This window comes from Kitasatospora paranensis, from assembly GCF_039544005.1.
GTDB classification, from domain to species: Bacteria; Actinomycetota; Actinomycetes; order Streptomycetales; family Streptomycetaceae; genus Kitasatospora; species Kitasatospora paranensis.
Genome location: NZ_BAABKV010000001.1, coordinates 4,943,025 through 5,171,392, shown reverse-complemented (window position 1 = coordinate 5,171,392; position 228,368 = coordinate 4,943,025). Strand labels below are relative to the sequence as shown.

The 228,368-nt window shown below is 73.2% G+C and carries 184 protein-coding genes, 5 tRNA genes, 28 pseudogenes and 1 riboswitch (1 of these 218 only partly in view); of the genes and pseudogenes, 91 read left to right on the top strand and 126 right to left on the bottom strand.

The features are described from left to right. Window positions 1–1,773 (bottom strand): annotated as a pseudogene (locus ABEB13_RS24905) (S9 family peptidase) (it extends 296 nt beyond the left edge of the window). A gap of 352 nt (window positions 1,774–2,125) precedes the next feature. Between ABEB13_RS24905 and ABEB13_RS24900 the strand changes: the two are divergent. The 10 genes from ABEB13_RS24900 to ABEB13_RS24855 all read left to right on the top strand — a co-directional run bounded on the left by ABEB13_RS24900 (window position 2,126) and on the right by ABEB13_RS24855 (window position 15,244). After that, on the top strand, window positions 2,126–2,320 hold the full coding sequence (locus ABEB13_RS24900; RefSeq protein ID WP_100888682.1) for a DUF2304 family protein: 195 nt from the start codon (window positions 2,126–2,128) through the stop codon (window positions 2,318–2,320). 79 nt (window positions 2,321–2,399) lie between these two features. Then, a complete protein-coding gene (mshB, locus tag ABEB13_RS24895) occupies window positions 2,400–3,287 on the top strand; it encodes an N-acetyl-1-D-myo-inositol-2-amino-2-deoxy-alpha-D-glucopyranoside deacetylase (RefSeq protein ID WP_345707269.1) in 888 nt (295 codons plus the stop codon). Next, window positions 3,287–3,736 (top strand): DUF6113 family protein, encoded by a 450-nt coding sequence (locus ABEB13_RS24890; RefSeq protein ID WP_345707268.1) that lies wholly within the window; start codon window positions 3,287–3,289, stop codon window positions 3,734–3,736. The genes mshB and ABEB13_RS24890 overlap by 1 nt, the downstream gene beginning before the upstream one ends. 1,829 nt (window positions 3,737–5,565) lie before the next feature. Continuing rightward, on the top strand, window positions 5,566–6,477 hold the full coding sequence (locus tag ABEB13_RS24885; protein WP_345707267.1) for a peptidoglycan binding domain-containing protein: 912 nt from the start codon (window positions 5,566–5,568) through the stop codon (window positions 6,475–6,477). A 270-nt stretch (window positions 6,478–6,747) separates the two neighbouring features. After that, complete coding sequence (locus ABEB13_RS24880) at window positions 6,748–8,469, top strand: ABC transporter family substrate-binding protein (protein ID WP_345707266.1); 1,722 nt, start codon at window positions 6,748–6,750, stop codon at window positions 8,467–8,469. A gap of 489 nt (window positions 8,470–8,958) precedes the next feature. Further along, window positions 8,959–9,984 (top strand): ABC transporter permease, encoded by a 1,026-nt coding sequence (locus tag ABEB13_RS24875; protein ID WP_100888686.1) that lies wholly within the window; start codon window positions 8,959–8,961, stop codon window positions 9,982–9,984. A gap of 94 nt (window positions 9,985–10,078) precedes the next feature. Then, window positions 10,079–11,845, top strand: a complete 1,767-nt coding sequence (locus tag ABEB13_RS24870; protein WP_345707265.1) for an ABC transporter substrate-binding protein — start codon at window positions 10,079–10,081, stop codon at window positions 11,843–11,845. Between the two features lie 174 nt (window positions 11,846–12,019). Beyond that, entirely contained in the window at window positions 12,020–12,997 is a 978-nt protein-coding gene (locus tag ABEB13_RS24865; RefSeq protein WP_345707264.1) for an ABC transporter permease, read from the top strand. A gap of 55 nt (window positions 12,998–13,052) precedes the next feature. Beyond that, on the top strand, window positions 13,053–14,129 hold the full coding sequence (locus tag ABEB13_RS24860; protein WP_345707263.1) for an ABC transporter ATP-binding protein: 1,077 nt from the start codon (window positions 13,053–13,055) through the stop codon (window positions 14,127–14,129). 32 nt (window positions 14,130–14,161) lie between these two features. Further along, window positions 14,162–15,244: an ABC transporter ATP-binding protein gene (locus tag ABEB13_RS24855; RefSeq protein ID WP_345707262.1), complete on the top strand. Its 1,083-nt coding sequence runs from the start codon at window positions 14,162–14,164 to the stop codon at window positions 15,242–15,244. Window positions 15,245–15,327: 83 nt separating this feature from the next. On the opposite strand, the gene ABEB13_RS24850 is transcribed toward ABEB13_RS24855, so the two are convergent. The 7 genes and pseudogenes from ABEB13_RS24850 to ABEB13_RS24820 form a co-directional block, all read right to left on the bottom strand. After that, window positions 15,328–16,416 (bottom strand): ABC transporter ATP-binding protein, encoded by a 1,089-nt coding sequence (locus ABEB13_RS24850; RefSeq protein ID WP_345707261.1) that lies wholly within the window; start codon window positions 16,414–16,416, stop codon window positions 15,328–15,330. Then, window positions 16,406–17,475 (bottom strand): annotated as a pseudogene (locus ABEB13_RS24845) (ABC transporter ATP-binding protein). The gene ABEB13_RS24850 and the pseudogene ABEB13_RS24845 overlap by 11 nt, the downstream one beginning before the upstream one ends. A gap of 30 nt (window positions 17,476–17,505) precedes the next feature. Next, window positions 17,506–18,534 (bottom strand): ABC transporter permease, encoded by a 1,029-nt coding sequence (locus tag ABEB13_RS24840; RefSeq protein ID WP_380232110.1) that lies wholly within the window; start codon window positions 18,532–18,534, stop codon window positions 17,506–17,508. Continuing rightward, window positions 18,527–19,449: pseudogene (locus ABEB13_RS24835) on the bottom strand (ABC transporter permease). Before ABEB13_RS24835 ends, ABEB13_RS24840 begins: the two are co-directional and overlap by 8 nt. Window positions 19,450–19,515: 66 nt before the next feature. Next, the gene (locus tag ABEB13_RS24830; protein ID WP_345707260.1) at window positions 19,516–21,159 is read right to left on the bottom strand and encodes a peptide ABC transporter substrate-binding protein; all 1,644 of its coding nucleotides are present in this window, start codon (window positions 21,157–21,159) and stop codon (window positions 19,516–19,518) included. 194 nt (window positions 21,160–21,353) lie between these two features. Then, window positions 21,354–23,255, bottom strand: coding sequence for a translational GTPase TypA (gene typA, locus ABEB13_RS24825; RefSeq protein ID WP_345707259.1), 1,902 nt, complete (start codon window positions 23,253–23,255; stop codon window positions 21,354–21,356). Between the two features lie 259 nt (window positions 23,256–23,514). Continuing rightward, window positions 23,515–23,682, bottom strand: coding sequence for a hypothetical protein (locus ABEB13_RS24820; RefSeq protein WP_345707258.1), 168 nt, complete (start codon window positions 23,680–23,682; stop codon window positions 23,515–23,517). 407 nt (window positions 23,683–24,089) lie between these two features. Between ABEB13_RS24820 and ABEB13_RS24815 the strand changes: the two genes are divergently transcribed. After that, a complete protein-coding gene (locus ABEB13_RS24815; protein WP_345707257.1) occupies window positions 24,090–24,680 on the top strand; it encodes a hypothetical protein in 591 nt (196 codons plus the stop codon). 22 nt (window positions 24,681–24,702) lie between these two features. Here ABEB13_RS24815 and ABEB13_RS24810 read toward each other — a convergent pair whose 3' ends face one another. The 8 genes and pseudogenes from ABEB13_RS24810 to ABEB13_RS24775 form a co-directional block, all read right to left on the bottom strand. Beyond that, complete coding sequence (locus ABEB13_RS24810) at window positions 24,703–25,896, bottom strand: ABC transporter substrate-binding protein (RefSeq protein ID WP_345709812.1); 1,194 nt, start codon at window positions 25,894–25,896, stop codon at window positions 24,703–24,705. Then, window positions 25,794–26,354, bottom strand: a complete 561-nt coding sequence (locus tag ABEB13_RS24805; protein WP_345707256.1) for a periplasmic substrate-binding domain-containing protein — start codon at window positions 26,352–26,354, stop codon at window positions 25,794–25,796. The genes ABEB13_RS24810 and ABEB13_RS24805 overlap by 103 nt, the downstream gene beginning before the upstream one ends. Window positions 26,355–26,587: 233 nt before the next feature. Continuing rightward, window positions 26,588–29,079: pseudogene (locus ABEB13_RS24800) on the bottom strand (SpoIIE family protein phosphatase). A gap of 637 nt (window positions 29,080–29,716) precedes the next feature. Continuing rightward, window positions 29,717–30,397 carry a SpoIIE family protein phosphatase gene (locus tag ABEB13_RS24795; protein ID WP_345707255.1) on the bottom strand — a complete coding sequence of 227 codons (681 nt, stop codon included), beginning with the start codon at window positions 30,395–30,397 and terminating at the stop codon, window positions 29,717–29,719. 107 nt (window positions 30,398–30,504) lie between these two features. Then, a pseudogene (locus tag ABEB13_RS24790) lies at window positions 30,505–30,699 on the bottom strand (SpoIIE family protein phosphatase); the annotation flags it as partial. 43 nt (window positions 30,700–30,742) lie between these two features. Continuing rightward, the gene (locus tag ABEB13_RS24785) at window positions 30,743–32,158 is read right to left on the bottom strand and encodes a PAS domain-containing protein (protein WP_345707254.1); all 1,416 of its coding nucleotides are present in this window, start codon (window positions 32,156–32,158) and stop codon (window positions 30,743–30,745) included. 562 nt (window positions 32,159–32,720) lie between these two features. Beyond that, window positions 32,721–33,269 carry a (deoxy)nucleoside triphosphate pyrophosphohydrolase gene (locus ABEB13_RS24780; RefSeq protein ID WP_345707253.1) on the bottom strand — a complete coding sequence of 183 codons (549 nt, stop codon included), beginning with the start codon at window positions 33,267–33,269 and terminating at the stop codon, window positions 32,721–32,723. Between the two features lie 162 nt (window positions 33,270–33,431). Next, window positions 33,432–34,244 carry a class I SAM-dependent methyltransferase gene (locus ABEB13_RS24775; RefSeq protein ID WP_345707252.1) on the bottom strand — a complete coding sequence of 271 codons (813 nt, stop codon included), beginning with the start codon at window positions 34,242–34,244 and terminating at the stop codon, window positions 33,432–33,434. Between the two features lie 126 nt (window positions 34,245–34,370). Here ABEB13_RS24775 and ABEB13_RS24770 point away from each other — a divergent pair, with 126 nt between their 5' ends. The 4 genes and pseudogenes from ABEB13_RS24770 (at window position 34,371) to ABEB13_RS24755 (ending at window position 38,427) form a co-directional block, all read left to right on the top strand. After that, entirely contained in the window at window positions 34,371–34,955 is a 585-nt protein-coding gene (locus ABEB13_RS24770) for a pyridoxamine 5'-phosphate oxidase family protein (RefSeq protein ID WP_345707251.1), read from the top strand. A gap of 133 nt (window positions 34,956–35,088) precedes the next feature. Continuing rightward, window positions 35,089–36,221: pseudogene (locus tag ABEB13_RS24765) on the top strand (dihydrofolate reductase family protein). A 67-nt stretch (window positions 36,222–36,288) separates the two neighbouring features. Beyond that, window positions 36,289–36,945 (top strand): HAD-IA family hydrolase, encoded by a 657-nt coding sequence (locus tag ABEB13_RS24760; protein WP_345707250.1) that lies wholly within the window; start codon window positions 36,289–36,291, stop codon window positions 36,943–36,945. A 111-nt stretch (window positions 36,946–37,056) separates the two neighbouring features. Next, the gene (locus ABEB13_RS24755) at window positions 37,057–38,427 is read left to right on the top strand and encodes an FAD-binding oxidoreductase (protein WP_345707249.1); all 1,371 of its coding nucleotides are present in this window, start codon (window positions 37,057–37,059) and stop codon (window positions 38,425–38,427) included. Here the strand turns inward: ABEB13_RS24755 and ABEB13_RS24750 are convergent. After that, window positions 38,417–39,658 (bottom strand): serine hydrolase domain-containing protein, encoded by a 1,242-nt coding sequence (locus ABEB13_RS24750; RefSeq protein ID WP_345707248.1) that lies wholly within the window; start codon window positions 39,656–39,658, stop codon window positions 38,417–38,419. The genes ABEB13_RS24755 and ABEB13_RS24750 overlap by 11 nt on opposite strands. Window positions 39,659–39,907: 249 nt before the next feature. Between ABEB13_RS24750 and ABEB13_RS24745 the strand changes: the two genes are divergently transcribed. After that, the gene (locus tag ABEB13_RS24745; protein ID WP_345707247.1) at window positions 39,908–40,165 is read left to right on the top strand and encodes a type II toxin-antitoxin system Phd/YefM family antitoxin; all 258 of its coding nucleotides are present in this window, start codon (window positions 39,908–39,910) and stop codon (window positions 40,163–40,165) included. Then, window positions 40,162–40,422, top strand: coding sequence for a Txe/YoeB family addiction module toxin (locus ABEB13_RS24740; protein ID WP_345707246.1), 261 nt, complete (start codon window positions 40,162–40,164; stop codon window positions 40,420–40,422). The genes ABEB13_RS24745 and ABEB13_RS24740 overlap by 4 nt, the downstream gene beginning before the upstream one ends. Before the next feature lie 297 nt (window positions 40,423–40,719). Here ABEB13_RS24740 and ABEB13_RS24735 read toward each other — a convergent pair whose 3' ends face one another. Then, entirely contained in the window at window positions 40,720–42,855 is a 2,136-nt protein-coding gene (locus ABEB13_RS24735; RefSeq protein ID WP_345707245.1) for an AIPR family protein, read from the bottom strand. A 240-nt stretch (window positions 42,856–43,095) separates the two neighbouring features. Between ABEB13_RS24735 and ABEB13_RS24730 the strand changes: the two genes are divergently transcribed. Further along, window positions 43,096–43,371 (top strand): hypothetical protein, encoded by a 276-nt coding sequence (locus ABEB13_RS24730; protein WP_380230995.1) that lies wholly within the window; start codon window positions 43,096–43,098, stop codon window positions 43,369–43,371. A gap of 150 nt (window positions 43,372–43,521) precedes the next feature. Here ABEB13_RS24730 and ychF read toward each other — a convergent pair whose 3' ends face one another. After that, window positions 43,522–44,595, bottom strand: a complete 1,074-nt coding sequence (gene ychF, locus ABEB13_RS24725; protein WP_345707244.1) for a redox-regulated ATPase YchF — start codon at window positions 44,593–44,595, stop codon at window positions 43,522–43,524. A gap of 76 nt (window positions 44,596–44,671) precedes the next feature. Further along, window positions 44,672–45,052 (bottom strand): VOC family protein, encoded by a 381-nt coding sequence (locus ABEB13_RS24720; protein WP_345707243.1) that lies wholly within the window; start codon window positions 45,050–45,052, stop codon window positions 44,672–44,674. Window positions 45,053–45,170: 118 nt separating this feature from the next. Between ABEB13_RS24720 and ABEB13_RS24715 the strand changes: the two genes are divergently transcribed. Further along, window positions 45,171–45,746, top strand: coding sequence for a DUF6542 domain-containing protein (locus tag ABEB13_RS24715; protein ID WP_345707242.1), 576 nt, complete (start codon window positions 45,171–45,173; stop codon window positions 45,744–45,746). Between the two features lie 39 nt (window positions 45,747–45,785). On the opposite strand, the gene ppgK is transcribed toward ABEB13_RS24715, so the two are convergent. Next, window positions 45,786–46,529, bottom strand: a complete 744-nt coding sequence (ppgK, locus tag ABEB13_RS24710) for a polyphosphate--glucose phosphotransferase (RefSeq protein WP_100888713.1) — start codon at window positions 46,527–46,529, stop codon at window positions 45,786–45,788. A gap of 139 nt (window positions 46,530–46,668) precedes the next feature. Then, window positions 46,669–47,642, bottom strand: a pseudogene (locus ABEB13_RS24705) (4-hydroxy-3-methylbut-2-enyl diphosphate reductase). Window positions 47,643–47,714: 72 nt separating this feature from the next. Between ABEB13_RS24705 and ABEB13_RS24700 the strand changes: the two are divergent. Together ABEB13_RS24700 and xseA are read left to right on the top strand one after the other, a co-directional pair. Beyond that, window positions 47,715–49,070, top strand: coding sequence for an APC family permease (locus tag ABEB13_RS24700; RefSeq protein ID WP_425559907.1), 1,356 nt, complete (start codon window positions 47,715–47,717; stop codon window positions 49,068–49,070). Window positions 49,071–49,073: 3 nt separating this feature from the next. Then, window positions 49,074–50,288 (top strand): exodeoxyribonuclease VII large subunit, encoded by a 1,215-nt coding sequence (gene xseA / locus ABEB13_RS24695; protein ID WP_345707241.1) that lies wholly within the window; start codon window positions 49,074–49,076, stop codon window positions 50,286–50,288. Between the two features lie 202 nt (window positions 50,289–50,490). On the opposite strand, the gene ABEB13_RS24690 is transcribed toward xseA, so the two are convergent. Both ABEB13_RS24690 and ABEB13_RS24685 read right to left on the bottom strand, forming a co-directional pair. Further along, the gene (locus tag ABEB13_RS24690; protein WP_345707240.1) at window positions 50,491–50,775 is read right to left on the bottom strand and encodes a hypothetical protein; all 285 of its coding nucleotides are present in this window, start codon (window positions 50,773–50,775) and stop codon (window positions 50,491–50,493) included. Between the two features lie 7 nt (window positions 50,776–50,782). Beyond that, on the bottom strand, window positions 50,783–51,262 hold the full coding sequence (locus tag ABEB13_RS24685; protein ID WP_198524026.1) for a helix-turn-helix domain-containing protein: 480 nt from the start codon (window positions 51,260–51,262) through the stop codon (window positions 50,783–50,785). Between the two features lie 186 nt (window positions 51,263–51,448). Here ABEB13_RS24685 and ABEB13_RS24680 point away from each other — a divergent pair, with 186 nt between their 5' ends. Further along, a complete protein-coding gene (locus ABEB13_RS24680) occupies window positions 51,449–52,027 on the top strand; it encodes an RNA polymerase sigma factor (RefSeq protein WP_100888718.1) in 579 nt (192 codons plus the stop codon). Here ABEB13_RS24680 and ABEB13_RS24675 read toward each other — a convergent pair. Further along, a complete protein-coding gene (locus ABEB13_RS24675) occupies window positions 52,014–52,634 on the bottom strand; it encodes a GNAT family N-acetyltransferase (protein ID WP_345707239.1) in 621 nt (206 codons plus the stop codon). The two genes, ABEB13_RS24680 and ABEB13_RS24675, sit on opposite strands and share 14 nt — an antisense overlap. Before the next feature lie 71 nt (window positions 52,635–52,705). On the opposite strand from ABEB13_RS24675, the gene ABEB13_RS24670 reads away from it, so the two are divergent. Together ABEB13_RS24670 and ABEB13_RS24665 are read left to right on the top strand one after the other, a co-directional pair. After that, a complete protein-coding gene (locus ABEB13_RS24670; protein ID WP_345707238.1) occupies window positions 52,706–52,963 on the top strand; it encodes an exodeoxyribonuclease VII small subunit in 258 nt (85 codons plus the stop codon). Between the two features lie 157 nt (window positions 52,964–53,120). Further along, a complete protein-coding gene (locus tag ABEB13_RS24665) occupies window positions 53,121–53,714 on the top strand; it encodes a malonic semialdehyde reductase (protein ID WP_345707237.1) in 594 nt (197 codons plus the stop codon). A gap of 85 nt (window positions 53,715–53,799) precedes the next feature. Here ABEB13_RS24665 and ABEB13_RS24660 read toward each other — a convergent pair whose 3' ends face one another. Beyond that, complete coding sequence (locus ABEB13_RS24660) at window positions 53,800–54,303, bottom strand: DUF4245 domain-containing protein (RefSeq protein WP_345709810.1); 504 nt, start codon at window positions 54,301–54,303, stop codon at window positions 53,800–53,802. Between the two features lie 233 nt (window positions 54,304–54,536). Between ABEB13_RS24660 and glpX the strand changes: the two genes are divergently transcribed. Next, complete coding sequence (glpX, locus tag ABEB13_RS24655) at window positions 54,537–55,592, top strand: class II fructose-bisphosphatase (RefSeq protein WP_100888721.1); 1,056 nt, start codon at window positions 54,537–54,539, stop codon at window positions 55,590–55,592. Window positions 55,593–55,650: 58 nt separating this feature from the next. Here glpX and ABEB13_RS24650 read toward each other — a convergent pair whose 3' ends face one another. Next, window positions 55,651–56,046 (bottom strand): WhiB family transcriptional regulator, encoded by a 396-nt coding sequence (locus ABEB13_RS24650; protein ID WP_100888722.1) that lies wholly within the window; start codon window positions 56,044–56,046, stop codon window positions 55,651–55,653. Between the two features lie 230 nt (window positions 56,047–56,276). Next, a complete protein-coding gene (locus ABEB13_RS24645; protein ID WP_380231025.1) occupies window positions 56,277–56,972 on the bottom strand; it encodes a DUF1707 SHOCT-like domain-containing protein in 696 nt (231 codons plus the stop codon). A gap of 208 nt (window positions 56,973–57,180) precedes the next feature. Here ABEB13_RS24645 and ABEB13_RS24640 point away from each other — a divergent pair, with 208 nt between their 5' ends. Beyond that, window positions 57,181–58,848, top strand: coding sequence for a fumarate hydratase (locus ABEB13_RS24640; protein WP_345707236.1), 1,668 nt, complete (start codon window positions 57,181–57,183; stop codon window positions 58,846–58,848). A gap of 56 nt (window positions 58,849–58,904) precedes the next feature. Here the strand turns inward: ABEB13_RS24640 and ABEB13_RS24635 are convergent, their stop codons facing one another. Continuing rightward, window positions 58,905–59,117, bottom strand: coding sequence for a hypothetical protein (locus ABEB13_RS24635; RefSeq protein ID WP_345707235.1), 213 nt, complete (start codon window positions 59,115–59,117; stop codon window positions 58,905–58,907). Between the two features lie 506 nt (window positions 59,118–59,623). Here ABEB13_RS24635 and ABEB13_RS24630 point away from each other — a divergent pair. The 4 genes from ABEB13_RS24630 to ABEB13_RS24615 all read left to right on the top strand — a co-directional run bounded on the left by ABEB13_RS24630 (window position 59,624) and on the right by ABEB13_RS24615 (window position 67,504). After that, window positions 59,624–62,395 carry an AfsR/SARP family transcriptional regulator gene (locus ABEB13_RS24630; RefSeq protein WP_345707234.1) on the top strand — a complete coding sequence of 924 codons (2,772 nt, stop codon included), beginning with the start codon at window positions 59,624–59,626 and terminating at the stop codon, window positions 62,393–62,395. Between the two features lie 306 nt (window positions 62,396–62,701). Further along, on the top strand, window positions 62,702–63,418 hold the full coding sequence (locus ABEB13_RS24625; protein ID WP_345707233.1) for a class I SAM-dependent DNA methyltransferase: 717 nt from the start codon (window positions 62,702–62,704) through the stop codon (window positions 63,416–63,418). A gap of 141 nt (window positions 63,419–63,559) precedes the next feature. Beyond that, window positions 63,560–65,263, top strand: coding sequence for an ATP-binding SpoIIE family protein phosphatase (locus ABEB13_RS24620; RefSeq protein ID WP_417466429.1), 1,704 nt, complete (start codon window positions 63,560–63,562; stop codon window positions 65,261–65,263). 168 nt (window positions 65,264–65,431) lie between these two features. Then, entirely contained in the window at window positions 65,432–67,504 is a 2,073-nt protein-coding gene (locus ABEB13_RS24615) for a glycosyl hydrolase family 28-related protein (protein WP_345707231.1), read from the top strand. A gap of 76 nt (window positions 67,505–67,580) precedes the next feature. On the opposite strand, the gene ABEB13_RS24610 is transcribed toward ABEB13_RS24615, so the two are convergent. From ABEB13_RS24610 to ABEB13_RS24600, 3 genes are read right to left on the bottom strand one after another with little or no spacing between them, the layout of a single operon-like run. Further along, complete coding sequence (locus ABEB13_RS24610) at window positions 67,581–68,312, bottom strand: HNH endonuclease (RefSeq protein ID WP_345707230.1); 732 nt, start codon at window positions 68,310–68,312, stop codon at window positions 67,581–67,583. Continuing rightward, window positions 68,309–69,304, bottom strand: a complete 996-nt coding sequence (locus ABEB13_RS24605) for an AAA family ATPase (RefSeq protein WP_345707229.1) — start codon at window positions 69,302–69,304, stop codon at window positions 68,309–68,311. Before ABEB13_RS24605 ends, ABEB13_RS24610 begins: the two co-directional genes overlap by 4 nt. Before the next feature lie 46 nt (window positions 69,305–69,350). Further along, complete coding sequence (locus tag ABEB13_RS24600; protein ID WP_345709807.1) at window positions 69,351–70,307, bottom strand: LysR substrate-binding domain-containing protein; 957 nt, start codon at window positions 70,305–70,307, stop codon at window positions 69,351–69,353. Window positions 70,308–70,446: 139 nt separating this feature from the next. On the opposite strand from ABEB13_RS24600, the gene ABEB13_RS24595 reads away from it, so the two are divergent. Both ABEB13_RS24595 and ABEB13_RS24590 read left to right on the top strand, forming a co-directional pair. After that, complete coding sequence (locus ABEB13_RS24595; protein ID WP_100888732.1) at window positions 70,447–70,998, top strand: peroxiredoxin; 552 nt, start codon at window positions 70,447–70,449, stop codon at window positions 70,996–70,998. 3 nt (window positions 70,999–71,001) lie between these two features. Continuing rightward, the gene (locus tag ABEB13_RS24590) at window positions 71,002–71,538 is read left to right on the top strand and encodes an alkyl hydroperoxide reductase (RefSeq protein ID WP_345707228.1); all 537 of its coding nucleotides are present in this window, start codon (window positions 71,002–71,004) and stop codon (window positions 71,536–71,538) included. An 87-nt stretch (window positions 71,539–71,625) separates the two neighbouring features. Here ABEB13_RS24590 and ABEB13_RS24585 read toward each other — a convergent pair whose 3' ends face one another. From ABEB13_RS24585 to ABEB13_RS24570, 4 genes are all read right to left on the bottom strand, one after another. After that, the gene (locus ABEB13_RS24585) at window positions 71,626–72,966 is read right to left on the bottom strand and encodes an AI-2E family transporter (RefSeq protein ID WP_345707227.1); all 1,341 of its coding nucleotides are present in this window, start codon (window positions 72,964–72,966) and stop codon (window positions 71,626–71,628) included. A gap of 389 nt (window positions 72,967–73,355) precedes the next feature. Continuing rightward, window positions 73,356–74,039 (bottom strand): aggregation-promoting factor C-terminal-like domain-containing protein, encoded by a 684-nt coding sequence (locus ABEB13_RS24580; RefSeq protein WP_100888734.1) that lies wholly within the window; start codon window positions 74,037–74,039, stop codon window positions 73,356–73,358. Between the two features lie 416 nt (window positions 74,040–74,455). After that, window positions 74,456–75,790 carry an RNA 5'-3' helicase PhoH2 gene (gene phoH2 / locus ABEB13_RS24575; RefSeq protein WP_345707226.1) on the bottom strand — a complete coding sequence of 445 codons (1,335 nt, stop codon included), beginning with the start codon at window positions 75,788–75,790 and terminating at the stop codon, window positions 74,456–74,458. Window positions 75,791–76,007: 217 nt separating this feature from the next. After that, complete coding sequence (locus ABEB13_RS24570) at window positions 76,008–76,802, bottom strand: isoprenyl transferase (protein ID WP_100888736.1); 795 nt, start codon at window positions 76,800–76,802, stop codon at window positions 76,008–76,010. A 395-nt stretch (window positions 76,803–77,197) separates the two neighbouring features. Here ABEB13_RS24570 and ABEB13_RS24565 point away from each other — a divergent pair, with 395 nt between their 5' ends. Continuing rightward, window positions 77,198–78,778 (top strand): chitinase, encoded by a 1,581-nt coding sequence (locus tag ABEB13_RS24565; protein WP_345707225.1) that lies wholly within the window; start codon window positions 77,198–77,200, stop codon window positions 78,776–78,778. Between the two features lie 905 nt (window positions 78,779–79,683). Continuing rightward, entirely contained in the window at window positions 79,684–80,898 is a 1,215-nt protein-coding gene (locus ABEB13_RS24560; protein WP_345707224.1) for a pyridoxal phosphate-dependent aminotransferase, read from the top strand. Window positions 80,899–81,016: 118 nt separating this feature from the next. Here the strand turns inward: ABEB13_RS24560 and ABEB13_RS24555 are convergent. Further along, window positions 81,017–82,836, bottom strand: a pseudogene (locus tag ABEB13_RS24555) (phosphoenolpyruvate carboxykinase (GTP)). Between the two features lie 337 nt (window positions 82,837–83,173). On the opposite strand from ABEB13_RS24555, the gene trhA reads away from it, so the two are divergent. Then, the gene (gene trhA / locus ABEB13_RS24550; RefSeq protein WP_345707223.1) at window positions 83,174–83,809 is read left to right on the top strand and encodes a PAQR family membrane homeostasis protein TrhA; all 636 of its coding nucleotides are present in this window, start codon (window positions 83,174–83,176) and stop codon (window positions 83,807–83,809) included. A 56-nt stretch (window positions 83,810–83,865) separates the two neighbouring features. On the opposite strand, the gene ABEB13_RS24545 is transcribed toward trhA, so the two are convergent. The 3 genes from ABEB13_RS24545 to ABEB13_RS24535 form a co-directional block, all read right to left on the bottom strand. Beyond that, window positions 83,866–84,123: a hypothetical protein gene (locus ABEB13_RS24545; protein ID WP_345707222.1), complete on the bottom strand. Its 258-nt coding sequence runs from the start codon at window positions 84,121–84,123 to the stop codon at window positions 83,866–83,868. 235 nt (window positions 84,124–84,358) lie between these two features. After that, window positions 84,359–85,195 carry a hypothetical protein gene (locus ABEB13_RS24540; RefSeq protein WP_345707221.1) on the bottom strand — a complete coding sequence of 279 codons (837 nt, stop codon included), beginning with the start codon at window positions 85,193–85,195 and terminating at the stop codon, window positions 84,359–84,361. 11 nt (window positions 85,196–85,206) lie between these two features. After that, a complete protein-coding gene (locus ABEB13_RS24535; RefSeq protein ID WP_345707220.1) occupies window positions 85,207–85,788 on the bottom strand; it encodes a papain-like cysteine protease family protein in 582 nt (193 codons plus the stop codon). Window positions 85,789–86,027: 239 nt separating this feature from the next. Here ABEB13_RS24535 and ABEB13_RS24530 point away from each other — a divergent pair, with 239 nt between their 5' ends. Further along, a complete protein-coding gene (locus tag ABEB13_RS24530) occupies window positions 86,028–86,957 on the top strand; it encodes a hypothetical protein (protein ID WP_345707219.1) in 930 nt (309 codons plus the stop codon). A 56-nt stretch (window positions 86,958–87,013) separates the two neighbouring features. On the opposite strand, the pseudogene ABEB13_RS24525 reads toward ABEB13_RS24530, so the two are convergent. The 4 genes and pseudogenes from ABEB13_RS24525 to ABEB13_RS24510 form a co-directional block, all read right to left on the bottom strand. Continuing rightward, window positions 87,014–89,040 (bottom strand): annotated as a pseudogene (locus ABEB13_RS24525) (thioredoxin domain-containing protein). A gap of 465 nt (window positions 89,041–89,505) precedes the next feature. Then, window positions 89,506–89,736 carry a hypothetical protein gene (locus ABEB13_RS24520; protein ID WP_345707218.1) on the bottom strand — a complete coding sequence of 77 codons (231 nt, stop codon included), beginning with the start codon at window positions 89,734–89,736 and terminating at the stop codon, window positions 89,506–89,508. Between the two features lie 14 nt (window positions 89,737–89,750). After that, window positions 89,751–91,178: a DUF262 domain-containing protein gene (locus ABEB13_RS24515; protein ID WP_345707217.1), complete on the bottom strand. Its 1,428-nt coding sequence runs from the start codon at window positions 91,176–91,178 to the stop codon at window positions 89,751–89,753. 2 nt (window positions 91,179–91,180) lie between these two features. Continuing rightward, window positions 91,181–91,960 (bottom strand): hypothetical protein, encoded by a 780-nt coding sequence (locus tag ABEB13_RS24510; protein WP_345707216.1) that lies wholly within the window; start codon window positions 91,958–91,960, stop codon window positions 91,181–91,183. Between the two features lie 86 nt (window positions 91,961–92,046). Here ABEB13_RS24510 and ABEB13_RS24505 point away from each other — a divergent pair, with 86 nt between their 5' ends. After that, the gene (locus ABEB13_RS24505; RefSeq protein ID WP_345707215.1) at window positions 92,047–92,211 is read left to right on the top strand and encodes a hypothetical protein; all 165 of its coding nucleotides are present in this window, start codon (window positions 92,047–92,049) and stop codon (window positions 92,209–92,211) included. Here the strand turns inward: ABEB13_RS24505 and ABEB13_RS24500 are convergent. The 4 genes and pseudogenes from ABEB13_RS24500 to ABEB13_RS24485 all read right to left on the bottom strand — a co-directional run. Beyond that, entirely contained in the window at window positions 92,195–92,752 is a 558-nt protein-coding gene (locus ABEB13_RS24500) for an AAA family ATPase (RefSeq protein ID WP_345707214.1), read from the bottom strand. The two genes, ABEB13_RS24505 and ABEB13_RS24500, sit on opposite strands and share 17 nt — an antisense overlap. A gap of 11 nt (window positions 92,753–92,763) precedes the next feature. Further along, complete coding sequence (locus tag ABEB13_RS24495) at window positions 92,764–93,126, bottom strand: hypothetical protein (protein WP_345707213.1); 363 nt, start codon at window positions 93,124–93,126, stop codon at window positions 92,764–92,766. A gap of 110 nt (window positions 93,127–93,236) precedes the next feature. Beyond that, entirely contained in the window at window positions 93,237–93,455 is a 219-nt protein-coding gene (locus tag ABEB13_RS24490) for an AAA family ATPase (protein WP_345707212.1), read from the bottom strand. A gap of 339 nt (window positions 93,456–93,794) precedes the next feature. Further along, window positions 93,795–93,953, bottom strand: a pseudogene (locus ABEB13_RS24485) (DUF255 domain-containing protein); the annotation flags it as partial. Between the two features lie 209 nt (window positions 93,954–94,162). Here ABEB13_RS24485 and ABEB13_RS24480 point away from each other — a divergent pair. Continuing rightward, on the top strand, window positions 94,163–94,435 hold the full coding sequence (locus ABEB13_RS24480) for a hypothetical protein (protein ID WP_345707211.1): 273 nt from the start codon (window positions 94,163–94,165) through the stop codon (window positions 94,433–94,435). Then, window positions 94,432–94,839 (top strand): PIN domain-containing protein, encoded by a 408-nt coding sequence (locus ABEB13_RS24475; RefSeq protein WP_345707210.1) that lies wholly within the window; start codon window positions 94,432–94,434, stop codon window positions 94,837–94,839. The genes ABEB13_RS24480 and ABEB13_RS24475 overlap by 4 nt, the downstream gene beginning before the upstream one ends. Window positions 94,840–94,991: 152 nt before the next feature. Here ABEB13_RS24475 and ABEB13_RS24470 read toward each other — a convergent pair whose 3' ends face one another. Both ABEB13_RS24470 and mca read right to left on the bottom strand, forming a co-directional pair. Next, complete coding sequence (locus ABEB13_RS24470) at window positions 94,992–95,183, bottom strand: hypothetical protein (protein WP_345707209.1); 192 nt, start codon at window positions 95,181–95,183, stop codon at window positions 94,992–94,994. A gap of 48 nt (window positions 95,184–95,231) precedes the next feature. Further along, window positions 95,232–96,100 (bottom strand): annotated as a pseudogene (mca, locus tag ABEB13_RS24465) (mycothiol conjugate amidase Mca). A 152-nt stretch (window positions 96,101–96,252) separates the two neighbouring features. On the opposite strand from mca, the gene ABEB13_RS24460 reads away from it, so the two are divergent. Beyond that, a complete protein-coding gene (locus ABEB13_RS24460; protein WP_100888746.1) occupies window positions 96,253–96,666 on the top strand; it encodes a DUF4307 domain-containing protein in 414 nt (137 codons plus the stop codon). Between the two features lie 275 nt (window positions 96,667–96,941). Continuing rightward, window positions 96,942–97,439 carry a transcription elongation factor GreA gene (gene greA, locus ABEB13_RS24455; RefSeq protein WP_345707208.1) on the top strand — a complete coding sequence of 166 codons (498 nt, stop codon included), beginning with the start codon at window positions 96,942–96,944 and terminating at the stop codon, window positions 97,437–97,439. Window positions 97,440–97,492: 53 nt separating this feature from the next. On the opposite strand, the gene ABEB13_RS24450 is transcribed toward greA, so the two are convergent. The 3 genes from ABEB13_RS24450 to ilvA all read right to left on the bottom strand — a co-directional run bounded on the left by ABEB13_RS24450 (window position 97,493) and on the right by ilvA (window position 100,751). Further along, window positions 97,493–98,356, bottom strand: a complete 864-nt coding sequence (locus ABEB13_RS24450) for an ABC transporter permease (protein WP_345707207.1) — start codon at window positions 98,354–98,356, stop codon at window positions 97,493–97,495. A 1-nt stretch (window position 98,357) separates the two neighbouring features. Next, entirely contained in the window at window positions 98,358–99,368 is a 1,011-nt protein-coding gene (locus ABEB13_RS24445; RefSeq protein ID WP_345707206.1) for an ATP-binding cassette domain-containing protein, read from the bottom strand. Window positions 99,369–99,539: 171 nt separating this feature from the next. Next, a complete protein-coding gene (gene ilvA / locus ABEB13_RS24440; RefSeq protein WP_345707205.1) occupies window positions 99,540–100,751 on the bottom strand; it encodes a threonine ammonia-lyase in 1,212 nt (403 codons plus the stop codon). 166 nt (window positions 100,752–100,917) lie between these two features. On the opposite strand from ilvA, the gene ABEB13_RS24435 reads away from it, so the two are divergent. Further along, window positions 100,918–101,397, top strand: a complete 480-nt coding sequence (locus ABEB13_RS24435) for a MarR family winged helix-turn-helix transcriptional regulator (protein ID WP_345707204.1) — start codon at window positions 100,918–100,920, stop codon at window positions 101,395–101,397. On the opposite strand, the gene ABEB13_RS24430 is transcribed toward ABEB13_RS24435, so the two are convergent. Next, on the bottom strand, window positions 101,398–102,552 hold the full coding sequence (locus ABEB13_RS24430; RefSeq protein ID WP_100888752.1) for a cystathionine gamma-synthase: 1,155 nt from the start codon (window positions 102,550–102,552) through the stop codon (window positions 101,398–101,400). It lies immediately after the preceding gene. Here ABEB13_RS24430 and ABEB13_RS24425 point away from each other — a divergent pair. The 4 genes and pseudogenes from ABEB13_RS24425 to ABEB13_RS24410 all read left to right on the top strand — a co-directional run. Then, window positions 102,509–103,753, top strand: a pseudogene (locus tag ABEB13_RS24425) (M48 family metallopeptidase); the annotation flags it as partial. The gene ABEB13_RS24430 and the pseudogene ABEB13_RS24425 sit on opposite strands and share 44 nt — an antisense overlap. Window positions 103,754–104,417: 664 nt before the next feature. Continuing rightward, on the top strand, window positions 104,418–105,560 hold the full coding sequence (locus ABEB13_RS24420; protein ID WP_345707203.1) for a hypothetical protein: 1,143 nt from the start codon (window positions 104,418–104,420) through the stop codon (window positions 105,558–105,560). A gap of 12 nt (window positions 105,561–105,572) precedes the next feature. Next, a complete protein-coding gene (locus tag ABEB13_RS24415) occupies window positions 105,573–106,229 on the top strand; it encodes a hypothetical protein (RefSeq protein ID WP_345707202.1) in 657 nt (218 codons plus the stop codon). A 115-nt stretch (window positions 106,230–106,344) separates the two neighbouring features. Further along, window positions 106,345–107,301: a nucleotidyl transferase AbiEii/AbiGii toxin family protein gene (locus ABEB13_RS24410; RefSeq protein ID WP_345707201.1), complete on the top strand. Its 957-nt coding sequence runs from the start codon at window positions 106,345–106,347 to the stop codon at window positions 107,299–107,301. A gap of 28 nt (window positions 107,302–107,329) precedes the next feature. Here ABEB13_RS24410 and ABEB13_RS24405 read toward each other — a convergent pair whose 3' ends face one another. The 4 genes from ABEB13_RS24405 to ABEB13_RS24390 form a co-directional block, all read right to left on the bottom strand. Beyond that, window positions 107,330–107,815, bottom strand: a complete 486-nt coding sequence (locus tag ABEB13_RS24405; RefSeq protein ID WP_345707200.1) for a DUF1203 domain-containing protein — start codon at window positions 107,813–107,815, stop codon at window positions 107,330–107,332. 107 nt (window positions 107,816–107,922) lie between these two features. Further along, window positions 107,923–109,212 (bottom strand): L,D-transpeptidase, encoded by a 1,290-nt coding sequence (locus ABEB13_RS24400; protein ID WP_345707199.1) that lies wholly within the window; start codon window positions 109,210–109,212, stop codon window positions 107,923–107,925. Window positions 109,213–109,422: 210 nt separating this feature from the next. After that, window positions 109,423–109,773 carry a hypothetical protein gene (locus ABEB13_RS24395; RefSeq protein WP_345707198.1) on the bottom strand — a complete coding sequence of 117 codons (351 nt, stop codon included), beginning with the start codon at window positions 109,771–109,773 and terminating at the stop codon, window positions 109,423–109,425. Between the two features lie 525 nt (window positions 109,774–110,298). Then, a complete protein-coding gene (locus ABEB13_RS24390) occupies window positions 110,299–111,699 on the bottom strand; it encodes a cystathionine beta-synthase (RefSeq protein WP_345707197.1) in 1,401 nt (466 codons plus the stop codon). Between the two features lie 144 nt (window positions 111,700–111,843). On the opposite strand from ABEB13_RS24390, the pseudogene ABEB13_RS24385 reads away from it, so the two are divergent. From ABEB13_RS24385 to ABEB13_RS24370, 4 genes and pseudogenes are all read left to right on the top strand, one after another. After that, a pseudogene (locus tag ABEB13_RS24385) lies at window positions 111,844–112,907 on the top strand (SGNH/GDSL hydrolase family protein). A gap of 87 nt (window positions 112,908–112,994) precedes the next feature. Beyond that, complete coding sequence (locus ABEB13_RS24380; protein ID WP_345707196.1) at window positions 112,995–113,948, top strand: acetyl-CoA C-acyltransferase; 954 nt, start codon at window positions 112,995–112,997, stop codon at window positions 113,946–113,948. Next, a complete protein-coding gene (locus tag ABEB13_RS24375; RefSeq protein ID WP_345707195.1) occupies window positions 113,894–114,214 on the top strand; it encodes an acetyl-CoA C-acetyltransferase in 321 nt (106 codons plus the stop codon). Before ABEB13_RS24380 ends, ABEB13_RS24375 begins: the two co-directional genes overlap by 55 nt. A gap of 288 nt (window positions 114,215–114,502) precedes the next feature. Then, a complete protein-coding gene (locus tag ABEB13_RS24370) occupies window positions 114,503–115,417 on the top strand; it encodes a hypothetical protein (RefSeq protein ID WP_100888762.1) in 915 nt (304 codons plus the stop codon). Between the two features lie 129 nt (window positions 115,418–115,546). Here the strand turns inward: ABEB13_RS24370 and ABEB13_RS24365 are convergent, their stop codons facing one another. Further along, window positions 115,547–116,458, bottom strand: a complete 912-nt coding sequence (locus ABEB13_RS24365) for a LuxR C-terminal-related transcriptional regulator (protein WP_345707194.1) — start codon at window positions 116,456–116,458, stop codon at window positions 115,547–115,549. A gap of 230 nt (window positions 116,459–116,688) precedes the next feature. Next, window positions 116,689–116,826, bottom strand: a complete 138-nt coding sequence (locus ABEB13_RS24360; RefSeq protein WP_345707193.1) for a hypothetical protein — start codon at window positions 116,824–116,826, stop codon at window positions 116,689–116,691. Here ABEB13_RS24360 and ABEB13_RS24355 point away from each other — a divergent pair. From ABEB13_RS24355 to ABEB13_RS24335, 5 genes are all read left to right on the top strand, one after another. Then, on the top strand, window positions 116,825–116,983 hold the full coding sequence (locus ABEB13_RS24355) for a hypothetical protein (RefSeq protein ID WP_345707192.1): 159 nt from the start codon (window positions 116,825–116,827) through the stop codon (window positions 116,981–116,983). The genes ABEB13_RS24360 and ABEB13_RS24355 overlap by 2 nt on opposite strands. Window positions 116,984–116,989: 6 nt before the next feature. Next, window positions 116,990–117,277, top strand: a complete 288-nt coding sequence (locus ABEB13_RS24350) for a hypothetical protein (protein WP_345707191.1) — start codon at window positions 116,990–116,992, stop codon at window positions 117,275–117,277. A gap of 88 nt (window positions 117,278–117,365) precedes the next feature. Next, window positions 117,366–118,850, top strand: a complete 1,485-nt coding sequence (locus tag ABEB13_RS24345; protein WP_345707190.1) for a CHAP domain-containing protein — start codon at window positions 117,366–117,368, stop codon at window positions 118,848–118,850. Next, window positions 118,781–119,743 (top strand): SGNH/GDSL hydrolase family protein, encoded by a 963-nt coding sequence (locus tag ABEB13_RS24340; protein ID WP_345709806.1) that lies wholly within the window; start codon window positions 118,781–118,783, stop codon window positions 119,741–119,743. Before ABEB13_RS24345 ends, ABEB13_RS24340 begins: the two co-directional genes overlap by 70 nt. Further along, window positions 119,725–120,564 (top strand): DUF8189 domain-containing protein, encoded by an 840-nt coding sequence (locus tag ABEB13_RS24335; RefSeq protein ID WP_345707189.1) that lies wholly within the window; start codon window positions 119,725–119,727, stop codon window positions 120,562–120,564. The genes ABEB13_RS24340 and ABEB13_RS24335 overlap by 19 nt, the downstream gene beginning before the upstream one ends. 17 nt (window positions 120,565–120,581) lie before the next feature. Here ABEB13_RS24335 and ABEB13_RS24330 read toward each other — a convergent pair whose 3' ends face one another. From ABEB13_RS24330 to ABEB13_RS24320, 3 genes are all read right to left on the bottom strand, one after another. Continuing rightward, window positions 120,582–120,908, bottom strand: coding sequence for a hypothetical protein (locus ABEB13_RS24330; protein ID WP_100888763.1), 327 nt, complete (start codon window positions 120,906–120,908; stop codon window positions 120,582–120,584). Between the two features lie 73 nt (window positions 120,909–120,981). Next, a complete protein-coding gene (locus ABEB13_RS24325; protein ID WP_345707188.1) occupies window positions 120,982–121,857 on the bottom strand; it encodes a Bax inhibitor-1/YccA family protein in 876 nt (291 codons plus the stop codon). Window positions 121,858–121,966: 109 nt separating this feature from the next. Then, a tRNA-Leu gene (locus ABEB13_RS24320) sits at window positions 121,967–122,051 on the bottom strand. Window positions 122,052–122,361: 310 nt separating this feature from the next. On the opposite strand from ABEB13_RS24320, the gene ABEB13_RS24315 reads away from it, so the two are divergent. Both ABEB13_RS24315 and ABEB13_RS24310 read left to right on the top strand, forming a co-directional pair. Then, window positions 122,362–123,135, top strand: a complete 774-nt coding sequence (locus ABEB13_RS24315) for an ABC transporter ATP-binding protein (RefSeq protein ID WP_345707187.1) — start codon at window positions 122,362–122,364, stop codon at window positions 123,133–123,135. Between the two features lie 47 nt (window positions 123,136–123,182). After that, window positions 123,183–125,741, top strand: a complete 2,559-nt coding sequence (locus ABEB13_RS24310; protein ID WP_345707186.1) for an ABC transporter permease — start codon at window positions 123,183–123,185, stop codon at window positions 125,739–125,741. A gap of 253 nt (window positions 125,742–125,994) precedes the next feature. Here the strand turns inward: ABEB13_RS24310 and ABEB13_RS24305 are convergent. From ABEB13_RS24305 to ABEB13_RS24275, 7 genes and pseudogenes are all read right to left on the bottom strand, one after another. Continuing rightward, window positions 125,995–127,364 (bottom strand): annotated as a pseudogene (locus ABEB13_RS24305) (NAD(P)/FAD-dependent oxidoreductase). 428 nt (window positions 127,365–127,792) lie between these two features. Continuing rightward, window positions 127,793–128,734, bottom strand: coding sequence for a Ppx/GppA phosphatase family protein (locus ABEB13_RS24300; protein WP_345707185.1), 942 nt, complete (start codon window positions 128,732–128,734; stop codon window positions 127,793–127,795). Between the two features lie 127 nt (window positions 128,735–128,861). Next, window positions 128,862–129,386 (bottom strand): annotated as a pseudogene (locus ABEB13_RS24295) (DUF501 domain-containing protein); the annotation flags it as partial. Beyond that, window positions 129,383–129,823 (bottom strand): FtsB family cell division protein, encoded by a 441-nt coding sequence (locus ABEB13_RS24290; RefSeq protein ID WP_345707184.1) that lies wholly within the window; start codon window positions 129,821–129,823, stop codon window positions 129,383–129,385. The gene ABEB13_RS24290 and the pseudogene ABEB13_RS24295, both read right to left, overlap by 4 nt. 101 nt (window positions 129,824–129,924) lie before the next feature. Further along, window positions 129,925–131,211: a phosphopyruvate hydratase gene (gene eno, locus ABEB13_RS24285; protein ID WP_345707183.1), complete on the bottom strand. Its 1,287-nt coding sequence runs from the start codon at window positions 131,209–131,211 to the stop codon at window positions 129,925–129,927. A 198-nt stretch (window positions 131,212–131,409) separates the two neighbouring features. Next, entirely contained in the window at window positions 131,410–132,255 is an 846-nt protein-coding gene (locus ABEB13_RS24280) for a transglycosylase family protein (RefSeq protein WP_345707182.1), read from the bottom strand. 4 nt (window positions 132,256–132,259) lie between these two features. Next, a riboswitch (cyclic di-AMP (ydaO/yuaA leader) is annotated at window positions 132,260–132,423 on the bottom strand. A 276-nt stretch (window positions 132,424–132,699) separates the two neighbouring features. Further along, window positions 132,700–133,956, bottom strand: a complete 1,257-nt coding sequence (locus ABEB13_RS24275) for a cytochrome P450 family protein (protein WP_345709805.1) — start codon at window positions 133,954–133,956, stop codon at window positions 132,700–132,702. 152 nt (window positions 133,957–134,108) lie between these two features. Between ABEB13_RS24275 and ABEB13_RS24270 the strand changes: the two genes are divergently transcribed. Next, the gene (locus tag ABEB13_RS24270) at window positions 134,109–134,537 is read left to right on the top strand and encodes an SDR family NAD(P)-dependent oxidoreductase (protein ID WP_345707181.1); all 429 of its coding nucleotides are present in this window, start codon (window positions 134,109–134,111) and stop codon (window positions 134,535–134,537) included. Here the strand turns inward: ABEB13_RS24270 and ABEB13_RS24265 are convergent. From ABEB13_RS24265 to mfd, 3 genes are all read right to left on the bottom strand, one after another. Beyond that, complete coding sequence (locus tag ABEB13_RS24265; RefSeq protein WP_345707180.1) at window positions 134,495–135,487, bottom strand: nucleoside triphosphate pyrophosphohydrolase; 993 nt, start codon at window positions 135,485–135,487, stop codon at window positions 134,495–134,497. The two genes, ABEB13_RS24270 and ABEB13_RS24265, sit on opposite strands and share 43 nt — an antisense overlap. Window positions 135,488–135,528: 41 nt before the next feature. Then, window positions 135,529–136,167: a SurA N-terminal domain-containing protein gene (locus tag ABEB13_RS24260; protein WP_345707179.1), complete on the bottom strand. Its 639-nt coding sequence runs from the start codon at window positions 136,165–136,167 to the stop codon at window positions 135,529–135,531. 179 nt (window positions 136,168–136,346) lie between these two features. Next, window positions 136,347–139,961 (bottom strand): transcription-repair coupling factor, encoded by a 3,615-nt coding sequence (gene mfd, locus ABEB13_RS24255; protein WP_345707178.1) that lies wholly within the window; start codon window positions 139,959–139,961, stop codon window positions 136,347–136,349. Between the two features lie 621 nt (window positions 139,962–140,582). Between mfd and ABEB13_RS24250 the strand changes: the two genes are divergently transcribed. Further along, window positions 140,583–141,899: a nucleotide sugar dehydrogenase gene (locus ABEB13_RS24250; RefSeq protein ID WP_345707177.1), complete on the top strand. Its 1,317-nt coding sequence runs from the start codon at window positions 140,583–140,585 to the stop codon at window positions 141,897–141,899. A gap of 278 nt (window positions 141,900–142,177) precedes the next feature. Here the strand turns inward: ABEB13_RS24250 and ABEB13_RS24245 are convergent, their stop codons facing one another. The 3 genes from ABEB13_RS24245 to ABEB13_RS24235 all read right to left on the bottom strand — a co-directional run bounded on the left by ABEB13_RS24245 (window position 142,178) and on the right by ABEB13_RS24235 (window position 146,328). Continuing rightward, window positions 142,178–142,744, bottom strand: coding sequence for a hypothetical protein (locus tag ABEB13_RS24245; protein ID WP_345707176.1), 567 nt, complete (start codon window positions 142,742–142,744; stop codon window positions 142,178–142,180). Window positions 142,745–143,109: 365 nt separating this feature from the next. Continuing rightward, window positions 143,110–144,267: a hypothetical protein gene (locus ABEB13_RS24240; protein WP_345707175.1), complete on the bottom strand. Its 1,158-nt coding sequence runs from the start codon at window positions 144,265–144,267 to the stop codon at window positions 143,110–143,112. Window positions 144,268–144,426: 159 nt separating this feature from the next. Further along, the gene (locus tag ABEB13_RS24235) at window positions 144,427–146,328 is read right to left on the bottom strand and encodes an SUKH-4 family immunity protein (protein ID WP_345707174.1); all 1,902 of its coding nucleotides are present in this window, start codon (window positions 146,326–146,328) and stop codon (window positions 144,427–144,429) included. A 108-nt stretch (window positions 146,329–146,436) separates the two neighbouring features. On the opposite strand from ABEB13_RS24235, the gene ABEB13_RS24230 reads away from it, so the two are divergent. After that, window positions 146,437–146,658 carry a hypothetical protein gene (locus ABEB13_RS24230; RefSeq protein ID WP_345707173.1) on the top strand — a complete coding sequence of 74 codons (222 nt, stop codon included), beginning with the start codon at window positions 146,437–146,439 and terminating at the stop codon, window positions 146,656–146,658. Between the two features lie 270 nt (window positions 146,659–146,928). Here the strand turns inward: ABEB13_RS24230 and ABEB13_RS24225 are convergent. The 6 genes and pseudogenes from ABEB13_RS24225 to ABEB13_RS24200 form a co-directional block, all read right to left on the bottom strand. Then, window positions 146,929–147,926 (bottom strand): annotated as a pseudogene (locus ABEB13_RS24225) (SMI1/KNR4 family protein). A gap of 111 nt (window positions 147,927–148,037) precedes the next feature. Then, window positions 148,038–149,141 carry a DegT/DnrJ/EryC1/StrS family aminotransferase gene (locus ABEB13_RS24220; RefSeq protein WP_345707172.1) on the bottom strand — a complete coding sequence of 368 codons (1,104 nt, stop codon included), beginning with the start codon at window positions 149,139–149,141 and terminating at the stop codon, window positions 148,038–148,040. After that, entirely contained in the window at window positions 149,138–150,742 is a 1,605-nt protein-coding gene (locus ABEB13_RS24215) for an MBL fold metallo-hydrolase (RefSeq protein WP_345707171.1), read from the bottom strand. The genes ABEB13_RS24220 and ABEB13_RS24215 overlap by 4 nt, the downstream gene beginning before the upstream one ends. Then, window positions 150,739–151,872 carry a DegT/DnrJ/EryC1/StrS family aminotransferase gene (locus ABEB13_RS24210; protein WP_345707170.1) on the bottom strand — a complete coding sequence of 378 codons (1,134 nt, stop codon included), beginning with the start codon at window positions 151,870–151,872 and terminating at the stop codon, window positions 150,739–150,741. Before ABEB13_RS24210 ends, ABEB13_RS24215 begins: the two co-directional genes overlap by 4 nt. 80 nt (window positions 151,873–151,952) lie before the next feature. After that, window positions 151,953–152,933 (bottom strand): NAD-dependent epimerase/dehydratase family protein, encoded by a 981-nt coding sequence (locus ABEB13_RS24205; protein WP_345707169.1) that lies wholly within the window; start codon window positions 152,931–152,933, stop codon window positions 151,953–151,955. After that, the gene (locus ABEB13_RS24200) at window positions 152,930–154,102 is read right to left on the bottom strand and encodes a Gfo/Idh/MocA family protein (RefSeq protein WP_345707168.1); all 1,173 of its coding nucleotides are present in this window, start codon (window positions 154,100–154,102) and stop codon (window positions 152,930–152,932) included. Before ABEB13_RS24200 ends, ABEB13_RS24205 begins: the two co-directional genes overlap by 4 nt. A gap of 354 nt (window positions 154,103–154,456) precedes the next feature. Here ABEB13_RS24200 and ABEB13_RS24195 point away from each other — a divergent pair, with 354 nt between their 5' ends. From ABEB13_RS24195 to ABEB13_RS24185, 3 genes are all read left to right on the top strand, one after another. Beyond that, entirely contained in the window at window positions 154,457–154,945 is a 489-nt protein-coding gene (locus ABEB13_RS24195; protein ID WP_345707167.1) for a YwqJ-related putative deaminase, read from the top strand. Window positions 154,946–154,982: 37 nt separating this feature from the next. Then, entirely contained in the window at window positions 154,983–155,483 is a 501-nt protein-coding gene (locus tag ABEB13_RS24190) for an SUKH-3 domain-containing protein (RefSeq protein ID WP_345709804.1), read from the top strand. A gap of 100 nt (window positions 155,484–155,583) precedes the next feature. Beyond that, a complete protein-coding gene (locus tag ABEB13_RS24185) occupies window positions 155,584–156,645 on the top strand; it encodes an acyltransferase family protein (RefSeq protein WP_345707166.1) in 1,062 nt (353 codons plus the stop codon). Between the two features lie 37 nt (window positions 156,646–156,682). Here the strand turns inward: ABEB13_RS24185 and ABEB13_RS24180 are convergent, their stop codons facing one another. Further along, window positions 156,683–157,960, bottom strand: coding sequence for a sensor histidine kinase (locus tag ABEB13_RS24180; protein ID WP_345707165.1), 1,278 nt, complete (start codon window positions 157,958–157,960; stop codon window positions 156,683–156,685). A gap of 312 nt (window positions 157,961–158,272) precedes the next feature. On the opposite strand from ABEB13_RS24180, the gene ppc reads away from it, so the two are divergent. Further along, the gene (gene ppc, locus ABEB13_RS24175) at window positions 158,273–161,008 is read left to right on the top strand and encodes a phosphoenolpyruvate carboxylase (protein ID WP_345709803.1); all 2,736 of its coding nucleotides are present in this window, start codon (window positions 158,273–158,275) and stop codon (window positions 161,006–161,008) included. An 88-nt stretch (window positions 161,009–161,096) separates the two neighbouring features. On the opposite strand, the gene ABEB13_RS24170 is transcribed toward ppc, so the two are convergent. From ABEB13_RS24170 to ABEB13_RS24160, 3 genes are all read right to left on the bottom strand, one after another. After that, window positions 161,097–161,366 carry a hypothetical protein gene (locus ABEB13_RS24170; RefSeq protein ID WP_345707164.1) on the bottom strand — a complete coding sequence of 90 codons (270 nt, stop codon included), beginning with the start codon at window positions 161,364–161,366 and terminating at the stop codon, window positions 161,097–161,099. Between the two features lie 220 nt (window positions 161,367–161,586). Next, the gene (locus tag ABEB13_RS24165) at window positions 161,587–161,928 is read right to left on the bottom strand and encodes a GMC oxidoreductase (protein WP_345709802.1); all 342 of its coding nucleotides are present in this window, start codon (window positions 161,926–161,928) and stop codon (window positions 161,587–161,589) included. Window positions 161,929–162,250: 322 nt separating this feature from the next. Continuing rightward, window positions 162,251–162,400, bottom strand: coding sequence for a hypothetical protein (locus tag ABEB13_RS24160; RefSeq protein ID WP_345707163.1), 150 nt, complete (start codon window positions 162,398–162,400; stop codon window positions 162,251–162,253). Between the two features lie 11 nt (window positions 162,401–162,411). Here ABEB13_RS24160 and ABEB13_RS24155 point away from each other — a divergent pair, with 11 nt between their 5' ends. Next, window positions 162,412–162,726, top strand: a complete 315-nt coding sequence (locus tag ABEB13_RS24155; protein ID WP_345707162.1) for a helix-turn-helix domain-containing protein — start codon at window positions 162,412–162,414, stop codon at window positions 162,724–162,726. Window positions 162,727–162,758: 32 nt separating this feature from the next. Here ABEB13_RS24155 and pth read toward each other — a convergent pair whose 3' ends face one another. The 5 genes and pseudogenes from pth to ABEB13_RS24130 all read right to left on the bottom strand — a co-directional run bounded on the left by pth (window position 162,759) and on the right by ABEB13_RS24130 (window position 167,093). Then, window positions 162,759–163,340: an aminoacyl-tRNA hydrolase gene (pth, locus tag ABEB13_RS24150; RefSeq protein ID WP_345707161.1), complete on the bottom strand. Its 582-nt coding sequence runs from the start codon at window positions 163,338–163,340 to the stop codon at window positions 162,759–162,761. A gap of 106 nt (window positions 163,341–163,446) precedes the next feature. Next, window positions 163,447–164,040 (bottom strand): 50S ribosomal protein L25/general stress protein Ctc, encoded by a 594-nt coding sequence (locus ABEB13_RS24145; protein ID WP_345707160.1) that lies wholly within the window; start codon window positions 164,038–164,040, stop codon window positions 163,447–163,449. A gap of 260 nt (window positions 164,041–164,300) precedes the next feature. Further along, window positions 164,301–165,277: pseudogene (locus tag ABEB13_RS24140) on the bottom strand (ribose-phosphate diphosphokinase). 214 nt (window positions 165,278–165,491) lie between these two features. Then, window positions 165,492–166,949, bottom strand: a complete 1,458-nt coding sequence (gene glmU, locus ABEB13_RS24135; protein ID WP_345707159.1) for a bifunctional UDP-N-acetylglucosamine diphosphorylase/glucosamine-1-phosphate N-acetyltransferase GlmU — start codon at window positions 166,947–166,949, stop codon at window positions 165,492–165,494. Between the two features lie 73 nt (window positions 166,950–167,022). Continuing rightward, window positions 167,023–167,093: transfer RNA gene (locus ABEB13_RS24130), tRNA-Gln, on the bottom strand. Between the two features lie 200 nt (window positions 167,094–167,293). Between ABEB13_RS24130 and ABEB13_RS24125 the strand changes: the two genes are divergently transcribed. From ABEB13_RS24125 to ABEB13_RS24115, 3 genes are read left to right on the top strand one after another with little or no spacing between them, the layout of a single operon-like run. After that, complete coding sequence (locus tag ABEB13_RS24125) at window positions 167,294–168,250, top strand: acyl-CoA desaturase (protein ID WP_345709801.1); 957 nt, start codon at window positions 167,294–167,296, stop codon at window positions 168,248–168,250. A gap of 26 nt (window positions 168,251–168,276) precedes the next feature. Continuing rightward, window positions 168,277–169,008, top strand: a complete 732-nt coding sequence (locus ABEB13_RS24120; protein ID WP_157818743.1) for a TetR family transcriptional regulator — start codon at window positions 168,277–168,279, stop codon at window positions 169,006–169,008. Window positions 169,009–169,026: 18 nt separating this feature from the next. Continuing rightward, window positions 169,027–169,890, top strand: a complete 864-nt coding sequence (locus ABEB13_RS24115) for a DMT family transporter (RefSeq protein ID WP_345707158.1) — start codon at window positions 169,027–169,029, stop codon at window positions 169,888–169,890. Between the two features lie 67 nt (window positions 169,891–169,957). On the opposite strand, the gene ABEB13_RS24110 is transcribed toward ABEB13_RS24115, so the two are convergent. Then, on the bottom strand, window positions 169,958–170,767 hold the full coding sequence (locus ABEB13_RS24110; RefSeq protein ID WP_345707157.1) for a methyltransferase domain-containing protein: 810 nt from the start codon (window positions 170,765–170,767) through the stop codon (window positions 169,958–169,960). 113 nt (window positions 170,768–170,880) lie between these two features. Between ABEB13_RS24110 and ABEB13_RS24105 the strand changes: the two genes are divergently transcribed. From ABEB13_RS24105 to ABEB13_RS24095, 3 genes are all read left to right on the top strand, one after another. Continuing rightward, window positions 170,881–171,375, top strand: a complete 495-nt coding sequence (locus ABEB13_RS24105; RefSeq protein WP_100888807.1) for a MarR family winged helix-turn-helix transcriptional regulator — start codon at window positions 170,881–170,883, stop codon at window positions 171,373–171,375. 122 nt (window positions 171,376–171,497) lie between these two features. Next, window positions 171,498–172,124, top strand: a complete 627-nt coding sequence (locus ABEB13_RS24100) for a hypothetical protein (RefSeq protein WP_345707156.1) — start codon at window positions 171,498–171,500, stop codon at window positions 172,122–172,124. After that, window positions 172,121–172,468 carry a hypothetical protein gene (locus ABEB13_RS24095; RefSeq protein WP_345707155.1) on the top strand — a complete coding sequence of 116 codons (348 nt, stop codon included), beginning with the start codon at window positions 172,121–172,123 and terminating at the stop codon, window positions 172,466–172,468. Before ABEB13_RS24100 ends, ABEB13_RS24095 begins: the two co-directional genes overlap by 4 nt. A gap of 21 nt (window positions 172,469–172,489) precedes the next feature. Here the strand turns inward: ABEB13_RS24095 and ABEB13_RS24090 are convergent, their stop codons facing one another. The 8 genes from ABEB13_RS24090 to ABEB13_RS24055 form a co-directional block, all read right to left on the bottom strand. Then, on the bottom strand, window positions 172,490–173,986 hold the full coding sequence (locus ABEB13_RS24090; RefSeq protein ID WP_345707154.1) for a polysaccharide biosynthesis protein: 1,497 nt from the start codon (window positions 173,984–173,986) through the stop codon (window positions 172,490–172,492). A 136-nt stretch (window positions 173,987–174,122) separates the two neighbouring features. Beyond that, entirely contained in the window at window positions 174,123–175,028 is a 906-nt protein-coding gene (locus tag ABEB13_RS24085; protein WP_345707153.1) for a LuxR C-terminal-related transcriptional regulator, read from the bottom strand. A gap of 181 nt (window positions 175,029–175,209) precedes the next feature. Then, entirely contained in the window at window positions 175,210–176,343 is a 1,134-nt protein-coding gene (gene galK / locus ABEB13_RS24080) for a galactokinase (protein ID WP_345707152.1), read from the bottom strand. After that, complete coding sequence (gene galE / locus ABEB13_RS24075; protein WP_345707151.1) at window positions 176,343–177,302, bottom strand: UDP-glucose 4-epimerase GalE; 960 nt, start codon at window positions 177,300–177,302, stop codon at window positions 176,343–176,345. The genes galK and galE overlap by 1 nt, the downstream gene beginning before the upstream one ends. Then, window positions 177,299–178,405: a galactose-1-phosphate uridylyltransferase gene (gene galT / locus ABEB13_RS24070; protein WP_345707150.1), complete on the bottom strand. Its 1,107-nt coding sequence runs from the start codon at window positions 178,403–178,405 to the stop codon at window positions 177,299–177,301. The genes galE and galT overlap by 4 nt, the downstream gene beginning before the upstream one ends. Window positions 178,406–178,546: 141 nt before the next feature. Beyond that, the gene (locus ABEB13_RS24065; RefSeq protein WP_345707149.1) at window positions 178,547–179,230 is read right to left on the bottom strand and encodes a LuxR C-terminal-related transcriptional regulator; all 684 of its coding nucleotides are present in this window, start codon (window positions 179,228–179,230) and stop codon (window positions 178,547–178,549) included. A 154-nt stretch (window positions 179,231–179,384) separates the two neighbouring features. Continuing rightward, window positions 179,385–179,457 (bottom strand) — tRNA-Thr (locus ABEB13_RS24060). Window positions 179,458–179,568: 111 nt separating this feature from the next. Further along, complete coding sequence (locus ABEB13_RS24055; RefSeq protein ID WP_345707148.1) at window positions 179,569–179,973, bottom strand: winged helix-turn-helix transcriptional regulator; 405 nt, start codon at window positions 179,971–179,973, stop codon at window positions 179,569–179,571. A gap of 135 nt (window positions 179,974–180,108) precedes the next feature. Between ABEB13_RS24055 and ABEB13_RS24050 the strand changes: the two genes are divergently transcribed. From ABEB13_RS24050 to ABEB13_RS24040, 3 genes are all read left to right on the top strand, one after another. Further along, a complete protein-coding gene (locus ABEB13_RS24050; protein WP_345707147.1) occupies window positions 180,109–180,711 on the top strand; it encodes a flavodoxin family protein in 603 nt (200 codons plus the stop codon). A 151-nt stretch (window positions 180,712–180,862) separates the two neighbouring features. After that, window positions 180,863–181,060, top strand: coding sequence for a hypothetical protein (locus tag ABEB13_RS24045; RefSeq protein ID WP_157818744.1), 198 nt, complete (start codon window positions 180,863–180,865; stop codon window positions 181,058–181,060). 216 nt (window positions 181,061–181,276) lie between these two features. After that, entirely contained in the window at window positions 181,277–183,181 is a 1,905-nt protein-coding gene (locus ABEB13_RS24040) for an FUSC family protein (protein ID WP_345707146.1), read from the top strand. 18 nt (window positions 183,182–183,199) lie between these two features. Here the strand turns inward: ABEB13_RS24040 and ABEB13_RS24035 are convergent, their stop codons facing one another. Continuing rightward, window positions 183,200–185,008, bottom strand: a complete 1,809-nt coding sequence (locus ABEB13_RS24035; protein WP_345707145.1) for an ABC-F family ATP-binding cassette domain-containing protein — start codon at window positions 185,006–185,008, stop codon at window positions 183,200–183,202. 138 nt (window positions 185,009–185,146) lie between these two features. Here ABEB13_RS24035 and ABEB13_RS24030 point away from each other — a divergent pair, with 138 nt between their 5' ends. Beyond that, the gene (locus ABEB13_RS24030; RefSeq protein WP_345707144.1) at window positions 185,147–185,731 is read left to right on the top strand and encodes a Uma2 family endonuclease; all 585 of its coding nucleotides are present in this window, start codon (window positions 185,147–185,149) and stop codon (window positions 185,729–185,731) included. Here the strand turns inward: ABEB13_RS24030 and ABEB13_RS24025 are convergent. The 6 genes from ABEB13_RS24025 to rsmI all read right to left on the bottom strand — a co-directional run bounded on the left by ABEB13_RS24025 (window position 185,712) and on the right by rsmI (window position 191,840). Beyond that, window positions 185,712–186,638, bottom strand: a complete 927-nt coding sequence (locus ABEB13_RS24025; protein WP_345707143.1) for a 4-(cytidine 5'-diphospho)-2-C-methyl-D-erythritol kinase — start codon at window positions 186,636–186,638, stop codon at window positions 185,712–185,714. The genes ABEB13_RS24030 and ABEB13_RS24025 overlap by 20 nt on opposite strands. After that, window positions 186,638–187,519, bottom strand: a complete 882-nt coding sequence (gene rsmA / locus ABEB13_RS24020; protein ID WP_345707142.1) for a 16S rRNA (adenine(1518)-N(6)/adenine(1519)-N(6))-dimethyltransferase RsmA — start codon at window positions 187,517–187,519, stop codon at window positions 186,638–186,640. The genes ABEB13_RS24025 and rsmA overlap by 1 nt, the downstream gene beginning before the upstream one ends. Window positions 187,520–187,711: 192 nt before the next feature. After that, complete coding sequence (locus ABEB13_RS24015) at window positions 187,712–188,590, bottom strand: TatD family hydrolase (RefSeq protein WP_345707141.1); 879 nt, start codon at window positions 188,588–188,590, stop codon at window positions 187,712–187,714. Next, window positions 188,590–190,218: a methionine--tRNA ligase gene (gene metG, locus ABEB13_RS24010; RefSeq protein WP_345707140.1), complete on the bottom strand. Its 1,629-nt coding sequence runs from the start codon at window positions 190,216–190,218 to the stop codon at window positions 188,590–188,592. Before metG ends, ABEB13_RS24015 begins: the two co-directional genes overlap by 1 nt. A gap of 82 nt (window positions 190,219–190,300) precedes the next feature. Beyond that, a complete protein-coding gene (locus ABEB13_RS24005) occupies window positions 190,301–190,747 on the bottom strand; it encodes a hypothetical protein (protein ID WP_345707139.1) in 447 nt (148 codons plus the stop codon). Window positions 190,748–190,994: 247 nt separating this feature from the next. Then, a complete protein-coding gene (gene rsmI / locus ABEB13_RS24000; RefSeq protein WP_345707138.1) occupies window positions 190,995–191,840 on the bottom strand; it encodes a 16S rRNA (cytidine(1402)-2'-O)-methyltransferase in 846 nt (281 codons plus the stop codon). A gap of 216 nt (window positions 191,841–192,056) precedes the next feature. Here rsmI and ABEB13_RS23995 point away from each other — a divergent pair, with 216 nt between their 5' ends. After that, a complete protein-coding gene (locus ABEB13_RS23995; protein ID WP_345709800.1) occupies window positions 192,057–193,808 on the top strand; it encodes a dolichyl-phosphate-mannose--protein mannosyltransferase in 1,752 nt (583 codons plus the stop codon). Window positions 193,809–193,865: 57 nt separating this feature from the next. Here ABEB13_RS23995 and ABEB13_RS23990 read toward each other — a convergent pair whose 3' ends face one another. Further along, entirely contained in the window at window positions 193,866–194,822 is a 957-nt protein-coding gene (locus tag ABEB13_RS23990; RefSeq protein ID WP_345707137.1) for a zinc metalloprotease, read from the bottom strand. Window positions 194,823–195,220: 398 nt separating this feature from the next. Between ABEB13_RS23990 and ABEB13_RS23985 the strand changes: the two genes are divergently transcribed. Both ABEB13_RS23985 and ABEB13_RS23980 read left to right on the top strand, forming a co-directional pair. Continuing rightward, a complete protein-coding gene (locus tag ABEB13_RS23985) occupies window positions 195,221–195,820 on the top strand; it encodes an NTF2-like N-terminal transpeptidase domain-containing protein (RefSeq protein ID WP_345707136.1) in 600 nt (199 codons plus the stop codon). Between the two features lie 80 nt (window positions 195,821–195,900). Then, window positions 195,901–196,884 (top strand): penicillin-binding transpeptidase domain-containing protein, encoded by a 984-nt coding sequence (locus ABEB13_RS23980; RefSeq protein WP_345707135.1) that lies wholly within the window; start codon window positions 195,901–195,903, stop codon window positions 196,882–196,884. A 255-nt stretch (window positions 196,885–197,139) separates the two neighbouring features. Here ABEB13_RS23980 and ABEB13_RS23975 read toward each other — a convergent pair. The 7 genes and pseudogenes from ABEB13_RS23975 to ABEB13_RS23945 form a co-directional block, all read right to left on the bottom strand. Continuing rightward, window positions 197,140–198,158 (bottom strand): annotated as a pseudogene (locus tag ABEB13_RS23975) (N,N-dimethylformamidase beta subunit family domain-containing protein); the annotation flags it as partial. A 402-nt stretch (window positions 198,159–198,560) separates the two neighbouring features. Next, the gene (locus ABEB13_RS23970) at window positions 198,561–199,883 is read right to left on the bottom strand and encodes a hypothetical protein (RefSeq protein ID WP_345707134.1); all 1,323 of its coding nucleotides are present in this window, start codon (window positions 199,881–199,883) and stop codon (window positions 198,561–198,563) included. Between the two features lie 89 nt (window positions 199,884–199,972). Beyond that, window positions 199,973–201,435 (bottom strand): annotated as a pseudogene (locus ABEB13_RS23965) (penicillin-binding transpeptidase domain-containing protein). A 41-nt stretch (window positions 201,436–201,476) separates the two neighbouring features. Then, a complete protein-coding gene (locus ABEB13_RS23960) occupies window positions 201,477–202,829 on the bottom strand; it encodes an FtsW/RodA/SpoVE family cell cycle protein (protein ID WP_100888833.1) in 1,353 nt (450 codons plus the stop codon). Window positions 202,830–202,930: 101 nt separating this feature from the next. Next, on the bottom strand, window positions 202,931–203,434 hold the full coding sequence (locus tag ABEB13_RS23955) for a DUF1269 domain-containing protein (protein ID WP_345707133.1): 504 nt from the start codon (window positions 203,432–203,434) through the stop codon (window positions 202,931–202,933). Window positions 203,435–203,567: 133 nt separating this feature from the next. Beyond that, window positions 203,568–204,230 carry an ABC transporter gene (locus ABEB13_RS23950; protein WP_345707132.1) on the bottom strand — a complete coding sequence of 221 codons (663 nt, stop codon included), beginning with the start codon at window positions 204,228–204,230 and terminating at the stop codon, window positions 203,568–203,570. Continuing rightward, window positions 204,227–205,068, bottom strand: a pseudogene (locus ABEB13_RS23945) (ABC transporter ATP-binding protein). Before ABEB13_RS23945 ends, ABEB13_RS23950 begins: the two are co-directional and overlap by 4 nt. A 199-nt stretch (window positions 205,069–205,267) precedes the next feature. On the opposite strand from ABEB13_RS23945, the gene ABEB13_RS23940 reads away from it, so the two are divergent. Beyond that, window positions 205,268–206,548, top strand: coding sequence for a VWA domain-containing protein (locus tag ABEB13_RS23940; protein WP_345709799.1), 1,281 nt, complete (start codon window positions 205,268–205,270; stop codon window positions 206,546–206,548). Between the two features lie 11 nt (window positions 206,549–206,559). Next, on the top strand, window positions 206,560–207,495 hold the full coding sequence (locus ABEB13_RS23935) for a peptidase (RefSeq protein ID WP_345707131.1): 936 nt from the start codon (window positions 206,560–206,562) through the stop codon (window positions 207,493–207,495). 87 nt (window positions 207,496–207,582) lie between these two features. Here the strand turns inward: ABEB13_RS23935 and ABEB13_RS23930 are convergent, their stop codons facing one another. Next, window positions 207,583–208,050, bottom strand: coding sequence for a MarR family winged helix-turn-helix transcriptional regulator (locus ABEB13_RS23930; RefSeq protein ID WP_345707130.1), 468 nt, complete (start codon window positions 208,048–208,050; stop codon window positions 207,583–207,585). Between the two features lie 166 nt (window positions 208,051–208,216). On the opposite strand from ABEB13_RS23930, the pseudogene ABEB13_RS23925 reads away from it, so the two are divergent. The 4 genes and pseudogenes from ABEB13_RS23925 to ABEB13_RS40725 form a co-directional block, all read left to right on the top strand. Continuing rightward, a pseudogene (locus ABEB13_RS23925) lies at window positions 208,217–209,466 on the top strand (MFS transporter). Between the two features lie 88 nt (window positions 209,467–209,554). Next, window positions 209,555–209,965, top strand: coding sequence for a GlcG/HbpS family heme-binding protein (locus ABEB13_RS23920; protein ID WP_345707129.1), 411 nt, complete (start codon window positions 209,555–209,557; stop codon window positions 209,963–209,965). 206 nt (window positions 209,966–210,171) lie between these two features. Beyond that, complete coding sequence (locus tag ABEB13_RS23915; RefSeq protein ID WP_345707128.1) at window positions 210,172–210,861, top strand: TNT domain-containing protein; 690 nt, start codon at window positions 210,172–210,174, stop codon at window positions 210,859–210,861. A 91-nt stretch (window positions 210,862–210,952) separates the two neighbouring features. Beyond that, window positions 210,953–211,363 (top strand): annotated as a pseudogene (locus ABEB13_RS40725) (SDR family oxidoreductase); the annotation flags it as partial. Window positions 211,364–211,746: 383 nt separating this feature from the next. Here the strand turns inward: ABEB13_RS40725 and ABEB13_RS23910 are convergent. Further along, window positions 211,747–211,820 (bottom strand) — tRNA-Trp (locus ABEB13_RS23910). Between the two features lie 296 nt (window positions 211,821–212,116). On the opposite strand from ABEB13_RS23910, the pseudogene ABEB13_RS23905 reads away from it, so the two are divergent. Further along, window positions 212,117–212,808 (top strand): annotated as a pseudogene (locus ABEB13_RS23905) (8-oxoguanine DNA glycosylase OGG fold protein). Between the two features lie 112 nt (window positions 212,809–212,920). On the opposite strand, the gene ABEB13_RS23900 reads toward ABEB13_RS23905, so the two are convergent. The 8 genes and pseudogenes from ABEB13_RS23900 to ABEB13_RS23865 all read right to left on the bottom strand — a co-directional run bounded on the left by ABEB13_RS23900 (window position 212,921) and on the right by ABEB13_RS23865 (window position 219,406). Then, window positions 212,921–212,994, bottom strand: a tRNA-Ala gene (locus tag ABEB13_RS23900). Between the two features lie 17 nt (window positions 212,995–213,011). Next, a complete protein-coding gene (sepX, locus tag ABEB13_RS23895; protein WP_345707127.1) occupies window positions 213,012–214,229 on the bottom strand; it encodes a divisome protein SepX/GlpR in 1,218 nt (405 codons plus the stop codon). Between the two features lie 151 nt (window positions 214,230–214,380). Then, a pseudogene (locus ABEB13_RS23890) lies at window positions 214,381–215,006 on the bottom strand (GNAT family N-acetyltransferase). Continuing rightward, window positions 215,003–215,563 (bottom strand): MogA/MoaB family molybdenum cofactor biosynthesis protein, encoded by a 561-nt coding sequence (locus ABEB13_RS23885; RefSeq protein WP_345707126.1) that lies wholly within the window; start codon window positions 215,561–215,563, stop codon window positions 215,003–215,005. The pseudogene ABEB13_RS23890 and the gene ABEB13_RS23885 overlap by 4 nt, the downstream one beginning before the upstream one ends. Next, window positions 215,560–215,996, bottom strand: a pseudogene (gene moaC, locus ABEB13_RS23880) (cyclic pyranopterin monophosphate synthase MoaC). Before moaC ends, ABEB13_RS23885 begins: the two are co-directional and overlap by 4 nt. A 115-nt stretch (window positions 215,997–216,111) precedes the next feature. Beyond that, window positions 216,112–217,452, bottom strand: a complete 1,341-nt coding sequence (gene glp, locus ABEB13_RS23875; RefSeq protein WP_380231671.1) for a molybdotransferase-like divisome protein Glp — start codon at window positions 217,450–217,452, stop codon at window positions 216,112–216,114. Between the two features lie 24 nt (window positions 217,453–217,476). Beyond that, the gene (galU, locus tag ABEB13_RS23870) at window positions 217,477–218,397 is read right to left on the bottom strand and encodes a UTP--glucose-1-phosphate uridylyltransferase GalU (protein ID WP_100888848.1); all 921 of its coding nucleotides are present in this window, start codon (window positions 218,395–218,397) and stop codon (window positions 217,477–217,479) included. A 55-nt stretch (window positions 218,398–218,452) separates the two neighbouring features. Beyond that, window positions 218,453–219,406 carry a GGDEF domain-containing protein gene (locus tag ABEB13_RS23865; protein ID WP_345707125.1) on the bottom strand — a complete coding sequence of 318 codons (954 nt, stop codon included), beginning with the start codon at window positions 219,404–219,406 and terminating at the stop codon, window positions 218,453–218,455. A 4-nt stretch (window positions 219,407–219,410) separates the two neighbouring features. Between ABEB13_RS23865 and ABEB13_RS23860 the strand changes: the two genes are divergently transcribed. Further along, window positions 219,411–220,016 carry a 5-formyltetrahydrofolate cyclo-ligase gene (locus ABEB13_RS23860; RefSeq protein WP_380232566.1) on the top strand — a complete coding sequence of 202 codons (606 nt, stop codon included), beginning with the start codon at window positions 219,411–219,413 and terminating at the stop codon, window positions 220,014–220,016. 72 nt (window positions 220,017–220,088) lie between these two features. Here ABEB13_RS23860 and ABEB13_RS23855 read toward each other — a convergent pair whose 3' ends face one another. After that, window positions 220,089–222,824, bottom strand: a complete 2,736-nt coding sequence (locus ABEB13_RS23855; protein ID WP_345707124.1) for a penicillin acylase family protein — start codon at window positions 222,822–222,824, stop codon at window positions 220,089–220,091. A 218-nt stretch (window positions 222,825–223,042) separates the two neighbouring features. Here ABEB13_RS23855 and ABEB13_RS23850 point away from each other — a divergent pair. The 5 genes and pseudogenes from ABEB13_RS23850 to mscL all read left to right on the top strand — a co-directional run bounded on the left by ABEB13_RS23850 (window position 223,043) and on the right by mscL (window position 228,344). Then, window positions 223,043–224,526, top strand: a pseudogene (locus ABEB13_RS23850) (potassium/proton antiporter). A 657-nt stretch (window positions 224,527–225,183) separates the two neighbouring features. Continuing rightward, window positions 225,184–226,404, top strand: a pseudogene (locus ABEB13_RS23845) (MFS transporter); the annotation flags it as partial. Window positions 226,405–226,750: 346 nt separating this feature from the next. Continuing rightward, window positions 226,751–227,075: pseudogene (locus tag ABEB13_RS23840) on the top strand (FmdB family zinc ribbon protein). A 301-nt stretch (window positions 227,076–227,376) separates the two neighbouring features. Beyond that, the gene (locus tag ABEB13_RS23835; protein WP_345707123.1) at window positions 227,377–227,793 is read left to right on the top strand and encodes a hypothetical protein; all 417 of its coding nucleotides are present in this window, start codon (window positions 227,377–227,379) and stop codon (window positions 227,791–227,793) included. Window positions 227,794–227,927: 134 nt separating this feature from the next. Then, on the top strand, window positions 227,928–228,344 hold the full coding sequence (gene mscL, locus ABEB13_RS23830) for a large conductance mechanosensitive channel protein MscL (protein WP_345707122.1): 417 nt from the start codon (window positions 227,928–227,930) through the stop codon (window positions 228,342–228,344). Window positions 228,345–228,368 lie beyond the last annotated feature (24 nt).

Here is a 228,368-nt window from a genome sequence, read left to right as displayed (position 1 = left end):
GGGTGTCGTAGAGCCGCCAGTCGGTGACCGGGGCGCCGGAGACGGCGGCGTGGAAGACGTCGGGGCGGCGCAGCACGGCGAGCGCGGCGAGGTAGCCGCCGTAGGACCAGCCGCGGATCGCGACCCGGCCGAGGTCGAGCGGGAACTCCTCGGCGAGCGCCCGCACGGCGTCCACCTGGTCGTCAAGGGTGACCCCGGCGAAGTCGCCGGCGATCGCCTTCTCCCAGCCGGGGCTGCGGCCGGGAGTGCCGCGGCCGTCGGCGACGACGACGGCGAAGCCCTGGTCGGCGAACCACTGCGAGGTGAGGTGCGGGTTGTGGGCCTGCACGACGCGCTGCCCGTGCGGGCCGCCGTACGGGTCCATCAGGACGGGCAGCAGGCCGTCCCGGTCGCGGTCGTAGCCGGCGGGCAGCAGCACCGCGGAGGGGATGCGGCGCTCCCCGGCGAACCGGAACACCGGCCGGGCGGTGATCAGCGGCGTCTCGGCGTACGAGGCGACGGTGGCGACGGCCGCGCCGCCGCGCAGCACCTCGACCCGCGTGCCGGGCCGGTCGGGGTCGGCGGTGGACAGCACGGTGGTGCCGCCGCCGTGGACGGCGGCGCGGGCGCCGTCGCCGGTCGGCCCGAAGGGGCGACGCCGTCCGCGCCGGCCCGGAACAGGCCCGTCCAGCCGGGCGGCCGGGCGGTGTCGGCAGGCCCGGCGGAGGCGGTGAACAGCACCTCGTCGTCGGTGCTCCCGAAGACGGAACGCACGTGCAGCGTCCCGTCGGTGACGGCCTTCTCGTCGACCGTCAGTGCGCGGACGCCGTCGCTGTCGGTGATCCGCACCAGGCGGCCGTCCGGGGTCCAGGCGGGGACTCCGGGGAAGAGCTCCAGCCAGACGTCGTCGCTCTCCTCGACCAGGAGGTCGGTCGCGCCGGTCTCCGGGTCGACCGTGCGGATCTGCTGGCGGCGCTGGTCGCGGGCCTGTACGAGCAGCAGCGGCGGACCACCGGACGACCAGTGGACCCGGGCGAGGTAGGGGAAGGCGGCCCGGTCCCAGACCACCTCGCTGCGGCTGCCGTCGAGGCCGACCAGCCAGAGGCCGACCTCGGCGTTGGGCGTGCCCGCGGCCGGGTAGCCGACCTCGGCGGGGGCGGTGGCGGGGTTGGCCGGGTCGGCGATCCACCAGCGCTGCACCGGCGTGTCGTCGGCGCGGGCCACCAGCAGCCGGTCGCTGCCGGGCGCCCACCAGTAGCCGCGGTCGCGGTCCATCTCCTCCTGGGCGATGAACTCGGCCTGGCCCCAGGTCACCCCGGGCGCCTCGGGCTCGACGAGGGCGGTGTCGGCGCTGCCGTCCGTCCTGGTGACGCGCAGCGCGCCGGCCGTGGTCGCGTAGGCGACCAGGGTGCCGTCGGGGGCCGGCCGCGGGTCCAGCACCGGGCCCTCGGCGGGCAGTTCCCGGGAGGTGCCGGCGGCGAGGTCGGCGGCGAACAGCCGGCCGGAGAGGGCGAACGCGGCGAGCGTCCCGGCGGCGTCCAGGCTGTGGCCGACGATGCCGGCGGAGCCCTCGCGGCTGCGCTCGCGGCGGGCCCGCTCGGCCGCCGACAGGTGTTCCTCGCCGCCGCCGAGCAGCGTGGCGGGGTCGGCGACGACCCGCTCCTCGCCGGTGGCGACGTCGAGCGTCCACAGCCGGTTGGCGCGGTCGCCGCCGGAGCCCGACCGCAGGAAGACGACCCGGCCGCCGTCGGCCGTGACGGCGAAGGACCGGGGTGCGCCGACGGTGTAGCGCAGGGTGCGCGCGTACTGCCGGGGAAGGTGTCCGCAGGGTTCTGGGTGGTCATGGCTCCCGACCCTACGGCCTGTCCGGCCGCTGATCACTCGTTCGGAGCAGCCGCGCGCGACCGCTCGCGAAGGCCCTGCGGGGCCGGTGGGGCCCGGCCGTTCGGCACCCGGAGGGCCCGCGCGCCGCCGCGCCGGACTCACGGAACGTCATACGGCGGTCACCGATCGGGTATGTCTGGATCATCCCGATGCGGAGCCGGACCGTCCCGTTCCTCCCGGCGCCGGGTCGGGGCTCTGTCCCGCAGGTTCCGACCGCCGCCCGCCCCGAGGGCGGCGCACCCGAGAAGGGGTGTGAGCCGCAATGGCTTTGTCCGTCTCCGCAGCCGTGCTGATGCTCGTCATCGTGATCGTCCTGGTCCGCCGGTCCGGCCTCAAGCTGGCCCACGCGATCATCTGCGCCCTGCTCGGCTTCTACCTGGCCTCCACGTCGATCGCACCGTCGATCCAGGAGGTCACCAGCAACGTGGCAGGGATGATCAATGGCCTGAAGCTCTGACGGGCACGGCCCCGGACGGTGCGGGGCGGCGCGCGCGGGTGCCGCGGACGCCGCCACCGCATCGCCTAGGCTGGCGGCCATGACCGCAGCCCCCGACCTGCCGCCCCGCCGCCTGCTCCTGGTGCACGCGCACCCCGACGACGAGTCGATCGTCACCGGAGCCACCATGGCGCGGTACGCGGCCGAGGGCGCCCTGGTCACGCTGGTGACCTGCACCCTCGGCGAGGGCGGCGAGGTGATCGGCCCCGAGCTGGCGCATCTGACGGCGGATCGGGACGACACCCTGGGCGCGCACCGGATCGGCGAGCTGGACGCGGCGATGGCCGCGCTCGGCGTCGCCGACCATCGCTTTCTGGGCGGCCCCGGCCGGTACCGGGACTCGGGGATGATGGGCGTCACCGAGAACACCCGCCCGGACTGCTTCTGGCAGGCGGACCGGGACGAGGCCGCCGGCCACCTGGTGGCGGTGGTCCGCGAGGTCCGGCCGCAGGTCCTGGTCGCCTACGACGAGAACGGCGGCTACGGGCACCCCGACCACATCCAGGCGCACCGGGTCGCGCTGCGCGCGTACGACCTGGCCGCCGACCCGGCGTACCGGCCGGAGCTGGGCACGGCCTGGCGGATCGCCAAGGTCTACTACAGCCGGATGCCGCGTTCGGTGATCGAGCAGGGCCTGAAGGAGACCGCGGCCGCGGGCGGCTTCCCCGGGGTGGCCGTCCCCTCGGACGTCCCGGGCGTGGTGGACGACGGACTGGTCACCACCGTGCTGGACAACCCCGCGTACGCCGGTGCGAAGGCGGCCGCGATGCGGGCGCACGCCACCCAGATCACTGTGGCCGGCGACCACTTCGCCCTGAGCAACGACCTCGGCCAGCCGCTGCTGGCCACCGAGTACTTCCAGCTGGTCCACGGCGAAGCGGGCTCGGCGCTGCCGGAGACGGATCTCTTCGCCGGGGTGGAGGTCTGATGCTCCAGAGAATCCTGGGCACCCGCGCCCAGCGGATGGCCGAGCCGCTGCCCCCGCGCGGGGTGCGGATCACCGCGTACGCGGTGCTGTTCCTGCTGGGCGCCGCCGTCTCGCTGTGCGGAGCCTTCGTGCAGGCCTTGTGGGCACCCCTGGGTGTCCTGCTGGCCTTCGGCGGCACCGGCGGGCTGTTCTACGGCGGACTGCGGCTGACCGGCACCAAGCTCGGCGCGGGCATCCCGCTGGCGGGCTGGTTCGCCGTGCTGCTGGTGATGATGGCCCCGCGTCCGGAGGGCGACTTCGTCCTCGCGGCGGGCCTGACCTCGTACCTCTACCTGTTCGCCGGGGCGGTGGCCGGAGTGGTCTGCGCGACCCTGCCGACCCGTTCGGGCCCCGCGTTCGGAGTGCCGCCGGGCGACCGGCAACGGGCCGTCAGGGACGTCCGCCCCTAGTCCTATAGCGGGACTAATCGGACGTATCCGGACGTTCCACGCCGGGTCACGGTCCGCCGCTTCCCAGTATGGTGGTGACGGTGCGGGCAGCCCGGCCATGCGGACGGGCGAGGATCGGCCCCGGATGCCTCGGGTGCAGGGCGGGAGGGTACCTTCAGCCCCAATCGCGTGGCGGACCCCGAGCCGTCTCGGCCCGCACGTGAACAAGCTGGTGTCGGAGGGCCCGTCCGGTCCGCAGCGCGGTCGCCGCCGCGGATGCGCCCAGGCGGCCCACTACCCGCGGTCGCCGCCCTGAGGCGCCCCCGCGAACCCGGAGCAGAGCAGCATTGAGCAGCCGCGAATCTGACAACGCGTACCAGCCCCGCGGGGGCAGCGCCCCCGCCCCGGCGGCCGGGATGCCTCCCAGGGCCGCCGGCCGGCAGACGGTGCGGACGCCTACCCTTCCGGGACCCCGCCGTACGGCACCGGGCTCCCCGGCGCCGCCGCGTTCGCGCACGGCGCCTCGGGCGACCCGTTCGGCACCGCCTCCCAGCCCCCGATCGGCGGGGCCGGCGGGCCGGACGACGACGTCCCGAAGACCGAGACCACGCTGACCACCCGGGTACGGATCAACATCCCCGGCTCCCGGCCGATCCCCCCGGTCGTGGTGCGCAGCCCCGTCAAGACCGAGGAGCAGGCCCCCGAGCCGGGCGCGCCGCGGCACCGCGCGGACAACGGCGGCCCCTCCCCCGTGCTCGGCGTGATGGACGCCGGCGGCGCCGCCGCGCCGCCCCAGCTGCCCTCGCAGTGGCAGGAGGGCCGGCCCGGTGCCGGCGCCCCCGCCCCGGGCGGCCCGGCGACGGGCGCCGAGTCGGAGTCCTCGTCGACCGGCGAGTGGTTCCGGCCCCGCCAGAAGGGCCAGGCCCCGGTGCCGGCCGGCGCGCCCGCGGGCACCCCGGCCGGTGGGCAGACCGCACCGCAGGCCGCACCGCAGGCCGCCGCCCCGGCGGCGGCTCCGACCAACCCGCAGGCGGCGCCCGGACGCCCCGCCGGCACCCGGCCGCTGGTGGGCGAGCAGCGCTCCGCGCCGCGCCCCTCGGGGGCGCCCGCCTCGCCGTTCGCGACCGCGCCGGAGAGCGCCCCGCAGGATCCGTTCGCCCCCGGGACCCGCTCGCCGCCCCGCACGACCCGTTCGCGCCGCAGCAGCCCCAGCAGCCGCAGGACCCGTTCGCCCCCCAGCAGCCGCAGCAGCCGCAGGACCCGTTCGCCGCCCGGCCGGAGCGGACGGAGTCCGGGCCGCGCCCGGCCGGGCGCTTCGCCGCGGACCCGTTCGGCACCCCGGCCCCCGGCCCGCGGGCGCCGCGGCCGACGCCCCGGCGCCGGCCGATCCGTTCGCGGCCCGCCGGTCCCCGCAGGACCCGTTCCAGAACGGCCCGGCCGACCCGTTCGCCCCCGGCCGCCCCGGTGGCGGGCCCGCCGAGGAGCCCGAGGACACCCAGATCGGCGGCTTCGACCCGATCCGGGACGAGCCGCAGCACGGCGGGGCCATACCCGGCGGCCAGGTCGCCGACCCGTTCGGCGCCGGGGCCCGGCCCTTCGGTGCCGCGGCCGCCCACGACCCGTTCGCCGCCACCCGGAACAACGGCTTCGCCGGCACCCCGTACGAGCCGGCCGACCCGTTCGGCGCACCGGCCCCCACCCCGGACGGGAGACCCTCCGGCCCCGCGCAGCCGTCCGGCGCCGCACCGGCGCCCGCAGGCCCCGCAGCGTCGCCGGCGCCCGCCGCGGCGCCGTCCGGTAAGGCCGCCCCCAAGCGCCGGGGCAAGGCGCGCAAGCTCCTCACCCTCGCCGTGGGCGGTCTGCTGTTCGCCGGCGCCGCCGCGTACGGCACCGGGCTGATGCTCAACCAGGCGGACATCCCCAAGGGCACCACCGTGCTCGGCACCGACATCGGCGGCGACAGCCGCGACCAGGCGATCAAGGCCCTGGACTCCTCGATCGCCAAGGCGGGCAAGGCGCCGGTCGAGCTGAAGATCGGCGGCCAGTCGGTGGCGCTCGACCCGGCCACCGCCGGGCTGGCCTTCGACACCACCGCGACGGTGGACGCGCTGACGCAGCACAGCTACAACCCGATGGACGTGATCGGCTCGCTGGCCGGCGGCAGCAAGGCCGTCGAGCCGACCGTCACCGTCGACCGGGCCAAGCTGAAGGCCGCGCTGGACGGCCTGGCCACCAAGTCGGGACAGGGCCTCAAGGAGGGCTACGTCCGGTTCACCGAGGCCGGCCAGACCGAGGTGGTGCCCGGACAGGCCGGGCAGACCCTGGACTCCACGGCCGCCGCCGCCCAGGTCGAGCAGGCGTACCGCAACCGCGCGGCGGGCCTGCCCGCGAGCGAGATCGCCCTCACCCTGACGCCCGCCAAGCCGAAGGTCACCGAGGAGGCGCTCCAGGCCGCCGCGACAGACCTCGGCAAGCAGGTGCTGGCCGGACGCATCACGCTCAAGGCCGGCACCAGGAGCTGGGACTTCGGCAAGCTGACGGCGAGCAGGGCGCTGACCCTGGCACCGGACGCCTCCGGGAAGATCGTCCTCACCTGGGACCTGGCCAAGCTCGACGCCGCCCTGAACAACGTCTTCGACAAGTCGAAGATGCGCAAGAACGGGGCACTGGTGCCGATCACCCCGCAGGACGTCGCCGACGGCATCGCCACCGTGGTCGGCAAGACCAGCGCCAAGGACCGCACCTACGTGTTCCCCGCCTGACCCCTCGTCACCGGCGACCGGAGGCCGGGCGGGACGGCTCGCAGCCGTCCCGCCCGGCCTCCGGCACATGGATGGCGGTTACTCGCCAGTGGCGGGGCAAAACCGGGCGAAACCGCCCATTGGGCGGGCCGCCGGACCGTGTTACCGATCCTTGATCCGGACCAGGTCGACAACCCGCCCGCGGCATCAGCAGGATGTGCTCCCAGCCGAGCCACCCGGCCCGCCCCACGCAGACGGCCAGCCGGCCGCACCGCTCCGCTGGGAGACCCCGTGACCAAGCCCCGGTTCCCGCTCGCCGCGACCGCCTCGGCGGCAGCACTCGCGCTCCTGCTGTGCGGGTGCTCCAGCGGCGCCGGAGCCGGTGCGGCGGCCGACGACGCGGCCGACCTCGGCCGCGGCGGCGCACCCCGGATGACCCAACTGTCCGTCAATCCGCAGCCTCGTACGGCACTTCGCCAGGGCGGGACCCTGCAGTGGGGGATCGACCAGCTGCCCACCCAGTGGAACCCGCTCCAGGTGGACGGCGCGGAGCCGGCCACCACCGCGGTGATGAAGGCCCTGCTGCCCACCTTCTGGCACTCGGACGCCGGCGGCGGACAGCGCCCCGACCAGGCGTTCCTGCTGAACGCGCAGGAGAGCACCACGGCGGGCCGGCAGACGGTCACCTGGACGCTGAACCCGAAGGCGCACTGGTCCGACGGCACCCCGATCACCTGGCGCGACCTGGAAGCCACCTGGAAGGCGCTGGACGGCGACGACCCGGCGTACCGCACCTCCTCGACGGCCGGCTTCGACCGGGTCGCGTCGGTGACCCGGGGCCGCGACGACTTCCAGGCCGTGATGGTCTTCGACCGGCGCTTCTCCGAGTGGCAGGCGATGTTCAACAACGTCGCCGGCGTGCCGCTGCTGCCCGCCGCGTACGTGGACACCGCGGAGCGCTTCAACACCTCGTTCCTGGACCGGATCCCGGTCACCGCCGGGCCCTTCAAGCCGGTCGGCATCGACCGCGGCGCGGGGACGGTGACGCTGGCCGCCGACCCGTCCTGGTGGGGCGAGCGGCCGCTGCTCGACACCATCGTCTTCCGGGCGATGGACAGCGACGTCATGGCCGACGCGTTCGCCCGCGGCCGGGTGGACTACTTCGACATCGGGCCCGACGCCGTCGGCTACCGGGCCACCCGGGCGGTGCCCGGCGCCGAGGTCCGCAAGGCGGGCGGCCCGAACGTCCGGGTGCTGGCGCTGAACGGCCGCAGCGCCCCGCTGTCCGACCCGGCCGTACGGCGCGCGGTGCTGCGGGCGGTGGACCGCGAGAGCATCGCCCGGGCCGACCTGCAGGGCCTGGACTGGACGTACGTCCCGATGAACAACCACTTCCTGGTGCCCGGGCAGAACGGCTACCGCGACAACTCCGCCGGGCTCAGCCAGTACGACCCGGCCGCGGCCGAGCAGGCCCTGGACGAGGCCGGCTGGCGCCGCACCGGGGACAGCAGGATCCGGGCGAAGGACGGGCAGTCGCTGACCCTGCGGCTGGTCGTCCCGACCGGCAGCATCCTGGCGGCCAACGAGAGCGCCCAGCTGGTGCAGATGCTCGGCGCCGTGGGGGTGAAGGTCAGCGTGGAGGCCCGGCCGACCGCCGACTTCTTCGACTCCTCCCTCGGCCGGCACGACTTCGACCTGACCCTCTACAGCACGCTCGGCACGCCCTTCCCGGCGACCTCGTCGAGCGGTACGTTCCAGCAGAACGCCGGTGGCAACCCCTCCCAGGTCGGCAGCACGGCCCTCGACCGGGCCCTGGGCGACGCCGCCTCGGCGACCGGGACGGAGGCGGAGTACGAGGCGATCAACAGCGCGGACGCCGAGGCCTGGCAGGTGGCCGGCATGGTGCCGCTCTACCAACGCCCCGCGCTCTTCGGTGTCCGGCGGTACCTCGCGAACCTCGGCGCGACCGGGCTCTCGGACACGGTCTACGAGAACATCGGCTTCCAGAAGTAGGCAGCCGGGATTGTGCGGCGAATGTTCGCCACTGGCGTGAATTTGCCATCAAGCCGGGGGAAATGAACCCCGCCCCCGCGAGCTGGATGCCCGCGAATTCGGTTCCGCACACCCGGAAACCGGGGTGTCCGATCATCGGACACTCATTCTCAGTGAACAAAGGCCTCAGATGGGGCCAAACCGGACACCGGATCTACGCGCATCGATCGCCCATGCCGCCGGACCTCGCGTCCTGATACCGGACTGGTGGCGCGCACGTTACGGACGTGTGAACACGATCAGTCCCGATATGTCCGTTTTTGGGTGTCTCACCGGAGGCCTGTCAAGCGGTTTCGAGACACGAAGTGGTTGACATTCCAGCACGAAGCAAAAAATAGGTGTCCAGCAACTGATGCACTCTTGACGTTCGATAAACGAGTTGCAAGAGTCCGTGTATCCAACTTTTTTCTCCTTGCTGCATCACAGACCACGGTCGGGAGCTTTAGCACCATGACGACGCCAACCGGGACCACGGTGGAGGACGACGCCGTCCTCGACGGGTCCACGTCGGACCTCGCCGGCGACAAGCCCGCCGAGCTCCTCGGCCGCACCCCGGGCCAGATCGCCTGGAGTCGCTTCAAGCGCAACCGCACCGGTGTGGTGTGCGCCGGGATCGTGATCCTGTACGTGGTGCTGGCACTCGCCTCGCCGCTGATCTCCGCGCTGTACGGCAAGGACCCGTACACCTTCTACGGCCTGAAGGACAGCAACCTGCTGGACGACTTCGGCCTGCCGATCGCGCCCAACGGCGGCATCAGCGGTGACTACTGGTTCGGCATCTCGCCGCAGACCGGCCAGGACATCTTCACCAACATCCTGTACGGCCTGCGCACCTCGCTCGGCGTCGGCGTCATCGTCGTGGTGACCACCACCGTCCTCGGCGTCGTGGTCGGTCTCGCCCAGGGCTACCTCGGCGGCAAGTTCGACTACTTCACCGGCCGCTTCAGCGACATGCTGCTCGCGCTGCCGACCCAGCTGACCGCGATCGCGTTCTTCCCGATCGTGATCAACGCGATCGTGCCGGTCGACAAGGAGACCCCGACCTGGGTCCGACTCGTCGGCATGTGGGTCATCCTCGCGCTGCTCGGCTGGATGGGCATGGCCCGTCTGATCCGCTCGATCACCATCAGCCTGCGCGAGCGCGAGTACATCGAGGCGGCCAAGATCGCCGGCGCCTCGCCCACGCGGATCATCTTCAAGGAGCTGCTGCCCAACCTCGCCACCACCATCCTGGTGCAGGCGACGCTGACGCTCCCCGCGATCATCACCAGCGCGGCCGGCCTGTCGTTCCTCGGTGTGGGCTTCACCAGCCCGACCCCCGACCTGGGCCGGATGTTCGCCGACGCCGCCCAGTACTACGACACCGACCTCACCTATCTAATCTTCCCCGGCATCGCGCTGACGACCTTCGTCCTCGCGTTCAACCTGCTCGGGGACGCGGTCCGGGACGCTCTCGACCCGAAGACCATCCGGTAAGCACCACCCTCGCAAGCCCCCAGTCCGGCAGTCCCGGGAGCCCCGGCGGTCCGCGCCTGGTCAGACATCACATGCCCAGTGACAGGTAGGAACCATGAGACTTCGCAAGGCCGCATACGTGCCCGCGATGCTGGCGATCAGCGCGCTGTCCATGACCGCATGCTCCAGCGGTCACAGCAACAAGATCTCCGGCGACACCGCCAAGTCCTCCGTGCAGAACTTCGGCGTCGGCACCCTCGCCGACTCGACCGGTCCGGCCCAGGACGTCGCGGGCGCGAAGCCCGGTGGCGTGGCGCACGGCATCGAGTCCGCGGGCTTCGACTACCTCGACCCGGGCCAGATCTACGTCAACGAGTACCAGGCCGTCTCGCAGCTCTACAGCCGCTCGCTGACCGGTTACAAGACCGACCCGGCCACCGGCAAGACCATCCTGGTCGGCGACCTCGCCACCGACACCGGCAAGATGTCGGACGACGGCAAGACCTGGACGTACACCCTCAAGGACAACCTCAAGTTCGAGGACGGCTCGCCGATCACGGCGAAGGACGTCAAGTACGGCGTCGAGCGCCTGTACGCGACCTACCAGGACCAGGGCCCGACCTACGTCCAGACCTGGCTCTCCGGCGCGGACTACCGCAAGACCTACGAGGGTCCGTACGCGGGCAAGGAGCTTCCGGACAGCCTGATCGGCACCCCGGACGACAAGACGATCGTCTTCCACTTCAAGGACGCGCACGCGGACGCGCCCTACGCGATGGCCATGCCGAACATCACGGCCATCCAGAAGGCGAAGGACGACAAGGAGAAGTACAACGACCACCCGGTCTCGATCGGCCCCTACAAGATCGCCAGCTACGAGAAGGACAAGTCCCTCAAGCTGGTCAAGAACCCGAACTGGGACCCGAAGAGCGACCCGATCCGCCACCAGTACGTGGACTCGTGGGAGTTCGAGCTCGGCATCACGAACCCGCTGCTGACCCAGCGTCTGCTGGCCGGCAACGGTGACGACAAGAACGCGCTGACCCTGGTCCAGAACGCCGACAACCCCTCGATCGCCAAGATCCAGGGTGACGCGGCGACCTACAAGGACCGCCTGATCAACAAGTTCCAGCCGTTCGTCGACACCTTCGACATCAACACCACCCGCGTGACGGACCCGAAGGTCCGCAAGGCGCTGGCGCTGGCCTTCCCGCGCACCCAGGTGCAGAAGCTGCTCGGCGGCTCGGCCACCGGTGACGTCGCCAACAACCTCATCAGCCCGACCGTGTCCGGCTGGAAGGACTCCGACCCGCTGGGCCTGAAGGCCAAGCCGGAGGGCGACCCCGAGGCTGCCAAGGCGCTGCTGAAGGAAGCCGGCAAGGAGAACTACCCGATCGTCCTGGCCTACGCGAACACCCCGCGTTGGCAGCCGGTCGCCGCCGCCATCCAGGAGGCGCTGAACAACTCGGGCTTCAAGGTCGACCGCAAGGAGCTGGACCCGACCAGCTACTACTCGGTGGTCGGCAAGAAGGACAACCAGTTCGACCTGTACCGCACCGGCTGGGGCGCCGACTGGCCGGTCGCCTCGACCGTCGTCCCGCCGACCCTGGACGGCCGCACCGTCGCCGACGGCTCGCCGAACTACACGCACTACAACAGCGCCACGGTCAACACCGAGATCGACCGCATCAACAAGATCGCCGACGTCAAGACGGCCGCCGACGAGTGGATGAAGCTCGCCGACACCGCCCTGGCCGACGTTCCGAAGATCCCGCTGACCTACGACAAGTTCTACCAGGTGTACGGTGCCGGCCTCGGCGGCGTCGCCTACAACGAGGTCATCGGCGCGGTCGACGTCTCCAGCGTCTTCATCAAGCAGTGACCTGACAGGGCGCGGGATCACCTCCCGCGCCCTCCTGGTGGGGCCGCCCGACCGGGCGGCCCCACCGGGGCAGTTGCCGACCACCGAACAGGCCCCCATCCGGGCCCGCCCGGGCCCGGCACTCTCCATGACGCGGCCGCCAACGGCGCCCTCACTCGGAAGAGCCCATCCCCAATGCTCAGATTTCTCACCCGCCGGGCGCTCGGCGCGATTGTCATCCTTTTCCTGCTGGTCCTGCTGACCTACCTGGCCGTGATGACGCTGCCGGTGGACCAGGCACAGCTGAACTGCCCGAAGGGCTGCACGCCGCAGCAGCTCGAGACGGTCCGGCACAACATGGGCCTGGACAAGTCGCACTTCGAGCAGATCTGGGACTACGTCAAGGGCCTGTTCGTCGGCACGCAGTACACCGACAGCTTCTGCAACGCCCCATGCCTGGGCTACTCGTACGGCCGGCACCAGTTCGTCTGGGACATCATCATGTCCAACTACCCGGCGACGATCATGCTGGCCATCGGCGGCTCCATCTGCTTCCTGGTCATCGGCGTGACACTGGGCATGATCTCCGCCTGGAAGCAGGGCAGCTGGTTCGACACCGCGGCGAGCTCGCTCTCGCAGCTCGGCCAGTCGACGCAGATCTTCTTCGTGGCACCGCTGGCGATGGCCCTGTTCGTGACGACGCTGCACTGGCTGGACAAGCCGGGGTACACGCCGTTCACCGACGACCCGATCGCCTCCATCACCGGCATGGTCCTGCCGTGGCTGGTCATGTCGATCATCTTCTGGTCGAACTACACCCGCCAGGTCCGCTCGCTGATGATCGAGCAGCTCTCCGAGGACCACATCCGGGCCGCCCGGGCCAAGGGCATGTCGAACCGCTACGTGTGGAGCCGTTACGCGCTCCGCGGCGCGATGGCCCCGATCATCACGATCTTCGGCCTCGACCTCGGCCTGGTCTTCTCCGGCGCCATCATCACCGAGGTGTCCTTCGGTATCCACGGCCTCGGCATGCTCGCCGTCCGCTCGGTGCTGACCCAGGACACCGCCCTGGAACTCGGCGTGCTGCTCTTCAGCGCCGCCGCGATCCTCATCTTCAACATCATCGTCGACGCCGCCTACGGACTCCTCGACCCCCGGGTGAGGATCGGATGACCGCCCGCGCATCCGTCATCGCCCAGCACCACTCCGCACCCGAGGAGATCCGACCGTGAGCACCCTCACCAAGTCCGAGGCCGCCGCCGAGACCGGCGCCGGCGGCGCGTTCCTCTCGGTTCGCGACCTGAAGGTCCGGTTCCGGACCGAGGACGGCATCGTCAAGGCCGTCAACGAGCTGAACTTCGACCTGGAGGCCGGGAAGACCCTCGGCATCGTCGGCGAGTCCGGCTCCGGCAAGTCGGTGTCGAACCTGGCCGTCATGGGCCTGCACAACCCGCGCAACACCACCATCGAGGGCTCCATCGCCCTGGAGGGCCAGGAGCTGCTCGGCCTGCCGCAGCGCGAGCTGGAGAAGCTCCGCGGCAACAAGATGGCGATGATCTTCCAGGACTCGCTGGCCGCGCTCTCGCCGTACTACACGATCGGCCGGCAGATCGCCGAGCCGTTCATGAAGCACACCGGCGCCTCCAAGAAGGAGGGCCGCGCCCGGGCCGTCGAGATGCTGGCGAAGGTCGGCATCCCGCAGCCCGACAAGCGCGTGGACTCCTACCCGCACGAGTTCTCGGGCGGCATGCGCCAGCGCGCCATGATCGCGATGTCGCTGGTCTGCAACCCGAAGCTGCTGATCGCGGACGAGCCGACCACCGCGCTCGACGTGACCGTGCAGGCCCAGATCGTCGACCTGCTGAAGGACCTCCAGCAGGAGTTCGGCACCTCGATCATCTTCATCACCCACGACCTCGGCGTGATCCGTGAGATCGCCGACGACGTCCTGGTGATGTACGCGGGCCGGGCGGTCGAGCGCGGCACCATGCGCGAGATCCTGAAGACCCCGCAGCACCCGTACGGCTGGGGCCTGCTCAGCTCGATCCCCCGGATCAACGCCTCGGTGGACGTCCCGCTGCGGCCGATCCCGGGCACCCCGCCGAGCCTGCTCAACCCGCCGTCCGGCTGCGCCTTCAACCCGCGCTGCGAGTACCGCGAGCTCGTGATCGGCGACAAGTGCCGCACCGAGCGCCCGCCGCTGGAGAGGGCGGACACCGACGGCCACCTGTCGGCGTGCCACCTCACCCCCGCGCAGAAGCAGTCCATCCTCACCGAGCAGATCCTGCCCCGGCTGAGCAGCTGATCAGGACCTCGGTAAAGGAGCAAGGAATTCCCATGAGCGCAGAGCAGACCCTGAGCGAGGCGGCGGCGAAGCCCGTGGCCCCCGGCAGCACCCTGCTGGAGGTCAGCGGCCTCACCAAGCACTTCCCGGTGATGGGCGGCTTCCCGTTCCGCCGCCAGGTGGGTGCGGTGCAGGCGGTCGAGGACGTGAGCTTCTCCGTCGCCACCGGCGAGAGCCTCGGCCTGGTCGGCGAGTCCGGCTGCGGCAAGTCGACCACCGGCCGGCTGATCACCCGGCTGTACGAGCCGACCCGCGGTTCGATCAAGTACCTCGGCCAGGACATCGCGCACGCCTCCCGCAAGGAGCTGGCGCCGATCCGGTCCGAGATCCAGATGATCTTCCAGGACCCGTACTCCTCGCTGAACCCGCGCCACACCGTGGGCACGATCATCAGCGGCCCGATGGAGATCAACGGCATCAACCCGGCCGGCGGCCGGGAGGCCCAGGTCAAGGAACTGCTGGAGATCGTCGGTCTCAACCCGGAGCACTACAACCGCTTCCCGCACGAGTTCTCCGGCGGTCAGCGCCAGCGCATCGGCGTCGCCCGCGCGCTCGCCCTGAACCCGAAGCTGATCGTCGCCGACGAGCCGGTCTCCGCGCTGGACGTCTCGATCCAGGCGCAGGTCGTCAACCTGCTCCAGGAGCTGCAGCGGGAACTGGGCATCGCGTTCGTCTTCATCGCCCACGACCTGTCGATCGTGCGGCACTTCTCGCAGCGCGTCGCCGTCATGTACCTCGGCAAGGTCGTGGAGATCGCCGACCGCGACTCGCTGTACACCGCGCCGCGCCACCCGTACACCCACGCGCTGCTGTCGGCGGCGCCGGACGCGGACCCGGACAGCGTCGCCAACGAGCGGATCCGGCTGGTCGGTGACGTCCCGTCGCCGATCAACCCGCCGTCGGGCTGCCGCTTCCGCACCCGGTGCTGGAAGGCCCAGGAGAAGTGCGCGACCGAGGAGCCGCCGCTGATCCAGCTCTCCGGCAGCGCCGAGGGCCACCTGACGGCCTGCCACTTCCCGGAGGACGGCACCACCAAGACCGCCGTCCCCGAGCAGCGGGACGCCGAAGCGAAGTGATGTGAACGGCGGGGCCCCTTCGGTGCCCGGTTTCCTCGGAAGCCGGAGCTCGAAGGGGCCCCGTCATCGTTCCCGCCCCGGCGCTACGTCCTGTCCGCCTCGCGCTCGGCCGCGAAGTGGCAGGCCGACTCGTGCGCGGCCTTGCCCTCCAGCCAGGAGCGGACGGCAAGCGCCGGGTCGTCGTGCGAGCACTTCTCCTGGGCCAGCCAGCACCGGGTCCGGAAGCGGCAGCCGGACGGCGGCTTGGCCGGCGACGGCACGTCGCCGGTGAGCACGATCCGGTCCTTGGCCTCGCGGGCCGCCGGGTCCGGCACGGGCACGGCGGAGAGCAGCGCCTGGGTGTAGGGGTGGGTGGCGTGGTCGTAGATCTCCTCGTCGGAGCCGATCTCGACCATCCGGCCCAGGTACATGACGCCGACCCGGTCCGAGATGTGCCGGACGATCGACAGGTCGTGGGCGATGAACATGTAGGAGAGGTTGAACTCCTTCTGGAGCTGCTCCAGCAGGTTGATCACCTGGGCCTGGACGGAGACGTCGAGGGCGGAGACGGGTTCGTCGCAGATGATGACCTCGGGCTTGAGCGCGAGGCCGCGGGCGATGCCGATGCGCTGGCGCTGGCCGCCGGAGAACTGGTGCGGGTACCGGTTGATGTACTCCGGGTTGAGTCCCACCACGTCCAGCAGGTCCTGCACCGCCTTGCGGCGCTCGCCCTTGGGCGCGACCTCCGGGTGGATCTCGTACGGCTCCCCGATGATGTCGCCGACGGTCATCCGCGGGTTCAGCGAGGTGTACGGGTCCTGGAACACCATCTGGATGTTGCGCCGGACCGCCTTCAGCGCGCCGCCGGACAGGCCGGAGATCTCCTCGCCCTTGAACCGGACCGAGCCGCTGGTGGCCGGCTCCAGGTTCATCAGCACCTTGGCCAGGGTCGACTTGCCGCAGCCGGACTCGCCGACGATGCCCAGGGTCTCGCCCTGCATCAGGTCGAAGGAGACGCCGTCGACGGCCTTCACCGCGCCGATCTGCTTGCGGATGACGATGCCCTGCGTCAGCGGGAAGTGCTTGACGAGGTCCCGGACCTGCAGGATCGGCTCGCCGCGCGGCACCTCCTGGGCGAAGGCGACCTCCTGCGGCAGCGCGGCCTCCGCCGCGCCCGTCCCGTCAGACGTCATGGACGGTCTCCTTCCAGAAGAAGCAGGCGCTGCCCCGGCCCTGGACGGGCGTGCCGTCGTCCTCGGTGACCTCGAACAGTGTGGGCACCTCCTGCCGGCAGATGTCCTGGGCGCGCGGGCAGCGCGGGTTGAAGGCACAGCCCGGGGGATCCGCAGCAGGTTGGGCGGCAGTCCCTTGATCGCGTAGAGCTCCTGGCCCTTCTGGTCCAGCCGGGGGATGGAGTCCAGCAGGCCCCGGCTGTAGGGGTGGGCCGGGTTCGCGTACAGCTCCTTGACCGGGGCCGTCTCGACGATCCGGCCCGCGTACATCACCGCGATCTTGTCGGCGACGTCGGCGACCACGCCGAGGTCATGGGTGATCAGGATGAGGCCCATGTTGTACTCGCGCTGGAGCTCCGCCAGCAGGTCCATCACCTGGGCCTGGACGGTCACGTCCAGGGCGGTGGTGGGCTCGTCCGCGATGATCAGGTCCGGCTCCAGGGCCAGCGCCATCGCGATCATGATGCGCTGCCGCATGCCGCCGGAGAACTGGTGCGGGTAGTCGTTCACCCGCTCCTTGGCCGCCGGGATGCGGACCCGGTCCATCAGCTCGACGGCCTTGGCCCTCGCGTCCTTGCGGGAGGCGCCGCGGTGCACCCGGTACATCTCGCCGAGCTGGGCGCCGACGGAGTGGACGGGGTTCAGCGAGGAGAGGGCGTCCTGGAAGATCATGGCCATCTGTTCGCCGCGGACCTTCCGGCGCTCCTCGGCGCCGAGCTTCAGCAGGTCGCGGCCCTTGAAGAGGATCTCGCCGCCGGTGACGTAGCCGGGCGGGGTGTCCAGGATGCCCATGATGGCCTGGGCGGTGACGGACTTGCCGGAGCCGGACTCGCCGAGGACGGCGAGCGTCTCACCGGCGGCGACCGAGTAGTCGACGCCGTTGACGGCCGTGGCGACGCCCTCCCTCGTCCGGAACTCGACGTGCAGCCCGCGCACGTCGAGCAGGGGGCCGTCCGGGGTCGGGGCGCCGGAGTCCCGCGGGTCGATCCGGATGGCGCTTTCGCCGTCGTCGCTACTCATGCCGCTGTCCATGGTTGGTGGGGGCCCCTCTCAGCGCAGCTTGGGGTCAAGAGCGTCGCGGACCGCGTCGCCGAGCATGATGAAGGCCAGGACGGTGAGGCTCAGTGCCCCGGCCGGGTAGAGCAGCATGTGCGGGGCGTTGCGGAAGGTGGCCGAGGCCGAGGAGATGTCGATGCCCCACGAGACCGTGGGCGGCTTCAGGCCCACGCCGAGGAAGCTCAGGGTGGCCTCCAGGGCGATGTAGGTGCCGAGGGCGATGGTGGCGACCACGATGATCGGCGCGACGGCGTTGGGCAGGATGTGGCGCAGCATCAGCCGGGAGTTGCTGGCCCCCAGGGCCCTGGCCGCCGTCACGTAGTCCTGCTGTTTGGCGGTGATCACGGCGCCTCGGCCGATGCGGGCGATCTGCGGCCAGCCGAGCACCACGATGAACGCCACCACGATCCAGATCGACCGGCTGGGGATGACCGAGAGGAAGACCAGGCCGCCGAGCAGGATCGGGATGCCGAAGAAGATGTCGGCGACGCGGGAGATGACCGAGTCGGACCAGCCGCCCAGGAAGCCGGCCAGGCCGCCGAGCACGGTGCCGACCACCGCGGCGCCGACGGTCGCGCAGACGCCGACCGTGATGGAGGCACGGGCGCCGTAGATCGTGCGCGAGTAGACGTCGCAGCCCTGGCCGTCGAAGCCGAACGGGTGGCCGGACTCGGGCCCCTGCTGGGCCTTCGACAGGTCGCACTGCAGCGGGTCGGTCGAGGTGAACAGGCCGGGCCAGATCGCCACGATGACCAGGAAGACGATCAGCAGCCCCGAGATGATGAAGATGGGGTTGCGGCGCAGGTCCCGCCAGGCGTCCTGCCACAGGCTGCGGGGCTGGACGCGTTCGTCGACGGCCGGGACCTCGGACTCGTCGTGCAGCCGCTCGTTCTTGATTAAAGTCTGGGCCTCCATGGTGCCCAGGTCGAAGGTGCGGCTCTCGACGGCACTCTGGATCTCCTCCTCCTCCGTGCCGGCGTCGGCGAGGGGGTCGGCCTTGTTGTACTTCTCTTGGTCAGGCATACCGGATCCTCGGGTCCAGGACCGCGTAGAGCAGGTCGACGAGCAGGTTGGCCGCCAGGTAGACGATGATCAGTACCGTCACGAAGCCGACGACCGTCGCGGTGTTCTGGCGGACGATGCCCTGGTAGAGGTAGTAGCCGACGCCGTGGATGTTGAAGATCCGCTCGGTGACCAGGGCGCCTCCCATCAGGGCGCCGAGGTCGGCGCCGAGGAAGGTCACGACCGGGATGAGCGAGTTGCGCAGCAGGTGGTTCAGCACCACCCGGCGGCGCGGCAGGCCCTTGGCGACGGCGGTGCGCACGTAGTCGGCCTTGGAGTTCTCGGCGACGGTCGTCCGGGTGAGCCGGGCGACGTAGGCGAGGAGACCGAGGCCAGCACGATGCCCGGCAGCAGCAGCGAGTTGAGGGTCAGCGGATCGCCGGCGGTGGCCGGCAGGACGCCCCACTTCACGCCGAACAGGTACTGGAGCACGTAGCCGGTGACGAACGTCGGGATCGAGATGACGACCAGGGTGAAGACCAGCACCGTGTTGTCCGACCAGCCGCCGCGGCGCAGGCCGCTGATGAGGCCGAACCCGACGCCGAAGATCACCTCGATGGTGAAGGCGACCGCGGTGAGCTTGATCGTCGCGGGGTAGGCGGTGGCGAGCAGCGAGGTGACCGACTGCCCGTTGAAGGTGGTGCCGAAGTCCCAGCGGAACAGGTTGCTCATGTAGATGAGGTACTGGAGCCACAACGGGTCGTTGAGGTTGTACTGCTCGCGGATCTGCTGCGCGATGACCGGGTCGGGCGCCTTGTCGCCGAACAGCGCGTTCACCGGGTCGCCGAGTGCGTGGACCATCACGAAGATCAGGAAGGTGCTCCCCAGGAACACCGGGATCATCTGGAGCAGGCGTCTGATGACGTAGCGTCCCATGCGAACCTCCAACGGGCCGCCGGAGCGGTGGCGGCGGGGCCTGCGGGCCCCGCCGCCGCCTGCCGGTTACTTGACGGTGATCTGGTCGTAGACCGGGACGCTGAAGGGGTTGAGGAGGACGTTGTCGACCTTGGAGGACCAGCCGACGGTGCCGTTCTGGTACCAGAGCGGGATGGCCGGGAGGTCGGGGATGAGCAGCTTCTCCGCGTCCTGGAACTGGGAGACCGCGGCGGCCTTGTCCGGGTTCGCGTTGGCCTGGTTGACCAGGCTGTCGAACTGCGGGTTGGCATAGCCGGAGTCGTTGGACGAGGCACCGGTGAAGTACAGCGGCTGCAGGAAGTCCTGGATCAGCGGGTAGTCCATCTGCCAGCCGGTGCGGAAGGCGCTGGTCATCTTCTTGGTGGTGACCTGGTTGCGGAAGTCGGCGAAGGTGCCGATCGGGTTGCCGACGCAGGCCTTGGTGTTGCCGAGGGCGTTGTTGATGCTGTTGCAGACCGCGTCGACCCACTCCTTGTGCGGGCCGTCCGCGTTGTAGGAGATGGTGAGCTGGCCGCCGGGGATGCCGCCGCCCTGCTGGATCAGCTGCTTGGCCTTGGTCGGGTTGTAGGTGCAGGTCTCACCGCACAGGCCCTCCTTGAAGCCGCCGGCCTCGCCCAGCACCGGCGAGGTCCAGTCGGTGGCGGGGGTACGGGTGTTGGTGAAGACCACCTTGGTGATGGTGGGCCGGTCGATCGCCATCGAGATGCCCTGGCGGACCATCTTGGCGCCGGCGGTGTTCCAGGCCGGGTCGTACAGCGGGAACGAGATGGTCTGGATGATGCCGGCCGGGGTGTTGAGGAAGCGCCCGTTGAGGTCGGAGTCGACGGTCTTCAGGGCGCTGTTCGGCAGGCCGTTGTTGACGTCCAGGTTGCCGGCGAGGAGGTCCGCGTAGGCCGCGTTGGTGTCGGTGTAGACCTTGAGGTCGATGCCGCCGTTCTTGGCCTTGTTGGTGCCGCTGTAGCCGGTGAACGGCCGCAGCTGCATCTTCGCGCTCTTGGTCCACGAGGTGATCTCGTAGGGGCCGTTGCCGACCGGCTTGTTGAGGTACGCCGCGTGGTCGGAGAAGAAGCTCGCCGGGAGCGGGACGTAGGCGGAGTAGCCGAGGGTGGCCGGCCAGGTGGAGAACTTCTGGGTCAGGGCGACGGTGAAGGTGTTGTCGTCGACGACCTTGAGGCCGGACATGGTCTGCGCGGTCGGGTTGCCGGAGGCCGGCGCGACCTGGTCGTAGCCCTGGATGTAGGAGAAGAAGCTGCTGTTGAGCTGCTTGTTGGTGGCCAGCGCGCCGTAGTTCCACGCGTCCACGTAGGACTTGGCGGTGACCGTGGTGCCGTCGCTGAACTTCCAGCCGGGCTTCAGCTTCACCGTCCAGGTCTGCTGGTCGCTGGAGGTGATCGAGTCGGCGTTGGCGTTGTTCGGAGCGCTGGTCTTGGGGTCGTACGAGACCAGGCCGGTGAAGATCATGTTGAGGACGGCGCCGCCGTTGACCTCGTTGGTGTTCGCCGGCTCCAGCGGGTTCTGCGGGTCTCCCCACCAGGCGGTGACGACACCGCCGCCGCTTCCGCTCGCGCCGCTGCCGCCTCCCCCGCTGCCGCTGCTGCCGCAGCCCGTGGCCACGAGGGCCACGCTCGTCGCGACGACCAGGGCCCAGCGCACTCGGGTGGCTGCAGGCATGAGGCTCCTCCTCGGGGTGTAGGACTCATCACACCCCATCGAAGGATCGGGCCACCGGTGGCGCGAGCTGGATACCGCCGGATGGGTGCAGGGGGACGCCACCAGGGCGCGGGAGCCACCCGGGCGGCCCCGGAACGCGGCCGGGCCGGCCTCCGCCCCGAGGGGTGGAGGCCGGCCCGTCGAAGCGGCTGGGGTCAGCCCTTCTTGGCGCGCGAGGCGGTGCGGCCCCGGTCCTTCGCGTCCAGGACGACCTTGCGGATGCGCACGGTCTCCGGCGTCACCTCGATGCACTCGTCCTCGCGGCAGAACTCCAGCGACTGCTCCAGCGAGAGCTTGCGCGGCGGGACGATCGACTCGGCCACGTCGGCGTTCGAGGAACGCATGTTGGTGAGCTTCTTCTCCTTGGTGATGTTGACGTCCATGTCGTCGGCGCGCGAGTTCTCGCCGACGATCATGCCCTCGTACACCTCGGTGCCCGGGTCGCAGAAGAGCACGCCGCGCTCCTGCAGGTTGGTCATCGCGAACGCGGTGACCACGCCGGAGCGGTCGGCGACCAGCGAGCCGTTGTTGCGGGTCACCAGGTTGCCGAACCACGGCTCGTGGCCCTCGTGGATCGAGTGCGCGATGCCGGTGCCGCGGGTGCTGGTGAGGAACTCCGTACGGAAGCCGATGAGGCCGCGGGACGGCACGACGAACTCCATGCGCACCCAGCCGGAGCCGTGGTTGGACATGTTGTCCATGCGGCCCTTGCGGACGCCCATGAGCTGGGTGACGGCGCCCATGTGCTCCTCGGGCACGTCGACGGTCAGACGCTCGACCGGCTCGTGGACCTTGCCGTTCACGTCCTTGGTGACGACCTGCGGCTTGCCGACGGTGAGCTCGAAGCCCTCCCGGCGCATGGTCTCGATGAGGATGGCCAGCGCCAGCTCGCCGCGGCCCTGCACCTCCCAGGCGTCGGGGCGCTCGGTCTCCAGGACGCGCAGCGAGACGTTGCCGATCAGCTCGCGGTCCAGGCGGTCCTTCACCTGGCGGGCGGTGACCTTGCGGTCCTTGACCGTGGACTTCGCGTCCGCGCCCTTGCCGCCGCCGCCGCGGCCGACCAGCGGCGAGGTGTTGGTGCCGATGGTCATCGAGATCGCCGGCTCGTCGACGGTGATCAGCGGCAGCGCGATCGGGTTCTCCGGGTCGGCGAGGGTCTCGCCGATCATGATGTCGCCGATGCCGGCGACGGCGCAGATGTCGCCCGGGCCGGCCACCTCGGCCGGCTTGCGGGTGAGCGCCTCGGTCATCAGCAGCTCGGAGATCCGGACGTTCTGGATCGAGCCGTCGCGCTTGATCCAGGCCACCGTCTGGCCCTTGCGCAGCTCGCCCTGCTCGACGCGGAGCAGCGCGATGCGGCCGAGGAAGTTGTCGGCGTCCAGGTTGGTGACGTGGGCCTGGAGCGGGGCCGCCTCGTCGAAGGTCGGCGCGGGGACGTGCTCCAGGATGGTGGAGAAGAACGGCTCCAGGCTGGTGGAGTCGGCCGGGACGGTCCCGTTCTCCGGCTTGGTCAGCGAGGCGACGCCGTCACGGGCACAGGCGAAGACGATCGGGAACTCGATCTGGTCCTCGTCCGCGTCCAGGTCCAGGAACAGGTCGTAGGTCTCGTTGATGACCTCGTCGATCCGGGCGTCCGGACGGTCGGTCTTGTTGATGCAGAGGATGACGGGGAGGCGCGCCGTCAGGGCCTTGCGCAGCACGAAGCGGGTCTGCGGCAGCGGGCCCTCGGAGGCGTCGACCAGCAGGACGACGGCGTCGACCATGGACAGGCCGCGCTCGACCTCGCCACCGAAGTCGGCGTGGCCCGGGGTGTCGATGATGTTGATGGTGATCGGAGCCCCGCCGTCCTTGGGGTGGTACTTGACGGCGGTGTTCTTCGCGAGAATGGTGATGCCCTTCTCGCGCTCCAGGTCGTTCGAGTCCATCATGCGGTCGTCGAGGTGCTGGTGGGCCGCGAATGCGCCGGCCTGCTTCAGCATGGCGTCGACCAGCGTGGTCTTGCCGTGGTCGACGTGGGCGACGATGGCGACGTTACGGATGTCGTTGCGCGTGGGCATGCTGAGCGGATTCTCCCGGTTCGTGGGTTTCGGCGCCCGGCTGCGTGACGCCGACTTGCGATCCCTGTCGATCGCCGCCGCCCGTTCCCGCCTGCTACTACCGGTCCACCCGCCGGGCACACCATGCCACGGCTCCCCCATGGTACGGGGAACCGGCCTCCGGGGCCGAAACGGCGGGTGGCACCGGGTGCAAGATCACAACTGGGCCACGGACCGGACGTACCCGACCGGGATGCGCGACCCTGCTCCGGTGACTCGATCATCGACCGCCGACCCCGCCCGCACCCGTAGCCGGATGCTGGGTGCCCTCGTCCTCTTCTGCATCGGCGCGGCCCTGCTCCAGGGCGGCGACGCCCGGGCGTTCCGGCCCCTGGAGACCGGGGCCTGGGCCGGCGTGGGCGCCCTGCTGGGCCTGCAGAGCTCGCATCTCGCCGGGCTGCTCCTGGGCCGGGTCGCGGGCGCCCCGGTCGTCGCGGTGCTCGGCTTCGGCCCGCGGCTGGCCGACCTCACCGTCGGCGGGATCACCCTCTCCCTGCGGAGGGTGCCGATCCCCTTCCTCTGCGTCGAGCGGGTGCCGGTCGCGGGCCCTCGACTGCGGTTGCGGCTGTGGGTGGCCACCCTGTTGCTGTCCGCCGTCCCGATCACGCTCGGTGTGCTGCTGGTCGGCGGGCCGGGGGTGGGCCGGGCGCTCGGCCTCGGGGTGCTCGTGCCGCCCGTCCTCTCGCTGGTCGCCGTCCGGCAGCCGCTGTCGGCCGGCTGGATGCTGCTGCGGATGCCGTCCCTGCCGCGGGACGCCGCCGACGGCCTGGCGCTCTCCCCGAAGGGGTGTCGGCGATGCGGGCCCACCTCCGCGGCGACCTGGCGAAGGCCGGGAGCACGCTCGGCCCGCTGTCCGCGGACAGCCTTCCGAGCGGCCGGGAGTACCTGCTGCGGGCGGGTGTCGCCGAGGCCCGCGGCCGCTACGAGGAGTCCGCGACGCTGGCCCGCGCGGCGGCGGGCGCCCTGGCGGGCCGGGCCCACACCGCGCAGGCCCACCTCCAGCTGGCCGGGGCCCTGGCCGGCGCCGCCGCGACGGGCGCGCTGCCGCCGGCCGAGTGCCTGCCGCGGCTGGACGAGGCCGTCGCGGCCGCCCGCGCCGCGTTCCCGGCGCTGCTGGCGCACTCCCCCGCCCCGGCCTGGCTCGCCCTGCTGGGCGGGGAGCACGAGGAGGCCCTCGCCCTGGCCGGGCGGGCGGCCGCCCGGGCCACCGGTCCGCTGGCCCGGGCCCAGGCCGAGTGCGCCCTGGCCGCCGCACTCGGCGCGGCCGGCCGGACGGACGAGGCCCGGCGGGCGCTGGAGCGGGCCCGTGCCCTCTGCCCCGGGACGGCCCGGATCGCCGAGACCGCCGCGCGGCTCGCGCCGCCCGCCGCCGTCCCGGTGCCCTGAGCCCCGGCCGGCGGCGGCGGGCTCAGGTCGTCCGGAAGCCGACGTCCTGGTAGCGCGGGGTCGCGAAGCCGTACGCGCCGGCGCCGGCGACGCCGTTGCGGACGGCGACCAGGTCGGGCCGCTGGTACAGCGGGACGACGTCGGCGAGCTGCCACAGCCGGGTGTCGGCCTGCTGGAGCAGCGAGCGCCGGGCGACGGGGTCGAGCTCGGCGCCGGCCCGGTCGAGCAGCCGGTCGATCTCGGCCGTCCCCGTCCCGGCGTAGTTGCGGCCGTCCACCGGCAGGCCGTCCGGACCGGGCTGCGGCTTGGCGTACAGCGGGCGCGCGTCGGCCGGATAAGCGGTGACCGGCCAGGAGAACAGGGCGAGGTCGAAGTCGCCCTTCGCGAGGTGGTCGGTGACGAAGGAGTCGGCGGGGACGGCCTTCAGGGTGACGGCGAAGCCGGCCTTGGCGAGCTCGCCGGTGAGTGCGTCGGCGGTGCGGCGGGCGGTGGCGGAGCCGTCCGGGACGAGCAGCGACAGGGCGAGCGGCTTGCCGTCCTTGGTGCGCTTGCCGGCGGTCTCCTTCCAGCCGGCGCGGTCGAGCAGGGCCGCGGGGCTGTCGGTGCCGAGCGCGGCGCTGTTGTCGCGGTAGCCGTCCTGCCCGGCCATCAGCAGGTGGTTGCCGAGCGGCACGGCGCCGACACCGAGCGGGCCGAGGGCGGCGGTGGCGACCTGCCCGCGGTCGACCGCCCGGGCCACCGCCTGACGCACCCCCTGGTCGGTCAGCGGGCCCTTGGCGGCGTTCAGGGTGAGCTGGGTGAAGGCGGCGGCCGGCGCCCGGTGGACGGCCAGCCCGGGCAGCGCCTCGGCGCGCTTGAGGGCCTGGGCACTCGCCTCGGCGAGGGCGGCGGCGTCCGGCGGCGCAGCGGCGTTCTCGCCGTCGGTGCCGTCCGCGGTGGCCCGGTCGACGGTGGTGCCGAGCGCGGCGATGTCGAGGTCGCCGTGGTCGAGGGCGTCGAGCCGGCCGGACGCGGGGACGGCCCGGAAGTCGATCGCGTCGGCCTTGGCCCGGTCGCCCCACCAGCGCGGGTTGCGGCCGAGCGTGGCCTTGCCGCCGTCGTGGTCGTAGGCCGTCAGGGTGAACGGCCCGGCCGAGGTGTGGAAGGAGCCGTCCAGCGGCTGGTTGAAGGCGTCCGCGGTGGTCGTCCGGGCGGCCGGGTAGAGCGGGGTGAACAGCGACCGCCAGTCGGCGAACGGCTGCTTGAAGACCACCTTGACCTCGTGCGGGCCGCTTCCTGGGAGACCGAGGCGATCGCGTCGTAACCGGCCGGGCGGGTGCTGCGGAAGGCCGGGTCGGCGCCGGAGAGGGCCTTCCACTGGGCGGTGAAGTCGGCGGCCGACAGCGGGGAGCCGTCGCTCCAGACCGCGGCCGGGTTGAGCCGGTAGGTGACGGTCTGCGGGCTGTGCCCGGCCGCGGTGGACACCGCGCCGGCCAGGTAGTCCGGGTCGGGGACGGCCCGGCCCCGGTCGTCCAGCCGGAACAGTCCGGGCAGCAGGGCGCGGGCGATCAGCTCGGAGTCGGCGGTCGCCTCCGGCTGGTAGACGTTCAGGGTGGCCGGGACGGCGTCCACGGCCCAGCGCACGGTGCCGCCGTCCCGGGTCTGCGCCCGGTCGACGGCCGTCACGTCGGACACGGACGGTCCGGCCGGTGCTCCGCCCCCGTGCAGCCGGCCAGGGTGAGGGCCAGGCACAGGGCGGTGGCGGCGGCGACCTGGTTGGCGCGCATGCGCTCCTCCGGTGGCTGGTCGGCTGACCCGGGACATCGGGTTTGCCGACCACTGAAGGCCATCGGGGCGGCCGCCGGCGGCCGACACGGCCGCCGGTCGGGGCAGATCACCCGCGCGGCCCAGCGGCGCGCGGGGGCCGGTCAGAGCGTCAGCTCGAACCAGACGATCTTGCCCTTGGGGGTGCGCCGGCTGCCCCAGCGCTCGGCGAGCAGGCTGACCAGCTGGAGGCCGCGACCCCCTCGTCGGTCTCCTGGGCGCGCCGCTGCCGGGGCTGCGCGTAGCCGTCGTCCCAGACCTCGCAGACCATCGTGCGGTCCTGCAGCAGGCGCAACCGGATCTCGCCGCGGCCGTGCCGCAGCGCGTTCGTCACCAGCTCGCTGACCAGCAGCTCGGTGGTGTCGACGAGTTCGTCCAGGCCGTGCCCGACCAGCCAGTCGCAGGCCCGCTCGCGGGCCCGGCCGACCGAGGTCGGCTCCGGCGGCAGCCGCCAGTCGCCGACGGAGTCCTGCGGCAGGGCCTCGACCTTGGCCATCAGCAGGGCGATGTCGTCCTCGCCGTGGTGCGGGATCAGCTCGTCCAGCACCTCGTCGCAGAGCTGCTCCAGCTGCTTGGAGCCGTTGGTGAGCGCGGTGCGGAAGGCCCGCAGGCCCTCGTCCAGCTGGTGCTTGCGGGACTCCACCAGGCCGTCGGTGTAGAGGCCCAGCACGGCGCCGTCCGGCAGGGTGACCTCGACCTCCTCGAAGGGCTCGCCGCCCACGCCGAGCGGCAGGCCGGGCGGCACGTCGAGCATCCGGGCCGGCTCGCCCGGGCACAGCAGGGCGGGCGGCAGGTGGCCGGCGCTGGCGATGACGCAGCGCTGGGTGACGGCGTCGTACACCGCGTAGACGCAGGTGGCGAGGTAGACCTCGACGCTCCCGGCGCCGGGCTGGCCGCCCGCGGGGTCGTCGTCGCCGCCGAGGCCGCGGGCGATCTCGTCCAGCGCGCCGAGCACCTCGGCCGGGTCGAGGTCGAGCATGGCCAGGGTGCGGACGGCGGTTCTCAGCTGGCCCATCGCGACGGCGGCGCGCAGGCCGCGGCCCATCACGTCGCCGATCACCAGGGCGGTGCGGCTGCCGGGCAGCGGGATGACGTCGAACCAGTCGCCGCCGACCTCGGTGTTGTTGTTGCTCGGCAGGTAGCGGCGGGCGATCTCGAGGCCGGTGGCCTCCGGCTTGCCGGGGGGCAGCAGGCTGCGCTGGAGGATCAGCGCGCGCTCGTGCTCGCGGCGGTAGAGGCGGGCGTTGTCGACGCAGACGGCGGCGCGGGCGACGAGCTCCTCGGCGATCGCGACGTCCCGTGCGTCGAAGGGCTCGGAGCCGATCGCCCGGGAGAGCTGGACGAGGCCGAGCACCTGGTCGCGGGCGACCAGCGGGACGACCAGCGTCGAGCGGAGCAGCGGGTCGGGCCCCGGCTGGGGCACCACGCTGCGGCCGGTGCGCAGGGCGCGGGCGTGCGGGGAGCGCGGCGGGTAGCAGAGCGTGCCGCCGGCCTCGGCGACCGGGACGGCGGCCAGGCCGCCCTCGCCGCCGAGCACCGAGGAGGCGCCGCCGACGACGCTGGAGACGGCCACCCGGCGCAGTTCCCCGGAGCCGTCCAGCACGCCGGGGCCGGAGATCGGGCCCTCGTCGCCGGAGAGCAGTGCGGTGTAGAGGTCGACGGTGGCGACGTCGCAGAACTGCGGGACGATCACGTCCAGCAGCTCCTTGGCGGTGGTCTCCAGGTCGAGGGTGGAGCCGATGTGGGTGGAGGCCTCGTTGAGCAGGGCGAGGCTGCGGCGGACGCCGGCGGCCTCGCGCTCGGCGACGTGCCGGCTGGTGACGTCCTGGACCTGGCCGGCGACGCCGATCGGGGCGCCGCCGGGGCCGGTCAGCCGGAACAGCGACAGGGACCACCGGCGGTGGCCGTCGCGGCCGGTGGCGGCCGGTGCGACGCCGTTGAACCGCAGGTCGAGGATGGGTTCGCCGCCGGCCAGCACCTTGCGCAGGGCGACCATCAGGCGGTCGGCCTCGCCGGGCGGGAAGAGCTCGGCGGGCTGCCGGCCGGTGAGGTGGGCGGCGGGGCGGCCGACGCCCGCGGCGAAGGCCGCGTTGACGCGCTGCAGCCGCAGGTCGAGGTCGAAGAGCAGGAAGCCGGTCGGCGTCTGGCCGAAGACGGCCTCGGACGCGGCGAGGTCTGTCTCGATGGTGCGCAGCCGGCCGACGTCGACGGCGAGACAGGTGGCGCCCGGCGCCGGGTCCCCGTCGGCGGGCATCACGTAGACCTCGGCGAGGCCCTCGGCGCCGCTCACGTCGCGGTAGGGGGCGGTGCCGATCCACTCCTCGCCGGCCAGGACGCGCTCCAGCCGGGCCCGGCCGCGCTGCCAGAGCTCGCGGGGCACGAAGGCGGTGATCGGGTCGGCGCCGACGGCTTCGGAGGCGGGGACGCCGAAGAACTCGGCGGCGCGGTTGCTCCACTGGCTGATCCGGCCGTCCGGCCCGATCGCGAAGGTGGCGACCCGGATGTAGTCGTAGATCGACCCGGGCGCGCCGTGGCCCCAGCTGCCGAGGGCGTACGGGACGTCCTCGGCGTGGGGTGCGCCCGGCTGGCCGGGCACGGCGGCATGGCCGCTACTGCTCGCCGCCTGCGGCGCCTGCGGCGCCGGAGTGCTGTTCAACGGACCGACCCCTCCAACCAGTGCCCATCCGGATGTCGAGAAGACCGAGTATTCATCATCCGGGTGCGGGCGCACACGCCCCGAGCATCACAACATCGAATCGGGGAGGCCCGCCCGGTGCTCCTTACCCGGCCGCCGCTGTTCGAACCGGCCCGGTCTGCACGGATCGGGACGACCGGTCAAGGGCCGCGCACGCAGGCGGCTCCGACCGGATCGGATCCGGCAGGATCGGATGCCCCCGGCGGCGTGAAACCACCTACGGATTCGGGAATTTCATCATATGACCGATCATCAGCGCCAGCCGGGCGGCGACCCGCTCCGGACCCCGCACCGCCCGCCCCGGCGCCCACCGCCCGGGCACCTCCGGCGCGCCCCGCCCACGGCCCTCGGGAAGGCGCCGCGGCCGCCCGGATCCGCCCGCCGCCACCCGCGCGGCGTCCGGGATCCGGACGCTCAGGTGACCCTTCGCACCCGCGTACGGACACCGTGCGCCGATCAGGGCGTCGCGAACGTGGTCGATCCGGGACAGACCGTACACATCGAGCCGGGTGGCCGGACGGCGCGGCCCGGCCGCCGGCTACTGCGTCCAGTCGATCTCGGTCTCCTCCGGGGAGAGCTCGAACCAGACGACCTTGCCCATCCCCTCGGCCCGGGCGCCCCAGCGCAGCGCGAGGCGGCGCACCAGCTCCAGGCCCCGGCCGCCCTCGTCCGCCTCGGCGGCGTGCCGCTCCCTCGGCGGATCCGGCAGGGGGTCGCTGATCTCCACCAGCAGGGTCTCGCCCATGGTCAGCCGGACGCCGATCGGCGCACTGGCGTACCGGACGGAGTTGGTGACCAGCTCGCTCACCAGCAGCTCGGCGGTGTCGGTGAGCTGCTCCACGCCCCAGTCGGCGAGGGTGGCCCGCACCAGGCGGCGGGCCCGGGAGACCGCGGTGGGCTCGGCCGGCAGCGTCCAGCCCGCCGTCGGGGTGCCGGTCTCGCCGTGGCTGAGCCGGGCGAGCAGCAACGCGACGTCGTCCGGCTCGCGCCCCTGCTCCATGGTGTCGAGCACCGCCTCGCAGGCCTGCTGGATGGACGCGTACGGCTGCTCCAGCACACTGACCAGCCGGCCGAGGCCGACGTCGAGGTCCTTGTCCCGGGACTCCACCAGGCCGTCGGTGCACAGCGCCAGCAGGCTGCCCTCGGGGACCTCCATCTGCACCGACTCGAAGGGGACCCCGCCCACCCCGAGCGGCGCGCCGGACGGCAGGTCGAGCACCTGGCCGACCCCGCCGGGCAGCGGCCCGCCGGCCGCCGGCGGGCCCCGTCGCCGTCCTTCGGCACCACCAGCACCGGCGGGATGTGGCCGGCCTTGGTGACGGTGAGCCGGCGCCGCCCGGGATCGAAGACGGCGTACACGCAGGTGGCCAGCAGCGCCTCGTCCGGCCCCTGGGCGAGGTCGTCGGCCAGTTCGTGGACGTGCCGCAGCAGGATGTCGGGCGGCAGGTCGAGCGCGGCCAGCACCCGGACGGCCGTCCGCAGCCGGCCCATCGTGGCGGCGGCCCGCAGGCCGTGCCCCATGACGTCGCCGACCACCAGGGCGGTGCGCTCCCCGGCAGCGGGATCACGTCGAACCAGTCGCCGCCGACCTCGGTGCCGCTGCTGCCGGGCACGTACCGGTAGGCGACCTCGACCCCGGGGGCTGCGGGACCTGCTGGGGCAGCAGGGTCCGCTGGAGGGTGAGGGCGGCGGTGCGCTCGCGGGCGTAGAGCCGGGCGTTGTCGAGGGAGCTGCCGGCCCGGTCGGCCAGCTCGACGGCGAAGGCGAGGTCGTCGCGGTCGAAGCCCTCCCGGTAGCCGGCGCGGCTGACCACCAGCAGGCCGATGACGATCCCGCGGGCCCGCAGCGGCACCACCAGCCGGGAGTGCACCCCGAGGTCCTGCGCGGCCTGCACCTTGGGATCGCCCGGGTAGCTGAGGTCGGCCAGCTCGTCCTTGCCGCTGAGCAGCTCCGGGATGCCGGTGCGCAGCACCCGGCCGAAGGCCGACTCCTCGCTGAAGGTGATCCGGGCGCCGCGGCGGAGCATCGCCTCCACCTCCGGCCCGTCCTGGACGGAGGCGGTGCCGAGCTGGAGCAGCGAGGTGCGCCGGTCGTGGCCGTGCCGCGGCAGGTCGTCGCCGTGGGCGACCGCCTGGAGGAGGATCACCGCGGAGTAGTCGGCGAGCCGGGGGACGACCGCCCCGGCGAGCTCCTGGGCGATCCGGGAGGCGTCGAGCAGGTCGCCGACCCGGGAGCCGAACTCGTTGAGCAGCGAGAGCCGGCGGCGGGCGTGCTCGACCTTGGAGACCGCCCGGTAGCGCTCGGTGACGTCCATGACGGTGCCGGAGATCCCCAGCACCCGGCCGGCCCGGTCGGTCATCCGGCTGTAGGAGATCGAGCGGAAGCCGGAGCTGGCGGTGACCGGCGCGGCCAGCGTCACGTCGATCACCGGTTCGCCGGTGGCCAGCACCTGGCGCTGGATCGCGGTGATCTCGTCGGCGGCCCGCTCGGGGAGGGTCTCGCCCGTGGTGCGGCCGACGTGGTCCTCCAGCGCCACGCCGTTCATCTCGGCGAGGGTGCGGTTGACGGCGGTGTAGCGCAGGTCGGTGTCGAGGATCGCGATCCCGAGCGGGGACTGCTCGAAGAGCGCGTCGCGGACGGCGAGGTCGCGCTCGACCGCGGCGACCGTGCGGGCGTCGGCGAGGGTGACCTGCAGGAACGGGGTGCCGTCGCCGTCGACGAGCAGGGAGATCCGCACCTCGATCGGGACGTTCACGCCGTCCCGGTCCTTCAGCCGGGTGACGCCGTGCCAGCTGCCCTGGCGCAGGGTCTCCCGGATCGCCCGTTCGGCCTGGCCGACCAGTTCGGGGTCGGGGATCAGCTGCCCGATGCGGCGGCCGACCAGCACCTCGCTGGGCCAGCCGAGCATCTCCTCGGCGGCCGGGCTCCAGAGCACCACCCGTCCGGAGGTGTCGAGGATCGCGATGGCGACCTTCACCACGTCGAAGAGGCTGCCCCGGACGGGCTCGGCGCTCCGGGTGCCGCCCGCCGGGGCACCGGTACCGGCGCCGGGGAACGGCAGGATCGGCCGGCTGCGGGGGAGGCGGTGGGCGGCACGTCGCCCGGCCGGGGCCCGCCCTGCGGGCGGCCCGCCCCGGCGGCCGGGCCCGGGCCGCGGCGCAGCCGCGCTCTCGCGGCGGCGCCGCCGATCCCTCGGGCGGGCATCCCGGGGGCGGCGGCCGCACGCTGCGATCCGCGTCGGGGGAGGCGCCGGACTCGCCGCTCGCCCCCGCCGTTTCCCGTGCTCGACACCGACGGGGCCTCCGGCTGGTGTGGGCGGTGCACCGCGGCGGGCGCCGGATGCGGGTGAGCGGTGGGGCGCCCCTGGCGCCTCACCGATCGTGACGGACTCTGCCGAACAGTGACATACCCCGACCAATGCCCGGGTATCCCGGCAATTGGGTCGTCTTTCCCGTTTGGCCGAGGGGCCCGCCCCCGGCGCCTTGGGCTGCCCGTGGGCCCGCCGCCTGCCCGTCGCCGTCCGCGGTGCCCGTGGCGCCCGGTCAGCCGCCCGAGAGCAGCGCCGCCACGTGCGGCAGGACCTCGCGGTCGTGCGGCAGCCAGGCGACGTCGGCGAGCTCGTCGGGGCCGAGCCAGCGCAGCTCGGAGTGGCCCTGCAGGGGGCGGGGATCGCCGGAGAGCAGCTCGGCCGCCCAGATCCGCAGCTCCAGGCCGGGCCGGACGGGCCAGCGGCCGGGGAGCGGGTGCAGGGCGCGGGCCCGCACGCCCAGCTCCTCGACGAGTTCGCGCTCCAGGGCCTGCTCCTCGCTCTCGCCCGGCTCGGCCTTGCCCCCGGGGAACTCCCAGGCCCCGGCGAGGTCGGCGGGCTCGCTGCGACGGGCGGCCAGCACCCGGCCCCGGTGGACGAGGGCGGCTCCGACGACCATCCGGACGGGCCCGTCGGCCGCGGCGGACTCGACCCAGTAGAGCTGTTTGTGCCCGCGGGCCTCGAAGTCGGCGGCCAGCGCGTCGGCGGCGCCCCTGTCCAGGTCCTTCGCGACGAGGTAGCGGTTGCCGTTGTCGTCCTGGCGCATCACCCGGAAGGAGTCCATGGCGTCACCGTAACGGGCCCGGCCCGGTGGGGGACAGGCCGGGCCCGCGGTGCCTCCGACGGTACGGAGCTCCTGCTACCGGCCGGTACGCAGGGCGTTAACGCCAGGTAAGAGCAGCCGGGCCCGCCGGGCACCCAGGGGGTCGCCCGGGGGCCGCCGGGGTCAGCGTCGGGCCAGCAACTCGCCGTGCAGCACGGCGAACCAGCCGTCCGGGTCGGCCGCCCAGCGGCGCCAGCCGTCCGCGATCGCGGCGAGCTCGGCGGGAGTGGCGAGGCCCTCGGCCAGGGCCGTGGCGGCGGTCGACGACTTCTCGGTGCGCTCCGCCCAGAGCCCGCCCCACCACTCCCGCCGCTCCGGGGTGGCGAAGGTCCAGCTGCCCGACCCGGCCACCAGGTCGGTGAAACCGGCCGCACGGGCCCAGGCGGCCAGCCGCCGACCGGCGTCCGGCTCGCCGCCGTTGGCCCGGGCGACCCGCCGGTAGAGGGCCAGCCAGGCGTCCAGTTCGGGCAGCTCCGGGTACCAGGTCATCGCCGCGTAGTCGGCGTCGCGGACGGCCACCAGCCCGCCCGGCGCGGTGACCCGCCGCATCTCGCGCAGCGCGGCCACCGGGTCGGCCAGGTGCTGGATCACCTGATGGGCGTGGACGACGTCGAACGAGCCGTCCGCGTACGGCAGTCGGTGCACGTCGGCGACCTCGAACGCGATGGCGTCCAGGCCGCGGCCGGCCGCGTACCGGGCGGCCTCGGCCAGCACCTCGGCGGAGGTGTCCAGGGCGACCACCCGGCCGGTGGGCCCGACCGCCTCGGCGAGGTCGACAGTGATCGTGCCGGGCCCGCAACCGACATCCAACAGCCTCATTCCGGGCCGCAGTTCGGGGAGCAGGTAGGCGGCGGAGTCGGCGGCGCTGCGGCTGCGGTGCGAGCGCAGCACCGAATCCTGATGTCCATGCGTGTACGTGATCCGACGGTTCGTCATGCGTGGCTCCTCTCGGTGCCCGCAGCCTAATCACCGTCTCGCTTGTCGAGAAAACATGTCTCATATGACAAGACGTCTGCCGAATGCCCTGGCTGCGGGAAGGGCCGTGCGAGGACAATCGACGGCATGGGAAAGACGTACGAACGCATAGACGGACGCCTGCGCTCGTTCATCGAGAGGCAGCCGGTCTTCTTCACCGCCACCGCCCCGCTCGACCAGGACGGCCACGTCAACCTGTCCCCCAAGGGCCGGGCCGGCACGCTCGCCGTACTGGACGAACTGACGCTCGCCTACCTGGACTTCGGCGGCTCCCACGCCGAGACCATCGCCCATCTGCGGGAGAACGGCCGGATCACCCTGATGTGGTGCGCCTTCGACGGCCCGCCGACCGTCGTCCGGGTGCACGGCCACGGCGAGGCCGTCTTCCGGGACGACCCGCGCTTCGCCGCCCTGATCGGGCACTTCGACCCGACCGCGGACGGCTCCGGGCTGCGCGCGATCGTGCTCGTCCGCGCCGAACGGGTCAGCGACTCCTGCGGGTTCGCCGTCCCGTTCATGGACTACCGCGCCGAACGCGAGCTGCACGCACAGTACTTCGACCGCAAGACGGACGAGGAGTTCGGCGCGTACTGCGAGGGCAAGGACCACGTGGGCACGAGCATCGACGGCCTGCCCGCACTGCCGCTGCCGCTGCCGCCCCGGGTGGCCTGAGCCCCGCCGGGGCCGGGGCGGCAGGCAGCCGCCCCGGCGTCCCGGTGGCGACCCTGCCGCCCGGCCCGGCCCCCGGGCGAACGGTGCCGCTCGGAACCGTACGGTGGTGGGCAGCCGACAGATTGGATGCGCCGTGTCCCGCCGCCCCTACGTGCTGCTGAGCGCCGCCGTCTCGCTCGACGGCTTCCTCGACGACGCCTCGCCGGAGCGGCTGCTGCTCTCCAACCCGGCCGACTTCGACCGGGTCGACGACGTCCGGGCCGGCTGCGACGCCCTGCTCGTCGGCGGCAACACGCTGCGCCGCGACAACCCCCGGCTGCTGGTCAACTCCCCCGACCGGCGGGCCGCGCGGGTCGCCGCCGGCCGCCCGGAGTACCCGCTGAAGGTGACCCTCAGCAACAGCGGCGGTCTCTCCCCCGCGCTCAACTTCTGGCACACCGGCGGCGCCAAGGTCGCGTACACCACCGACGCCGCCGCCCCGGCGCTCGGCGCGGCCCTCGCCGGACTGGCCGACGTGGTCGGCCTCGGCCCGGCGGTGGGGCTCGGCGCCGTCCTGGACGACCTCGGGGCGCGCGGCGTCGGGCGGTTGATGGTGGAGGGCGGCGGCAGCGTGCACACCCAGTTCCTGGCCGAGGGGCTGGCCGACGAACTCCAGCTCGCGGTGGCGCCGCTGCTGGTCGGGCAGGCGGACGCGCCGCGCTTCCTCGGCCCGGCGCAGTACCCCGGCGGGCCGGGGCGGCGGATGCGGCTGCTGGCGGCGCGTACGGTGGGCGATGTCGTCCTGCTCCGCTACGCCCCCAAGGAGTCCGCACCGTGACCGGTGACCTGCACTGGCTGGCCCGCGCCGTCGAGCTGTCGCGGCTCTGCCCGCCGTCGGAGACCGCGTTCTCGGTCGGAGCGGTGATCGTCGGCGCGGACGGCACGGTGCTCAGCGAGGGCTACAGCCGCGAGGTGGACGGCCACAACCACGCCGAGGAGGCCGCGCTGGCCAAGCTGCCGGCCGGTGACCCGCGGCTGCGCACGGCCACCGTCTACAGCTCGCTGGAACCCTGCGGGCAGCGGGCGTCCCGGCCGCACCCGTGCGCCGAGCTGATCGTCGCCGCCGGGGTGCCCCGCGTGGTGGTGGCCTGGCGCGAGCCCGACCTCTTCGTACAGGCCTGCCAGGGGACGGCGATGCTGACCGCGGCCGGGGTCGAGGTGATCGAACTGCCCGAACTCGCCGACGCGGCAAGGGCGGTCAACGCCCACCTGCTCGACAGGGGCTGAGCCGGCCCCGCCCGACCCATCCGTTTTGTATCCTGGTGTGACAAACGCCCCCTGCCAAGGAGACCGGATGCCCACCGCCACCGTCACCGCCCGTGCCTTGCTGCTCGACATGGACGGCACCCTGGTGGACTCGGACGCCGTCGTCGAACGCTGCTGGCGCCGCTGGGCGGCCCGGCACGGACTCGACGGGGACCACGTCATGCACGTGGTGCACGGCCGCCAGGGCCACCTCTCGATGGCGCTGCTGCTGCCGGACCGGCCGATGGAGGTCAACCTCCAGGAGAACCGGGCGATGCTCGCCGACGAGACCGCCGACACCCTGGGCATCGTGCCCGTCCCCGGCGCACCCGCCTTCCTGGCCGCCCTCTCCGGGCAGCCGCACGCCCTGGTCACCTCCGCCGACGAGGCACTCGCCCGGGTCCGGATGGGCGCCGCCGGCCTGCCGCTGCCCGAGACCCTCGTCACCGCCGAGTCGGTCGGCGCCAGCAAGCCCGACCCCGAGGGGTTCCTCAAGGGCGCGGCCGAGCTCGGCTTCCTCCCCGCCGACTGCCTGGCCTTCGAGGACTCCGGGGCCGGCATCTCCGCCGCCCTCGCCGCCGGGATGCGGGTGATCGGCGTCGGCCCCCGGGCGCTCGCCCATCCGGCCACCCACCACGTCGACAGCCTGGAGCAGGTCCGGGTCGAGGCGCAGCCCGACGGCGGCCTGCGCCTCACCCTCGGCTGAGCCGGGCGCCACGACCCGGCGTAGCGTGGAACCAGGCCGACCGGGGACCGTCGGCTACCCGCTCCAGGTCCGGGCCGGCCGAGGGGGCCGTCAAGGTCAGGAGCGGCTGTCATGGGCACGCAGACGATTGAGGAACTAGCAGGCCGGATCCGCGGCACGGTGGTCAGGCCCGGCGACGAGGACTACGACGAGGCCCGCCGGGTCTACAACGCGATGATCGACCGCAAACCCGCCGTCGTGGTGCGCTGCGCCAACGCCGGCGACGTGATCGCGGCCGTCGGCTTCGCCCGGGACAACGACCTCCCGCTGGCGACCCGCGGCGGCTCGCACAGCGTCCCCGGCTACGGGACGTGCGACGACGGCGTGGTCGCCGACCTGTCCGGGATGCGCTCCGTCCGGGTCGACCCCGTCCGGCGGACGGCCCGGGTCGAGGGTGGCGCGACCCTCGGCGACCTCGACGCCGCGACCCACGCCTTCGGGCTCGCCGTCACCGGCGGGATCATCTCCACCACCGGCGTCGGCGGCCTCACCCTCGGCGGCGGCTTCGGCTACCTGGCCCGCGGCCTCGGCCTGACCTGCGACAACCTGCTGTCGGCCGATGTGGTCACCGCCGACGGGCAGTTGCACGTCGTCAGTGAGGAGAACGAGCCCGACCTCTTCTGGGCGCTGCGCGGCGGCAGCGGCAACTTCGGTGTGGTGACCTCGTTCGAGTTCCGCCTCAGCCCGGTCGACACCGTGTTCGGCGGGCCGATCCTCTACGAGCTGGAGCACGCCGAGGCCCTCCTGCGGCGCTACCGCGAGTACATCGTCGACGCCCCCGAACAGCTCGGCGCCTTCCCCGGATTCCAGATCGCACCGCCGCTGCCGTTCATTCCCGAGGACCGGCACGGTGACACCATGGCCATCCTCGTGGTCTGCTGGGCCGGCCCGCCGGACGAGGCGGAGGCCGCGATCCGTCCGCTGCGCGAGGTGGCCACGCCGGTGGCCGAGATGGTCGGCGCGATGCCGTACCCCGTGCTGAACGGCGCCTTCGACGCGCTGCTGCCGCCCGGCCTCCAGAACTACTGGAAGGGCACCTTCGCCGACGAACTCAGCGACGCGGCGATCGCCGTCCACCTGGAGCACGGCCCGCGGGTGCCGACCGTGCACTCCACCTGCCACGTGTACCCGATCAACGGCGCCTGCCACCGCGTCCCCACCGACGCCACCGCGTTCGGCAACCGCGAGGCCACCTTCGCCACCGTGATCGCGGGCCTCTGGCCGGACCCGGCCGACAACGCGGCCAACACCGCCTGGGTGCGCGGGTACTACGAGGCGCTCGCGCCGCACCAGAGCGCCGGGGGCTACGTCAACTTCATGGCCGGCGACGACCAGGAGCGGGCCGCCGCCAACTACGGCGCCGGCTACTCCCGACTGGTCGAGGTCAAGCGCGCCTACGATCCCGGCAACCTGTTCCGGGTGAACCACAACATCAAGCCCTGACCTGCGGACCGGCCGCGAACACCGCCCCGGCGAGACGCATGATGTACGGGGCCTCGGCGCCGTCCAGGCCGGTCGGGTTCAGCGAGTAGACGACCGTGCGGGCCAGGTCGCGGGTGGCGAAGACGCCGCTCGTCCAGCCCGGGCGCGAGCCCGTCTTTCCCCAGAGCTCGACCCCTGCGATCTCGGTGCGCTCCAGGCCCATGCTCATGCAGGCCCGGCCGGCGCCCGGGCCGGTCTCGCAGTGGCTGCTGTGGAAGTTCGGCACGTCGGGGACGGTGAACAGCTGCGCCTGCTGGGCGGGCGGCAGCAGCCGGCCGCGGAACAGCGCGGTGATGAAGCGGTCCAGGTCGGGGGCGCTGGAGATCAGCCCGCCCTCCGCCCACGGCCACGCGGCCTGCTCCGTCACGTCGACCTGCCGGGTGGTGCCGTCCGCGGCCGGCACCGTCAGGTAGGGCCGCGCCGCCGGCCTGGCCAGCGCCGGGTCGTCGACCGCCGGGACAGCGGTGTCGCGCAGGCCGAGCGGCCCGATGATCCGGCGCTGCACCTCGTGCGCGTAACTGCGGCCGGTGACCTTCTCGATCAGCAGGCCCGCCACGAAGGTGTTCATCCCGTTGTACTGCTGCGCGGTGCCGGGCTCGAAGGACATCGGCTCGCCGGCCATGGTGGCGACCACCTGACGGGGCGTCCAGCTGTCGAACTGGTGGTCGACGAACCAGGCTGCCGTGCCGTCCCCCCAGGGGCCGTCGGCGCCGTTCGGCAGGCCGCTGGTGTGGTTCAGCAGCTGGCCCACCCGGATCGGCGGGAAGTCCGCCGGGAGCAGGCCCGGCAGGTAGCGCTGCACGGGGGCGTCCAGGTCGACGCGGTGCTCGGCGGCCAGCTGGAGCACGACCGTGGCCGTGAAGACCTTGGAGATGGAGCCGATCCGGAACCGCCCGTCGACCGCCGGCGGCCGGCCGGTCGCCGGGTCGCCGGTGCCGCCCACCGCGTCGAAGCGGCCCGCGCTGCCGGAGATCCGCACCAGCGCCCCTGACACGTCCGCGCTCGGCAGTCCGGAGAGCGCCTGCCGGACGGCGTCCCGGTCGAGTGCGGGCAGGCCGGTCGCGGACCGCGCCGAGGCGGGGGCGGGTGCGGCGGCCAGCGCCGGGGCGGCGGTGCCGACGGTCAGCGCGGCCAGCACCGCACCGGCGGCGACGAGCGTGGTCCAACGGGTACGACGGACAACGGTGTTCATGGCAGGACTCCCGACGGATCGTCATGTCGGCCGGTCTCCCCGGCCACCACCGAGTCTTCCGTCCGCTCCCCGCCGCGCCATCGGGGACGATCCCCCACCCTCCCCTGACGGAACACCAGGGCACCCCGGAGGCCGAGGCGGCGGGGTCTCGGGGTCGGCGCGCGGGAGATGGTCGGAAAGGAGGAGCGCTTGTCGGCATCCCGCCTCGGACGTACAATTTCCTGTACGTCGAGCACGAGGAGTCCGATCATGAAGACGATGACCTATTCGGAGTCCCGCGCGCGGTACGCCGAGGTGCTCAATGCGGTCACGGACGACCGCGAGGAGATAGTGATCACCCGCGCCGGGCGCGAGCCCGTGGTCATCGTCTCGCTCGAGGACTACCAGTCGCTCAAGGAAACGGCCTACCTGCTGCGCAGCCCTGCGAACGCCCGACGGCTCCTGGCCTCGATCGACGAGTTGGAGACCGGCGGCGGAACGGCGCGAGAGCTGGCAGACCCCGAGTGAAGGTCGTCTTCGCCTCCCGGGCCTGGGAGGACTACCTGTGGTGGCAGGTCCAGGATCGCAAGATCCTCAGGCGGATCAACACGCTCGTCGCCGACATCGCCCGCAACGGCAACGAGGGAATCGGCAAGCCGGAACCGCTCAAGCACGGATTCCAGGGGTACTGGTCGCGCCGGATCAACGACGAGCACCGCCTCGTGTACAAGGTCACGGACGACTCGGTCCTGATCGCCCAGTGCCGCTACCACTACGAGGGCTGAGCCCGCCGCGCAGGCGCACAGCCCCACTACGTGCCAGCGTGCCGCACAGACGTCCAGCACGGCGGAGATACGAGAGGTGACGACAGGTGGCGAAGGTCAGAAAATCAAGCACCTATCCAGCTCGGGATTCACGAAAAGGTAGTGAGCGCTCGCAGTCCCGCCAACGCCACACAAAACAGCAGCAGGTGCGAGCAGCACTAGCTCGGGCCGGCGCGCACCCCGGCCAATGCTGGCCACGCCAGCGAGGCCGTCGAGGGCTCCTCCCGGGCCTCGCAACCGGACGGGCCCTGGATCGCGTCAGCTCTCTTCCTCCTGAGCATCCAGCCACTCCTTCGCCATCTGCCACAGATTGCGCTTGTCATCGAGCACCCAGCGCGCAGGTCCCTGCACCGCAATGGGAGCCTCTTCCCAGCCTGCGAGCTCCCAGATACGGGTCACGAGTCCGCTGGCCGAGTAGGCTGCACCGTCGTAGGACCAGATGAGCGGCTTTGTCCGATCGTTCTGCCAGCGGACCTGCGCCCGGCGCTCGTCCGCCTCGAGCCACTCCTTCGTCGCCCTTGCTTCCGGAGCGTTGTACGGAACGTAGACCAGCGGCGTCCCGTCCGGGACGATCCCAGCACTGACAAGAGTCGGAACGACGTTAGGACGGCGGCGACGGCGCTTCTGCAGGGCGGGCGGCTGGTAGTTGTCCGGCAGCTGCGGCGCCACGGCCCCACCCCGCACGTCCTGCGGCACGACCCGGGACAGCTCCCGGCAGCGTGTCTCATTGGTGAAGGTGCTCCCAAGGAACGAGGTGGTTCCGTAGGTTTCGTCCACCCGGTAGATCAACCATGACAGCACGGATTCGGTCAACTTCGGGATGGACTCCAGCACGGAATCCAGCGGGTAGCCCGGCTCATCGATGTCCGCCAGGTCTAGCAGCTGAAAGACCAGATGGGTGATCAACAGATCTCCGCGCTGAGCCGTGTCCTGGGCGCGTCCCTGAAGGCGCTTGCGTTGGGCGTCGAGCGCCTTGCCAACCTCTCGCTGGATCTGGACGCATCGCCAGACCCGGAAGGCGCTCGGAACCTCACCGAAGAGCCGCGGGTATGCCCCTCCATCTCCCCGCTCCCAGAGCAGATCAGTGTCCCGCTTGGCCCGTACGGCCAGCTCAGGGGTGCGGCGGGCGCATGCGAGGGCTATGGCCGCGTGCACCACCGAGCAGCCGGAATCCGGTACAGGATCGGCCTCGCCGCGTTTGTAGACATACGTCTTGTCCAGGGTGAGATCGAAGTCCTCCCGGATCAGGGCCTGGGTTTCGTCCAGAGCGATGAAGTCCCTACGAGCGACGTCGTTCTGGGTGTTCGTGGTCTCGGTGATCTTCGATGCGTAGTCGGCGCGCTCGTCGCCCAGGGAGATCACGCGGACCATCACATCAGCATCCTCGACGGTACCCGGCGTCACCTGCATCGCCTTGTGGATGGAGGTAACGGTCTGGGCCCCGTTGACCACGCTGACATGGGTGAGCCGGAGTTCCACCGGATAGGCGGGGTGGCGCCTGTCCGGGTAGTACGGCTCAATCCTGTCGCACAGGATCGTGATGCCGTTATTGAAGTACCAGAAGTTCTCCGGCTCGTCCGTCAGGGTCTTCTCGATGCCGGAATTGATGCGGGTCAGCCCGAGCGACTGGCGGATGTTCTGCGAGAAGAGTCGGGCGCCGTGGTCCTCGTACCATCTGGCAATCTCCCTGGCCGCCACGCTGCCCTGGTACGCCGGGAAGGGGATGTCACGATGGATCCACTTCGGCATCTTCACCTTGACGTTCACGGGATCTGGAGTGCGGTCCTCACGCAGCTGCCGCAGCAGCTCCCCGGTCCCCATGAGCTGGTAACGCAGCATCGGCCCGTGCCCGTGATGATCCTCGACGGCGCGGTCGAGGATGTGCAGGGTGTGCGAGCTGAGCGGATCGTTCCCGACGACCGCGATGACCAGGTTGATTTTGAGGTTAGTGTCACCCATGGCCGAAGCGAGAAGAGGAGCGAACGGCTGGAGCTTGTCGTTGAAAGCATCGAACTGCCGCTGCTCCAACAACCGCAGTCCGTCCACGAAGCCCCGAGCCGCATCCGTGTGGAATCCAGCCGTCCCCTTGTCACTCCACTTGGCTTGAACCAGCCACACCTGGGTACCGTCCACTACGGCAACCGCGTCGATTCCGTTGTCGTAGCTGCCGTCGATCACGGCCTCGGCGCAGGTCTTAGGCTCCCAACCCGTCACCCGCCGGATCGCCGTGGCCGCCACGGCCCGGGACAGAAAGGCTCGCTCCCGCTCGGCCTCGGAGTTTCGCTGCAGGTCGCTCTCGTCGATGATCCCTCGGTAAGCCTGGGTCAGCGCCGCCCGCATCTGATGCAGCTCCAGTGGCGTCGTCTTCACATGCTTCTGCCCCGCCCCGCTCATCCCTCTCCCCGGTGACGCTCATTCAGCTCTGGTGCTCGCGCCCGTCAAGCCTAGCCCGGGCATCCAGCGCTCGCGTGGGCAATGGCCGATGACCTCCACATCGACTGGACCTGACATTTCCTCATCCGCCAAGGCCATCAACATGCGTTCGACCGGCTGAAGATCGAGGATGGCACTCCGATTCCGGTCCTCGACTGGAAGGCCGGGGCGCCCTCGCGCAACTATCGATTCTCGGTACACATGCAGGTCATCATCGATGCTGACACGAACCTTGTGCTCGCCGCGGCCCGGCCGGCGCCCGGCACCAAGGTGGGCGCGAAGGCCTGGCGGGACTCCGTCCCTGCCACGGCTTGCGAGGACATGACCGTGCTGGGCAACGGGGCCTACATCAACACCGGCCTCGAAGTCCCGCACCGCAAACGCCCTGGCCGGGCCCTGCGGGCAGCGAATGAGTCGGGATGCACGCCTAGTCAGCACGGGCGGCTCACCAACGGCGCACGTCCCCAGCACAACTAAGGAAGGTCAGGGTGATGACAAGTGGCGAGGGGGCAGCGCCATCCCTGCGTCACCCCAGCACGGGAAACACCGAGGGGTCCGACTCCAGAGAATCGGACCCCTCCTGAACTGAATGTTTGCCAGATCAGCGACGTGGTGTTGAGTCACCCGCTACACGTTGAAGCGGAACTCCACCACGTCGCCGTCCTGCATGACGTACTCCTTGCCCTCGATGCGGGCCTTGCCCTTGCTGCGGGCCTCGGCGATCGAGCCGGTCTCCACCAGGTCGCCGAAGGAGATGACCTCGGCCTTGATGAAGCCCTTCTGGAAGTCGGTGTGGATGACACCGGCGGCCTCGGGGGCGGTGGCGCCCTTCTTGATCGTCCAGGCCCGGGACTCCTTGGGGCCGGCCGTCAGGTAGGTCTGCAGGCCGAGGGTCTCGAAGCCGACCCGGGCGAGGGTGGCGAGGCCGGGCTCGTCCTGGCCCATGGACTGGAGGAGCTCCAGCGCCTCGTCGTCGTCGAGCTCGATCAGCTCGGACTCGATCTTGGCGTTGAGGAAGATCGCCTCGGCGGGGGCGACCAGCTCGCGCTGGGCGTTCTTGAAGTCCTCGTCGGCCAGCTCGTCCTCGTCCACGTTGAAGACGTAGAGGAAGGGCTTGGCCGTGAGCAGGTGCAGCTCGCGGATCGGGGCGGTGTCGAAGCCCGCCTCGAAGAGGGTCTTGCCGGTCTCCAGGATCGCGACGGCGGCCTCGGCGGCGGCCAGCACCGCCGCGGTCTCCTTCTTGAGGCGCGCCTCCTTCTGCAGGCGCGGCAGGGCCTTCTCGATGCTCTGCAGGTCGGCGAGGATCAGCTCGGTGTGGATGGTCTCGATGTCGTCCTTGGGCGAGACCTTGCCGTCGACGTGCACCACGTCGGGGTCGGTGAAGGCCCGGACGACCTGGCAGATCGCGTCCGACTCGCGGATGTTGGCGAGGAACTTGTTGCCCAGGCCCTCACCCTCGCTGGCGCCGCGCACGATGCCCGCGATGTCCACGAAGTCGACGGTGGCCGGGAGGATCCGCTGCGAGCCGAAGATCTCGGCGAGCTTGGTCAGCCGGACGTCCGGGACGCCGACGACGCCCACGTTGGGCTCGATGGTGGCGAACGGGTAGTTGGCCGCCAGCACGTCGTTCTTGGTCAGGGCGTTGAACAGGGTCGACTTGCCGACGTTCGGCAGGCCGACGATTCCGATCGTGAGCGACATGAAGCGATGTCCCGTGGGCTTGGAGGGCGTGGAGCGGCACGGCGAGCGGGCCGATCCCCCAGTCTACGGGGCCGCGTCAGGCCGACCGGTCGGGCTCCAGGAACTCCAGGCGGTTGCCGAGCACGTCGGCGCTGTGGAAGCGCCGGTGGCCGGGGAGGTCGCCGTCCCAGGTCACCGGGTGGCCGTGGGCGGTGAGGCGCGCGGCAAGGGCGTCCAGATCCCGCACCAGGATCCCGGGGTGGCCCTTGACCGAGGGCGTGAAATCGGCCACCGCACCGAGGTGGACCTCCACCGCGCCGGCGCGGAACCAGCATCCGCCGCGGGCGGCCAGCACCGGCGGCTTGGCCAGCTCGGTCATCCCCAGGACGCCGACCCAGAAGGCCCGGCAGGCCGGCTCCGCGCCGACCGGCATGTCCAGCTGCACATGGTGCAGCCGTTCGAACGAGAACCCGTCCATCGCGCCCCTCCCCCTGCGTGGTCACCCGCACGTTACTCCGTCCGGGGCCGGGGTGAACGGGGACACGACAGGACCCGCGGGGCCGCATTACACACTGTGGCGATGATCTTACCGTACGTTGGGGGCGTGGAGCAGAGCATCCGTACCCAGCCGCCCGGGCCCCGGCGGCGGCCGCCGACCCGCGGCACCGACCGGGCCGCCGTCCCCGCCCCCGCCGCCCCCGCCGACTCCCGGCTGCGGACGGCCTCCGGCGACGGCCGCCCCCGCGGCCCCGGCTGCGCCTGCCCTGGCCGGGCCGCGGCCGGACGAGAACGGGCCCCCGGCCCGGCTGACCGCGGTCGGCACCGGGGTCGCGGCGGTGGCCGGCACCCTGGTGGCCGCCGGGCTCGACCGGCTGGTGTTCGGCGGCCTCGGCGTGCTGTTCGGCCTCGGCTACCTGGCGGTCTGCTTCCAGCTCGCCGTGCGGGTCCGGCTGCACGACCTGCCGGCCGCCCCGATCAGCGGTCCGATCGCATTCGCCCTGGCGCTGCTGCTGCTCGGCCCGGTCGCCGCCCCCGGCCTGACCGGGCAGGTGGTGGGACTGGCCGGCGGGCTCGCCGTCCGGGCCGGCTGGCTGTTCTCCGGCACCGGCCTGGCCGTGGTGATCACCGCCGCCCGCTTCGTCGCCCAGCGCCGGCTCAGGCGCGCCCGCTGACACAGCCGGGCGGGCGCGAGCCGGGCGGGGCGCGTCCGCTCAGCCCGCCTTGGCCGCGGCCATCGCGGCGCCGACGATGCCGGCGTCGTTGCGCAGTTCGGCCGGGACGATCTCGGCCTCGCGCTCCTTCAGCAGCGGCAGGAACTTCTCGTGCTTGCGGCTGACCCCGCCGCCGACGATGACCAGCTGCGGGGAGAACAGCATCTCCACCAGGTCCAGGTACTCGTCGACCCGTTCGGCCCACTGGGCCCAGGACAGCTCATGGCGCTCCTTGGCCGCCGAGGAGGCCCGGCGCTCGGCGTCCTTGCCGCGCAGTTCGAGGTGGCCGAGCTCGGTGTTGGGCACCAGGGTGCCGTCCACGAACAGCGCGCTGCCGATGCCGGTGCCGAAGGTCAGCACCAGCACCACCCCGCCGCGGCCGCGCCCCGCGCCGTAGGCGACCTCGGCGATGCCGGCCGCGTCCGCGTCGTTGACCAGGGTGGCGGGCAGGTCGAGCGCCTCGCGGAACAGCCCCTCGGCGTCCAGCCCGATCCAGTCCTTGTCGACGTTGGCGGCCGTGCGGGTGCGGCCGCCGACCACCACGCCGGGGAAGGTCAGGCCGACCGACCCCTGGTGGCCGAAGTGCCGGACGACCTCGCAGACCGCCTCGACCACGGCGTTCGGCGAGGCCGGCCGCGGGGTGAGCACCTTGAACCGCTCCTCGGCGAGTGCGCCGCGCGCCAGGTCGACGGGTGCGCCCTTGATCCCCGAGCCACCGATGTCCACGCCGAAAACCGTCGTCATTGCCGCGCCTCCGTTGTCCACAGCCTGTGCACAAACCTACGGGGAACCGCCCCGCCACGCCCGCTCTGCTACCCGTCGGCGGACAGCCCGAAGCCCGGGCCGCCGAGGTGGCGGGCCCGGGCTCCGGGGAAGGACGGGGTCAGAGCTTGCCGGCGGCCTCGGCGCGCAGGTCGCGGCGGAGCTCCTTGGGCAGCGAGAAGATCAGGTGCTCCTCGGCGGTCTTGACCGTCTCGACGTCGGCGTAGCCGCGGGCGGCGAGGAACTCCAGCACCCCGTCCACCAGCACCTCCGGCACCGAGGCGCCGCTGGTGAGGCCGACCGTGGTGACGCCCTCCAGCCAGGCCTCGTCGATCTCGTCGGCGAAGTCGACCAGGTACGCGGCCTTGGCGCCGTACTCCAGGCCGACCTCGACCAGGCGCACCGAGTTGGAGGAGTTGCGGGAGCCGACGACGATCAGCAGGTCGGCCTCGGGGGCGAGCTGCTTGACCGCCACCTGGCGGTTCTGGGTGGCGTAGCAGATGTCGTCGCTGGGCGGCGACACGAGCAGCGGGAAGCGCTTCTTGATCTCGCCGACGGTGGCCATGGTCTCGTCCACCGAGAGGGTGGTCTGGGACAGCCAGACGACCTTGGACTCGTCGCGGACCTGCACGTTCGCGACGTCCTCGGCACCGTCCACCAGGTGGATGCGGTCCGGGGCCTCGCCCATGGTGCCGATGACCTCCTCGTGGCCCTCGTGACCGACGAGCAGGATGTCGTAGTCCTCCTCGGCGAAGCGGACGGCCTCCTTGTGCACCTTGGTGACCAGGGGGCAGGTGGCATCGACCGTGGCGAGCTTGCCCGCCTTGGCCTCGTCGTGCACGGACGGCGCGACGCCGTGGGCCGAGAAGACCACGATCGAGCCCTCGGGCACCTCCTCCGTCTCGTCGACGAAGATCGCGCCCTTCTTCTCCAGGGTCTGCACGACGTACTTGTTGTGGACGATCTGCTTACGGACGTAGATCGGCGCCCCGTACTGCTCCAGGGCCTTCTCCACGGCGATCACGGCGCGGTCGACGCCCGCGCAGTAGCCCCGGGGGCGGCGAGCAGGACACGGCGCTGAGCACTGGTGGACATGGCTCCATCGTACGGGCGGCGCGGCGGCGCGCCGACGCGGACGGGCCGCGCCCGGCCCGGGCCGGTGCTCCAATGGGACGCGTGAGCGACGACGGCGAGTCCGGCGGCCTGCGGCGGAGCCTGCGGGTGCGGGACCTGATGGTCTACGGACTGCTGTTCATCGCGCCGATGGCGCCGGTGGGCGTGTTCGGCGTGCTGGACGCCAAGAGCCACGGCGCGGTCGCCGCGGTGTACCTGGTGGCGACCGCGGCGATGGGGCTGACCGCCGTCAGCTACGCCGAGATGGTGCGGGCCGTGCCGCGGACGGGCTCGGTGTTCGCGTACGCCCGGGCCGGGCTGGGCGAGGGGCCGGGATTCGTGGCCGGCTGGATGGTGCTGCTCGACTACCTGCTGATCCCCGCGGTGGCGTACCTGTTCTCCGGGATCGCGCTGCACTCGCTGGTGCCGGGCGTCTCGCGGTGGGCGTGGACGGTGCTGGCCGTCCTGGTCACCACCGTGCTGAACCTGGTCGGGGTGCGGCTCGCGGCCAGGGTCGGGTTCGCCGTGCTGGCGGTGGAGATCGCGGTGCTGGCGGTGTTCGTGGTCGCCGCGACGGTGGTGCTCGCCCAGGACGGGGCGCAGCGCGGCTGGGCGACGCCGTTCACCGCGGTCGGCGGCTTCTCGCCGACCGCGGTGATCTCCGCGGTGTCGGTGGCCGTGCTGTCGTACCTCGGCTTCGACGCGATCGCGACCTTCGTCGAGGAGGCGGTCGGGGCGTCCGCGGCGGTGGCCCGCGCGGTGCTGTGGTGCCTGGCGCTGGCCGGTGTGCTGTTCGTCCTGCAGACGTACCTGGCGGCCGTCCTGGAGCCGGACACCCCGCAGCAGCTGGCGGCGGACCCGGCGGGGCAGGGGTCGGCGTTCTACGACACCGTGGAGACCGGCGTCGGGCACTGGCTGCACGTGCTGGTCGCGGCGAGCAAGGCGGTCGGGGCGGCGTTCGCGGCACTGGCCGGGCAGGCGGCGGCGGGCCGGCTGCTGTTCGCGATGGGCCGGGAGGGCCGGCTGCCGCGGGCGCTCGCCGTCGTCGAGGGGCGCACCGCGGTGCCCCGCCGGGCGCTGCTGACGGCCGCGGTGATCACGCTGGCCGCGGCCGGCTGGGCGGCGAGCCGCGACGACGGCCTGGACCGGCTGACCTCCGTGGTGAACGTGGGCGCGCTGACCGCCTTCGCCCTGCTGCACGCCTCGGTGATCGGCTGGTACACCCTGCAGCGGCATTCGCCGCACCGGCTGCGGCACCTGGTGGTGCCGCTGGTCGGGATCGCGGTGATCGTCGCCGTCCTGGTCGAGGCCTCGCCCACCGCCCAGCTGGTGGGCATGGGCTGGCTGGCGGCCGGACTGCTGGTGCTGGCCTTCCAGGGCTCGGCCGTCGGGGGCGGCGCTAGCCTCTGAGTCATGGCGAACAGCAGCTCTCCCGAGGCTCCCGTACCGGTCGGCAAGGTGTCCGCGCTGATCGGCGGGTGGATCGACCGGCTCGGCGAGATCTGGGTGGAGGGGCAGATCGCCCAGCTGAACCGGCGCCCCGGCGCCGGGATGGTGTTCCTGACGCTGCGGGACGCGGAGCGCGACGTCTCGCTGACGGTGACCTGCTTCCGTTCGGTGTTCGAGCAGGTCGCGGACGTGGTGCAGGAGGGCTCGCGGGTCGTGCTGCACGCCAGGCCCGAGTGGTACACGGCGCGCGGCACGCTGTCGCTGCGGGCGTCGGAGATCCGCATGGTGGGCCTGGGTGAACTGCTCGCCCGGCTGGAGCAGCTGAAGCGGCGGCTGGGGGCGGAGGGGCTGTTCGACGCCGAGCGCAAGCGCCCGCTGCCGTTCCTGCCGCACTGCGTGGGCCTGGTGACGGGCCGTGGGTCGGCGGCCGAGCGGGACGTGCTGGAGAACGCGCGCCGGCGCTGGCCCGCCGTCCGCTTCGAGGTGCGCAACGTCCTGGTGCAGGGGCCCAACGCGGCGGGCCAGGTCGCGGCGGCCGTCCGCGAACTGGACGAGCACCCGGAGGTGGACGTCATCGTCGTGGCGCGCGGCGGCGGCAGCGTCGAGGACCTGCTGCCGTTCTCCTCCGAGGAGCTGGTGCGCACGGTGGCGGCGGCCCGTACGCCGGTGGTCAGCGCGATCGGGCACGAGCCGGACCAGCCGCTGCTGGACTACGTCGCCGACATGCGCGCCTCGACGCCCACCGACGCCGCCAAGCGGGTGGTGCCGGACGTCGGCGAGGAGCTGGCCCGGGTGCACCAGCTGCGGGACCGCGCCCGGCGCTCGATGGTGGGCCGGGTCGAGCGGGAGCTGGCGGGGCTGGCGGGGGTGTGCAGCCGCCCGGTGCTGGCCGATCCGCGGCGCCAGCTGGTGGACGGCCGGGCCGCGGAGGTGGGTTCGCTGCTGGAGCGTTCCCGGCGGGTGGTCGGCCACCGGCTGGACCACGCCCAGTCCGACCTCGGGCACGCGCTGGCCCGGGTGGTGGCACTGTCGCCGCTGGCCACGCTGGAGCGCGGGTACGCGGTGCTGCAGCGGGCGGACGGGGCGGTGGTGACGGATCCGGCGCAGGTCGCCGCGGGCGCGGAGCTGCATGCGCGGGTGGCCGGGGGCGACTTCGGCGTGACGGTCCGTCCGTCCTGAACGGCGCTGCCCGCACCCGGCGGTGGCGCGGGTGCGGCGGGTCAGTCGGCGCGGATCCGCGGGCAGGGGTCGGTGGGACGGCTCATCGACTCCTGGACGAGGGCGTTCCACTCGCGACTGAGGTCGGCGAGTTCGGCCTGGGCGCGGTCGGCGGCCTCGTGGGCGTGCCGCAGTTCGCGGTGGACGGCCTCCAGCAGGCGGATCAGCGCGTCGGCGCCGAGCGGCGGGGCCCCGGGGGCGGGGCGGGCAGCGCCGCCGCCTGCCGTGCGGCCAGCTCGGCCTGACGACTGGTCCGGTCCTCGGCCTCGCGCATCCAGCGGCGCATCCGCGCCAGCGCGATCTCCGTGGTGACGAGCGCGACCACCGCGAGGCAGCCGAGCACCGGGACCCATCGCGTGTCATAGGTGCCTGCGACGATCAGCGCGACACCGCCGACCGCACCGGCTGCCCGGACGGCGTCGGTCGCCGCAGGCGCGATTCTCCGCATGCTGGCCTCACCTCTGCATGTGCGTGGTGCCCTCCCCGTGCCCGGATTCCGGCGGAAAAGGCCCGCGCTCGCTTTCCCGCTGCAGGCCGATAGCCTGCGCGATGGTCGCGAGGAGGAATTTCCGGATCATGGGATGGGTGACGCCCCAGGCGTCCAATGCTTCCTCGGGAGTGATGGGTGAGCGTACTCCCTGCGAAAGATCATTGGCGGAATCCTCGGAAATTACCCCGCCGCGCACCAGCAGCTCGTGGAGTCCGAGGTGGACGACCTGCGCGATTCTCTCGAATTGCGAGGGGCGCGGGAGGGTCTCGCCGCGCAGCATGCGCCCGACCGCGGAGGCGCTCATCCCGGTGTCCCTGGCCAGCGCGAGCCGGCCGCCCGCACCTGGTCTGAGGTCGTATCCGGCGCGCTGCGCGGCCTCGTGCACGACGGCGCCGAAGCGCTGGGCCGGAGTGGTCTCGAAGACGGTTCCCTCGGGCGGCTGCATGGCGCGCAAGATTACCGCGTGTCATGCCCACCGACCAGGCGCTTGCATGAGTGCAAGCGAACGCGGGATCGACCATCGCTGAAATAAAGGGCCGATCGACTACCCCGACACCGGAATCCCGGAATCGCTTGCACGCATGCATGCCCGCTCGTATCGTTGCGGAACCTGCTCACCGGGAGGTCCGGCATGGATGGGACACCACTTCTGATCGAGGCCGCGAAGGCCGGCGACCCTGACGCCTGGGCCGAGTTGTACCGCCGTTATCGAGGACCCGTCCTGGCGTTCCTGACCCGCCGCACGGGGAATCGGGCACTGGCCGAGGACCTCACCCAGGACACCTTTGTCCGGGCAATGGCCTGCATTGGCGGCTACCGCTGGACGGGTAAGGACATGGGCGCCTGGATAATCACCATCGCCCGCAACATCATGTTCGACCACGACAAACGGCGGGCCACCCGCAGCGAGTCCACCGTGGCCGCGGTCGCGGATTCCGACGCCGGAATCTGCGTCGAGGACCTCGCCCTCTCCGCCGTCGAGGCCCAGCGGCTCTGCGCCGCCCTGGCCACCCTGACCGACCGCCAGCGGGCCGCCCTGACGCTGCGCTACCTCGACGACCTGAGCTCGCGCGAGGTGGCCGCCGCGATCGGCATCCGGGTCGGCGCGCTGAAGACGCTCACCTACCGAGCCCGGAGCAACCTGCGCCGCACGCTCGCGCATCCGCGGGACACCGAGCGACCGGGCCGACGGCCCGTCAGTCCTCGATGAGCCGCTGACGCGAGAGCGGGATCGCGTGCTCGCCGAACCCGAGACTGCGGTAGAGCCCGGCGCCGCCGCTGCTGGCGTGCAGGTCGATCCTGGTCACCCGGCACCCGTCGAACCAGTCGAGCAACGCCGTCGTGCAGGCCCGGGCGTGACCGCGCCGCCGCTGCCCCGGATCGGTGCAGACGTTGAACACGAAGCCGAACCGCCCGTCGGGGTGACCCGGGGCGGGCAGCCGCTGCTCCAGCGTGCCGACCGCACAGGAGGCCAGCCGGCCGGGCTCGTCCGGGTCGTCGACCACGAAGGCCTGCAGGGTGCGCTCGGCGGCCCCCAGCCGCTCGCGCAGCACGGCCTCGGTCGCGGCCTGCCAGGGCCCGGCGGTGTCCCGGCCCACCATCGATCGCATCGCGGCGAACATCAGCCCGCGCAGCCGCACGAGTTCGGGCGCGTCGTCCGGCACGGCCGGACGGACGGGGCCGCCCTGCGGCTGCCGCGCCACCGCCCCGGGCGCCCCCGCCGGCCCCGCGGCCCCCGTGGTCCGCGCGGCCCCGGCCGCCCCGGCCGCCTCGCCCGCCCCGGCCGTCCCTGTCGTCGCCGTCGCCTCGCTCGTCATGGGCGGGAGGCTATCGGCCGGGTCGGCGCCCGGCACCCCGATTTGTCGGCCGCACCGCCTACGCTGGCGCCATGGCAGATCAGGAGCAGGCGGACCGGGCGGCTGCGGCGACCCCGGCGGCCCACGACGACCTCGGGTACGAGCAGGCGAGGGACGCCCTGCTGGAGGTCGTCCGGCAGCTGGAGACCGGCGGCACCTCGCTGGAGGAGTCGCTGGCCCTGTGGGAGCGCGGCGAGCAGCTGGCGAAGGTCTGCCAGCGCTGGCTGGACGGGGCCCGGGCGCGGCTGGACGCGGCCCTCGCCGCCGAGGAGCAGCCGCCGGGACGCTGACCGGCACGGCGCCCGCGGCACCGCCCGGGACGGCGTGGCGTGATGTGCATCACGCGCCCTTGGGGAATAGTTTAATCTTCATCTACCGTTGGATCCGGTGGACGGCCCGACGGCCGCCCGGCAACCGCTCCCGTTTCCGCACGAGGTGGATCTCCCCATGACCCTGGCACTCGACGCCGCCGCCCAGGACCTGCTCTTCCGCGAGGCCCGCACGGCCAACACCTTCACCGACGAGCCGGTCAGCGACGAGCAGGTCCAGGCCATCTACGACCTGGTCAAGTTCGCCCCGACCGCGTTCAACCAGCAGCCGCTGCGCATCGTCCTGGTCCGCTCGGACGAGGGCCGCGAGCGCCTGCTGAAGCACATGGCCGAGGGCAACCGCGCCAAGACCGCCACCGCCCCGCTGGTCGCCATCCTCGCCCAGGACAACGAGTTCCACGAGGAGCTGCCGACCCAGCTCCCGCACTTCCCGCAGGCGAAGGACGTGTTCTTCTCCGAGCGCCCCGTCCGCGAGGCCTCCGCCGCGCTGAACGGCGCCCTGCAGGCCGGCTACTTCATCATCGGCGTGCGCGCCGCCGGCCTGGCCGCGGGCCCGATGACCGGCTTCGACGCGACCGGCCTGAACAAGGAGTTCTTCGCCGACGGCGAGCACTCGGTGCTGGCCGTGGTGAACATCGGCAAGCCGGGCGACGCCGCCTGGTTCGACCGCTCGCCGCGCCTGGCCTACGACGAGGTCGTCACCACCGTCTGACCGGCACCCCCGCCCGCGGGGAACGGCGAAGGGCCCCGGCAACCGCCGGGGCCCTTCGCCGTGTCCGCACCTCACCGGCGCGGGCTCACTTCAGCGCGCCCGCCAGCTGCGCCAGCTCGTCGTAGGAGGCGGAGCCGGTGACCACGGTGGTCGCACTGCCGGTCTGCCGGCTCAGCCCGCGGTAGGGCCGGCCCTGGTAGCGCTGCCAGTCCTGGCCCGCCACCGCCGCGCTGCCGTCCGGCTCGCCGTGCGGCACCACCGCGGCGAGCACCGTGTTCTGCGAACCGTCGGACTGCTCCACCGCCGCGTACTTGCCCGACGGCGTCACGAACCCGAGGTGCCACACCGCGTTGCCCTGGGAGTCCTTCGAGTACTGGACCGAGGTCGCCCGCCAGTGGCCGGAGAGCCCCTGCGGCGCCAGCACCGGGTACGGCGCGGCCCGCTTCGCCGACGCGAGGGCGACCCGGTAGTCGACCTGGTGCACCCCGTCACCGCCCGAGTGCGGGATGAAGAGGTACCCGAAGAACCCCACGAACCCGACCGCCAGCATCGACAGGATCATGTCCCGTACCGTCTGCCGGCCTCTCATGCTGCTGCTGCCTGCCACCCGTCCATGGTGGACCATCCCCACCACCGCCCCGTGCACCGGGTACCCCCGGACGGAGCGAACCGGGGCGAACCACCGCAGAACCGCCGATCGCGCAGGATGCGGCACAGACACCCGTCCGGCCTGCGGATACGATCGCACCACCCTCACCACGGCGTTCCGACCAGGCAGTAGTCGGGCGCTCACTGGCCGTCGCGTACAGAGAGGTAACGACGATGACCACGCATGCTTTTGATGAACTCCGGCCGCACAGCCTGCCCAGCTCGCTGGAGGTCGCACCGGAGGCCCCGGACCGCAACCTGGCCCTCGAACTCGTCCGCGTCACCGAGGCCGCCGCCATGGCGGCCGGCCGGTGGGTCGGCCGGGGCGACAAGAACGGCGCCGACGGCGCGGCCGTGAAGGCCATGCGCACCCTCGTCTCCACCGTCTCGATGAACGGCGTCGTCGTCATCGGCGAAGGGGAGAAGGACGAAGCCCCGATGCTCTACAACGGCGAGCGGGTCGGCGACGGCACCGGCGCCGAGTGCGACGTCGCCGTCGACCCGGTCGACGGCACCACGCTCACCGCCAAGGGCATGGGCAACGCGGTGGCCGTCCTCGCGGTGGCCGACCGCGGCACCATGTTCGACCCCAGCGCCGTCTTCTACATGGACAAGCTGGTCTGCGGTCCGGAGGCGGCCGACTTCGTCGACATCACCGCCCCGGTGGCCGTCAACGTCCGCCGGGTCGCCAAGGCCAAGGGCAGCGCCGTCGAGGACGTCACCGTCGTCGTGCTGGACCGCCCCCGCCACGACGGCCTGGTCAAGGAGATCCGCGAGGCCGGCGCCCGGATCAAGTTCATCTCCGACGGCGACGTCGCCGGCGCCATCATGGCCGCCCGCGAAGGCACCGGCGTCGACCTGCTGATGGGCATCGGCGGCACGCCCGAGGGCATCATCGCGGCCTGCGCCATGAAGTGCATGGGCGGCGTCATCCAGGGCCGGCTGTGGCCCAAGGACGCGGCCGAGCGGCAGAAGGCCCTCGACGCCGGGCACGACCTCGACCGGGTCCTCACCACCGACGACCTGGTCTCCGGCGAGAACGTCTTCTTCGTCGCCACCGGCATCACCGACGGCGAGCTGCTGCGCGGCGTCCACTACCGCCAGGAGACCGCCACCACCAGCTCGCTGGTGATGCGCTCCAAGAGCGGCACGATCCGGCAGATCGACTCCGTGCACAAGCTGTCCAAGCTGCGGGCCTACAGCGCGATCGACTTCGACCGCGCCAACTGACGGTCCACCGCCGAACGCCGCGGCCCCGGGCACCCGTGCCCGGGGCCGCGCCCGCGTCTCAACCGGCTATCCGGCCCGCGCCCACCCGGCGGGCCTCCCGCAGCTCCGCGTCCCGGCGGCGCCGGCGGGCCAGCACCACCCGGCGCTCGGCCGCGGTCAGCCCGCCCCAGACGCCGTACGGCTCCGGCTGGGCCAAGGCGTGCTCGCGGCACTCCAGCAGGACCGGGCAGCGGGCACAGACCTGCTTGGCCTGCTCCTCGCGGGCGAGCCGGGCGGCCGTGGGCTCCTTGGAGGGGGCGAAGAACAGGCCCGCCTCGTCCCGTCGGCACGCCGCACCGGTGTGCCAGGGATTGTCATCAAGGGGCTCCGCCGGCTGTGCCGCCGGGCCGGCCGCGGTCACCCGGCGGACGGCGGTGGCGGCGCCGGTGGCGCTGGGCTCGATCGGATGCAGCACGGCCAACTCCTGACGCGGTTCGGGCTGGGAAGGCTCGCGTTCCTGCCCGGCCACCCCCGTGCCCGTACCTTCGCGCGGCACCACCGCCGTCCGGGACCACAGCCGTAACAAGAACCGATGTGCGTGGGGAACTACCCCTCGCACCCCGATTCATGCACACCGCACGCAACCGGCTACTCCCTGCACTGGCCGCAACCACGAGTGCCTGCGGCTGAGTTGGCCCGGCCCGCTCAGCCGTCCAGCTGCTTGCGGACCCACTCGCGGAGCTTCTTGCCGCGGCGCGGCTTCGCCTCGCAGCCGCCGAAGATCGCCGCGCCCTTGACCCGCACCACCGGGGCGTACGGGTCGGCGGCGGTCTGCTCGTGCACCGAGAACCCGCCGAAGACGCCCACGCCGCCGCCGTGCAGGCTGACGTTCTCCGGCACCTTGATGTCCACCCCGCCGAAGATCGCGGTCACCTCGATGACCACCTCCGGCGACTCGAAGACCGCATCGGTGAGGTCGATGTCCACCCCGCCGAAGACCGCGACCGCCTTCAGGTGCGAGCCCACCCGCCAGCGGCCCTTGCGCTCGGCGCCGCCGAACACCGCCAGCATGGTCGGGGACTCCTGGCGGGCCGGCGGCATGGCCGGACGGGGCGCCCGGTTCAGCGGCGGCTTCTCCATCGAGATCGTCCCCGAGTGCGCCGGGAGGTCCCGGGTCAGCGGAGCCAGCTCGCCGAACGTCCGGGCCTCGTAGGCGGCCTCGATCCGCTCCGCGTGCTCCTCCATCGTCAGCCGGCCCTCGGCGTAGGCGTCGCGCAGCAGCTCCGCCACCCGCTCGCGGTCCGCGTCCGAGGCCCGCAGCTCGGCCTCGGCGACCGGCGCGGCCTCCGGCTTGGTCATCGGTGCCGCCTCGGCGACCGGCGCGGCCTCGGACTTGGTCATCGGTACGGGCTCGGAGCCCTGGGCGTCCTGCGCCGGGGAGTTGTCCACGGGGAAAGCCTAGCCACCGGCGCCCGTCCGAACGAGAGTTCGCAGCAGAAAGGCGTGAGCCCCGTCACGCAGGCTCACCTGCGCTCCGCCGGGCTGCCGCCTGCGCCTACGCTGGAGGGTGCTTCGCAGACGCAGCCGACCTCGCTAAGGATCACCCCCCATGGCTCCCACGCCGGACTTCGAGTACCGCGACCTCCTCCCGCTCGGTGCCGACCCCACCCCGTACCGCAAGCTGACCTCCGAGGGCGTCTCCACCTTCGAGGCCAACGGCCGGACCTTCCTCACGGTGGAGCCCGAGGCGCTGCGGCTGCTGACCGCCGAGGCGATGCACGACATCTCGCACTACCTGCGCCCGGCCCACCTCGCCCAGCTGCGCCGCATCCTGGACGACCCGGAGGCCAGCCCCAACGACCGCTTCGTGGCGCTGGACCTGCTGAAGAACGTCAACATCTCGGCCGGCGGCATCCTGCCGATGTGCCAGGACACCGGCACCGCGATCGTCATGGGCAAGCGCGGCCAGCAGGTGCTGACCTCCGGCGGGGACGAGGCGGCGATCGCCCGCGGCGTGTTCGACGCGTACACCAAGCTGAACCTGCGGTACTCGCAGATGGCGCCGGTGACCATGTGGGACGAGAAGAACACCGGCAACAACCTGCCGGCCCAGATCGAGCTGTACGCCACCGACGGCGACGCCTACAAGTTCCTCTTCATGGCCAAGGGCGGCGGCTCGGCCAACAAGTCGTACCTGTACCAGGAGACCAAGGCGATCCTCAACGAGTCGTCGATGCTCTCCTTCCTGGAGCAGAAGATCCGCTCGCTCGGCACCGCCGCCTGCCCGCCGTACCACCTGGCCATCGTGGTCGGCGGCACCAGCGCGGAGTTCGCGCTGAAGACCGCCAAGTACGCGTCCGCGCACTACCTGGACAACCTGCCGACCTCCGGCGACGCGAAGACCGGCCACGGCTTCCGCGACCTGGAACTGGAGCAGAAGGTCCACGAGCTCACCCAGAAGATCGGCATCGGCGCGCAGTTCGGCGGCAAGTACTTCTGCCACGACGTCCGGGTGATCCGCCTGCCGCGGCACGGCGCCTCGCTGCCGGTCGCGATGGCCGTCTCCTGCTCGGCCGACCGCCAGGCGCTCGGCAAGATCACCGCCGAGGGCGTGTTCCTGGAGCAGCTGGAGACCGACCCGGCCAAGTACCTGCCGGAGACCACCGACGAGCACCTCGACGACGAGGTCGTCCGGGTCGACCTCAACCAGCCGATGTCCGAGATCCGGGCGCAGCTGGCCAAGTTCCCGGTGAAGACCCGGCTCTCGCTCAGCGGCACCCTGGTGGTCGCCCGCGACATCGCCCACGCCAAGATCAAGGAGCGGCTGGACGCCGGCGAGGGCATGCCGCAGTACATGAAGGACCACCCGGTCTACTACGCCGGCCCGGCGAAGACCCCCGCGGGCTACGCCTCCGGCTCCTTCGGCCCGACCACGGCCGGCCGGATGGACTCGTACGTCGACCAGTTCCAGGCGGCGGGCGGCTCCATGGTCATGCTCGCCAAGGGCAACCGCTCCAAGCAGGTGACGAAGGCCTGCGCCGAGCACGGCGGCTTCTACCTCGGCTCGATCGGCGGCCCGGCGGCCCGGCTGGCGCAGGACTGCATCCGCAAGGTCGAGGTGCTGGAGTACGCCGAGCTCGGCATGGAGGCCGTCTGGCGGATCGAGGTCGAGGACTTCCCGGCGTTCATCGTGGTCGACGACAAGGGCAACGACTTCTTCGCCGAGGTCACCGACGGCCCGCTGATCACGAGCCTGCGGGTGCGGTCGGCGGAGTAGCGGGGAACGTGCGGATGCCCCGCCCCCATGGGGGCGGGGCATCCGCACGCGACGGCTCACGGCCGGTTGATCACCGTGCCGAGAGGCTCGAACGTCCCGTCGTTCTTCTTCTGGTCGCCGACCGGCGCGGGCTCGGCACCGGGCTCCTCGACCAGGCTGTCGAGGATCGTCTCGATCGGCTGGGCATCGGCTGCCGGGGTGGTGTGCACGGCGGGCGCGGCAGCCTCGGACGCGGTCGGGTCCGTGGTCGTGGTCTCGTTGTCGGCCATCGGTGGGACCGCCTTTCAGTCAACATGGATCGTCGGCCCGGACCACTCGACCCGGGCACTGCGGCCAGTATCGTAGGCGCCGTTAAATGTCTTATAAACAGTGGGCCCATTGCCCGCTTCTCCGCTGTTTGCACGCCTCGCCCTAAGCTGGCGCCCCACCTCGGAACAGACCTGAACTGCCGTCAGCACCACCTATCTAGTCATCGGGGGACAACACGTGGAGCCAGGGGTGATACCGACCACGGACTCGCTGCGGTTCCAGGTACTCGGCCCGGTCCAGGCCTGGCGGGGCGAGGCTCCGCTCGCACTCGGATCGCCCCAGCAGCAGGCCGTGCTGGTGGCCCTCCTCCTGAACCGCGGACGACCGGTCAGCACCCAGGAACTGGTGGACGGCCTGTGGGGACCGGCCTCCGCCGCAGGCGGTCGCCGCGCTGCGCACCTACGTCTCCCGGCTCCGCTCCGTCATCGAGCCGAACCGTGAACTGCGCGCACCGGCCGAGCTGTTGGTGTCGGTCAGTGACGGCTACGTGCTCAACGTACCGGCCGCCTCGCTCGACTTGGCCGTCTTCGACGTCCGGTTCGCGGAGGCCGTCGGCGCCCGAGGGGCCGCCGACCACCGCGCCGCCCACGACCTGCTGCTCTCCGCACTGTCCCTGTGGCAGGGTCGCCCGCTCGCCGGCATCCCCGGGCCTTACGCGGACACCCATCGCGTGCGCCTGACGGAACGTCAGATAGCTGCCCAGGAGGAGCGGTGCACGACGGCCCTGGAGATCGACCTGCACGCCGAGGTCGTCACCGAGCTGAGCTCGCTGGCCGCGGAACACCCCCTGCGCGAGCGCCTGCGCGAACTCCTGATGCTCGCCCTCTACCGGTGCGGACGGCAGGCGGAGTCCCTCGGCGTCTACTCGGACACCAGGAAGCTCCTGATCGACGAGCTGGGCGTGGAGCCCGGTGCCGGTCTGTCCACCATGCACAGCCGCATCCTGGCAGCCGACCCGACGCTGATGCCGACCCCGCGGACCGTCGGCCCGGCTCCGGACGCCGACGAGGCGTCGGCCTTCGTACCGCCCGCACAGCTGCCGGCGGACGTCTCCGACTTCAGCGGCCGGACGAAACTGGTGGGCGAGCTGTGCGACGTGCTGCGCAGCGGCACCGGGCAGGCCGTGGTGGTCACCTCGCTCGCCGGGATCGGCGGCGTCGGCAAGACCACCCTCGCCGTCCACGTCGCGCACTCGATCCGGTCCGCCTTCCCCGACGGTCAGCTCTACGTCGACCTGCGCGGCGCCGGCGGCACTCCCGCCGACCCCGCGGTCGTCCTCGGCGACTTCCTGTACACGCTGGGCGCCAGCGAGACCCCGGACTCGTTGGAACAGCGCTCGGCCCTGTACCGCTCGCTGCTCGCCGACCGACGGATGCTCATCCTGCTCGACAACGCCCGGGACGCGGCCCAGTTGTCCCCTCTGATCCCCGGCGTCTCCGGCAGCGCCGTCCTGGTTACCAGCCGTTCCCGGCTCGCGGAGCTGCCCGGCGCCCACTTGGTGGACGTGGAGGAGCTGACCCCGGAGGAGGCGCTGGCGCTGTTCTCCACCATCGTCGGCCACGAGCGGGTGGCAGCGGAACCTGCGGCCGCCCTGGCCGTCGTCAAGTCCTGCGGCTTCCTGCCGCTGGCGGTACGGATCGCCGCGGCCCGGCTGGCCAGCCGCCCGCGCTGGAGCGTGTCGGACCTCGCCCGGCGGTTAGCCGACCAGCGCCGGCGGCTTCAGGAACTCCAGCTCGGAAACCTCGCCGTGGAAACCACCCTCGGGCTCGGGTACGGGCAGTTGCAGCCGGAGGAGGCGCGGGCCTTCCGGCTGCTCTCGCTGGTGGACTCACCGGATCTGCCGCTGGCCGCGGTGGCAGCCCTGCTGGGCCGCGGCGAGGACGAGGCGGAGGCACTCGCCGAGGCACTGGTGGACGCCAACATGCTGGAGTGCTTCACGCCCGGCCGGTACCGGTACCACGATCTGCTCCGGTTGTACGCGCAGCGGCAGAACGATCTGGAGGAGGACCGGACCGAGCAGCGCGGTGCGCGGTTGCGGCTGCTGGACCTCCTGGTGGCGAGCGTCCACAACGCGGCCCACGCGATCGAACCCGACGACCTGCTGCCCGAACCGCTGCACTGGCCGGCGTCGCCCGGGCTGCGGCCCGTGGACGGCTCCGACGCGCGGGCCTGGCTCAGGTCCGAGGTCGAGCTGCTGCTGAGCACCGTCGAGACCGCCGTCGGCGAACCGCGGGATCTGCTGCGTCCGGCGGTCGATCTGCTGGTCGTGCTGAACACGGTGGTGGAGGATCCGACCCACGGGCAGCGGATCAGGTCCACCCTCAGGGCGGCGGAGGAGAACGCACGCTCCGAGGGCGATCCGGCGGTACTGGCCCGGGTGCACTCGGCGCTCGGCTTCCTGCAGCACGTCGCGGGGGAGTTCCGGGACGCGGAGGCGTCGCTGCGCCGCAGTCTCGCCTTCCAGCACCCGGACGACCTCACCCACCTGCGGATCTCGGTCGCCAACCTGCTGGCCATCGTGCTGAGTCTGGCCGACCGGTCCTCGGAGGCGCTCGCGTTCTTCGAGCAGGCGCACGTCATCAGCCGCAGTCTCGGCGCCTCGATCAGTGAGGCCCGGCTGCTGGGCAACATCGCCCGGGCGCACCTGGACCTCGGGCAGCAGGACGACGCCGTCCGCTCGGCCGAGGCCGCGGTCGCCGCGGCGCGGGTGTCCGGGAACGCACCCTGTCTGGCCGACACGCTGTACCAGCTCGGCGTGGTGCTCCGCTCCACCGGTGCGCCCGGCGAGGCCGCGTCCCGACTCCGGGAGGCGCACCAGCTGTACCAGGCGCAGCAGCATCGGATCTGGGAGGGCTACTCGCTGGCCCGGCTTGCGGCCTGTCTGCTCGCGGACGGGCGGCCGGCCGAGGCGGCCGAGGCGGCGGACGAGTCGCTGGCGATCGCCCAGGAGCTGGACGCCGCGTACTGCCAGGGGCTGGCCAACGCGACGCTGGGGGCGGCGCTCCTGGAGCTGGCGCAGCCCTCGCGCGGACTGGCCTGTCTCCAGGAGGCGCACACGGTGTTCACTCGGCTCGGTGTGCCCGAGGCCTCCCCCGTGAAGGACCTCATCGACCGGCAGCACACCGAGCCCTTCTCTCCCCCGCGCCGTAGTCACCGTCCCCCCGGCGATGACTCCCCGTGCGTCGGCGCTCCCGCAGCCCCCGGCTGCGGGAACGCCTTGGCGCTTCCCCGGCGCTGAGGAAGACTCTGCCAGGCGTCGATTGACGTTCGATAAACGCGACGCAGCCTGACATTTCCGCAGGTGAGAGGCGTGCGCCGGGCGTTCGGCGCCCCACGGCGGCGGCGGGCTAGCGGGCGAATTCGGCGTTTCGTCCGGATGGCGGTCGAGTGCGGCGAGTTGGCCGGAAAGCCACCCCACGGCAGAGTGATCACGCATATTCTCGAAGACCAGCACAGACCGGTCGACGGTTCGACCGACGCGGGGGCGGACACTGCCGCGGGCGGGCGCCCGCGGGCCGGAGCCAGCTGGAGAGGTGCCTCAGGCGTGACAACCGGACAGATCTCGGAGCAGGCCCGCCGCCGGCGACGTTCCGAACGTGCCCTGCAGGCCGTCGCCTTCGACGCGATCGGCGCCCGCTACGACGAGGTCTTCCCGGATCGCTCGGGCCAACTCGCCTCCGGCTCGTGGTTGCTGGAGCGCCTGGAGGCGGGCGCCCCGGTGCTGGACGTGGGCTGCGGCACCGGCGGGCCGACCGCCCGCCAGCTCGCCGACGGCGGCCTGCGGGTGACCGGGGTGGACCTGTCGGACGGCATGCTGGCGGTGGCCCGGGCCACCGTGCCCGGCGCCGAGTTCCACCGCCTGGACATGTACGACCTGGCGACCGCGCGGGCGGCCACGGCGTGGGGAGCGCCGGGGCTCGGGCCGCGCGGCGCGGGCACGTTCGCGGCGGCGACGGCGTTCTTCTCGCTGATCCTGCTGCCGCGGCGGGACATCGCGGCGGTGCTGGGCCGGATCCGCACCCTGCTGCGGCCGGGCGGGCTGCTGGCGCTGGGCATGGTCGAGGCCGACCTGGACAACGCCCCGCTGCCGTTCCTCGGCCGCGAGGTGCGGATGAGCGGCTACGTGCGGGAGGACCTCACCCGCACACTCGGCGCCTCGGGCTTCACGGTGGAGTCGTGTACCGGCCATCCCTACGCCCCCGCGTCGACCGCGCTGCCCCCGGAGGAGCAACTGTTCCTGCACTGCCGGCGCAGCGGCTGAGCGATCCGCCCGACCCCTCTCCCACCACCGCAGAACGGGCAGCCCGTGCACGACCTCCCCAGGCCCTCGGGGCCGCCCCCGGCCACCGCCGCGCCTCTCACCCTGCCGCCGGCCGCGGTCACGGCACCGGGCCGCGTCCCCATGGTCGGCGCGCAGCGTGCGGCGCCGGCCCGGGAGGAGGGCCCGGGCCTGGCCGAGCGGCTCGGCTGTCTGGACGCGGCGACCCGCCGGATCAACGGCTCGCTCGACCTGCGGACGACGCTGCGCGACCTCGGCCGGGTGCTGGTGCCCGTCCTGGCGGACGCGATGGTGGTGCACCTGCGCGATCCGCTGCCGGCCCTCGACCGCGACCCGGGGCCGCCGACCGCGCTGCGGCTGCACCACGGCCACGGCACCCGGCTGGGCCGCCGCGCCCGGCTGTGCCGTCCGGCGCCGGACGGGCCGCTGGCGCGCGCCCTGGCCGACCGCGCCCCGTACGGGCCGGTGGTGCTCGGCACGCCCGGCGCGGAGCGGCTGCGCCCGCTGCTGGCGGAGCTGTACGGGGCGCGCACGCTCGGCCGGCTGCCGGCCGGAACGGCCCTGCTGGCGCTGCCGCTGCGCGGGCGCCGGGCGGTGCTGGGGCTGCTGCTGCTGATCCGGCGTCCGGGCCGCGCCGGGCTGGTCCGGTTCGAGCCGGAGGACACCGCGACCGCCCGCCACCTCGCCACCCAGGCGGGCCTGGCGGTGGACACCGCGCTGCGGTACGCGCGGGAGTTCGAGACGGCGCGGGAGCTGCAGCGGCGGATGCTGCCCACGCACCTGCCGCAGCCGCACGGGGTCCGGCTGGCGCACCGCTACCTGCCGGGCGAGAGCGGTGCGCAGGTCGGCGGCGACTGGTACGACTCCGTGGAACTGCCGGGCAACCGGGTGGCGCTGATCGTCGGCGACGTGATGGGGCACTCACTGACCTCGGCCGCCGTGATGGGCCAACTGCGCACCAGCGCCCAGACGCTGGCCGGGCTGGACCTGCCGCCGCACGAGGTGCTGTACCACCTGGACGAGCAGGCCCGGCACCTGGGCGCCGAGCAGCACCTGGCGACCTGCGTGTACGCGGTCTACGACCCGATCGCCAACCGGGTAGTGCTGGCGAACGCGGGCCACGTGCCGCCGGTGCTGATCGGCCCGGACGGCGACGCGGAGCTGCTGGAGCTGCCGCCGGGCGCTCCGATCGGCGTGGGCGGGGTGGACTTCAGCTCCACCGAGCTTGCGGCGCCACCCGGTTCGGCGATGCTGCTGTTCACCGACGGGCTGGTGGAGACCCGCCGCCGTCCGCTGACGACCGGTCTGGAGCTGCTGCGCGCGCGGCTGGCGGTGGCGCACCGGCACTCCCCCGAGCACCTGTGCCAGGACGCGCTGCGGGTGCTGCCGCCGGGCGACCGGGCGGACGACATCGCCCTGCTGGCCGCCGTGTTCGACGGGATCCCGGCCGGCGACGTCGCGTACTGGTACCTCCAGCCGCGGCGCGAGACGCCGGGCCGGGCGCGCCGGCTGGCGGCCCATGCGCTGCGCCGCTGGGGTCTCGAACAGCTTTCGGAGAGCACCGAGTTGATGGTGAGCGAGCTGGTCACCAATGCGATCCGGCACGCCACCCGGCCGGTGACGCTGCGGCTGGTGCGGACGTCGCGGCTGCGGTGCGAGGTCGGCGACGACAGCCCGGCGCTGCCGCGGGCGCGCCGGGCGGGGCCGGAGGACGAGCACGGCCGGGGGCTGCAGATCGTGGCGCGGTGCGCGGACGAGTGGGGGGCGACCCGGCTCGGGGCGGGCAAGGTGGTGTGGTTCGAGCAGCGGCTGCCCGCCCGCCGTTGATCTCGCAACGAACCACTGCGACAACGCAAAAAACGAAGAGATAGTCGAAAAACCCTTGCAGGATCCTTGTGGGCCGAGGCCCGCGAGTCCTACTGTCGGTTCACCTCTTGGCGCGCGCTCCACCCGAGCGCCCCGGGGTCTCAACTCTTCGACAGAAACGAGCATGCGATGTCCCGGAGCACCACCGGAGCCGTGGCGGCGGTCAGGGCCGGCCGGCCGGCCCGAAGAGCCGCGACGGCACTCGCCACGGCCACCGCGGCCGCCGCCGGGCTGAGCCTCGTGCTCAGCGGCGCCGCCGTTGCCGCCCCCGCGGCGAGCACCGCCGGCGCCCCCGTCGTGACCCGCGCCGCCCTCGACCCGGCGCTCGTCGCGGGCCGCGGCGCGAACGTCGACTTCGCCGAGCAGGAGGCCGAGAACGCGGCCACCACCGGCACCGTGGTCGGCCCCGATCGGACGGCGTACACCCTCGCCGCGGAGGCCTCGGGCCGCCGGGCCGTCACCCTGAAGCCCGGCCAGTACGTGGAGTTCACCCTCCCGGCCGCGGCGAACGCGATCACCGTGCGCTACAGCATCCCGGACGCGGCGAACGGCGGCGGCACCACCGCGCCGCTGGACGTCACCGTCAACGGCAGGAACCGCAGCACGATGACGCTCACCTCGCAGTACGCCTGGCTCTACAACCAGTACCCGTTCTCCAACGACCCGCAGGCCGGCCTGCTGCACCCGGACTGGTGGATCACCGAGTGCTCCTGCGTGCCCGCGGCCACCACGCCCGCCCCGACCGTGTCGACGCCGTTCCGGCCGGGTCACGCCTTCGACGAGCAGCGCCTGCTGCTCGGCCGCACCTACCGCGCCGGTGACAAGGTCCGCCTCGCCGTACCGGCCGGCAGCAGCGTCGCGGCGACCACCGTCGACCTGCTCGACTCGCAGCTCGTCGGCGCCCCGCACGTGGACCTGGTCGCGGCGAACGTGCTGGCGTTCGGCGCCGACCCGACCGGCCGGCGCGACTCCGCCGACGCGATCGACCGGGCGGTGGCCTTCGCCGAGCGCACCCGTCTGAAGGTGTACATCCCGCCGGGCACCTACCAGGTGAACCGCCACATCGTGGTGGACGACGTCACCATCGAGGGCGCCGGCAGCTGGCACACCGTCATCAAGGGCCACCAGGTCGACCTCGCCACCCCGGCACCGGACGGATCGGTGCACTCCGGCGTCGGCTTCTACGGCAAGGACGCCTCGGCGGGCGGCAGCCACAACGTCCACCTGTCGGGCTTCGCGATCGAGGGCGACGTCCGCGAGCGGATCGACACCGACCAGGTGAACGCCATCGGCGGCTCGCTCAGCGACTCGACGATCGACGGGCTCTACCTCCACCACACCAAGGTGGGCATCTGGCTGGACGGCCCGATGAAGAACCTGCGGATCACGAACAACCAGATCGCCGACCAGATCGCCGACGGCATCAACTTCCACACCGGCGTCACCGACTCGGTCGTGTCGAACAACTTCATCCGCAACACCGGCGACGACGGCCTCGCCATGTGGTCGGAGAAGACCGAGGACGCCCGCGACACCTTCGACCACAACACCGTTCAGACCCCGGTGCTGGCGAACGGCATCGCGATCTACGGCGGCACCGACAACACGGTGTCGAACAACCTGATCGCCGACCCGATCCGGGAGGGCAGCGCGATCCAGGTCGGCTCCCGCTTCGGCGCCGAGGCGTTCACCGGGCACCTGTTCATCACCGACAACACCACCGTCCGGGCCGGCACGTACGAGCTGAACTGGAAGATCGGCCTGGGCGCCATCTGGTTCTACGCGCTCGAGAAGAACATCGACGCGGACATCCGGGTCACCGGGGACTCCTTCCTCGACAACACCTACAACGCGATCATGCTGGTCGCCGACTGGCCGGTGAAGGACCTCTACAAGGTCACCGACCTGCACTTCAAGGACATCGAGGTCGACGGCACCGGCACCTCGGTGCTGAGCGCCCGCGCGGCCGGCTCCGCCACGTTCGAGAACGTGGACGCCCGCAACGTCGGCGCGGTCGGCGTGAACAACTGCGGATCGTTCAACTTCCCCGGCACCGGCTCGGAGTTCTCGGTCACCGACCTCGGCGGAAACGACGGCGGCGGCACCACCGGTCCGTGGCTCGCCCCCTGGGAGCTGCCGAACACCATCACCTGCGACGACCGCCCGCCCGTGGTCGCGCCCCCGGCCCCGTCCGCCTGGTGACGGACGGGCCGTAGCGGCACCGCGCACCCAGGCCGCCGGCCGGCTGCCCGAGGGGATCCCGGGGCAGCCGGCCGGCTCAGTCGGGCTCCGCCTGCAGCGCCAGAAGGCCTGCCACTGCGGCGAGTTCCGGCCCCAGTACGGCCGTCGCGAGGGCCGGGGTGCGGTGCAGCGCGAGGACGGTGCGCAGGACATCGGCGTGGTGGAGCATGCGCAGCGCGGCCCGGTACTCGCGCTGCTCGGCGGTACGGCCGGCCGCCCCGGCCGCGTGCCAGGCGGCCAGCAGGGACTTCACCACGGTGAACATCATCCTTCGGCCGCGGACGAGTTCGGCCCGCGCGTTCAGCCCGAACACCTCGATGGTGGCCTCGCCGCGGTGCGTCAGCGCGTCGTAGGCGCCGGACTCCAAATAGAGCACCAGGTGCTCGGCCGGGTCCTCGCGGGCCGGGTCGATCAGCAGGTGCTCGCCGGTGGCCGGGTCGCACGGGAAGCGGTCGCGCTTCTGGTTGCTGTTGCAGTGCGCGCAGGCGAGGAGGTGGTTCTGCCAGTCGAAGGTGCGCAGCGGGTCGCGGGCGATCGGCTCGAAGTGGTCGATGTCGGTGCCGAGGTTGTCGCCGCAGTACATGCAGCGTTCCAGCCCCGGTGCCATCCGGCGCAGCAGCAGACGCAGTTGGGCCTTGGGCTGGCGGGCGGTGCGCCAGGCGGAGCGGCCGGCCGCGGTGCTGGGCCCGGCGGCGCGGATGGCGGCGGTGCGGCGTTCCAGGTCGGCGGCGAGGGCCGGCTGGAGGGGCGGCCGCCGGAGCGGGATCACGGCTGGTCGCCGAGCAGCCGGGCGGCCATCTCATCGGCGCGGGCGGCGATCGAGCTGTTGAGCTTGGCGCCGAGCCGGCGGTAGGCGTCGACCTCGGCGCTGGTGGCGCGGCCGGCGTAGAGCTTGCGTTCGAGGCGCACCAGCAGCTGCCGTTCGGCCTCCGCGGCGGCGGAGTAGGCACTGGGCAGGCCGAACAGTTCGGAGAGCGCGGTGTCGTCGCCGCTGCCGTACAGCACCCGCTGGTGGACGTCCTCGCCGAGGACGTGCGGCGGCTCGGCCGCACCGGGGCCGGCCAGCCGCACCAGGGTGCCGGGGTCGGCGGCCTGGCAGACGTACGGACTGTGGGTGGCGACCAGGAACTGGACGTTCGGGAAGCGGGTGGTGAGCCAGCCGCCGATCCGCTGCTGCCAGTGCGGGTGCAGGTGGAGGTCGACGTCGTCGATGAGCGCGGTGGCGCGCAGCGGGACGGTGGTGGCGCCGTCGGCCGGCTCGGCGCGGGCGTCGCCGGCGAGGGCGGCGACCAGGGCGGCGAGGGCTGCGGTGCCGCTTCCGAGGGCGGCGAGCGGCTGTGCGGGGCCGTCCGGTGGGCGGACGAGGGCCCGCTCGGGGTCGGCGACCCGCCAGCCGTCGGGCAGGACGCCCTCCTCCAGCAAGCGGGCGGCGGCGGCGGTCAGCCGGGCGGGTGCGGTGCGGTCGGCGCCGACCAGCCGGCCGACGGCGTGCGGGGAGCGCAGCGGGCCGTCGGTGCTCCACCGGCCGGCCCCGGGCAGGTCGACCTCGGCGCGGTCGCTGCCGGGGGCGAGCCAGTCGGCCGGATCGCCGGGCGGCCGGGCGCCGAGGGCCAGGGCGAGGGCGGCGAGCAGAGTGGACTTGCCGGAGCCGTTGGGGCCGGCCAGCACCGTCCAGCCGGGGCCCGGTTCGACGGCGAGGTCGACGGCGCGCGGCCCGCTGAAGCAGCGCAGCCCGGCCACCTTGATCCGCGACACGTACACGGCCCCACCCCCATCGGTATCGGCGTCCGCTTCGGATATGCCCCGCTCACGGCTCCACGATGCGCACCGGCAGCCCTTGCAGCACGTCCTTGAGGGCGGCGGCGAAGCGGTCGAACTCGGCGCTGCGGGCGGAGCCCGGCCGGGCGGCGAGGCCGATCCGGCGGCCGGGCGCCGGATCGGCGAAGCGGACGGCGGCGAGCCGGTCGGAGCGGCCGGCCTCGACGGCCAGCGCGGTGGCGGGCAGCAGGGTGACGCCGAGGCCGCCGGCGACCAGCTGGACGAGGGTGGACAGGCCGGCGATCCGGGTGGTGGAGACGGCCGGGTCGGCGCCGACCTCGCGGCAGATGTCCATCGCCTGGTCGCGCAGGCAGTGGCCCTCCTCCAGGAGGAGGACGTCGAGGTCGAGCAGGGTGTCGCGGGGGACGTCGGTGCGGCCGGCGAGGTCGTGGTCGGGCGGTGTGAGGAGGACGAAGTCCTCGTCGAAGAGCGGGATGTCCCGGGTGGGCGAGGAGCCGCCGGCGGGCAGCGCGAGCAGCAGCAGGTCGAGGCGTCCGCCGGTCAGCCCGTCGAGCAGGGAGGGGGTGCGCTCCTCGTGGACGTGCAGGTCGAGCTCGGGGTAGCGGTCGCGGACGAGCCGCAGCACGGTGGGCAGCAGGTAGGGGGCGACGGTCGGGATGACGCCGAGGTGCAGCGGGCCGGTGAACGGCCGGCGGGCGGCGTCGACCTCCTCGGTGAGGGCCTGCAGCGAGCCCAGCACCCGGCGGGCGTGGCCGGCCACGCGCTCGCCCAGCGGGGTGATCATGACGCGTCGCGTCGTACGCTCGACGAGCTGCGCGCCGAGGGCCTCCTCCAGGGCGGCGACCGCCCCGGAGAGTGCGGGCTGGCTGGTGCCGGTGGCCGCGGCGGCCTCCCGGAAGTGCCGGTACTCGGCGACGGCGAGGAAGGCGCGCAGCTGGGCGACGCTCGGAGTGCGGGGCTTGGGGTGGTGCGGGGCGGTACTGATAGCTCTCTCCGATCAGATGCATCGATTCTAGCTATTTCCCCGATCAGTCCGGGGTGTGCGAGGGTGGAGCCGCCTGAATCCGTCGAACCATAGGCAATTCGGGCAATATCCCTCAGCTTCCAACCCAGGAGTAGCGAACGTGCTCACGATCGGTGACAAGTTCCCCGAGTTCGAACTCAACGCCTGTGTCGACCTCGACGCCGCGAACGCCTTCGCCGAGATCAACCACAAGACCTACGAGGGCAAGTGGAAGATCGTCTTCTTCTGGCCGATGGACTTCACCTTCGTCTGCCCGACCGAGATCGCCGCGTTCGGCAAGCTGAACGAGGAGTTCGCCGACCGCGACGCGCAGATCCTCGGCGTCTCCGGTGACTCCGAGTTCGTCCACCACGCCTGGCGCAAGGACCACAAGGACCTGCGCGACCTGCCGTTCCCGATGCTGGCCGACGTCAAGCACGACCTCATGCGCGCCTGCGGCGTCGAGGCCGCCGACGGCACCGCCCAGCGCGCGGTGTTCATCGTGGACCCGAACAACGAGATCCAGTTCGTCATGGTGACCGCCGGCTCCGTCGGCCGTAACCCCAAGGAGGTCCTGCGGGTGCTCGACGCCCTGCAGACCGACGAGCTGTGCCCGTGCAACTGGACCAAGGGCGAGGACACCCTCGACGCCCAGGCCCTGCTGGCGGGCTGACCGATGGCCCTCGACGACCTCAAGGCGGCCCTGCCCGAGTACGCCAAGGACCTCAAGCTCAACCTGAGCGCGGTCATCGGCAACTCCGACCTGCCGCCGCAGCAGCTCTGGGGCATCGTGCTGGCCTGCGCGATGGCCACCCGCTCGCCCGCCGTGCTCCGTGCACTGGCGCCGGAGGCGAAGGCGAACCTGAAGCCGGAGGCGTACACCGCCGCCAAGGGCGCCGCCGCGGTCATGGGGATGAACAACGTCTACTACCGGACGCTGCACCTGCTCTCCGACAAGGAGTACAGCAGCATGCGGGCCGGCCTGCGGATGAACATCATCGGCACCCCGGGCGTCGAGAAGGCCGACTTCGAGCTGTGGTGCTTCGCGGTCTCCGCGATCAACGGCTGCGGCCAGTGCCTGGACTCGCACGAGGCCGTGCTGAAGAAGGCCGGTGTCGAGCGCGAGGTGATCCAGGCCTCCATCAAGATCGCCTCGGTGCTGCAGGCGGTCGCCGCGACCCTGGACGCCGAGGCCGCGATCGCGGACCTCTGACCGGCGGCACGGCAGACGTACCGGAGGGGCGCGGGTGACCGCGCCCCTCCGGCGTTCCCGCGCCCGGGCCCCGAGCGGCCCCGGCCCTCAGCCCGCGGCCGCCTCGCGGGCGTTCTCCAGCGCCTCGAAGACCTCCATCCCGGCGGCGTTGCGGCGCCGCAGGTGCGAGACGACGGTGTTGGTCACCGCGATCAGCGGGACGGCCACGATCGCGCCGCCGATCCCGCCCACGATCGAGCCGGCCGCCACACCGAGCACCACGCCCAGCGGGTGCACCCGCACCGCCCGGCCCAGGATCAGCGGCTGCAGCAGGTGCCCCTCGATCTGCTGGACGGCGACCAGCACCACCAGCACCATCAGCGCGGTGAACGGCCCGACGGTGACCAGCGCGATGAGCACCGCGATGGTGCCGGTCACCAGGGCGCCGACCAGCGGCACGAACGCCCCGAGGAAGATGATCACCGCCAGCGGCAGCGCCAGCGGCACCCCCAGCAGCTGGATGCCGATCCCGATGCAGAGCGCGTCGATGAACGCCACGCAGACCGTGCCGCGGACGTACGCGGTCAGCGTCGCCCAGGCCTTGGGCCCGGCCCCCGCCATCGCGTAGCGCGAGTGCCGTGGCAGGCCGCGCAGCACCCAGGACCAGATCCGGGCGCCGTCGTACAGCAGGAAGAACGTGGTGAAGGCGGCCAGCACCACACCGGTGAGCACCTCGACGGCGATGGTCACCCCGGTGAAGCCGGCGGAGGTGATCTGCTCGGAGTTGGTGCCGATCGCCGTGGAGATCTGCTTGGCGAAGTCGTTGATCTGCTGCTGCGTCAGGTGCAGCGGCCCGGTCACCAGCCAGTCGCGGAGCTGGTTGACACCGGCCTGGACCTTGCCGGTCACCGACTCGATGTTGGTGGTCACCTGCCAGACCACGAACCAGCCGACCAGCCCGATCCCGGCGACCCCGCTCAGGAAGGTGCCCGCCGCGGCGAGCGAGCGCGGCACCCCGAGCCGCTTCAGCCCGGAGACGGTGGGCTCCAGCAGCGCGGAGATCAGCAGCGCCGCGAGCACCGCGAAGGCGACCAGCCGCAGCATGTCGACCACCCGGAAGACCACGTAGAGCGCGACGCCCAGCAGGAGCAGCCGCCAGGTGGACTCGGCGGCCACCCGCAGCGTCCACGGCACGGCCTCCGCCGGGGTCGCCGGCCGCCCGGGGTGGTGCACCTCCCGGACGGGGTGCGGGATGCGCTCGGGTTCGGGCTCGGCCCGGCGGGGCGCCGGAACGGGGGCGTCCCGGTCGGCGGGGTCGGTGTCGTGGCCGCCCTCACCGGCGGCCCGCGCCGCGGCCGCACGGCGGCGGCGCTCCACCCCGGCCCACACGCCGGCGGCCACCGCGCCGGCCTTCGCCAGCGTCTTCAGCGCCTCTCTGTCCTGCGACACGCCCGCCGCCCTCCCCGTCGTCCTTGGGTGCGTCCCGTACCGCCGGGACGTCCGTGCCGACGCTACCCGCCCGGGGTACCCGCAGTCCCGTGCCCCCGGGGGAGGGTCTGCGCCGCGGATGATGACGAATCAACAGAAATGCGGTGGTTTCGGACACGAACGAGCGGGGAGGTACCCGGTACCACGGACCAACTGTCGGCGGACCGGCCGGTGCCGGAGGTCCAGGACCCACTCCGGCGCCCCGCGTCCGCACCCGAGGCCGCACCGCCCGCGAGCGCCCTGGTCAGCGCCGCTCGGGCGGCGCGGCCCGCCCGTGCCGGCGGGGCCCGGCACGCACGAGGGCCCCCGACCGGGTGCGGTCGGGGGCCCTCGGAAGCCGTGCGCGGGCTCTAGTACCAGCTGTGCGCCTGCCAGAACGACCAGGCGCCGCAGGGGCTGCCGTAACGGCTGTTCATGTAGTTCAGGCCCCACTTGATCTGGGTGGCCGGGTTGGTGCGCCAGTCGGCGCCCACGGAGGCCATCTTGGAGCCGGGCAGCGCCTGCACCAGGCCGTACGCGCCGGAGGAGGCGTTGGTGGCCGTGTAGTCCCAGCCGCTCTCGCGCTTCACGATCTGGCTGAAGCAGGAGAACTGGGTCGGGTCGCCGATGATCTGGGCGGCGATCTGCTGCACCGAGCCGGAGGGGATCGCGGCCAGCGCGGTACGCGCGGCATCGCGGTTCGCGGCCTCCTGGTCGGCCTTGCGCTTGGCCTCCTCGGCGGCCTTCGCGGCCTTGTCCGCATCCGCCTTGGCCTGCGCATCGGCAGCGGCCTTCTGGCGTGCGGACTCCTCGGCGGCCTTCTTGGCCGCCGCGTCCGCGGACACCTGCTGGGCCGTCGCCTGACGCACGAAGGCGTCGCTGACCGCTTGTGCCTGGGTACCCGAGGGTGCGTCGGCGAGCAGCGTGGCGCTCGCGACGTCGACCGTCTGGACGGTCGTGCCCTCGCTGCCCGAAGCCGCGCCCACGACCGCACCGACAGCGGTGACGGCGGTGGCGGAGGCCACGGCAACTCCCCGGACCGAGATCCGAGTCACATGGTTTCCTTCCGGCGGCGCCCATGCGTGACCGTACGGGCGCAACATGCCCCTTGCCGCTCGCCTCCGTACGGTCCTGGTCACGGGAGACACTGGCCCGCCGCGGCGCCGAGCGGACTCGGAACTGCGTGGTGATTCGGGCGGCGTACGGCTCATCGGTGTTCAGTTGGACGCCCGCCGACCGGAGTTGCCGGGCTGAATCTGCCGTACGCGGGGCCTGACAGAACCCTCACCATGCCGCAAGCGGACGTGTCTACGCAATTCCCGGTTGCGTGGCGCATCTCACAATCTTCACGAGCTGGGCGTTTGTCCGAAAGGTCGTCGGCGACCTGTCCGACCCGGTGACAGCGGAAGGGCCTGCCGGCATGCGGCAGGCCCCTTGACGTTGTTTCAGTATGGTTTGTCCTGTTTTGCCCCTACGGCTGGCCGTCCTCCAGCATCTCCGTGACGAGCGCCGCGATGGGCGAACGCTCGGACCGGGTCAGCGTGATGTGGGCGAACAGCGGATGCCCCTTCAGCTTCTCCACCACGGCGACCACGCCGTCGTAGCGGCCGACCCGCAGGTTGTCGCGCTGGGCGACGTCGTGGGTGAGCACCACCCGCGAACCCTGGCCGATCCGGGACAGCACCGTGAGCAGCACGTTCCGCTCCAGCGACTGCGCCTCGTCGACGATCACGAAGGCGTCGTGCAGCGAGCGCCCGCGGATGTGGGTGAGCGGCAGGACCTCCAGCATCCCGCGGGAGATCACCTCCTCGATCACGTCCGGGGTGGTCACCGCGGAGAGCGTGTCGAAGACCGCCTGCGCCCAGGGGCTCATCTTCTCGGCCTCGCTGCCCGGCAGGTAGCCGAGCTCCTGGCCGCCGACCGCGTACAGCGGACGGAACACCATCACCTTGCGGTGCTGCTGGCGCTCCAGCACGGCCTCCAGGCCGGCGCACAGCGCCAGTGCGGACTTGCCGGTGCCGGCCCGGCCGCCCATCGAAACGATGCCGACCTCCTGGTCGAGCAGCAGGTCGAGGGCGACCCGCTGTTCGGCACTGCGGCCGCGCAGGCCGAACACCTCCCGGTCGCCGCGGACGAGCCGGACCCGGCCGTCGTGGGTGACCCGGCCCAGTGCCCGGCCGCGCTCCGAGGTCAGCACCAGCCCGGTGTGGACGGGCAGCTCGGCCGCGCCGTCGATGTCCACCGCGACGTCGTGGCCGGCGCCGAACAGCGCGTCCACCTGGTCGCCGGAGACGTGCAGGTCGGTCATGCCCGTCCAGCCGGAGGTGACCGCCAGCTCCGCGCGGTACTCCTCGGCCAGCAGGCCGACCGAGCTCGCCTTGATCCGCAGCGGGAGGTCCTTGGAGACGACGGTGACGTCGTAGCCCTCGGCCTGCAGGTTGCGGGCGACCGCCAGGATGCGGGTGTCGGCCTCGCCGCCGCCGATGCGGTAGCCGGCCGGCAGGATCGAGGTGTCGGAGTGGTTCAGCTCGACCCTGATCGTGCCGCCGAAGTCCCCGACCGGGATCGGCTCGTCGAGCCGCCCGTGGCGGACCCGGTAGTCGTCCAGCAGACGGAGCGCCTGACGGGCGAAGTAGCCCAGCTCCGGGTGGTGCCGCTTGGCCTCCAGCTCGGTGACCACGACCACCGGCAGGACGACCTCGTGCTCCTCGAAGCGGGTCATGGCGAGCGGATCGGCCAGGAGCACGCTGGTGTCGAGAACGTACGTGCGCCGGTCTGGTGTCCGGCGGCTCTTGGAACTGACCACTAGGCCTCCAGAGCGGATGACCCAGCGTCACCCGCGGCTCACCGGTCCCCGCGGCCCCGGTGGCCGGGGTACCGGTCTGACCGGTGTATGCCCAGGCGAGGCGCGGTGCATGCCCGCGGGCGCGAACTGCGGGGTCACAACTGGTGCACGTTTTGGGTCGGTGGCCTGCGGGTATTTCGACTGACCCGGGGTCAGCGGCGACCGGCCCCGGCGGGGCTCACAGGCCCAGGCGGCGGTTGCGCAGCTGGTAGTCGCGCAGCGCCCGCAGGAAGTCGACCTTGCGGAAGGCCGGCCAGTAGGCCTCGCAGAAGTAGAACTCGCTGTGCGCGCTCTGCCAGAGCAGGAAGCCGGAGAGCCGCTGCTCGCCCGAGGTGCGGATGACCAGGTCGGGATCGGGCTGGCCCTTGGTGTAGAGGTGCTCGGCGATGTGCTCGACGTCGAGGATCTCGGCCAGCTGCTCGATCGAGGTGCCGCGGTCGGCGTGCTCCTGGAGCAGCGAGCGGACGGCGTCGGCGATCTCGTGGCGGCCGCCGTAGCCGACCGCGACGTTGACCGTGATCCCGTCGATGTGGGCGGTCTCCTGGGCGGCGTCCTTGAGCACCTGGGCGGTCTGCTGGGGCAGCAGGTCGAGGGCGCCGACCGGGTTGACCCGCCACCGGCGGGCCTCGGCGAGGCCGCGCACCGCGTCCTCGATGATGCCGAGCAGCGGGACGAGCTCCTCGGCGGGCCGGGAGAGGTTGTCGGTGGAGAGCATCCACAGGGTGACGACCCGGACGTGGGTCTCGTCGCACCAGCCGAGGAACTCGCTGATCTTGTCGGCGCCGCGCTGGTGGCCCTGCGCGGTGGTGCCGCCGGTGGCCTTGGCCCAGCGACGGTTGCCGTCCAGGATCACGCCGATGTGGCGCGGGGTGTTGTCGAGGTGGACCTCGACCCGACGGCCGTAGAGGCGGTAGGCGTTGTCGAGCAGGGTGCGCAGACCCGGCGTCCGTTCGACCACATCGCGCAGACCCATGTTCCTCGGCCTTCCGTGCTCGTCGTCGCTCGTCGCCCCGGCCGGAACCGCCGGGGCCTGGCCGCCCGGGCACGGTCGCGGGTGCGAAATCCCTGGCGCGCAGCCTACTCCGGCCGGGTGTACGGCGGTAAAGCCGCTGGTACCGATGGTGTCACGGCGACCGCCCCGGACCGAACGGGGCGATCGGGGCGGCTCGGCAACGGTTGGGTCTCCGCTTCCTTAAATCAGCCGTAAGCGGGGGTCGGGTGCTTGACGCCCGGCATTGGTCTAGTCCAGCTTGTGACCGAGGGCACACCGGCGGCCCTCCACGAACCCCCTGCGGACCGACCCTCCCCACACGGAGCCGCCGCGACCCCCACCGCGGCGGCTCCCCTCCTCCCCCAGGAGCGCCATCCATGGCCCGTACCCTTCAGCCGTCGTCGCACCGGCGCCGGCGCAGCACGATCCCGGCCGCCGTCGCGGCGGGCGCCACCGCCCTCGCCCTGGCCGGCGCCGGCCTGGCGCTGACCGCGAGCGGCGCGGACGCCGCCGTCGGCAACCTCGTCTCCAACGGCGGCTTCGAGTCCGGCAACCTGTCCGGCTGGACGTGCACGGGCACCGCGAACGCCGCGAGCAGCCCGGTCCACTCCGGCTCGTACGCGCTGACCGCCGCGCCCAGCAGCTCCGACACCGCCGAGTGCACCCAGACCGTCAGCGTGCTGCCGAACACCAGCTACGCGCTGGCCGGCTACGTGCAGGGCCCGTACGTCTACCTCGGCGCGCGCGGCACCGGCGGCACCGACCCGTCGACCTGGTCCAGCCTCAGCAGCTGGAACCAGCTGACGAGCACCTTCACCACCGGCGCCTCCACCACCAGCGTCACCCTCTACGTGCACGGCTGGTACGGCCAGGGCGCCTACAACGCCGACGACATCACGCTGACCGGCCCGGGCGGGACCTCCTCGCCGTCGGCCTCGCCGACCTCGGCGTCCCCGACCCCGTCGCCGTCCGCCTCGCCCAGCAGCTCCCCCAGCAGCTCGCCGAGCTCCTCGCCCAGCTCGTCGCCGAGCAGCAGCCCCACCACCACCCCGCCGCCCACCGGCCTGCCCAAGCACGCGCTGACCGGCTACTGGCAGAACTTCGACAACGGCGCCACCGTGCAGAAGCTGCGCGACGTGCAGAGCGCGTACGACATCATCGCGGTGTCGTTCGCCGACGCCACCACCACCCAGGGTGCGATCAGCTTCACCCTGGACCCGGCGCTCGCCACCAAGCTCGGCGGCTACACCGACGCCGACTTCAAGGCGGACATCGCCGCCAAGCACGCGGCCGGCAAGAAGGTCGTGCTGTCGGTCGGCGGCCAGAACGGCGCGATCAGCGTCGCCAACTCCGCCGCGGCGACCAACTTCGCCAACTCCGCCTACAGCCTGATCCAGCAGTACGGCTTCGACGGCGTCGACATCGACCTGGAGAACGGCGTCGACCCGACGTACATGTCCCAGGCGCTGCACAGCCTGCAGTCCAAGGTCGGCTCGGGCTTCATCCTGACCATGGCCCCCGAGACCATCGGGATGTACAGCACCTCCGGCGCCTACTTCCAGCTGGCGCTCAACACCAAGGACATCCTGACCGTCGTCAACACCCAGTTCTACAACTCGGGCGGCATGAACGGCTGCGACGGCAAGGTCTACAACCAGGGCACCGAGGACTTCATCACCGCCCAGGTCTGCACCCACATCCAGGGCGGCCTGCGCCCCGACCAGGTCGGCATCGGCGTCCCGGCGTCCAGCCAGGCGGCGGGCGGCGGCTACGTCAACTCCACCGTGGTCAACAACGCGCTGGACTGCCTCGCCACCGGCACCCACTGCGGCAGCTTCGTGCCGCCGGCCAAGTGGCCGACCATCCGCGGCGCGATGACCTGGTCGACCAACTGGGACGCGAAGAACGGCAACGACTTCTCCACCAACGTGGGCGCCCACGCCCACGCCATGCCGTAACCCGCACCCGGCCGGCCGCCCCCGAGGGTGGGGCGGCCGGCCACCCGAGGGGCCCGTCGCACCGCTGGGGTGCGGCGGGCCCCGTCCATCTGCCGCCGCCGGCGGACGGACAGGGCGTCAGGCCGCGGCGAGGACGGCCAGCAGGGCGCCGGCCAGCAGCGGGGGCCGAACGGCAGCGCATCGCCCCGGCCGGCCCGCCGGGTGAGCAGCAGCAGCGCGCCCCACACGCCGCCGAGCAGGAAGGCGCAGAAGACGCCGCCGCCCACCGCCCGCCAGCCGTACAGGCCGAGCACCGCGCCCAGGCTCGGCGCGAGCTTGGCGTCGCCGAGGCCGATCGGGACGACCAGCGCCAGGCCGCCGTAGAGCAGGCCGAGGGCGGCCGCGGCCAGCAGGCAGCGCAGCAGCACCGCCGGACGGTGGTCGGCGAACGGCAGCAGCACGGCAGTGCCCGCGGCCAGCGGCAGGGTCAGCGCGTCGGGCAGCCGCAGCACCGCCGCGTCCACGAAGCCGAGCAGCACGCCGAAGGCGCCGACCCAGCAGAACAGCGCGGCGCTCCCGGCCCCCGCCGCCGCGCCCAGCGCGACACCGACCAGGACGGCCACCGCCTCCACCGCGCCCGGCCGCGGGCCGGCCGAAGCGTCCCCGCAGCCAGGGCAGCGCCCGGTCGGCCACCGCCCGACGCGCCCGGCGGGACAGCAGCGGCGCAGCGGTTCGCCGTACGGCACCGCGTACCGCACGGCGGCTGCGCGCAGCACGGGTGCGGCGGCGAGGCCGGTCAGCGCACCGGCCCACGGCCCGATCATCACGGCCCCCTCCGTCCGTCGCCCCGATCCTTGCGCAGGACGGGGGGTCTGTGGCCCAGAACACGTGATGATCCGCGTAACAGCGCCGTAAAGTAGGCAGGCATGCAGGTCATCCAGTCCAGCAAGCTCGCCAACGTCTGCTACGACATCCGCGGACCGGTCCTCGACGAGGCGATGCGGCTGGAGGAGCAGGGCCACCGCATCCTGAAGCTGAACACCGGCAACCCGGCCGCGTTCGGCTTCGAGGCACCGCCGGAGATCCTCCAGGACATCCTGCGGAACCTCTCGTCCGCGCACGGCTACGGCGACTCCAAGGGCCTGCTCTCGGCCCGCCGCGCGGTGGTGATGCACTACGAGGAGCGCGGCCTGCACGGGCTGAGCGTGGAGGACGTCTTCCTCGGCAACGGGGTCTCGGAGCTGATCCAGCTCGCCATGACGGCGCTGCTCGACGACGGCGACGAGGTGCTCGTCCCCGCGCCGGACTACCCGCTGTGGACGGCCTCCGTCTCGCTGGCCGGCGGCACCGCCGTCCACTACCGCTGCGACGAGCAGTCGGAGTGGTACCCGGACCTCGGGGACATCGAGGCCAAGGTCACCGACCGGACGCGCGCCATCGTGGTGATCAACCCGAACAACCCCACCGGCGCGGTCTACCCGCGCGAGGTGCTGGAGGGCATCGTCGAGATCGCCCGCCGGCACAAGCTGGTGGTCTACGCGGACGAGATCTACGACAAGATCCTCTACGACGGCGCGGAGCACGTCCCGCTGGCGACGCTGGCCCCGGACCTCTTCTGCGTCACCTTCAACGGCATGTCGAAGTCGTACCGCGTCGCGGGCTTCCGCTCCGGCTGGATGGTGCTGTCCGGCGACCGGCACCGCGCGGCCAGCTACATCGAGGGCCTCACCGTGCTGGCCTCGATGCGGCTGTGCGCCAACATGCCCGCCCAGCACGCGGTCGCGGCCGCCCTCGGCGGCCGCCAGTCGATCAAGGACCTGGTGCTGCCGGGCGGCCGGCTGCTGGAGTCCCGGGACACGGCGTTCCGGCTGCTGAACGACATCCCGGGCATCACCTGCGTGAAGCCCAAGGGCGCGCTGTACGCCTTCCCGCGGCTCGACCCGCAGGTGTACAAGATCAAGGACGACGCGCAGATGGTGCTCGACCTGCTGCGCTCCCAGCGGATCCTGATCGTCCAGGGCACCGGCTTCAACTGGCCCGACCCGGACCACTTCCGGCTGGTCACCCTGCCGCGCCCGGAGGACATCGCGGACGCGGTCACCCGCATCGGCGACTTCCTGAGCGGCTACAGCCAGCCCTGACGCCCTGCCGGTTCCGGACGGGCGAACGCCGACGGCCGGAGTCCCGATCCGGACGATCCCCCGCGCTGGTCGGGGTGGGAGATCGTCCGGCCGGGGCTCCGGCCGTCCGCGTCGGGCGTCAGCCCAGTCGCTTCACCAGCGCGCGGTACTCGTCCCAGAGCTCGGTGGGCGTGTGCTCACCGAACAGCTCCAGGTGGGACGGGACGAGCGCGGCCTCCTGGCGCCAGATGTCGGCGTCGACGGAGAACAGCAGGTCGACGTCGGCCTGCGGGATGTCGAGGCCCGACAGGTCGAAGCCGTCGACCTCGGGCAGCACGCCGATCGGGGTCTCGACGCCCTTGCCGGTGCCCTCCAGCCGCTCCACGACCCACTTGAGCACGCGGCTGTTCTCGCCGAAGCCCGGCCAGACGAACTTGCCGGCGCTGTTCTTGCGGAACCAGTTGACGTAGTAGATCTTCGGCAGCTTGTCGGCGTCGGCCTGCGCGCCGAGCTTCAGCCAGTGGCCGAAGTAGTCACCCATGTTGTAGCCGCAGAACGGCAGCATCGCGAACGGGTCGCGGCGCAGCTCGCCGACGGTGCCCTCCTGGGCGGCGGTCTTCTCGGAGGCGATGTTCGCACCGAGGAAGACGCCGTGCTGCCAGTCGAAGGACTCGGTCACCAGCGGGACGGCGGTGGCCCGGCGGCCGCCGAACAGGATGGCCGAGATCGGCACACCCGCCGGGTCCTCCCACTCGGGGGCGATGGTCGGGCACTGCGCGGCCGGGACGGCGAACCGCGCGTTGGGGTGGGCGGCCGGGGTGCCGGACGCGGGCGTCCAGTCGTTGCCGCGCCAGTCGGTGAGGTGCGCCGGCGCCTCGTCGGTGAGGCCCTCCCACCAGACGTCGCCGTCGTCGGTGAGCGCGACGTTGGTGAAGACCGTGTTGCCCCAGAGGGTCTCGATCGCGTTGGCGTTGGTGTCCGTGCCGGTGCCGGGGGCGACGCCGAAGAAGCCGGCCTCCGGGTTGATGGCGTAGAGGCGGCCGTCGGCGCCGAAGCGCATCCAGGCGATGTCGTCGCCGATCGTCTCGACCTTCCAGCCCGGGATCGTCGGCTGGAGCATGGCGAGGTTGGTCTTGCCGCAGGCGGACGGGAAGGCCGCCGCGATGTACTTGGCCTCGCCGGACGGCGGGTGAGCTTGAGGACGAGCATGTGCTCGGCCAGCCAGCCCTCGTCGCGGGCCATGGTGGAGGCGATCCGCAGCGCGTAGCACTTCTTGCCGAGCAGGGCGTTGCCGCCGTAGCCGGAGCCGTAGGACCAGATCTCGCGGGTCTCCGGGAAGTGCGAGATGTACTTGGTGGAGTTGCAGGGCCACGGCACGTCGGCCTCGCCTTCGGCGAGCGGCGCGCCCACGGTGTGCACGGCCTTGACGAACTCGCCGTCCTCGCCGAGCTGGTCGAGCACGGCCTGCCCCATGCGGGTCATCACCCGCATCGACACGGCGACGTAGGCGGAGTCGGTGATCTCGACGCCGTAGGCGGCGAGCGGGGAGCCGACCGGGCCCATGGAGAACGGCACGACGTACATCGTGCGGCCCTTCATCGAGCCGCGGAACAGGCCGCCCGCACCGGAGAAGAGCTCCCGCATCTCGGCGGGGGCCTTCCAGTTGTTGGTCGGGCCGGCGTCCTTCTCCTGCTCGGAGCAGATGTAGGTGCGGTCCTCGACACGCGCGACGTCGGTCGGGTCGGACGCGGCGTAGTAGGAGTTGGGTCGCTTCTCGGAGTCGAGCTTCCTGAAGGTGCCCTGGGCCACGAGCAGGTCGGCGAGGCGCTGGTACTCCGCCTCCGAGCCGTCGCACCACTCGATGCGGTCGGGCTGGGTCAGCTCGGCGATCTCGGCGACCCAGGCCAGCAGGCGCTTGTGGCGGGTCGGCACGGTCTCGGCGAGCGCAGAGTTCTCGATCGACACGATCGCTCCGTTTCACACCATCTCGTCCAGGAGACGGCATCGCGGGGGTTGAGGGTGGTTACACCGTAGCTCCGGACACCACCCCCTATACGTGCAATCTGTCCTAGGAAATCGAATCCTTACGACATTTCGGCAGGTTATTCGGAGGCAGATGGACGATTCCGGCCGCACGCAACCCGGGGATGAGACCTGGCTAACACTCCAGAACGTCCAAAAGTGACACGCGCCACTGACTACTTGTCGGTAACCTACGGTTCCGTAAGATGTCGCGCATGACTGCGGACCTCACTGCCACGGCCGCCGGCCCGGCCCCGACCCGGACTTCGAGCCGGTGAAGCCCACGTGGCGCGGCTGGCTGCACGCCGGCATGTTCCCCGCCTCGGTGGCCGCCGGAATCGTCCTGATCTGCCTGGCCGACTCCACCGCCGCCCGCATCGCCTGCACCGTCTATTCGGTGAGTGCCTGGATGCTCTTCGGCGTGAGCGCGGTCTACCACCGGTTCACCTGGGGCGCGCGGGGCGAGGCCGTGCTGCGCCGCCTCGACCACGCCAACATCTTCCTGATCATCGCGGGCACCTACACCCCGTTCACCATCCTGCTGCTGCACGGCGCCAGCCGGCAGCTGCTGCTCTGGGCGGTGTGGGGCGGCGCCCTGCTGGGGATCGCCTTCCGGGTGTTCTGGGTCGGCGCGCCGCGCTGGCTCTACACCCCGGTCTACCTCGCGCTCGGGTGGGCGGCCGCCTTCTTCCTGCCGGACTTCCTGCACACCGGCGGCGCGGCGGTGCTGACCCTGATGATCGTCGGCGGCGGCCTCTACAGCCTCGGCGGGATCGTGTACGGCCTCAAGCGGCCGAACCCGTCACCGCTCCGGTTCGGCTTCCACGAGGTGTTCCACGCCTTCACTCTCGGGGCCTTCGTGGTGCAGTACGTCGGCGTCTCGATCGTCGCCTACAGCGCCGCCGCCTGACCCGCCCTCCGCCTCCCGGCCCTCGGGGCCGGGAGGCGGGCCCGCCCGGGCGCGGCTCAGCGCGCCCGGGCCTCCAGGCGCTCACGGGCCCGGCGGCAGCGCTCGCAGTGCCCGGCGTCGGGCCCCTCGCCGGCCGCCCGCATGTGGGCCTTCGCCTGGAAGCGGCGGGCGACGTACGCCATCACCAGCAGGGTCTCGCCCGCCGCGACCGTCCACACCGCGCGGGGCCCGCCGAGCAGGTAGCCGGCCACCACGGCCAGCGCGGCGAGCACCACCACCACTCCGCCCCAGAACTGCGCGTCCCTCGACGCCATCGCCTCGCCTCCCGTCAGGTGACCGACCGTCAGATATCTCCCCACCTACGGTGACATGTCCAGCGCGTTGCGAGGCGAACGGCGGATCAACGTTGCATCAAATCCGCGTGCAGACCCGGTCGAGGCATCCTCCGGGCCGTCCCGTGCCACCAGGGCAGGGCCGTGGGCATGCGGACGGCCCGGTGGTCCGCCGACCACCGGGCCGTACCTGCCGCGCGGGACGCGCGGCTGCGCCCTACCTCCGGGCCGTCCTGCGGCGGACGGCCGCGCCGGCCCCCACCAGCGCGGCCACGCCCAGGACGGCGCCCGCCACTGCGGGCACCGCGCCCGCCCCGCCCTCCGGCGCGGCCCCGGACGCGGACCCGGGCGCGTAGCCGCCGCCCTCACCCGCCCGGTCGTAGGCCGACCCGGGCAGCTTGTCGCCGTAGCGGCGGTGCACCAGCTGCCGGTAGGCCGCCAGCGTGACCCCGGACGCGCCCACCGAGCGGACGGCCTCGTCGTCCAGCGGCAGCACCCGGTCGCCGCGCAGCACGTACCAGGCGTTGATCTGCGGTTCGCGGAAGGCGGTGCCGCCACCGCCCGCGGCGGCCTTGGCCGGGTAGTCCACCTCGTCGCCGCCGGAGGCGATGTTCACCACCCGCCAGCCGGTGCCGTCGCGGACCGTCCACACGGAGGCCGTCCGGCCGTCCGCGGCGACCGCCTTGCTGGCCACGAAGTCGACCCGGGCGACCGGCGCCCCGGCGGTGCCGGTCACGAAGCCGGCGTTCAGGGTGTAGACGGCGACGGTGTCCCCGGCCAGTTGCGGGGCGGCAGCGGCGGCGGCACGGTTCTCGTCGGCCGGGCTGATCGCCGGCGGGCGGTTGGGGGCGATGCCGCCGCGGGCGAAGAAGTGCCCGACCCGGTCGAGCACGGCGGGTTCCCGGGCGGCCGTCCGGGCCGCGGCGAGGTCCGCCCCGGCGATCGGCTCGGGGGCCGCACCGGCGCCGTCGGCGGCCAGCGCGAGCGGGGCGGCCGCGACGCCGACGGCCACGGCGAGCAGGACGGTGGCGAGGTATCTCGGGAATGCGGTCATGGCTGCCGTCCTCACGCGCCGATCCGGTACAGGGAGTGGGTCCAGGAGAACGATCCGTTGTCGACGTAGTACCGGTAGTCCGCCCAGTTGTAGCGGTAGTCGGACGGCCACGGGTCGCCCCAGTAGACCCAGTTGTTCGCGGTGTCGTAGCCGTACAGCACGAGCATGTGGCCGCCGCCGGAGGACCACTGGATGCGGGTCTCCATCGGCCGTCCGGCGTTCACCTCGCCCTGCACGGTGGCGTAGGACAGGTAGCCGGTGACGTACCGGCCGGTGCTGATGCCGATCCGGGCGACGGCGTTCTGCACGTCGCCGAGGGTCGCCTGGCTGTTGGGGCAGCTGCTGTCGAGCGACCGGCCGAACGCGAGGTTGCAGAACTGGTTCTGGCTGTAGCCGTAGCCGTAGTAGGAGGCGATCGTGTCGCCGCTCGCGGCCCAGCACCAGTTGTCCTGCTGCTGCTGTTGCATCGTGATGTTGAGGATCTTCGAGGCGGCCTGGGCCGGGGCGCCGGCGGTCAGCGTCAGGGCCGGTACCAGGACGCCCAGCACCAGTGCGGCGAACGCACGGCGCAGGCGGGTCCGGGGAGTTGGCATGTGGGGGTTCCTCCATGCGGGGCGAAGGAAGAGGCTGTGGGGGTGCGCGTCCGGACGCGGTGCGAAGAGCATCCGGCCGGCCCTGGCCAGGGTCAACGCGCTTGCAGCGCAAGGCCGGTGGAGAGTGAACGAGGCCTTCCGGATGTGAATGCCGCCCGCCGCGACCAGCGGCGCGGCCCCCGCCCTGATGACACCGCCGCCGCAAGGTGTGAATATTCACGGTCATCCGGGAGGTAGCCATGCAGCAGACCGTCCAGCCCGAGCTCGCGTCCGTCCTCCGCACCGGCCCGTTCCACCTCGCGCTGCGGGCCGCGATCGCCGCCCGCGGCCTCGCCCTCCAACGGGTCCAGCAGCGCCTCGCCCAGCGCGGCGTCCACGTCGGCGTGACCAGCCTCAGTTACTGGCAGCAGGGCCGGCGGCGGCCCGAGAGAGCCGAGTCGCTGCGCGCCGTCAGAGCCCTGGAGGAGGTGCTGGAGCTGCCCGAGCACTCGCTGACCCGGTTGCTCGGCCCGCGCCGCACCGTCGCCGAGCCGGCCGGCCCGGTCACCCTCCCCTACCGCGACCTGATCGGGAACCCGTCGGCCGTCGACGACCTGCTGGCCACCATCGCCGGGCCGCCCGACACCGGGCTGCACACCCTGGTGCACATCGAGCGGATCCGGATCGGCCCCGACCGCCAACTGCTGCGGCGCGACTCGCAGCACGCCCTGCGGGCCCACCGTGACGGCATCGACCGCTACCTCGCCCTGCACCAGGGCGACCCGGGGGCGGACATCGGCCACGTGGTCGTCCGGGCCGAGGAGAACTGCCGCCCGGGCCGGATCCGCCGCGACCCCGCCGCCCGGCTGCTGGTCGCCGAACTCCTCCTGGACCGCCGCCTCAGCGCCGGCGACACCCACCTGCTGGGCTACGGCTTCGACGACGCGCCGACCGCGACCCCGAGCAGCGAGTACGTCCGCGGCTTCAACTCCGGCGCCGGGCAGTACGTCCTCCAGCTCACCTTCGACCCGGCCGCCCTGCCCGTCCGCTGCTTCCGCTTCGCCGTGCGCACCCCCGGCGAGCAGCCGTACGAGACGGAGGAGCTGACGCTCGACGGCCACGGCAGCGTCCATCTCGTGGCCACCGGGCTGACCCCCTGCCTGCTCGGCATCGGCTGGGACTGGGAGTAGGGCCCGCCCGGCAGACCCCGGTGCCGGGACCTGCCCGGCCGCGGGCCGCCCGCGCGCTACCGCAGGCGCTCGGCCAGTTCGGCCGGGTCCGCGGTCGGTGCGTCGCAGCTGAAGTGCTGGCAGACGTACGCGGCGGGCCGCCCGTCCAGCAGGGGCCGGTCGGCCAGCAGCGGGACGTCGGCGGTGCCCGGCTCGCCGACGGCGACGACGGCGCCGGGGGCGGTGGCGAGCAGCGCGGTGCGGTGCAGTGCTGCGGTGGCCGGGTCGCCGGCGGGGCCGACCACGGCGACCTCGCGCGGCCCGTCGATCAGGGCCTCCGCGACGGCGAGGCCCCAGCCGATGAAGCGCGGGGCCCGGCCGGCGAGCGCGCCCACGATGCCCAGGGCCCGTTCGGCAGCGGTGCGGTGGCGGTCGGAGCCGGTGTACGCGGCGTAGCCGAGCAGTGCGCCGGCGGCGGCCGTCCAACCGGACGGGGTGGCGTTGTCCGTCGGGTCCTGGGGGCGCCGGATCAGCTCCTCGGCATCGTCGGCGGTGTCGTACAGGGCGCCGCTCGCCGGGTCGGTGAAGTGGACGAGGACGGTGTCGAGCAGGCCGCCGGACAGGTCGAGCCAGGCGCTCTCGCCGGTGACGGAGTACAGCGCGAGCAGGCCCTCGGCGAGGTCGGCGTAGTCCTCCAGGACACCGGCGTTGGGGCCGGGGCGGCCGTCGCGGGAGGTGCGCAGCAGGCGCCCGTCGGCGGTGAGGTGGACGGCGATGAGCAGGTCGGCTGCGCGCTCGGCGGCCTCGACCAGGTCGGGGCGGTCCAGCAGGGCGCCGGTCTCGGCGAGGGCCGCGACGGCCAGGCCGTTCCAGGCGGCCACCACCTTGTCGTCGCGGGCCGGGGCCGGGCGTTCGGCGCGGGCGGCCAGCAGCCGGGCGCGGATCCGCGCCAAGGCCTGCCGGTCGGCCGGGTCCGCGGGCAACTGGAGGACGGAGGTGCCGTGTTCGAAGGTGCCGGTGACGTCGAGGAGTCCGACGGCGAGGGCGCCGTCCTCGGCGCCGAGGACGGCGGTGAGCTGCTCCGGGGTCCAGGCGTAGTAGGCGCCCTCGGCGGTCTTCCCGGTGGCCGGGTCGACGGAGTCGGCGTCCAGGGCCGAGGCGAAGGCGCCCTCGGGGGTGCGCAGGGCGTCCAGCAGGAAGTCGGCGGTCTCCAGGGCGATCCGGCGGGAGAGCGGGTCGCCGGTGGCCCGCCAGTGGTGCAGGTAGACCCGGATCAGCAGGGCGTTGTCGTAGAGCATCTTCTCGAAGTGCGGGACGACCCAGTCGGCGTCCACCGAGTAGCGGGCGAAACCGCCGCCGAGCTGGTCGTAGAGGCCGCCGCGGGCCATCGCCTCCAGGGTCCGGCCGGCCATCTCCAGGGCGGCCTCGGAGCCGGTGCGGGCGTGGTGGCGGAGCAGGAACTCGACCGCCATGGACGGCGGGAACTTGGGCGCGCCGCCGAAGCCGCCGCGCTTGGCGTCGAAGGTGCGGGAGAGTCCGGCGAGGGCCTGGTGCAGGTCGGCCTCGGCGGGCGGGGGACGGCTCCGGTGCCGGCGCCGTAGACGGCGGCCCGCTCCGCGAGGTCGGCGCGGATCCGGCCGGCGACCTCGGCGACCTCGTCGCGGCGGTCGCGCCAGGCGGCGGTGACGCCCTCCAGGACCTGCCGGAAGCCGGGCATGCCGTGCCGGGGCTCGGGCGGGAAGTAGGTGCCGAAGTAGAACGGCTCCTTGTCCGGGGTGAGGAAGACCGTCATGGGCCAGCCGCCCTGCCCGGTGGCGGCCTGGACGGCCTCCATGTACACGGCGTCCACGTCGGGCCGCTCCTCGCGGTCGACCTTGACCGCGACGAAGTGCTCGTTGGCGTACTCGGCGAGCACGTCGTCCTCGAAGGACTCGTGCGCCATCACGTGGCACCAGTGGCAGGCCGCGTACCCGACACTCAGCAGCACCGGCACCCCGCGCCGCCGCGCCTCCTCGAAGGCCTCGGGCCCCCAGGGCCACCAGTGGACCGGGTTGTCGGCGTGCTGCTGCAGGTACGGCGAGGTCGCGTCGGCCAACCGGTTCATGCGTTCAGCTTCTCACACCACCCCCACCGAGCCTGTGGAACCGCCCGTACCAGTCCGCTTGGCCGAGGTGTGCCCATCCGCAGTTACTCGGTATGAGGGAATCTCCAGCCCGAGGGGGCGGCGTGGAAGCGCACCACGATGCCGGAGACACGGTGCACGACGGCATCACGTATCTCCGGCCCCAGAACCCAGTGCTGGTTTCTCCAAACAACCACAGAAGCGCGCCGGCGACGCTCCTGGAAGCGCAGGAAAGAGCCCCGCGCCGATACCAGCAAACAGCCCTGAAAATCGAGGAGGAGGTGAGTGATGCCGCACTAGTCCTTGCTTCCTGCAACGCCCTCCGGGGCACCGATACCACGGCAGATGACCCGAACACACGGGATCGCGTCGTGCCGCTGACTGTCGAGCCAGGGCGGGAAATCCGCATTGCGTCTTCCAGGCCGTAGAAGCCTGGATTCGTTGCCCTCACTCGGTGTCGATGTCGGCCTCCCCGGCCTCCTTGTCCGCCGACTTGATGCCCAGGCTCTCGATGAACTGCCGCTCCCTCGCAGCCAGCTCGTGCTGGCGCGCAAGAATAAAGTCGGTGAACTCGTCGGCCTTGAGGTGCTCAATGGACGCGAGACTGACTCCGTGTGAGTCCAGGATGTCGATCTTCCCCTCCTCCGCGAGTCTGATGAGCGCCTGCCGGATCGACACGCCTGGCGGTGTGGTCATGACGATCCGGTTGGCGGGGCTGGAGGCCCCGGGACTCCGCTCTGAGTGATGACGTGTCGATAGGTCTCGCTGTGTGCCGTCGCGAGCTGCTCCAGTACGTTGGCGGTGCCGCCGTCGAGATTCTTCCGCTCGGGGAACGTCTGCAGATCCCAGAGGAGGTAGGCACGCACGCGCGCGCTGCGCAGGTCGAAGCGCTCGGGGAAGGAACGCGCCCGCTCGCCGGAGTAGCTGAGCCCGCCCTTGCCCCCGGCGAAGGCCTTCATCTCCGTGATGAATTTCCGGACCTGGGTGGTGGTGGACCCGGCGAAGGTGCCCGCCAGCGACGTTGTCCAGAACCAGTTCCGGAGCTTGACCCGCTGCTCCGCTTCGACCTTTTCGGAGAAGTGGAAGAAGACGGCGAGCAGCATGATCTGGATGTTGTAAGGAACCAAGCGGGCCAGCGGGACCCGGACCTCATCCCGCAGGAACTCGACCACCTGCTGGAGGATCAGGTCCGTATCCGTCACTGCGGTCATGAGCTGGTCCTGGACCTTGCGGGCCATGGTCTCCCAGGACGTGTCCCGCTGTACGTCCTCCTCGCCGGACAGCGCAAGGACGGTCTGAAAGATCGTCATGATTGGGATCTCGCCGAAGCCAGAAGCGGCGACCCGTCCCTTGATCTCCTCCATCTTGTCGCTGAGTGTCTCCGAGCCAATGGTCCCGTAGGTCAGAGCGGAGACCATCTGGTCGGGACGCATCTTCTGGCCGCTGCTGTTGATCCTGGAAAAGACCTCGATGGCCTGCTGGAGAGTGCCACCCTCCATGCGCACAACGGAGACTTTGTAGTTTTTTACCCGCTTCGCGATGCGCTCGCTCTCCGTGGTGAGGCGGTCGGCCTCCTCGCGAGAGGCGTAGACATCAGACAGCTTCCGTGCGTATTCAAGGAAGTCCAGGGTCCCCAGCACCGACCGCATGGGCAGGAAGTGGCTGGGCACCTCATCGCCACTCTTCCAGTGACGGTAGCGCAAGCCGTCGTTTTCCGACCGGACGAGCGGCCGGTAGACCCACCACATCCAGTCCTCCTGCTGCGTGGACCGTGGGGCGTCGGCTGAGCGGTGGAGGACGCCGAAGAGGGTCGAGAGCCGCTGATGACCGTCCAGCACATAGGCAACCTTCGCCCCCTCTGGTGCTGGTGGAATTCTGTGCCCACCGATGGTGTCGAGGCTTTCGAGCGGCATGGTGGTCTCCCAGATGAGCAGGCTTCCCATCGGATAGCCACGCTCCATGCTGTCGAATAGCTGCAGCATCTGCTCGGGGCGCCACAGGAAAGGGCGCTGGAACTTCGGCACCCGCAGCTCACCCTGCGAAATCCGCTCCAACACCTGCTCCAGGAAGTGGACCTCCGGCACCACCGAGATATCCTTGACCACCTCGATATCTCCCATGCTCAGATCACGCCCCGAATCATCTCGAACATCGATTGCAATTCCCGCTTCGCTCCGGGCCCTAGGCCATCCAGGTCCCGCTCCGATATCCCGCCGCGCATCACCTCTTGCAGGAACAGGCCCGGCAAGTCCGTCCCGAACCCCTCCTGGAGGGTGATCAGATCCTGCTCCGCCACTTGGTCGTACAGATCACCGTGACGCGGAGGAATGACGTAGGTCGCCCCGGCCTTCCCGGAGTGTCGCCCCTTCTGGTCGGGGCCTCGCTGCGATTTCCCCTTGAATCCGTGCTTCATGTCGAAGTAGGCACGCTGCTCGGGTGAGAAGTTCTTGAGAGACGTCAGACGCTTGGCCATGGAAGACATTCCGACGGCCTTTTTCGGCTGGCGGGCCAGGACTCGATTGGAAATGTAGTTCTCCATCTCCCGGAAGCTGAGGACGTGCGAACTGACGCCTTCGCGGGCCGCGGCTTCGGCCTTCTCGTGATTGCCGGTCCGGTCCGTGGAGTGGAAGCTGTCGCTATCGATGACCAGGACCACACGCTTGGTCCTGGAGAACTGCGCGGCCTGGTCGACGGCGTGCCGGGTCGCGCCGTCCTTGCCACCTCCGTTGTACACACCTAGGCGGCTGTCTTCCTTGGCGTCGATGACGTCCTCGCAGCCCAACAGGCGCGCGAGCGACTCGATCATCTGCCAGTCGTAGACCGCGTTCTCCACAACCAGGACAGCCGGCCGCTCCAGGTCGCGGAGGTCTGCTGCCAGCGTCTCGCCAGCCACAGTGACCACGCCGGAGGTCCCCCGTGCGGCGCCCAGGCCTGAGCCATGCTCGCCTTCTGTGCGAGTAGCAGGTAAATCTGCGCCAGGACCGGGACGTGACGCTCCAGGAACGCACGGACGACGTCCATGTCATGAGGGGAGATCACCCACTCGTGCCGCGCCTCCCTAAAGAATCCGATCAGCTTCAATATGAGCTCGGCATTCTCGTCGCCTTGGCGATCTGCCAGCAGGTCAACCGGAATCTCAACGCGCATCGTTGATCCGATTCGCCTGCGCGTCCGCGAGGGCGCGCACCTCCTCGAAGTCCTCCGCGAAGACTCCCCGCGGCCAGTAGTCGAGGTTGCCGAGAGCATCCACTTCGATCTTTCGCAGGGTAGCGGCTCCCTCGGCCTGTTCGACGAAGTAGATCTTCACGTCATCCGGCGACAGCTTCCGCTCCGCAACCCGTCGGCGCAGTCTAAGGAGGAAGTTCTCGCTGTGCGTCTCCACCAGGAAGCGCACCTGCGACTCCTGCACGGCGTCGACATAGAGATCGGCGATCGCGGCGTGCGCCGAAGGATGGAGATGAAGTTCGGGCTCCTCCACGATCTCGATCACAGGCCCAGCGGGCGACTCCACGCGGTCTGCGGCCCGTTGGATCACTATCGGCAGGAACTGGACCACGCCGGTGCCGACGTCATCGATGTGGACGACGAGATCGCGGTCGCGCTGGGAACGTAGCTTGGGAATGTACATCCCGGAGCCGACGTCGGTGACTTCAAGGAGCCAGCCGGGCAGGATGTTCTCCAGCAGAGTGTTCACCTCACGGCCGATCAGACCGCGCCCGTACATCTCATCCGCAGCGAGCACGCCGAGGGCCCGCTCCCCCGGTAACCAACGCTGCCCAGGGTTCTGACCGGAGACCGAAAAAAGCGCTCCGGGCTCTTCCTGAACGGACCCAGATACCGGATCTCGTCAAGGCCTTCCCGAATCAGTCGGGTGACTCCGCGCACACCGCCGACGGAGTCCGGCCAGTCGGCCGGATCGGGCAGCAGTCCGCGAAATCCAACTTTGCCCTCATGACCGTCGACAAGATACGCGCGCTTCTCAGGAGAGTAGGCGTCGATGCCGCGGATCCAGGAGATATTCGCGACCTCCGACCCACAGGAGATCTCCAACGAGGAGACCAGCTGCATTCCCTGGTTCGCGATGTTCTGGACCTCGGCGGTGGCACTGACGACCCCACCGCCATCAATGCCGATCGTGGCACCCAGGCGAATGTGCCCATGAGGTGACGAGCCATGGATCAGATCCGCGAACGAGGGGTGGAGCCCTGGACCAGGTCCAGGTCTAGCGGATACGGGGAGTCGCCACGGATACCGATGGACAGAAGCGGGAGCGCTCGCACGACGGCGCTCTTGCCGGAATTGTTCCGACCCAGCACGACGGTAATCTTGCCAAGCTCCACCTCCTGCTTCTCTCTGAAGCAGCGATAGTTCTCCAGCGAGAACCTCTCCAGCGACACTTGGGCTCCGTTCGCTCACACCGTGTCCAGCGCACGCCGCCCCAACGGCGCGTCAGCGTGGCTGCGACAATACTCTCAGATGGCGGAACCTCGGCACTCGAGTTTCACTCTTCCCGCTGCACAGATACCCGACGTCTGCCCCGGAGTTCCAGCTGTCCGGCAAGACCGTGAGGCGCTAACGACAACGCCCCTCCCGGGGCGGCAGAGGTGCTGCGCGCGCTACGGGCCTGAGCTCCCGACCGGCATGACCACCTCCAAGTGGGCCACCACCTTCTGAGCGTGTCGCCTCGCGTTCCAGGCAGACTCAAGAGCCGCGGACTACTCGGGTCGACGAGTTCAGTGGCACCAGTGGCAAGCCGCGTACCCGACCGACAGCAGCACGGGCACCCCGCGCTGCTCCGCCTCTGCAAACGGCTCGGGCCCCCAGGGCCACAAGTCCACCGGGCTTTCGGCGTGCTGCTGAGGGTGTGGGGAGGTGGCGTTGGCCAAGCGATCCACGGTTGACAGTCTGTCACTGGCGGACAGCGAGAACCACACTCGCCACCCCGGGGGCGACTCCGGCTGCTGCGCGAGCACGGAGGCGGAGGCACGGCGCTTGTCCGCCCCGGGTCGGACAGGCAGCTCAGCAGAGAGCCGCTTCTCGGCGCGGGAAGGCCCGGGGCATCGAAATCCTCTCGGTGTAATAGACACCGTCTTACACTGGGGCCATGAAGCCGACCCGAGCCGGGACCACCGAGAACATTTCCGTGTCGATGCCCGCCGAGTTGATCAGTGAGCTCCGCTCGCGGACCGGCCGCAGAGGGCTGTCGAGCTACATCACCGAGGCCGTCAGGCACCAGCTCGCCATGGACGGGCTCGCCGAGATCGTCGCCTCCCATGAAAAGGAGCACGGCGCTCTCACGGAGCAGGAGATCGAGGCCGCCCGCCGCGATCTCTTCGGAGAAGAGAACGCCCGAGACGTCCATCGGGGCGCTGCATGAAGGAGCAGCCGGCCCGCTCTCTGGTGCTCGACTCCGAGGCGCTCTCCCTGCTCCTGGGCAACGACCGCGGGATGGCAGCTCGCATCGAGGCATCCCGACAGGTCGGAGTACCTGTCCTGGTGTCGGCGCTGACCATCGTCGAAGCCGCACAGGGAAAGACCGACCTGGCGCGCTTGAAGTGGGTGCTCTCTCGGCTGCGGGTGGAACCGGTCATCCAGGAGGACGCGCTGACCGCGGTGGCGCTGCTCCGGGACGGCGGCGGGCTGCACGGACACAAATACGCCATCGACGCTCTCGTCGCCGCTCTCGCGCTACGGGCCCCGGCCCCCGTGATCGTGCTGACCTCCGACCGCGACGACTGGTCGAAGCTCTGCGGAAGCCGCGTGATCATCAGAGAGGTGTGAGCGCCGCCGACCACCGGGCCTGCGCGTTCACCGGCACCAGTGGCAGGCCGCGTAGCCGACGGACGGCCGAGGTCGCGTCGGCGAGACGGTTCGGCATGGGCCCATCCTCGCGTATCGCGGGGGCGGGCCGGGGCCGGACGTGGCCGGGGCGGCTACTCCTTGCCGGGCTCCGTGTCCTCGGCGAAGTCGATCTTCTTGAAGCGGCTGTTCATCGACTTCAGCAGGAACCAGGTCGCGACGCCGAGCGCGGCGAAGACCACGAAGCCCAGCAGGCCGGGGGTTACCTTGGCCTGGTCGAGCGCGAGGTCGGCGGCGAGGTGGGTGGGGTTCACGGGGGTGCTCATCTCTCCATGGTGGCCCGGCCCTACACGGGCCGGGCCACCGGGGTGCTGCTACTTGCGGAGCCCGGCGAACAGGTCGTCCTCGGGCAGGTCGGTGTCCACGTGGGAACGGGCGAGCTCGTAGTCCTCGGTCGGCCAGACGTCTCGCTGGACGTCGATCGGGACGCGGAACCACGGGCCGTCCGGGTCGATCTGGGTGGCGTGCGCGATGAGCGCCTTGTCCCGGATCTCGAACCAGTCGTCGCACTTCACGCGGGTGGTGATCTCGCGCTCCTTGCGGCCGCTCTTCTCCCAGCCCTCGATCCACTCACCGTACGGGGAGTCGAAGCCGTGCTCGCTGAGGTAGGCGTGCAGGGCGCGGATGCGGCCCATCGGGAAGCCGTGGTTGTAGTACAGCTTCTGCGGCTGCCAGGGCTCGCCGGCCTCCGGGTAGGCGTCCGGGTCACCGGCGGCGTCGAAGGCCACCATGGTGATCTTGTGGGTCATGATGTGGTCGGGGTGCGGGTACCCGCCGTTCTCGTCGTACGTGGTGATCACGTGCGGGCGGAACTCGCGGATCAGCTTCACCAGGGCGCCGGCCGCCGTGTCGACGTCCTCCAGGGCGAAACAGCCCTCGGGGAGCGGCGGCAGCGGGTCGCCCTCGGGCAGGCCCGAGTCGACGTAGCCCAGCCAGGCCTGCTGCACGCCCAGGATCTCGCGGGCCGCGTCCATCTCCTTGCGGCGCACCTCGTGGATGTTCGCCTCGACCCACGGGTCGCCCTGGAGCTTCGGGTTGAGGATCGACCCGCGCTCCCCGCCGGTGCAGGTGGCCACCAGGACGTCCACCCCCGGGCGACGTACATCGCCATGGTGGCGGCGCCCTTGCTGGACTCGTCGTCCGGGTGCGCGTGCACCGCCATCAGTCGCAACTGCTCACTCAACGCCTGGTTTCCTTCCCGGAATGTCCGAATCGTCGGGTCGGCTCCCCCGCCGACTCCGGCGCGGACGTGCCCCTTCTATAGTGACGGACTGAGGGGCCGCTCCATTCCCGCCGGGGCCCGAGTGCCCCTCGTCGAAAGGACCGAGCAGCGCCATGGACTCCAGCCCTACGACCTCCGCGCCGCCGGAGGGCCGCTACAGCCGCCGCTCGGACGCGGAGGCGGACCGCCGGCTGCGGATCGCCGCGGTGGTCTGCGGGGTGCTGTTCGTCGGCCTGGTGGCCTGGTTCGGCGCCTCGTACGTGCTGCGGGAGTCCGCGATGAGCGGCACCGTCCCGACCTTCCAGGCGGTTTCCGACCAGGAGATGCAGCTGCAGCTGTCGGTGACGAAGAATGCGGGCACCGGCGGCGTCTGCACGGTACGGTCGATGAGCGTGGACAAGACGGTGGTCGGCCAGTCCGACTTCCGCGTGCCGGCCGCGGGCAGTAGTTACTCGGCGATCGTGACCCTTCGCACCACGGCCCGCGGCACCACCGCCGAGCTGCTCGGCTGCACCCCGGACAAGTAGCGGCGGGGCCGAGCGGGCCTTTGCACATCTCACTCGTCCGGGCGCATATTCGAGCGTACGGGCGGGCATCCGTACGGAGTGCCGCGGGCATTTCGGCGGTCACGTTGCGTCAACGCGCCCGATCACCCCTCCCGTGGAGGGGCGGACATTGTTAGGCTCGTGGTTTCGCCCCTTCCGCGGCCGACCGCCCGGGAGCGGGCGTTGCTTTGTAAATCGACCGAATCCCCTGCTGACGATCAACCCTCAGCACCGCCCAGTACCGACGAGGAGCACCTGTGACCCAGACCAGCGATGACGTGACCTGGCTCACTCAGTCCGGCTACGACCAGCTCAAGGCCGAGCTGGAGCACCTGACCGGCCCCTGGCGCACCGAGATCGCCCAGAAGATCGAGGCGGCGCGCGAGGAGGGTGACCTCAAGGAGAACGCCGGCTACCACGCGGCCAAGGAGGAGCAGGGCAAGTACGAGGCCCGGATCCGCCAGCTCACCCAGCTGCTGGAGCGCGCCAAGGTCGGCGAGGCCCCGGCCGACTCCGGCATCGTCGCCCCCGGCATGGTCGTGACCGTCGCCTTCGACGGCGACAAGGACGACACCATGCGCTTCCTGCTCGGCTCCCGCGAGGTGGCCGGCGAGGACCTGGACATCTACTCCCCGCAGTCGCCGCTCGGCCGTTCCATCAACGGCAAGAAGATCGGCGAGGACGCCACCTACGAGCTGCCGAACGGCAAGCGCGCCAGCGTGACGATCATCGAGGCCAAGCCGCACGCCGGCTGACCCGGGACACACGGAAGGGGCGGCCGTCCGGCCGCCCTTCGCCATGCCGGGGCTCAGCCCGCCGCGGAGCGGTACTTGCGCACCGACAGCCAGGAGAACACCGCCATGATCACCAGCGACCAGACCACCGAGACCGGCACGGCGTGCTGCATCGGCCAGGAGTCCGGGGTCGGGCCGACCTGGTTGCCGAACAGTTCGCGGCAGGCCTGGACGGTCGCCGAGAACGGGTTCCAGTAGGCGATCGGCTGGAGCCAGCCCGGCATCGAACTGACCGGCACGAACGCGTTGGAGATGAAGGTCAGCGGGAACAGCCAGATCAGGCCGGCCGAGGTGGCCGCCTCGGGACTGCGCACCGACAGGCCGATCAGCGCGCCGATCCAGGAGAAGGCGTAGCCCAGCAGGAGCAGCAGGCCGAAGGCGGCGAGCGCTTTGGGGAGGCCCTCGTGGATCCGCCAGCCGACCAGCAGCGCGACCAGGGCCAGCACCAGCAGGGTGAAGGCGGTCTGCACCAGGTCGGCGAGGGTGCGCCCGACCAGCACCGCGGAGCGGGTCATCGGCAGCGAGCGGAAGCGGTCGACCAGGCCCTTGGTCATGTCCTCCGCGATGCCGGCCGAGGCGCCGGCCACCGCGAAGGTGACGGTCTGCGCGAAGATGCCGGCCATCAGGAACTGGATGTAGGTGTCGTGGCTGGCGCTCGTCCCGGGGATCTGGATGGCACCGCCCATCACGTACGAGAAGAGCAGCACGAACATCACCGGCTGCATCAGGCCGAAGACCACGATCTCGGGGATCCGGGTCATCCGGCGCAGGTTGCGCCTGGCGACGACCCAGGAGTCGTGGGCCATGGCCGCGAGGCCGGTGCGCTGGCGGGGGACGGCCTGGCCGATGGCGCCGCCGGTGGTGGTGGTCGCCGTCATGTCAGGACTCCTTCCCGTGGCCGCGGCGGCCCTTGGCGGGCTGCTGCGAGCCGTCCTCGCCGTTCTCCTCGGCCGCGGTGGCGTGGCCGGTGAGCGAGAGGAACACGTCGTCGAGGGTGGGGCGGCGCAGGCCGATGTCGTCGATCTCGATGGAGCGGGCGTCGAGCTCGCGGATCACGTCGGCGAGCACCTTGGCGCCGCCGCTGACCGGCACGGTGATCCGGCGGGTGTTCTTCTCCACCGCCGGGTCGCCCTTGGCGTACGGGGCGAGGGCGGCCAGGGCCTCGGAGGTCTCGTCGGCGCGGTGCACGACGACCTCGATCCGCTCGCCGCCGATCTGCGCCTTCAGCTCGTCGGCGGTGCCGCGGGCGATCACCTTGCCGTGGTCGACCACCGCGATGTCGTGGGCGAGACGGTCGGCCTCCTCCAGGTACTGCGTGGTGAGCAGCAGGGTGGTGCCCTGCTCCACCAGGGTCTCGATGACGTCCCACAGCGCGAGGCGGTTGCGGGGGTCCAGGCCGGTGGTGGGCTCGTCGAGGAACATCACCGGCGGGCGGACGACCAGGGCGGCGGCCAGGTCGAGGCGCCGGCGCATGCCGCCGGAGTAGGTCTTGGCGGTGCGGTCGGCGGCCTCGGTGAGGTTGAACCACTCCAGCAGCTCCCGCGCGCGGGCCTTCGCGTCGCGGGCGCTCATCTGGTAGAGCTCGCCGACCATCTGGAGGTTCTCGCGGCCGGTCAGGTACTCGTCGACGGCGGCGTACTGGCCGGACAGGCCGATCAGGCTGCGCACCCGGTTGGGGTGGGCGAGCACGTCCAGGCCGGCCACCGTGGCGCGCCCGGAGTCGGGGCGCAGCAGGGTGGTGAGGACGCGGACGGTGGTGGTCTTGCCGGCTCCGTTGGGGCCGAGCAGGCCCAGCACGGTGCCTTCGGGGACGTCGAGGCTGACCCCGTCGAGGGCGCGGACGTCACCGAAGGTCTTGACCAGGTTCTCGGCTTGGATGGCTGGCGCCATGGCCTGCCTCATCTCCTCTGTGTCCGTCATTTCTTCCGATCGTCACACAGGTGTCCGATCGGGCGGAGGTCCAAAATCGCGATGTATCGCGTATGCGGGGAGAGCATGGCAGTACGCGATATATCGCGTCAAGGGTGACGGGCCGGCCCCGCCGGGGCCACCCCGGCCGGGTCAGCGGGCGACCACGAACCCCGCGTCCCGCAGCTCCCCCATCACCGCCGCGCAGTGCTCCGGCCCCTTGGTCTCCAGGTGCAGGTCCACCTCCACCTCGGCCAGGCCCAGCTGCGGGTCGATCCGCACGTGCGCCACGTCCAGCACGTTGGCGTCCAGCCTGGTCAGCACCGCCAGCAGCGCCGCCAGCGAACCCGGCTTGTCCGCCAGCCGCACCCGCAGCGAGAGGTAACGGCCGGCCGCCGCCAGCCCGTGCCGCAGCACCCGCTGCATCAGCTGCGGATCGATGTTGCCGCCGGACAGCACCGCCACCACCGGGCCCTCGCAGGCCTCCGGCCGCTCCAGCAGGGCCGCGATCGGGCTCGCCCCGGCCGGCTCGACCACCAGCTTCAGCCGTTCCAGGCCGACCAGCAGCGCCCGCGACAGGGCGTCCTCGGAGACCGTGAGCACCCCGTCGGCCAGCGTGTTCACCACCTCGAACGGGATGTCGCCGGGCCGGCCCACCATGATGCCGTCCGCCATGGTGGCGACCCGCTCCAGCGACACCGGCCGCCCGGCCGCCAGCGAGGGCGGGTACGCGGCGGCGCCGGCCGCCTGCACCCCCACCACCCGGACGTCCGGGCGCAGCGGCTTGACCGCGGCGGCGATCCCGGCGATCAGCCCGCCGCCGCCCACCCCGACCAGGATGGTGCGCACCTCCGGGCACTGCTCCAGGATCTCCAAGCCCACCGTCGCCTGACCGGTGACCACGTCCCAGTGGTCGAAGGGGTGGATGAACACCGCGCCGGTCGCCTCCGACCAGCGCTGCGCGGCGAGCAGCGTCTCGTCCACCGTGGCACCGTGCAGGCGCACCTCGGCGCCGTACTCCCGGGTCGCCGCGACCTTCGGCAGCGGCGCGCCCAGCGGCATGAAGACCGTCGAGTGGACGCCCAGCAGCGAGGCCGCCAGCGCGACTCCCTGCGCGTGGTTGCCGGCGCTGGCGGCGACCACGCCGCCCGCCTTCTGCACCGGGGTCAGCCCGGCGATCCGCACGTACGCGCCGCGCAGCTTGAAGGAGCCGGTGCGCTGGAGGTTCTCGCACTTGAGGTGCACGGGGGCGCCGACCAGCGCGGACAGGTACCGGCTGCTCTCCATCGGGGTGACCCGGGCGACCCCGGCCAGCATCTTGTGGGCACCGCGGACGTCGTCGAGGGTGATCGGCCAGCTCTGCATGCGGTCAGCGTACGACCGCGGCGGGGCGCGGCCGGTTTTCCCCGCTCGCCCGCCCGGGCCGTTCCGCACCGGCGCCCGGTCGGTGTCGGCCCTGTTCCCGGCAGCGGTCCCCGCGCGTACGCTGCTGGCTCCGAGCACCCGCACCGCCACCCGAACGTGAGCCGCGATGACGACCACCTCGCCCGGGACCGCCGGCCGCCACGACCCCCTCGACCCCCGACTGCACCACCAGGTGGCGGTGTTCGCCCGCCGGCTGGAGCAGGTCCGGCACACCGCGGTGGGCTCCCTGGACCGCGCCGGGTACCTGCTGCTCGACGAACTGCAGCGGCACGGCCCGGTCAGCGTCAAGGCGCTGGCCGCCGCGCTCGGCGTGGACTCCTCCACCGTCACCCGGCAGGCCGCGCCGCTGGTGGAGGCCGACCTGGTCGGCCGGGTGCCGTACCCGGCCGACCGGCGGGCGGTGCACCTCGCGCTCACCCCGCTCGGCGGCCGGCGGCTCGCCGAAGTCCAGGCCGGACGGGAGGAGCTGATGCACCGCCTGACGGCGGACTGGCCCGCCGACGAGCGGCGGGCCTTCTGCGCCCTGCTGGCCCGCTTCAACGACTCCCTGGAGTCGTACGCCGCGGGCCAGGGCGGCGCGCCCTGATCAGCCGAGCGCCTGCCGCAGGTCGGCCAGCAGGTCGTCGATCGACTCGATGCCGACCGAGACCCGGACGAGGTCGGCGGGCACCTCCAGCGCCGAGCCGGCCACCGAGGCGTGGGTCATCCGGCCCGGGTGCTCGATCAGCGACTCCACGCCGCCCAGCGACTCGCCGAGGGTGAACAGCTCGGTGCGGTTGCAGACCTCGACCGCGGCCTCCTCGCCGCCGTTGACGCGGAAGGACACCATGCCGCCGAACGCCTTCATCTGCTTGGCCGCGATGTCGTGCCCGGCGTGCTCGGGCAGACCGGGGTAGAGCACCTGGTGCACCTTGGGGTGGCCGGCCAGCAGCTCGGCGACCTTCTCGGCGTTGGCGCTGTGCCGGTCCATCCGGACGCCCAGCGTCTTGATGCCGCGCATCACCAGCCACGCGTCGAACGGGCCGGACACCGCGCCCATGGCGTTCTGGTGGTAGGCCACCTCCTCGCCGAGACCCGCCTCGGCGAGGACGAGCGCGCCGCCGACCACGTCCGAGTGGCCGCCCATGTACTTGGTGGTGGAGTGCACCACGGCGTCCGCGCCGAGCGCGATCGGCTGCTGCAGGTACGGGCTGGCGAAGGTGTTGTCGACCACCAGCAGCGCGCCCGCCGCGTGCGCGACCTCGGCCAGCGCGGTCAGGTCGGTGATGCCCAGCAGCGGGTTGGACGGGGTCTCCACCCACACCGCCCGGGTGTTCGGGCGCAGCTGGGCGCGGACGTCCGCGAGGTCCTGGGTGTTGGCGACGGAGAACTCCACGCCCCAGCGGGTCAGCACCTTCGCGAACAGCCGGAACGTGCCGCCGTAGGCGTCGTTCGGGATGACGATGTGGTCGCCCGGCTTGAGGATCGTGCGCAGCAGGGTGTCCTCGGCGGCGAGGCCGGAGGCGAAGGCGAGGCCGCGGGCACCGCCCTCCAGCGCAGCGAGGCACTCCTCCAGAGCGGTGCGGGTGGGGTTGGCGGAACGGCTGTACTCGTAGCCCTCCCGCAGGCCGCCCACCCCGTCCTGCTTGTACGTGGACACCTGGTAGATCGGCGTGACGACGGCCCCGGTCCGGGGGTCTGCTTCCTGGCCCGCGTGGATGGCGAGGGTCTCGAAGCCGTGGGAAAACTGGTGCTCGGTCATGCCTCCGAGCCTAGTGCGCCGCGCCGTCCCCGCACGGGGGAGCGCGCAGGACGTACGGAGCGGGCGCCGGGGAGGCGGGTGGTGCGCCGGCCCCGCGCGGAAAGCAGTACGCGGGCGACCCGCCCGCCCGCTACGATCACGCGTCCGCACACATGATCGACACATTCCCCGGGGGGAACCGCACGTGGGCACGACCCCGCAACCCGCGGCCACGACCGCCGCGAACACCGCAGGGCGCGCCGCCCTCGCCGTCGCGATGCTGGCCGGCTTCTATCTGTTGGCGGCCGCCATCATCCTCGGCCTGCTGGGCCTCGACATCGCGCTCTTCGCCGGCCTGGGCCACGTCAGCCTCGGCCTGCTCAAGATCTACGCCCTCTCCGCGGCGGTGGCCTACCCCGTCCTGCGGGTGGTCTTCCTGACCCGCCGTCCGCGCGACGGGGCCGCCGGCGGACTTCCCGTCACCCGCGAGCAGCAGCCCGAGCTGTGGGCGCGGGTCGACCGGATCGCCGCACTGACCGGCGTCCGCGGCCCGGCCGAGATCCGGCTCGTCCCCGACGTCAACGCGGGCGTGCGGGAGGAGACCCGGCTGCTCGGCCTCGTCCCCGGCCCGCGGCACCTGGTGATCGGCGCCCCGTTGCTGCTCGGCCTCTCCGAGGGCGAGCTGGACTCCGTGCTCGCCCACGAGTTCGGCCACTACAGCAACCGGGACGTCCGCCTCGCCGGCGTCAGCGTCGCCGGCCGCACCGCCCTCCTGCACACCATCGGCACGCTGCACCGGCGCGCCGACGCCCACCGGGCGGGCGCCGCCGCCGAGATCGCCGCGAAGGACGCCAAGCGCCTCGCCAAGGGCAAGCAGGCCAGCGGCGAGGAGGCCGGCGGCGGCGTGGACCGCGTCCTCGCCGGCCTGTTCACCCAGTACGCCAAGCTCTACTTCCGGGTCTCCGAAGCCGTCAGCCGCCGCCAGGAGTACGCCGCCGACCGGGCCGCCGCCACGATCGCCGGCCGCGACGCCACCGCTGCCGCCCTGCGCCGCATCCCCGTCCTGGACACCGCCCACGGCTTCTACATGGAGCGCTACGCCACCATGGGCTGGGACGACGGCCTGCTCCCGCCGCCCGGCGAGGTCTACGGCGGCCTCGGCCGGCTGCTCACCGACCCCGAGCGCCGCAAGGAGCTCGCCGCGATCGGCCTGCCCGAGACCGAGGCCGACCCGTACGACTCCCACCCGCCGATCGCCCGGCGGGTCGCCGCCGTCGAGGCGCTGCCCGCCGACGGCCGCAGCGCCGAAGGGTCCGGCCCCGCCCTGGCCCTGCTCCGCGACCCCGAGCGCACCCTCGCCGCGCTGGAGCACGCCACCCTGGTGCCCGAGGCGGCCGGCAAGGAGCGCCTGGACTGGCCCGACCTGCTCCAGGCCACCGGCGTCCGCAACGCCCGCGCCGCCGCGCAGCCCGTCCACCGGGCCCTCACCGAGGCCGGGTGCGCGCCCACCCTCGACGCGCTGCTCGACGCGGTCGACGCCGGCCGCGGCTTCGAGATCGCCGACCGGCTGCCGAAGAGCGCGGAGGCCGCCGCCGCGACCGGCCGCGCCGCCCGCGAGTTCCTGCGGCCCGCCCTGCGTACCGCGCTCTCCCGGACGGCCCTGCTCGCCCTCGCCGAGGCCGGCCTGGCCCGCTGGGAGTTCTCCTGGTCCGCCCCCGCCGAACTGCGCCTGCCCGACGGGGTGGCCGAGGCCCTGCCCGCCGCCCTCGGCGCCGCCGTCACCGACACCCCGGACACCGCGCCGCTGCGTGCCCTGCTGGCCGGGGCGGGCCTCGCCGCCGAGGCCGTCCCCGCCGCCCCCTCACCGACCTCCGGAAGTAACGGCCATGGCCCGCCTGATCGTCATCGTCCCCCTGCTCCTGCTCGTCGGCGCCCGGCTCTTCACCTGGTGGGCCAAGGCGCGCACGGCCCGGCTCCAGGCCGCGGCCATCGCCGCCCGCCCGGCGCCGGGGCCCTCCGTCGTCCCGTCCGAGCACGGCCTGCTGCCGGCCGCCCGGCTGGTCGTGCAGGACGCCCGGCACCTCCCCGGCACGGCCGAGGCGCTCGCCGCCGCCCGGGCCGGCGACTGGCGCCCGGTCGCCGACCACCTCAAGGCCGTCGGCACCACCTCGGACCTGCTCTGGTACCGGATGCGGCCCTTCTCCGACCTCGCCGCCGAGGACGACATCTGGCTGCAGGCCTGGCGCCGCGAACGGCCCGAGGACCCGCAGGCCGCGCTGCTGCACGCCGAGGCGCTGGTCATGATCGCCTGGACGGTCCGCAGCGGGAAGCGCGCCCAGCACGTCACCCGGGAGCAGGCCGACGGCTTCCACCGGGTGCTCGGCGAGGCCGAGGCGGCCGCCCGGGAGGCCGCCGCCCTGGCCGACCCCGGCGACCCCAACGCCCTGGTCGCGCTCGCCCGGATCGCCCGCGGCCTGAACTGGGACAACGAGCGGTTCCGTGCCCTGTGGGCGGACATCGTCGCGCGCGACCCGCACCACACCGGCGCCCACCTCCAGGCCCTCCAGTACTGGTGCGCCAAGTGGCACGGCAGCCACGAGCTGATGCACGCGTTCGCCGACACCGCCGCCTCGACGGCCCCGGCGGGCAGCCTCCTCACCGCGCTCCGGCTGGAGGCGTACTGGGAGCAGTACGCGGGCACCCCGCAGGCACCGCAGGGGTACCTCCGGCCCGAGCTCGGCGCGGCCCTCGACGCCGTCCTCGCCGACCTGGCCGCCGCCCCGGCCGACCACCACCGGCTGGCGGACGCCCGCGGCTGGGCGGCGCTCCTGCTGCACCGGCACAAGCGGCACGTCGAGGCCGTCGAGCAGTTCCGCGCCCTCGGCGAGACCGTCCCGCTGCCCTGGTCGCAGTTCGAGAACCCGGTGGCCGCCTTCACCGGGGACCGGGCGGCCGCCGTGCTGGCGGCGGTGCGGACCACCACTCCGACCGCCGCTCCCACCGTCGGCCCGGCTGTCGGCACCGCCTGACAGGATGCCCCGGTGCACGCCACCCAGCCGACCCGGCCGACCCACCCGCCGTCCTTCCACGGCGACTTCGAGATCCACCTGACCGTCGCACCGCAGCAGGGCCGGGAGTTCACCGGCTGGGCCGCCGAACGCGGGCTCAAGGTGGTCGACATCGAACTGTCCCGCGGGGCCGTCCCCCGGCAGCCGATGCTGACGCTGCGGACGGCCGGCAGTCTCGCCGACGCGGCCGCCCTCGCCGCGCGGACCGCCGAGGCGGTGGGCGGGGCCGGGTTCGCGGTGCTCCGCACCAAGATCGAGGCCGCGCCCTGGGCCGGCGGCGTACCCGCCACCGACGCCCGGGCGCGCCGCCTCGGGCCGGCCTACTACTTCGAACACCACGTCAAGCTGCTGCTCGACGGCCCGCCCGGGCCGGAGCTCGCCGCGATCGCCGAACGCCACGACGCCCACCTGTCCCGCAACGCCCGCCGCACCCGGCCGGACGGGCGGCGCGAGCACTTCGTCACCCAGCGCTGCCGCCTGGTCGGCTCCGCCACCGCCGGGCGCCGCCTGGACGCGCTGGTCGCCGACCTGGGCGGCCACCACATTCTCACCGTCGAACGCGAGTTCGCCGTTCTCGACACCGCCGAGGCGCTCGACGCCGGCTGGATACACGAAGGACACACCCGATGACCGACGCCTGGCAGGACCTCGGCTACGGCCCCTGGAGCGAGGAACTGCGCGTGCCGCAGCACCGCCCCGCGACCGCCGACCTGGCGGAGCTGCAACTCCCCGCTCCCTCTACCCGGTGGCCGACGAGGGCGCCGTCCAGCGACCGGTGTTCGACCCCTCGCTGCTCGGCTACGTCAAGGCCATGCGCGCCGGCGACCCGGAGTTCGCCGACCCCGCCGTCGGCGCCCGCTGGTACGCCGCCCGCCGCGCCGCCCTCGACACGGTGCTCGCCGCGGTGGCCGCCACGCCGTGGGCCGACCACCTGGTGCTGCGCGGCTCCGCCCTGCTCACCGCCTGGTTCGGCGCGGACGCCCGCGAACCCGGCGACCTCGACTTCGTCGTCACCCCTGCCGACTGGGAGCTGGCGGACCCCCGGACGGACATCCTGCTCACCGACCTGGCCGCCACCTCCGAACGGCTGTCCGGCGAACGGCTCTCCGGCGGCCCGCGGCTGGACGCGGCCGGCGCCGTCCGGGACGAGATCTGGACGTACGACCGGGTGCCCGGCCGCCGCCTCGTGCTGCCCTGGACGGCCGACGGCCTGCCCGGCGGCACCGTCCAGCTGGACTTCGTCTTCACCGAGCGGCTGCCCTCCCCGGCCGTCCCGACCGACCTGCCGGCGCTCTCCGGCGTCGGCGCCGGCACCCGGCTGCGCACCGCCGACCGGGAGCTCTCCCTCGCCTGGAAGATCCTCTGGCTGGTCACCGACGGCTTCGCCCAGGGCAAGGACCTGTACGACGCCGTCCTGCTCGCCGAGTCCGTACCGCTCCGCTACGAACTGCTGCGGGACGTCTTCGACGGCGTCGACGACGCCTGGTGGGCCGACCGGCCGATCGGGCCGGAGGACATCGCGGAGCCGCTGGACTGCGTCGAGTGGGACGAGTTCCGCAAGGACCACCCGCAGGTCGGCACCGCCGAGGAGTACGCCGAACGCCTGCTCGCGGCCCTCGCCCCGACCTTCGCGGGCCGCACCGAGGAGGAGCTGCGCGCGGTGTGGACGGCACGCCAGGCGGACGGCCCCGAGGAGCACTGAGCGCCCGGCCCGGGCCGTCGGCGGCGGCTCAGCCGCGCCGCACCTCGTGCTGGAAGCAGCCGAACCCGAGGGCGCGGACGTGCACCAGGACGACCTCCGGGTCCGCGAGCAGGTCCGCGGCCGCGTCCCGGGCGGCGGCCGGCTCGACCGGGACACCGCGCAGGATGTGCCCGTGCCGGTCGTAGGCGCGCAGCACCCGGGGGCCGTGGTGCATCCCGTCCGGCCAGCCCGGTGCCGGGCCCGCGCAGGGGCCGGCGTGCAGGAAGACCGGGCCCTGCTCGTCGTACGGGCCGGGGTCGGCCCCCGTCCGGGCGGCCCAGCGGCGCAGCGGGGCGTAGGAGACCAGGGCGATCGCCTCGCCGGGGCGGGCCCGGGTGAGGCAGCAGCGCAGCGGGGCGCCGCCCTCGGCGGGGGCGGACAGCACGGGCGGTCGGCCCGCGTCGTCGCAGCGGCGGAGGTCGGCACAGGTGTCGGCGTCGATCGCCAGGACGGCGATCGCGGTGGCGGTGGTCATGCCGTCAGCCTGCCGGACCCTCCGCCCGGGCACCGGCGGGTTCGCGACACGGCGCTCGGCGCGGGGCCCGCCGGGACCCCGCGCCGGGCCGACGGCCCGGTGGCGCGTCAGAGCGCGCTGCCGGCCTTCCAGTCGGCCCAGCCGAGGTTCCAGCCGCTGAGGCCGTTGGTCGGGGAGACCGTCTGGTCACCGGAGTTGATCACCTCGACGACGTCGCCGACCATCGAGTGCGCGAAGAAGACGGCAGCGTCGGTGGTGGCGTCACCGCCGCCCTTGACGTCGCGCAGGGCGATGCAGCCGTGGCTGAGGTTGGCCGTGCCGAAGGCGGCGGCGGGCGACCAGTAGTTGCCGTGGATGAAGGTGCCGGAGGTGGTGAGCCGCTGGGCGTGCGGCACGTCCGGGATGTTGTACTCGTCGCCGAGGCCGACGGTGGTGGAGTCCATCTTGGTCTGCTCGAACTGCTCGGAGATGACCAGCTTGCCGCCCCAGGTCCTGTGGTCGGGGGCGCCGCCGATGATCGGGTAGGTCGCGGTGACCTGGCCGTCGGTGGTGACGGTGAGGGTGTGGGCGGAGAGGTCGGCGACGCTGGTGCGGCTGCGGCCGACGGTGAAGCGGACGTCCTTGGACTGGGTGCCGTAGACGCCCTTGGCGCCCTCGACGTCCTTGAGGCGGAGCTTGAGGGTGACGGTGGTGCCCTTCGCCCAGTAGTCACGGGGGCGGAAGTCGAGCCGGGTGCTGGAGAACCAGTGCCCGACGACCTCGACGCCGGTGTCGGCGGTGACGGTGATCGCCTGCTCGACGGCCCTGCGGTTGGCGACCGGCTTGTTGAAGTTGATGGTGACCGGCATGCCGACGCCGACGGTGGCGCCGTCCTCGGGCGTGAAGTAGCCGACGAAGGTGTTCGCGGGGGAGGCGGTGGCGAACGCGGCGTGCGCGTCGGCCTCCAGCCCGTCCTTGTCGACGGCCGACGCGGCCACGGAGTAGCGGGTGCCGCTGGCGAGCGGGCCGGTGGAGGTCCAGCTGAGGCCGTCGGCGGCGCGGGTGCCGGGGACGGCGCGGCCGCTCCCGTCGGTGGCGGTGACGGACGCGAGGGTGCCGCCGGTGACAGTGACGGTGATCGGCCTGGTGAAGGACGCGGTGCTGACGCCGTCGGCCGGGGATATGGATATTCGGGCGGTCGACGTCCGGGGGCTGCTGCTGGGGGTGCCGGTGGCGCCGGCGGCCGGAACGCCGCCCACCCCGGCCGCGGTCGTGCCGGAGGCGGCGGAACCCGAGGAGGAGACGGGGTCGTTGCACGCGGCGACCAGCAGCACGGGGGCGCCGAGCAGGCCGGCGAGCACTCCGCGGCGGGTCCAGGTGCCCTTGGTCCCTCGCTCCTGCTTCTCGGGTGCCGTCACGGTGTTCTCCCTGCTGGTCGGCGTTCGCGCACGGCGGCGCGGGTACGGAATCAAGCACCGCAAACCGGCATGAATCGGTTCCAAGGCGCAAATGCTTGAGATCGTACGAGAGTACTTCCGATCGCTCCATAACGGACAAAGAGCCCGGTCCGGAAAGGTCCGGATCGGGCTCTCTGTGGCGGAACTCACGGCACCGCAGGAAGGGCTCGGCTACTCGCCGTCCGCCTCGTCCGAGGCCTCGACGCTGTACTCGTCCCAGCTCTCGTCCTCGGGGTCGTACTCGGTGTGGGCCGACTCCCAGGTCGCCGACGTCAGCTCGATGCCCGGGACGTCGCCGAGCAGCGCGACGGGGTCGATGAAGTGGGCGAGCGAGCCGGACGGGTCCACCTCGATGGCCTCGACGGACTGGGTGCGCTCCTCGTCGTCGAGGTACTCGTCGTTCTCGACCTGGGCGAGCGCGGCGGCCTTGAGGGCCTGCTCATCGGTGATCTCGGCGATGAGCTCGATGCTGAGGCGTACGTAACGCGGTGCGTCCTGCGCGGGCAGGTCAGTGCTGGTCATGGCGGCGAGCCTAGGTCAGCGGGCGGGCGGACCCAAATGGGCCGGGCCCCGAAGGGCGAACACGGGTAGGGCCGGCCCCCAGAAGCTGGGGACCGGCCCTCCCGTCTCCGCTTGGGCTCCCCACCCGGGAGCCGCGGAGACGCGCCTTTCGGCGCGATGGGTGCCGCGGGGGTGCCGCACCCTGTCGGCAGCCCCGACCCGAAGGCCGAGGCCGAACAGGGGCGGGACGACGGCAACCCCCGCGGGCAGGACACGGAGGGCCGGGTCAGGGCCGACCGACGTGTCCGTGGTGACTGCGGGCCGGGGAGCCGCTCCCGCCTCCGCTGTCACCATGCTCGGCGTCTTGCCGTTGACCAATACGATGCACGACCGTTGTTAACGGGCTGATGCGTCGAGGTGACGTCGGTGTACCAACTGGCGGGACGCCGGCCTTTCACCTGTTCGGCACAGCGGGGGCGGCCCCGGCACGGCGGACGCCCGGTCGGTGCCGACGGCACCGACAGGGCGTCAGCGGCCGACGGCGCGTCAGTGACCGGCGCGGCTGGTCAGGAAGGCCAGCAGGTCCTGGCGGGTGACGATGCCCTGCGGCTTGCCCTCGACCAGCACGACCACCGCGTCGGCCTTCTCCAGCACGGTCATCAGGTTGGTCACCGACTCGCCCGAGCCGACCACCGGCAGCGGCTTGGACATCACCTTGTCCAGCGAGTCGGTCAGCTGGATCCGCTGGGCGAACAGGCCGTCGAGCAGCTCGCGCTCGACCACCGAGCCGATCACCTCGCCGGCCATGATGTCCGGGTGGCCGGCGCCGGGCGAGACCACCGGCATCTGCGAGACGCCGAAGTCGCGCAGCACGCGGACGGCCTCGGCGACCGTCTCGCCCGGGTGCATGTGGACGAACTGCGGGATGCCCTCGTGCTCGACGGCGTCCTTGCGGGCGAGCACCTCGCCGATGTGCGCCTCGTCGGTGGCGGTCGGCAGGAAGCCGTAGTCGGCCATCCAGTCGTCGTTGAAGATCTTGGAGAGGTAGCCGCGGCCGCCGTCCGGCAGCAGCACGACCACCACGTCGTCCGGGCCCAGCCGGGAGGCGACCTCCAGCGCGGCCACCACGGCCATCCCGCAGGAGCCGCCGACCAGCAGGCCCTCCTCCTTGGCAAGGCGGCGGGTCATCTGGAAGGAGTCCTTGTCGGACACGGCCACGATCTCGTCGGCCACCTCGCGGTCGTACGCGGTCGGCCAGAAGTCCTCGCCGACGCCCTCGACCAGGTACGGGCGGCCGGTGCCGCCGGAGTACACCGAGCCCTCCGGGTCGGCGCCGATGACCTGCACCGCGCCGCCGGAGGCGTCCTTCAGGTAGCGGCCGGTGCCGGAGATGGTGCCGCCGGTGCCCACGCCCGCGACGAAGTGGGTGATCCGCCCGTCGGTCTGCTCCCACAGCTCCGGACCGGTGGAGTGGTAGTGCGAGGCCGGGTTGTCCGGGTTGGAGTACTGGTCCGGCTTCCAGGCGTTCGGGGTCTCGCGGACGAGGCGGTCGGAGACGTTGTAGTAGGAGTCCGGGTGCTCAGGGGCGACTGCGGTCGGACAGACGACCACCTCGGCGCCGTACGCCCGGAGGGTGTTGATCTTGTCGGTGGAGACCTTGTCCGGGCAGACGAAGATGCACTTGTAGCCCTTCTGCTGCGCCACGATCGCCAGGCCCACGCCGGTGTTGCCGGAGGTCGGCTCGACGATCGTCCCGCCGGGCTTGAGCGCACCCGAGGCCTCGGCCGCCTCGATCATCCGCAGCGCGATCCGGTCCTTCACCGAGCCGCCCGGGTTGAAGTACTCGACCTTCGCCAGCACGGTGGCGCTGATCCCCTCGGTGACCTTGGTGAGCTTGACCAGGGGCGTGTTGCCGACCAGCTCGATGATCGAATTGCTGTACCGCACGGGGATCCTCCCGGGTAGTGGCGCATGTGACTGTGGGTGTCTAAAGGGTATGGCCACGGATGGCCGAAGGCCCCGATAGCCGCGCGGCCGTGCGGGGTAGGACGGGGTACAACGGCTCCGGACGACCGCACAAGGGGGTGCAGGATGCCAGGGGCACAGGCGTCAAGGGCGCGGGTGGCCCGCCGGATCGCCACGGCCGCCGCGTACGGCGGCGGCGGTCTGGGGCTGCTCGGCGTGGGGCTGGCCGGACTGCTGCTGACCGAGAGCAGGCTCGCGATCCGCGCGATCGGGCTGCTGGACGGCGATCCGCCGCACGCGGACGGGGTGTACGGGGACGCGTTCGCCGACGGCGCCGCCGCGGCCGCCGCGGACCCCCGCTGGTGCTGGCCTTCCTGGGCGACTCCACGGCGGCCGGGCTCGGGGTGTCCCGCGGGCGGGACACCCCGGGCGCACTGCTGGCCTCGGGGCTCGCCTCGGTGGCGGAGCGCAGGGTGCGGCTGGTCAACGTGGCGAAGTCCGGCGCCCGCTCGCCCGACCTCGCGTGGCAGGTCGAACGGGCACTGCCGCACCGGCCCGCGCTGGCCGTGATCATGATCGGCGCCAACGACGTCACCCGGCGCAGCCCCGCGGCGCAGTCCGTGCGGCAGCTCGGCGACGCCGTCCGCGCGCTGCAGGCGGCCGGCTGCGAGGTGGTGGTCGGCACCTGCCCGGATCTGGGCACCATCAAGCCGGTGCGGCCGCCGCTGCGCTGGGTGGCCCGGCGGCTCAGCCGCCAGCTGGCGGCGGCGCAGACCATCGCGGTGGTGGAGGCGGGCGGCCGGACGGTGTCGCTCGGCTCCCTGCTCGGCCCCGAGTTCGCGGCCCGGCCGGAGATGTTCGCGGCCGACCGCTACCACCCGTCGGCGCAGGGCTACGCGACGGCGGCGATGGCGATGCTGCCCTCGCTCTGCGCGGCGGTCGACCTGTGGCCGGCCGAGAGCGGCGCCGTCGAGCCGCCGCAGGCCCAGGCGGTGCTGCCGGTGGAGGTGGCGGCGGCGGCCGCGGCGGGCCGTTCCGGCACCGAGGTGGCGGCGGCCGGGCCGGAGGCGGCGGCGCGGCGCTGGGCGCTGCTGCGGCACCGGCTGCGGCTCGGCCTGCCGGGGACGGGCGTGCCCGAGGCGGCGTCGGCCAACTCACACCCGGGCGCGGGTGACGCCGGACCTACTTAGCGGTAACTTTCCTCCCGGGTGCCCTCGGGGCCGCTCGGCGCTCACCCGCGGGCACCCGCCAGCCGGTCGACCCGCGAGGAGCCCACCATGCCCGAAGCCGTCATCGTCAGTGCTGCCCGTTCGCCGATCGGCCGGGCCTTCAAGGGCTCGCTGAAGGACGTCCGCCCGGACGACCTCACCGCGCAGATCATCGCCGCGGCCCTCGCCAAGGTGCCGGAGCTGGACCCGCGCCTGATCGAGGACCTGATGCTCGGCTGCGGCCTGCCCGGCGGCGAGCAGGGCCACAACCTCGCCCGCATCGTCGCGGTGCAGATGGGCATGGACTACCTGCCCGGCGCCACCGTCACCCGCTACTGCTCCTCCTCGCTGCAGACCACCCGGATGGCACTGCACGCCATCAAGGCTGGCGAGGGCGACATCTTCATCTCCGCCGGCGTCGAGGCCGTCTCCCGCAGCATCAACGGCACCTCGGACGGCATGCCCGGCACCGAGAACCCGCTCTTCGCCGACGCCAAGGCCCGCACCGCCCACCGCGCCGAGCACGGCGGCGGCGAATGGCACGACCCCCGCGAGGACGGCCTCGCCCCCGACGCCTACATCGCCATGGGCCAGACCGCCGAGAACCTCGCCGCCCTCAAGGGCATCACCCGCGCCGAGCAGGACGAGTTCGCCGTCCGCTCCCAGAACCTCGCCGAGCAGGCCATCAAGGCCGGCTTCTGGCAGCGCGAGATCACCCCCGTCACCACCCCCGACGGCACCGTCGTCTCCCAGGACGACGGCCCCCGCGCCGGCGTCACCCTCGACGCCGTGTCCGGCCTCAAGCCCGTCTTCCGCCCCGACGGCACCGTGACCGCCGGCAACTGCTGCCCCCTCAACGACGGCGCCGCCGCCCTCGTGATCATGTCCGACACCAAGGCCCGCGAACTCGGCATCACCCCCTCGCCCGCGTCGTGTCCACCGGCGTCAGCGGCCTCTCCCCCGAGATCATGGGCCTCGGCCCCGTCGAGGCCTCCCGACAGGCCCTCGCCCGCGCCGGCATGACCATCGACGACATCGACCTCGTCGAGATCAACGAAGCCTTCGCCGCCCAGGTCATCCCCTCCTACCGCGACCTCGGCATCGACCTCGACCGCCTCAACGTCAACGGCGGCGCCATCGCGGTGGGCCACCCCTTCGGCATGACCGGCGCCCGCATCACCACCACCCTGATCAACTCCCTCCAGTGGCACGACAAGCAGTTCGGCCTGGAGACCATGTGCGTCGGCGGTGGCCAGGGCATGGCCATGGTCATCGAACGCCTCAGCTGACCCTCCCCACCCCCGGGGAAGCGGGAAACCACCCATTCGGAGTGACCCTCCGTAACTGAGGGCCGGATCACACGCGAAACGTGATCCGGCCCTCGATTTTCATTTCCGAGCCGTTTCATCGACGCAACGGAATGGGACGACTGCGCTGCGTAGAGGGGTTGTACCTAACAATTTGAGGACAAGTGGGGAAGTTCATCAGAATTGGGACATCAGCCACTGCAGCAACGGACGCCCATGCGGCACTGTGGACGTGCAACCCCGTTCCACTCCTCGCAAGGAGTACATTCCGTGAGCGCCGTCTTCCTCTCTCTCCTGCTGATCCTCATCGCCGTCGCCACCGCTGTGCTGCTCCAGGTCCGCGCGCTGGCGCGCCGGTTGGACGACCGGGACACCGCCCCGGCCGCGGCCGTCGTCGACGAGGCCGTGATACGCCGGGCCGTCGTCGAGGCGCTCGCCGCCGACCGTGAGCGGGAGATCACCGAGGCACGGGCGTTCTGGGCCGAGCAGGAGGCCCGCGCCACCGAGGACGGCCCGATGTACGACGGGCCGTTCCTGACCGCCGCGGAGGAGTGGCCGCTCTTCTTCCCGCGCCCGACCGGCCCCGAGGACGCCGCCGACAACGCGGCCACCATGGACCCGGGCTTCGGCGAGGCGCTGCGCAACGCGCTCGAGGACATCATCAAGGACGGCGGCCCCGAGGGCGGCGCCCGGACGGGACACCCCGCCCAGGGCGGCGGCCTGCCGCACCCGGCCGACGGCGGCGGCGACGTCCGCGCCCGCCGCGAGGCCGACCTGATCGCCACCGGTCTTGAGGCCGGCCTGCTGGACGCCGACGCCGAGCCGGCCACCGCACCCGACCCGCGCCGCCACCCGTCCCACCCGGACTTCGTGCCGAGCCAGACGCCCTCGCGCGAGTGGACGGACACCCGGCTGGCCGCCCTCGCGGACGACCGGATCGCCCTCACCGACGTGCGCCCCGGACCGCTCGGCACCCTGGACGTGTACGCCTTCGCCGACGGCACCACGCTCTGCGTGGCCCCGGGCGACCGCGAGGCGGCCTACCGCCTGATCGACGCCGTCCAGGCCGGCGAGGACGTCCGGCTGCTCGGCGGCTCACGGTTCTCCGGCTCGTACTCGCTGACCTTCTCCACCGACGACGAGACGGTGTACGTGCTCGCCGACCGCGTGGTCGCCAGCATCTGAGGCCGCAGGGCCGGGCAGCACCGGCGGCAGGCCGGCCGCCCGGCCCGCTCCCCGCATCGCGGCGGATCGGCGGGCGGCGGGCGCGCGCCCGCCGCGATCCGACGGCAACGGCCCCGCGCGGCAGCGGTTTCAGAGCCAGCCCTGCTGGGCCGCCCTGAGACCGGCCTCGAAGCGGCTGGAGGCGTGGAGGCGCTCCATCAGGGCGGCCATCTGGCGCCGCACCGTACGCACCGACACCCCGAGCCGCTTGCCGGCCGCCTCGTCGGTCAGACCACCCGCCAGCAGTCGCAACAGCTCCCGCTCACCGGAGGTCAGCCCCGGACCGGACGGCTGCGGCCGGTCTGCGCCCAGCGGCACGCCGACCTGCCAGGTCTGCTCGAAGAGGGCAACCAGGGACGCAACGATGCCCGGCTCGCGGGTGCAGAGCGCGCCAAGCCTGGTGTTGGCCGGATCGATGGGGACGACGGCGACCTCCCTGTCGAAGATCAGCATGCGCGGCGGCAAGGTCGGGCAGGTCCGCACCTGACCGCCGAGTTCGGTCAGCCACTGGGCGTACTCGAAGGTGGGGGCGTCGTTGCGGACGCTGTCCTGATAGAGCGTCAGCAGCTCGACACCGCGGGCCGACGCGTCGGCGTCCAGGGACCGTGACGCGTCCAGGCTGACCTGGGACTGGGCACCTCCGGGCATCACCGACAGGCACTCGCCGCCGACCTCCCGCGCGAGGATCTCCAGCTTGGCCTGGATGGCGTCGAGACCGACCAGACGTTCGGCGCCCCCGCTCTCGGCCCTCGGGGCCCGCGCGGCGTACTTGCTGACCGCGAGCGCGGCCGCCGCCTTGCTCAGTGCGAGCTCCTGCTGACGGCGGCGCAGCTCGTCCTCCTGGCTGCGCAGGATCAACCCCAGCCCCAGCTCGGGGCTGACCGGGCGCAGCGCACCGGGCGCGTCCCGCGAGGCCCGCAGCAGTCGCAGATCCGCCAGCGTGTCGAGCGCCTCACGGACGGCACCCTCCGGCATGCCCAGCTGCCGGCAGAGATCGTCCACACCCCCGGTGGGATCGGCCAGTAGACGGCCTCGGTCCTGGCGTCCAATCCCAGCATGTCCAACATGTGCTCAGCCCCCGGCAGATCGACAGCCGCACCATGATCCACTCGCCATGATCCAGTCGGCGCGATGATGCCAAACGGGGTCGCGGTCGGCAAGCGGCTCCGGGGGCTGCGGACAGCCCTGGCGGAGGTATGTCCTGATGCTGCCAGTCCGCTTGGTGCCCGGGCTCAGGCCTGTCGCGGGGGTTCCCGGCCGAGCAGGATGGTGATCACCGGAACGGCGGCGGGGCCCGCGACCACGAGGTCCGACCACCGCGCACCGCTTCTCGTCGACACCGCATCCGTCCACTTCGGGGGTACCGCCATGTCCAGCATCACCGGCCGCCTCGGCCTCGCCGTCGTCTCGCTCCTGCTCTCGGGCGTCGCGCTGGCCGCGCCGGCCACCGCTGTTGCGGGAAGCACGGCGCCGACGGCCGCCATCACGGCCGGCGGCCCGGTCGCCGACGGCATCGGCTGGGACTGACCCGGCATGGTCCTCGTCCACCTGCTGCTCGCCAGCGCAGGCAGGACACCCGGGACGCCCGCCGAGGCCGCCGTCCTGGAGGATGCGCTGTGGGCGCACGCCGCCCCGCGCCACGCACTTGAGCACGTACGGGTGCGGAGCTTCCCGCACGGACTCGGCGTCGCCCTGTTCGTCCGGGGCCTCTCGGCCACCGCGGCCGAACGCTCGGCCGCCGACCTGGTCACCCTGGTCGTTCGCACCACCCCCGACGCCGCCGGCTACTCCGTCGTCTCCGGCCCGGCCGCCACCCCCTAGCCGTCGCCCCGTCCGCGACCGCTTCTCCGTCCTCTGCCGCCGCCCCGTCGGCCGCCCCCTGGTTCCGCCTGCCCCGAGGAGCACTGTCATGCCCGTTCGCCCCACCAAGCTCGCCCGTCTCGCCCTCGCCACCGCCCTCACCGCCTCCGCCGCCATGGCCGCCGTGACCGCCGCCACGACGGCCGCCCATGCGACCACGCCGGGCGAGGCGATCGCGAACACCGCCGCCGGCCAGCTGGGCAACGCCGCGTGCGGCAACGGTGGCGCGGGCTACTACGCCTCCGGCACCGGCCAGTCGTCGAGCTGCTCGGGCGGATCCGAAGCGCACGCCTGGTGCGCCGACTTCGCCGGCTGGGTGTGGGCACAGAACGGGGTGAAGAACCTGGGTGTGCTGAACAACCTGGCCAACAGCTTCGCGACGTACGCCAACAAGAACACCGGCGGCCTGTCCTCCACCCCGCACGTGGGCGACGCCGTCTTCTTCCACCCGAACGCGTTCAGCGGCTCGACCTACGACCACGTCGCCATCGTCACCGCGGTCAACGCCAACGGCACCATCGAGTGGATCGGCGGCAACCAGGGCGCGTCGCCGGGTCACGTCACTCACAACTCCGGTTCCGGTCAGGTCGGTTCGGGCATGTGGACGGTCAACGGATACACCGTCAACCTCCAGGGGTACGCCAGCCCGACGGTGGACGCGACCACCACCTCCCCGTGGATCAACACGGCGCACCTGGTCGACCTGACGCCGGACGGCGGGCTGCACAACGCCGAGGGGAACTACTCGGCCGGCTCCTGGAGCAACTGGAGCGACATGGGCGCCGCCGGCATCAAGGAGGTCACCAGCACCTCGACCGGCTCCACCCTCCGGGTGTTCGCGATCGGCAGCGACAACCGCATCTATGAGAAGGACGGCAACTACGCCACCGGCCAGTGGAGCAGCGGCTGGTTCCAGCCCGAGGCCGGCCCGACCATGGTCGCGGTCTCCGCCTCGTCGTTCGGCAACACGGTGCACCTGACCGCGATCGGCACCGACGGGCAGCTGTACAACTCGGACGGCAACTACCCCAGCGGCGGCTGGAACGGCTGGACGGCGCACGGCGGCACCAACCTCAAGCACCTCGCCAGCGCGTCCACCGCCAACAACGTCAACCACGTCTTCGCGGTGGACGGCAACAACCAGCTGCTGGAGATCGACGCCGACTACGCGGCGGGCAGCTGGGGCTCCTGGTCGCCGGCGGCCAACGGCTTCACCGGCAAGGACGTCACTGCCGCGGCCTTCGGCAACATCGTGCACCTGGACGCCATCGGCATGGACGGCAACCTCTACAACACCGAGGGCAACTACGACGCCTGGTCCTGGAACGGCTGGTCGAACATGGGCGGCGGCGGCCTCAAGCGCCTCACCAGCGCCACGTCCTCCGTGACCAACGTGAACCACATCTTCGCGATCAACTCCGCCAACCGGCTGACCGAGATCGACGCCGACTACAACACCGGCCGCTGGAACACCTGGGCCGAGCCCGCCGGCGGCGCCGACTCCATCGGCCTCACCGCCGCCTTCACCAGCTGACCGCCCGATACCCCACCCGCGTCCGGCCGCCCGGCCTCTTCCCCGGGCGGCCGGCCCCGTGTTCCGGCACGCCCCGACCGCGCCCCTGGAGATCCGATGAAACGCCCCGCCCTGCTCACCGTCTCGGCCGTGCTCCTGGCGGCGGGCGTCGTCGCCTCCCCGCGCAGGCGGCGACCGCCTCCGCACCGACCGTCCGGGTCCTTCCGCTCGGCGACTCGATCACGTTCGGCCAGGGCAGCTGCACCGGCGGGGGCTACCGGCAGCCGCTGAGCGCGCTGACCGCCGGGCACTCCGGCTACGCGGTCGACTTCGTCGGCGGACGGCAGCACGGCGCGATGACCGACCCGGAGCACGAGGGCCACCCGGGTGACACCATCGACCAGATCCGGGCCGGAGTCGACGGCTGGCTGGCGAGCTCCCGCCCGGACGTGGTCCTGCTGCACATCGGGATCAACGACCTCAACCAGAACCTGGACCAGGCCCACGCTGCCGACCGGGCGACCCAGCTGATCGACCGGATCTTCACCGACCGGCCGAACGTGACCGTGGTCATGCAGGGCCTCATCCCCACGACACCCGGCTGGTGGAACCAGGACCTCTCGCAGCCGGTCGCGCAGTACAACGGCCGGCTCCGGCAACTGGAGGCAACCGAGCAGCAGGCCGGCCGACACTTCCGGTTCGTGGACGCGCCCGCGCTGACCCCCGCGAACCGGGCGGACGCCACCCACCCTGCGCAGATGACCGACGGCCTGCACCCGAACGACGCCGGCTACTCCTGCTCGCGCAGAACTTCCACACGGCACTCGACGAGGCGTACGCGGCCGGGTGGTTCTCCGGCGGCTCCCCGAGCGCCTCCTCGCCCTGGGCCGGCACGGTGCACCTGGCCAACGTGACGCCGGACGGCAGCGTGCACAACACCGAGGGCAACTACACGGCGCGGTCCTGGGCCGGGTGGAGCGACCTGGGCGGCATCGCCGGGACGAAGGAGGTGGCCGCTGCCGCCACCTACTCCGTCCATCACCTCTTCGCAATCGGTGCCGACAACCGGCTCTACGAGAAGGACGGGGACTATGCCGCCGGCCGGTGGTCGGACTGGACGCCGCTGCCCGGCAGCCCGAGCGTCCGGGCGGTGACCGCCTCGTCCTACGGCGACACGGTGCACCTGGCCGTCATCGGCACCGACGGGCACCTCTACAACTCCGACGGCGTCTTCCCCGACGGGGGCTGGAACGGCTGGACCGACCACGGCGGCACCGACCTCAAGCGGCTGGCAAGCGCGACCACCACGAGGAACGTCAATCACCTCTACGTCCTCGACGGGAACAACGGACTGCAGGAGCTCGACGCCGACTACTGCGCCGGCGCATGGAGCGGCTGGTCTCCCGCGGCCAACGGCTTCACCGGTCAGGACGTGGCCGCCGCTGCCGCCGGGGACACCGTCCACCTGGACGCCATCGGCATGGACGGCAACCTGTACAACACCGAGGGCCGCTACGACCTGGGCAGCTGGAACGGCTGGTCGAACATGGGCGGCGGCGGCCTCAAGCGCCTCACCAGCGCCACGGCCCAGGGTGTCAACCACATCTTCGCGATCAACTCCGCCAACCGGCTGACCGAGATCGACGCCGACTACAACACCGGCCGCTGGAACAGCTGGGCCGAGCCCGCCGGCGGCGCCGACTCCATCGGCCTCACCGCCGCCTTCACCAGCTGACCGCCCGATACCCCCACCTACCGGGTGGCCGACTCCTCCGTCCGCAGGACGTCGGCCAGCGCCTCGGCCAGCAGGGCGGGCTCGCCCGCCGCGGCGGCGGCCAGGTCGTGACCGGCCACCGCCAGCTGGTCGCCGACCGCGAACTCCCCGGCGTCCGGGATCTCCCGGGCCGGCTCCCCCTCCGCCGCCAGGGCGGTCAGCGCCAGCCTGCGGGCCAGCGCCAGCACCGCCGCGGCCCGGGACGGATGCCCCGGCACCGCCGCGAGCAGCCGGCTCTGCGGCATCGAACGGCACCGGTCGGCCAGGCGGTCGACGGCTTCCAGCAGGTCGTGCGCTTCGGACATGCAGCGAGCGTATCGGCCCCGCAACGGCGAACGGCCCCGGGAGCAGCTCCCGGGGCCGTTCGCGCACCGGTGGTCAGTCGTCGCCGCGCAGGATGGCGATCAGGCGCAGCATCTCCAGGTAGATCCAGACCAGCGACAGGGTCAGCCCGAAGGCGGCCCGCCAGGCCTCCTGCTGCGGGGCGCCGCCGCGGATCGCGTTCTCGATCTCGGCGAAGTCCAGCGAGAGGAAGAAGGCGCCCAGGCCGATGCCCAGCAGGCCGACCACGATGCCGAGCGGCCCGGAGCGCAGGCCCATGTCGGCGCCGAACAGCGAGGCGACCAGGTTGATCAGCAGCAGGCCCAGGAAGCCCATCGCGACCGTCAGGCCGATCCGGGCGTAGCGCGGGGTGACACGGATCCGGCCGCTCTTGTAGGCGACCAGCATGGCGCCGAAGACGGCGGCCGTGCCGAGCACGGCCTGGATCGCGATGCCGGGCCAGATGTCGTTGAAGACCTTGGTGACCGCCCCGAGGAAGAAGCCCTCCAGGCCGGCGTAGAGGAGGATGAGCGAAGCGCTGACGCTCCGCCGGAAGGTGATGACGAGGCCGACAACGAAGGCCGCCATCGCCGCGCCGAGGGCGAAGCCGTACGTCCCGGAGGGCAGGGCGAACCAGGCAACGGCGCCGGCCGCGACCAGGGTGAGCAGGGTGAGGGTCGTCCGGGCGACCACGTCGTCCATGGTCATCCGGCCGGTCTGCAGCGGGCCCGCGGACGGGGACGCGTACATCTCGGCGAGCTGCTCGTCCGTCAGCGGACCGCCCTGGGGCCGCGCGGCGTAGGGATTGTTGGCGTAGGGGTCGCCCACGTGGGCGCCGGCGGCGGACGGCTGCGAGGTCGTGCCGAATCCCGCGTACCCCGTGTCGCGGGAGAAGGAGCCCTCCCGCGAGAAGACCGGGTTGCTGCTTCTCATGTCATTCCCTCCGGGGCGGCACGGCACCACCCACGGAGCAAGAGTAATGGTTTGGCAAAGGGGCCCGCGTCCACCGTGAGGATGATCTCGGGGAGCGGGCAGGATGCACTGGTGCCCGGAGCCGGACTCGAACCGGCACGGCCTCACGGCCAAGCAGTTTTAAGCTGCCCGTGTCTGCGTTCCACCACCCGGGCGTGAACCGCGCGCCCCTGTACGGGCCACCCCTGAGCCTAGTCGCCCGGGCCCTCGTTGTGCATGTTCCGCTCGCCGGAAGTTGTCATGTTTCCTTGCCATCTGACGAACTGTCCGGGATCCGGCCAGCGGCCCGATCGGTTCCGGCCAGTGCCGCCGCATCAGGGTCGGTGTCATACCGCAGGAGGAGGGCCGGACCTCCGGATACGCCTGGCGGCGGGCGGCACAACCGTCCCGCGGAGCGACGAGGGGCAAGATCGCCGGGCCGAGGATGGAGTAGCCAGCCCGCACCCTCCCGACAGGAGCTCCTCCGTGACCACGACGACCGCAACCGCCGTCCGCACCGGCCAGGCGGCCGCCCGCGCCACCGGCCTCAGCAAGGTCTACGGGGAGGGCGAGACCCGTGTGGTCGCCCTGGACGACGTCAGCGTGGTGTTCCCGCAGGGCGAGTTCACCGCGATCATGGGGCCCTCCGGCTCCGGCAAGTCGACCCTGATGCACTGCATGGCCGGGCTGGACACGGTCTCGGCGGGCTCGTCCACGATCGGCGACACCGAGCTGGTCGGGCTGCGCGACAAGCAGCTCACCCAGCTCCGCCGCGACAAGATCGGCTTCGTCTTCCAGGCGTTCAACCTGCTGCCGACGCTGACCGCGCTGGAGAACATCACCCTTCCGATGGACATCGCGGGCACCAAGGTCGACCGGCAGTGGCTGGAGCGGGTCGTCGACACCGTCGGCCTCTCCGGCCGGCTCTCGCACCGCCCGTCCCAGCTCTCCGGCGGCCAGCAGCAGCGCGTCGCCTGCGCCCGCGCCCTGGCGAGCAAGCCCGCGATCATCTTCGCCGACGAGCCCACCGGCAACCTCGACTCCCGCTCCGGCGCCGAGATCCTCTCCTTCCTGCGGAACTCGGTCCGCGAGCTCGGCCAGACGGTGGTCATGGTCACCCACGACCCGGTGGCCGCCTCGTACGCGGACCGGGTGGTCTTCCTCGCCGACGGCCGGATCGTGGACGAGCTGCTCGCCCCGACCGCCGACACCGTCCTGGACCGCATGCGCCGCTTCGACGCCAAGGGTCGGACGAGCTGACGCCTCGTACGCAGGCCGCCCGCTCCCACCTCCCCAGGACTGACCCCATGTATCGCACCGCACTGCGCAACGTGCTGGCCCACAAGGGCCGACTGCTGATGACGGCGCTCGCCGTCCTGCTCGGCACGGCCTTCGTGGCCGGCACCATGGTCTTCTCCGACACCCTCGGCCAGGCCATGAAGAACAGCTACACCAAGAGCTTCGCCGACATGTCCGTCCTGGTGACCGACTACACGGCCGACGGCGGCTCCGGCCCCGGGCCCAAGCGCGAGCACGGCACCGAGCAGCTGACCGACGCCACCGTGAAGCAGTTCGCCGCCCTGCCGGGCGCGGCGGGCGCCCGCGGCGTGGTGTCGGGCTTCATCGGCGTCGCCGACCGCAAGGGCGATCTGATCGGCCAGGCCTGGAGCGCCCGGGGCGCCAACTACGTCCCCGACCCCGCCGGACACGACGCCCGCTACCCGCTGGTGGAGGGCCGCGCGCCCAAGGGCGCCAAGGAGATCCTGCTCGACCGCGCCACGGCGGAGAAGGGCGGCTACAAGGTCGGCGACACCGTCCGGCTGGCCACCAACGGCCCGGCCCTGGACACCGTGCTGACCGGCATCGTGACCACCGACGACCCGGAGGTCTCGGCCGGCGCCACGCTCACCCTGTTCGACACCGGGACGGCCCAGCGGCTGCTGCTCACCCCCGGCCGGTACAGCAGCATCGCGGTCAAGGCCGGGCCCGGCACCACCGAGGACGCCCTGCTGGCCCGGGTCGAGCAGGCGCTCCCGGCCGGCGACCGCTTCCGCAGCGAGACCGCCCGGTCCCTGACGGACGAGCAGAAGCGGATGATCGCGGAGGGCACCAGCGGGATGAAGACCATGCTCCTGGTCTTCGCCAGCATCTCGCTCTTCGTCGGCATCTTCATCATCGCCAACACCTTCACCATGCTGATCGCCCAGCGCACCAAGGAGCTGGCGCTGCTGCGCGCCGTCGGTGCCGGGCGCTCCCAGGTGACGAAGTCCGTCCTGGTCGAGGCCCTGATCATCGGTGTTTCCGCGTCGGTGGCCGGTCTGCTGGCCGGCATCGGGATCGGCGCCGGCATGCAGGCGCTGGTGCACGCGCTGGACTCCACCATGCCCACCGGCTCGCTGGTGATCGCCCCGGCCACGATCGTGGTCGCGCTGGTCGTCGGCGTCCTGGTGACGGTGCTCTCCGCCGTGGTGCCGGCCGTCCGGGCCTCCCGGATCGCCCCGGTGGCCGCGATGAGCGGCGGCGACCAGCCCGCCACCCAGAAGAGCCTGATCGTCCGCAACGTGATCGGCTCGCTGGTGACCGCCGGCGGTCTCGCGCTGATCGCGGCGGGCGCGGCCACCCACAACTCCGACGGCCGGATCCCGGTGGCCGCGGGCGCCTTCTTCGCGCTGATCGGCATCTTCGTCCTGCTGCCGCTGCTCTCCCGCCCGGTGATCGCGCTGGTCGGCCCACTGCTGGCGGCGCTGGCCGGCACCCCCGGCAAGCTGGCCCGGCAGAACGCGGTGCGCAACCCGCGCCGCACCGCCGCCACCGCGGCCGCACTCACCATCGGGCTGACGCTGGTCAGCGCGCTGACCGTGCTCGGCGCCTCGGTGGGTTCGGCGGTGGACAAGGCCGTCACCGGCTCGATGAAGGCCGACTACGACGTCGCCATGGTCAACGGCCACGGCCTCGACCCGCAGCTCGCGGCGAGGATCGCCAAGGCCCCCGGGGTGAGCGCGGCCAGTGCCGTCTCCTACCTCCCCTGGCGGATCGAGGGCGTGGACTCCTCCGCCATGTCGGTGGACGCGTCCGCCGCGGGCAGTCTGCTGAAGCTCACCATGACCAGCGGCACCGCCGAGGCCCTCGGGCAGGGCCTGGTGCTGGTCGACGGCAGGACCGCGAAGGCGAGCGGGCTGCGGGTCGGTTCCGCCCTGCAGGTCACCTACCCGGACGACACCCGGGGGACGGCCACCGTGGGCGGCGTGTTCGAGGGCAACGACATGCTCCCGTCCGTGCTGGCGGGCAGCGCGGCGGGCACCGGGCACGGTCAGGAGGCCGAGGTCCGCGACATCCTGGTGAAGGGCACGGACGGGCCCACCACGGCGCTCCGGCAGGCCGTCAAGGACGCCACCGGCAACAACCCGGTGATCGAGGTCAAGACCAAGCAGGACATGCGGGACGAGTTCAACAAGATGATCACTTTCGCGCTGAACATGATGTACGGCCTGCTGGCCATGTCCGTCCTGGTCGCCGTCCTCGGCGTGATCAACACGCTGGCGATGTCGGTCTTCGAGCGCAAGCGCGAGATCGGCATGCTGCGGGCGATCGGACTGGACCGCCGCGGGATCAAGCGGATGGTCCGGCTGGAGTCGGTGGTGATCTCGCTGTTCGGCGCGGTGGTCGGCGTGCTGCTCGGCTGCTTCCTCGCCTGGGCGGTCAACGGGACCCTCTCCGCCAGCCTGCCGGGCCTGGGCACGGTCGTCCCGTACGGCAAGATGCTGCTCTTCCTGGCGCTGGCCGGGCTGGTGGGCATGGTCGCCGCGATCTGGCCGGCCCGCCGGGCCTCCCGGCTGGACATCCTGGCCTCCATCAAGACCGACTGACGCCCCGTCGCCGGGCACTCCCGGGCCCCTCGCCCCGACCGCGGGCGGGGGCCCGGGCCGTGCCGCCCGGCACCCGCCCGGCACCGGGCACGCCGAAGGCCCCTGCCCGGTTGTGGCAGGGGCCTTCGGTACTTCTGTACTCCGCCCGGCTCGCACGGCCGGCTGAGCACCACGGAGGTCGTGGTCCGGCGACGTTGCCGGGCGGAGGGCCTCCGACTCACCCCGGCCTGCCCAGGCCGGGGTCGCCGTCTGCTTACTTGCTGGTGGCGAGTTCCTTCTCGGCCGGCTTCGCCTGGGCCGGGAGGGTCTTGGCGGGGCCCGCCGCCTCCTGGAACGCCTCGAAGGGCCGCTCCATCTCGGCCAGTCCGACGGTCTCGCGCTTGAGGAACATGGCGAGCGTCCAGTCGGTGAAGACCGGACCTTGCGGTTCATGGTCGGTACCCGGCTGCCGTGGTACAGGCGGTGGAACCACCAGGCGGGACGGCCCTTCAGCTTGTACTTGCCGAAGAGGATCGCCACGCCCTTGTGCAGGCCGAGACCGGCGACCGCACCGAGGTTCTTGTGCTTGTACTGCTTCTGCGGGAAGCCGCGCATCCCGGAGATCACGTTGTCGCCGAGGACGAGCGCCTGGCGGACGGCGTGCTGGGCGTTCGGCGGGCACCAGGCGCCCTCGCCGACGGCGAGGTCCGGCACCTGGGCGTTGTCGCCGGCGGCCCAGACGTAGTCGAAGCCCTGGACCTGGAGGGTCGGCGCGGTGTCCACGTGGCCGCGCGGGCCGAGCGGGAGGCCGAAGTGGTTCAGGACCGGGTTGGGCTTGACGCCGGCCGTCCACACGATGGTGGAGGCGTCGGCCTCCACGCCGTTCTTCAGCACCACGTGCTGGTCGACGCAGGAGTCCATCGAGGTCTCGATGTAGATCTCGATGTTGCGCTCTTCGAGCTTCTCCTTGGTCCACAGACCGAGGTCCGGGCCCATCTCGGGGAGGATCCGGTTGGCCGCCTCGACGAGGATGAAACGCATGTCCTCGCGGCTGACGGTCTTGTAGATCTTGGCCGCGTCGCGGGCCATGTCCTCGACCTCGGCGATGGTCTCGACGCCGGCGAAGCCGCCGCCGACGACCACGAAGGTCAGAGCCTTGCGGCGGACGTCCTCGTCCGTCGTGGACTCGGCCTTGTCGAGCTGCTGCATGACGTGGTTGCGGAGGCTGATCGCCTCTTCGACCGTCTTCATGCCGATGCCGTGCTCGGCCAGGCCGGGGATCGGGAAGGTGCGGGAGACCGAGCCGGTGGCCACGACGAGGTACTCGAAGGGCAGCTCGTAGGGCTCGCCGGCCGCGGGCAGGATGGTGGCGACCTTGCGGGCGTGGTCCACACCGGTGACCGCACCGGTGAGCACCTCCGCCTTCTTGAGGGCGCTGCGCAGCGGCGCGACGAGGTTGCGAGGCGCGACGTTGCCGCCGGCCGCCTCGGGGAGGAAGGGCAGGTACGTCATGTACGACCGCGGGTCGACGACCGTGACGGTCGCTTCGCCGTAGCGCATCTTCTTGAGGATGCGCATCGCGGCATACAGGCCGACGTAACCACCGCCGACGATAAGGATGCGAGGACGCTCCGTGGTGCTCATATCCGAAAGTATCCACCCCCTTCTGACGGGCACTTCGTGAGGCCCGTCACAAGCCCCTGGACACCCCCTGCTACACTACGCGGCCGCATTTCCGGCCGGTGGCCGTCCGCTCACGCCCGCGGGTGGGTACGGGTGAGCCCTGCCGGGCGGAGGGTGTCGCTGAGCAGCAACGATCCCCGGGGGGCGGCGGTTCCCGGGCGGGAATTCGATTCCACCGGCCGTGGCCGAGCCCTGCCTGCGATCCGGTGGCCGTGCCCCGAGAGGTGCCTTCGGTCCCACATAGCGGACGGAGCGGGCCCCGGAGTCCGACGAAAGGCTGGGCCGCCATGTGAAGAAATTCACGAACTTTCTCGCGGCGCGCCCCGCAGGCCGCGGCCCCGGGCGCCGACGGGGCGCTCCGGGGCCGTCACGGTAAGGGGCGAAGCGGGTCAGGAGGCGATACTCCAGGCGATGCCGTCGAGGATGTCGTGCTCGCTGACGACCACCTCGGGGGCGCCCGTCCGCTCCATGATCTCCAACAGGACCAGGGCCCCGGCGGCGATCACGTCCACCCGGCCCGGGTGCATCACCGGGATCGCGGCGCGCTCGGCGTGGGTGGCGCCCAGCAGCCGGGCCGTGGTCTCGCGCACCTGCCCGACGGTGAGCCGGGCGTGGTGGATCCGCTCGGAGTCGTACGCGGGCAGGCCGAGCACGATGCCGGCCACCGTGGTGACGGTGCCGGCCAGGCCGACCAGGGTGGCAGCCTCGGTGAGCGGCACCGCCTCGGCCGCCGTGTCCAGGGCGGCGAGGATGTCGGCCTTCGCGGCGGCGATCTGATCGGGCGTCGGGAGCTCGCTGCCGGCGAAGTGGCGCTCCGTCATCCGCACGCAGCCGATGTCCACCGAGCGGGCCGCCCGGACGTCGTCGGCCCCGAGCACGAACTCGGTGGAGCCCCCGCCCAGGTCGAAGACCAGGTAGGGCGCCTTGAACGTGCCGGCGGTCAGCTCCTTGGTGGCACCCACGAAGGAGAGGTGGGCCTCCTCGTCGCCGCTGACCACCTGGGGTGCGACACCGAGGATCGCGCGCACGCCCGCGGTGAACTCCGCGGCGTTCTCGGCGTCCCGGGAGGCACTGGTGGCGACGAACCGGATGCGCTCCGGGCCGACCCCGTGCTCGGCGATCACGGCGGCGTACTCGCGGCAGGCCGCGAAGGTGCGCTCCAGCGCGTCGGGGTGCAGCCGGCCGGTGGCGTCCACGCCCTGGCCGAGGCGGTTGATGACCATCCGGCGGTCGAGATCGGCGATCGCCCCGGTGTCCGGGTCGAGATCGGCGATCAGCAGCCGGATCGAGTTGGTGCCGCAGTCGATCGCGGCCACGCGGGTGGTGGTCACCTGTCCCCTCCTCCTGCGCCTGGCGCTTCTTCTCGGCGCGCTCGGCGGACTTCTGCTCCTTGGCCGCGATGACCGCGGTGTGGTCCTGGTTCTTGGCGCGGTTGCGGGCGACCCGGCCCGCCGCGGCGTCGACCTCGGCCGGCGAGACGCAGGGCCCCTTGGCCCACCAGTCCTCCAGCATGCCGATCGCCTCGTCGCCGAGCGGGTTGACGCCCGGGCCGGCCGCCAGCGCGTGGCCGACCAGCACGTGCAGGCACTTGACCCGGTCGGGCATGCCGCCCGCGCTCGGGAAGCCCTCCAGCACCTCGATGGCGTCGCGGCGGGCGATGTAGTCCTCGTGCGCCCTGCGGTAGGCGTCGGCCAGCTCCGGGTCCTCGGCGAGGCGCGCGGACTGCTCCTTCATCACGCCGTCGGCCTCCAGGGTGCCGATCAGCGAGGCGGCTCGGGGGCAGGTCAGGTAGTAGAGCGTCGGGAACGGCGTGCCGTCGGGCAGCCGGGGCGCCGTCTCGACGACGTCCGGGTTGCCGCACGGGCAGCGGTGGGCCACGCCGCGCGTCCCGCGCGGGACGCGGCCGAGCTGGGCGGCGATGGCGGCGATGTCGCGGTCGGCGTCGGGGGCGTCGGCGGGGCCGGGAAGCTGTTCAGAGGTCATGGGGTGCTGTCTTCGTGAGGGGCGGGGGCCTGGTCGGCCAGGTCGACCGAGTCCAGGACGGTGGTGTACCAGGGTTTGGCGGCCCGGACGGGGCCGGAGCCCAGCGCGTCGCCCGAGACCGAGCCCTGGGTGGCGGGCGCCGACGGGTCGACCGAGACGAACGGGGTCTCACCCGGCATCGCGTAGTGCAGCCGCTCGCGGGCCTGCGCCTTGACGTACTCCGGGTCCTGCCAGCGGGCCTTCTCCCGGCGGAGCTCCTCCACCTGCTGGCGGGCGTGTTCGGCCCGGGCCCGCTGGGCGGCGATCTCGGAGCGCTGGGTCAGGAACTGCCGGGTGGGGTAGGCGAGTATCGCCACCAGCGAGCACAGGACGAGCACGAGCACCGTCGCACGGCTGGTGAAGCGCGGACGCCCCGCCAGTCCCGGGATCTTCCACATGCTCGTACCCCTCCTGCTCACGCCGGTGCCCCGGCCCCACCCTACGGGGTGGACGCCGGGGCACCGGTCCAGCGGCTGTGTGTCAGCGCGCGGGTGTCAGCTCAGCCTTCGAACTTGAAGCGCGGGAACGCGCCGCGGCCCGCGTACTCGGCGGCGTCGTCGAGGATCTCCTCGATGCGCAGCAGCTGGTTGTACTTGGCGACGCGCTCGGAGCGGGCCGGGGCGCCGGTCTTGATCTGGCCGCAGTTGGTGGCGACGGCGAGGTCGGCGATGGTGACGTCCTCGGTCTCGCCGGAGCGGTGCGACATCATGCAGCGGTAGCCGTTGCGCTGGGCCAGCTCGACGGCGTCCAGGGTCTCGGTCAGCGAGCCGATCTGGTTGACCTTGACGAGCAGCGCGTTGGCGGTGCCGGTCTCGATGCCGCGGGCCAGACGGGCCGGGTTGGTGACGAACAGGTCGTCACCGACGAGCTGGACCTTGTCGCCCAGCTTGTCGGTCATGGCCTTCCAGCCGTCCCAGTCGGACTCGTCCAGCGGGTCCTCGATGGAGACGAGCGGGTACGCGGCGACGAGCTCGGCGTAGTAGTCGATGAGCTCGGCGGAGGAGATCGCCTTGCCCTCGAAGGTGTAGGCACCGTCGTTGTGGAACTCGGAGGCGGCGACGTCCAGGGCGAGCGCGACGTCCTTGCCCGGGGTGTAGCCGGCCTTCTTGATGGCCTCGACGATGAGGTCGAGGGCCTCGCGGTTGGAGTCCAGGTTCGGCGCGAAGCCGCCCTCGTCGCCGAGGCCGGTGGACAGGCCGCGCTCCTTCAGCACGCCCTTGAGCGTGTGGTAGACCTCGACGCCCCAGCGGACGGCCTCGGAGAAGGACTCCGCGCCGATCGGGGCGATCATGAACTCCTGGATGTCGACGTTGGAGTCCGCGTGCGAGCCGCCGTTGAGGATGTTCATCATCGGCACCGGCAGGACGTGCGCGTTCGGGCCGCCGAGGTAGCGGAACAGCGGCAGGTCGCTGGCCTCGGAGGCGGCGTGCGCGACGGCGAGGGAGACGCCGAGGATGGCGTTGGCGCCGAGCGAGGACTTGTCCGGGGTGGCGTCCAGGTCGAGCATGGCCTGGTCGATCAGGCGCTGCTCGGTGGCGTCGTAGCCGACCAGCTCGGGGCCGATCTGCTCGATGACGGCGAGGACGGCCTTCTCGACGCCCTTGCCGAAGTAGCGGTTCTTGTCGCCGTCGCGGAGCTCCAGCGCCTCGAAAGCACCGGTGGACGCACCGGACGGGACGGCGGCACGGCCCGTGCTGCCATCGTCGAGACCCACCTCGACCTCGACGGTGGGGTTGCCGCGAGAGTCGAGAATCTCACGGGCTACGACGACATCAATGGACGGCACGAAGCATCTCCTAGCGGAAGCGGATGTGAGTCGTTACGACCAGAGCCTAACCGCACGGGGCCCCAGGGCCATGCCGGGCATGGCCCTGTCTCACCGTGTGGCCCGGCTACTCGCCGGTAGTTCACCTGAAGGATCGTAAACCGGACCTCCCGGTCGCAGCCGCGGCGCCGGGGCCGCGACCGGGAGGCCGGGCGGCCGTCAGCCCAGCTCGATCTCCTGCCCGGGCAGGATCAGGTCGGGGTCGGCGCCCACGGTCGCGCGGTTGGCCGCGTAGAGCTGCTGCCAGCCGCCGGGCACGTCCCGCTCGACGGCGATCCCCGACAGGGTGTCACCGGGCCGGACGGTGTACGTTCCGCGGCCGGTCTCCGGCAGCGGCGCCGCCTGCAGGGTCTGCCCGCCGGCGTCCGACGGGTCAGCTGCCCGCGAGCCGGTGTCCGGCCCGGTGTCGGACGCCTCCTCCACGCCCTCCGGCAGGTCGGCGGCCGCGGCGTACCGCTGGTAGATCTCCCGGTGCGCCGTCCAATACCAGGCACCGTCCTTCTGGTACCAGTACACCCGGTCGTCCGCGTCCCAGCCGCCCCGGCCGGGGAACTGCGGGGCGGCGCCGGAGCGCGGCGCCGCGGTACTCGCGCCCTCGGCGGAATCGGCCTTCGCGAGTGAGCCGCCGCCGCGGGTCAGGCCGGCGCGTTTGGAACAGACCGGCCAGGCGCCGGGCCCCTGGGAGGCGAGCACCTTCTCGGCGACGGCGATCTGCTGGCCCTTGCTGGCCTGGTGGGCGAAGGCCGCGTACCGGGTGCCACCGAAGCCCTTCCAGGTGCCGGCGGTGAACTGGAGGCCGCCGTAGAAGCCGTTGCCGGTGTTGATGGCCCAGTTCCCGCCACTCTCGCACTGGGCGACCTTGTCCCAGGTGGAGACCGGTGCTGCGGACGCGCCGGCGGCGGTGAGCAGCGGAAGGGCGAGGCCGACGCCGGTGACGCCCGCCACGGCGACCGCCTTCTCGGCGGAGGTGCGACGGCGGTGGCGGCCAGGTCCGGTGAAGAGCATGGGAAGTCCCTCTCCGAACGCCTGCGAGGTGAGCTGTCGGGTTCGGACCGGGAGGCTTGGCCCGGCCGCGGCCGCAGGAGGGGACCTGCTGACGCGGCTTCACCCCTAGCCGTGGGGACGGCGACGAACGTGGGTCCCCCGCCCCTGTCCTGGGTCTGTTCCGTCGAATCGGCGCGCGGTGGACAGGATTCGGCGTTCCGCGGCCGCGGCCCGCGGTTGCGGGCCGATCCGGAGAGTAGGCAGATCGAACGACCAATCACAAGCTCATATCGCCACTATCACGCAAGAATTACGGCGAACCGATTATCGCCCACGAACGAGGCTGATTTGTCCGGTTTGACGGCCCTTCGGGCGGGCCGCGACACGCGCCCGGTCGACACGCCCCCGGGCGGAGCAGCGGACGGCCGCCGGCCGCTCCCGGCGCGCCGGCCGTCCGGCGGCGGGTCAGCCCCCGGAGGGCGTGAAGGACACCGGCAGTTCCCGCAGCCCGCGCATGATGAGACCGCCCCGCCAGCGGAGTTCGTCCGGGTCGGCGGCCAACTCCAGGTCGGGCAGCCTGGTCAGCAGGGTGGCCAGCGCCGCCCGCCCCTCAAGCCGGGCCAGCGGCGCGCCGATGCAGTAGTGGATGCCGTGTCCGAACCCCAGGTGCGGGTTGTCGGTGCGGGCGAGGTCCAGCGTGTTCTCGTCGGAGAACCGCGCCGGATCGCGGTCGGCCGCGGCCAGCACCACCAGCACCGGGTCGCCGGCCGGGATCCCCACCCCGCCGACGGTCAGCGGGACGGTCGCGAACCGCCAGGTGGCCAGCTCCACCGGTCCGTCGTAGCGGAGCAGTTCCTCGATGCCGGTCTCCAGCAGGCCGCTCTCGCCGCGGGCCACCGAGGCCTGGAGCAGGGCCCGCTGGCCGGGGTTGCGCAGCAGCGCGTACAGGCCGTTGCCGATCAGGTTGACGGTGGTCTCGAAGCCCGCGAACAGCAGGATGAACGCCATCGCCGCCGCCTCGTTCTCGGTGAGGTGCTCGCCGTGGTCGCTCGCCCTGATCAGGCCCGAGATGAGGTCGTCGCCGAGGTCGGCGCGCTTGCGGTGGATCAGCTCGGCGAGGTAGCCGCGCATCCGCTTCACCGCCCGCGCCACGCCGCCGCGCGGGCCGCGGCCGTGCCGGATCATCATGCCCGCCCAGTCCCGGAAGTCGTCCTGGTCCTCGGCGGGCACCCCCAGCAGGTCGCAGATCGCGTAGATGGGGAGCGGGAAGGCGAACTCGTGGATCAGGTCGGCCGAGCCGCGCTCCGCGAAGGAGTCGATCAGCCGGTCGGTGAGCTCCTGCACCCGTGGCTCGAACTCCGCCACCCGGCGCGGGGTGAACGCCTTGGACACCAGCCGGCGCAGCCGGGTGTGGTCGGGCGGGTCGATGTTCAGCAGGTGGGTCATGAGGTCCGCCTGCCGCTCCCCCGGGATGCCGACCCGGCCGGCCCGGTGCGCCTGCTCGCTGTGGTGCACCGGGTTCTTGGAGAGCCGGGCGTCCGCGAGCGCCTGCCGGGCGTCCGCGTACCGGGTGACCAGCCAGGCGTCCACCCCGCTGGGCAGGGTGGTGCGGTGCACCGGCGCGTGCTCGCGCAGCCAGGCGTACGCGGGGTAGGGATCGGCGGCGAACTCCCACGTGAAGAGGTCGGGTCGGTGCGGCAGGGGGTGTCCGGCATGTTCCAGACCGTATCTTGACCTGGACGGGCGTGAGTCTGGTCACCTGGCGGGTAATCCCTGTTGCGGAGGGTCGCGGGGTGCCTACCATCCTCCGATAACCGTTGGTGGCGGCCGTGCGGTGCCGTCCACGGGGTATCGCTCTCAGGGAGGAGCAGGCCATGCGAGTAGCCGGGGCAGTGGTGGTCATCGCGGTACTCGGGGGCGGCGAGGGCGGGGATCTCGCCCGCCGGTTCGCCGCCGCCGGGGCCAAGGGCCTGCTGGTCGCCGATCTGCGCCCCGGAGTCGCCGAGGACCTCGCCGCCGAGCTCGACCGGCCCGGCTGCCCGGTGGTCGGCGTCAGCGGCGACGCCCACCAGCCCAGCGACATCGCCGCGCTGGTCGCCACCGCCGCCAAGCACCTCGGCCCGATCGACCTGTTCGCGGTGGCCGGCCCGCACGGCGAGCGGGTCGTCTCCCTCGACGAGCTGCCCGACCACCTGGACCCGCTGGCCGAACTCCTCGCCCTGGTCGGCGAGGCGATCGGCGAGGTCGTCCCGCCGCAGCGTCAGTCGGTCAGCCCCTCCGCGGCCCGCACCGCCGTCCGGTAGCGGCGGCCCGCGCCGCGCAGCGCGGCGTCCACGTCCACCCCGGCGTCGTACGCGCGCTGCGCCACCGCGAGCAGCAGCTCGCCCGCACTGTCCGCGGTCAGCTCCGCGGGCAGCTCGTACGGCGCGTCGGGCACCGCCGTGAAGCCCGCCCGGCGGACGCGGGAGACCAGCTTCGCCGCGTACGCCAGTGACGGCAGCCCGGCCGGCACCCCGTCCAGGACGGACTCGCGCTGCTTCTCGGCGGCCTTCAGCTGCTCCCAGTTGGCCTCCACCTGGGCCGACTCGTCGGCCTCGACGTCTCCGAAGACGTGCGGGTGGCGGTACATCAGCTTCTCGACGATGTCCCCGGCCACGTCGTCGACCGAGAACGGGTCCTCGGGGTGCTCCTCGGCGATCCTGGAGTGGAAGAAGACCTGGAGCAGGACGTCGCCGAGCTCCTCGCGGAGCGTGACCCGGTCGCCCTCCTCGATCGCCTCGACCAGCTCGAAGGCCTCCTCCACCAGGTACTTCACCAGCGTCTCGTGGGTCTGCTCGGCGTCCCAGGGGCAGCCGCCGGGCGAGCGCAGCCGGTCCATCACCGAGGCCAGGTCCAGCAGCCGGGCCCCGGGGAGGTCCCAGGAGCCGGGCAGCAGCTCGATCTCCGGCACCGACCCGGCCTCCTCGACGGCGATCCGGGCCAGCGCGTCGGTGAGGCCGGGGTCGCCGTCCGGACTGCCGAGGAACAGCACCGGGCCTGCCCCGGCCAGCAGCCGGGCCAGCGCCGGGGCGGACGTCCGCTCGACGAGCTCCACCTCGACGCCGGCCTGGCGCAGGGCGGGCAGCTGCGGGTGTTCCGGGTCGGCGGCCAGCACCCGTCCGGCGGACTTCAGCGCCTCCCAGGCCGGCCAGGACAGCAGGCCGGGGGCGATCCGGTGGGTGGTGGTCAGCAGGATCAGCTTCGGAGTCTCCACACCCCGAACCTACCCTCCGGCGCGGACCGCCGGGGGCGGGGTCAGGCCGTCGCCGCGCGCTGCGGCAGCCAGTCGGCGACCGCGTCGACCAGGGCGATCCGCTGCGGGTCCCAGCGGCCGTACCGGGGGTTGACGTCGATCCGCAGGGCGCCGCCGGCCTCGGCGAGCGCCTTGCGGACGACCGCGTCGCCGGCCGGGGTCTGGGCGTCCTGCCCCTGGGCCGCGGCGATCTTCTTGATGCCCAGCTGCTGGCGGTAGAAGGACGGGATCGCGGCCGCGTCCACGCCCTGCCGGAGCACCAGGGCCCGCTGCAGGGCGGCGTCGCCGCCGAGCATCTTCGCGTCGGCCGCCCGCTGCTGGTCGACCTCGCCCTCGGAGACGGACAGTCCGCGGTCGGCGAGGGCCCGGGCGATCACCCGGTCGAGGACGAGTTCGGCGACGGTGCGGCGGGCGAGGCCGTTCTCCTCCGGGACGGCGCCGCCCGCGGCGGCGACCACCGTGGCGTCGCGCAGCGCGGTCACCCTGGCCTGGACGGTGGAGATCGGGATCCGCTCGTCGCCGACCACCGCCGCCGCCCCCTGGTGGGCCGGTGCGCCGCCGCACGCGGAGAGCGCCGCGGCGGCGAGCAGGACACCGGCGACCGTACGAACGGGCCGGCGGGCGGAGCGGGTGCGGATCACTTGGGGCCTCCCGGGTGGGCCCCCGGCCGAGGCCGGGGGCGGGTGCGGCTGGGCCCTGTCCGGCCGATCCTGCCGGGCCAGGACCCAGTGCGGTGTCCGATGGTTCTCCTGACTGAGGTGAACAATAGGGAGCGTTCCGGCCCCTTGCCCAGACCCCGTGCCCGTCCGGCGGATGGGCGTCAGCGCCTGGCGCCCGCCAGGTCGTCGAACATCGTGGTGAGGAACTCCGTGCTCCACGCGAGCAGTTCGCGCCCGAGCAGCGGCTTGCCGCCGATCCGGCCGCCGCTCACCGGCCGGGGCACCAGCAGTTGCGAGGTGGACCCCTTGATCTGGGTGCGCGGGTAGAGGCGGTTCAGCCGCAGCTCCTGCGACTCCCGCAGCTCGACCGGGCCGAACCGGACGAAGTTGCCCTGCAGCGTGATGTCGCCGATCCCGCAGCGCCGGGCGTACAGCCGCAGACCCGCCACCATCAGCAGGTTCTCCACCGGATCGGGCAACTTGCCGTAGCGGTCGGTGAGTTCCTCGCGAACGAGCACGATGTCCTCCTCCGAGTTCACCGCGGCGATCGACCGGTACGCCTGGAGGCGCAGCCGCTCGCCGGGCGCGTAGTCGTGCGGGACGTGCGCGTCGACCGGCAGCTCGATCTTGACCTCCAGCGGCTCCTCCTCCGGCACGTCGCCGCCCGCCAGCTGGTCGCGGAACTCGGCCACCGCCTCACCGACCATCCGCATGTAGAGGTCGAAGCCGACGCCGGCGATGTGCCCGGACTGCTCGCCGCCGAGCAGGTTGCCCGCGCCGCGGATTTCCAGGTCCTTCATCGCGACGTACATGCCGGCGCCCATCTCGGTGTGCTGGGCGATGGTCGCCAGGCGCTCGTGCGCGGTCTCGGTGAGCGGCTTCTCCGGCGGGTACAGCATGTAGGCGTAGCCGCGCTCCCGCCCGCGGCCCACCCGGCCGCGCAGCTGGTGCAGTTGGGAGAGGCCGAAGGTGTCGCCGCGCTCGACGATGAGGGTGTTGGCGTTGGAGATGTCGATGCCGGACTCGACGATCGTGGTGGAGACCAGGACGTCGAACTCCTTCTCCCAGAAGTCGACGACGACCTTCTCCAACTGGGTCTCGCCCATCTGCCCGTGGGCGGTGGCGACCCGCGCCTCGGGGACGAGCTCCTTGAGCCGGGCGGCCGCCTTGTCGATCGACTCGACCCGGTTGTGGATGTAGAACACCTGCCCCTCGCGCAGGAGTTCGCGGCGGACGGCGGCGGCGATCTGCTTCTCGTCGTACGGGCCGACGAAGGTCAGCACCGGGTGCCGCTCCTCCGGCGGGGTGGTGATGGTGGACATCTCGCGGATGCCGGTGACCGCCATCTCCAGGGTGCGCGGGATCGGCGTCGCCGACATCGTCAGCACGTCGACGTTGGCGCGCAGCTTCTTCAGCTGCTCCTTGTGCTCGACGCCGAACCGCTGCTCCTCGTCGACGATGACCAGGCCCAGGTCCTTGAAGCGGGTCTCCGAGGAGAACAGCCGGTGGGTGCCGATGACGACGTCCACCGAGCCGTCGAACAGGCCCTCCAGCACGGCCTTGGCCTCGGAGTCGGTCTGGAAGCGCGACAGCGCCTTCACCACCACGGGGAAGTTGGCGTAGCGCTCGGCGAAGGTCGAGAAGTGCTGCTGGACGAGGAGCGTGGTCGGCACCAGGACGGCGACCTGCTTGCCGTCCTGCACCGCCTTGAAGGCCGCGCGCACCGCGATCTCGGTCTTGCCGTAGCCGACGTCGCCGCAGATCAGCCTGTCCATCGGGACGGACTTCTCCATGTCCGACTTGACCTCGCCGATGGTGGTGAGCTGGTCGGGCGTCTCGGCGTACGGGAAGGCGTCCTCCAGTTCGCGCTGCCACGGGGTGTCCTGGCCGAAGGCGTGCCCGGGGGCGGCCATCCGGGCCGAGTACAGCTTGATCAGGTCGGCGGCGATCTCCTTGACCGCCTTCTTGGCGCGTTGCTTGGTCTTCGCCCAGTCCGCGCCGCCGAGCCGGTGCAGCGTCGGGGCCTCGCCGCCGACGTACTTGGTGACCTGGTCGAGCTGGTCGGACGGCACGAAGAGCCGGTCGCCGGGGTGGCCCCGCTTGGCGGGCGCGTACTCCAGCACAAGGTACTCGCGGGTCGCGCCCTGCACGGTGCGCTGCACCATCTCCACGTACCGGCCCACGCCATGCTGCTCGTGGACGACGTAGTCGCCGGCGGCCAGCGCCAGCGGGTCGATCGCGTTGCGCCGCCGGGACGGCATCCGGCGCATGTCCTTGGTGGAGGACTTCTGGCCGGACAGGTCGGTCTCGGTGATGACGGTGAGCTTCAGCGCCTCGTCGACGAAGCCGTGCTCGATCGAGCCGCAGGAGACGTACACGACGTCCCGGGTGGGGGCCTCGGCGAGGTCGGCGACCAGCCGGGCCGGGATGCCCTCGCCGGAGAGCACCTCGGCGAGCCGGGAGGCCGGGCCGTGGCCCTCCGTCACCATGACGACCCGCCAGTCGGCGTTCAGCCGCTCCTTGGCGTCGGCGATGGCGCGGGCGGTGTCGCCGCGGTAGGCCTCCACCGCGTGCATGCCCAGCGTCAGGGTGTCGGCGTCGAACTCCAGGATCTCGCTCACGGTCGAGTCGCTGGTGGCGAAGGGGCTCACCGACCACCAGGGCAGGCCGATCCCGGCGGCGTGCTCGCGGACGTCCGCCAGCGACCACAGCGAGGCCGCCGAGACGTCGATCTCCTCGACGTCGATCGGGCGGTCGCCGCCGGCCGCGGCCGCCACCCAGGACGCCGCCAGGAACTCCTGGCTGGTGGCCACCAGGTCGGCCGCGCGGGTGCGGACCCGCTCCGGGTCGCAGACCACCGCGACCGAACCCTTCGGCAGCACGTCGAGCAGCAGCTCCATGTCGTCCACCAGGACGGGCGCCAGCGACTCCATGCCCTCGACCGCGATGCCCTCGGCGATCTTGTCCAGGATCTCGGCCAGCCCGGGCTGCTCGACGGCCAGCTCGGCCGCCCGGGCCCGCACCTGGTCGGTCAGCAGCAGCTCACGGCAGGGCGGCGCCCACAGGCCGTGCTCGGCGATCTCCAGCGACCGCTGGTCGGCGACCTTGAAGTAGCGGATCTCCTCGACGTCGTCGCCCCAGAACTCCACCCGCAGCGGGTGCTCCTCGGTCGGCGGGAAGACGTCCAGGATGCCGCCGCGCACCGCGAACTCGCCGCGCTTCTCGACCAGCTCCACCCGGGCGTACGCGGCCGCCGCGAGCCGCCGGGCCACGTCCTCCAGGTCGTGCCGGCCGCCGCGCTGCAGCGCCACCGGCTCCAGCTCGGCCAGGCCCTTGACCTGCGGCTGGAGCACCGACCGGACGGGCGCGACGACGATCTGCACCGGGCCGGCCGCCACGTCGTCCGCGAGCGGGTGGACGATCCGGCGCAGCACCGCCAGGCGGCGGCCGACGGTGTCGGAGCGCGGCGAGAGCCGCTCGTGCGGCAGGGTCTCCCAGGCGGGGAACTCCGCCACCGCGTCCGGCGGCAGCAGCGAGCGCAGGCTGGCGGCCAGGTCCTCGGCCTCCCGGCCGGTCGCGGTCACGGCGAGCACCGGGCGGCCGCGCTCGCCGGCCTTCGCCGCCAGCGACCGGGCCAGCGCCGCGATCGCGAACGGACGGGCGGCCGGCGGGCCCACCAGGTCGAGGTGCTGCCTGTGCCCCGTGGCCGCCGCCTCGATCGCCTCGGCGAGGGCGGCGTCCCGTACGACGACATCGAGCAGTCCGGACAGGCTCATGCTTGTTGGCTCCACGGCTGGAGTGGCCCGGCGCCGAGCGGTCGGCCGGGCAACGCGAACAGCCCGGCACGCGGTGCGCCCCGGGGGTATCCAGCCTACGCCGCACGCCGCGCGGACACCCCCGCGAACCGGGCCCGGCACGGGCGGACGGGCCCGCGGGCGCGGCCTGCGGGGGCCGGCCGGGGGTGCGGAGCGGGCGGCCGGGCGCGGGCGGGAGGGGGACGGGCCGGGGCAGAACGTCAAGAACTCGACATACTCCTGTCACTGCCCGTCCATGCCGACCGCGCAGGATGGATCACGTGCCCGCCGCACCCAACCGTGGGGGATGGCTGCAGCGGGCCCGTCGCATCCCGATGGGGGTCGGGAGTGCGAAGGCCGGACGGCCCTGGGTGGGGGCGGCCGGCAGATGTGGAGGCCCGGGCCACCGCTCTTCCCTGGAGCGCGGCCCGGGCCTCACCGCTGTCCGCAACCCGCCGTCCGGTGCCGTCCGGCACCCCCGGCCCACCGCTTTGCGCGAAGCCGCCCGCGCCCCGCCCCGGCTCCGTACCCTCGTGTGAAGAAGGTGTGGGGCCACCCCGGAGAGGGTGTGCGCACCATTCGCGATGGAGGGGGTACTTCGTCATGCGCGTGGTCATCGCTGGGCAGGGCTACGTCGGGCTGCCGCTGGCCGTCCGGGCCGCCGAGGTGGGGCACCGGGTCGTCGGGTACGACGTCGACGAGCGCCGGATCAAGCGGCTCGCGGTCGGCGAGTCCTACGTCGAGGACATCCCCGCCGAGCGGCTGCGCCCGCTGCTGGACGGCGGCTCCTACCTGCCGTCCGCCGACGCGACCGACGTCGCGGGCTTCGACGTCGCGGTGATCACCGTGCCGACCCCGCTGCGCGACGGCGTCCCCGACCTCTCGTACATCGAGGCCTCGGCCCGGCTGCTCGCCCGCCACCTGCGGCCCGGCGCCACCGTGGTGCTTGAGTCCACCACCTACCCGGGCACCACGGAGGAACTGCTCGCCCCGCTGCTGGAGCAGGGCTCGGGGCTGCGCGCCGGCGCCGACTTCCACCTCGGCTACTCCCCCGAGCGGATCGACCCGGGCAACCCGGAGTGGAAGCTGGAGAACACCCCCAAGGTGGTCTCCGGCACCACGGCGGAGGGCCTGGCCGCGGTCGAGGGCTTCTACGGGCAGCTGGTGGAGCGCACCGTGCCGGTCTCCTCGTGCAAGGAGGCCGAGCTCACCAAGCTGCTGGAGAACACCTTCCGGCACGTGAACATCGCGCTGGTCAACGAGCTGGCGATGTTCGCCCACGACCTCGGCATCGACGTCTGGGAGGCGATCGACGCGGCCTCCACCAAGCCGTTCGGCTTCCTGCGGTTCACCCCGGGGCCGGGCGTCGGCGGGCACTGCCTGCCGATCGACCCCTCCTACCTGTCGTGGCGGGTGGAGCGCGCGCTCGGGCAGTCGTTCCGCTTCGTGGAGCTGGCCAACGACGTCAACAGCCACATGCCCGACTACGTGGTGCGGCGGCTCACCGAGGCGCTCAACGACCGGCAGCGGTCGGTCAACGGCTCACGGGTGCTGGTGCTCGGCCTCGCGTACAAGAAGAACACCGGCGACGCCCGGGAGACCCCGGCCGCCCGGGTGGTGGAGCTGCTGACGCGGATGGGCGCCGACGTCCGCGCCGCCGACCCGCACGTGGTGGCGGGCGTGCACGTCGCCGAGCCGCACATCCCGGGCCAGCGCGCCGCCGAGCACGACGCCCACGGGGGCGGGCCGCTGGCCTCGGTACGGCGGGTGGAGGCCACCCCGGAGGAGCTCGCCGCCGCCGACGCGGTGGTGCTGCTCGCCGACCACGACGAGTTCGACTACGAGGCCGTGTCGCGGCACGCGCGGTACGTGCTGGACTGCCGGCGCCGGCTGACGGGGGCGAGCGTCGAGGTGCTGTGAGCCTCGCTCCCCCGGTCGCAGGGAACACCGGGTGCCGCGCAACCATCCGGCCTGCACCCCGTGTGGGGCCAGCCCCCAGAGACGGCCCCACACGGGTGTTCGACAGTCGGTGACTACAGCTCGACGTAGTCCACCCGGTCGTTCCAGTTACCGCCGTAGATGCAGCCGATGGTGGTGAAGTCGTAACAGTGGCTTTGTTCGCGAGAACCGACAGCAGATGTTCACCGTTTCGGGAGTCGCTTGAGTGAGTCCGTAATCGAACCGGGCCTCTCCGCGGATCAGTCCCGCCCTGGGGAGAGAGACACACGTGGTGGCACCGAAGGATCAGACCGGCTCTCGCTCCAGCTGGCGTCGAGCGCGGCCGCGATACCCTCAAGGATCCCGATGAACTCCTCGACCGGGATCTCGATCCCGAAGACCGAACCGGCGTCTTCGGGATGGCTGACCAGGTGTTCCTCACGCCAGAACTCCAGCGTGATCACCAAGCGGTCGTCCTCGCGGAACAAGTAGGCCATCACGTTGTCGGTGGTGGGCCCCCAGAGCAGGAACCGAAACCGGCTGCGCAGCTGGTGGTCGGCCTCGGACTCGTCGTCGCCCCCCGCGTGCTGCCTGAGACGCCGGTGTGCGGCCTCGGCGGAGAAGCCGGCGAACGGCAAGGAAGAACCTTCGCCGGACCGCAGCCAGGCGGCGGTGTCCAGCACATCGCGGCGGAACTGGGGGACGTACGCCATGTTGTCGTCGCAGGTCAGCCACTTTCCAGCCGCCCAGAGGTCGACCCGGCACAGCGGGCCCGGCTCGCCGACCTCTGCGGCGAACCCGGACTTGTCTCCCAGAACCACGCTCATGCCGGTGACCGTGGCAGGTTCAGCCGTTCATGAACAACCGAATACTTCGTCGGTCCAGTCGCCGGCGGGCCTCAGTGGAAATCGAACGGCCGCTGACCCCGGTGAATCCCGAAGTGGTGAACATCTGCTGTCGGTTCTCGCGAACAAAGCCATCGATTTGGACGCCGCCGGGCCGGGCGGACGCGCGGAAGGACGACGCGTCCCGCATCCGCCGAGCCTGAACGGCAACAACGGGTATGACGACTTCGCCACCCCGGGCCGGACCGACGACGGCCGGATGCCCGGCGCGGTCCGCCCCTACCGACGGAGCCCCGTCCCGCCGAGCGATCGGCGGGACGGGGCTCCGTCGTGCTACCGGTCCCGCGTCAGCCCCGGCGGGTGATGTGGCTGGGGCGGGTGTCGTGGTCGATGCCGTCGTCCACGATGACGATCTTGGGGACGATCCTCGGCTCGGCCTCGGACTCCGCAGGGCTGTCGGCAACCACGTCGGCCCCGGCCTCGGTGTCGGCGGTCTCCTCGGTCTCCTCCGCCGCGGGCGCGGGCGCCACGAGGGGCTTCTTCAGCAGCAGGTCGAGGGTCAGCTCCGGCTCGTTGGCCTCCTTGGCGGCGGCCTCCAGGGCGGCCGGGCGGCGGCCCGGTTCGATCGCCCCGATCGCCGCACCGGTGAGCTCAGCCAGGGTCTTCTTGATGGTGTCCAGCTGCTCCTGCATCGTCGCGTGCCGCTCCGCGAAGTCGCGCTGGTCGGCCTCGCCGGCGACGCGGATCCGCTCGGCCTTCAGCCGGGCCGCGGAGAGCAGGTCCTCGGCCTTGGTCTGGGCCGCGCCCTCGATCGTGCGGATCTCGCCGAGGACGGCCTCGCGGTGCTGCTCCGCCTCGCGCAGCCGGCGCTCCGCGCCCGCGGTGATCTTCGCCTCCTCGGCGTCGGCCTGGGCCTCGGCCTCGGCGAACATCTCGTCCGAGCGGCGGCGCAGCTCGGCCAGCTTGGCCTCGGCGCGCTCCTCCGCCTCGGCCGCGGCCAGCCGGATGCGGGCGGCGTCGGCGGTCGCGGCGTCCCGGGCGGCACGGGCGTCGAGCTCGGCCTCCAGGCGCATCCGCTCGGAGGTGGCCCGGCTGCTGGTCTCGGTCTCCCGGACGGCCTGCTCCGCCTCCCCGCGCAGGGTGGCCGAGTACGCCTCGGCGGAGCGCGCCGCGGCCTGGCCGGCCTTCTCCGCGTCGTCGCGGATGTCGCCGGCACCGCGCAGGGCGGCGGAGCGCACCGCCTCGCTCTCGTTGTCGGCGATCGCCATCAGCGCCGCGGCCTGCTCGCTGAGCCGGCCGTAGTCGGGCTGCGGCGCGTCCTCCTTGGCCTGGAGGATCTCGGCGAGGCGCTTCTCCATCTCCCGCAGGCCCGCGCCGAGCACGCTGAGCCGTTCCCACGCCTCGTCGCGCTCCGCGGTCAGCCCCGCGAGCGTCCCGTGGACCTGCTCGGGCGCGTAACCGCGCCTGGCAACCGTGAAGCCGTGCTGGGAGACGGCGTCGCTCATCGGCTCTCTTCCCCTCGTGCTGTCGGGACCCGTGCTCGCGGGATCTCTGTCCGTTCGGGGACGACCCAGGGCCGCCCACTTGACCTATTTTGCGCAGATACGGTCGAAAGCCCAACCAGGCGAGGCCGGGGGCGGTCCGCGGGGCCCGCCCCCGGTCGGCTACATCAGGCCGTCCCAGAACTGCTCCAGCAGCACCGCCCACCAGCCTTCGGGGGTGTGCAGGGCAGCCGGGTCGGCCGCCAGCAGCTGGGCCTGGAGGTCCGTGGTCCAGCGGCCGGCCTGCTCCGGGGTGAGTCCGTAGCGCAGCCGCCACATCCGTCCCAGGACGGCCAGGCAGCGGACGAACTCGGGTACGCCGCTGTTGACGAAGCGCGGCGGCTCGCCGGTTCCCTCCAGGTCGACCGCGACCACCGCGGCGGTGCCGTACTGGACGCACAGCTGCCGGCCGTAGTCGTTGCCGAGCACCAGGTAGCCGCCGAAGTCCGGACCGGCCGGGCGGCCGCGCTCGGCGGCCAGCTCGGCGAGGGTCGGGATCGGCCGTCCCTCCTGGGCCTGGGCCCAGAAGAACGGCGCGAAGTCGCGCGGCAGGCCGGCCCACATCAGGGTCTGCGCGACGGCCTCCGGCACGCCCTGCCGGGAGACCGCGCGCTGCTCGAAGCGGAAGACCGCGCCGTTGAAGGCCTGGCCGAGTTCGGCGGCCAGCTGCTGCGGGGCGAGCGGCGGCAGCGGGGCGACGGTGCCGGGCGGCGGCAGCGGCGCGTGCACCGGCCGGGGCCGCTGCGGGGCGGCGGCCAGCTGGTGCAGCTGGTCCAGGTGGTCGAGCAGCAGCGCCATCCCGGACTGCCGGGCCTGCCGGTCGCGGCCGTACGGGACGGTGTGGGTGATCCGCACGTTCGGCCAGGAGGACTTGACCATCCGGGCGCAGTACCCGCCGGGCAGGTCGCACAGCTCCAGCTCGGTGTGGAACTCCAGCACCTGGTCCGGCGGCACGCCGAGCCGCCGCATCTCCTGGAGCGCCTTCCACTCCGGGTGCGGGGTGCCGGGCTCGCTCGCCATCACCAGGGACTGCTCGGAGCCGTCCGGGCGGCGGTAGCTGATCACGGCCTGGGTGCCGGGGCCGATGGTCGGCACGCCGGGGCCGGCCGGAGCGCCGGGCACGGGCGCACCGGGCGGCACCGGTCCCGGTCCGGCCGGGGCCGGCATCGGGGGCATGGCGGGGCCGGGCACGGCCGGCGGCGGGCCGACCGGGCCGGCGCCCGGGTAGCCGTACACCGGCGGCGGGCCCGGCACCGGGGCGGCGCCGACCGGCGGCGGGGGCATCGCCGGGGCCGCGTACGGCGGGGTGGCGGGCCCGGCGGGGCCGGGGCCGCCGGGCAGTTCGACGGCGTGCGCCAGCTGGGTGGCCGCGTACGCGACGCCGGCCGCCTCAGCGGACGGGCCGGCCGGTGCAGCGGCCGGGGCCGGTGCCGGGGCCGCGCCGCCGAGCAGGCCGGACGGTGCGGGCGGCGGCGGGGCGCCGGGGCCGCCGCGGCCGACCGCACCGGAGGCCGGGCCTCCGGCCGCACCGCGCAGGTCGGCGGGCGGCGGCGGTGGCGGGGCGCTCGGGCCGGAGCGGCCGAGCTGCCCGGACGCGCCGGCGCCGGGGGCCGCGCCGTGCAGGTCGGCCGGCGGGGGCGGCGGCGGGGCCGTCGGGCCGGAGCGGCCCAGGCCGCCCGCCTCCGCGGGGTTGCCGGGGGCACCCGGCAGGCCCATCAGCCCGGGCGGGCCGTCGGTGGCCAGCATGGTCGGCGCGTACTCGATGCCGGGGCCGCCCGGCGCGGCCGACGGCCCGGGGGGCATCGGCGGCAGCGAGCCGGGGCCGGCCAGCACGGTGGGCGCGTGCTCGACGGCGGGCGGCGGCACGGGGGTGCCGCCGGCCGGAGTACCGGGGAACGGCACGCCCGCGGGCGGGGTACCGGGGCCGGGCGGCACGGCCGGGCCGCCGGGGAAGCCCTCCGGCAGCGGCACGGTCGCGCCCTCGGGCACCGGGGCGGGCACCGGGCCGACGCCCTGGAGCGGCATCGGCACGGTGAGGCCCTCGGCGCCGGGCGGCGGCGCGAAGGCGCCCTGGCCGGGGGCGCCGCGAGCACGGTCGGTGCGTCGCCGGCCGGACGGCCGGAGGACGGCGGCATGGTCTGCAGCGCGGGCGCGGGCGCGGAGGCGGGCGCGGGCGCGGCCGGGCCGGGCGGCGCGGGTGCGGCGGTGCCGAGCCGCTCCGCCTCCGCGGCGATCGCCGCGGCGCCCGCCTCCTGCAGCCACTGCGGCGGGCTCAGCAGGAACGAGGTGGCCTCGACCGCGCCGGGCACCGGCCGGGCCGCACCGGCCGGGTTGGGTTCCGTCCGGCCGCCGTAGGTCTCCTCGAACTGCCGCACCACCTCGTTGACCGGCAGCGGCGGCCAGAGCGTGCTCGCCCCGCTGTCGCGGGCGATCACCAGCCGCAACTCGCCGCCCGTGGCCGGCTCCTCGCCGGCCTTCTCCACCGGCCAGCAGACGAAGCCGAGATCGAACTCACGCACCCGTACCTCGCGCTGTTTGGCGCGCGGCACACCGGCGTTGATCCAGTCGTCGGCAATCTCCTGTGCCTGCGCGTACGTCACCACGCCCGGCTCACCCCTCCGTTGATCAGTTCACCGGGACGGCGCGGGCGAACCCACCGTCCACCATCAGCCCCGCGACCGTCTCCAGCTCCGGCGGGCTGCCCGCCAGCCGGAGCAGGAAGTCGTCGAAGCTCTCCCCGCAGGGCAGCAGCAGTCGCGCCACCCGGTCCTCGGGCGGCTCGGCGCCGTCGGCGTCGCGGGCGTCGTCGTACGGGCAGAACCAGACCGAGCCCGTCCGCTCGCCGCGCACCTTCAGCGCCAGCAGGCCGCCCTGGGCGTAGGCCACGCCCAGGTAGTCCTTGGTGAGGTGGTCGCGCAGGCACTTGTTGGCGTACACCAGGTCGTGGACGCCGTATTCCTCACTGACCGTCAGGAACGGCTGGTCGAGCAGGATGCCGTACTCGACGTCCAGGGCGACCCCGGCCGGCGTCCGGCCGCCGGCGGCCTTGAGGAAGGTGCGGTAGGCGGCCGGCAGGTCGTGGCCGAGCCGCTGCTCGGCGCGCTGCACCAGGTCCTCGGTGACCGCGACCGGGTCGCCGCCGTCCATGGCCAGCGGGAAGTGCACGGGGCGGCGCTCCTGGAGCGGGCGGGTGCCGCGCCGGGAGTGGTCGGCCGAGGAGCGGGCCAGCCCTCCGTGGTGCCGCAGCAGCGCCTTGACCTCGACCGGGACGAGTTCCATCCGGCGCCAGCCGGGGCGGCGCGGCCGGCGACGTGGTGCCACGTCCAGCCGTGCGGGGTGGCGACCGCCGTCGGCAGGTCGGCCCACAGTTCGTGGCCCTGGGTGTAGAGCGCGGCGTTGGCGGAGACGTAGTCGGTCAGCCGGAGCTCGTCGACGCCGAACCCCTCGGGCGGGTCGGCGACCTCGGCCGCGGCGACGGCGTACGGTCCGAAGTCCGGGAGGCCGTACTCGTCCACCCGGACGCCGGCCGGGTGCCGGTCGGCCCGGACCGGGTCCGGGAACTGCACCACCTGCCCCGCGTACGCCGAGTTGGGCGCGGCGGCGCCGGGCCGACCTGTCGTCATCAGGGTTCCCCCACTGGCAGCTGCAACATTGCGAGCACCAGCGTAGGGGAAGCGGCACCCCCGGAAGCAGGGGCGGCCACCCCTGAGTGCAGACCGGCCGCCCCGTTCATGTCAGCCGCGGACGGCCTTCGCCAGCACCTCCGCGACCCGGATCTGCTGGTCCTCGGTGATCTGCGGGTGCAGCGGCAGGGTGAGGATCTCACCGGCGGCCCGCTCGGTGACCGGGAAGGCGCCCTCGCCGTGCCCGAGGTGGCGGAAGGCGGGCTGGAGGTGGACGGGCACGGGGTAGTGCACGCCCGCGCCGATGCCCGCGGCGTGCAGTTCGGCGAGGACGGCGTCGCGGTCGCGCTCCACCCGCACGGCGTACAGGTGCCAGACGTGCTCGTTGCCCGGCAGGGTGCGCGGCAGCGCGACACCCGCCAGCCCGGCGAGCAGCGCGTCGTAGCGGGCGGCGGCGGCGCGCCGGGCCGCGTTCCAGGCGGGCAGCCGGCGGAGCTTGGCGCGCAGCACCACCGCCTGGAGCGTGTCCATCCGGGAGTTGAAGCCGAACCGCTCGTGCACGTACTTGCGCCCGGAGCCGTGGTCCCCCATCAGCCGGACGGCGGTGGCGAGGTCGTCGTCGTCGGTGGTGACCGCGCCCGCGTCGCCGTACGCGCCGAGGTTCTTGCCCGGGTAGAAGCTGGTGGCCGCGATCCGGCCCCGGACGCCGGAGGCCGCGCCGTCCTGCCGGGCGCCCTGCGACTGCGCGGCGTCCTCGACCACCGGGCGGTCCCCGGCGAGGTCGAGCAGCGCGGCCATCGGGGCGAGCTGGCCGTTCAGGTGGACGGGCAGCAGCGCGGCGGCGTGCGGCAGCACGGCCGCCACCCGGGCCGGGTCGATCAGCAGGTGGTCGGGGTCGACGTCCACGAGCACCGGGTGCAGCCCGGCCCGGACGACGGCCTCGGCGGTGGCGACGAAGGTGTTGGCGGGCAGCACCACCCCGGCGCCGGGCGGCAGGTCGAGGGCGCGCAGGGCGAGTTCGACGGCGTCGGTGCCGTTGGCGGTGCCGACGGCGTGCCGCACGCCGCAGAAGGCGGCGTACTCGGCCTCGAAGGCGGCGACGTCCGGGCCCTTGATGTACGCGCCGCTCGCCAGCACCGCGTCGAACCCGGCGCGGACCTCCTCGGCGACCTCGGCGTGGGAGGCGTGCAGGTCGACGAGCGGGATGTCGGTCATGGAATGTGCCTCTCGGCTGGCTCGGGAACGGGCTCGGGGAGGGGGACGGACGCGGGAACGGGAACAGGGACGGGAAGAGGGACGGGGACGTCCGCGGGCGCCGGCCCGCCGGCGGCCGACGGTTCGACCCGCAGCGGGAGCGAGCCGCCGGCCAGGCAGGCGCCGGTCGTGGTGGACCACTTCCAGTGGTGCCGCGGGCACTCGACGACGCCGTCGGCGATCAGCGCATGGCTGAGGTCCTCGCCGGCGTGCGGGCACCAGCGCTGCAGCCGCAGCCCGTCCCGCTCGACCCACTCGCCGCCGGCGGCGCGCTCGCGGACCAGCCGGCGGGTCTGGGCCGGCTGGTGGCCGTAGCGCAGCAGCGAGAGCAGGGTGACGTCGAAGACGTCCGGGTCGCGGTGCAGCGCCAGGCGCATGGACAGCAGCGCCTCCTCCCAGCCGGCCCGGCCGTCGAGGACGGCCCGCAGGGCGCGCGGCGGCACGCGGATGGTGTACCCGGGGTCGACAGGGTCGTCCTCCAGTTCGATCCGGGTGGCGAGGTCGCCGAGGGCGATCCGCCAGGCGGCGCCGCCGGCCTCCAGCGCGAGCCCGGCCCGGTAGTCGGCGAGCAGCGGCCGGTTGAGCCGCTGGAGCCGGTCGAAGTGCGCGCCGACCTCCTCCGCGGTGGGTTCGGCGATCTCGCCGCGGTGGTAGGCCTGCCATTCGTCCCGGCGGCGTTCGCGGTAGTCGGCGAGGTAGCCGGCCGGGTCGGTGTGCCAGCGGCCGGGCGGGGCCGGGGGCGCCTCCGGGCCGTCGGGCCGCGGGCGGGCTTCGACGCGGTCGCCGGGGACGGTGCGCACGACGGCGGTGCCGGGGCAGGCGCGCGCGAAGTCGGCGGCGACGTCCTCCCAGTGCGGGAAGATCGTCCGTCGGCGGTCGTTGAAGCGGTCCAGCTCCGGGTCGAGGAAGCAGGCCGGGCCGGCCGACGGCAGGTAGGTGCGGGCGCCGGTGAGGCGGACCTTGCGGGCCAGGCTGTCCATCAGGTCGGCGCGGACGGCGGCGGTCTTGGCGGCCATCTGCGCCGGCGGGTAGTCGTAGGCGTTCGGGTACCACATGGCGCCCGAGTACTGGGCGGCCAGCAGGTCGATGCCGGCGGGGAGGTCGGACAGCGGCGGGTTGCAGTCGTTGAGGTCCAGGAAGCGGAAGCCCCCGAGGTCGAGCAGCAGCCCGCTGTCCTCCTTGTGGCTGGTGTCGAGCAGCATGGTGGCGGTGGCGTCGGGGCCGAGCCGGTGCTCCTCGCGGTGGGCGAGCCGGACCTGCCGGGTGAAGCCGAGCGCGGCGAGCCGACGCGCCACCGAGCCGGTGCGGTAGCGCGGCACCAGCACGGTGACGTCGCGGGAGAGCCGGGCGAGCAGCCGCTCGTCGAGGTGGTCCTCGTGGGTGTGCGAGACGTAGAGGTAGTCGTGGTGGCCGGCGACGACCTCCGGCAGCAGCTCGCGGTTGTCGGGGTACGGGAACCAGGCGCCCAGGAAGGCGGGGTGGAACCACGGGTCGATCAGGATGCGCAGGCCGGCGTGCTCGACCAGGAAGCCGGCGTGCCCGAGGTGCCTGACCGATGTCACCCGACGGCCTCCCGGAGGGCGGCGGCCACGGTGTCCTGCTGCTGCTCGGTCAGGGTGTGGAAGAGCGGCAGGATCAGCGAGCGACGGGTGATCAGCTCCGTGGCGGGCAGCGGCACCCGGGCGGTGCCCTTGTACGGGGCCTCCAGGTGGGCGGCCATGATGCCGCGGCGGGCGGAGACACCTGCGGCGGCGAGCCGGGCCAGCACCTCGGTGCGGTCGGGGGCGCCGTCCGGCAGCAGCAGCCAGCAGGCCTGGTGGTTGCCGGTGCCGTGCGGCGGGTCGGCGACCACCATCCGGTCGGCCAGCGGGCCGAGCAGGGTGCGGTAGCGGGCGGCGAGTTCGCGCCGCCGGGCGACCATGGCGGGCAGCTTGCCGAGCTGGACGAGTCCGACGGCCGCCTGGATGTCGGTCATCCGGTGGTTGAAGCCGATCTCGTCGTACGTCTCCACCACGCTCGCCCCGCCGGCGGCGGTGTGCCGGTCGGCGGCCGAGACGCTCATCCCGTGTTCGCGCAAGCGGCGCAGCCGGGCGGCGAGCGCGGCGTCGTGGCAGGTCACCATGCCGCCCTCGCCGGTGGTGAGGAGCTTGCGCGGGTGGAAGGAGTAGGCGGCGATCTCCGCGGCCGCGCCGACCGGGCGGCCTCGGTAGGTGGAGCCGGCGCCGCAGGCGGCGTCCTCGACGACCGTGGCGCCGGACGGTTCGACGCGGGCGCGGATCGCGTCCAGGTCGACCGGGACACCGCCCTGGTCGACGGCGATGACGGCCTTCGTCCGCGCGGTGAGCACCTCGGCGACGGTGTCGGGGGTGAGGTTGCCGGTGGCCGGGTCGACGTCGGCGAAGACCGGGACGGCACCGACGTAGGTGACGGCGTTGGCGGTGGCGATGAAGGAGAGCGAGGGCACCACGACCTCGTCGCCGGGGCCGACGCCGGCGCCGATCAGCGCCAGGTGCAGCGCGGTGGTGCAGGAGGACACGGCGACGGCGTGCGGCACGCCGAGGTGGTCGGCGAAGGCCTGCTCGAAGGCGGCGACGCGCGGGCCCTGGGCGACCCAGCCGGAGCGGACGGCCTCCGCGGCGGCCTGGGCCTCCTCCTCGCCGAGCCAGGGGATCATGACGGGGATGGTGGACACGGTGGGCTGCTCCGGGGTACTCGCTGAGGTCGTGGTGCTCGCTCGGTCGGCGGGGCTCGCGGTCTATGTGCTGCGGGGGGCTACTGCTCGCGCCACCAGGCGACGAGCCTGCGCAGGCCGTCGTCCAGGCCGAGTTCGGGCTTCCAGCCGAGGTCGCGCTCGGCGGCGGAGATGTCGGCGAGGCGCCGCACCACGCCGCCGGCGGTGCCGCGGGCCGGGCCGTGCTCGACCGCGAGGTCGCCGCGGTCCATGGCGGCGAGCAGGGCGTCGGCGAGGCCGCGCAGCGAGACCTCGGTGGCGGAGGCGATGTTGTAGACCCGGTCGGTGACGGGTGCGGCGGCCGCCAGCAGGTTGGCCCGGGCGATGTCCTCGGTGTAGACGAAGTCCATGGTCTGAGCGCCGTCGCCGAAGATGAGCGGCGGCTGCCCGGCGTCGATCCGCTCCATCCAGCGGATGAAGACCTCGGTGTACTTGCCGTGGACGTCCATCCGGGGCCCGTACACGTTGAAGTAGCGCAGGGCGACGTAGTCCAGGCCGGTCATCGCGTGGAAGCTGCGCAGCATGCCCTCGTTGAACACCTTGGCGGCGCCGTAGAAGGTGTCGTTGTTGTAGGGGTGCTGGGTCTCCGGCGTCGGGAAGGTGTCGGCGAGGCCGTAGACGGAGGCGGTGGAGGAGGCGATCAGCTTCCGGACGCCGCGTTCGGCGGCGGCCTCGATGACGTCGAAGGTGCCGTCGACCATGATCTCCAGGGCGAGCCGCGGTTCGGCGGCGCACTGGGTGATCCGGATCGCGGCGAGGTGGAAGAGCAGGTCGGTGTCGTCGCCGAGGAGTTCGCGCAGCAGGGCGCGGTCGCGGATGTCGCCGTCGACGACGCGCAGCTGCCCGGGGGCGGCGAGCTCCTGGGCGCGGGCGAGGTTGGCGACGCGGCCGCGGACGAAGTTGTCGAGGACGACGACCTCGCGGGCGCCGGCCTCGATCAGCTGGTCGACCACGGTGGAGCCGATGGTGCCGGCTCCCCCGGTGACCAGGCAGCGGGATCCGGCGAGCGGGACTGCGTTCATCGGGCGGCGGCCCTCTCCTGTGCGGTGATCGGTTCGACGTCGGTCGCGGGGCCGACGGGCACGGTGGCGCCGCCGAGTTCGAGGCTGCGGGAGGCGGCGTGCAGCAGCCGCAGCACGCGCAGGCCGGAGCGGCCGTCGGTGAGCGGGGCCCGGCCCTCGGTGATGGCGGCGGCGAACTCGGCCATCACGTTGCGCAGCGCCTCCTGTTCGACCAGGGCGGGCGCGACCATGTCGCCGACCCGGTAGGAGATGAGGGCGCGGTGGCGGATGGCGTCGGTGAGCTCGTCGGGCGGGGTGAGGTCGACGCCGCGGTCGTGGACGGTGAGCCGGGCCTGCGGGTTGAGGTCGTCCCAGACCAGGGTGCGCCGGGAGCCGCCGATCAGGGTGGTGCGCACCTTGGTCGGCGACAGCCAGTTGACGTGGCAGTGGGCGAGCGCGCCGTTGCTGAGGCGGACGGTGAGGTAGGCGACGCAGGCCTGGCCGGCGCCGATCGGGTCGGCGCCCTGGGCGCTGACCCCGACCGGTTCGACGCCAGGCGGCAGCACGAAGTCGAGGATGGACAGGTCGTGCGGGGCGAGGTCCCAGAGCACGTCCACGTCGGGCTGGACGAGGCCCAGGTTGATCCGGACGGAGTCGAAGAACTGGATGTCGCCGATCTCGCCGCCGTGCACCAGCTCGCGGATCCGGCGGACGACCGGGGTGTAGCAGAAGGTGTGGTCGCACATCAGCACCAGGCCGCGGTCCTCGGCGAGTTCGCACAGCTCGGCGGCGTCCGCGGCGGTGGTGGTGATCGGCTTCTCGACCAGGACGTGCTTGCCGGCCTCCAGGGCGGCGCGGACGAGCTTGTAGTGCGCGGCGGCCGGGGTGGCGATCGCCACCGCCCGCACCCGCTCGTCGTCGAGGACCTGCTCGAAGGAGGTGGTGGAGCGCACGGTGCTGTACTCGCCGAGGACCCGGCGGGAGCGCTCCTCGTCGAGGTCGCACAGCCAGTGCAGCCGCAGGGCGGCGGTCTGCTGGGCGTTGCGGACGAGGTTCGGGCCCCAGTAGCCGGCCCCGACCACGGCCAGGCCGATCCGCGGGGCGGCGACGGGTTCGGCGGCGCCCGGCGTCGGTACGTGTTCGCCGGGCGCTTCGTGCGCCTCGGCCGCCGGACCGTACTGCGTCGACATCGACAAGACCCCCTTGTCCGGTGCCGGAGCGTCACTGCCCCGGGCACCACGCTGTCCGTGCGGGACCGGGGCAGCACGCTCCCGCCGGCCCTGCTGCCGGCGGTGCCCCCACGATGTGCCCAGGTGACCTCGCAGCTGGAACGGTACCGGCCGCCGTACGCCCCGGGGGCCGAATGCGCAAACCCGAGGCGCGTCCGACGGGCGTTCGCAACGCTCCGTACACCCCGGGTCCGTGGCGTCCGACGGGGTTTGACAGTCTTGAGGCCCAGAATGTGAGCCGGGGACCGGAAACGCCGGTCCGCCCGGCCCCGCCCGACCGAACGGGCACGGCACCGAGCAGAGTGGAGGAGGACCATGTCAGCGAACCCGTCGGACGGCCAGGAGCCGCCGGCCGCCGCCGTGGCCACGCCGCTGCTGCGCCACCACCGGGACAGCCTGCTGCCCGCCGTGGCGGCAGCCCTCTCGCTGAAGAACGGCCAGGTGCACACCCTGGCGGGCGACAAGGCGGACCTCGCTCCGCTGCTGCACCCGCTGGTCGCCGAGTTCCTGGCGGGGCTGCCGGTCGAGCACCGGGAGCGCTTCCTGGGCCGCTGCCCGGAGGCCGTCCTGCTGTCCCAGTACCTGACCACGGTGGACGCGGCCCGTTCCAAGCGGGCCGCACGCAAGCCGCTCGGCCTCAACGACGCCCGCAAGGCGCTCAAGGGTGCCCGGCTGACCACGGTGCGGATCCGCGAGGAGGGTGATCCGGCACACGGCACCCACGCCCCGCCGTGCCGGTCCTGCGTGCCGCTGCTGGACCACCTCAACGTGGTGAGCGTCGCCGTCGGGCCGCCGGCGCGCTGACGCCGCCCCACCCTGTCCCCGAACCACGGAGCAGACCCTGAACCCGACCACCGTACGCACCCAGCCGCGCTTCCCCGCCGACGTCGCCGCCGCCCTCAAGCAGGCGGGCTGGCACCCCGGCCGCTGGGAGATCCGCCAGGCCGAGGCCTGGGCGGACGTCCTCGCCCAGCACGGCGGGCCGCTGGACACCCCGCACACCGTCTTCCCGGCCGCCGTCGAGGCGTGGGCCGAGTTCGGCGGGCTGTCGTTCGACCTGTCCGGCCCCGGCCGGGCGCTCGCACCGACGCCGTTCCTGCTCGACCCGCGCTGCGGGCTGCACCAGCCGCGCACCCTCGCCGACCTCGGCCGGGCGCTCGGCACCCGGCTCGCCCCGCTCGGCGAGGAGCTGTACGGGCAGGCCCTGCTGGCCATCGACGAGACCGGCCGGGTCTTCAGCCTGGACGCCACCGGCGAGTGGTACCTCGGCGCGACCGTCGACCAGGCGCTGGCCGTCCTCGTCCTCGGGCTCGCCCCGGAGCGGCTGCACGCCACCGCCTGACGATCCGTCAGTCCATCCCGATTCCGCCGAACCCCTCCCGGTCCGTCCCGCTCGGCGCCACACTGTGGAGATTCCGAGGAGACCACCGGGAGGGCCCGCGATGAGCGTGGAGACCGCGGCGGCGCCGGCACCGGCCGCCACCCGAACCGAGCGCCTGCCGCTCTTCGACAACGCCAAGTTCGCGGCAGTCGCCCTGGTGGTCTGTGCCCACACCTGGATGCCGCTGCTCACCGCGGACCGGACGATCGCGGCGGCCGTGCTTACCGTCGCGGCCTTCGCCATGCCGGTCTTCGTCACGCTCTGCGGCCACTTCGCCCGGCCCCGGCCGGGCCGCCCGGCGGTGGACGGCCGGCGCACGATCACCCGGATCGCGGTGCCCTACCTGGTGTTCCAGGTGCTCTACAACCTCGTCCCGATGGTGCTGGACCGGCGGCTGGAGCCGATCGCGCTGCTCCAGCCGCGCTGGCTCACGTGGTTCCTGCTGTCGCTGTTCGTGTGGCACCTGACCGTCCCGGTCTGGACGGCGCTGCGCCACCCGCTGCCCGTGGCCCTGCTGGTCGCGGCCGGCTCCGGCGCCGTGCACGCGCTGCCCGAGGAGCTCGCGCTCAGCCGCACGCTGGCCTTCCTGCCCTGGTTCGTGCTGGGGCTGGTGCTGCGCCCGGCGCACTTCGACGTGCTGCACCGGACGCAGGTGCGGCGCTGGGCCCCGGTCGCGGCGGCCGGCGTGTTCGCCGCGGTCTGGCTGGCGGCGCCCCGGCTGCTGGACCCGGGCTGGGTGGAGTACACCGGCACGGCGGCCCAGCTGCACGTCGGCTACCCGGTGTGGCTGGGGGTGCGGGTCGCGCTCGGCGCGCTGTCGCTGCTCGCCGGGGCCGCCTTCCTCGCCCTGCTGCCGGCCGGCCGCACCCGCTGGACGGCACTGGGCGCGGCCTCGCTCTACGTCTATCTGCTGCACGGGCTGCCGCTGAAGCTGGTGCAGGCCTCCGGCGTCTACCACGCCCGGCTGCTGCACCACTGGTGGACGGCGCTGCCGCTGCTCGGCGGCTGTGCGCTGGCCCTCGCGGTGACCCTGGCGCTGCCGCCCGTCGTCCGGCTGTTCACCCCGCTCGTCCAGCCGCCGCTGGGCCGGCTGCTGCGCGATCCGGCCCGGCCGGCCGGCTGACCGGCGGGCCCGGGGCCGGCCCCGGCCGGGTGGCGGCTCAGACCAGCCGGTCGGCCTGCACGGCGAGCCGGGACGGCAGCACCGCCTCCACCCGGAAGCCGCCGTCCGGCTCCGGACCGGCGGCGAAACTGCCGCCGAGCGCGACCACCCGCTCGCGCATCCCGACCAGCCCGTTGCCGCCGCCGGGCAGCGCGGCCCCGGCGGCCCCGCCGGGACAGTCGTTGACCACGGCCACCCGGACCCCGTTCGGGACGAACGCCAGCAGCACCACGACGGCGGCCCCGCCGGCGTGCTTGTGCGCGTTGGTCAGGCCCTCCTGCACCACCCGGAACGCCGTCCGCTCGGCCTCGCCGCGGTAGCGGCGGCGCTCGCCGCTGACCGTCAGCGTCACCGCCATGCCGGCCGCCCGGGACTGCTCCACCAGGCTCGGCAGCTCCCCCAGCGAGTCCGGTGCCGCGACGGCGGCGACCGGCTCGGCCATCCGCAGCACGCCGAGGATCTCGCGCAGCTCTTCCAGCGCCTGCCGGCCGACCTCGCCCATCAGCCGGGCCGAGGCCTGCGCCTTCTCCGGGTCCTTGGCCACGATCCGCTCCAGCGCACCGGCGTGCACCACCATCAGGCTCACCCGGTGCGCGACCACGTCGTGCATCTCGCGGGCGATCCGGGTGCGCTCCTCCAGCCGGGCCCGCCGGGCGCGCTCGCTGGCCTGCTCGGCGAGCAGCCCGAGCTCGGCCTCCAGGCCGTGCGCCCGGTCCTTCAGCGACTCCACCAGCCGCCGCCGGGCGCCCACGTACAGTCCGGTGACCACCGGCGGGACGGTCAGCCCCACCGCGACCAGCCCGGCCAGCACCACGAACACCCAGGTCGGCGGCAGGTGCACCTCGGCCGGCGTCGACACCGGCGCGAGCATCGCCAGCAGGGCCATGCCGAACGACTCGGCCAGCGCCAGCGCCGACAGCGCCACCACCCGCCCGCGCCGCGACGGCCACTCCCAGGTCGCCGCCAGCGTGTACAGCGACACCACCAGCGGCACCACGCCGAACAGCCCCGGCACGAGGACCAGCGCCACCACCATCGGCACCACCGGCCAGCGCCGCCGCACCACCAGGGTCGCCCCCGCCAGCGCGCCCAGCACCGCCGCCAGGCAGGCCACGACCCCGCCCATGTGCAGCCGGGTGTGCACCGTGTCGTAGGCGCCGAAGGCGCACTCCACCGCCGCCACCACCGCCAAGGTGACGTCCAGCGCCGCACTGCGTCGGCGCCGCCACCACCACGGGCCGGTCACCGGCCCGCCCCCGTCCGGCGACTCGCTCATGGGGGACAGCGTACGGCCGCCCGCCCGGCCGCCCCCAGCGACTTCCGCGGGCCGGTCCGACGGCGCCGTGTCCGCCATCCGGCCACGTCTCGGACGCGGCACCCAGTGCCACCTATGCTGTGCGAGTCGGACAGCGCGGTCCGCACACATCTCCCCCATATTGGCTGGGGTCACCTCCCAGCCGAAGGCCGGAGGAGAGAGCCGTTGCCGAACCCCCACCACCACAGGGAGAAAGCCGTGACCGCTCCGGTCCCCGCCTCGGCGGACAACCCATCAGCGACCGCCGCCGGCCCCGACGCCGACAACGCCGCGCTGCGCGCGGACATCCGGCGGCTCGGCGACCTGCTCGGCGAGACACTCGTCCGGCAGGAGGGCCCCGAGCTGCTCGGCCTGGTCGAGCAGGTCAGGCTGCTCAGCCGCACCGACGGCGAGGCCACCGCGGAACTGCTGGCCGGCATCGACCTGGAGACCGCAGGCAAGCTCGTCCGCGCCTTCTCCACCTACTTCCACCTCGCCAACGTCACCGAGCAGGTCCACCGCGGCCGCGAGTTCGCCACCCGCCGGGCCCGCGAGGGATCGCTGCTGGCGCAGACCGCCGACCAGCTCGCCGAGGCCGACCCCAAGCACCTCGCGGACACCCTGGCCCACCTGGCCGTCCGCCCGGTCTTCACCGCGCACCCCACCGAGGCCGCCCGCCGCAGCGTCCTCAACAAGCTGCGCCGGGTCGGCGAGCTGCTGGAGCGCATCCACCGCGAGCACGTGGCCTCCGGCCTCGCCGAGGCCGACCCGACCCGGCACTCGTCCGCCAAGCGCCAGGCCGACCGCCGGCTCGCCGAGGTCATCGACCTGCTGTGGCAGACCGACGAGCTGCGGATCGCCCGCCCGGAGCCCACCGACGAGGCCCGCAACGCCGTCTACTACCTGGACGAGCTGTACCGCGAGGCCGTCCCCGCCGTCCTGGAGGAGCTGCACGAGGAGCTCGCCCGGGTCGGCCTCGCGCTCCCCGAGGGCGTGCGCCCGCTGACCTTCGGCAACTGGATCGGCGGCGACCGGGACGGCAACCCCAACGTCACCCCGCAGGTCACCTGGGACGTCCTCAACCTCCAGCACGAGTACGGCATCAAGGACGCCCTGGCCACCGTCGACGACCTGCGCAACGCGCTGTCGACCTCCGTCCGCCTCGCCGGCGCCTCCGAGGAGCTGCTCGCCTCGCTCGACGCCGACCTGCGCGAGCTGCCCGAACTCAGCCCCCGCTACAAGCGGATGAACGCCGAGGAGCCGTACCGGCTCAAGGCCACCTGCATCCGCCTCAAGCTGGAGAACACCCGCGAGCGGCTCGCCACCGGCACCCCGCACATCACCGGCCGCGACTACGTCGGCACCCGCGAGCTGGTCGCCGACCTCCGGCTGATCCAGGACTCGCTGCGCAGCCACCGCGGCGAGCTGATCGCCGACGGCCGGCTCGCCCGCGCGATCCGCACCGTCGAGGCGTTCGGCCTGCAGCTCGCCACCATGGACGTGCGTGAGCACGCCGAGGCCCACCACCACGCGCTCGGCCAGCTCTTCGACCGGCTCGGCGAGGAGGCCTGGCGCTACGCCGACATGCCGCGCGAGTACCGCCAGCGGCTGCTCGCCAAGGAGCTGCGCTCGCGCCGCCCGCTGGCGCCCGTCCCGGCCCCGCTGGACGCGGCCGGCGCCAAGACCCTGGGTGTCTTCGCCACCATCCGCGAGGGCTTCGAGCGGTTCGGCGACGAGATCGTCGAGTCGTACATCATCTCGATGTGCCAGGGCGCCGACGACGTCTTCGCCGCGGCCGTCCTCGCCCGCGAGGCCGGTCTGATCGACCTGCACGCCGGTATCGCCAAGATCGGCATCGTGCCGCTGCTGGAGACCACCGACGAGCTCCAGGAGGCCGACCGGATCCTGGACGAGATGCTCTCCGACCCGTCGTACCGGCTGCTGGTCTCGCTTCGCGGCGACATCCAGGAGGTCATGCTCGGCTACTCCGACTCCTCCAAGTTCGGCGGCATCACCACCTCCCAGTGGGAGATCCACCGGGCCCAGCGCCGGCTGCGCGACGTCGCGCACCGCTACGGCATCCGGCTGCGGCTGTTCCACGGCCGCGGCGGCACCGTCGGCCGCGGCGGCGGCCCCTCGCACGAGGCGATCCTCGCCCAGCCGTGGGGCACCCTGGAGGGCGAGATCAAGGTCACCGAGCAGGGCGAGGTCATCTCCGACAAGTACCTGCTGCCGTCGCTGGCCCGCGAGAACCTCGAACTCACCATCTCCGCCACGCTCGCCGCTTCCGCGCTGCACACCGCGCCGCGCCAGGCACCGGAGGAGCTGGCCCGCTGGGACGCGGCGATGGACCAGGTCTCGCAGGCCGCGCACACCTCCTACCGGGCCCTGGTCGAGCAGGAGGACCTGCCGAAGTACTTCTTCGCGGCCACCCCGGTCGACCAGCTCGCCTCGCTGCACCTGGGCTCCCGCCCGTCCCGCCGACCCGACTCGGGCGCCGGCCTGGACGGCCTGCGGGCCATCCCGTGGGTGTTCGGCTGGACGCAGTCCCGGCAGATCGTCCCCGGCTGGTACGGCGTGGGCTCCGGCCTCGCCGCCGCCCGCGAGGCCGGCCTGGGCGACGTGCTCGACGAGATGTACGGGCAGTGGCACTTCTTCCGCAACTTCCTGTCCAACGTCGCGATGACGCTGGCCAAGACCGACCTGCGGATCGCCCGGCACTACGTCGAGCAGCTGGTGCCCGGCGAGCTGCGGCACGTGTTCGACCAGATCACCGCCGAGCACGACCTCACCCTGCGCGAGGTGCTGCGGCTCACCGGCGAGAGCGAGCTGCTGGAGCACAACCCGGTGCTGAAGCAGACGTTCACCGTCCGTGACGCGTACCTCGACCCGATCTCCTACCTGCAGGTGGCGCTGCTGCGCCGTCAGCGCGAGGAGAGCGCCCAGGGGCTGACGGAGGACCCGCTGCGGGCCCGCGCCCTGCTGCTGACCGTCAACGGCATCGCGGCCGGTCTGCGCAACACCGGCTGACCCCGGACACGCCCGAGGGGGCGGTCCCGCACCTGCGGGACCGCCCCCTCGGGCGTTTGCGTCGGTGCGGCGCCGCGCGCCGCACCGGTCAGACCGTCCGGTCGGCCCGGCGGCGGCGCAGCCAGGTCGCCGCACCGCCCGCGACCACGAGCAGGCCGCCGCCGACGGCGTACAGACCGGACGTCCCGCCGACCGTCCCGGAGACCGGCGGCGCCATCTGCGCCGCGGCCGGTTCGGGGCTCGCCGCGGGGGCCGCGCCCGCGTCGGCGGCCTGCGCCGACGATGCACCGACCCCGGTCGTCACCAGGCAGAACGCCGCGCCGCCGACCACCCGCGCCACACGGTAGGACCGAGCCACCTGCCATACCCCCAGATCGAACACCTCAACCCTTCGTACGGGGATGACCGTATCCGATGACGAACGTCTGACCGCCCATCATCCCGTCCCAGCGGCCAAGCGTTGCACGACCGTTGTGTACCGGGAGTGACCGCCGTCCGGCGCCGGGCAGGTGCCGGGGGTACCCGGCCGGTGCCGGTCCGGGAGGGCGGCGCCGCTGTCGCGGCGGCCCTGCGGTCCGTCAGCGGACGCCGCGGATCACGTCCGCGGCGCGCTCGGCGAGCACCGTCACCGGCGCGTGGGTGTGGGCCCGGACGATCCCCGGCATGGACGAGGCGTCCACCACGCGCAGGCCCGTCACACCGCGCACGGCGAAGGCGGGATCGACCACCGAGGCGTCGTCGGCCCCTATCCGGCAGGTCCCGACCAGGTGGTGGATGCTGCCCCCGGTGGCCCGGACGTAGGCGGCGACGGCCTCGTCGTCGTCGAGCGCGCCCGGGGTGAGCGGTTCGCCGATCCACCTGGCGAACTCCGGTTCGCGCAGGATGCGCTGGGCGGCCCGGACGCCCTCCACCAGGGTCAGGAGGTCGGCGCGGCGGGCCGCGGGTGCTCGCCCGGCGGCACGAGGTCACCACGGAGTACGACGTGCTGGCCCGGGCCCAGCAGGAGGCGGCCCGCCTGCGCCAGTCCGCCGACCTGCACCTGCGCGAGACCCCCGCACACCGCCTGGCCCGGGTGCCGACCGACTCCGACGAGATCGCGGCCCTGTCCAACACGATCGGCGCGGTCGCCGTCGAGGACCACCTGACCCTCGACACCTTCCGGTCCGACCTCCCGCTGACCGAGCACACCGCCCTGCCGCCGAACCCCGCCTCGCTGGCCCGCGGCGTGCGCCACCGCGGCATCTACGAGACGGCCTTCCTCGGCGACCCGGTGGGCGCCGAGGTCCTCCAGCGCTGCGTGGAGGGCGGCGGGGAGGTGCGGCTGCTGCCGCGGCTGCCGGTGAAGATGAAGGTGACGGAGCACTCGCAGGCGCTGCTGGCACTGACCACCACCGGGGTCCAGCGTGGCCCTGCACATCACCTCGCCGGTGGCGGTGGAGGCCCTGCGCCAGTACTTCGAGCTGCTGTGGCAGCGGGCCCGGCCGTTCGGTGTCGCGGCGCCCCGCAGCAACGGCGACCGGGACCGGCAGCGCCACGAGGTCGCGGAACTGCTGAACCAGGGTTTCAAGGACGAGGCCATCGCCCGCCGGCTCGACCTGAGGCCCCGGACGGTCCGACGCAGGATCAGCGAGATCATGGCGGAGCTCGGCGCGGAGACGCGCTTCGCGGCCGGCACCGAGGCCCAGCGCCGGGGCTGGTTCGAGGCCGAATCCGGCTGAACCCCGCCGCCGCCGGGCCCGGTGGCGGTCTGTCAGGAGTTGTAGGTGCCCTGCGCCCGCTCCAGGCCATCGGTGAGCAGCGCCTCGACGGCGTCGGCCGAGCGGTCCACGAACCAGTCGAGATCCTTGCGCTCCGTCGCGGAGAAGTCCTTGAGGACGAAGTCCGCGACCTCCATCCGGCCCGGCGGGCGTCCGATGCCGCAGCGGATCCGGTGGTAGTCCGGACCGAGGGACTTCGTGAGCGACTTGAGCCCGTTGTGCCCGTTGTCGCCGCCGCCGCACTTGAGGCGCAGCGTGGCGTAGTCGATGTCGAGCTCGTCGTGGACGGCGACGATCGCCGCGTTGGGGACCTTGTAGAAGTCGCGCAGCGCGGTGGTCGGGCCGCCCGAGAGGTTCATGAAGGTCATCGGCTTGGCGAGCACCACCCGGTGCCCGGCGAGCCGGCCCTCGGCGACCTGGGCGCGGCTCTTGTGCGCCTTGAACCGGGCGCCGATCCGCTCGGCGAGCAGGTCGACCACCATGAAGCCGATGTTGTGCCGGTTGCGGGCGTAGCCGTCCCCCGGATTGCCGAGCCCGACCACCAGCCAGGGGCCCTCGTACCTGTCGTCAGCCATCGTCACCGTTCTCCTCACTCACCTCGTGGACCATCATTCCGGACACGCCGCTGCCCCGGCGCTCCAGGAAGGAGCGGCCGGGGCAGCGGCGCAGAAGGAGCGGGGCTCAGGCCTCGACGGCCTCGGCCTCGGTCTCGGCCTCCTCCTCGGTGGCCTCGGCGGCCTGGGCGCCGATGACCTGCAGCACGACGGCGTCGGCGTCGACGGCCAGCGTGGTGCCCTTGGGGAGGGTGATGTCCTTGGCGAGGATGGAGGCACCGGCCTCCAGGCCCTCGACGGAGACCGTGACGGACTCGGGCAGGTGGGTGGCCTCGGCCTCGATCGGCAGGGCGTTCAGGACGTGCTCGAGCAGGTTGCCGCCGGGGGCCAGCTCGCCCTCGGTGTGCACCGGGATCTCGACGGTGACCTTCTCGCCGCGCTTGACCAGGATCAGGTCGACGTGCTCGATGGTGCGCTTGATGGCCTCGCGCTGGACGGCCTTGGGCAGCACGTACTCGTCCTTGCCCTCGATCGGGACGACGAGGAGGGCGTTCGGGGTCTTGAGGGCCATCATCAGGTCGTGGCCGGGCAGGTTCAGGTGAACCGGCGCGAGGCCGTGGCCGTAGACGACGCCGGGGACCAGGCCGGCGCGACGGGCGCGACGGGCCGGACCCTTGCCGAACTCGGTACGGGCTTCGGCGGCAATGCGGATCTCGGACACGACTGCACTCCTCGTTGAGAAAAACTGGCGCGGGTGCAGGAACGACAAAACCGCCGGGCCACACCCTCAAGTACCTTGGGGTTGCTCGGCGGCAGACGACGACTGAAAAAGCAGCGCGTCGATCACGGTTGGTGGGGCACCCAAATGGGCGCACAGCATCCCTCGCCGAGCAGTCCCAGGAGTCTAACCGCTGTCGGCGTCAACCATGAAATCGGCCCCCGCGCGTCGGACGCGCGGGGGCCGTTCACGGCGGCGGACGGTCAGTGCACGCCCTCGAAGAGGCTGGTGACCGAGCCGTCCTCGAAGACCTCCTGATCGCGGCGGCGATCGAGGGGGCGATCGAGAGCGTGGTCACCTTGTCCAGCTGGAGCTGGGCCGGCGTCGGCAGGGTGTTGGTGAACACGAACTCGCTGACCCGGGAGTTCTTCAGGCGGTCGGCGGCCGGGCCGGAGAGCACGCCGTGGGTGGCGGCGACGATCACGTCGGCGGCACCGTTGTCGAACAGGGCGTCGGCCGCGGCGCAGATGGTGCCGGCGGTGTCGATCATGTCGTCGACCAGCACGCAGACCCGGCCCTTGACGTCACCGACGACCTCGGCCGACAGGATGGTGTTGGCCTGGGTCATGTCGCGGCGCTTGTGGATGATCGCCAGCGGGGCGTCGAGGCGGTCGCACCACTGGTCGGCGACCTTCACCCGGCCGGCGTCCGGCGAGACGATGGTCAGCTTCGAGCGGTCGACCTTCTCGCCGACGTAGTCGGCCAGCATCGGCAGCGCGAACAGGTGGTCCACCGGGCCGTCGAAGAAGCCCTGGATCTGCGCGGTGTGCAGGTCCACGGCCATCAGGCGGTCGGCGCCCGCGGTGCGGAGCAGGTCGGCGACCAGGCGGGCCGAGATGGGCTCGCGGCCGAGGTGCTTCTTGTCCTGGCGGGCGTAGCCGTAGAAGGGCAGGATCGCCGTGATGCTGCGGGCGGAGGCCCGCTTCAGCGCGTCGATCATGATCAGCTGCTCCATGATCCACTGGTTGATCGGAGCCGTGTGGCTCTGGATCACGAAGCAGTCCGCACCGCGCGCGGAGTCCAGGAAGCGGACGTAGATCTCGCCGTTGGCGAAGTCGAGGGCCTTGGTCGGGACGATCTCGGTGCCGAGTTCCCGGGCCACCTCCCCCGCCAGCTCGGCGTGGGCACGGCCGGAGAAGAGCCGCAACTTCTTCTCACCCGACGTCGTGATCCCGCTCACTGCACCGTCTCCTCGCGTTTTTGCCGCACATGAACCCGCCGCGGCGCACCCGGGCGCAGGGCTCGGGCCGTCGGTCAGCGGGGGTTTTGGAGTACGCCGAGACGCGGACGATATGCCCAGTGGCGCACGTATGTACTCCAGGTTACGCGCCCCGGCAGCAAGCGTCCGCCCCGGGACCACATCCCAAGATCCCCCACCGGCCGCGGGAGACGCCTCAGTTCTCCTCGGCCCCGGCGGCCTCGGCAGCGGCTGCGGCCTCGGCGGCAGCCGTACCGGGGCGCTTGCGGGCGACCCAGCCGGCGATGTTCCGCTGCTGCGCACGGGCGACGGCGAGCGATCCGGGCTGGACGTCGTGGGTGATGACCGAGCCGGCCGCGGTGTAGGCGCCGTCACCGACGGTGACCGGGGCGATGAACATGTTGTCGGATCCGGTACGGCAGTGCGCCCCGATCACCGTCCGGTGCTTGTTCACGCCGTCGTAGTTGACCGTGACGGACGCCGCACCCACGTTGCTGCCCTCGCCGATGGTGGCGTCGCCGATGTACGAGAGGTGGGGCACCTTGGCGCCCTCGCCGAGCTCGGAGTTCTTGATCTCCACGTAGGTGCCGGCCTTGGCCTTGCGGGCCAGCTTCGCCCCCGGCCGCAGGTACGCGTACGGGCCGACCGAGGCGGACTCGCCGACCTCGGCCTGCACGACCGTGGCGTTGCTCACAGTCGCGCCGGCGCCGATCGTGCTGGCGGTGACGGTGGTGTTCGGGCCGACCTCGCAGCCGGCGCCGAGGTGGGTGGCGCCCTGCAGCTGGGTGCCGGGCAGCACCACGGCGTCCGGCTCGTACGTCACCTGGACGTCGAACCAGGTGGTGGCCGGGTCGACGACGGTGACGCCGGCCCGCATCGCCCGCTCCAGCAGCCGGTCGTTGAGCATCCGGCGGGCCTCGGCGAGCTGCACCCGGTCGTTGATGCCGACGATGTCGCGGTGGTCGGCGGCGACCACGGCACCGACCCGGTGACCGGCGGTGCGCAGGATCTCCAGGGCGTCGGTGAGGTACTCCTCGCCCTGCACGTTGTCGGTGGTGATCCGGGTGAGCGCCTCGGCCAGCAGCTTGGCGTCGAAGGCGAACACCCCGGAGTTGATCTCGCCGACGGCGCGCTGCTCGTCGGTGGCGTCCTTGTGCTCGACGATCGCGGCGACGGCACCGTCCGCGTCGCGCAGGATCCGGCCGTAGCCGGTGGCGTCCGGGACGACGGCGGTCAGCACGGTGACGCCGTTGCCCTGCTCGGCGTGGGTGTCGGCGAGGGCGCGCAGCGTGGCGCCGGTCAGCAGCGGGGCGTCGCCGGTGGTGATCAGCACCGTCCCGTCGAGCTCGACGCCGTCCGCGGCCAGCGCGGCGAGCGCGGTGCGCACGGCGTGCCCGGTGCCGTTCTGCTCGGCCTGGACGGCGGTGCGCACGCCCGGGAAGTGCTCCGCGAGGTGGGTGGAGACGAGTTCGCGCAGGTGGCCGATGACGACGACCAGGTGCTCGGGTGTCAGCTCCTGCGCCGCGGCGACCGCGTGACCGACCAGCGAGCGGCCGCAGATCTCGTGCAGCACCTTGGGGAGCCGCTCGGACTTCATCCGGGTGCCGCCCCCGGCGGCGAGCACGACGACGGCGGCAGGCTTGTTGGCACTCACGCGGGAGGCTCCTCGGCTGTTCTGAGGGAGGGTCGGCGGCGCGGCGGCCGAGCGAAGCGGGCTGTGCGCTGTGCTCCCGGAGGAGGATTCGAACCCCCATAAGCTGGACCAAAACCAGCTGTCCTGCCCTTAGACGATCCGGGACGGATGCCGTGCACGGGTGCGCGCCGAGCGGCCGTCGGCGGGCAACGCAGGCCTAAGCGTACGGGGTGCGCCGCCCTGCATCCACCTTCCTCGGCGGTCCGCCGGTGCGACACGTCTTCCCTTCGCGGGCGGCTCTACCTACGATGCCGTAAGTTACGCAGACGTAGGTCCGTTCCCTCACCCGAGGACGCCCGATGACCATGCAGGCCGGCACAGCACCCACCGTGGCGCCCGAGCGCCCCGCCCACGAGGTCTCGGCGACCCGGGGCGGCGAGAGACAGGGTCCGGCCGAGCGGATCGCCCTGGCGCTGTTCATCGGCGTCCCCTTCCTGGCCCTGCTGGCCGCCGTCCCGGTCGCCTGGGGCTGGGGGATCGGCTGGACGGACCTGGCGATCGCGGCGGTGATGTACTTCGTCACCTGCCACGGCATCACGGTCGGCTACCACCGCTACTTCACGCACGGCTCCTTCAAGGCCAACCGGGCGCTGCGGATCGCGCTGGCGGTGGCCGGCAGCCTGGCCGTCGAGGGGCCGCTGGTGCGCTGGGTCGCCGACCACCGCAAGCACCACCGGTTCAGCGACAAGGAGGGCGACCCGCACTCCCCGTGGCGCTACGGCGAGAGCCTGCCCGCGCTGATGAAGGGCCTGTGGTGGGCCCACATGGGCTGGCTGTTCGACGAGGAGCAGACCCCGCAGCAGAAGTACGCGCCCGACCTGGTGGCCGATCCGGCCATACGGCGCATCTCCCGGCTGTTCTGGCTCTGGACGGCCCTGTCGGTGCTGATCCCGCCGCTGGCCGGCGGCCTGATCACGCTCTCCTGGCAGGGCGCGCTGACCGCCTTCTTCTGGGGCTCGCTCGTCCGGATCGCCCTGCTGCACCACGTCACCTGGTCGATCAACTCGATCTGCCACGCGATCGGCGCGCGGCCCTTCCGGTCCCGCGACCGGTCCGGCAACGTGTGGTGGCTGGCCGTGCTCTCCTGCGGCGAGTCCTGGCACAACCTGCACCACGCCGACCCCACCAGCGCCCGGCACGGCGTGCTCCGCGGCCAGATCGACTCCTCGGCCCGGGTGATCCGCTGGTGCGAACGGCTCGGCTGGGCGAGCGACGTCCGCTGGCCGCAGGCCGAACGGATCGACGCCCGCCGCGCCGGATGACCCGCCCGCTGCAGCATGATGTAGGGGTGAACGGGAGCAACGCAGACACCGCGGACGGCCAGCAGCACGCCCAGGGCGGGGACGGCGGCGCACCGGCCGCGCGGACCCGCTCCGGCGCCCCGGCCCGCGGCGGGCGCGGCGGCGGCCGGGTCCGGATGACCGGCAAGCAGCGCCGCGAACAGCTCCTGGAGATCGGCCGCTCGGTCTTCGCCGAGCGCGGCTACGACGGCACCTCGGTCGAGGAGATCGCCGAACGCGCCGGGGTCTCCAAGCCGGTGGTGTACGAGCACTTCGGCGGCAAGGAGGGCCTGTACGCGGTGGTGGTCGACCGGGAGATGCAGCTGCTCCTGGACATGGTCACCGGCGCACTGACCGGCGGGCACTCCCGGGAGCTGCTGGAGCAGGCGGCCTTCGCCCTGATGGACTACATCGACACCTCCACGGACGGGTTCAAGATTCTCGTCCGGGACTCCCCGGTGGCCCAGTCGACCGGCACCTTCGCCTCGCTGATCAGCGACATCGCCACCCAGGTCGAGGACATCCTCGGTCTGGAGTTCAAGTCGCGCGGCTTCGACGCCCGGCTCGCGCCGATGTATTCGCAGATGCTGGTGGGGATGGTCGCCCTGACCGGGCAGTGGTGGCTGGAGGTGCGCAAGCCCCAGAAGGCCGAGGTCGCCGCCCATCTGGTGAACCTGGCGTGGCACGGCCTGGAGGGCCTGGAACGGCACCCCCGGCTGGTGGGCGAACGGCAGGCCTGACGGCTCCGAGGTGGTCGCGTGGCGGTGTTCTTGCTGGCAGTGGGCGCCGCCTGCTGCCTGGGCCTCGGCTTCGTGCTCCAGCAGCACGCGGCGCAGCGGGCCCCGCGCAGCGACCTGCTGCGCTGGCGCCTCCTGCTCGACCTGATGCGGATGCCGGACTGGCTGCTCGGCATCGGCTTCATGGTCGCCGGCCTGATCCTGAGTGCCGTGGCCCTCAGCCAGGGCGAGGTGGCGCTGGTCGAACCGCTGCTGGCCACCAACCTGGTCTTCGCGATGCTGCTGGCCCGGTGGCTGACCGGCACCCGGCTCGGCCGGTCCGGCTGGTGCGGGGTGGCGCTGATCGCCCTGGGGGTGACGGCGTTCATCGCGGCCGGCCGCCCCGAGGGCGGCGGGGCCGCCGCCGGGCCGCTGCGCTTCTGGCTGGTGGTGGGCATCGTGGCGGGCCTGGCCCTGCTGCTGGTCGCCCTCGCCCGGCGGATGCCGCTCTTCGAGGAGGCGACCCTGCTCGCGCTCGCGGCGGGCCTGCTCTACGGACTGCAGGACGCGCTGACCCGGATGACCTCGGAGCGGCTGGACTCGGGCGGTCTGGGCGCGGTGGTGCGCAGCTGGCAGCCGTACACGGTGGTGGTGATCGGGGTCGTCGGGCTGCTGCTGGTGCAGTCGGCGTTCGAGGCCGCGCCGCTGCGGATGTCGCTGCCCGCGCTCACCGCCGCCCAGCCGCTGGCCGGGATCGCCTGCGCGGTGGGCTTCCTGGGGGACCGGCTGCGGGTCACCCCGGGCGCCCTGGCCTGGCAGGTGGTCGGGCTGCTGGCCGTGGTGACCGGGGTGGTCGTGCTGGGCCGGCACCCGGCGATGCCGGGCCACCACCATCTGCACCGCTGATCCGCCCCGGGTGCCCGGCGGCCGCGGGACGGAATGCGCCCGTCCCGCCGCGCGGCACCGTGGCGGTTCAGCGCCGCCGGGCGACGGCGAAGATCCGCCGGAACGGGAAGACCGTGCCGCCCTCCCCCGCCGGGTACGCCTCGCGCAGCAGCGCGCCGTACTCGCCGAGGAAGGCGGCCCGGTCCGCCGGGTCGGCCAGCCGGGCGAGCACGGGCCGCAGGGCGGTGCCCTTGACCCACTCCAGGACGGGGTCGGGGCCGCCCAGCAGGGTGAGGTAGGTGGTCTCCCAGACATCGGCGGTGCAGTCGGCGGCGAGCAGGGTCCGCAGGTAGTCGGCCGGGTCGTGCACGCCCGCCCGGACGGCGTCGGTGCCCAGGGCCTGCCGCCAGCGGGGGCTGCGGCGCAGGTCGGCGAGGAGGGTATGGCTGGGGGCGTCGAAGTTGCCGGGCACCTGGAAGGCGAGCACGCCGCCGGGCCGCAGGGCCGCGGCCCAGCGGGTCAGCAGGTCCAGGTGGCCGGGCGGGCGGCCGGCTCCGGCGGTGTTCAGCCACTGGAGGGTGGCGTTGGAGACGATGGCGTCGGGGCGCGCCGGGGCCGGGTCCCAGCTGCGGGCATCGGCCAGTTCGTACCCGGCGGTGGGCTCGCCGGTCGTCCGGGCGGTGGCGAGCATCGGGGCGGAGTCGTCGACGCCGGTGAGCCGGGCGTCGGGCCAGCGGGCGCGGAGCGCGGCGGTGGAGTTGCCCGGCCCGCAGCCGATGTCCAGGACGGTGGGGGCGGCGGGCAGGCCGGGGACGCGGGCGAGGAGCTCGTGCAGCGGACGGGTGCGCTCGTCGGCGTAGCGCAGGTACTGGTCCGGGTCCCAGGGGGCGGCGGTCATGGCGTCCTCCCAAAAGTATCTCGACATCAAGATATCCAGTCGAGAGACTGCGCTTGAAAATTCTCGATGTCAAGAGACTTCACATCGACACAACCCCCGATACACTGATCGACATGGAGGACGAGGTCGACCGGCTGGTCGCAGCATGGCGCCGTGAGCGCCCCGACCTCGACGTGGAACCGCTCGAGGTGCTCAGCCGGGTCAGCCGGCTCGCCCGGCACCTCGACCGCGCCCGGCGCACCGCGTTCGCCGAGCACGGCCTGGAGCCCTGGGAGTTCGACGTCCTCACCGCCCTGCGCCGGGCCGGCTCGCCCTACCAGCTCTCCCCCGGTCAGCTGCTCACCCAGACCCTGGTCACATCCGGCACCATGACCAACCGGATCGACCGGCTCACCGGCAAGGGCCTGGTGCGGCGCCTGCCCGACCCGGACGACCGGCGCGGCGTCCTCGTCCGGCTCACCGACGAGGGGCGCGACAAGGCCGACCAAGCCCTGGCCGGCCTGCTCGCCCACGAGCGCGAACTGCTCGCCCAGCTGACCGGCGGCCAGCAGAACGAACTCGCCGCCCTGCTGCGGCAGCTCGTCGCCCCCTTCGACCGGGCGGGCTGACCTCCGACGGCACGCCCGATGGCGCCACCCGGCCGACACCGACGGGTGTCCGGTCACCCGGCGTGCTGCGATGGGAACCGACCGTGAACGACCGGTCGCCCGCGCCTCCGGAGGAGACCCCGTTGCACCGCCTTCACCGCCTCGCCGGCGCCCTCGGCGCGGCAGCCACCGCCCTCGCCCTGCTCGCGGCCGCACCGGCCGCCGCCGCAGCCGCACCACTCGTCGACCCGCACATCGCCGTCCACTTCGACCTCGGCGCCGGCCAGACGCCGGAGAACATCGCCCTGGAGCCCGACGGAGCCGCGGACGTCACCTTCGTCGGCGCCCACCAGATCGCCCGGGTCGGCACCGACGGCCGGATCCGCGTCCTCGCCACCCTGCCGACCCCGCCGGTGGACAGCACCCCGCTGGTCGGCGTCCCCGCGCCCACCGGCATCGTCCGTACCCACGACGGCACCCTGTTCTTCGGCTACGCCACCGGCACCGCCGACCTGACCGGCATCTGGCGACTCTCCCCGGCCGCGCCCCGGAGCGGATCGTCGCGCTGCCCCCGGACGGGTTCCCCAACGGCCTCGCCCTGGACGAGCACAGCGGGCAGCTCTACGCCGCCGACTCCGTCCGCGGTGTGGTGTGGCGCGCCCCGCTGCACGGCGGCACCGCCACCGTCTGGGCCGACGGACCCGAGCTCCGGCCGGCCGGACGGTTCGGCGCGAACGGCATCAAGGTGCAGCACGACGCGGTCTGGGTGAGCAACACCGACCGTGGCACCCTGCTGCGCATCCCGATCGGCGGCGGCGACCGCGGCCACGACCAGGACGCCGCCGGGCCGATCGTGATCCGGGCCACCGGTCTGGCCGGGATCGACGACTTCGCCTTCCCGGGCAGCGACGACACCGTCCTCGCCGCCCTCGACGGCCCCGGCCAGGTCGCCCGGATCACCCCCGACGGCACGCACACCGTCGTGCTCGACCGGCAGGACGGGCTCTCCGACCCGACCGCCGTCGCGTTCGCCGGCAGCCTGGCGTACGTCACCAGCGCGGCGTACACCACGATGACCGACCCCAACCTGCTGCTCGCCCGGCTGCTGCGGTAGCGGTCGCCGCCGGACCAGCGTTCAGAACCCGTCCGGGTAGGGCGCGCTGAGCGCCGGGACGGGTTCGGGCTCCGGGGTCCGGTACCCGGGCAGCAGCTCCGCGAGCCGGCGCCGCACCTCGTCGTCCGCGTTGCCGGCCGCCGCCGCGTACAGGGCGGTCAGCCCGCCCGCGAGGTCCTCCGGTCCGGCGTCCTCGCCGGCGAGGGTGGCGAAGATCCGCCCGTGCACGGTGGGCAGCCGCTCCTCGCCCTCGGAGAACAGCGCCTCGTTCAGCTTCTCCCCCGCCCGCAGGCCGGTGTAGCGGATCTCCACGTCCTCCGCCCCGAGCTGCACCTGGCGGGCGAAGTTGTGGACGAGGTCGACGATCCGCACCGGATCGCCCATGTCGAGCACGAAGACCTCGCCGCCCTCCGCCATCCGGCCGGCTTCCAGCACCAGGCCGACCGCCTCCTCGATGGTCATGAAGAACCGCGTCACGTCGGGGTGGGTGACCGTCACCGGGCCGCCGCTCCGCAGCTGTTCGGCCAGCACGGACAGCAGTGACCCGCGCGAGCCGAGCACGTTGCCGAACCGCACCGCGGAGAACACGCCGGTGCCCAGGTTGCGGGCGTCCCGGGCGTTCGCCCGGACGATCAGCTCGGCCAGCCGCTTGGAGGCGCCCAGGACGGAGGTCGGATCGGCCGCCTTGTCGGTGGAGATCAGCACGAAGCGCTCGACCCCCGTCGCCAGCGCCGCCTCCACCAGGTTGTCGGTGCCCAGGACGTTGGACTTCACGGCCTCGCTCGGGTGCCGCTCCAGCAGCGGCAGGTGCTTGTGCGCCGCCGCGTGGAAGACCACCTCCGGCTTGAGGTCCCGGAAGATCTGCTGGATCCGCGGCCGGTCCCGGACGTCGGCGATCACCAGCGAGTCGTCGGTGAGCAGCGCCTCGCCCCAGATCTCCAGCTGGAGCCGGTGCAGGTTCGACTCGTCGTGGTCCAGCATGTACAGCGCGGACGGCCCGAACGCCTGGACCTGACGGCACAGTTCGCTGCCGATCGAGCCGCCGGCGCCGGTCACCAGCACCCGCCGCCCCTCGATCACCGCCCGGACGTCCGGCGAGACCACGTGCACCTCGTGACGCCCGATCAGCTTGTTGACGTCCAGGCTCCGCATGTCGGAGCCGACCACCTCGCGCCGCAGCGCCGACAGGAAGGACGGCAGGTAGCGGACGGCCGCGCCCACCCCGGCCGCGGCCGTGGCCAACGCCCGGACCTGCTGGTGCGGCAGCCCGGGGATGGCCAGCGCCACCACCTGGACGCGGTGCGCCACGGCGGTCGTGGTGAGCGCGGCGAGGGTGCCGAGCACCGGCACGCCGTCCACGGAGCGGTTGGCCTTGGCCGGGTCGTCGTCCAGGACGCCGACCGGGGCGAGCCCGAACTCGGGCGTCCGCAGCAGGTCCCGGACGAGCGCCGACCCGGCGGCGCCGGCCCCGATCACCAGGGTGCGCAGGCCTGTGTCGCCCGCGCCCTGCTTCGGCATCGGTACGAGGGGGAATTGGGGCGTGCGGCGGTGCTGTTCGGCGACATCTGTCCTCCGGTCTCGCTGACCTGACGGAGTCGGTACCTGGGTGTGGCGCCGGGACGCTCCCCGGGCCCGGCGGGGCGAGGAGGAGTGGTCACCCGGCGCCCGGGCCTGCAGTCGAGGCGACGGGCGGGGCTGGCATTGCCGTGGCGGGCGGCAGAACAGGGTCCGGCGGAGGGTCCGAGGGCGTGAGGCCGGCCCGGCGGGCCACCGCGACGGCGGCGAGGGTGGAGTGCACGCCCAACTTGCCGAGGACGTTCTGCATGTGGGTGCGCACGGTGTGCGGGGAGAGGTACAGCCGTTCGGCGACCGCCTGCCGGCCGAGGCCGGCGACCATGCAGCGCAGCACCTCCTCCTCCCGCGGGGTGAGGGTGGCGACCAGCCGCTCGCTCTCCGTCCGGTCGCGGCGGGCACTGGTCAGTTCCCTGACCACGCCGGTGAGCAGGGCCGGCGGCAGGTGTGTCTCGTCGCGCAGGACGCCGCGGATGACCGTCATCAGCCGGGCCAGCGAGCTCTCCCGGGCCACCCAGCCGGCCGCACCGGCCTGGAGGGCGCGGACGGCACGGCGCGGGTCGTCGCCGGTGGCCAGCACCACGGCACGCAGGGCGGGGTGGCTGCGGCAGACCCGGGCAGTCAGGGCGATGCCGTCGGCCGACGGCGCGGGCCCCGGCCGCAGCGCCGCCTCGTGGCGCTGCTGCGGCAGGACGGCTGTCGGGGGCTGGGCGCGGGCCTGCCCCGGGACGGATCCGGACGGCGGGCGGACGGGCCCGCGGCGACGGAGTTCCGGGCCGGTGGCGGCGGCCGCGGGACCGAGTTCGGCGTCGATCAGGACGACGTCGTACGGGCGGCCGTCGGCGGCGGCACGGTCGAGCGCGCGCTCGGCGGCGACCGCGCTGCCCGCCGCCCCGACCTCGACCTCGGGCTCGGCGGCGAGCGCCGCGGCCAGTGCCTCGGCGAAGATGCGGTGGTCGTCGACCACCAGGACGCGAATACGCCCCATCGTCCGTCCCCCTGCTCCGGCCCGGCCCCCACCGGCACCGGACTCAGCGTAGAGGCTGGCCGCCGGACCGGTGGGGGATTGGTGAAGTTTCTTCATCCCGTGCCGGTTTGGCCTTCGCCTGACGTGCACGAATGCCGGACCGGCCGGGCCGGGGAGCGGAGGGGGCGCGGGTGGGGCGCCGTCAGGGGAGCCGGCGGGCACCGGCCGCGGGGGTGGCCGCGAAGGTGCGCGGAGCGGCGTAGCCGGCGGCGGTGAAGGCCGCGGTGACGGCCTCGGCGACGGTGTCCAGCGCCTCGGCGTCGACCAGGGCGATCACCGACCCGCCGAAGCCGCCGCCGGTCATCCGGGCACCGAGGGCGCCGGCCGCCACCGCGGCCTCGACCGCGAGGTCCGTCTCCGGGCAGGACACCCGGTAGTCGTCGCGGAGCGAGGCGTGGCCGGCGGTGAGGATCGGGCCGAGCCCGGCCAGGTCCCCGGCGTCCAGCAGCGCCACCGCCTGCTCGACGCGGGCGTCCTCGGTGACCACGTGCCGGACGAGCGGCCGCAGTTCGTCGGGCAGCTCGGCCAGGGCGGTGTCCAGGGCGGCCGGGGCGAGGTCCCGCAGCGCCGCCAGCCCGAGCAGCGCGGCGGCGCGCTCGCAGCCCGCGCGCAGCTCCGCGTAGGCGCCGTCGGCGAGGTCGTGCTTGACCCGGGTGTCGACGACCAGCAGCCGGAGCCCGGCCCCGGCGAGGTCGAGCGGGACCTGGCGCTGGGCGAGGTCGCGGGTGTCGAGGAAGAGCGCGTTGCCCTCGGCACAGCAGACCGAGGCCATCTGGTCCATGATCCCGCAGGGCACGCCGACGAACTCGTTCTCGGCGCGCTGGGCGAGCCGGGCCAGCGCCGGGCCGTCCAGGCCCAGGCCGTGCAGGTCGTTGTAGGCCGCGGCGACGACGCACTCGATGGCCGCCGAGGAGGACAGGCCGGCGCCGGTCGGCACGTCGCTGTCGATGTGCACGTCGGCGCCGCCGACGTCGTACCCGGCCGCGCGCAGCGTCCAGACCACCGCGGCCGGGTACTTGGCCCAGCCGTCCACACTGCCGGGGGCGAGATCGGCGACCGCCAGCTCGACGGCGCCGCCCTCGGCCTGCTCGCTCACCAGCCGCAGCACGCCGTCCGTCCGGAGCCGGACGGTGGCGCGGGCGGCGTGCGGCAGGGCGACGGGCAGCACGAAGCCGTCGTTGTAGTCGGTGTGTTCGCCGATCAGGTTGACCCGGCCGGGCGCCGCCCAGATGCCTTCGGGGGCGGCGCCGTCGCGGACGGACTGGGAACCGGTCATCAGGCTCGCTTCTCCAGGGTGAAGGCCCAGGCGTCAGCGACGATGTCGTCGAGCTCGGGGCGGCGGGGACGCCAGCCGAGCGCCTCGTGGGCGCGGGCGGCGGAGGCGACCAGGACGGCCGGGTCGCCGGGGCGGCGGTCGGCGGTGACCACCGGGATCTCACGGCCCGTCACGCGCTTGACGGACTCGATCACCTCACGGACGGAGAACCCGTTGCCGTTGCCGAGGTTGCAGATCAGGTGCTCGCCGGCCTCGGCGGCGTCGAGCGCGAGCAGGTGCGCCTCGGCGAGGTCGGCGACGTGGATGTAGTCGCGGATGCAGGTGCCGTCCGGGGTCGGGTAGTCGTCGCCGTAGACGGAGATGTGCGGGCGCTGGCCGAGCGCGGCCTGGAAGACCAGCGGGATCAGGTGCGACTCGGGGTCGTGGCGCTCGCCGTACGCGCCGTACGCGCCGGCCACGTTGAAGTAGCGCAGCGAGACGGCGGCCAGGCCGTGCGCGACCGCCTCACCGGTGATCAGGTGGTCGACGGCCAGCTTGGTGGCGCCGTAGGTGTTGGTCGGCGCCGTCCGGGCGGTCTCGGCGATCGGGACGACCTCCGGCTCGCCGTACACGGCGGCGGTGGAGGAGAAGACGAGCTTGCGCACGCCGGCCTTGCGCATCGCCGAGACCAGCTCCAGCGAGCCGGCCACGTTGTTGCGCCAGTACTTCTCCGGGTCGGCGACGGACTCGCCGACCTGCGAGGCGGCGGCGAAGTGCAGGACGCCGTCGAAGGAGGCGTCGAGCACGTCGGCGGCGTCCTGGATCCGGCCGCGGACGAACTCGGCGCCGGCCGGCACGCCCTCGGCGAAACCGGTCGACAGGTCGTCGAGCACGGTGACCTGGTGGCCCGCCTCCAGGAGGTGGGCGGCGACCACACTGCCGACGTAGCCGGCGCCACCCGTGACCAGGTACTTACTCATGATGCGACCTCCCGCAGGCGCTGTGCCGCCGACTCGGGCGACACATCGTTGACGAACGCGTCCATGCCGGACTCCACTCCGGCCAGGAACTTGAGCTTGCCTACCGTACGACGGATCGTGAACAGCTCCAGGTGCAGCGCCAGCTCCTCTCCCCCGGCGGAGGAGGGTGCCTGGTGCCACGCGGAGATGTACGGCGTCGGGGCAGCCTGCTCATTGTGACCGGGTTCGATGAACAGCCGGTCGAAGCGGCGGAGCAGTTCCAGGTAGACGGCGGGGAACTCGGCGCGTTCGTCCTCGGTCAGCGCGGTCAGGTCGCCGACCCGGCGGTGCGGGTAGAGGTGCACCTCGTACGGCCAGCGGGCGGCGAACGGCACGAACGCCGTCCAGTGCTCGCCGGCCAGGACGAGGCGCCCGGGCTCGGCGCGCTCGGCGGCGAGCAGGTCCTCGAACAGGTTGCGGCCGGTGGCGGCGCGGTGCCGGCGGGCCTGCTCGATCATGCGGGCGGTGCGCGGGGTGGTGAAGGGCAGGGCGTAGATCTGCCCGTGCGGGTGGGCCAGGGTCACACCGATCTCGGCGCCGCGGTTCTCGAAGCAGTAGACCTGCTCCACCTCGGGCATGGCCGCCAGGGCCGCGGTGCGGTCCGTCCAGGCGTCGAGGACGAGGCGGGCGCCCGGCTCGTCGAGCCCGGCGAAGGAGAGGTCGTGGTCGGAGGTGAAGCAGACCACCTCGCAGCGGCCGGTGCCCGGGCCGGCCGCCGCCAGTGGGTGGGGGTGCCCGGTGACGTGGCGGGCGGCGTCGACGGCGAGCGAGGGGAAGCGGTTCTCGAACACCGCGACCTGGTACTCGGCGGCCGGGATCTCGCTGAGCCGGCCGTCGCGGGACGGGCAGAGCGGGCACTCGTCGGCCGGCGGGTGGTAGGTGCGGCCCTGCCGGTGGGCGGCGACGGTGACCCAGTCGCCGGTGGCCGGGTCGCGGCGGATCTCGGAGAGGCTCGCGGCGGGTTCCAACGGGCGCAGGTCGGTGGACTCCCGGTCCGCGGCGTCGTCCGCGTCGAAGTAGATGAGCTCGCGGCCGTCGGCGAGTTTGGTGGTGGTCCTCTTCACGGTGGTGCGCTCCGATCTCTGCTCTAATCAACATAGTCGAACACCACCGACCAGAAGTCAACAATATCGGCCACGCCAAAGCGGGCCTGTCCACTCTCGGACACCCCGGACCGGCCGGACCGGTCGACCGGCCCGCCCGGGTCAGGTCGCGCCCACCCGCGCCAGCAGGCCCGTCCGGGCCGCGACGGCCGCGGCCTCCAGCCGGGACCGGGCACCGAGCTTCACCAGGACGCGCTGCACATGCGTCCGCGCGGTGCTGGCCGCGATGCCCATCCCGGCCGCGATCGCCGCGGTGTCCTCGCCCTCGGCGATCCTCACCAGCACCTGCGCCTCGCGCCGGGTCAGCAGCCGCAGCAGCCGCACGGCGTCGTCGTCCGGGCCGACCGCCGGCCGCAGCAGCACCTCGAACGCGCCCTGCAGCACCTCGAACGCCACCGCGGCCTCCCCCGCGCGCACCCGGACGATCGCCCGCTCGACGATCTCGATCCGCTCGTCGCTGCGCACGTAGCCGGCCGCACCGGCCGCGAAGGCCGCCGCCACCCGGCCGGGCTCGCCGACCGGCCCGAGCACCACCACCGGGATCTCCGGGCGCTCCCGGCGCAGCCGGCGCAGCACCGCCGCCAGCTCGCCGTCCGGCGGCCCGCCGTCCTCGCGGCCGGCGACGCCCAGCAGGCAGACCTCGGGACGCCGGCCGACCAGCAGGGCGTCCGCGGTCGCGGCGGGGCTCCCCACCGCCAGCACCCGGTGCCCGCGCAGCTGCAGCGCGGCCGCCAGGGCCTCGGCCAGCAGCCGGTGGTCGTCGACGATCACGAGCCGAACGCCCACAGCGTCCTCCAGTCCCCGCGCGGCCGCCGAAGGGCCCGACCGCACCGGCCCGGCGATTGACGCACCATCACAGCGCATGGCGGCCCGCTCCGCCAGGCCGCGGGAGGAAACGACGAAGGCCCCCGCCTCACGGCGGGGGCCTTCGTCACTGCGGAGCCCCCATGCGGAATCGAACCGCAGACCTTCTCCTTACCATGGAGACGCTCTACCGACTGAGCTATAGGGGCCTGTTCCCCGGGCGGCTGGCCGCTCCTTCGAACGAGGAAGACATTACATGGCCTGCGGCCCGGAAGGGAAATCCTGCGGGCGGCCCCGCCGGCACCGGCCGGGAGCGCGGATCACGGCGCCGGCACGCCCCCGCCGCAGTGCGCCCGGTCGAAGCGCTCGCGCGCCGCGACGACCGAGTCGGCGTACTCCTCGACCCACTCCCCGAGCGGCGCGATCCGCTCCGCGAGGGCGTGGCCGAGCGGCAGCAGGCCGTAGACCACCCGCGGCGGGGCCTCCGGGTGGACGGTGCGCTGCACCAGGCCGTCCCGCTCCAGCGCCCGCAGCGACTGCGTCAGCATCTTGCGGCTGACCCCGCTCACCGAGCGCTGGAGCTCGGAGAAGCGCTGCTCACCGCACTTGCGCAGGCTCAGGACGAGCAGCAGGGACCACTTGTCGGCGAGCTCCGCGAACACGTCCCGACTGGGACAGAACGCGGCGAAGATGTCGAACTCCTGATCGGTCTGCTGGCTGGCCATGACTCCAGAGTAGCGTGCGGTCTCCATTCGAGGGTTGGTAACTTTTAGAAACCTGGTCTACATTGGAGACCGTAACGACGACGTCCGGACGGACGGCCCGGTGCCACCCGTCCGCCTTCTTCGAGGAGCCCGCGCATGACCACTGCCATCCGCCCCACCGTCGCGATCGCCTACCACTCCGGCTACGGCCACACCGCCGTGCTCGCCGAGGCGGTGGCGCGCGGCGCCGCCGCGGCCGGCGCCGACACCGTCCGGATCCCCGTGGACACCATCACCGACGAGCAGTGGGCGCAGCTGGACGCCTCCGACGCGATCGTCTTCGGCTCGCCGACCTACATGGGCACCGCCTCCGGCGCCTTCCACGCCTTCGCCGAGGAGACCTCCAAGCGCTGGTTCGGCCAGGACTGGAAGGACAAGCTGGCGGCCGGCTTCACCAACTCCGGCTCCAAGAGCGGCGACAAGCTGCACACCCTGCAGTTCTTCACGGTGCTCGCCGCCCAGCACGGCATGCAGTGGGTCAGCCTCGGCCTGCACCCGGGCTGGAACTCCTCCACCGCCTCCGAGAACGACCTCAACCGGCTCGGCCTGTTCCTGGGCGCCGGCGCCCAGACCCACACCGACCAGGGCCCTGAGGGCGTGCACAAGGCCGACGTCGCCACCGCCGAGCACCTCGGCGAGCGGGTCGCCCGGCAGACCGCGATCGTCCTCGCCGGCCGGGCCGCCCTCGCCGCCGCCTGACCCGCCGGGGCCGGGCCCCTCGGCACCCACCGGCACTGCGCCGAAGGGGGATTGACCGGGCCCGGCCCCGGGACGCCGAGGGACCCCCGGGGTGATGCACCGCACATCCGGCCCGGGTATCGTGGCGGCTCCCTGCCACGAAAGGGCGCACGTGAGAGACGTGTTCGAGAAGAACGGCCTGTTCGACAAGGCCTTCGCGGTCCTGGGCCTCGCCCTCAGCCTGCTGCTGCTCGACCTCGGACTCGCCCAGTACCGCAACGGCGGCTCGGTCGGCTGGGCGGTGACCGCGGTGGTGATGGTCCTGGCGTCCTGCTACGAGATCTCACGCCGCTTCCGCCCCCGGCCCTGAGCCTCCGTCAGCCGTACTGGGGCGGAGCCGCCGAAGCACCGGGCCCGGGTCGGGACCGGCCGCGGCCCGCTGCCCGGCCGGCCCCGCCGCCCGCCCCGGTAGACTGACGGCCGTCCGGTTCACCCCGGTACGGCGGGTTCCCGCCCCCTCTGCCGCGCAGCGCCGCACAGCAGCGAACGCCCCTCAGCCCGGGCACGGTGGAAGGCATGTGATCTCTTGTCGGCGCCCGACGGCAACGGCCCGCGCAGCTGGTGGGCCCGGGCCGCCCGGCCCGCTCCCGCCGCGGTGCCGGCCACCGTCGCCGCCCGGGCCGCCGCCGGAACGGCCCTCCCGCTCGTCCTCGGCCTCGCCCTCGGCCGGATCGACCTCGGCGTCTTCGCGGCCCTCGGCGCCGTGCACGCCACCCTGGTCGACCGGGTCGAACCGGCCCGGCTGCGCGTCCCGCGGATGGCCGCCGCGCTCCTCGCGTCGGCGCTCGGCATGCTGGTCGGCGCCGCCCTCCAGCACGGCCGCGTCCCGCTCCCGGCCGCCGCGGCCGCGCTCACCGCGGTCGCCCTGGTCTCCGGCGCGCTCAGCGCCACCGGCCCGCGGGGCTCGGCCGCCGGCATGCTGCTGCTGGTCTCCGCCGCGCTCGGCGGCGGCATGGCCGCCCCGCACCCCTGGTGGGCGGCGGCGGCCATGATGCCGGCCGGCGCCGCCACCGTCGTGCTGCTCGGACTGCCCGCCCGCCGCCGCCCGCACACCGACCCGAGGGCGGTGGCGCTGGCCGCGGCGTACGACGCGCTCGGCGGGCTGCTCGCCGCGCTCGGCACCCCGGCCGGACCGGACGCCCGCCGGCTGCTGACCGCCCGGATCGACCGGGTCCAGGACCTGCTCCCCACGCCCCGGCCCGGGCAGCCGGAACCGGCCCGGCTGCGCGACTGGCGGCGCGGCAGCCTCGCGGTGCTCGCCGTCACCGAGACCGCCGGCGCACTGCTCTGGGCCCGGCGGCCGGTACCGCCGCAGGTCGCCGCCGTGCCCGGCCTGATCGCACGGGCGCTGACCGGCGACGGGCCGCCACCGGACCACCCCGTCTGGCAGCCCGACACCCCCGCGCTCCGGGCGCTCGACGCCGCGCTGCGGACCGCCGTCGACCTCGCCGCCGGCCGCGACGCCGTGCCCGCCACCGCCCCGGCGCCCCCGCCGCCCGACCCGTGGCGGCTGCGCGGCCGGCTGCTGTCCGCCGGATCGCTCCGGTACGGCCTGCGGGTGGCGCTGTGCATCGCGGCCGCCGGGGCCGCCACCGCACGGCTCCCGCTGGAACGCGCCTACTGGGTGCCGATGACCGTCGCCTTCGTCCTCAAGCCGGACCTCGGGTCGGTGTTCGTCCGCGCGGTCAGCCGGATCGCCGGCACCCTGCTCGGCGTGCTGGCCGCGGCGGGGCTGCTCGCCGTGGTGCACGCACCGTGGGCGCTCGCCCTGGCGGCGGCGGCCTGCGTGGCCCTGCTGCCGTACGCCGCGGCCGCCCACTACGGGCTGAACACCCTCGTGATGACACCGCTCGCGCTCGCCCTGATCCAGCTCGGCGGGCGCAGCGGCGCGGCCGAGGCCGGGCCCCGCGTGCTGGACACCCTGCTGGCCGGCGGCATCGTGCTCGTGCTCGGCTACCTGCTGTGGCCCGAGCGCGCCCCGCACCGGATCGAACCGCGGCTGGCCGCGGGCGCCGAGGCCCTGCGCGCCTACCTGGCGGCCGTCCTCGCGCCGCGGCCCGTACCGGTCGCCGAGGTGTGGCTGCGCCGCGTCGCGTACCGGGCGCTCGCCGACGTCCGCCGCGAGGTGCAGCAGGGGCTCGCCGAACCACCGCCCGCCGGCCGGCACGCCGCGCAGTGGCTGCCCGCGACCGCCGCCCTGGAACGGCTCAGCGGCGCGGTCGCCGCCTACTCCGCCCAGTTGCGCTACGGCGGGCGGCGGCCCGAACCCGCCGAGGCCGCCCGGGTGTTCGCCGCCCTGGACCGGCTCGCCGAGGCGGCCGCGGCGCACCGTCCGCCGACCGGCGCGGTGCCGGGGCCGACCGGCCCGCACGACCCGGCGCGCAGCGCGCTCGTCCGGGCGGCCGACGAGCTCGACCTGCTGCTGCGCTGAGCCGCGCCGGCCGGGGCGTCAGACCTGCTCGGCCAGCTCCAGCCAGGCCATCTCCAGCTCCTCCTTCTCCTCGCGGACCTTGCGCAGCTGCGCGTCCAGCTCCGCGACCTTGGAGAAGTTCGCGGCGTGCTCGGCCAGCTGGGCGTGGAGCCTGGACTCCTGCCCGTCCAGCTTGGCGATCTGCCGCTCCAGCTTCTGCATCTCCTTCTTGGCGGCCCGCACGTCTCCGGCCGACTTCGCCGACCCCGACTCGACGGGGATCTGCGCCGCGACGGCCGGCACGGCCTGCTCGGCCATCCGGGCCCGCCGCTCCAGGTACTCGTCGACGCCGTTCGGCAGCATCCGCAGCTTCCGGTCGCCGAGCAGGGCGTAGACGGTGTCGGTGGTGCGCTCGATGAAGAACCGGTCGTGGCTGATCACGACCATCGACCCGGGCCAGCCGTCGAGGACGTCCTCCAACTGGTTCAGCGTCTCGATGTCCAGGTCGTTGGTCGGCTCGTCGAGGAACAGCACGTTCGGCTCGTCCATCAGCAGCCGCAGCAGCTGCAGCCGACGGCGCTCACCACCGGACAGGTCGCCGACCGGCGTCCACTGCTTGTCCTTGCCGAAGCCGAACTGCTCGCACAGCTGGCCCGCGCTCATCTCCCGGCCCTTGCCGAGGTCGACGCGGCCGCGGACCTGCTCGACCGCCTGCAGCACCCGGGTCGCCGGGTCCAGCTCGGCGACCTCCTGGGAGAGGTAGGCCAGCCGGACGGTCTTGCCGACCTTGATCACACCGCCGGCCGGCTGCACGTCCCCGTCGGTCGCGTACGCGGCCTGCATGGCCCGCAGCAGCGAGGTCTTGCCCGCGCCGTTGACGCCCAGCAGGCCGATCCGGTCACCCGGGCCGAGCTGCCAGGTCAGGTGGTCCAGCAGGTGCTTGGGGCCGGCCTTGACCGACACGTCCTCCAGCTCGAAGACCGTCCGGCCCAGCCGCGCGTTGGCGAACTTCATCAGCTCGGACTTGTCCCGCGGCTCCGGCACGTCCGCGATCAGCGCGTTGGCGGCCTCGATCCGGTAGCGCGGCTTGGAGGTGCGGGCGGGCGCGCCGCGGCGCAGCCAGGCCAGCTCCTTGCGGGCCAGGTTCTGCCGCTTCTGCTCCTCGGTGGCCTCGATCCGGCCGCGCTCGGCGCGGGCGAAGACGTAGTCGGAGTAGCCGCCCTCGTACTCGCGGACCTCGCCGCGCTGCACGTCCCACATCCGGGTGCAGACCTGGTCCAGGAACCACCGGTCGTGGGTGACGCAGACCAGCGCCGAGCGGCGGTTCTGGAGGTGCCGGGCGAGCCAGGCGATGCCCTCGACGTCGAGGTGGTTGGTGGGCTCGTCCAGCACGATCAGGTCGGGCTCGCCGAGCAGCAGCTGGGCCAGGGCGATCCGGCGGCGCTCACCACCGGACAGCGGGCCGATCACGGTGTCCAGGCCGTCCGCGAAACCCGGCAGGTCCAGGCCGCCGAACAGGCCCTCGATGATGTCGCGGATCCGGGCGTCGCCGAGCCACTCGTGGTCCGCGCGGTCGGCGATCACCTCGTGCCGGATGGTGGCCTTCGGGTCGAGGGAGTCGTGCTGGGTGAGCACGGCCATCTGCAGCCCGCCGGAGTGGGTGATCCGCCCGCTGTCCGGCTCCTCCAGCTTGGCGAGCATCCGGACCAGCGTGGTCTTGCCGTCGCCGTTGCGCCCGACGACACCGATCCGGTCCCCCTCGCTGACGCCCAGGCTGACACCGTCCATCAGGGCACGGGTGCCGTACACCTTGGTGACGGACTCGATGGTGGCGAGGTTGACGGCCACTGCAGCTGCGCTCCTGGGAGGGGGTCGAGAGAGATCTCCGACCACCCAGCCTAGTGGGCCGCGACCGGTGCCGGTCCGGCGCCGGGGCGCGGTACCGTGCGACTGTCGGAGGAGCGACAGGACGAGCGGAGGTGTGCGGTGACCGCGATCGGGGACCGGCCGCAGATGCTGGCCGAGGAGTTCGAACACATCGCGCAGGCGGCCGGGCGCGAGGGCATCCGGATGGAGTTCATCCACGGGCGGATCGGAGTCAAGGCAGTCCCCGACGGGGACCACGACGAGATCATCCGCTGGGTGATGAAGCAGTGCATGCAACAGCGCCCCGACCTGTGGCTGTACCCGGAACGCGGACTGCGGGTGGAGACCTACCGCAAGGGCCACGCCAAGCCGGACGGGGTGCTCGCCCCGGAGGGCAGCTTCGCCGGCCAGGGCGAGTGGGCCTCCGCCGACCGGGCCGTGATGGTGGTCGAGGTGACCTCGTACGACACCGACACCGACACCGACCGCCGCGACCGGGACGAAAAGCCCCGTGCCTACGCGGGGACCGGCATCCCGGTCTACCTGCTGGTCGACCGGGACAGCTGCGAGGTGCTGGTCTGCAGCGAGCCCGAGGACGGGTCCTATGTGAACCTGGTGCGGCGGCCGTTCGGCAAGACCGTCGACCTGCCCGATCCGGTCGGGATCAGCCTGGAGACCGAGCCGTTCAAGGCCTGGGTGCGCTGACCGCCGCTCCGGGCACCGGACCGTACGTGGCGTGCGCGGCCCGGCACGTGCCGGAGGCGGTCAGGGCGGCGGCGATCGCGGCGGCGGCCTCGGCGTCCTTGGCCAGGAAGGCGCAGGTCGGCCCGGAGCCGGAGACCAGGGCCGCCAGGGCGCCGGCCTCGGTGCCCGCGTGCAGGGTGTCGGCGAGCGAGGGGCGCAGCGACAGGGCGGCGGCCTGGAGGTCGTTGGCGAGGGCGGCGGCGAGGGCGACCGGGTCGCCGGTGGCCAGGGCCGCGAGCAGCGCCGGGTCGGCGTCCGGGGTGGGCACCTCGGCCTCGGAGGATCCGGTGCCGGCCTCCTCGCGCAGGCGGTCGCACTCGCGGAAGACGGCGGGCGTGGAGAGGCCGCCGTCGGCGACCGCGAACACCCAGTGGAAGGTGCCCTCGACCGGCAGGGCGTCCAGGATCTCGCCGCGGCCGCGGCCCAGCGCCACGCCGCCGAGCAGGGCGAACGGCACGTCGGAGCCGAGCTCGGCGGCCAGCTCCAGCAGGGTCTCGAACGGGGTGTCCAGGCCCCACAGGGCGTCGCAGGCGACCAGGGCGGCGGCGCCGTCCGCGCTGCCGCCGGCCATGCCGCCGGCCACCGGGATGGCCTTGGCGATGTGCAGGTGGACGCCGGGGTCGGCCAGGCCGTGGTGCGCGGCGAGCAGCCGGGCGGCGCGGGCCGCCAGGTTGGTGCCGTCCAGCGGGACGGAGGCCGCGTCCGGGCCGGTGCAGGAGAGCGTGACGCCCTCGGCGGGCTCCGCGGTGACCTCGTCGAAGAGGCCGACGGCGAAGAAGACGTTGGCCAGGTCGTGGAAGCCGTCGGCGCGCAGGCCGCCGACCCCGAGCTGGACGTTGACCTTGGCGGGGACGCGAACGGTGATCATCACGGGGCCTCGGGCTTGTGCTCGGCGATGGCGGCGAACTGCTCGACCGTCAGCATCTCGCCGCGCAGCTTGTGGTCGATGCCGGCGGCGGCGAGCGCCTGCTCGGCGCCGGCGGGCGAGCCCGCCCAGCCGGCCAGGGCGGCCCGCAGGGTCTTGCGCCGCTGCGCGAAGGCGGCGTCGACGACGGCGAACACCTCGGCGCGGGTGGCGGTGGTCTTCGGCGGGTCGCGGCGCACCAGCGAGACCAGGCCGGAGTCGACGTTCGGCGCGGGCCAGAAGACGCTGCGGCCGATCGCCCCGGCGCGCTTCACGTCGGCGTACCAGTTGGCCTTGACCGACGGCACGCCGTAGACCTTGTTGCCGGGCTTGGCGGCGAGCCGGTCGGCGACCTCGGACTGCACCATCACCAGGGTGCGCTCGATGGTCGGGAAGGTCGCGAGCATGTGCAGCAGGACGGGCACGGCGACGTTGTAGGGGAGGTTGGCGACCAGCGCGGTGGGCGGCGGGCCGGGGAGCTCGGTGACCTCCATGGCGTCGCTGAGCACCAGGTCGAAGCGGTCGGCGCGCTCGGGCATCCGGGCGGCGACGGTGGTCGGCAGGTGCTGCGCGAGCAGCGGGTCGATCTCCACGGCGGTGACGTGGGCGGCGACCTCCAGCAGGGCCAGCGTCAGCGAGCCGAGGCCGGGGCCGACCTCCACCACGGCGTCCTCGGCGGTCACCCCGCCGGCCCGGACGATCCGCCGCACGGTGTTGCCGTCGATGACGAAGTTCTGCCCTCGCTGCTTGGTCGGCTTCACGCCGAAGGCGGCCGCCAGCTCACGGATGTCGGCGGCGCCCAACAGGTGGTGGTCGGGGGCGGGTGCGGGATCGGTGCTGCTCACCCCGCAAGGATACGGGCGGGCGGGGGCTCGGAGTTCGACGACCTGCTCGGGACCGATCCCCGCGGAGGGCGGCGGCGTGGCAGGGGTCGGCCGGGCCCCGGGGCGGCGGGCACGTCCGGCGGCGGACACCGCGCCGGTCCGGGGTGTCCGGCGGCACCGGGCGTACCGCCGGATCACGACGTCCCCCGGGTGTCAGTACCCGAACGCGCGGGCCGTGTTCGCCGCGATCGCGGTGGCCATCTCGTCCTCGCCGATGCCCCGGTGGGCGGCCATCGCCCGCAGGGTGACGGGGATGAGGTAGGGCGCGTTGGGGCGGCCGCGGAACGGGTGCGGGGTCAGGAAGGGTGCGTCCGTCTCGACCAGCACACGGTCCAGCGGGGTCACCGCCAGGGCCTCGCGCAGGGCGTGGTTGGCCTTGTAGGTGACCGGGCCGGCGAAGGAGAGGTACCAGCCGTGCTCGGCGCAGACCTTCGCCATCGCGGCGTCGCCGGAGTAGCAGTGGAAGACGGTGCGCTCGGGGGCGCCCTCCTCCAGCAGCAGGGCGATGACGTCGTCGTGGGCGTCCCGGTCGTGGATGACGAGCGCCTTGCCGTGCCGCTTGGCGATCTCGATGTGGCGGCGGAAGGACTCCTTCTGGATGTCGACGCCCTCCGGCCCGGTGCGGAAGTAGTCGAGCCCGGTCTCACCGACGGCGAGCACCTGCGGGAGCGCGGCGAGCGCGTCGATCTCGGCGAGCGCGTCGTCCAGGGCTTTCGCCCCGCCGGGTGCGCGGTGCTGCCCGGACCACCCGTCGGGGTCGCCGAGGAAGATCCGCGGCGCCTCGTTGGGGTGCAGGGCGACGGCCGCGTGCACGGCCTCGAACTCGGCGGCGAGGTCCGCCGCCCAGCGGGAGCCGCGCACGTCGCAGCCGACCTGGACGACCGTGGTCACGCCGACCGAGGCGGCCCGGGCGAGGCCCTCGGCCGGGGTGCCGTCCTGCATGTCCAGGTGGGTGTGCGAGTCGGCGACCGCCACGGCCAGCGGCTCGGGCAGCGGCGGCGGGGTCGACCGGTCGTCGTTCTTCCCGGCCATCAGGAGGCGGGCTTCTCTTCGAGGCGGGGGAACAGGATGTCGCCCTTGGTGACGATGGCCCCGGCGGGCAGTCGGCCCCAGTCGGCGACGGTGCCGATGGTCTGCGCGCCGAGGGCGCCGAGCGGCGCCTCGGCACCGAGGGAGTCCCACAGCTTCTGCGCGGTGGCCGGCATCAGCGGGTTGAGCAGCACCGCGGTGGCGCGCAGCGCCTCGGCGGCGGTGTAGAGGATGGTGGCGAGGCGGGCCTGCCCCTCCTCCGAGGTGTCCTTGGCGACCTTCCACGGCTCCTGTTCGGTGAGGTAGCCGTTGACCTGCTTGACGAACTCGAAGATCGCCGCGATGCCGCCCGCGAAGTCCAGCTCCTCGCCGATCTTCAGGTCGGCCTGCCCGGCGGCCTTCACCAGGCCGTCGGCGACGGCCTGCTCGGCGGCGCCCGCCGCGGTGGCGGCCGGCAGCGAGCCACCGTGGTACTTCCCGACCATGGCCGCGACCCGGGAGGCGAGGTTGCCGAAGTCGTTGGCGAGCTCGGAGGTGTACCGGGCGGTGAAGTCCTCCCAGGAGAACGAGCCGTCGGTGCCGAAGGGGATCGCCCGCAGGAAGTAGTAGCGGTAGGCGTCCACGCCGAAGTGCGAGGTGAGGTCCTGCGGGGCGATGCCGGTCAGGTTGGACTTGGACATCTTCTCGCCGCCGACCATCAGCCAGCCGTTGGCGACGACCCGCTTGGGCAGCGGCAGGCCGGCGGCCATCAGCATGGCGGGCCAGATGACCGCGTGGAAGCGCAGGATGTCCTTGCCCACCAGGTGGACGGAGGCCGGCCAGAGCCGCTCGAAGCGCTCCTGGTCGGTGCCGTACCCGGCGGCGGTGATGTAGTTCTGCAGCGCGTCCACCCACACGTAGAGGACGTGCTTCTCGTCCCAGGGCAGCGGCACGCCCCAGTTGAAGGTGGAACGGGAGATCGAGAGGTCCTGCAGGCCCTGCTCGACGAAGCGCAGCACCTCGTTGCGCGCGGAGGCCGGCGCGATGAAGTCCGGGTTGGCGGCGTAGAACTCCAGCAGCTTCGGGCCGTAGGCGGAGAGGCGGAAGAAGTAGTTCTCCTCCTCCAGCCACTCGACCGGCTTCTTGTGGATCGGGCAGAGCTTCTCGTCGTCGGTGGCGCCGGGCAGCAGTTCACCGGGGAGCTTGTACTCCTCGCAGCCCACGCAGTACGGGCCCGAGTAGCCGCCCTTGTAGATCTCGCCCTTGTCGAAGAGGTCCTGGACGAATTCCTGCACCCGGTCGGTGTGCCGCTGCTGGGTCGTCCGGATGAAGTCGTCGTTGGCGATGTCCAGGTGCTGCCAGAGGGGCTTCCAGGCCTCCTCGACCAGCCGGTCGCACCACTCCTGCGGCGTGACGCCGTTGGCCTCCGCCGTGCGCAGGATCTTCTGGCCGTGCTCGTCGGTGCCGGTGAGGTACCAGACGCTCTCGCCGCGCTGGCGGTGCCAGCGGGTGAGGACGTCGCCCGCGACCGTGGTGTACGCGTGGCCCAGGTGCGGGCGGTCGTTCACGTAGTAGATCGGGGTGGTGACGTAGTACGCCGGGTCCGCGGAGGACGGAGCCCCGGTGGTGCTGTGGTCTGCAGTGGCCGCCATGCCTGGGAATCCTAGTCGCGCCCGGAGTCCGCCCTCGACCGGCGAGGGCGGGAGCGGGCCCCGGTGCGACGGGCGCCGGAGGTCAGTCGGCGCGGTGTCCGAAGAACTGGTACCAGCGGCGGCGCTGACCGCTCGGCACGGCGGCCGGGGCCGCCGGGGCCGCCGGGGCCGGGCTGTCGGCGGGCTCGGCGTGCGAGGAGAACCCGGGGGCGTGGTGCACCGAGTGCTCGGCGCTGGCCACCCGCCCCTCGCGCATGATCCGCACCTTGTGCCCGCCGCAGCCGGGGCAGGTCGGCTGGCGCAGCGGCGAGGGGACCCGGACCCCGTTCGCCTTGTACTCGAAGACGATGCGACCCTCACGGTCCGCGTGGTGCTCGATGTCGTAGGCCTGTTCCCAGCCGTAGCCGCAGCTCAGGCACGCGAACGAGTAGGCCTCCCGCACGGTCTCCACGGCGGTCGACGGCCGGGTGGTCACTCCGCCGCCGGTGGGCGTGTTGCCAGTCAGAGGGCTACCGATCGTCTCGCTCATAGCCGTCTCCCAGTGCCCGCCGGACGGTCGTCCGGCTCGGGTCTTTCCATCCGAGGGGTTCCCGCGGGGAACGCTTCCTTACCCGACTTGTCAAGTCTTGGACGTGCGTTGGTGAGACCTGTACGAAGCCGGCTGCGGGGCCCCGATCGGGGGCTCCCGCCCTGGTGTTCCCCTCCACGGTACGCGCGGTGCGGGCCACCGGCACCCTTCCCGGCCTGCGGCTGCGGGAGCCCGTACGGGCCGGGTGTCAGCCGGCGTTCTTGGCCGCGACGACGGCGTCGAACACCTCGCGCTTGGGCAGCGCGAGCTCGGCCGCGACGGCGGCGATCGCCTCCTTGCGGCGCTCGCCGGCCTCCTCCCGGACGGCCACCCGCCGGGCCAGCTCGGCCGGGCCGACCGCGGCGGGCGCGGCCGGCGGGGCGCCGGCCACCACCACGGTGATCTCGCCCCGGACGCCGTCGGCGGCCCAGGCCGCCAGGTCGCCGAGCGGGCCGCGGCGGACCTCCTCGTACGTCTTGGTGAGCTCCCGGCAGACCGCGCCCGGCCGGTCCGCGCCGAAGGCGGTGGCCATCGCGGCCAGCGTCTCGGCGATCCGGTGCGGCGCCTCGAAGAAGACCATGGTGCGCGGCTCGGCGGCGACCTCGGCGAGCTGCCGGGCCCGGTCCCCGGTCTTGCGCGGCAGGAAGCCCTCGAAGGTGAAGCGGTCGACCGGCAGGCCGGAGAGGGCGAGCGCGGTGAGCACGGCGGACGGCCCGGGCACCGCGGTGACCTTGATCCCGGCCGCGACCGCGGCGTCCACCAGGCGGTAGCCCGGGTCGGAGACCGAGGGCATCCCGGCGTCGGTGACCAGCAGCACCCGGGCACCGCCGACCAGCGCCTCCACGAGTTCCGGGGTGCGGCCGACCTCGTTGCCCTCGAAGTAGGAGACGACCCGGCCGGCCGGGGTCACGCCGAGCGCCTGGGTCAGCCGGCGCAGCCGGCGGGTGTCCTCGGCCGCGATGACGTCCGCGCCGGCCAGCTCGGTGAGCAGTCGGGGCGGGGCGTCGGAGACGTCGCCGATGGGGGTGCCTGCGAGAACGAGTACTCCTGTCACGGGCCCATCCTTGCAGGCGGACCGCCCGACGGGAGAAGCGTGACGAACCGGGCAGCTTCGGAGGGGGCCTCCTCCTGCCCGGAGTACGCCCCTACGATGTGGCGCGTGAGCGGCGACACGGCACCTGAGGCGCCCCTGGGCGCGGACCACACCGACCAGGGCGGGGTGGCCCTGCTGAGCGCGCCCGCGGCGGAGCCGGACGGCGCGCCGTCCGGCGTGGATCTGCCCGCGCCGCGGGAGGCGGAGCCCGAGCTCTCCGGGTGGCAGCGGCAGCTGGCCCGGTACGGCTACCGGGCACCGGAGCGGCCGACGGTCGCCGAGAGCCTGGTGCCGCCGATGCCGGACGGGCCGGGGGTGACCCCGGACGTGGTGCCGCCGTCCCCGGTGCTGATGCGTCTGGGCCTGCGGCTGCCGGACCGCCTCTGGTCCTGGCTGTGCTACTGGTCGGGGTGGCTGGGCCCGGCCGCGGTCGCGCTGTTCGGCGGCGTGCTGCGGCTGTGGCAGCTGGGCTCGCCGCACGCGCTGATCTTCGACGAGACGTACTACGCCAAGGACGCGTACGCGCTCTGGCAGGGCGGCTACGAGACCAGCTGGGGGGACGACGCCAACGGCAGGATCCTCGCCGCGAACCCGTCGGTGCCGTACCGGACGGACCCGGCGTACATCGTGCACCCGCCGGTCGGGAAGTGGCTGATCGGCCTGGGCGAGCAGATCTACGGGATGAACCCGGTCGGCTGGCGCTTCATGACCGCGCTGCTCGGCATGGTGTCGATCCTGATGATCGCCCGGATCGGGCGCCGGCTCTTCCGTTCGACCCTCCTGGGCTGCGTGGCCGGGCTGCTGCTGGCCGTGGACGGCCTGCACTTCGTGATGAGCCGGGCGGCGCTGCTGGACCTTGTGGTGATGTTCTGGTTCCTGGCGGCGTTCGGCTTCCTGCTGCTCGACCGCGACCGGACGAGGGGGCTGCTCGCCGAACGGCTGGAGCAGGCCCCGGCCGGGGACTGGCTGTTCCTGGGGTGGCGGCCGTACCGGCTGGCGGCGGCGGTGTCGCTGGGCCTGATGTCGGCCACCAAGTGGAGCGGCATGTACGCGCTGCTGGCCTTCGCCCTGCTGAGCGTCTGCTGGGACATCGGGGCCCGCCGGCAGGTCGGCTGCCGGAACTGGGTGCTGTTCGGCCTGTGGGACGCGCTGGTGGCCGGCCCGGTGATGCTGGCGCTGGCCGTCGTGACGTACATCGCCTCCTGGACGGGCTGGTTCCTGAGCAGCACCGCTCCGGGCAAGGGCGGCTACGGCCGGGACTGGGCGCTGCACCGCGCCGGCCTGTCGCCGGACCACCTCTTCGGGCTGAAGCTGCCCCAGGTCGACCTGAGCTGGGTGCCGGCCGGGCTGCGCAGCCTGTGGCACTACCACGCCACGATGTACGACTTCCACGTGCACCTGACGAGCCCGCACACCTACCAGTCGAACCCGTGGAGCTGGCTGGTGCTCGGCCGGCCGGTGTCCTACTTCTACGAGTCGCCGAAGCTGGGGCAGTCCGGCTGCAAGGTCTCCGAGTGCGCCCGCGAGGTGCTGGGGATCGGCACGCCGGTGCTGTGGTGGGCGGGCGTGGTCGCGCTGGTCTACTGCCTGTACCGCTGGGCGGCGCGGCGCGACTGGCGGGCGGGTGCGGTGCTGTGCGGCCTGGCGGCGGGCTACCTGCCGTGGTTCGGCTACCAGCAGCGGACGATCTTCCTGTTCTACGCGGTGGCGTTCGTGCCGTTCCTGGTGCTGGCGGTGACCATGATGATCGGCGCCATGATCGGCCCCGCCACGGCGGGCCGGGACCGCCGGCTGGTCGGCGGCGCCGCGGCCGGGCTGCTGGTCTTCGCCGTGGTGTGGAACTTCCTGTACTTCTATCCGCTGTTCACCGGCCAGACCATCCCGATGGAGGACTGGCGGGCCCGGATGTGGTTCACCACCTGGATCTAGCCGCGCCGGGCGGCACCGCTCCGAGCGGTGCCGCCCGGCGTCGACGCGGTGGTCGGGTCAGCGCACGGTGATGGTGTCGTGGGTCGCGGGCACCGAGCGGCCGGCCGGGACGGGCATCCGGAAGCCCACCCAGGAGTCGGCCATCCGCTGGACCTGGTTCGGGGTGAACTGGAACATGCAGGGGTCGTCCGTGTAGTCCATGTAGTTGTGGAACGGGTTGTACGGGCCGGGGACGGCGATGGTCGGACAGCCGGAGGCCGCGTACGCCTCGGGCGGGGTGTCGGAGATGTAGTCGCCGGGAACGCCGCAGCCGTTCTCGAAGGTGTGCAGCAGGTTGAGCCAGTGGCCGACCTCGTGGTCGGCGGTCTTGCCCTCCATGGCGCCGCCGCGCGCGCCGGGGATGGTGTCCCACCCGATCAGGGCGAAGTCCTTCTCGGCCGCGCCGCCGGGGAAGGACGCCTGGCCGAGGAGTTCGAGGCCCTCCGGGGTGCTCGGGTTGGCGACGTACAGGTTGAGCTCGTTGAGGCCGCCCTTGTTGAGCGACTTCTTGATGGTGTCGAACCGCGGAGTGTCGACGACGAGCTGGAAGTCGTTGGCGGTGTAGTCGGTGTCGGCCAGATTGAAGCGGAACGGGGTGTCGGGGCTCTGTGCGTCCCCGCTGAACGCACGGTTCAGCTCTGTCATCTGGGAGGCGATCTCGTCCTCGGTCAGCCGGGTCTCCGGCCGCGCGGGGTCGAAGAGGACGTGGACGTGGACGGGGATGGCGACGCTCCCGTTCGGCACGTCCGCGTGGAGTTCGTTGGGGGGCCCGGGCAGCTCCAGCGGCGTGTAGAGCCCCTCGCGCTCCTTGAGCGCGTCGGCGAGGTTGCGCTCCTGACGGGCCGACTGCTCCAGCGTCGGGTCGTCGGCGCTGCCGTCCTTCACGGCACCGCCGAAGCCCTCGCGCGGGGGCTCGACACAGAGCGTGCGCTGGCGGGTGGCAGCAGAGGCGTGCACGGCCGGTGTGATGGCCACCAGTCCGATACTTGCCACCAAGGTCGCGGCCAGGGCCGCCGTCGATGACCTGAGCACTACAAATCCACCGATCCTCTCGTATGACGGTAGGGGCGCATCGCCCCTGTCCGGTCAGCGTCACCACGGACGGGCCGAAGCGGCGTGACGGCGCCCCAACACGCCACGGTTCCCACCCGAACGGTCCCCGCACGGTCGCCCGAACGGCCCCTGGCGCCACCGGACGGAGCGGATCCTGGCCCCGGCACGTCATGTGACGGACAGTCAGGTACGGCCGTGCGGCGCGAGCCCGGCGCGGCACCGCATCGCGGGTGTGTCACAACTGGCGGATGTGTCGTGAGTGCACGGAACTCTTGTGCTAACGGTGGTGGTCAACATCATCCGCATCACTCGGGGGACTCATGCACAAGGGCGTCGTGATAGGCATCGCGGTCGTGGCCACCGGCATGGCCGGGATCGCCGGCTACGGGGTCTACAACATCGCGACGGCGGTGACCGGCGGCTCGACCGCCCAGCACGCCGGGCCGAGGACGGTGGTCGACCAGCCGCCGACCGCGCAGCAGGCCGCCGACGTGGAGAAGGCCTTCCTGGACGCCTGGGCCAAGGGCGACCTGGAGGCGGCGGGCGCGCTCACCGACCAGCCGGGCGAGGCGACGGCGGCCCTGACGGCCTTCCGGACGAAGGTCAAACCCAGCGCCGTCACCTTCACCCCGGGGGCGGGGCAGCCCGCGCCGGGAGCCTCCCCGGCGGCCGGGTCCTCCGCCGCCCCGGCCGCGCACCAGGTGCCGCTGACCTTCTCGGCCAAGGTGGAGTTCACCGGCAGCACGGCCGCCTGGACGTACACCGGCTCGCTCGGCATGGTGAAGATGAGCGACGGCAAGGCCGCCGTGCACTGGGCGCCGTCGGTGATCCACCCGGCGCTGGGCACGGGCAGGACGATCGACGTCAAGCCGGTGTACGCACCCCCGGCTCGGTCAGCGACCGCAACGGCAAGCCACTGACGTCCTTCCCGTCGCTGACCGCGATCCTGGCGGGCTTCAAGCAGTCCGCCGCGTCCGCGCCGGGGGACGCGGGCAGCGGCGTGGTGGCCTCGTACGCCGACGGCACGGGCACCCCGGAGCGGCTGTTCACCATCACCGAGCCCAAGCCGGGGCCGCCGCTGAAGCTCACCATCGACGCGAAGCTCCAGCAGGCCGCGGAGGAGGCGGTCAAGGAGCAGTCCCAGGGCGGCACCAGGGCCGCCTCGGTGGTCGCCGTCGAGCCCTCCACCGGCAACATCCTGGCCGTGGCCAACAGCCCGGTGGGCGGGAACCGGGCCTTCACCGGCGGCACGGCGCCCGGCTCCACCATGAAGGTGGTCACCGCGGCGGCCCTGCTGGAGGCCGGCGTCACCCCGGACACCCCGATCGCCTGCCCGGCGGCGACCACCGCGGGCGGCCAGCAGGTCAAGAACGACTTCACCGAGGCGCACCTGGACTGGAAGTTCCGGCAGGACTTCGCCGAGTCGTGCAACACCGCCTTCATCAACACCGGCCACGACCGGCTCCAGCCGGACTCGCTGCCGCGGATCGCCAAGGAGGTCTTCGGGCTCGGCCTGGAGTGGCACACCGGCGTGACGAACTTCGACACCTCCATCCCGACGGTGTCGAACATCAACGCCGAGCTGCCGGAGTTCATCGGCCAGGGCGCGATCCGCACCAACTCGCTGGCCATGGCGTCGGTCGCGGCGACCGTGCAGAACGGCACCTTCCACCAGCCGGTGCTCGTCCCCGGCATGACGGACGGGGTGGCCACCGCGAGCCGCAACCTCTCGTCCTCGGTGCAGAAGGCGCTGAAGTCGATGATGGTGACGACCGCGCAGAGCGGCACCGCGGCCGAGCCGATGGCCGGCATCCCCGGCGTCGGCGCCAAGACCGGCACCGCCGAGGTCGACGGCCAGGGCACCCACGCCTGGTTCGTCGCCTACCGCGGCGACCTCGCCGTGGCGGCCGAGGTGGAGAACGGCCAGCACGGCGCCACCACCGCGGGCCCGGCCGCCGCCAAGCTGCTGCGGATCGGCAACTGACGGACAGGAAACCGACGGATCGGCGACCGGCCCCGGTCAGCCCCGGCCGTAGACGGCGGCGACGTTGTCGACGGCCGGGTGCACCCGGCCGGCCGGGCCGGCCGCGAACAGGGTCAGCACGTTCTCGGTGACCCGCCGCACCAGGTCACCGGCGTGCGCGTCCATGCCGTGGTCGGCCCGGGTGCCGCCGATCCCGTTGGCGTCCAGGGCCTCCACCCAGCGCATCGTCCCGCTGGCGAAGATCCCGGCACCGCCGGGCGTCGTCCAGTACGCGGTGTCGGCGTAGCTGTGCCGGCTCTCGCAGACCACCGGCGAGTGGGCGACGATCTCGATCGGGCGGGGGTGGGGAAGCCGGTGTTCACCCGGTCGTACTCGACGCCGACCAGGTGCGGGAAGGAGTCGCCGGCCTTCACCCCCGTGCCGGCGAACAGCCAGTGGCCGGGCGAGGTGACCACGTACGGGGCGTCCACCGGGTAGCCGTCGTAGATGACGCCCAGCAGGGAGCTCTCCGGGTCGGCGCCGGGCGCGGACCGGAAGTCGGTGGTGGCGGCCTTGCCGGCGCGGTAGCCCGGGTCCTCCTTCCAAGCGCCCTTCCAGCAGACCACGACCCGGTCCGCGCCGAGCTCGGACGGCTCGTAGCGGACCCGGCGGAAGCAGCAGTTGGCGCCCAGAACGGCCAGGTTGGTGCCGGCGTCGCGGGCCGCCTCGACGTGCCGGCGCTGCTCGTTCGACCAGTACTCGTCGTGGCCGAGCGAGAGCACGGCGGTGGCGCCGTGCAGCAGGGCGGCGTCGGCGGCCAGGTCGACGGTGGTGGTGTACGCCAGCGGGAGGCCGAGGCGCTCGGCGAGGGCGATCAGCGGTGCCTCGTAGACCAGGAACAGCCCGGCCCCGTCGTCGTAGGCGTACGGCCGGTCGAAGGTGACCTGCAGCGAGCGGGTGGCGAGGCCGCCGCTCGGGCCGTTGTACAGGTTGTAGCCGGCCCACTCGTTGTAGGCCTGCCAGGTGGTGACGGCGTTCACCACGACGGTGCGCCCGGCGGTCGTCCGGGAGCGGACGGTGACCGGCACGAACCGCTGGCCCGAGCCGTCCTCGGCGTCCAGCCGGAGCAGGTAGCAGCCCTCGGGCCAGCCCCGGGTGTCCACCGTGGTGGTGCGCTTCCAGCCGGTGCGCACCATCCGGGTGCCGGGGTCGACCGAGGGCGCCTGCTGGCGGGTGCCGGGCAGCGCGTCGGAGTGCCAGACCAGGCGGGCCCGGGCGCCGCCGTACCAGCCCATCCGGTAGGCGCGGATCCGGAACGCCGGCGCGGTGGTGGAGACGTACAGGCCGAAGCTCTCGCCGGGCAGCACGCTGACCCGGTCGGCGAACCCCTCGATGGCGTCCCGCGGGCCGGCCTTGGTGACCGGCCAGTCGGCGTTGCCGGGCAGGGCGTTCTCGGCGTGGGTGCCGGTCGGCGCGGGGCGGGCCGCGGTCGACGCCTGGGCCGGGGCGGGCTTGCCGGGACGGTCCCCCGACCCGGTGTCGCAGCCGGTCAGCCCCGCCGCGCCGAGGGCCGCCATCCCGAGGAACTCCCGCCGTCCCGCGGCCCGTCGCATCCGCCCAGTCATCCTGCCCGCTCCCCTGCCCGTCACCTGTGCTGACTCATCGTCGCTCACCGCACGGGGTGCCCGCAGCCCGGGTCACACCTGCACGAGGCCGGTCACCGGCCGGGCGGCCGGGCGGGGCGGCGGCCCGGTGACGCTGCGGGAGGCCAGCCGCGGCCAGAGCGCAAGCACGGCGGGCAGCGCCAGGTAGCCGAAGCGGCCGGCGGGGGCCAGCACGAACGCGACGGTCAACCCGGCCGCCAGCAGGTCGCAGGCGGCGATGGCGGAGGCCGGCGGGTAGGCGAGCAGCCAGCACGCGACCACGAGTCCGCCCAGGCCCAGCAGGACGAGCGAGACCAGGTGGCCGGTGGGGCCGAGCTCGGCCAGCATCCGGCCGGGCAGCGGGCTGCCGGCCGGGGTCCGCACGGCGGCCAGGCCCAACGGGAAGCGGACGACCTGCTCGCGCATCCGCGGGCCGGCGGTGACCGCGAACGGCAGCACGAGCGCCCCGGCGGCCGTCAGCGCGACGGCGGCGGTGCGGGCCGCGGGTCGCCGCCCGTAGAGCCGCCAGATCAGCAGGGCGGCGACCGGCAGGGCGGGCCAGGCCGTCCACTTGAGACTGCACGCGAGGGCGAGGACCAGCCCGGCGGCGAGCGTGCGCTCCCGGGCGGCGAGGGCCATCGCCAGGCAGCAGACGCCGATCAGCGGCAGGTCGACGCCGCCGACCGAGAGCGCCAGCGCGATCAGCGGCGAGGAGGTGAGCACGGCCAACGGCAGCAGCGCGGCCCGGTCCCGGGCGGCCCGCAGCAGCCGCCAGCTGCCGAACATGCAGCCGAGGAAGGTCAGCGCGAACCAGATCCGGGCGTCGCCGAGCAGCCGCGCGAGGACACCGCCGGTACCGAGGACGGCCCGGGGCAGCCCGAAGACGGCCATCACCGGCAGGTACGGGTTGTAGTCGGCGGCGTGCACGGGGGCGGCGAGGTACGGGTCGCCGGTGTGCAGCAGCAGGTGTGCGGCGCGTTCGACCACCATCACCTCGGACTGGTGGCGGCCGGTCGCGGCCAGCAGCACCAGCGGCAGCAGCACGGCGCCGGTCAGCGCCACCGCGGCGGCCGCCCGCGGCGCCCAGCGCCGGGGCAGCAGGACGCAGCACAGCCCGGCCAGCGCGTAGGCAGGGGCGGCGAGCGTGCCCCAGAGCACCTGGTACGGCTGGTCGGAGACGAGCGGGAAGGCGGCCGCCCAGCCGCCGGCGACGGTGCAGCCCAGCAGTTGCACCCAGCGGTGCGCGGCCAGCCGGGCCGCGGTCGAGCGGCTGTCGGACCGCTGCCGGGGGACACGGCCGGCGCCGCCGGTGGCGGCGGCGCCCAGCAGGGCGCAGCGCTCCGGTTCCGGGAGGTCGGGCGTCCGAGAGCTCACCATGGCAGAGAGCGTATGGTCTGCGCAGCGTGAGCGCCCGGTGACCGTGCGGCGCGTCCCGCGGCATTGACGCGGTCGGCGCAGGGCCGGTGTCAGCCGTGGGCGAGGACGGCCTGCATGACGGCGCGGGCGATGGGGGCCGCGATGCCGCCGCCGGTGACGTCGGTGGCCTCGCTGTCGGCGACGACGACGGCGACGGCGACCGGCGGGACGGCGTTCGAACCGTCGGGGCGGGCCCAGGAGATGAACCAGGCGTACGGGGTGCCGCTGTTGTCGACGCCGTGCTGGGCGGTGCCGGTCTTGCCGCCGACGGTGGCGCCGGGGATCCGGGCCCGCCGGCCGGTGCCGTTCTCGACGACGTCGACCATCAGCTGCTGGACCTGCCCGGCGACGGAGCCGTTCATCGCCCGGCGGTACACCTCGGGGTGCATCAGCTGGATGGGGGTGCCGTCGCTGCGGGTCAGTCTGTCCACAAGCTGTGGACGCATCACCGTGCCGTTGTCGGCGACGCCGGCCGCGACCATTGCCATCACCAGCGGGGTGGCGGCGGTGTCGTACTGGCCGATGGCGGAGAGCGCGACCTGGGAGGCGTTCATGGTGGTGTCGATGTTGGAGCGGGCGGCGCGCACCGGGGTGTCGAGGCGGGCGTCGTTGAAGCCGAAGTTCTCCGCCATGGCGGTGAGGCCGTTCAGGCCGGTCTTCACCCCGAGGTAGCCCATGACGCTGTTGCAGGAGTTCACCATCGCCTCGGTGAGGGTGATCCCGGTGCCGTCGCAGGCGGAGGTGTCGTTGACCAGTTCGGTGGTGGTCCCCGGCAGGATGTACGGGGAGGGGGCGCCGACGGGTGCGTCCGGGTCGGTGACGACGCCGCCGGCCAGCGCGGCGGCGGCGGTGACCACCTTGAAGGTGGAGCCGGGCGGGTAGATCTGGCGCAGCGCCCGGTTGAGCATCGGCTGGTCGGCGTCGGCGTGCAGCCGGTCCCAGGCGGCGCGGTCGGCGGCGGAGGTGCCGGCGAAGCTGCCCGGGTCGTAGGAGGGGTGCTGGCCAGGGCCAGGATCCGGCCGGTGGCGGGCTCGATGGCGACGACCGCGCCCTTCTGGCCGCCGAGGCCCTGGAGGGCGGCGGCCTGGGCATCGGTGTCGAGGGTGGTGTCGACGTCGCCGCCGGGGTTCTGCCGGCGGGAGAGGGCGTCCCAGACCGCCCAGCCGGAGAGCCGGTCGTCGGTGCCGGACAGCAGGTCGTCGTAGATGCCCTCCAGCTGGCTGTTGCCGTAGGTCTGCGAGGAGTAGCCGGTGACGGCGGCCCAGCGCGGGCCGTCGGTGTAGGTGCGCTTCCAGTCGTACCGGCCGCCGGTGGCGGTGGATCCGGTGACCGGCCGGCCGCCGACGAGGATGTTGCCGCGCGGCTGGTCGTAGCGCTGGACGGCGAGCCGCTGGTTGGCCGTGTTGTGGTCGAGCGAGTCGGCTTCGAAGACCTGGATCCTGGTTGCCTGGGCGGCGAGCGCGACGATCAGCAGCAGGCAGAAGGTGCCGGCCCGGCGGCCGGTGGTGGAGATGCCGGGGCGGCCCTGCGCCACGTCGCGGTCCTCGCGGGGGTTCACCGGTCGGCCTCGGTCCTGGGCCGGCGGGCGGTGTCGCTCATCCGCACCAGCAGCGCCACGATGATCCAGTTGGTGACGACCGAGGAGCCGCCCTGCGCGATGAACGGCAGCGTCATCCCGGTGAGCGGGATCAGCGCGAGCACACCGCCGGCCACCACGAACACCTGCAGGCCGACGATGGCGGCGAGCCCGATCGCCAGCAGCCGCCCGAACGGGTCGCGCAGGGCGATGCCGGTGGCGAAGCCGCGCGAGATCAGCAGCGCGTAGAGCAGCAGCACGGCGACCAGCCCGACCAGGCCGAGTTCCTCGCCGACGGTGGCCAGGATGAAGTCGGACTTGGCGGCGAAGCCGATCAGGATCGAGTGCCCGAGGCCGAGCCCGGTGCCGAGCAGCCCGCCCCAGGCGAACGCGAACAGCGACTGGGCGATCTGGTTGGCGCCGGCGCCGCGGGCGATCGAGCCGAGCGGGTCCAGCCAGTCGGTGACCCGGCTGTGCACGTGCGGCGACAGCCAGCCGACGCCCACCGCGCCGGCCGCGGCGAGGAACAGCCCGATGGCGATCCAGCCGCTGCGGGCGGTCGCCACGTACAGCATGACCACGAAGAGCCCGAAGAACAGCAGCGACGTCCCGAGGTCGGTCTCCAGCACCAGGACGCCGACGAACGCGGCCCAGATCAGCAGGACGGGCCCGAGCACCCGGCCGCGCGGCAGCTGGAACCGCCAGATCCGGCGGCCGGTCAGCGCGAGGGCGTCCCGGTGCACGGCGAGGTACGCGGCGAAGAAGACCGCCAGCAGCACCTTGGCGAACTCGCCGGGCTGGATGGAGAACGGGCCGATGGTGATCCAGATCCGTGAGCCGTACACCGGCGGGAAGAAGATCGGCAGGACCAGCAGCACCAGGGCCACCAGGGCGAAGATGTACGCGTACCGCTGGAGCCAGCGGTGGTCCGGCAGCAGCAGCACGACGGCGAGGAACAGCGCCACCCCGAGCGCCGACCAGAGCAGCTGGGTGGGGGCCGCCGTGTGGTGCGGGGTGGCCCGGTCCAGGCGGTAGATGACGACCAGTCCGATGCCGTTGAGCAGGACGGCGATCGGCAGCAGCAGCGGGTCGGCCCAGCGTGCCCGGCGGCGGACGGCGAGGTGGGCCAGGAGGGCGAGCACGCCCAGGGCGGCGCCGTACTCGGCGGCGTCCGGCGGCGGCCGGCCGTCGATCGCCGCCCCGACCTCGACATAGCCGAGGACGGCGATCAGCACCGCCGCGACCACCAGCACGAGCTCGGTGTTGCGGCGGCTGCCCGGCGGGCGGACGGGCACGGGGGCGTCCGCGGCCAGGGCGGAGGGAGAGGCCACGCGGGCTTCCTGTCAGGCGGGTTCGGGAGGGGCGGCGGCGGCCGACCGGCCGGGGCGGCGGGGTTCGCTCCCCGGCCCCGGTGGGCCGGCGGCCGGCCCGGTCACCCGGCCGCGGTCGCCTGCGCGGCCTTGACGGCGTCGACCAGGTGCTCCTCCTGCTCGGCGCTGAGCGAGGTCTGCAGGATCTCGCCGCCGTGCCGGGCGAGCGCCGGGACGACCTTGTCCGCGGTGGCCGAGCGGACGAGCAGGAAGACGGCGGCAGAGCCCGGTTCGAGCTTGTGGCCGACCTCCTTCATGAACTTGTCGTCGACGCCGACGTCGGTCGCGGACCCCACCGCGGCACCGGTCGCGCCGCCGATCGCGGCCCCCAGGAACGGCATGAAGAACAGCAGGCCGATCACCCCGCCCCAGAGCGCGCCGGACGCGGCGCCGATGCCGGTCGTGTTCACCGCCTGGTGCAGCTTGATCTTGCCGTCGGGCCGGCGCTCGACGACGACGATGTCCTCCAGGTCGATCAGCTTCTGCTTCTGCAGACCGATCGCGTCGTCGCGGACCTGCTGGGCAGTGGCCACGTCGGGGTAGGCGATGGCGAAGAGGTTGCTCACGCGCGGGGTCCTTCCAACTCGTCGAACGTGCGGGCCGGGGAACGGCCGGGCCCGCACCGCTGCTGATGTCGGCAGCCTAGCGACGATTTGGCATATTTATAGGTGTTGATGGCGGTGTGTCCGATATTGGGACTCACTCGCTGCGCCGGTCGGCCAGCACCGCCGCCACGGCCACCGCGGCGGCCGCGAGCAGCACGGACAGCGCCAGCGCCGGCGCGATCCCGCCGGCCAGGTCGACCCGGCCGTCGCGGGCGCCGAGCACCAGGCCCCGGACGACCGTGCGGCCGGGCGATCCCGGCAGCAGCAGGACCAGGACGGTGCCGCCGAGCGTCAGCAGGATGCCGTACGTCCGGTCCGCCACCACCGGGCGGCTGCCCAGCGCGCCGACGGCCAGCCCCAGCAGCAGGCAGGCCGCGGTGGCACCGACGGCGGCCGCGGCCACGGTCGCCGGGCCGACCCGGGTGCTGGTGCCCTCCAGCAGGGCCGCCGCCGCGCCGGCCACGGCGGGCCCCAGGGCGGTGATCAGGGCCGCCAGCAGCGCGGCCAGGTGCACCCGGACGCGGCCGGCCGCGGCGGCCCGGCAGGCCCGTGCGGCGGCCGGCTCCGCGGTCAGCGCGATGCGCACGCACCACGCGGTGACCGGCAGCAGGAGCCCGGCGCTGTACGCGCAGCCCGACAGCGGGTCGTCGCCGCCCGAGATGCCGAGGACGAGCAGGATGCCGTAGCAGAGGAAGGGCGGCAGCCAGCGCCGGGAGCGCAGCAGCAGCTCCAGGTGATGACGGGTCAGCGCGTTCACCGGGCCTCCCCGGCGAGGGCGTCGGCGACCGCCACCGAGCGGACGTGCACCGTCCGGCCACCCGCGAGGAGCCGGCGCAGCAGCGCGTCCGAGGAGACGGCGGAAACCTCCAGCACCGTCACGCCGCCGGGGCCCGCGGTGCGGACCGGCCGTCCGGGCAGCAGGTCGGCGGGCGGCACCGGCCCTTCGACCTCGATCCGCACCGTCGGACCGCCGGGCCGGCCGGGGGATCACCGGGGCGCAGTGCGCCCGCGTGCACCGCGTACCCGGCGGTGACCTGCCCCGCGAGGCGCTCCGGGTCGTGGTCGACGAAGAGCACCCGTCCGCCGGCGGCCGCGCGTTCGGCCACGGCATCGTCGAGTTCGGCCCGGGCGGCGCCGTCCAGGCCCGTCCAGGCCTCGTCGAGCACCAGCAGGTCGGCCTCGGCGAGCAGCGCCTGGGCGACCGCCACCTTCTGGCAGGTGCCCTTGGAGAGCCGGCCCAGCGGGGTGCCCGTCCGGTCGGCGATGCCGAAGCGCTCCATCCAGTGGGCGGCGCGGCGGGCCGCCTCGGCCGCGTCCAGGCCGTGGACGCGGCCGAGGCTGCGCAGGTAGCCGCGGACGTCGAACGGCAGCGCGGGCGGGAAGCGCTCGGGCACGTACGCGCGCCGGGCCGGCAGGGCGGCGGCGCCCTCGGTGGGCCGCTCGACGCCGGCCGCGATCCGCAGCAGCGTGGACTTGCCGCTGCCGTTGCGGCCCTCGATCCGGACGACCTCGCCGGGCGCCACCGCGAGCCCCACCCCGCGCAGGATCCACGGGCCGCCCCGGCCGTACCTGCGGCCCACCCCCGTCAGCCTCATCGCACGCTCCTTCCGCTGCCTCGGAGCCTAGTGCCGCGTCGGGCGACCTCCGCCCTGTCGCGGTGCGAAAGCCGCCTGACGCGGCACCAGTTCGTGCAGGCCGGCGCATTGGGCAAGACGAACTGATGATCCCTAGGATGCGTCGGTGACGATCACCAGACGACGACCGACGGCCCGGGCCGCGGGTCTGCTGGCAGCCATGGCGATAGCCGCCGGCGCGCTGCTCAGCGGACTCCCCGCCCACGCCGACGAACCGACCGGCGGCACGGCCGCCGCCACCGAGGCGCCCAAGGTCGACCTCGTCCTCGACGTCAGCGGCTCGATGCGGGCCGCCGACATCCAGGGCAAGACCCGGATCTCCGTCGCCCAGCAGTCGATCAGCGACGTGATCGACGCGCTGCCCGCCGAGACCGAGTTCGGCATCCGCACCCTGGGCGCGACGTATCCCGGCAACGACAAGGCGGAGGGCTGCAAGGACACCAAGCAGCTGTACCCGGTCGGCAGGACGGACAAGCTGGAGGCCAAGACCGCGGTCGCCACCCTCCGGCCCACCGGCTGGACGCCGATCGGCCTCGCGCTGCGCGGCGCCGCCCAGGACCTCGGCAACGGACCCACCACCCGCCGGGTGGTGCTGATCACCGACGGCGAGGACTCCTGCGCGCCGCCGGACCCGTGCGAGGTGGCCCGTGAACTCGCCGCCCAGGGCATCAACCTGGTGGTCGACACGCTCGGCCTGGCGCACGACGACAAGACCCGCCAGCAGCTGCTGTGCATCGCCAACGCGACCGGCGGCACGTACACCGACGTGCGCTCGCAGCAGCAGCTCACCGACAAGGTCAAGCAGCTGGTCGACCGGGCCGGCGAGACCTACAAGGTGACCCCGGCCAAGGTCGCCGGCACCGACACCTGCCCGGACGCCCCGGTGCTCTCCCCCGGCGTCTACAGCGACCGCGAGAAGTTCTCCGAGCACCGGGTGTACCGGGTGCCGGTGCAGCCCGGCCAGGAGCTGCGGGCCTCGGTCAGCGTCACCCCGGACCGGGCGGTCGCCCGGGACTACGGCGTGCTGCTGCTGGCCACCGACACCGCGGGGCAGGAACTCGTCCGCGGCACCGACGCCGGCAGCGGCCGGACCGACGTCGCCTCCACCGGTGTGCGCTGGTCGGCGCCCGCGGGCGGGAAGTCCTCGCCGACCGCGACGACCGCCACCGCCACCGCCGGCGCGGCCGGGGCCGACGGCCACCAGGTCTGCCTGATCGTCAGCAACGCCTTCGCGCCGCAGGCCGGCGTGCAGGCCGACCCGGGTCTGCCGCTGGAGCTCACGGTCGCCGTCACCGCCGCCTCGCCCGCCCCCGACGGGCCGGCGATGGGGCTGGGCCGGGGCTGGATCCTGCTGCTGGTGCTGACCCTCGCGGGCCTGCTGGCCGGCCTGCTGTTCGGCTGGCTGGCTCGCTGGCGGATCGCCGTCTGGCGGGAGAACTGACGATGCGTGGAATGACGATGCGTACGACCGCGGCCGGCGCCCTCGCGCTGGGCGCCGTGCTGCTGGCCGCTCCGGCGGCCGGGGCGGCCTCGCCTACCCCCTCGCCGTCGGCGAGCGGGGCGAAGACCCCGGCCCGGACGGCCGGCACCACCTTCCTGACCGCGACCGCGCTGGCGCCCGGCCAGGACGCCTCGGTGGACGCCTCCACCGGTGACTACCTGTACTGGGCGTTCGGCGCGTCCGAGGGGCAGACCCCCACGGTGGGCGTGACCGTGACGCTGCCGCCGTCCGCGGACCGGCACGGTGCGCAGACCTGGTCGGTGGAGGTCTTCGACGGCCTGCGCCGCCGCCAGGCCTGCACCGCGGGCCCGCAGAACGCCACCGGCGCCGCCTCGGCCGCCGCCCTGTCGCTGAGCTGCACGCTGCGGCAGGTCCGGTCGTGGGCGGAACCGTGGTCGGGAGACCCGCTGCCGGGCACGTACTACGTGCGGCTCTCGGTCGGCGACGTGCCGCAGCAGGACCTCGGCCTGGCGGCCCAGGTCCGGGTGCACGTCGCGGCCAAGGGCGGCGCCGACGACGCCCAGCCGGAGGGCGGCTCGCTGAAGGCGCCGCTCGTCCCGCCGGTGAACGCGGGCTCGACCGCCGCGCCGGGGGCCGCGGCCTCCCCGACGGCCACGGCCTCGGCCTCCGCCTCGCCGGCTCCGGGCACCGCCCAGGTCGCCGCGCCCGCCGCGGCCGAGTCGCACTGGTACTCCGACCTGTTCTCGGGCTGGAACACCCGCTGGTTCTGGACGGTCGGCGGCGGCGCGCTCGCCGCACTGGCCGGCGTCTGGGGCTACACGCTGACCCGCCACCCGCGCGGGCGGCGGCCGGCCGCTCCCGCCCCGGCGCGGGCGACCATCCCCCACCAGCCGACGCCCCAGCAGTACGACCAGTACCGCGACTGACGGCCCCGGCACCCGGCGAACCACGAAGGGGCCCGGCCGGACGACTCCACGTCGTCCGGCCGGGCCCTTCGGCGTGCGTGCCCGCGCTCAGCCGACCGGCAGTGCCGCCGGGCCGGGCTCCAGGGTGCGGACGGCGGCCACCAGCGGTGCGAGCTCCGGACGCCGCCCGGCCGCGTCGAGGGCCTCGCGCAGCGCGTGGTCGTTGGTCGGGCGGGCCAGCTCCAGCAGGGCGCGGCCGGCGTCGGTGACGTCGGTGTAGATGCCGCGGCGGTCGGTCGGGCAGAGGTAGCGGGCGAGCAGGCCGCGGTCCTCCAGCCGGGTGACCAGGCGGGTGGTCGCGCTCTGGCTGAGCACCACGGCGTCGGCGAGCTGGTTCATCCGGTAGTGGCCGCCCTCGCCCTCGTGCTGCGCGCTGAGGACGTCGAGAACGGAGAACTCGCGCACGCTCAGCTCGTGCTCCGCCTGGAGGGCGCGCTCGATGTGCGCCTCGATCCGGCCGTGCAGGGCGGACAGGGCGCACCAGCCGTGGGCCAGAGCCGGCTCGGGTCGCGTCATGGGGACCACCCGTTCCCTTCGCAGTCGTGTGGTCCCAGGGTAGCTCCACATCGAAATAGCCCGCGCTTGCAACTAAACGCGTCTGCAATTAATGTCGAAGCCGGTAGGAGCTCACCGCAACGGCCTGCGGCCGGGCTCGCACGCACCAACCCGGAAGGCCACCCCCATGCCTCTCGCACTACTGGCGCTGGCGATCGGCGCCTTCGGCATCGGCACCACGGAATTCGTGATCATGGGCCTGCTGCCGCAGGTCGCCGAGGACTTCGGCATCTCCGTCCCGACCGCCGGGCTGCTCACCACGGGCTACGCGCTCGGCGTCGTGGTCGGCGCGCCCCTGCTCGCCGTCCTCGGCACCCGGATCCCCGCAAGCGGATGCTGATGCTGCTGATGGGCCTGTTCGTGGCGGGGAACCTGGTCACCGCGCTCGCCCCGACCTTCGGCCTCGTCCTCACCGGGCGGATCATCGCCTCACTCGCGCACGGCGCCTTCTTCGGCATCGGCGCCATCGTCGCCGCCGACCTGGTCGCCCCCAGCCGGAAGGCCGGCGCGATCGCCCTGATGTTCACCGGCCTGACCGTCGCCAACGTCGTCGGCGTCCCGCTCGGCACCCTCGTCGGCCAGCAGATCGGCTGGCGGGTCACCTTCCTGCTGGTCGCGGCCCTCGGCGTGATCGGCCTCGCCGGCATCGCCGCCCTCGTCCCCGGCACCCCGGCCGCCGACCGGGCCCCCGGCCGGACCGCGGGGAGCGTGCGCCGCGAACTGGCCGCCTTCCGCAACGTCCAGGTCGTCCTCGCCATGCTGATGACCGTGCTCGGCTTCGGCGGCGTGTTCGCCGCCGTGACCTACATCGCCCCGATGATGACCGGCGCCGCCGGCTACGCCGAGGGCTCCGTCACCTGGCTCCTCGTGCTCTTCGGGCTCGGCATGGTGGCCGGCAACCTCGTCGGCGGACGCTACGCCGACCGCCGGCTGATGCCGATGCTCTTCGTCACCCTCGGCTCGCTGGCCGCCGTCCTGGCGGTGTTCTCCTTCACCGCCCACGACAAGGTGCTCGCCGCGATCACCATCCCGCTGATCGGCGCCCTCGGCTTCGCCACCGTCCCGCCGCTGCAGAAGCGCGTCCTCGACCAGACCGGCGACGCACCGACCCTGGCGTCGGCGGTCAACATCGGCGCCTTCAACCTCGGCAACGCGCTCGCCGCCTGGCTGGGCGGCGCCGTCATCGCCGCCGGCCTCGGCGTCACCGCGCCGAACTGGGTCGGCGCCGCCATGGCCGCCGCGGCACTCGCCCTCGCGGTGCTGTCCGCCGCCCTGGAGCGCCGCTCCTCCGCCGTCGCCGGCGCGACCGCCGAGACACCCGCCGGTACGCCCGCCGACCGGCCCGCGGCCTCGCCGCGAGTGCCCGTCCGGACCTGACCGCCGCAACCCGCCCCCGCCGCACCGCCCATCGACCCGCAACCCGCGCACCCCGATCGACCCCCACCCCCGACCCCCGGGAGCACCCATGACCACCCTCACCACCCACGACGCCGACCGCCTGATCACCGCGGCCCACCGGGCCGCCGCCGAGCAGGGCGTCCGGATCTCCGCCACCGTGCTCGACGCCGGCGGCCACCTGCTGGCCTTCCGCCGCGACGACCGGGCCGTGCTGATCGCGGGCGAAACCAGCACCCGCAAGGCGTACACCGCGCTCCAACTGGACGCCCCCACCGCCGACCTCGTCGAGGCCGTCCAGCCCGGCGGCCCCTTCCACACCCTGCCCACCGCCCTCGACCGGCCCCTGCTGTTCATCGCCGGTGGGATCCCGCTGCACCGCGACGGCCGCCTGGTCGGCGCCCTCGGCATCGGCGGCGGCGCGCCCGCCCAGGACCACGGCTTCGCCACCGCGGCGGCCAAGGCCGCCGCGCTCGACTGATCCGCGCGGCACACCGCAGGGGCGCCACCCGGCCGCGGGTGGCGCCCCTGCGGCATGCCCGCGCGGCCGGGTCCCCCGGGGCGCTGCGACACGATCTCCACGGACAGTTGACGGATCGTCACCGCATCGGCTTGCCTTGGCTACGTCACGAGCACGGAGGGTGACCGCCCGTCCTCCGGCTCATCCGCCGTCCCCTCGGAGAGACCGTGCGCCTGCGCCTGCTCCTCGCCCCGATCGTCGCCGCCGCCGCGCTGGTCGGGCCCGCCGTCCCCGCCGTCGCCGCACCCGCGGTTCCGGGCCCGGCCGCCCTCGCCCCGGCGTTCACCCGGACGACCCCGGCCACCGAGTGCTCGGCAACCTTCCACGACGGCGACCCGCACCTCGGCCCCGCAGAGCTCCCGACGGCCGGGCCGGTCGGCCGCGAGCTGTTCGGCTACCGGCGCACCGGTGGCCTCGACGAGCAGAAGTTCCTCGCCACCTACTACAGCCCCACCGCCGACTCCGGCTCTCCGGGCTGGATCTACCCGCCCGCTGACGGCTACGTCCGGCGTCCGGACGGCACCCCGGTCGAGTTCACCGCCACCCTCGTCCCCGGGCAGGCCATCGACCGGTACGGCAGTGAGTACGGCAGCTTCCTCGCACCGGAGGGCCTGCCGTACGCCTCCCGGTCGATCCCGCCGCAGAGCCTGGACGGCACGCCCGCCGCGGGCTGCAACTACCACGACTACCGCGTCCTGAAGCCGTTCACGGTGCACTCGGGTCCGATCGCCCCGTGGTTCGCCCAGCCCGGGTACGGCCTCCAGTACCAGTTGGACGGCACTCTCGTCCCGGATGCCCCCACCAAGATCAACGTGCTCTGGCTGGTCGGCAACGGGTACCTCGCCCGCCTGATCTGAGCACGCCCCGGAGCGGCCGGCGCCGGACGCCGACCGAGTCGGCCACTCCGGCGGCCCGCACCACCGACGCAGCACGGAAGGGCCCGACCCGATGGACGACGACACGATCCTGGTGACCGGCGCGACCGGCGGTCTGGGCCGCGAGGTGCTGGCCCGGGCCCGCCGCACGGGGCGGCCGGTCCGGGCGCTGACCCGCAGGGCGGCACTGCCGGACGATCCGGGCGTGGCCTGGTTCACCGGCGACCTCACGACCGGGGCCAGCCTGGACGCGGCGTTCGCCGGGGCCGGCACCGTGATCCACTGCGCGAGCGACACCCGGCATCCCAAGCACGACATCCCGGGCTTCCACCACCTGCTGGCGGCGGCGGAACGGGGCGGGACCCGACACATCGTCAACATCTCGATCGTGGGGGTGGACCGCATCCCGTACGGCTACTACCGCGTCAAACTGGAGGGCGAACGGCTCCTCGCCGCCTCGGGGACGGGCTGGACAAACCTGCGCGCCACACAGTTCCCCGAACTGCTCGACAAGGCCTTCACCGTGCTGTCCAGGCTGCCGGTGATGCTCGTCCCGGCCGGTGCGCTCTGCCAGCCGGTCGACCGGGGCGAGGTCGCGGACCGACTGGTCGAGCTGGCACTGGAAGCCCCGGCCGGCCGCGTCCCCGATCTGGCCGGGCCCGTCGTCCAGCGGCTCGACCGGATGGCCGCGGGCTGGCTCCGGGCGGCCGGCAAGCGCCGCCCCGTGCTCGCCGTGCCGCTGCCCGGCAAGCTCGGCGCCGGGTTGCGCGCGGGCGCCCTGACCTCCCCGCCCGCGCGGTGGGCCGACGGACGTGGGAGCAGTACCTGGCCGGGAAGGCCTCCCGCTGACCCTCGTGGGGCAATCTGCTGGTCCGGCAGGACTCGAACCTGCGACACGCCGCTTTGGAGACGGCTGCTCTGGCCAACTGAGCTACGAACCAGTGCGTCGCCGAGGAATCGAACCTCGCCATCCCGAAGGAGCAGGGGTTACAGCCCCGCTTGCGTCCCAGCGCTCAACGCTTGTTGATGCCACGATCGTAGGAACCGGCACCGGGTCGAGGCGAGCGAATATCGGCGGCCGACGCGTGGTCGGGCGGCGTGCCGGTCATCGCGTCCTCACCCGCGCCGAGCTCCGGCACCGTGCCGCACCCCGCCACAAGGCCGCACCGCAGCCGCCCGGCGACAGTGTTCTCCGATTCGTCCCACGCGCTGCGGCGTGCCGGGGCATCCTCGACCCATGGCATCCCCGCGGGACATGGTCGAGCGGCTGCGCCCGCTGGTCGAGGCACATCGCGACCGGCGGCAGGCACCGGTCCGCTTCCGCCCGCAGACCTGGCATCCGTGGCTGGAACCCCACGCGGCGGCACACGTGCTCGCGCTCGGCGCCCGGATCGGCGGTGCCGGGCACGGCGACCGCCTGATCAGTCGTGACGACCTGGCGGCGCTCCGGCAGGAGGCGACCGGCAACGAACCCGACCGGCTCCGGGACCTGTTCGTCGCGGTCATGATCTGGGGCTCCGGGACGACCAACGGACGGGGGCCGCGGTACACCGCTGACGCGCTGTCCGATCCCCGCCTGCCGCACGTCCTCCGGACGACCCGCAGCGCCGTCCGCGCCGGCCGGTTGAGCGCGGCCTACGACGGGTTCGCCCTGCGCGGGGTGGGACGGTCGTTCTTCACCAAGTGGTTCGCCGCCGTGGACGACCGCGGCGAGGGGACGAGTACGCCCTGATCCTCGACAACCGGGTCTTCCGCACCCTCAACGCGCTCGGCTGGACCAGCATCGAGGCGGCGGGCACCCGCCATCGGCCCACCCGGTACGCCGCCTACGTGCAGGCCGTGCACACCTGGGCCGGGCCCCTGGACGTACCGGCGGCCTGGCTCGAATGGCTGCTGTTCGACCTGAACGGGGAGGTGCCGACACCATGACGGCCGCTCTCCGCCGCGCCGGTCGGCGCCCCCTGGCCCCGGGAACCGTCAACGCCTGCCGCACGAACGGCCAGAGGCCCTCCCGGTCACCCGGGAGGGCCTCTGTGTTGGGTGGAGCTGAGGGGATTCGAACCCCTGACCCCCTCGATGCGAACGAGGTGCGCTACCGGACTGCGCCACAGCCCCAACGAGAAGGAACTCTATCACCTCCGGGGACCCGTCCGTGACCGTCGTCGGGCGGGTCCGCCGAGGTCATTCGTTGGCGGCCCGGGGGCGGGTGGTGAAGCCCGTGTCGTGCGCCGCAGCGCCCTCGGGGGCCGCGTACTGGTCGAAGAGCGGGGTCTTCCGCTCGGCGGCGGGGCGGCCGGAGTCGCGGACGCCGGGGCCGGAGAGGTCGAGGCCGCGGGTGACCCGGGGGCGACCGGCGCCGTGACGTAGGTCGGGAGCGGGACGGGCACGGGCTCCCAGGAGTCCGGGCCGGCTCCGGCGCGCTCGCGCATGCCGTCGACCCACTCCTCGTGGTCGGTGGCCTCGGCCAGGGCGGTGGCCGGCGAGGCGGCCGGCTCGTCGTGGCGGGACGGGTCGACCGCCAGCCGCAGGTGCGGCCGGGCGGCGGGGTCGCCGGGGTGGACCGCGTCGTGGCGGACGGCCCGGGCGGGTGCCTCGACGGGCTCCCCGGCCGGCCGGGTGCCGACGGGGTCGGCCGACCGCCGCTGCTCGCGGGCGCGCAGCCGATCGGCGGCCTGGGCCGCCCGGACCCGGTCGATCTTGACTTCGTAGCGCTGGCGCTCCAGCCGGCGCAGGTGACCGATGTAGACGGTGAGCAGGACGGCCGGCAGCGCGGGCACCCAGATGAAGGCGAAGCCCGCGACGGCCGCCACGACGGCGCCGACCGCGAAGGCGAGGAAGAGGGCGGTGACCATCCGCCGGCGCCGCGCGAGCAGGCGGGCCCGCCGTTCGGGCACCGGTCGGTCACCCGCGGGCCGGTCACCGGAAGTGCGCTCGGCGGCCGGGCGGTCGTCCGCAGGGTGCTCGCCGGGGGCGGCGGCGTGCTCGGGGGCCGGCCGGGCAGCGGACTCGGGGCGCTCGGCGTCCGACCCGGCCGTTCCTGCCGTGCCCGCCGCGCCTGCTGCTTCGACCGCCTCGACCGCTGCGGGCGCAGGCCCGTCCGCGGCCGCGGCGCCCGGCTCTTCGCCGGTCGGGTCGTCCGTGTCCGTCGGGTCGCCGTCGGATTCGTCAGCGAGGGAGCGGGATGCGCGCCGTTCCAGCGCCGAACGGCCTGCCAGCAGGCGGATCGCGGTACTGAAGCGTTCCGTCGGACGCGACTCGTTGAGCTCGTCCTGCCTGCGGAGCCACATCGGCACCAGATAGGCGGCCCAGGCTCCCACGATGACCGCGTAGATAAGGCCGCTACTGCTCACGATTCACACGGTACGGGGGCGGACGGAGCGGTGGCAGCAATTTGGTGCGGCGTGTCGTGTGATCAAGCTGATTCTCCGACTAATTTGCCGGTGTTTGCCACCACTCGACCCGGGGGCCGATGCCATATCGATATCTTATTCGAACAGATATTCAATTATACCCGCGGCGACTGCTTCTGACGCCGCGCCAGCGCCGCAGCATGCCCTCCGGAACCTCTTCGGCCGTGAGCGCGTACACGAGATGGTCGCGCCAGTCGCCGTCGATGTGGAGATAGCGCGGCCGCATTCCTCCTCGCGGAAACCGAGCTTTTCCACCACCCGCCGGCTCGGGCCGTTCTCCGGGCGGATGCACACCTCCAGCCGGTGCAGACCGAGCGTGCGGAAGCAGTGGTCGACGGCGAGCGCCACCGCGGTCGGCATGATGCCCCGCCCGGCCACCTCCTCGTCGACCCAGTAGCCGACGTTGGCGGAGCACATCGAGCCCCAGGTGATGCCGCCGACCGTCAGCTGGCCGACCAGCCGGCCGCGGTAGAGCACCGCGAAGGGCAGCATCCGGCCCGCCGCGGCCTCGCCGCGCAGGTAGCGGACCATCTGCCGGTAGCTGGGCCGGGACGCGCCCACCCGGCCGGCCGGTGCCGGCGGCACGGTGGCCTCCCAGCGGCGCAGCCAGTCGCGGTTGCGGCGGTTGGCGTCCTGCCAGGCGCGCTGGTCGCGGACCCGGATCGGGCGGAGCACCACGTCGCCCTCGGTCAGTTCGACCGGCCAGCCGGCGTTCAGTGCGGGCCTCCCGCCGGACGTCCGTGACCGGCGTCCTCGGGCCCGGGGCCGACGGGCCGGTCGGGACGCGGGTGGTCGCCGCCGCGGAGCTGGTCGACGGCGTGGGCGAGCAGCGGGGTGAGGACGGCCAGGCCGTCCTTGACCCCGCCGGTGGACCCGGGCAGGTTGACGATCACCGTCCGTCCGGCGAGGCCGGCCAGGCCGCGCGAGAGGGCCGCGGTGGGCACCTTCTCCCGGCCGTACGCCCGGACGGCCTCGGCGATGCCGGGGATCTGCCGGTCGATGACCCGGGCGGTCATCTCGGGGGTGAGGTCCATCGGGGAGATGCCGGTGCCGCCGGTGGTGAGGACGACGTCGTAGCCGGCCGTCACGGCCTCCCGCAGGGCCTGCTCGACGGGTTCGCCGTCGGGCACCACCCGGGGGCCGTCCACCGCGAATCCCATCGCGCGCAGGCCTGCCACCAGCAGCGGGCCGCCGCGGTCCTCGTACACGCCGGCCGAGGCGCGGTTGGAGACGGTGACCGCCAGTGCCCGGCCCGCCGGACCGTCGACGGTCACCGGGTCTCCTCGCGCGCCCAGTCGCCGCTCTTGCCGCCGGTCTTGGTGAGCACCCGGACGTCCTCGATGGCGGCGGCCTTGTCGACGGCCTTGACCATGTCGACGACGGTGAGGCCGGCGACCGCGACGGCGGTGAGCGCCTCCATCTCGACGCCCGTGCGGTCGGCCGTCCGCACGGTGGCGGTGATCTCGACGGCCTCGTCGGTGACCGCGAGGTCGACCGTGACCCCGGAGATCGCGATCGGGTGGCAGAGCGGGATCAGCTCGGGCGTCTTCTTGGCACCCATGATCCCGGCGATCCGGGCGACCGCGAGGGCGTCCCCTTGGGCACGCCCTCGCCGCGCAGCAGCTCGACGACGCGCGGGGCGACCCGGACCCTGCCGGCGGCGACCGCGGTGCGCACCGTCGCCGTCTTCTCGGAGACGTCGACCATGCGGGCGGCGCCGGTGTCGTCGACGTGGGTGAGGCGGTCGCCGGGGGTGTGTCGGTCACGGGTCTGCTCCAGTGGCGCGGGTCGAATACCGCGCTACCGTACAACCCCGCCCCGCCTACTCCGTGAGAAGGACCACAGCCACGTCGGCGCCGGCCTCCGTCGAGGTGGTGTCCTCGGGCACGGTGATCAGACAGTCGGCCTGCGCGAGGGCCCCGACCAGGTGCGATCCCTCGCCGCCGACCGGCGTCACGGTGCCGGCCGCCGCGCTGTAGCGGCCCCGCAGGAACTGCCGCCGCCCGGCCGGGGAACGCAGCGCCGCGGTGCAGCGGGCGCGCACCACCGGACGGTGGATGTCGGGTTCGCCGAGCATGGTGCGGATCACCGGGCGCACGAACAGCTCGAAGGAGATGTAGGCACTGACCGGGTTGCCGGGCAGGGCGAGCAGCGGCACGCCGCGGCCCTCGCCGATCCGGCCGAAGCCCTGCGGCTTGCCGGGCTGCATCCGCAGCCGGCGGAAGTCGACGCCGCCGTAGGACTCGAAGACCTCCTTGACCACGTCGTAGGCGCCGACGCTGACGCCGCCGCTGGTGACGATCAGGTCGGCGTGGCCGAGCTGGTCCTCCAGGACGCCGCGGAGCACCGCGGCGTCGTCGGGCACGCCGCCGAACCGGACGGCGACGGCGCCGGCCTCCCGGGCCGCGGCCGTCAGGGTGAAGCTGTTGGAGTCGTGGATCCGGCCGGGGCCGGCGGTCTCGCCCGGCTGGACGAGCTCGCTGCCGGTGGAGAGCACCACGACGCGCGGGCGGGGCCGCACCCGGACGGTGCCGCGGCCGATGGCGGCGAGCAGCCCGAGCTGGGTGGGGCCGAGCACCGTCCCGGCGGCCAGCACGCCCTGGCCGGCGGTGACGTCGCTGCCCCGGCGGCGGATGTGGGCGCCCTCGGCGACCGGGCGCAGCACCCGGACCTCCTCGTCGGCCACCGCGGCGGTCATGGTGTCGGCGGCGCGGCCGGTGCCGGTGCCGCCGTCCGTCCACTCGACGGGGGCGACGGCCTCGGCGCCGGGCGGCACCGGTGCGCCGGTCATGATCCGGGCAGTCTGGCCCGGCCCGACCTTGGGGAGCTCCCCGGCGCCGGCGGCGATGTCGCCGACGACCGTGAGCACCGACGGGTAGGTGTCGGTGGCCCGTGCGGTGTCGGCGGTGCGGACGGCGTAGCCGTCCATGGAGCTGTTGTCGAAGGGCGGGAGGTCGACCTCGGCGGTCACGTCCTCGTCGAGCCGGCAGCCCTGGGCGTCGAGCAGCGGGAGCTCGACCGGGGACAGCGGTGCGACGTGGGCGAGGACGTCGGCGAGGTGCTCGTCGACCGTCCACATCCGTGGCCCGGCCGGGGCCGTGCGAGGCACCGCGGCCCCGGCGTCGTCGCAGCAGGGGTCGTTCGCGGGGCCCGCGCTCGTCATCGCCTCACTCGCCTTCGTGGTGGGTCAGCTCTGCATCTCGGTGGCGACGAACTCCTTGAGCCAGCCGCGGAACTCGGGGCCCAGGTCCTCGCGCTCGCACGCCAGCCGGACGATGGCGCGCAGGTAGTCGGCGCGGTCGCCGGTGTCGTAGCGGCGGCCCTTGAACAGGACGCCGTGGACGGGGCCGCCGACGCTGTCGTCGCGGGCGGAGAGCTCGCGCAGGGCGTCGGTGAGCTGGATCTCGCCGCCGCGGCCGGGCGGGGTCTCGCGCAGCACGTCGAAGACGGCCGGGTCGAGGATGTAACGGCCGATCACGGCGTAGTTGGAGGGCGCGTCCTCGGTGTCGGGCTTCTCGACCAGGTCGGTGATCCGGAAGACGTCGTCGCCGAAGCCGTTGGGCTTGACCGCGGCGCAGCCGTAGAGGTGGATCTGCGCGGGGTCGACCTCCATGAGGGCGACGACGGAGCCGCCGAGCTCCTGCTGGACCTCGATCATGCGGGAGAGCAGCGGGTCGCGCGGGTCGATCAGGTCGTCGCCGAGCAGGACGGCGAACGGCTGGCCGGCGACGTGCTGCTCGGCGACCAGGACGGCGTGGCCGAGGCCCTTGGGGTCGCCCTGGCGCACGTAGTGCATGTTGGCGAGCTGGACGGACTCCTGGACGCGGCGGAGCCGGTCGTGGTCGCCCTTGCGGGCGAGCAGCTCCTCGAGCTCGTAGGCGCGGTCGAAGTGGTCCTCCAGCGCGCGCTTGTTGCGGCCGGTGACCATCAGTATGTCGGACAGGCCCGCGGCGGCGGCCTCCTCGACGACGTACTGGATGGCGGGCTTGTCGACGACCGGCAGCATCTCCTTGGGCGTCGCCTTGGTCGCGGGCAGGAAGCGGGTTCCCAGGCCGGCGGCCGGTACGACGGCCTTGGTGACGGGGGTGCGGGCGTTCGTCTTCGTCATGGGTCGACCTTACTAAGGCGATTTAGCGCCCACTGAGAGCGAGGTGAATCGGGTCTTAGACCCCGTCCCGTGCGGCGACCGTGGCGGCAGCGGCAGCAGCGGTGCGGGCATGGCCGGCCGAGGTGAGGGTGGCCCCGCCGACACATCCGGACACACTACCGGGCGCGGCGGGCTGCTCCGACGGCCCGGCCGCGGCGTCCGCCGGGGCGCCCCGCCAGCAGTCGCCGCCGGCCTGCCGGGCCTCGCCGAGGGCGCGGTCGGCGGCACGGAGCAGCAGGGCGGCGTGGCCGCCGTCCCGGGGCATCACGGCGATCCCGATGGTGGCGGTGAGGCCGTTGTCGCGGCCGGCGCCGTGCTCGGCGGCGCGGAGCCGGGTGTGGCCGGGGGCGGGGGCGGGGGCCGACCAGTCGAGCAGCCGGTGGCGGCGGACGGCCCAGCAGAGCCGCTCGGCGACCTGCGCGGCGCCCTCGGCGCCGGTGTCGGGGAGCAGCACCACGAACTCCTCGCCGCCGTACCGGCCGAGGGTGTCGGAGCGGCGGATCTCGACGGCGAGCCGCTGGGCGAGGTCGCGCAGGACGGCGCCGGCCCGGCTGCGGCCGTGCTCGGCGACGACGGCGTCGAAGCCGGCGATCTCCAGCATGAGCAGGGCGAGCGGACGCTTCTCGTCGGCGCTCTCGGCCCGCCGGGCGCGTTCGATCTCCTTGTCGAGGGTGATCTGCAGGTGGCGGTAGTTCCACACGCCGGTCAGCGGGTCGCAGGAGGCGGTGCGCTGGAGTTCGTCGCGTTCGCGCTGGAGTTCGCCGATCTCCCGGCGCAGCGCGGACTCCCGCCCGGCGGCAGCGGCCGCGGCGCGGCGCAGCCGCAGGCCGAGCAGCCCGGCGCCGGCCAGCGCGGGGCGGCGAGCGCCGCGAGGGCGTCGACCAGGAGCGGGGTGGACATCCGGCGCCTTCCGCGTGTCAGGCTCGGGGCACCGATCGGTGCCGAGCTGTGGGGAACTCTTGACTGCCAATCCATTGCACAACGAGAAGACCGCACTGAGGTCACGCCTGCTGGCGGAACGGCGGGCCATGTCACCCGATCGGCGGGCAGCGGCGGCCGCGGCACTGGCCGGGCACGCGGCCGGGCTGGCCGATCCGGGCGGCACCGTGGCGGCGTACGTGTCGGTGGGCGGCGAGCCGGGCACCGGGCCGCTGCTGGACGCGCTGGCGGCCCGTGGGGTGCGGGTGCTGCTGCCGGTCCTGCTGGCCGACAACGACCTGGACTGGGCGGCCTACGACGGACCGGGCGGGCTGGCCCCGGCGGGCCGCGGCCTGCTGGAGCCGACCGGCCCGCGGCTCGGCCCTGAGGCGGTCTGCGGGGCCGGGCTGGTGCTGCTGCCGGGCCTGGCGGTGGACCGCGGCGGATTGCGGCTGGGCCGCGGCGGCGGCAGCTACGACCGGGTGCTGGCCCGGCTGGCGGCGGCCGGGGCGCGGCCGCGTCTGGCCGTCCTGCTGTACGAGCACGAGCTGCTGGAGACGGTGCCCGCCGAGCCGCACGACCGGCCGGTGGACGCGGTGGTGACGCCGTCGGGACTGCACCGCCTCGGCGGGCAGCAGACGTGGGGCCCGGCGCGGGCGTAGGCCCCGGCGCGGGCGGACACGCCGGAGGGGGCGCGGTCGCCCGCGCCCTCCGGTGTGCGACCGGTGGCCGGGTCAGCCGGCCGTGAGCGTCATGGTGTGCGTGGCGCCCTGTTCGACGGCCTTCGCGGAGAAGGCCCAGGGCAGCAGCTGCCCGCTCGCCCAGAGGTCGGTCTGGTCGTTGTAGTTGGCGTGGAAGGCATGGCCGGAGGCGCCGCCGACGTTGATCCAGCGCGAGGCGTCGAAGTCGCTGAGGTCGACGACCATGCGCATCGAGGGGATCCAGTCGACCTGGTAGCCGGCGGCCGCGTTCCAGCCCGCGGCGTTGACCGCGGCGCTGGAGCCGGAGAGCCGGTAGGGGCCGCGGTTGAGCAGCTTGTGGACGAGGCCGGAGGCGATCGAGGAGTCGTCGCTGCCGAGCGTCGTCTCCTTGAGCGTGAGGGTGTGCAGGCGGCCCCACGTCCAGGTGGAGACGGACTTGCCGAGGTAGGCGGTGAGGTCCTGGCGGGCGTTCTTCATCGCCTGGGCCAGCAGGTTGTTCAGGCCCTGCTGCGGAATGTGGTCGGAGTCGATGTAGTCCCACCAGCTGCTGTCGGGCTTGGTGAGCTGCTGGCGGACGACCTCCATCCAGCGGTCGCCGCCGTCCGGCTGGGCCTGCGAGGGCTTGCGGGTGCCGCATTCGGTGACGGGCTTGACGGTGTTGTTGAGGGCGTCGTCGGGCAGGTTCGAGTTGGCCTTCTGGCGGACCAGCAGGCAGTCGCCCTCGGCGCGCATGTCGGCCGGCAGCTTCTGGCCGAAGGCCAGGGTGAGCAGGGCCCGCCAGACGCCGTTGTAGTAGGCGGCGGCGGCCGAGTCCGCGTCCTGCTGGTAGTTCCAGTCCTTCAGCAGGTCCTGGGCCTCGCGCACGTACGGGTCGTTGATCTTGATCTTGAGCAGCATCGGCACCAGGGTCTTGGCCATCACGCTGGTGTTGTCCAGCTGCATGGTGCTCATGTCGGACGGCGAGATCTTGCCGCCGTTCTTGAGCTTGCCCTCGATGTCGTCGGTGATCTGCTTGGCCCGGGTGCCGTACTCCCAGTCGGTGGTCAGCAGGGGCTTGTACGTGCTGTCGACCACGGCCTGGTTGGCGGTGACGATGTAGCCGGCCGGCGGGTTGTAGACGTACGGCAGCGCCGTGAAGGGGAGCGGGTTCTTCTTCCAGTCGTACGCGGAGTCCCAGCCGGGGGCCGGGAAGCGGCCGTCGCCCTTGCCGCGGACGGGGATGACACCGGGCGCCTGGTAGCCGATGTTGCCCTTGGTGTCGGCGTAGATGAGGTTCTGGGCGGGGACGGCGAAGTCGGCGGCGGCCTTGCGGAAGCCCGTCCAGTCGGCCGCGCGGTCGAGCTCGAAGACGGCGTCCATCGTCGTGCCGGGGGTGAGGGCCGTCCACCGGAGGGCGACGCCGTAGCCGCTGGCGCGGTCCGGGGCGGCGTTTCCGGTGGGCGCGTAGGTGCCGACGTTCTGCTGTTCCGTGGACTGGTCGGAGATCAGCGGGCCGTTCTCGGTGGTGCGCACCGTGATGGTGCGGTCGGCGCCGCCGGCGACCTTGATGGTCTCCTTGCGGGTCGTGAACTTCACGTCCTGGCCGTCGCGCAGGTAGGTGTCGGGGCCGGTGACCTTCTCCAGGTAGAGGTCGGTGACGTCGGCGCCGAGGTTGGTGAAGCCCCACGAGATGTTCTGGTTGTGGCCGATGACCACGCCGGGCATGCCGGCGAAGGTGAAGCCGCTCACGTCGTAGCCGCAGGCGGGGCCGACGGTGCGGCAGTGCAGGCCCATCTGGTACCAGACCGACGGCATGCCGGGGCCGAGGTGCGGGTCGTTGGCCAGCAGCGGCTTGCCGGTGGTGGTGTGGTCGCCGTCGACGACCCACGAGTTGGAGCCGATGCCCTGGCCCTGCGGGCCGAGCAGCTGCGGCATCGCGGCCATCCGGTCGGTCACGCCCTTGAGCAGCGCCTCGGCGGTGGCCCGGCCCTGCGCGGTGGACCCGGAGGACGTGGTGGCACCGGAGCCGCCCTGGCCGGCCGGCTTGTAGGTGGTGCCGTCCGCGCTGAGGGTGCCGGTCTGCACGATGGTGCCGTTGCGGTCGTACGGGTAGTCCGGGTACAGCTGGTCGACCTGCTCCTTGCTGAAGTTCTGCGAGAGCAGCGAACGGTCGACCTCCTCGGTGAGGTTCCCGGAGAGGTTCCAGGCCATCGCCTTGAGCCAGGCGACCGAGTCGACCGGGCTCCAGCGCTGCGGCTTGTAGCTGCTGTTCTGGGTGCCGAGCAGGGCGTACTCCAGGGAGGCGCCGGCCCCGCCCGGGTGCTCGGCGAGCCAGGCGTTCACACCGTCGGTGTAGGCCTGCAGGTACTTCTTGGTCTCGGCGGAGAGGACGGTGTCGTACTCCTGCTGCGCGACCCGGTACCAGCCCATCGTCCGCAGGAAGGCGTCCGTCTCGACCTGGCCGGAGCCGAACATCTCGGAGAGCCGGCCGGAGGTGATGTGGCGCCGGACGTCCATCTCCCAGAAACGGTCCTGGGCCTGCACGTAGCCCTGCGCGCGGAAGAGGTCGTCGGAGGTGTCCGCGTACAGCTGCGGGATGCCCTTGTCGTCGCGCTTCACGTCCACCGGCGCGGACATCCCGGCGACCCGGACGGTGCCGGTCACGTCCGGGAAGGACGAGCGCACGGTGTGCACCGCCCACCAGCCGCCGCCGCCGAGCCCGACGATCAGCAGCACGATCAGCACGGGCACGATCAGACGGGCGCGCCGGAACTTCTTCGAGCGGGGCATCTGGGTCCTTGGCTGGGTGGTGGCGGCCGTGACAGGTCACCACATTAGGGCGGCTCAGCCAGCGGGCGTGCACCGGGGACGCCTGCGCTGGATCAGGGGGACGATACCGGGCGAAGATGACCGTGGACGACGGCGGAGGACCATCGTCAAAGATCAGGTAAAATGTTGGACCGAGTAACGAATCATCAGCCGCTCCCTCCCTGCCGAGGTGCCCCTGCGTGACCGTCGACCGCCTGAACACGTTCCTGCTCGAGTTCTCCGTGATCCTTCTGGTCGCGGTGGTCGCCGTGCGCTTCTCCACCCGCTCCGGGCTCCCCAGCCTCCTGATCTACCTCGGCATCGGCGTCGCGCTCGGCCCGAACGGCCTGGGCTTCGCCTTCCACAACGCCGAGCTCACCCAGGTCCTCGGCTACGCGGCACTGGTGGTGATCCTCGCCGAGGGCGGCCTCAAGACCAGCTGGCGTTCGATCAAGCCGGTCATGCCCGCGGCCGGCGTCCTCGCCACCGTCGGCGTCGTGATCAGCGTCCTGGTCACCGCTGCCGGCGCACACCTGCTGATCGACCTCGACTGGCGGACGGCCCTGCTGCTGGGCGCCATCGTCTCGTCCACCGACGCCGCCGCGGTCTTCTCCGTGCTGCGGATGGTGCCGCTGCCCCGCCGCCTCACCGGCCTGCTGGAGGCCGAGTCCGGCCTCAACGACGCGCCGGTGGTCATCCTCGTCGTCGCCTTCGCCACCACCGGCCCGCTCGACCCCTGGTACGTCCTGGCCGGCACGATCATCGCCGAACTCGCCATCGGCGCGGCGGTCGGCTACGCCGTCGGCCGACTCGGCGCGTACGCGGTGAAGCACGTCGCCCTGCCGTCCTCCGGCCTCTACCCGATCGCGGTACTGGCGCTCACCGTGCTGGCGTACGCGGGCGGCTCGCTGCTGCACGGCTCCGGCTTCCTGGCGGTGTACACCGCCGCCGTGATCCTCGGGAACTCCAAGCTGCCGCACGGCCCGGCCGTCCGCGGCTTCGCCGACGGGCTGGCCTGGATCGGGCAGATCGGCATGTTCGTCGTGCTCGGCCTGCTCTGCACCCCCAGCCAGATGGGCTCCGCGGTGGTGCCCGCCCTGGTCAGCGGGGCGGTGCTGGTCTTCCTCGCCCGCCCGGCCTCGGTGGTCGCCGCGCTGACGCCGTTCCGGATCCCCTGGCGCGAGCAGGCGCTGCTCAGCTGGGCCGGGCTGCGCGGCGCGGTGCCCATCGTGCTGGCGACCATCCCGATGGTCGCCGACGCACCCGGGCCCAGGAGGTCTTCAACATCGTCTTCATCCTGGTCGTCGCCTTCACCCTGCTCCAGGGCCCGACCCTGCCGCTGGTCGCCCGGTGGCTGCGGATCGGCGAGGGCGACATGGGCCAGGACCTCGGCATCGAGTCCGCGCCGCTGGAGAAGCTGCACGGTCACCTGCTGTCGGTCGCCCTGGCCCCCGGCTCCCGGATGTCCGGCGTCGAGGTCGGCGAGCTGCGCCTGCCCAAGGGCGCCGCCGTCACCCTCGTCGTCCGCGAGGGCAGCAGCTTCGTCCCCGACCGCACCACCATCCTGCGGGCCGGCGACGAACTGCTGGTCGTCACCACCGAGGAGGTCGGGGACGCCGCCGAACGCCGGCTGCGCGCCGTCGACCAGGGCGGCAAGCTCGCCGGCTGGCTGCGCGGAAAGTAGCGGGGCGCCGCGGGTGGTGGTGCTGGCGGCGGGCGCTGCGGGTGGTGGCGGGCGCTGCGGGTGGTGGTGCTGGCGGCGGGCGCTGCGAGTGGTGGCGGGCGCTGCGGGTGGTGGTGCTGGCGGCGGGCGGTGGCGGTGATGTCGGCTCCCGCCGCCGGCCGGCCTGGCATCGGCTGTGATCCGGGCTACTCCTGGCTTGCATCGGCAGCCCGGTTTCGCCGTCTGCCGTACAATCGAGCGGTGCGGATCGATCCGTACCTGCACCATCCACACGCATGACACCCGCAACATCTGCCTGATGCAGAGTTGGCGCGACCGCTCGGCGGCCGCGGTCCGCAGCACACAGCCTGACGCCGGCCCCCGCTTCCACCCCTCGGGCCGGCCCCGGACCCGGTAACAACCCCGGTCGACGCGCGAGAGGACGACTCTCGGCGCCGTCGGGGCCCACCCGCACCCCGGCGCGCTACCAGGCAGCAGGAAGGACCGACCGTGACGGCCCGCCGAACGGTCGACAACCCCATGCCCGCCGCGCCCGGAACCACCCATGGACCGGCAACCGCCGGGCCCACGGCCACCGGGCAGACCGTCCCCGGACCGGGGACAACCGCCGCACCCACCGCGCCCGCCGCACCCGCCCGGGTCGGCTACGGTGCGCTGCTGCGCACCCCCGGCGCCTGGACGTTCCTCGTCCCCGCCTTCGCCGCCCGCCTGCCGTACGCCATGCTCACGCTGGGCATCGTGCTGCTGGTCCTGGACACCCACGGCTCGTACGGGACGGCCGGCTCCGTCGCCGCCGTCTCAGCCGTCGCCCAGGCCCTGGTCGGCCCGCAGACCGGCCGCCTCGCCGACCGCTACGGCCAGTCCGCGGTGCTGATCCCCAGCATCGCGGTGCACGCGCTGTCGGTGGGCGCACTGATCGCCCTCGCCCTCGGCCACGCACCGGTCTGGGCCCTGTTCGCGGCGGCCGCGCCGGCCGGCGCCAGCGTGCCGCAGATCGGCGCCATGGTCCGGGCCCGGTGGGTCTCCCGGCTCTCCGACGCCCCGGCGACCCTGAACACCGCGTTCGCCTTCGAGTCGGTCACCGACGAGTTCACGTTCGTGATCGGCCCGGTCCTGGCCACCGCGATCGCCACCACCGTCACGCCCGCGGCCGGTCTGATCGCCGAGGCCGCGCTGACCGTCGCCGGCGGCCTCGCCTTCGCCGCCCAGCGCCGCACCGCGCCCACCCGGCACCCGCGGACCGCCGGCTCCCGCAGCGCCTCCGCGCTCGCCTCGCCCGGCGTCCGCCTGCTGGCCGCCTCGTTCCTGGGCGTGGGCACCGTCTTCGGCGCCATGCAGGTCTCCGTGACCGCCTTCGCCGAGTCGGTCGGCCGGGCCGGCGCCAGCGGCATCGTGTACGGCGTCTTCGCCGGCGGCTCGATGCTGGCCGGCGTGCTCTACGGCCTGGTGGCCTGGCGTCGCCCGGCGCAGCAGCGCATGCTCGGCTGCTACGCGCTGCTCGTCCTCGGCTGCTCCACCCTGTGGGCGATGCCGAACCTCGTGGCGCTGGCGGTCGCCGCCCTGCTCTGCGGCCTGGCCATCGCACCGACCCTGATCACCGGCTACACCCTGGTCGAGACGCTGGTCGCGGACGGCGCCAAGACCGAGGCCTTCACCTGGCTGACCGGCGCCATCGGCCTCGGCCTGGCGATCGGCTCGACCGTCGCGGGCCGGCTCATCGACTCCGGCGGCCCCTCCGTGGGCTTCCTGGTCCCGGTGGCCGGGGCCGGTCTCGGGCTGATCGGCCTGGTGGCGCTGCGCCGCCTGCTGGTCGCCCCGCAGACCCCGGCGCCGCTCTCCGTCGACGGCCCGGCCACGGGCGCGGGCACGGCTGCGGACAGGCCTGCGGACACGGCTGCGGACACGGACGGACGGGCGGCTTCGGCTCCGGGTGGGGCTCCGGCTCTGGCCGTGGGTGCGACGGCTGGTCCGGCCGGCCGGACCGGCGAACGGACCGGCGGCCGAAGCGACGGGCGAACCGGCGGGCGGACGGCGGACGCGGTGCTGCCGCGCCACGCCGAGGCCGCGCCGGGCACCGGAGCGGACGGCGGAGCGGAGCTGGTCGGGGCCGGAGCGACGCGCGGCTGAGGTATCTCACACCCGGCATCGCTGGACTGTTCCAGCGGAATGCCGCATCATGGACGATCGTTAGCACTCATAAGGCGAGAGTGCCAGGAGGAAGCAAGTGCCCACGTACCAGTACCAGTGCACCGAGTGCGGCAGCGGCCTCGAGGCGGTGCAGAAGTTCACCGACGATGCGCTGACCACGTGCCCCGACTGCCAGGAAGCTCCGCAAGGTCTTCTCCGCGGTGGGCGTCGTCTTCAAGGGCTCGGGCTTCTACCGCACCGACAGCCGGTCCTCCTCCAGCGGCTCGGTCGCCGGCGGTTCGTCCGCCACGTCCACCCCCGCGGCGGCTCCGGCCTCGTCGTCCTCGTCCTCGTCCTCGTCCTCGTCGTCGTCCTCCGCGGGCTCGTCGTCCTCGACGGCCTCCGCCCCGGCCGCGAGCTGACGCACCCTGCCGGCCCGAAAGGCCCGGTACCACCACCGCGAGGTGGGGTACCGGGCCTTCGTGCGTGCGGCTGCGGTCCGGGTGGCCCCGGCGCGGACCCGGCATGGCCCCGGTCCGGCCTGGGCACCGAGGTTCCCTGTGGCCCCGGCATTACCTCGTTCAGGGGACGAAAGTTATCCACACCCCCGGGTTGTCCACAGCCTGGAGGCGGTCTTCCGCCCGGCTCGGATGCGCACCGCATCCTGATCTCCGCGGCGCCGCTCGGAGTGCCGCGGAGACATTCCGACGGAAGGCCCCGACCATGGCCCAGCTGCTGCCCGACGCCCTCGGCACCCCCGGGGCGCCCGACCTGCCCGCACCGCTCCGACTGCCGATGCCGGCCCAGATGCCGATGCCGACCCCGATGGTGCCGTCGACGGCGCTGCCGGCATCCGTCGCCGCAGGCCGCTGCACGACCCCGCCCGCGCCCGCCGTACCGCCCCGCCGTGCGGTGCCCGACTTCCCGCCGATCCGGCGCGGCGCGGGCGGCAGACACCGCCTCCAGCAGGCCGTACGGCATCGACCCGGCTTCCTGGCCACGGGCCTGCTGGCCGCTGCCACCGCGCTCAGCGCGGGCCCGCTGCGCCCGGCACCTCCCCCGCCGGCCGCGGCCCCGCCGGTGGCGGCCGAGAGCGGCACCGCCCCGCGTTGCACCGGCACCGCACCACCCGTGCACTGACCCTCCCGCGCACGCCCTGGGGCGCCCCAGGGCCGGGTCCGGCCCGTCCGCCCGATCCTGTGCGCCCAGCCGACGTCGTCCCGTGCCCAGGATTTCGCCCGTAACCGGAACGCGTCACTGTCGTTCAGCGCGACATGAAAGGCTTCAAGGATTTCCTGCTGCGCGGCAATGTCATCGATCTCGCCGTCGCCGTCGTCATCGGCGCGGCATTCACCAACGTCATCAATGCGTTCGTCAAGGGCATCATCAACCCGATCGTGGGGCTCTTCGGCACGAAGGACCTCGCCCTCTACCGCTCCTGCCTCAAAGGCCCCTGCACCCTGGCCTCCGACGGCACGGTCTCGTCCGGCGTCTACATCCTCTGGGGCGAAGTCCTCAGCGCGGTTCTGCAGTTCGTGATCACGGCGGCGGTGGTCTACTTCATCTTCGTCCTGCCGATGATCCACTTCCTGGCCAAGCGGAAGACCACCGACGAGGCCGCTCTGGAGGCGGAGGCCCAGGAGGTCATGCTGCTCACCGAGATCCGCGACGCACTCATCCGTCAGCGCTGACCCCAGGCGGCACCCGGCGGGCGA

Bases quoted from the DNA above. Each gene is read 5' to 3' on its own strand.
- ABEB13_RS24900 (WP_100888682.1), top strand. From the start codon at position 2,126: ATGGCTTTGTCCGTCTCCGCAGCCGTGCTGATGCTCGTCATCGTGATC.
- mshB (WP_345707269.1), top strand. From the start codon at position 2,400: ATGACCGCAGCCCCCGACCTGCCGCCCCGCCGCCTGCTCCTGGTGCAC.
- ABEB13_RS24890 (WP_345707268.1), top strand. From the start codon at position 3,287: ATGCTCCAGAGAATCCTGGGCACCCGCGCCCAGCGGATGGCCGAGCCG.
- ABEB13_RS24875 (WP_100888686.1), top strand. From the start codon at position 8,959: ATGACGACGCCAACCGGGACCACGGTGGAGGACGACGCCGTCCTCGAC.
- ABEB13_RS24870 (WP_345707265.1), top strand. From the start codon at position 10,079: ATGAGACTTCGCAAGGCCGCATACGTGCCCGCGATGCTGGCGATCAGC.
- ABEB13_RS24865 (WP_345707264.1), top strand. From the start codon at position 12,020: ATGCTCAGATTTCTCACCCGCCGGGCGCTCGGCGCGATTGTCATCCTT.
- ABEB13_RS24855 (WP_345707262.1), top strand. From the start codon at position 14,162: ATGAGCGCAGAGCAGACCCTGAGCGAGGCGGCGGCGAAGCCCGTGGCC.
- ABEB13_RS24850 (WP_345707261.1), bottom strand. From the start codon at position 16,416: ATGACGTCTGACGGGACGGGCGCGGCGGAGGCCGCGCTGCCGCAGGAG.
- ABEB13_RS24840 (WP_380232110.1), bottom strand. From the start codon at position 18,534: ATGCCTGACCAAGAGAAGTACAACAAGGCCGACCCCCTCGCCGACGCC.
- ABEB13_RS24830 (WP_345707260.1), bottom strand. From the start codon at position 21,159: ATGCCTGCAGCCACCCGAGTGCGCTGGGCCCTGGTCGTCGCGACGAGC.
- typA (WP_345707259.1), bottom strand. From the start codon at position 23,255: ATGCCCACGCGCAACGACATCCGTAACGTCGCCATCGTCGCCCACGTC.
- ABEB13_RS24820 (WP_345707258.1), bottom strand. From the start codon at position 23,682: ATGCGAGCTCTGCAGGCCCAGCAGGGCGCCCACGCCGGCCCAGGCCCC.
- ABEB13_RS24815 (WP_345707257.1), top strand. From the start codon at position 24,090: ATGCGGGCCCACCTCCGCGGCGACCTGGCGAAGGCCGGGAGCACGCTC.
- ABEB13_RS24780 (WP_345707253.1), bottom strand. From the start codon at position 33,269: ATGGACTCCTTCCGGGTGATGCGCCAGGACGACAACGGCAACCGCTAC.
- ABEB13_RS24775 (WP_345707252.1), bottom strand. From the start codon at position 34,244: ATGACGAACCGTCGGATCACGTACACGCATGGACATCAGGATTCGGTG.
- ABEB13_RS24770 (WP_345707251.1), top strand. From the start codon at position 34,371: ATGGGAAAGACGTACGAACGCATAGACGGACGCCTGCGCTCGTTCATC.
- ABEB13_RS24760 (WP_345707250.1), top strand. From the start codon at position 36,289: ATGCCCACCGCCACCGTCACCGCCCGTGCCTTGCTGCTCGACATGGAC.
- ABEB13_RS24755 (WP_345707249.1), top strand. From the start codon at position 37,057: ATGGGCACGCAGACGATTGAGGAACTAGCAGGCCGGATCCGCGGCACG.
- ABEB13_RS24750 (WP_345707248.1), bottom strand. From the start codon at position 39,658: ATGAACACCGTTGTCCGTCGTACCCGTTGGACCACGCTCGTCGCCGCC.
- ABEB13_RS24745 (WP_345707247.1), top strand. From the start codon at position 39,908: ATGAAGACGATGACCTATTCGGAGTCCCGCGCGCGGTACGCCGAGGTG.
- ABEB13_RS24735 (WP_345707245.1), bottom strand. From the start codon at position 42,855: ATGAGCGGGGCGGGGCAGAAGCATGTGAAGACGACGCCACTGGAGCTG.
- ABEB13_RS24730 (WP_380230995.1), top strand. From the start codon at position 43,096: ATGCAGGTCATCATCGATGCTGACACGAACCTTGTGCTCGCCGCGGCC.
- ychF (WP_345707244.1), bottom strand. From the start codon at position 44,595: ATGTCGCTCACGATCGGAATCGTCGGCCTGCCGAACGTCGGCAAGTCG.
- ABEB13_RS24720 (WP_345707243.1), bottom strand. From the start codon at position 45,052: ATGGACGGGTTCTCGTTCGAACGGCTGCACCATGTGCAGCTGGACATG.
- ppgK (WP_100888713.1), bottom strand. From the start codon at position 46,529: ATGACGACGGTTTTCGGCGTGGACATCGGTGGCTCGGGGATCAAGGGC.
- ABEB13_RS24700 (WP_425559907.1), top strand. From the start codon at position 47,715: ATGGGACGCGTGAGCGACGACGGCGAGTCCGGCGGCCTGCGGCGGAGC.
- xseA (WP_345707241.1), top strand. From the start codon at position 49,074: ATGGCGAACAGCAGCTCTCCCGAGGCTCCCGTACCGGTCGGCAAGGTG.
- ABEB13_RS24690 (WP_345707240.1), bottom strand. From the start codon at position 50,775: ATGCGGAGAATCGCGCCTGCGGCGACCGACGCCGTCCGGGCAGCCGGT.
- ABEB13_RS24685 (WP_198524026.1), bottom strand. From the start codon at position 51,262: ATGCAGCCGCCCGAGGGAACCGTCTTCGAGACCACTCCGGCCCAGCGC.
- ABEB13_RS24680 (WP_100888718.1), top strand. From the start codon at position 51,449: ATGGATGGGACACCACTTCTGATCGAGGCCGCGAAGGCCGGCGACCCT.
- ABEB13_RS24675 (WP_345707239.1), bottom strand. From the start codon at position 52,634: ATGACGAGCGAGGCGACGGCGACGACAGGGACGGCCGGGGCGGGCGAG.
- ABEB13_RS24670 (WP_345707238.1), top strand. From the start codon at position 52,706: ATGGCAGATCAGGAGCAGGCGGACCGGGCGGCTGCGGCGACCCCGGCG.
- ABEB13_RS24665 (WP_345707237.1), top strand. From the start codon at position 53,121: ATGACCCTGGCACTCGACGCCGCCGCCCAGGACCTGCTCTTCCGCGAG.
- ABEB13_RS24660 (WP_345709810.1), bottom strand. From the start codon at position 54,303: ATGAGAGGCCGGCAGACGGTACGGGACATGATCCTGTCGATGCTGGCG.
- glpX (WP_100888721.1), top strand. From the start codon at position 54,537: ATGACCACGCATGCTTTTGATGAACTCCGGCCGCACAGCCTGCCCAGC.
- ABEB13_RS24645 (WP_380231025.1), bottom strand. From the start codon at position 56,972: ATGACCAAGTCCGAGGCCGCGCCGGTCGCCGAGGCGGCACCGATGACC.
- ABEB13_RS24640 (WP_345707236.1), top strand. From the start codon at position 57,181: ATGGCTCCCACGCCGGACTTCGAGTACCGCGACCTCCTCCCGCTCGGT.
- ABEB13_RS24635 (WP_345707235.1), bottom strand. From the start codon at position 59,117: ATGGCCGACAACGAGACCACGACCACGGACCCGACCGCGTCCGAGGCT.
- ABEB13_RS24620 (WP_417466429.1), top strand. From the start codon at position 63,560: ATGGTCGGCGCGCAGCGTGCGGCGCCGGCCCGGGAGGAGGGCCCGGGC.
- ABEB13_RS24615 (WP_345707231.1), top strand. From the start codon at position 65,432: ATGTCCCGGAGCACCACCGGAGCCGTGGCGGCGGTCAGGGCCGGCCGG.
- ABEB13_RS24590 (WP_345707228.1), top strand. From the start codon at position 71,002: ATGGCCCTCGACGACCTCAAGGCGGCCCTGCCCGAGTACGCCAAGGAC.
- ABEB13_RS24570 (WP_100888736.1), bottom strand. From the start codon at position 76,802: ATGGGTCTGCGCGATGTGGTCGAACGGACGCCGGGTCTGCGCACCCTG.
- ABEB13_RS24565 (WP_345707225.1), top strand. From the start codon at position 77,198: ATGGCCCGTACCCTTCAGCCGTCGTCGCACCGGCGCCGGCGCAGCACG.
- ABEB13_RS24560 (WP_345707224.1), top strand. From the start codon at position 79,684: ATGCAGGTCATCCAGTCCAGCAAGCTCGCCAACGTCTGCTACGACATC.
- ABEB13_RS24545 (WP_345707222.1), bottom strand. From the start codon at position 84,123: ATGGCGTCGAGGGACGCGCAGTTCTGGGGCGGAGTGGTGGTGGTGCTC.
- ABEB13_RS24540 (WP_345707221.1), bottom strand. From the start codon at position 85,195: ATGACCGCATTCCCGAGATACCTCGCCACCGTCCTGCTCGCCGTGGCC.
- ABEB13_RS24535 (WP_345707220.1), bottom strand. From the start codon at position 85,788: ATGCCAACTCCCCGGACCCGCCTGCGCCGTGCGTTCGCCGCACTGGTG.
- ABEB13_RS24530 (WP_345707219.1), top strand. From the start codon at position 86,028: ATGCAGCAGACCGTCCAGCCCGAGCTCGCGTCCGTCCTCCGCACCGGC.
- ABEB13_RS24515 (WP_345707217.1), bottom strand. From the start codon at position 91,178: ATGGGAGATATCGAGGTGGTCAAGGATATCTCGGTGGTGCCGGAGGTC.
- ABEB13_RS24495 (WP_345707213.1), bottom strand. From the start codon at position 93,126: ATGCAGCTGGTCTCCTCGTTGGAGATCTCCTGTGGGTCGGAGGTCGCG.
- ABEB13_RS24480 (WP_345707211.1), top strand. From the start codon at position 94,163: ATGAAGCCGACCCGAGCCGGGACCACCGAGAACATTTCCGTGTCGATG.
- ABEB13_RS24475 (WP_345707210.1), top strand. From the start codon at position 94,432: ATGAAGGAGCAGCCGGCCCGCTCTCTGGTGCTCGACTCCGAGGCGCTC.
- ABEB13_RS24470 (WP_345707209.1), bottom strand. From the start codon at position 95,183: ATGAGCACCCCCGTGAACCCCACCCACCTCGCCGCCGACCTCGCGCTC.
- ABEB13_RS24460 (WP_100888746.1), top strand. From the start codon at position 96,253: ATGGACTCCAGCCCTACGACCTCCGCGCCGCCGGAGGGCCGCTACAGC.
- ABEB13_RS24450 (WP_345707207.1), bottom strand. From the start codon at position 98,356: ATGACGGCGACCACCACCACCGGCGGCGCCATCGGCCAGGCCGTCCCC.
- ABEB13_RS24445 (WP_345707206.1), bottom strand. From the start codon at position 99,368: ATGGCGCCAGCCATCCAAGCCGAGAACCTGGTCAAGACCTTCGGTGAC.
- ilvA (WP_345707205.1), bottom strand. From the start codon at position 100,751: ATGCAGAGCTGGCCGATCACCCTCGACGACGTCCGCGGTGCCCACAAG.
- ABEB13_RS24435 (WP_345707204.1), top strand. From the start codon at position 100,918: ATGACGACCACCTCGCCCGGGACCGCCGGCCGCCACGACCCCCTCGAC.
- ABEB13_RS24430 (WP_100888752.1), bottom strand. From the start codon at position 102,552: ATGACCGAGCACCAGTTTTCCCACGGCTTCGAGACCCTCGCCATCCAC.
- ABEB13_RS24420 (WP_345707203.1), top strand. From the start codon at position 104,418: ATGGCCCGCCTGATCGTCATCGTCCCCCTGCTCCTGCTCGTCGGCGCC.
- ABEB13_RS24405 (WP_345707200.1), bottom strand. From the start codon at position 107,815: ATGACCACCGCCACCGCGATCGCCGTCCTGGCGATCGACGCCGACACC.
- ABEB13_RS24395 (WP_345707198.1), bottom strand. From the start codon at position 109,773: ATGACCAGCACTGACCTGCCCGCGCAGGACGCACCGCGTTACGTACGC.
- ABEB13_RS24380 (WP_345707196.1), top strand. From the start codon at position 112,995: ATGCCCGAAGCCGTCATCGTCAGTGCTGCCCGTTCGCCGATCGGCCGG.
- ABEB13_RS24375 (WP_345707195.1), top strand. From the start codon at position 113,894: ATGGGCCTCGGCCCCGTCGAGGCCTCCCGACAGGCCCTCGCCCGCGCC.
- ABEB13_RS24355 (WP_345707192.1), top strand. From the start codon at position 116,825: ATGTCCAGCATCACCGGCCGCCTCGGCCTCGCCGTCGTCTCGCTCCTG.
- ABEB13_RS24360 (WP_345707193.1), bottom strand. From the start codon at position 116,826: ATGGCGGTACCCCCGAAGTGGACGGATGCGGTGTCGACGAGAAGCGGT.
- ABEB13_RS24350 (WP_345707191.1), top strand. From the start codon at position 116,990: ATGGTCCTCGTCCACCTGCTGCTCGCCAGCGCAGGCAGGACACCCGGG.
- ABEB13_RS24345 (WP_345707190.1), top strand. From the start codon at position 117,366: ATGCCCGTTCGCCCCACCAAGCTCGCCCGTCTCGCCCTCGCCACCGCC.
- ABEB13_RS24330 (WP_100888763.1), bottom strand. From the start codon at position 120,908: ATGTCCGAAGCGCACGACCTGCTGGAAGCCGTCGACCGCCTGGCCGAC.
- ABEB13_RS24325 (WP_345707188.1), bottom strand. From the start codon at position 121,857: ATGAGAAGCAGCAACCCGGTCTTCTCGCGGGAGGGCTCCTTCTCCCGC.
- ABEB13_RS24310 (WP_345707186.1), top strand. From the start codon at position 123,183: ATGTATCGCACCGCACTGCGCAACGTGCTGGCCCACAAGGGCCGACTG.
- ABEB13_RS24290 (WP_345707184.1), bottom strand. From the start codon at position 129,823: ATGTGGAAGATCCCGGGACTGGCGGGGCGTCCGCGCTTCACCAGCCGT.
- ABEB13_RS24280 (WP_345707182.1), bottom strand. From the start codon at position 132,255: ATGCTCTTCACCGGACCTGGCCGCCACCGCCGTCGCACCTCCGCCGAG.
- ABEB13_RS24270 (WP_345707181.1), top strand. From the start codon at position 134,109: ATGCGAGTAGCCGGGGCAGTGGTGGTCATCGCGGTACTCGGGGGCGGC.
- mfd (WP_345707178.1), bottom strand. From the start codon at position 139,961: ATGAGCCTGTCCGGACTGCTCGATGTCGTCGTACGGGACGCCGCCCTC.
- ABEB13_RS24250 (WP_345707177.1), top strand. From the start codon at position 140,583: ATGCGCGTGGTCATCGCTGGGCAGGGCTACGTCGGGCTGCCGCTGGCC.
- ABEB13_RS24245 (WP_345707176.1), bottom strand. From the start codon at position 142,744: ATGAGCGTGGTTCTGGGAGACAAGTCCGGGTTCGCCGCAGAGGTCGGC.
- ABEB13_RS24240 (WP_345707175.1), bottom strand. From the start codon at position 144,267: ATGAGCGACGCCGTCTCCCAGCACGGCTTCACGGTTGCCAGGCGCGGT.
- ABEB13_RS24235 (WP_345707174.1), bottom strand. From the start codon at position 146,328: ATGCCGCTCCAGGGCGTCGGCCCGGTGCCCGCCCCGGTGCCCGAGGGC.
- ABEB13_RS24230 (WP_345707173.1), top strand. From the start codon at position 146,437: ATGGTCTGCAGCGCGGGCGCGGGCGCGGAGGCGGGCGCGGGCGCGGCC.
- ABEB13_RS24220 (WP_345707172.1), bottom strand. From the start codon at position 149,141: ATGACCGACATCCCGCTCGTCGACCTGCACGCCTCCCACGCCGAGGTC.
- ABEB13_RS24205 (WP_345707169.1), bottom strand. From the start codon at position 152,933: ATGAACGCAGTCCCGCTCGCCGGATCCCGCTGCCTGGTCACCGGGGGA.
- ABEB13_RS24200 (WP_345707168.1), bottom strand. From the start codon at position 154,102: ATGTCGACGCAGTACGGTCCGGCGGCCGAGGCGCACGAAGCGCCCGGC.
- ABEB13_RS24195 (WP_345707167.1), top strand. From the start codon at position 154,457: ATGTCAGCGAACCCGTCGGACGGCCAGGAGCCGCCGGCCGCCGCCGTG.
- ABEB13_RS24185 (WP_345707166.1), top strand. From the start codon at position 155,584: ATGAGCGTGGAGACCGCGGCGGCGCCGGCACCGGCCGCCACCCGAACC.
- ABEB13_RS24180 (WP_345707165.1), bottom strand. From the start codon at position 157,960: ATGAGCGAGTCGCCGGACGGGGGCGGGCCGGTGACCGGCCCGTGGTGG.
- pth (WP_345707161.1), bottom strand. From the start codon at position 163,340: ATGGCTGACGACAGGTACGAGGGCCCCTGGCTGGTGGTCGGGCTCGGC.
- ABEB13_RS24125 (WP_345709801.1), top strand. From the start codon at position 167,294: ATGCAGGCCGGCACAGCACCCACCGTGGCGCCCGAGCGCCCCGCCCAC.
- ABEB13_RS24110 (WP_345707157.1), bottom strand. From the start codon at position 170,767: ATGACCGCCGCCCCCTGGGACCCGGACCAGTACCTGCGCTACGCCGAC.
- ABEB13_RS24105 (WP_100888807.1), top strand. From the start codon at position 170,881: ATGGAGGACGAGGTCGACCGGCTGGTCGCAGCATGGCGCCGTGAGCGC.
- ABEB13_RS24090 (WP_345707154.1), bottom strand. From the start codon at position 173,986: ATGCCGAAGCAGGGCGCGGGCGACACAGGCCTGCGCACCCTGGTGATC.
- ABEB13_RS24085 (WP_345707153.1), bottom strand. From the start codon at position 175,028: ATGGGGCGTATTCGCGTCCTGGTGGTCGACGACCACCGCATCTTCGCC.
- galK (WP_345707152.1), bottom strand. From the start codon at position 176,343: ATGACCGGTTCCCAGTCCGTCCGCGACGGCGCCGCCCCCGAAGGCATC.
- galE (WP_345707151.1), bottom strand. From the start codon at position 177,302: ATGAGTAAGTACCTGGTCACGGGTGGCGCCGGCTACGTCGGCAGTGTG.
- ABEB13_RS24055 (WP_345707148.1), bottom strand. From the start codon at position 179,973: ATGGCCAGCCAGCAGACCGATCAGGAGTTCGACATCTTCGCCGCGTTC.
- ABEB13_RS24050 (WP_345707147.1), top strand. From the start codon at position 180,109: ATGACCACTGCCATCCGCCCCACCGTCGCGATCGCCTACCACTCCGGC.
- ABEB13_RS24025 (WP_345707143.1), bottom strand. From the start codon at position 186,638: ATGATCACCGTTCGCGTCCCCGCCAAGGTCAACGTCCAGCTCGGGGTC.
- ABEB13_RS24015 (WP_345707141.1), bottom strand. From the start codon at position 188,590: ATGGCCGGGAAGAACGACGACCGGTCGACCCCGCCGCCGCTGCCCGAG.
- metG (WP_345707140.1), bottom strand. From the start codon at position 190,218: ATGGCGGCCACTGCAGACCACAGCACCACCGGGGCTCCGTCCTCCGCG.
- ABEB13_RS24005 (WP_345707139.1), bottom strand. From the start codon at position 190,747: ATGAGCGAGACGATCGGTAGCCCTCTGACTGGCAACACGCCCACCGGC.
- ABEB13_RS23985 (WP_345707136.1), top strand. From the start codon at position 195,221: ATGCACAAGGGCGTCGTGATAGGCATCGCGGTCGTGGCCACCGGCATG.
- ABEB13_RS23970 (WP_345707134.1), bottom strand. From the start codon at position 199,883: ATGGTGAGCTCTCGGACGCCCGACCTCCCGGAACCGGAGCGCTGCGCC.
- ABEB13_RS23940 (WP_345709799.1), top strand. From the start codon at position 205,268: ATGGCGATAGCCGCCGGCGCGCTGCTCAGCGGACTCCCCGCCCACGCC.
- ABEB13_RS23935 (WP_345707131.1), top strand. From the start codon at position 206,560: ATGACGATGCGTACGACCGCGGCCGGCGCCCTCGCGCTGGGCGCCGTG.
- ABEB13_RS23930 (WP_345707130.1), bottom strand. From the start codon at position 208,050: ATGACGCGACCCGAGCCGGCTCTGGCCCACGGCTGGTGCGCCCTGTCC.
- ABEB13_RS23920 (WP_345707129.1), top strand. From the start codon at position 209,555: ATGACCACCCTCACCACCCACGACGCCGACCGCCTGATCACCGCGGCC.
- glp (WP_380231671.1), bottom strand. From the start codon at position 217,452: ATGACGAGCGCGGGCCCCGCGAACGACCCCTGCTGCGACGACGCCGGG.
- galU (WP_100888848.1), bottom strand. From the start codon at position 218,397: ATGACGAAGACGAACGCCCGCACCCCCGTCACCAAGGCCGTCGTACCG.
- ABEB13_RS23855 (WP_345707124.1), bottom strand. From the start codon at position 222,824: ATGCCCCGCTCGAAGAAGTTCCGGCGCGCCCGTCTGATCGTGCCCGTG.
- ABEB13_RS23835 (WP_345707123.1), top strand. From the start codon at position 227,377: ATGGCCCAGCTGCTGCCCGACGCCCTCGGCACCCCCGGGGCGCCCGAC.
- mscL (WP_345707122.1), top strand. From the start codon at position 227,928: ATGAAAGGCTTCAAGGATTTCCTGCTGCGCGGCAATGTCATCGATCTC.